The 230,686-nt window shown below is 37.1% G+C and carries 228 protein-coding genes, 18 pseudogenes and 3 riboswitches (2 of these 249 cut by a window edge); of the genes and pseudogenes, 152 read left to right on the forward strand and 94 right to left on the reverse strand.

Annotated features, from left to right (window positions below):
• On the forward strand, nucleotides 1-842 hold the 3' portion of the coding sequence (locus KP78_RS12940) for a murein hydrolase activator EnvC family protein (protein ID WP_041089525.1). 445 nt of this gene lie to the left of the window's left edge; the window shows 842 of its 1,287 coding nt (coding positions 446-1,287); the start codon falls outside the window, past its left edge; the stop codon is at nucleotides 840-842.
• 70 nt (nucleotides 843-912) lie between these two features.
• Here the strand turns inward: KP78_RS12940 and KP78_RS12945 are convergent, their stop codons facing one another.
• Both KP78_RS12945 and KP78_RS12950 read right to left on the reverse strand, forming a co-directional pair.
• Entirely contained in the window at nucleotides 913-1,848 is a 936-nt protein-coding gene (locus KP78_RS12945; RefSeq protein ID WP_041089527.1) for a cation diffusion facilitator family transporter, read from the reverse strand.
• A gap of 13 nt (nucleotides 1,849-1,861) precedes the next feature.
• On the reverse strand, nucleotides 1,862-2,170 hold the full coding sequence (locus tag KP78_RS12950) for an ArsR/SmtB family transcription factor (protein ID WP_041089529.1): 309 nt from the start codon (nucleotides 2,168-2,170) through the stop codon (nucleotides 1,862-1,864).
• Between the two features lie 222 nt (nucleotides 2,171-2,392).
• Here KP78_RS12950 and KP78_RS12955 point away from each other — a divergent pair, with 222 nt between their 5' ends.
• The 3 genes from KP78_RS12955 to KP78_RS12965 all read left to right on the forward strand — a co-directional run bounded on the left by KP78_RS12955 (nucleotide 2,393) and on the right by KP78_RS12965 (nucleotide 4,839).
• Nucleotides 2,393-3,001, forward strand: coding sequence for a spore coat protein (locus KP78_RS12955; protein WP_041089531.1), 609 nt, complete (start codon nucleotides 2,393-2,395; stop codon nucleotides 2,999-3,001).
• 149 nt (nucleotides 3,002-3,150) lie between these two features.
• Complete coding sequence (dsdA, locus tag KP78_RS12960) at nucleotides 3,151-4,488, forward strand: D-serine ammonia-lyase (protein WP_041089980.1); 1,338 nt, start codon at nucleotides 3,151-3,153, stop codon at nucleotides 4,486-4,488.
• 195 nt (nucleotides 4,489-4,683) lie between these two features.
• Nucleotides 4,684-4,839: a twin-arginine translocase TatA/TatE family subunit gene (locus tag KP78_RS12965; RefSeq protein WP_041089532.1), complete on the forward strand. Its 156-nt coding sequence runs from the start codon at nucleotides 4,684-4,686 to the stop codon at nucleotides 4,837-4,839.
• 62 nt (nucleotides 4,840-4,901) lie between these two features.
• On the opposite strand, the gene KP78_RS12970 is transcribed toward KP78_RS12965, so the two are convergent.
• Nucleotides 4,902-6,299, reverse strand: a complete 1,398-nt coding sequence (locus KP78_RS12970; RefSeq protein WP_041089534.1) for an amino acid permease — start codon at nucleotides 6,297-6,299, stop codon at nucleotides 4,902-4,904.
• A 77-nt stretch (nucleotides 6,300-6,376) separates the two neighbouring features.
• A riboswitch (Lysine riboswitch) is annotated at nucleotides 6,377-6,558 on the reverse strand.
• A 425-nt stretch (nucleotides 6,559-6,983) separates the two neighbouring features.
• Between KP78_RS12970 and KP78_RS12975 the strand changes: the two genes are divergently transcribed.
• Nucleotides 6,984-7,424 carry a MarR family winged helix-turn-helix transcriptional regulator gene (locus KP78_RS12975; protein WP_052474806.1) on the forward strand — a complete coding sequence of 147 codons (441 nt, stop codon included), beginning with the start codon at nucleotides 6,984-6,986 and terminating at the stop codon, nucleotides 7,422-7,424.
• 10 nt (nucleotides 7,425-7,434) lie between these two features.
• Nucleotides 7,435-9,063, forward strand: coding sequence for an MDR family MFS transporter (locus KP78_RS12980; protein WP_041089536.1), 1,629 nt, complete (start codon nucleotides 7,435-7,437; stop codon nucleotides 9,061-9,063).
• Between the two features lie 67 nt (nucleotides 9,064-9,130).
• On the opposite strand, the gene KP78_RS12985 is transcribed toward KP78_RS12980, so the two are convergent.
• Nucleotides 9,131-9,790, reverse strand: a complete 660-nt coding sequence (locus KP78_RS12985; RefSeq protein WP_041089538.1) for a GntR family transcriptional regulator — start codon at nucleotides 9,788-9,790, stop codon at nucleotides 9,131-9,133.
• Nucleotides 9,791-9,979: 189 nt separating this feature from the next.
• Here KP78_RS12985 and KP78_RS12990 point away from each other — a divergent pair, with 189 nt between their 5' ends.
• The 4 genes and pseudogenes from KP78_RS12990 (at nucleotide 9,980) to KP78_RS13005 (ending at nucleotide 14,405) form a co-directional block, all read left to right on the forward strand.
• On the forward strand, nucleotides 9,980-10,753 hold the full coding sequence (locus KP78_RS12990) for an electron transfer flavoprotein subunit beta/FixA family protein (protein WP_041089540.1): 774 nt from the start codon (nucleotides 9,980-9,982) through the stop codon (nucleotides 10,751-10,753).
• Between the two features lie 15 nt (nucleotides 10,754-10,768).
• Complete coding sequence (locus KP78_RS12995; protein ID WP_041089542.1) at nucleotides 10,769-11,746, forward strand: electron transfer flavoprotein subunit alpha/FixB family protein; 978 nt, start codon at nucleotides 10,769-10,771, stop codon at nucleotides 11,744-11,746.
• Between the two features lie 33 nt (nucleotides 11,747-11,779).
• The gene (locus KP78_RS13000) at nucleotides 11,780-13,888 is read left to right on the forward strand and encodes a (Fe-S)-binding protein (protein WP_041089544.1); all 2,109 of its coding nucleotides are present in this window, start codon (nucleotides 11,780-11,782) and stop codon (nucleotides 13,886-13,888) included.
• Nucleotides 13,889-14,170: 282 nt separating this feature from the next.
• A pseudogene (locus tag KP78_RS13005) lies at nucleotides 14,171-14,405 on the forward strand (histidine phosphatase family protein).
• A 412-nt stretch (nucleotides 14,406-14,817) separates the two neighbouring features.
• Here the strand turns inward: KP78_RS13005 and KP78_RS13010 are convergent.
• From KP78_RS13010 to KP78_RS13020, 3 genes are all read right to left on the reverse strand, one after another.
• The gene (locus KP78_RS13010) at nucleotides 14,818-15,942 is read right to left on the reverse strand and encodes a glycerate kinase (protein WP_041089546.1); all 1,125 of its coding nucleotides are present in this window, start codon (nucleotides 15,940-15,942) and stop codon (nucleotides 14,818-14,820) included.
• Nucleotides 15,943-16,040: 98 nt separating this feature from the next.
• Nucleotides 16,041-17,321, reverse strand: coding sequence for a TRAP transporter large permease (locus KP78_RS13015; protein WP_041089548.1), 1,281 nt, complete (start codon nucleotides 17,319-17,321; stop codon nucleotides 16,041-16,043).
• Between the two features lie 14 nt (nucleotides 17,322-17,335).
• The gene (locus KP78_RS13020; RefSeq protein WP_041089549.1) at nucleotides 17,336-17,881 is read right to left on the reverse strand and encodes a TRAP transporter small permease; all 546 of its coding nucleotides are present in this window, start codon (nucleotides 17,879-17,881) and stop codon (nucleotides 17,336-17,338) included.
• A 287-nt stretch (nucleotides 17,882-18,168) separates the two neighbouring features.
• On the opposite strand from KP78_RS13020, the gene KP78_RS13025 reads away from it, so the two are divergent.
• The 11 genes from KP78_RS13025 to KP78_RS13070 all read left to right on the forward strand — a co-directional run bounded on the left by KP78_RS13025 (nucleotide 18,169) and on the right by KP78_RS13070 (nucleotide 30,214).
• Nucleotides 18,169-19,221 carry a TRAP transporter substrate-binding protein gene (locus tag KP78_RS13025; RefSeq protein ID WP_052474808.1) on the forward strand — a complete coding sequence of 351 codons (1,053 nt, stop codon included), beginning with the start codon at nucleotides 18,169-18,171 and terminating at the stop codon, nucleotides 19,219-19,221.
• A 99-nt stretch (nucleotides 19,222-19,320) separates the two neighbouring features.
• Entirely contained in the window at nucleotides 19,321-20,490 is a 1,170-nt protein-coding gene (locus KP78_RS13030; protein ID WP_041089550.1) for an iron-containing alcohol dehydrogenase, read from the forward strand.
• Between the two features lie 11 nt (nucleotides 20,491-20,501).
• Nucleotides 20,502-21,962: an aldehyde dehydrogenase family protein gene (locus KP78_RS13035; RefSeq protein WP_041089552.1), complete on the forward strand. Its 1,461-nt coding sequence runs from the start codon at nucleotides 20,502-20,504 to the stop codon at nucleotides 21,960-21,962.
• Between the two features lie 134 nt (nucleotides 21,963-22,096).
• Nucleotides 22,097-23,236, forward strand: coding sequence for an acyl-CoA dehydrogenase family protein (locus KP78_RS13040; RefSeq protein WP_041089554.1), 1,140 nt, complete (start codon nucleotides 22,097-22,099; stop codon nucleotides 23,234-23,236).
• 50 nt (nucleotides 23,237-23,286) lie between these two features.
• Nucleotides 23,287-24,882 carry an acyl CoA:acetate/3-ketoacid CoA transferase gene (locus tag KP78_RS13045; protein WP_052474809.1) on the forward strand — a complete coding sequence of 532 codons (1,596 nt, stop codon included), beginning with the start codon at nucleotides 23,287-23,289 and terminating at the stop codon, nucleotides 24,880-24,882.
• 4 nt (nucleotides 24,883-24,886) lie between these two features.
• The gene (locus KP78_RS13050) at nucleotides 24,887-26,638 is read left to right on the forward strand and encodes an FAD-binding protein (RefSeq protein WP_041089556.1); all 1,752 of its coding nucleotides are present in this window, start codon (nucleotides 24,887-24,889) and stop codon (nucleotides 26,636-26,638) included.
• Nucleotides 26,635-27,414, forward strand: a complete 780-nt coding sequence (locus KP78_RS13055; protein WP_041089558.1) for an enoyl-CoA hydratase/isomerase family protein — start codon at nucleotides 26,635-26,637, stop codon at nucleotides 27,412-27,414. The genes KP78_RS13050 and KP78_RS13055 overlap by 4 nt, the downstream gene beginning before the upstream one ends.
• Before the next feature lie 14 nt (nucleotides 27,415-27,428).
• Complete coding sequence (locus KP78_RS13060) at nucleotides 27,429-28,139, forward strand: RraA family protein (protein WP_052474810.1); 711 nt, start codon at nucleotides 27,429-27,431, stop codon at nucleotides 28,137-28,139.
• Nucleotides 28,140-29,108: a 2-hydroxyacid dehydrogenase gene (locus KP78_RS13065; protein ID WP_041089560.1), complete on the forward strand. Its 969-nt coding sequence runs from the start codon at nucleotides 28,140-28,142 to the stop codon at nucleotides 29,106-29,108.
• 68 nt (nucleotides 29,109-29,176) lie between these two features.
• On the forward strand, nucleotides 29,177-29,353 hold the full coding sequence (locus KP78_RS19615) for a GapA-binding peptide SR1P (RefSeq protein ID WP_235420926.1): 177 nt from the start codon (nucleotides 29,177-29,179) through the stop codon (nucleotides 29,351-29,353).
• A gap of 159 nt (nucleotides 29,354-29,512) precedes the next feature.
• Nucleotides 29,513-30,214 carry a GntR family transcriptional regulator gene (locus KP78_RS13070; RefSeq protein WP_041089562.1) on the forward strand — a complete coding sequence of 234 codons (702 nt, stop codon included), beginning with the start codon at nucleotides 29,513-29,515 and terminating at the stop codon, nucleotides 30,212-30,214.
• 279 nt (nucleotides 30,215-30,493) lie between these two features.
• Here the strand turns inward: KP78_RS13070 and KP78_RS13075 are convergent, their stop codons facing one another.
• The gene (locus KP78_RS13075) at nucleotides 30,494-30,805 is read right to left on the reverse strand and encodes a hypothetical protein (protein WP_041089564.1); all 312 of its coding nucleotides are present in this window, start codon (nucleotides 30,803-30,805) and stop codon (nucleotides 30,494-30,496) included.
• A gap of 269 nt (nucleotides 30,806-31,074) precedes the next feature.
• On the opposite strand from KP78_RS13075, the gene KP78_RS13080 reads away from it, so the two are divergent.
• The 5 genes and pseudogenes from KP78_RS13080 to KP78_RS13100 form a co-directional block, all read left to right on the forward strand.
• Nucleotides 31,075-31,416, forward strand: coding sequence for an ArsR/SmtB family transcription factor (locus tag KP78_RS13080; RefSeq protein ID WP_084220042.1), 342 nt, complete (start codon nucleotides 31,075-31,077; stop codon nucleotides 31,414-31,416).
• A 22-nt stretch (nucleotides 31,417-31,438) separates the two neighbouring features.
• A complete protein-coding gene (locus KP78_RS13085; RefSeq protein WP_041089566.1) occupies nucleotides 31,439-32,404 on the forward strand; it encodes a TIGR03571 family LLM class oxidoreductase in 966 nt (321 codons plus the stop codon).
• 25 nt (nucleotides 32,405-32,429) lie between these two features.
• On the forward strand, nucleotides 32,430-33,443 hold the full coding sequence (locus tag KP78_RS13090) for an LLM class flavin-dependent oxidoreductase (RefSeq protein ID WP_041089568.1): 1,014 nt from the start codon (nucleotides 32,430-32,432) through the stop codon (nucleotides 33,441-33,443).
• A 114-nt stretch (nucleotides 33,444-33,557) separates the two neighbouring features.
• Nucleotides 33,558-34,586: an LLM class flavin-dependent oxidoreductase gene (locus KP78_RS13095; RefSeq protein WP_041089570.1), complete on the forward strand. Its 1,029-nt coding sequence runs from the start codon at nucleotides 33,558-33,560 to the stop codon at nucleotides 34,584-34,586.
• A gap of 292 nt (nucleotides 34,587-34,878) precedes the next feature.
• Nucleotides 34,879-35,439, forward strand: a pseudogene (locus KP78_RS13100) (transposase); the annotation flags it as partial.
• Between the two features lie 267 nt (nucleotides 35,440-35,706).
• On the opposite strand, the gene KP78_RS19265 reads toward KP78_RS13100, so the two are convergent.
• The 6 genes from KP78_RS19265 to KP78_RS13110 form a co-directional block, all read right to left on the reverse strand.
• A complete protein-coding gene (locus KP78_RS19265; RefSeq protein ID WP_084220044.1) occupies nucleotides 35,707-35,793 on the reverse strand; it encodes a YjcZ family sporulation protein in 87 nt (28 codons plus the stop codon).
• A gap of 45 nt (nucleotides 35,794-35,838) precedes the next feature.
• Nucleotides 35,839-35,979 (reverse strand): sporulation protein YjcZ, encoded by a 141-nt coding sequence (gene yjcZ / locus KP78_RS19270; RefSeq protein ID WP_084220046.1) that lies wholly within the window; start codon nucleotides 35,977-35,979, stop codon nucleotides 35,839-35,841.
• Nucleotides 35,980-36,184: 205 nt separating this feature from the next.
• Nucleotides 36,185-36,385: a hypothetical protein gene (locus KP78_RS13105; protein ID WP_041089571.1), complete on the reverse strand. Its 201-nt coding sequence runs from the start codon at nucleotides 36,383-36,385 to the stop codon at nucleotides 36,185-36,187.
• A 216-nt stretch (nucleotides 36,386-36,601) separates the two neighbouring features.
• On the reverse strand, nucleotides 36,602-36,700 hold the full coding sequence (locus KP78_RS19275; protein ID WP_084220048.1) for a YjcZ family sporulation protein: 99 nt from the start codon (nucleotides 36,698-36,700) through the stop codon (nucleotides 36,602-36,604).
• A 44-nt stretch (nucleotides 36,701-36,744) separates the two neighbouring features.
• Nucleotides 36,745-36,888, reverse strand: a complete 144-nt coding sequence (locus KP78_RS19280; protein WP_084220050.1) for a YjcZ family sporulation protein — start codon at nucleotides 36,886-36,888, stop codon at nucleotides 36,745-36,747.
• An 826-nt stretch (nucleotides 36,889-37,714) separates the two neighbouring features.
• Nucleotides 37,715-38,095, reverse strand: a complete 381-nt coding sequence (locus tag KP78_RS13110) for a YmaF family protein (RefSeq protein ID WP_041089573.1) — start codon at nucleotides 38,093-38,095, stop codon at nucleotides 37,715-37,717.
• 765 nt (nucleotides 38,096-38,860) lie between these two features.
• Here KP78_RS13110 and yjcZ (KP78_RS19285) point away from each other — a divergent pair.
• From yjcZ (KP78_RS19285) to KP78_RS20315, 7 genes and pseudogenes are all read left to right on the forward strand, one after another.
• Nucleotides 38,861-38,992 carry a sporulation protein YjcZ gene (gene yjcZ, locus KP78_RS19285; protein ID WP_084220052.1) on the forward strand — a complete coding sequence of 44 codons (132 nt, stop codon included), beginning with the start codon at nucleotides 38,861-38,863 and terminating at the stop codon, nucleotides 38,990-38,992.
• Nucleotides 38,993-39,052: 60 nt separating this feature from the next.
• On the forward strand, nucleotides 39,053-39,139 hold the full coding sequence (locus tag KP78_RS19290; RefSeq protein ID WP_422723712.1) for a YjcZ family sporulation protein: 87 nt from the start codon (nucleotides 39,053-39,055) through the stop codon (nucleotides 39,137-39,139).
• A gap of 297 nt (nucleotides 39,140-39,436) precedes the next feature.
• Nucleotides 39,437-39,883, forward strand: a complete 447-nt coding sequence (locus KP78_RS13115; RefSeq protein WP_041089575.1) for a hypothetical protein — start codon at nucleotides 39,437-39,439, stop codon at nucleotides 39,881-39,883.
• 445 nt (nucleotides 39,884-40,328) lie between these two features.
• Nucleotides 40,329-40,475: a hypothetical protein gene (locus tag KP78_RS21105; RefSeq protein ID WP_327063178.1), complete on the forward strand. Its 147-nt coding sequence runs from the start codon at nucleotides 40,329-40,331 to the stop codon at nucleotides 40,473-40,475.
• Nucleotides 40,476-41,181: 706 nt separating this feature from the next.
• Nucleotides 41,182-41,643, forward strand: coding sequence for a GNAT family N-acetyltransferase (locus KP78_RS13125; protein ID WP_041089579.1), 462 nt, complete (start codon nucleotides 41,182-41,184; stop codon nucleotides 41,641-41,643).
• Between the two features lie 890 nt (nucleotides 41,644-42,533).
• A pseudogene (locus KP78_RS13130) lies at nucleotides 42,534-43,114 on the forward strand (NAD(P)H-dependent oxidoreductase).
• A gap of 29 nt (nucleotides 43,115-43,143) precedes the next feature.
• Nucleotides 43,144-43,284, forward strand: a complete 141-nt coding sequence (locus tag KP78_RS20315; protein WP_162835596.1) for a hypothetical protein — start codon at nucleotides 43,144-43,146, stop codon at nucleotides 43,282-43,284.
• 434 nt (nucleotides 43,285-43,718) lie between these two features.
• Here the strand turns inward: KP78_RS20315 and KP78_RS19295 are convergent, their stop codons facing one another.
• Both KP78_RS19295 and yunB read right to left on the reverse strand, forming a co-directional pair.
• The gene (locus tag KP78_RS19295; RefSeq protein ID WP_084220057.1) at nucleotides 43,719-43,850 is read right to left on the reverse strand and encodes a GapA-binding peptide SR1P; all 132 of its coding nucleotides are present in this window, start codon (nucleotides 43,848-43,850) and stop codon (nucleotides 43,719-43,721) included.
• A gap of 191 nt (nucleotides 43,851-44,041) precedes the next feature.
• Nucleotides 44,042-44,755, reverse strand: coding sequence for a sporulation protein YunB (gene yunB, locus KP78_RS13135; RefSeq protein ID WP_041089581.1), 714 nt, complete (start codon nucleotides 44,753-44,755; stop codon nucleotides 44,042-44,044).
• A 550-nt stretch (nucleotides 44,756-45,305) separates the two neighbouring features.
• On the opposite strand from yunB, the gene KP78_RS13140 reads away from it, so the two are divergent.
• The 6 genes from KP78_RS13140 (at nucleotide 45,306) to KP78_RS21235 (ending at nucleotide 49,174) form a co-directional block, all read left to right on the forward strand.
• Entirely contained in the window at nucleotides 45,306-45,731 is a 426-nt protein-coding gene (locus KP78_RS13140; protein ID WP_041089583.1) for a MarR family winged helix-turn-helix transcriptional regulator, read from the forward strand.
• Nucleotides 45,728-46,927, forward strand: a complete 1,200-nt coding sequence (locus KP78_RS13145) for an MFS transporter (protein ID WP_041089584.1) — start codon at nucleotides 45,728-45,730, stop codon at nucleotides 46,925-46,927. Before KP78_RS13140 ends, KP78_RS13145 begins: the two co-directional genes overlap by 4 nt.
• Nucleotides 46,928-47,029: 102 nt before the next feature.
• On the forward strand, nucleotides 47,030-47,938 hold the full coding sequence (gene metA, locus KP78_RS13150) for a homoserine O-acetyltransferase MetA (RefSeq protein ID WP_041089587.1): 909 nt from the start codon (nucleotides 47,030-47,032) through the stop codon (nucleotides 47,936-47,938).
• A 202-nt stretch (nucleotides 47,939-48,140) separates the two neighbouring features.
• Nucleotides 48,141-48,275, forward strand: coding sequence for a spore photoproduct lyase family protein (locus KP78_RS21000; RefSeq protein WP_268747526.1), 135 nt, complete (start codon nucleotides 48,141-48,143; stop codon nucleotides 48,273-48,275).
• 236 nt (nucleotides 48,276-48,511) lie between these two features.
• A complete protein-coding gene (locus KP78_RS13155) occupies nucleotides 48,512-48,712 on the forward strand; it encodes a cold-shock protein (RefSeq protein ID WP_041089589.1) in 201 nt (66 codons plus the stop codon).
• Nucleotides 48,713-49,069: 357 nt separating this feature from the next.
• Nucleotides 49,070-49,174: a hypothetical protein gene (locus KP78_RS21235; protein WP_157841500.1), complete on the forward strand. Its 105-nt coding sequence runs from the start codon at nucleotides 49,070-49,072 to the stop codon at nucleotides 49,172-49,174.
• A 279-nt stretch (nucleotides 49,175-49,453) separates the two neighbouring features.
• On the opposite strand, the gene KP78_RS13160 is transcribed toward KP78_RS21235, so the two are convergent.
• Together KP78_RS13160 and KP78_RS13170 are read right to left on the reverse strand one after the other, a co-directional pair.
• Complete coding sequence (locus KP78_RS13160) at nucleotides 49,454-49,654, reverse strand: cold-shock protein (protein WP_041089591.1); 201 nt, start codon at nucleotides 49,652-49,654, stop codon at nucleotides 49,454-49,456.
• A 744-nt stretch (nucleotides 49,655-50,398) separates the two neighbouring features.
• Nucleotides 50,399-50,887: a CarD family transcriptional regulator gene (locus tag KP78_RS13170; RefSeq protein WP_041089987.1), complete on the reverse strand. Its 489-nt coding sequence runs from the start codon at nucleotides 50,885-50,887 to the stop codon at nucleotides 50,399-50,401.
• A 294-nt stretch (nucleotides 50,888-51,181) separates the two neighbouring features.
• Between KP78_RS13170 and KP78_RS20745 the strand changes: the two are divergent.
• The 4 genes and pseudogenes from KP78_RS20745 to KP78_RS13185 all read left to right on the forward strand — a co-directional run.
• A pseudogene (locus tag KP78_RS20745) lies at nucleotides 51,182-51,295 on the forward strand (PRD domain-containing protein); the annotation flags it as partial.
• A gap of 15 nt (nucleotides 51,296-51,310) precedes the next feature.
• A complete protein-coding gene (locus KP78_RS20750) occupies nucleotides 51,311-51,766 on the forward strand; it encodes a PRD domain-containing protein (protein ID WP_052474812.1) in 456 nt (151 codons plus the stop codon).
• Between the two features lie 92 nt (nucleotides 51,767-51,858).
• A pseudogene (locus KP78_RS13180) lies at nucleotides 51,859-53,694 on the forward strand (beta-glucoside-specific PTS transporter subunit IIABC).
• 85 nt (nucleotides 53,695-53,779) lie between these two features.
• Nucleotides 53,780-55,215: pseudogene (locus KP78_RS13185) on the forward strand (6-phospho-beta-glucosidase).
• A 53-nt stretch (nucleotides 55,216-55,268) separates the two neighbouring features.
• Here the strand turns inward: KP78_RS13185 and KP78_RS13190 are convergent.
• The gene (locus KP78_RS13190; protein ID WP_041089595.1) at nucleotides 55,269-55,523 is read right to left on the reverse strand and encodes a biotin/lipoyl attachment domain-containing protein; all 255 of its coding nucleotides are present in this window, start codon (nucleotides 55,521-55,523) and stop codon (nucleotides 55,269-55,271) included.
• 402 nt (nucleotides 55,524-55,925) lie between these two features.
• Between KP78_RS13190 and KP78_RS13195 the strand changes: the two genes are divergently transcribed.
• On the forward strand, nucleotides 55,926-56,207 hold the full coding sequence (locus KP78_RS13195) for a CC/Se motif family (seleno)protein (RefSeq protein WP_041089597.1): 282 nt from the start codon (nucleotides 55,926-55,928) through the stop codon (nucleotides 56,205-56,207).
• Between the two features lie 112 nt (nucleotides 56,208-56,319).
• Complete coding sequence (locus KP78_RS20320; protein ID WP_162835597.1) at nucleotides 56,320-56,466, forward strand: hypothetical protein; 147 nt, start codon at nucleotides 56,320-56,322, stop codon at nucleotides 56,464-56,466.
• A 92-nt stretch (nucleotides 56,467-56,558) separates the two neighbouring features.
• Here KP78_RS20320 and KP78_RS13200 read toward each other — a convergent pair whose 3' ends face one another.
• Nucleotides 56,559-57,779: an MFS transporter gene (locus KP78_RS13200; RefSeq protein WP_235420927.1), complete on the reverse strand. Its 1,221-nt coding sequence runs from the start codon at nucleotides 57,777-57,779 to the stop codon at nucleotides 56,559-56,561.
• A 200-nt stretch (nucleotides 57,780-57,979) separates the two neighbouring features.
• Between KP78_RS13200 and KP78_RS13205 the strand changes: the two genes are divergently transcribed.
• Nucleotides 57,980-59,017, forward strand: coding sequence for an FUSC family protein (locus KP78_RS13205; protein ID WP_041089599.1), 1,038 nt, complete (start codon nucleotides 57,980-57,982; stop codon nucleotides 59,015-59,017).
• Nucleotides 59,018-59,246: 229 nt separating this feature from the next.
• On the opposite strand, the gene KP78_RS21240 is transcribed toward KP78_RS13205, so the two are convergent.
• A complete protein-coding gene (locus tag KP78_RS21240; protein ID WP_422723713.1) occupies nucleotides 59,247-59,324 on the reverse strand; it encodes a hypothetical protein in 78 nt (25 codons plus the stop codon).
• Between the two features lie 354 nt (nucleotides 59,325-59,678).
• Here KP78_RS21240 and KP78_RS13215 point away from each other — a divergent pair, with 354 nt between their 5' ends.
• The 6 genes from KP78_RS13215 (at nucleotide 59,679) to KP78_RS13240 (ending at nucleotide 66,579) form a co-directional block, all read left to right on the forward strand.
• Nucleotides 59,679-60,527, forward strand: coding sequence for a VOC family protein (locus KP78_RS13215; protein WP_041089602.1), 849 nt, complete (start codon nucleotides 59,679-59,681; stop codon nucleotides 60,525-60,527).
• Between the two features lie 16 nt (nucleotides 60,528-60,543).
• Nucleotides 60,544-61,194 (forward strand): nitroreductase family protein, encoded by a 651-nt coding sequence (locus tag KP78_RS13220; protein WP_041089605.1) that lies wholly within the window; start codon nucleotides 60,544-60,546, stop codon nucleotides 61,192-61,194.
• Nucleotides 61,195-61,931: 737 nt separating this feature from the next.
• Nucleotides 61,932-63,203 carry an ATP-binding protein gene (locus KP78_RS13225; RefSeq protein ID WP_041089607.1) on the forward strand — a complete coding sequence of 424 codons (1,272 nt, stop codon included), beginning with the start codon at nucleotides 61,932-61,934 and terminating at the stop codon, nucleotides 63,201-63,203.
• Between the two features lie 221 nt (nucleotides 63,204-63,424).
• Nucleotides 63,425-63,521, forward strand: a riboswitch (SAM riboswitch).
• 109 nt (nucleotides 63,522-63,630) lie between these two features.
• Nucleotides 63,631-64,734 carry a 5-methyltetrahydropteroyltriglutamate--homocysteine S-methyltransferase gene (locus tag KP78_RS13230; protein WP_041089609.1) on the forward strand — a complete coding sequence of 368 codons (1,104 nt, stop codon included), beginning with the start codon at nucleotides 63,631-63,633 and terminating at the stop codon, nucleotides 64,732-64,734.
• Between the two features lie 58 nt (nucleotides 64,735-64,792).
• Entirely contained in the window at nucleotides 64,793-66,295 is a 1,503-nt protein-coding gene (locus tag KP78_RS13235) for an aldehyde dehydrogenase family protein (RefSeq protein ID WP_052474814.1), read from the forward strand.
• A 71-nt stretch (nucleotides 66,296-66,366) separates the two neighbouring features.
• Nucleotides 66,367-66,579, forward strand: a complete 213-nt coding sequence (locus KP78_RS13240) for a hypothetical protein (RefSeq protein WP_041089611.1) — start codon at nucleotides 66,367-66,369, stop codon at nucleotides 66,577-66,579.
• 81 nt (nucleotides 66,580-66,660) lie between these two features.
• Here KP78_RS13240 and KP78_RS13245 read toward each other — a convergent pair whose 3' ends face one another.
• On the reverse strand, nucleotides 66,661-67,290 hold the full coding sequence (locus KP78_RS13245) for a LysE family translocator (RefSeq protein WP_041089613.1): 630 nt from the start codon (nucleotides 67,288-67,290) through the stop codon (nucleotides 66,661-66,663).
• A 669-nt stretch (nucleotides 67,291-67,959) separates the two neighbouring features.
• On the opposite strand from KP78_RS13245, the gene hprK reads away from it, so the two are divergent.
• Complete coding sequence (gene hprK, locus KP78_RS13250; protein WP_041089615.1) at nucleotides 67,960-68,895, forward strand: HPr(Ser) kinase/phosphatase; 936 nt, start codon at nucleotides 67,960-67,962, stop codon at nucleotides 68,893-68,895.
• 23 nt (nucleotides 68,896-68,918) lie between these two features.
• Here the strand turns inward: hprK and KP78_RS13255 are convergent, their stop codons facing one another.
• The 3 genes from KP78_RS13255 to KP78_RS13265 all read right to left on the reverse strand — a co-directional run bounded on the left by KP78_RS13255 (nucleotide 68,919) and on the right by KP78_RS13265 (nucleotide 71,969).
• Nucleotides 68,919-69,152 carry a hypothetical protein gene (locus tag KP78_RS13255; RefSeq protein WP_041089617.1) on the reverse strand — a complete coding sequence of 78 codons (234 nt, stop codon included), beginning with the start codon at nucleotides 69,150-69,152 and terminating at the stop codon, nucleotides 68,919-68,921.
• A 252-nt stretch (nucleotides 69,153-69,404) separates the two neighbouring features.
• The gene (locus KP78_RS13260) at nucleotides 69,405-71,216 is read right to left on the reverse strand and encodes a diguanylate cyclase (protein ID WP_041089620.1); all 1,812 of its coding nucleotides are present in this window, start codon (nucleotides 71,214-71,216) and stop codon (nucleotides 69,405-69,407) included.
• A gap of 156 nt (nucleotides 71,217-71,372) precedes the next feature.
• Nucleotides 71,373-71,969, reverse strand: a complete 597-nt coding sequence (locus tag KP78_RS13265) for a DUF5317 domain-containing protein (protein WP_041089622.1) — start codon at nucleotides 71,967-71,969, stop codon at nucleotides 71,373-71,375.
• 485 nt (nucleotides 71,970-72,454) lie between these two features.
• Here KP78_RS13265 and KP78_RS13270 point away from each other — a divergent pair, with 485 nt between their 5' ends.
• From KP78_RS13270 to KP78_RS13300, 9 genes are all read left to right on the forward strand, one after another.
• Nucleotides 72,455-73,525 (forward strand): LLM class flavin-dependent oxidoreductase, encoded by a 1,071-nt coding sequence (locus tag KP78_RS13270; RefSeq protein ID WP_041089624.1) that lies wholly within the window; start codon nucleotides 72,455-72,457, stop codon nucleotides 73,523-73,525.
• Between the two features lie 312 nt (nucleotides 73,526-73,837).
• The gene (locus tag KP78_RS20325; protein WP_162835599.1) at nucleotides 73,838-74,005 is read left to right on the forward strand and encodes a hypothetical protein; all 168 of its coding nucleotides are present in this window, start codon (nucleotides 73,838-73,840) and stop codon (nucleotides 74,003-74,005) included.
• Between the two features lie 317 nt (nucleotides 74,006-74,322).
• A complete protein-coding gene (locus KP78_RS13275) occupies nucleotides 74,323-76,551 on the forward strand; it encodes a DEAD/DEAH box helicase (protein WP_052474815.1) in 2,229 nt (742 codons plus the stop codon).
• Between the two features lie 347 nt (nucleotides 76,552-76,898).
• Nucleotides 76,899-79,871, forward strand: coding sequence for an EAL domain-containing protein (locus tag KP78_RS13280; RefSeq protein WP_041089627.1), 2,973 nt, complete (start codon nucleotides 76,899-76,901; stop codon nucleotides 79,869-79,871).
• Nucleotides 79,872-80,841: 970 nt separating this feature from the next.
• Nucleotides 80,842-83,553, forward strand: coding sequence for an aconitate hydratase AcnA (acnA, locus tag KP78_RS13285; protein ID WP_041089629.1), 2,712 nt, complete (start codon nucleotides 80,842-80,844; stop codon nucleotides 83,551-83,553).
• Between the two features lie 148 nt (nucleotides 83,554-83,701).
• Complete coding sequence (locus tag KP78_RS19310; RefSeq protein WP_084220059.1) at nucleotides 83,702-83,836, forward strand: FbpB family small basic protein; 135 nt, start codon at nucleotides 83,702-83,704, stop codon at nucleotides 83,834-83,836.
• A gap of 133 nt (nucleotides 83,837-83,969) precedes the next feature.
• Nucleotides 83,970-84,392 carry an acyl-CoA thioesterase gene (locus tag KP78_RS13290; protein ID WP_041089631.1) on the forward strand — a complete coding sequence of 141 codons (423 nt, stop codon included), beginning with the start codon at nucleotides 83,970-83,972 and terminating at the stop codon, nucleotides 84,390-84,392.
• Between the two features lie 33 nt (nucleotides 84,393-84,425).
• Complete coding sequence (locus KP78_RS13295; RefSeq protein WP_041089633.1) at nucleotides 84,426-84,740, forward strand: hypothetical protein; 315 nt, start codon at nucleotides 84,426-84,428, stop codon at nucleotides 84,738-84,740.
• Nucleotides 84,741-84,767: 27 nt separating this feature from the next.
• Nucleotides 84,768-85,052: a hypothetical protein gene (locus KP78_RS13300; protein WP_041089635.1), complete on the forward strand. Its 285-nt coding sequence runs from the start codon at nucleotides 84,768-84,770 to the stop codon at nucleotides 85,050-85,052.
• Between the two features lie 89 nt (nucleotides 85,053-85,141).
• Here the strand turns inward: KP78_RS13300 and KP78_RS13305 are convergent, their stop codons facing one another.
• Nucleotides 85,142-85,444, reverse strand: a complete 303-nt coding sequence (locus tag KP78_RS13305; RefSeq protein WP_041089637.1) for a HesB/YadR/YfhF family protein — start codon at nucleotides 85,442-85,444, stop codon at nucleotides 85,142-85,144.
• Between the two features lie 509 nt (nucleotides 85,445-85,953).
• Between KP78_RS13305 and KP78_RS13310 the strand changes: the two genes are divergently transcribed.
• A complete protein-coding gene (locus tag KP78_RS13310; RefSeq protein ID WP_041089639.1) occupies nucleotides 85,954-88,812 on the forward strand; it encodes an EAL domain-containing protein in 2,859 nt (952 codons plus the stop codon).
• A 42-nt stretch (nucleotides 88,813-88,854) separates the two neighbouring features.
• On the opposite strand, the gene plsY is transcribed toward KP78_RS13310, so the two are convergent.
• The gene (gene plsY / locus KP78_RS13315) at nucleotides 88,855-89,439 is read right to left on the reverse strand and encodes a glycerol-3-phosphate 1-O-acyltransferase PlsY (RefSeq protein WP_041089641.1); all 585 of its coding nucleotides are present in this window, start codon (nucleotides 89,437-89,439) and stop codon (nucleotides 88,855-88,857) included.
• A gap of 198 nt (nucleotides 89,440-89,637) precedes the next feature.
• Here plsY and KP78_RS20755 point away from each other — a divergent pair.
• From KP78_RS20755 to KP78_RS13360, 9 genes and pseudogenes are all read left to right on the forward strand, one after another.
• Nucleotides 89,638-90,773: pseudogene (locus tag KP78_RS20755) on the forward strand (purine/pyrimidine permease).
• A 232-nt stretch (nucleotides 90,774-91,005) separates the two neighbouring features.
• Nucleotides 91,006-91,980, forward strand: coding sequence for an ABC transporter ATP-binding protein (locus KP78_RS13325; RefSeq protein ID WP_041089643.1), 975 nt, complete (start codon nucleotides 91,006-91,008; stop codon nucleotides 91,978-91,980).
• A 3-nt stretch (nucleotides 91,981-91,983) separates the two neighbouring features.
• The gene (locus KP78_RS13330; protein ID WP_041089645.1) at nucleotides 91,984-92,634 is read left to right on the forward strand and encodes an ABC transporter permease; all 651 of its coding nucleotides are present in this window, start codon (nucleotides 91,984-91,986) and stop codon (nucleotides 92,632-92,634) included.
• Between the two features lie 19 nt (nucleotides 92,635-92,653).
• Complete coding sequence (locus KP78_RS13335) at nucleotides 92,654-93,562, forward strand: ABC transporter substrate-binding protein (protein ID WP_052474816.1); 909 nt, start codon at nucleotides 92,654-92,656, stop codon at nucleotides 93,560-93,562.
• 60 nt (nucleotides 93,563-93,622) lie between these two features.
• Nucleotides 93,623-94,534 (forward strand): ABC transporter substrate-binding protein, encoded by a 912-nt coding sequence (locus KP78_RS13340; RefSeq protein WP_041089647.1) that lies wholly within the window; start codon nucleotides 93,623-93,625, stop codon nucleotides 94,532-94,534.
• Nucleotides 94,535-94,579: 45 nt separating this feature from the next.
• On the forward strand, nucleotides 94,580-94,987 hold the full coding sequence (locus KP78_RS13345) for a CoA-binding protein (protein ID WP_041089992.1): 408 nt from the start codon (nucleotides 94,580-94,582) through the stop codon (nucleotides 94,985-94,987).
• 359 nt (nucleotides 94,988-95,346) lie between these two features.
• Nucleotides 95,347-97,323, forward strand: a complete 1,977-nt coding sequence (gene parE / locus KP78_RS13350; protein WP_268747530.1) for a DNA topoisomerase IV subunit B — start codon at nucleotides 95,347-95,349, stop codon at nucleotides 97,321-97,323.
• A gap of 1 nt (nucleotide 97,324) precedes the next feature.
• Nucleotides 97,325-99,760, forward strand: coding sequence for a DNA topoisomerase IV subunit A (parC, locus tag KP78_RS13355; protein ID WP_041089649.1), 2,436 nt, complete (start codon nucleotides 97,325-97,327; stop codon nucleotides 99,758-99,760).
• Nucleotides 99,761-99,894: 134 nt separating this feature from the next.
• Nucleotides 99,895-101,307, forward strand: a complete 1,413-nt coding sequence (locus KP78_RS13360) for an alanine/glycine:cation symporter family protein (protein ID WP_200889234.1) — start codon at nucleotides 99,895-99,897, stop codon at nucleotides 101,305-101,307.
• 270 nt (nucleotides 101,308-101,577) lie between these two features.
• Here the strand turns inward: KP78_RS13360 and KP78_RS13365 are convergent, their stop codons facing one another.
• The 5 genes from KP78_RS13365 to KP78_RS20770 form a co-directional block, all read right to left on the reverse strand.
• On the reverse strand, nucleotides 101,578-102,408 hold the full coding sequence (locus KP78_RS13365; RefSeq protein WP_052474817.1) for a GDSL-type esterase/lipase family protein: 831 nt from the start codon (nucleotides 102,406-102,408) through the stop codon (nucleotides 101,578-101,580).
• Between the two features lie 119 nt (nucleotides 102,409-102,527).
• The gene (locus KP78_RS13370; RefSeq protein ID WP_157841501.1) at nucleotides 102,528-102,770 is read right to left on the reverse strand and encodes a hypothetical protein; all 243 of its coding nucleotides are present in this window, start codon (nucleotides 102,768-102,770) and stop codon (nucleotides 102,528-102,530) included.
• A gap of 440 nt (nucleotides 102,771-103,210) precedes the next feature.
• Nucleotides 103,211-103,363, reverse strand: a complete 153-nt coding sequence (locus KP78_RS20760) for a hypothetical protein (RefSeq protein WP_235420930.1) — start codon at nucleotides 103,361-103,363, stop codon at nucleotides 103,211-103,213.
• 121 nt (nucleotides 103,364-103,484) lie between these two features.
• Nucleotides 103,485-103,694: a DUF1499 domain-containing protein gene (locus KP78_RS20765; protein ID WP_235420931.1), complete on the reverse strand. Its 210-nt coding sequence runs from the start codon at nucleotides 103,692-103,694 to the stop codon at nucleotides 103,485-103,487.
• Nucleotides 103,695-103,859 carry a hypothetical protein gene (locus KP78_RS20770; protein WP_235420932.1) on the reverse strand — a complete coding sequence of 55 codons (165 nt, stop codon included), beginning with the start codon at nucleotides 103,857-103,859 and terminating at the stop codon, nucleotides 103,695-103,697. It abuts the gene before it with no gap.
• A 253-nt stretch (nucleotides 103,860-104,112) separates the two neighbouring features.
• Between KP78_RS20770 and KP78_RS13385 the strand changes: the two genes are divergently transcribed.
• Complete coding sequence (locus tag KP78_RS13385; protein WP_235420933.1) at nucleotides 104,113-105,354, forward strand: ATP-binding protein; 1,242 nt, start codon at nucleotides 104,113-104,115, stop codon at nucleotides 105,352-105,354.
• Between the two features lie 92 nt (nucleotides 105,355-105,446).
• Here the strand turns inward: KP78_RS13385 and KP78_RS13390 are convergent, their stop codons facing one another.
• A complete protein-coding gene (locus KP78_RS13390; protein WP_041089658.1) occupies nucleotides 105,447-105,788 on the reverse strand; it encodes a hypothetical protein in 342 nt (113 codons plus the stop codon).
• Nucleotides 105,789-105,919: 131 nt separating this feature from the next.
• Here KP78_RS13390 and KP78_RS13395 point away from each other — a divergent pair, with 131 nt between their 5' ends.
• Together KP78_RS13395 and KP78_RS13400 are read left to right on the forward strand one after the other, a co-directional pair.
• Nucleotides 105,920-106,504, forward strand: coding sequence for a C39 family peptidase (locus tag KP78_RS13395; RefSeq protein ID WP_052474818.1), 585 nt, complete (start codon nucleotides 105,920-105,922; stop codon nucleotides 106,502-106,504).
• Between the two features lie 251 nt (nucleotides 106,505-106,755).
• Nucleotides 106,756-108,088: pseudogene (locus tag KP78_RS13400) on the forward strand (FAD-dependent oxidoreductase).
• 182 nt (nucleotides 108,089-108,270) lie between these two features.
• Here KP78_RS13400 and KP78_RS13405 read toward each other — a convergent pair.
• A complete protein-coding gene (locus KP78_RS13405) occupies nucleotides 108,271-110,442 on the reverse strand; it encodes an MMPL family transporter (RefSeq protein ID WP_041089659.1) in 2,172 nt (723 codons plus the stop codon).
• Nucleotides 110,443-110,709: 267 nt separating this feature from the next.
• Here KP78_RS13405 and KP78_RS13410 point away from each other — a divergent pair, with 267 nt between their 5' ends.
• The 5 genes from KP78_RS13410 to KP78_RS13430 all read left to right on the forward strand — a co-directional run bounded on the left by KP78_RS13410 (nucleotide 110,710) and on the right by KP78_RS13430 (nucleotide 116,083).
• The gene (locus KP78_RS13410) at nucleotides 110,710-112,014 is read left to right on the forward strand and encodes a homoserine dehydrogenase (RefSeq protein WP_041089660.1); all 1,305 of its coding nucleotides are present in this window, start codon (nucleotides 110,710-110,712) and stop codon (nucleotides 112,012-112,014) included.
• On the forward strand, nucleotides 112,011-113,075 hold the full coding sequence (gene thrC, locus KP78_RS13415; RefSeq protein ID WP_041089662.1) for a threonine synthase: 1,065 nt from the start codon (nucleotides 112,011-112,013) through the stop codon (nucleotides 113,073-113,075). The genes KP78_RS13410 and thrC overlap by 4 nt, the downstream gene beginning before the upstream one ends.
• Nucleotides 113,072-114,010: a homoserine kinase gene (gene thrB / locus KP78_RS13420; protein WP_041089664.1), complete on the forward strand. Its 939-nt coding sequence runs from the start codon at nucleotides 113,072-113,074 to the stop codon at nucleotides 114,008-114,010. The genes thrC and thrB overlap by 4 nt, the downstream gene beginning before the upstream one ends.
• A gap of 110 nt (nucleotides 114,011-114,120) precedes the next feature.
• A complete protein-coding gene (locus KP78_RS13425) occupies nucleotides 114,121-114,783 on the forward strand; it encodes a phosphatase PAP2 family protein (protein WP_052474819.1) in 663 nt (220 codons plus the stop codon).
• A 430-nt stretch (nucleotides 114,784-115,213) separates the two neighbouring features.
• Nucleotides 115,214-116,083 (forward strand): SDR family oxidoreductase, encoded by an 870-nt coding sequence (locus tag KP78_RS13430; protein WP_041089666.1) that lies wholly within the window; start codon nucleotides 115,214-115,216, stop codon nucleotides 116,081-116,083.
• Nucleotides 116,084-116,192: 109 nt separating this feature from the next.
• On the opposite strand, the gene KP78_RS13435 is transcribed toward KP78_RS13430, so the two are convergent.
• Both KP78_RS13435 and KP78_RS13440 read right to left on the reverse strand, forming a co-directional pair.
• A complete protein-coding gene (locus KP78_RS13435) occupies nucleotides 116,193-116,378 on the reverse strand; it encodes a hypothetical protein (protein WP_041089668.1) in 186 nt (61 codons plus the stop codon).
• A gap of 255 nt (nucleotides 116,379-116,633) precedes the next feature.
• Entirely contained in the window at nucleotides 116,634-116,852 is a 219-nt protein-coding gene (locus KP78_RS13440) for a hypothetical protein (protein WP_041089670.1), read from the reverse strand.
• 214 nt (nucleotides 116,853-117,066) lie between these two features.
• Here KP78_RS13440 and KP78_RS13445 point away from each other — a divergent pair, with 214 nt between their 5' ends.
• The 6 genes from KP78_RS13445 to KP78_RS20110 all read left to right on the forward strand — a co-directional run bounded on the left by KP78_RS13445 (nucleotide 117,067) and on the right by KP78_RS20110 (nucleotide 120,263).
• Nucleotides 117,067-117,342 (forward strand): hypothetical protein, encoded by a 276-nt coding sequence (locus tag KP78_RS13445; RefSeq protein ID WP_235420934.1) that lies wholly within the window; start codon nucleotides 117,067-117,069, stop codon nucleotides 117,340-117,342.
• A gap of 261 nt (nucleotides 117,343-117,603) precedes the next feature.
• Nucleotides 117,604-117,804 (forward strand): cold-inducible protein YdjO-related protein, encoded by a 201-nt coding sequence (locus tag KP78_RS13450; protein WP_041089674.1) that lies wholly within the window; start codon nucleotides 117,604-117,606, stop codon nucleotides 117,802-117,804.
• A 257-nt stretch (nucleotides 117,805-118,061) separates the two neighbouring features.
• Nucleotides 118,062-118,106: riboswitch (PreQ1 riboswitch) on the forward strand.
• Nucleotides 118,107-118,214: 108 nt separating this feature from the next.
• Nucleotides 118,215-118,880, forward strand: a complete 666-nt coding sequence (gene queC, locus KP78_RS13455) for a 7-cyano-7-deazaguanine synthase QueC (RefSeq protein WP_041089676.1) — start codon at nucleotides 118,215-118,217, stop codon at nucleotides 118,878-118,880.
• Nucleotides 118,877-119,317: a 6-pyruvoyl trahydropterin synthase family protein gene (locus KP78_RS13460; protein WP_041089678.1), complete on the forward strand. Its 441-nt coding sequence runs from the start codon at nucleotides 118,877-118,879 to the stop codon at nucleotides 119,315-119,317. Before queC ends, KP78_RS13460 begins: the two co-directional genes overlap by 4 nt.
• A 17-nt stretch (nucleotides 119,318-119,334) precedes the next feature.
• Entirely contained in the window at nucleotides 119,335-120,054 is a 720-nt protein-coding gene (gene queE / locus KP78_RS13465) for a 7-carboxy-7-deazaguanine synthase QueE (RefSeq protein WP_041089998.1), read from the forward strand.
• A 41-nt stretch (nucleotides 120,055-120,095) separates the two neighbouring features.
• Complete coding sequence (locus KP78_RS20110; protein WP_157841503.1) at nucleotides 120,096-120,263, forward strand: hypothetical protein; 168 nt, start codon at nucleotides 120,096-120,098, stop codon at nucleotides 120,261-120,263.
• A gap of 57 nt (nucleotides 120,264-120,320) precedes the next feature.
• Here KP78_RS20110 and msrA read toward each other — a convergent pair whose 3' ends face one another.
• Complete coding sequence (gene msrA, locus KP78_RS13470; protein WP_041089680.1) at nucleotides 120,321-120,842, reverse strand: peptide-methionine (S)-S-oxide reductase MsrA; 522 nt, start codon at nucleotides 120,840-120,842, stop codon at nucleotides 120,321-120,323.
• A gap of 211 nt (nucleotides 120,843-121,053) precedes the next feature.
• Here msrA and KP78_RS13475 point away from each other — a divergent pair, with 211 nt between their 5' ends.
• The gene (locus KP78_RS13475) at nucleotides 121,054-121,986 is read left to right on the forward strand and encodes an LCP family protein (protein WP_041089682.1); all 933 of its coding nucleotides are present in this window, start codon (nucleotides 121,054-121,056) and stop codon (nucleotides 121,984-121,986) included.
• 40 nt (nucleotides 121,987-122,026) lie between these two features.
• On the opposite strand, the gene KP78_RS19620 is transcribed toward KP78_RS13475, so the two are convergent.
• Complete coding sequence (locus KP78_RS19620) at nucleotides 122,027-122,179, reverse strand: lmo0937 family membrane protein (protein ID WP_327063179.1); 153 nt, start codon at nucleotides 122,177-122,179, stop codon at nucleotides 122,027-122,029.
• A 232-nt stretch (nucleotides 122,180-122,411) separates the two neighbouring features.
• Between KP78_RS19620 and KP78_RS20775 the strand changes: the two genes are divergently transcribed.
• A complete protein-coding gene (locus KP78_RS20775) occupies nucleotides 122,412-122,597 on the forward strand; it encodes a hypothetical protein (RefSeq protein WP_157841504.1) in 186 nt (61 codons plus the stop codon).
• 38 nt (nucleotides 122,598-122,635) lie between these two features.
• Nucleotides 122,636-122,755, forward strand: coding sequence for an N-acetyltransferase (locus KP78_RS21245; protein WP_084220063.1), 120 nt, complete (start codon nucleotides 122,636-122,638; stop codon nucleotides 122,753-122,755).
• Nucleotides 122,756-122,841: 86 nt separating this feature from the next.
• Here KP78_RS21245 and KP78_RS13480 read toward each other — a convergent pair whose 3' ends face one another.
• Both KP78_RS13480 and KP78_RS13485 read right to left on the reverse strand, forming a co-directional pair.
• Entirely contained in the window at nucleotides 122,842-123,048 is a 207-nt protein-coding gene (locus tag KP78_RS13480) for a type II toxin-antitoxin system SpoIISB family antitoxin (RefSeq protein ID WP_041089684.1), read from the reverse strand.
• On the reverse strand, nucleotides 123,020-123,799 hold the full coding sequence (locus KP78_RS13485; protein WP_052474820.1) for a type II toxin-antitoxin system SpoIISA family toxin: 780 nt from the start codon (nucleotides 123,797-123,799) through the stop codon (nucleotides 123,020-123,022). Before KP78_RS13485 ends, KP78_RS13480 begins: the two co-directional genes overlap by 29 nt.
• A 455-nt stretch (nucleotides 123,800-124,254) precedes the next feature.
• On the opposite strand from KP78_RS13485, the gene KP78_RS13490 reads away from it, so the two are divergent.
• The 7 genes and pseudogenes from KP78_RS13490 to KP78_RS13520 all read left to right on the forward strand — a co-directional run bounded on the left by KP78_RS13490 (nucleotide 124,255) and on the right by KP78_RS13520 (nucleotide 132,041).
• Nucleotides 124,255-124,659, forward strand: coding sequence for a sporulation protein (locus tag KP78_RS13490; protein WP_041089686.1), 405 nt, complete (start codon nucleotides 124,255-124,257; stop codon nucleotides 124,657-124,659).
• 115 nt (nucleotides 124,660-124,774) lie between these two features.
• Nucleotides 124,775-125,404, forward strand: a complete 630-nt coding sequence (locus KP78_RS13495; protein WP_041089688.1) for a metal-dependent hydrolase — start codon at nucleotides 124,775-124,777, stop codon at nucleotides 125,402-125,404.
• Between the two features lie 344 nt (nucleotides 125,405-125,748).
• Nucleotides 125,749-128,559, forward strand: a complete 2,811-nt coding sequence (locus KP78_RS13500; protein WP_052474821.1) for a bifunctional diguanylate cyclase/phosphodiesterase — start codon at nucleotides 125,749-125,751, stop codon at nucleotides 128,557-128,559.
• Nucleotides 128,560-128,836: 277 nt separating this feature from the next.
• Complete coding sequence (gene speD, locus KP78_RS13505) at nucleotides 128,837-129,658, forward strand: adenosylmethionine decarboxylase (protein WP_041089690.1); 822 nt, start codon at nucleotides 128,837-128,839, stop codon at nucleotides 129,656-129,658.
• Nucleotides 129,659-129,841: 183 nt separating this feature from the next.
• Nucleotides 129,842-130,310 (forward strand): annotated as a pseudogene (locus KP78_RS13510) (nucleoside deaminase).
• 104 nt (nucleotides 130,311-130,414) lie between these two features.
• The gene (locus tag KP78_RS13515; RefSeq protein ID WP_041089692.1) at nucleotides 130,415-131,494 is read left to right on the forward strand and encodes a type III polyketide synthase; all 1,080 of its coding nucleotides are present in this window, start codon (nucleotides 130,415-130,417) and stop codon (nucleotides 131,492-131,494) included.
• 13 nt (nucleotides 131,495-131,507) lie between these two features.
• The gene (locus tag KP78_RS13520) at nucleotides 131,508-132,041 is read left to right on the forward strand and encodes an isoprenylcysteine carboxyl methyltransferase family protein (protein ID WP_041089694.1); all 534 of its coding nucleotides are present in this window, start codon (nucleotides 131,508-131,510) and stop codon (nucleotides 132,039-132,041) included.
• Between the two features lie 70 nt (nucleotides 132,042-132,111).
• Here KP78_RS13520 and KP78_RS19335 read toward each other — a convergent pair whose 3' ends face one another.
• A complete protein-coding gene (locus KP78_RS19335; protein ID WP_084220066.1) occupies nucleotides 132,112-132,237 on the reverse strand; it encodes a small acid-soluble spore protein P in 126 nt (41 codons plus the stop codon).
• Between the two features lie 205 nt (nucleotides 132,238-132,442).
• Between KP78_RS19335 and KP78_RS13525 the strand changes: the two genes are divergently transcribed.
• Together KP78_RS13525 and KP78_RS18730 are read left to right on the forward strand one after the other, a co-directional pair.
• Nucleotides 132,443-133,096: a carboxymuconolactone decarboxylase family protein gene (locus KP78_RS13525; RefSeq protein ID WP_041089695.1), complete on the forward strand. Its 654-nt coding sequence runs from the start codon at nucleotides 132,443-132,445 to the stop codon at nucleotides 133,094-133,096.
• Nucleotides 133,097-133,266: 170 nt separating this feature from the next.
• The gene (locus KP78_RS18730) at nucleotides 133,267-133,839 is read left to right on the forward strand and encodes a DUF6241 domain-containing protein (protein ID WP_052474822.1); all 573 of its coding nucleotides are present in this window, start codon (nucleotides 133,267-133,269) and stop codon (nucleotides 133,837-133,839) included.
• Nucleotides 133,840-134,126: 287 nt separating this feature from the next.
• Here KP78_RS18730 and pepF read toward each other — a convergent pair whose 3' ends face one another.
• Nucleotides 134,127-135,914, reverse strand: coding sequence for an oligoendopeptidase F (gene pepF, locus KP78_RS13535; protein ID WP_041089697.1), 1,788 nt, complete (start codon nucleotides 135,912-135,914; stop codon nucleotides 134,127-134,129).
• 182 nt (nucleotides 135,915-136,096) lie between these two features.
• Between pepF and KP78_RS13540 the strand changes: the two genes are divergently transcribed.
• From KP78_RS13540 to KP78_RS20385, 4 genes and pseudogenes are all read left to right on the forward strand, one after another.
• The gene (locus KP78_RS13540; RefSeq protein ID WP_041089699.1) at nucleotides 136,097-136,852 is read left to right on the forward strand and encodes an SGNH/GDSL hydrolase family protein; all 756 of its coding nucleotides are present in this window, start codon (nucleotides 136,097-136,099) and stop codon (nucleotides 136,850-136,852) included.
• Nucleotides 136,853-138,009: 1,157 nt separating this feature from the next.
• Nucleotides 138,010-138,605: pseudogene (locus tag KP78_RS19340) on the forward strand (SDR family oxidoreductase); the annotation flags it as partial.
• A 21-nt stretch (nucleotides 138,606-138,626) separates the two neighbouring features.
• A pseudogene (locus KP78_RS13550) lies at nucleotides 138,627-138,989 on the forward strand (MaoC family dehydratase N-terminal domain-containing protein); the annotation flags it as partial.
• 79 nt (nucleotides 138,990-139,068) lie between these two features.
• Nucleotides 139,069-139,233, forward strand: coding sequence for a hypothetical protein (locus tag KP78_RS20385; RefSeq protein WP_200889228.1), 165 nt, complete (start codon nucleotides 139,069-139,071; stop codon nucleotides 139,231-139,233).
• A 231-nt stretch (nucleotides 139,234-139,464) separates the two neighbouring features.
• Here KP78_RS20385 and KP78_RS13555 read toward each other — a convergent pair whose 3' ends face one another.
• Entirely contained in the window at nucleotides 139,465-139,722 is a 258-nt protein-coding gene (locus KP78_RS13555; protein WP_041089701.1) for a hypothetical protein, read from the reverse strand.
• Nucleotides 139,723-139,926: 204 nt separating this feature from the next.
• On the opposite strand from KP78_RS13555, the gene KP78_RS13560 reads away from it, so the two are divergent.
• Nucleotides 139,927-140,769 (forward strand): DUF2268 domain-containing putative Zn-dependent protease, encoded by an 843-nt coding sequence (locus tag KP78_RS13560; RefSeq protein WP_041089703.1) that lies wholly within the window; start codon nucleotides 139,927-139,929, stop codon nucleotides 140,767-140,769.
• An 86-nt stretch (nucleotides 140,770-140,855) separates the two neighbouring features.
• On the opposite strand, the gene KP78_RS13565 is transcribed toward KP78_RS13560, so the two are convergent.
• On the reverse strand, nucleotides 140,856-141,563 hold the full coding sequence (locus tag KP78_RS13565; protein ID WP_041089705.1) for a class I SAM-dependent methyltransferase: 708 nt from the start codon (nucleotides 141,561-141,563) through the stop codon (nucleotides 140,856-140,858).
• A gap of 268 nt (nucleotides 141,564-141,831) precedes the next feature.
• Between KP78_RS13565 and KP78_RS13570 the strand changes: the two genes are divergently transcribed.
• Complete coding sequence (locus KP78_RS13570) at nucleotides 141,832-142,266, forward strand: DMT family transporter (RefSeq protein WP_041089707.1); 435 nt, start codon at nucleotides 141,832-141,834, stop codon at nucleotides 142,264-142,266.
• A gap of 98 nt (nucleotides 142,267-142,364) precedes the next feature.
• Nucleotides 142,365-143,216, forward strand: coding sequence for a pirin family protein (locus tag KP78_RS13575; RefSeq protein ID WP_041089709.1), 852 nt, complete (start codon nucleotides 142,365-142,367; stop codon nucleotides 143,214-143,216).
• 151 nt (nucleotides 143,217-143,367) lie between these two features.
• Here the strand turns inward: KP78_RS13575 and KP78_RS19345 are convergent, their stop codons facing one another.
• Nucleotides 143,368-143,664 (reverse strand): phospholipase, encoded by a 297-nt coding sequence (locus KP78_RS19345; RefSeq protein WP_084220067.1) that lies wholly within the window; start codon nucleotides 143,662-143,664, stop codon nucleotides 143,368-143,370.
• Between the two features lie 324 nt (nucleotides 143,665-143,988).
• Between KP78_RS19345 and KP78_RS20780 the strand changes: the two genes are divergently transcribed.
• The 27 genes from KP78_RS20780 (at nucleotide 143,989) to KP78_RS13705 (ending at nucleotide 175,537) form a co-directional block, all read left to right on the forward strand.
• The gene (locus KP78_RS20780) at nucleotides 143,989-144,192 is read left to right on the forward strand and encodes a hypothetical protein (protein WP_131272626.1); all 204 of its coding nucleotides are present in this window, start codon (nucleotides 143,989-143,991) and stop codon (nucleotides 144,190-144,192) included.
• Between the two features lie 222 nt (nucleotides 144,193-144,414).
• Nucleotides 144,415-144,678 carry a DUF1292 domain-containing protein gene (locus KP78_RS13580; RefSeq protein WP_041089711.1) on the forward strand — a complete coding sequence of 88 codons (264 nt, stop codon included), beginning with the start codon at nucleotides 144,415-144,417 and terminating at the stop codon, nucleotides 144,676-144,678.
• A 112-nt stretch (nucleotides 144,679-144,790) separates the two neighbouring features.
• The gene (locus KP78_RS13585) at nucleotides 144,791-145,981 is read left to right on the forward strand and encodes a M14 family metallopeptidase (RefSeq protein ID WP_041089713.1); all 1,191 of its coding nucleotides are present in this window, start codon (nucleotides 144,791-144,793) and stop codon (nucleotides 145,979-145,981) included.
• A gap of 207 nt (nucleotides 145,982-146,188) precedes the next feature.
• Nucleotides 146,189-146,374 (forward strand): YfhD family protein, encoded by a 186-nt coding sequence (locus KP78_RS13590; protein WP_041089715.1) that lies wholly within the window; start codon nucleotides 146,189-146,191, stop codon nucleotides 146,372-146,374.
• 337 nt (nucleotides 146,375-146,711) lie between these two features.
• Nucleotides 146,712-147,725 (forward strand): alpha/beta hydrolase family protein, encoded by a 1,014-nt coding sequence (locus KP78_RS13595; protein ID WP_041089717.1) that lies wholly within the window; start codon nucleotides 146,712-146,714, stop codon nucleotides 147,723-147,725.
• 517 nt (nucleotides 147,726-148,242) lie between these two features.
• The gene (locus KP78_RS13600; protein ID WP_052474824.1) at nucleotides 148,243-149,604 is read left to right on the forward strand and encodes an MmgE/PrpD family protein; all 1,362 of its coding nucleotides are present in this window, start codon (nucleotides 148,243-148,245) and stop codon (nucleotides 149,602-149,604) included.
• A gap of 161 nt (nucleotides 149,605-149,765) precedes the next feature.
• Nucleotides 149,766-151,952: a hydantoinase/oxoprolinase family protein gene (locus tag KP78_RS13605; protein ID WP_052474825.1), complete on the forward strand. Its 2,187-nt coding sequence runs from the start codon at nucleotides 149,766-149,768 to the stop codon at nucleotides 151,950-151,952.
• On the forward strand, nucleotides 151,918-154,245 hold the full coding sequence (locus KP78_RS13610; RefSeq protein ID WP_041089719.1) for a hydantoinase B/oxoprolinase family protein: 2,328 nt from the start codon (nucleotides 151,918-151,920) through the stop codon (nucleotides 154,243-154,245). Before KP78_RS13605 ends, KP78_RS13610 begins: the two co-directional genes overlap by 35 nt.
• A 171-nt stretch (nucleotides 154,246-154,416) precedes the next feature.
• Nucleotides 154,417-155,205, forward strand: a complete 789-nt coding sequence (locus KP78_RS13615) for an SDR family NAD(P)-dependent oxidoreductase (protein ID WP_041089720.1) — start codon at nucleotides 154,417-154,419, stop codon at nucleotides 155,203-155,205.
• 326 nt (nucleotides 155,206-155,531) lie between these two features.
• On the forward strand, nucleotides 155,532-155,945 hold the full coding sequence (locus KP78_RS13620) for an acyl-CoA thioesterase (protein ID WP_084220071.1): 414 nt from the start codon (nucleotides 155,532-155,534) through the stop codon (nucleotides 155,943-155,945).
• A 47-nt stretch (nucleotides 155,946-155,992) separates the two neighbouring features.
• Entirely contained in the window at nucleotides 155,993-156,595 is a 603-nt protein-coding gene (locus KP78_RS13625; protein ID WP_052474827.1) for a TetR/AcrR family transcriptional regulator, read from the forward strand.
• Between the two features lie 27 nt (nucleotides 156,596-156,622).
• Nucleotides 156,623-157,591 (forward strand): thiamine pyrophosphate-dependent dehydrogenase E1 component subunit alpha, encoded by a 969-nt coding sequence (locus tag KP78_RS13630; protein ID WP_235420948.1) that lies wholly within the window; start codon nucleotides 156,623-156,625, stop codon nucleotides 157,589-157,591.
• 5 nt (nucleotides 157,592-157,596) lie between these two features.
• The gene (locus KP78_RS13635) at nucleotides 157,597-158,592 is read left to right on the forward strand and encodes an alpha-ketoacid dehydrogenase subunit beta (RefSeq protein ID WP_041089724.1); all 996 of its coding nucleotides are present in this window, start codon (nucleotides 157,597-157,599) and stop codon (nucleotides 158,590-158,592) included.
• Nucleotides 158,593-158,609: 17 nt separating this feature from the next.
• Nucleotides 158,610-159,647 (forward strand): CatA-like O-acetyltransferase, encoded by a 1,038-nt coding sequence (locus KP78_RS13640; protein WP_052474828.1) that lies wholly within the window; start codon nucleotides 158,610-158,612, stop codon nucleotides 159,645-159,647.
• 15 nt (nucleotides 159,648-159,662) lie between these two features.
• Entirely contained in the window at nucleotides 159,663-161,354 is a 1,692-nt protein-coding gene (gene lpdA / locus KP78_RS13645; protein WP_041089726.1) for a dihydrolipoyl dehydrogenase, read from the forward strand.
• A 19-nt stretch (nucleotides 161,355-161,373) separates the two neighbouring features.
• The gene (locus KP78_RS13650; RefSeq protein ID WP_041089728.1) at nucleotides 161,374-162,162 is read left to right on the forward strand and encodes an enoyl-CoA hydratase/isomerase family protein; all 789 of its coding nucleotides are present in this window, start codon (nucleotides 161,374-161,376) and stop codon (nucleotides 162,160-162,162) included.
• Nucleotides 162,163-162,185: 23 nt separating this feature from the next.
• Nucleotides 162,186-163,739, forward strand: a complete 1,554-nt coding sequence (locus tag KP78_RS13655) for an acyl-CoA synthetase (RefSeq protein WP_041089730.1) — start codon at nucleotides 162,186-162,188, stop codon at nucleotides 163,737-163,739.
• Entirely contained in the window at nucleotides 163,736-164,908 is a 1,173-nt protein-coding gene (locus KP78_RS13660) for an acyl-CoA dehydrogenase family protein (RefSeq protein ID WP_041089732.1), read from the forward strand. Before KP78_RS13655 ends, KP78_RS13660 begins: the two co-directional genes overlap by 4 nt.
• A gap of 24 nt (nucleotides 164,909-164,932) precedes the next feature.
• Nucleotides 164,933-166,168, forward strand: coding sequence for an ABC transporter substrate-binding protein (locus KP78_RS13665; protein WP_200889229.1), 1,236 nt, complete (start codon nucleotides 164,933-164,935; stop codon nucleotides 166,166-166,168).
• Between the two features lie 62 nt (nucleotides 166,169-166,230).
• Nucleotides 166,231-167,124 (forward strand): branched-chain amino acid ABC transporter permease, encoded by an 894-nt coding sequence (locus KP78_RS13670; RefSeq protein WP_041089734.1) that lies wholly within the window; start codon nucleotides 166,231-166,233, stop codon nucleotides 167,122-167,124.
• A 2-nt stretch (nucleotides 167,125-167,126) separates the two neighbouring features.
• Nucleotides 167,127-168,941, forward strand: a complete 1,815-nt coding sequence (locus KP78_RS13675) for a branched-chain amino acid ABC transporter ATP-binding protein/permease (RefSeq protein ID WP_041089735.1) — start codon at nucleotides 167,127-167,129, stop codon at nucleotides 168,939-168,941.
• On the forward strand, nucleotides 168,934-169,665 hold the full coding sequence (locus KP78_RS13680) for an ABC transporter ATP-binding protein (RefSeq protein ID WP_041089737.1): 732 nt from the start codon (nucleotides 168,934-168,936) through the stop codon (nucleotides 169,663-169,665). Before KP78_RS13675 ends, KP78_RS13680 begins: the two co-directional genes overlap by 8 nt.
• Nucleotides 169,666-169,681: 16 nt before the next feature.
• A complete protein-coding gene (locus KP78_RS13685) occupies nucleotides 169,682-170,881 on the forward strand; it encodes an iron-containing alcohol dehydrogenase (RefSeq protein ID WP_041089739.1) in 1,200 nt (399 codons plus the stop codon).
• Nucleotides 170,882-171,135: 254 nt separating this feature from the next.
• Complete coding sequence (locus tag KP78_RS13690) at nucleotides 171,136-172,062, forward strand: DMT family transporter (protein WP_041089741.1); 927 nt, start codon at nucleotides 171,136-171,138, stop codon at nucleotides 172,060-172,062.
• 280 nt (nucleotides 172,063-172,342) lie between these two features.
• A complete protein-coding gene (locus KP78_RS13695) occupies nucleotides 172,343-172,666 on the forward strand; it encodes a hypothetical protein (protein WP_041089743.1) in 324 nt (107 codons plus the stop codon).
• 279 nt (nucleotides 172,667-172,945) lie between these two features.
• Nucleotides 172,946-173,197, forward strand: coding sequence for a hypothetical protein (locus KP78_RS13700; RefSeq protein WP_052474848.1), 252 nt, complete (start codon nucleotides 172,946-172,948; stop codon nucleotides 173,195-173,197).
• 1,683 nt (nucleotides 173,198-174,880) lie between these two features.
• A complete protein-coding gene (locus tag KP78_RS13705; protein WP_041089747.1) occupies nucleotides 174,881-175,537 on the forward strand; it encodes a 2OG-Fe(II) oxygenase in 657 nt (218 codons plus the stop codon).
• A 196-nt stretch (nucleotides 175,538-175,733) separates the two neighbouring features.
• Here the strand turns inward: KP78_RS13705 and KP78_RS21250 are convergent, their stop codons facing one another.
• The 5 genes from KP78_RS21250 to KP78_RS13725 form a co-directional block, all read right to left on the reverse strand.
• Complete coding sequence (locus tag KP78_RS21250; RefSeq protein WP_084220072.1) at nucleotides 175,734-175,844, reverse strand: hypothetical protein; 111 nt, start codon at nucleotides 175,842-175,844, stop codon at nucleotides 175,734-175,736.
• A gap of 392 nt (nucleotides 175,845-176,236) precedes the next feature.
• Entirely contained in the window at nucleotides 176,237-176,428 is a 192-nt protein-coding gene (locus tag KP78_RS13710; protein WP_041089749.1) for a hypothetical protein, read from the reverse strand.
• 27 nt (nucleotides 176,429-176,455) lie between these two features.
• Complete coding sequence (locus KP78_RS13715; protein WP_041089751.1) at nucleotides 176,456-176,884, reverse strand: hypothetical protein; 429 nt, start codon at nucleotides 176,882-176,884, stop codon at nucleotides 176,456-176,458.
• 89 nt (nucleotides 176,885-176,973) lie between these two features.
• Nucleotides 176,974-177,858 carry a CvfB family protein gene (locus KP78_RS13720; RefSeq protein ID WP_041089753.1) on the reverse strand — a complete coding sequence of 295 codons (885 nt, stop codon included), beginning with the start codon at nucleotides 177,856-177,858 and terminating at the stop codon, nucleotides 176,974-176,976.
• 108 nt (nucleotides 177,859-177,966) lie between these two features.
• Complete coding sequence (locus tag KP78_RS13725) at nucleotides 177,967-179,232, reverse strand: DUF4139 domain-containing protein (protein ID WP_041089755.1); 1,266 nt, start codon at nucleotides 179,230-179,232, stop codon at nucleotides 177,967-177,969.
• Nucleotides 179,233-179,354: 122 nt separating this feature from the next.
• Between KP78_RS13725 and KP78_RS13730 the strand changes: the two genes are divergently transcribed.
• Both KP78_RS13730 and KP78_RS13735 read left to right on the forward strand, forming a co-directional pair.
• A complete protein-coding gene (locus KP78_RS13730) occupies nucleotides 179,355-180,542 on the forward strand; it encodes an LL-diaminopimelate aminotransferase (protein ID WP_041089757.1) in 1,188 nt (395 codons plus the stop codon).
• Between the two features lie 504 nt (nucleotides 180,543-181,046).
• Entirely contained in the window at nucleotides 181,047-181,235 is a 189-nt protein-coding gene (locus KP78_RS13735; RefSeq protein WP_041089759.1) for a YolD-like family protein, read from the forward strand.
• Nucleotides 181,236-181,362: 127 nt separating this feature from the next.
• On the opposite strand, the pseudogene KP78_RS20785 reads toward KP78_RS13735, so the two are convergent.
• The 5 genes and pseudogenes from KP78_RS20785 to gltB all read right to left on the reverse strand — a co-directional run.
• A pseudogene (locus KP78_RS20785) lies at nucleotides 181,363-181,446 on the reverse strand (alpha/beta hydrolase); the annotation flags it as partial.
• 88 nt (nucleotides 181,447-181,534) lie between these two features.
• On the reverse strand, nucleotides 181,535-181,732 hold the full coding sequence (locus KP78_RS20790; protein ID WP_235420935.1) for a hypothetical protein: 198 nt from the start codon (nucleotides 181,730-181,732) through the stop codon (nucleotides 181,535-181,537).
• A 158-nt stretch (nucleotides 181,733-181,890) separates the two neighbouring features.
• Nucleotides 181,891-182,043, reverse strand: a complete 153-nt coding sequence (locus KP78_RS20795; RefSeq protein ID WP_235420936.1) for a hypothetical protein — start codon at nucleotides 182,041-182,043, stop codon at nucleotides 181,891-181,893.
• 171 nt (nucleotides 182,044-182,214) lie between these two features.
• Entirely contained in the window at nucleotides 182,215-183,696 is a 1,482-nt protein-coding gene (gltD, locus tag KP78_RS13740) for a glutamate synthase small subunit (protein WP_041089761.1), read from the reverse strand.
• Between the two features lie 15 nt (nucleotides 183,697-183,711).
• Nucleotides 183,712-188,268, reverse strand: coding sequence for a glutamate synthase large subunit (gltB, locus tag KP78_RS13745; RefSeq protein ID WP_041089762.1), 4,557 nt, complete (start codon nucleotides 188,266-188,268; stop codon nucleotides 183,712-183,714).
• A 136-nt stretch (nucleotides 188,269-188,404) separates the two neighbouring features.
• Between gltB and gltC the strand changes: the two genes are divergently transcribed.
• On the forward strand, nucleotides 188,405-189,307 hold the full coding sequence (gene gltC, locus KP78_RS13750; protein ID WP_041089764.1) for a glutamate biosynthesis transcriptional regulator GltC: 903 nt from the start codon (nucleotides 188,405-188,407) through the stop codon (nucleotides 189,305-189,307).
• Nucleotides 189,308-189,337: 30 nt separating this feature from the next.
• On the opposite strand, the gene KP78_RS13755 is transcribed toward gltC, so the two are convergent.
• From KP78_RS13755 to KP78_RS13765, 3 genes are all read right to left on the reverse strand, one after another.
• Nucleotides 189,338-189,673, reverse strand: coding sequence for a L,D-transpeptidase (locus tag KP78_RS13755; RefSeq protein WP_041089766.1), 336 nt, complete (start codon nucleotides 189,671-189,673; stop codon nucleotides 189,338-189,340).
• 175 nt (nucleotides 189,674-189,848) lie between these two features.
• A complete protein-coding gene (ppc, locus tag KP78_RS13760) occupies nucleotides 189,849-192,611 on the reverse strand; it encodes a phosphoenolpyruvate carboxylase (protein WP_041089769.1) in 2,763 nt (920 codons plus the stop codon).
• 323 nt (nucleotides 192,612-192,934) lie between these two features.
• Nucleotides 192,935-193,204 carry a YtzC family protein gene (locus KP78_RS13765; protein ID WP_422723714.1) on the reverse strand — a complete coding sequence of 90 codons (270 nt, stop codon included), beginning with the start codon at nucleotides 193,202-193,204 and terminating at the stop codon, nucleotides 192,935-192,937.
• A gap of 183 nt (nucleotides 193,205-193,387) precedes the next feature.
• On the opposite strand from KP78_RS13765, the gene KP78_RS19630 reads away from it, so the two are divergent.
• On the forward strand, nucleotides 193,388-193,525 hold the full coding sequence (locus KP78_RS19630; protein WP_106388571.1) for a small, acid-soluble spore protein L: 138 nt from the start codon (nucleotides 193,388-193,390) through the stop codon (nucleotides 193,523-193,525).
• 100 nt (nucleotides 193,526-193,625) lie between these two features.
• Here KP78_RS19630 and KP78_RS13770 read toward each other — a convergent pair whose 3' ends face one another.
• Nucleotides 193,626-194,003 (reverse strand): PadR family transcriptional regulator, encoded by a 378-nt coding sequence (locus KP78_RS13770; RefSeq protein ID WP_041089773.1) that lies wholly within the window; start codon nucleotides 194,001-194,003, stop codon nucleotides 193,626-193,628.
• Nucleotides 194,004-194,293: 290 nt separating this feature from the next.
• Nucleotides 194,294-194,416 carry a hypothetical protein gene (locus KP78_RS21005; RefSeq protein WP_268747527.1) on the reverse strand — a complete coding sequence of 41 codons (123 nt, stop codon included), beginning with the start codon at nucleotides 194,414-194,416 and terminating at the stop codon, nucleotides 194,294-194,296.
• A gap of 203 nt (nucleotides 194,417-194,619) precedes the next feature.
• On the opposite strand from KP78_RS21005, the pseudogene KP78_RS13775 reads away from it, so the two are divergent.
• Nucleotides 194,620-194,957 (forward strand): annotated as a pseudogene (locus KP78_RS13775) (oligoendopeptidase F); the annotation flags it as partial.
• Nucleotides 194,958-195,004: 47 nt separating this feature from the next.
• Here KP78_RS13775 and KP78_RS13780 read toward each other — a convergent pair.
• Together KP78_RS13780 and KP78_RS13785 are read right to left on the reverse strand one after the other, a co-directional pair.
• Nucleotides 195,005-195,628, reverse strand: coding sequence for a flavin reductase family protein (locus tag KP78_RS13780; protein WP_041089777.1), 624 nt, complete (start codon nucleotides 195,626-195,628; stop codon nucleotides 195,005-195,007).
• 18 nt (nucleotides 195,629-195,646) lie between these two features.
• Nucleotides 195,647-196,255, reverse strand: coding sequence for an alpha/beta hydrolase (locus tag KP78_RS13785; protein ID WP_041089779.1), 609 nt, complete (start codon nucleotides 196,253-196,255; stop codon nucleotides 195,647-195,649).
• 325 nt (nucleotides 196,256-196,580) lie between these two features.
• Between KP78_RS13785 and KP78_RS13790 the strand changes: the two genes are divergently transcribed.
• Entirely contained in the window at nucleotides 196,581-198,185 is a 1,605-nt protein-coding gene (locus KP78_RS13790; RefSeq protein WP_041089781.1) for an ABC-F family ATP-binding cassette domain-containing protein, read from the forward strand.
• A 356-nt stretch (nucleotides 198,186-198,541) separates the two neighbouring features.
• Here the strand turns inward: KP78_RS13790 and KP78_RS13795 are convergent, their stop codons facing one another.
• Nucleotides 198,542-199,468, reverse strand: coding sequence for a tyrosine-type recombinase/integrase (locus KP78_RS13795; protein WP_041089783.1), 927 nt, complete (start codon nucleotides 199,466-199,468; stop codon nucleotides 198,542-198,544).
• A 246-nt stretch (nucleotides 199,469-199,714) separates the two neighbouring features.
• Here KP78_RS13795 and KP78_RS13800 point away from each other — a divergent pair, with 246 nt between their 5' ends.
• Nucleotides 199,715-200,026, forward strand: a complete 312-nt coding sequence (locus tag KP78_RS13800; RefSeq protein ID WP_041089785.1) for a DUF3817 domain-containing protein — start codon at nucleotides 199,715-199,717, stop codon at nucleotides 200,024-200,026.
• Between the two features lie 83 nt (nucleotides 200,027-200,109).
• Here the strand turns inward: KP78_RS13800 and KP78_RS13805 are convergent, their stop codons facing one another.
• The 3 genes from KP78_RS13805 to KP78_RS13815 all read right to left on the reverse strand — a co-directional run bounded on the left by KP78_RS13805 (nucleotide 200,110) and on the right by KP78_RS13815 (nucleotide 201,051).
• Nucleotides 200,110-200,289: a hypothetical protein gene (locus KP78_RS13805; protein WP_041089787.1), complete on the reverse strand. Its 180-nt coding sequence runs from the start codon at nucleotides 200,287-200,289 to the stop codon at nucleotides 200,110-200,112.
• Nucleotides 200,290-200,409: 120 nt separating this feature from the next.
• Entirely contained in the window at nucleotides 200,410-200,610 is a 201-nt protein-coding gene (locus tag KP78_RS13810; protein ID WP_041089789.1) for a cold-shock protein, read from the reverse strand.
• A gap of 219 nt (nucleotides 200,611-200,829) precedes the next feature.
• Nucleotides 200,830-201,051, reverse strand: a complete 222-nt coding sequence (locus KP78_RS13815) for a YkvA family protein (RefSeq protein WP_327063180.1) — start codon at nucleotides 201,049-201,051, stop codon at nucleotides 200,830-200,832.
• Nucleotides 201,052-201,484: 433 nt separating this feature from the next.
• Here KP78_RS13815 and KP78_RS13820 point away from each other — a divergent pair, with 433 nt between their 5' ends.
• Nucleotides 201,485-202,603, forward strand: coding sequence for an AI-2E family transporter (locus tag KP78_RS13820; protein ID WP_235420937.1), 1,119 nt, complete (start codon nucleotides 201,485-201,487; stop codon nucleotides 202,601-202,603).
• 36 nt (nucleotides 202,604-202,639) lie between these two features.
• Here the strand turns inward: KP78_RS13820 and KP78_RS13825 are convergent, their stop codons facing one another.
• From KP78_RS13825 to KP78_RS13840, 4 genes are all read right to left on the reverse strand, one after another.
• A complete protein-coding gene (locus KP78_RS13825; RefSeq protein WP_041090009.1) occupies nucleotides 202,640-202,978 on the reverse strand; it encodes a DUF1033 family protein in 339 nt (112 codons plus the stop codon).
• Nucleotides 202,979-203,062: 84 nt separating this feature from the next.
• A complete protein-coding gene (locus KP78_RS13830) occupies nucleotides 203,063-203,410 on the reverse strand; it encodes a fluoride efflux transporter FluC (RefSeq protein ID WP_041089796.1) in 348 nt (115 codons plus the stop codon).
• Complete coding sequence (locus tag KP78_RS13835) at nucleotides 203,407-203,784, reverse strand: fluoride efflux transporter FluC (protein WP_041089798.1); 378 nt, start codon at nucleotides 203,782-203,784, stop codon at nucleotides 203,407-203,409. The genes KP78_RS13830 and KP78_RS13835 overlap by 4 nt, the downstream gene beginning before the upstream one ends.
• 81 nt (nucleotides 203,785-203,865) lie before the next feature.
• Complete coding sequence (locus tag KP78_RS13840) at nucleotides 203,866-204,174, reverse strand: ArsR/SmtB family transcription factor (protein ID WP_041089800.1); 309 nt, start codon at nucleotides 204,172-204,174, stop codon at nucleotides 203,866-203,868.
• 531 nt (nucleotides 204,175-204,705) lie between these two features.
• Between KP78_RS13840 and KP78_RS13845 the strand changes: the two genes are divergently transcribed.
• Both KP78_RS13845 and KP78_RS13850 read left to right on the forward strand, forming a co-directional pair.
• Complete coding sequence (locus tag KP78_RS13845; protein ID WP_041089802.1) at nucleotides 204,706-205,350, forward strand: 5-bromo-4-chloroindolyl phosphate hydrolysis family protein; 645 nt, start codon at nucleotides 204,706-204,708, stop codon at nucleotides 205,348-205,350.
• Nucleotides 205,351-205,352: 2 nt separating this feature from the next.
• Nucleotides 205,353-206,531, forward strand: a complete 1,179-nt coding sequence (locus KP78_RS13850; RefSeq protein ID WP_041089804.1) for a toxic anion resistance protein — start codon at nucleotides 205,353-205,355, stop codon at nucleotides 206,529-206,531.
• Nucleotides 206,532-206,861: 330 nt separating this feature from the next.
• Here the strand turns inward: KP78_RS13850 and KP78_RS13855 are convergent, their stop codons facing one another.
• From KP78_RS13855 to KP78_RS13865, 3 genes are all read right to left on the reverse strand, one after another.
• A complete protein-coding gene (locus KP78_RS13855) occupies nucleotides 206,862-208,781 on the reverse strand; it encodes a vWA domain-containing protein (protein ID WP_041089805.1) in 1,920 nt (639 codons plus the stop codon).
• Nucleotides 208,782-208,793: 12 nt separating this feature from the next.
• On the reverse strand, nucleotides 208,794-209,678 hold the full coding sequence (locus KP78_RS13860; RefSeq protein ID WP_041089807.1) for an ATP-binding protein: 885 nt from the start codon (nucleotides 209,676-209,678) through the stop codon (nucleotides 208,794-208,796).
• A 78-nt stretch (nucleotides 209,679-209,756) separates the two neighbouring features.
• Nucleotides 209,757-210,164 carry a hypothetical protein gene (locus tag KP78_RS13865; protein WP_041089809.1) on the reverse strand — a complete coding sequence of 136 codons (408 nt, stop codon included), beginning with the start codon at nucleotides 210,162-210,164 and terminating at the stop codon, nucleotides 209,757-209,759.
• A gap of 164 nt (nucleotides 210,165-210,328) precedes the next feature.
• Between KP78_RS13865 and KP78_RS13870 the strand changes: the two genes are divergently transcribed.
• The gene (locus KP78_RS13870) at nucleotides 210,329-211,129 is read left to right on the forward strand and encodes an ion transporter (protein ID WP_041089811.1); all 801 of its coding nucleotides are present in this window, start codon (nucleotides 210,329-210,331) and stop codon (nucleotides 211,127-211,129) included.
• A 75-nt stretch (nucleotides 211,130-211,204) separates the two neighbouring features.
• Here KP78_RS13870 and KP78_RS13875 read toward each other — a convergent pair whose 3' ends face one another.
• The 7 genes from KP78_RS13875 to KP78_RS13900 all read right to left on the reverse strand — a co-directional run bounded on the left by KP78_RS13875 (nucleotide 211,205) and on the right by KP78_RS13900 (nucleotide 215,726).
• The gene (locus KP78_RS13875) at nucleotides 211,205-211,672 is read right to left on the reverse strand and encodes a Rok-like winged helix domain-containing protein (protein ID WP_052474830.1); all 468 of its coding nucleotides are present in this window, start codon (nucleotides 211,670-211,672) and stop codon (nucleotides 211,205-211,207) included.
• Between the two features lie 119 nt (nucleotides 211,673-211,791).
• Nucleotides 211,792-211,995, reverse strand: a complete 204-nt coding sequence (locus KP78_RS13880) for a DUF6501 family protein (RefSeq protein ID WP_041089813.1) — start codon at nucleotides 211,993-211,995, stop codon at nucleotides 211,792-211,794.
• A gap of 587 nt (nucleotides 211,996-212,582) precedes the next feature.
• Nucleotides 212,583-212,783 carry a carcinine hydrolase/isopenicillin-N N-acyltransferase family protein gene (locus KP78_RS18740; RefSeq protein WP_268747531.1) on the reverse strand — a complete coding sequence of 67 codons (201 nt, stop codon included), beginning with the start codon at nucleotides 212,781-212,783 and terminating at the stop codon, nucleotides 212,583-212,585.
• Between the two features lie 191 nt (nucleotides 212,784-212,974).
• Nucleotides 212,975-213,166 (reverse strand): hypothetical protein, encoded by a 192-nt coding sequence (locus KP78_RS20800; protein WP_052474832.1) that lies wholly within the window; start codon nucleotides 213,164-213,166, stop codon nucleotides 212,975-212,977.
• A 768-nt stretch (nucleotides 213,167-213,934) separates the two neighbouring features.
• On the reverse strand, nucleotides 213,935-214,315 hold the full coding sequence (locus tag KP78_RS13890) for a tyrosine-type recombinase/integrase (protein WP_041089815.1): 381 nt from the start codon (nucleotides 214,313-214,315) through the stop codon (nucleotides 213,935-213,937).
• Entirely contained in the window at nucleotides 214,315-214,665 is a 351-nt protein-coding gene (locus KP78_RS13895) for an ArsR/SmtB family transcription factor (RefSeq protein ID WP_041089817.1), read from the reverse strand. Before KP78_RS13895 ends, KP78_RS13890 begins: the two co-directional genes overlap by 1 nt.
• 434 nt (nucleotides 214,666-215,099) lie before the next feature.
• Nucleotides 215,100-215,726, reverse strand: a complete 627-nt coding sequence (locus tag KP78_RS13900; protein WP_041089819.1) for a LysE family transporter — start codon at nucleotides 215,724-215,726, stop codon at nucleotides 215,100-215,102.
• An 80-nt stretch (nucleotides 215,727-215,806) separates the two neighbouring features.
• Between KP78_RS13900 and KP78_RS20125 the strand changes: the two genes are divergently transcribed.
• A complete protein-coding gene (locus KP78_RS20125) occupies nucleotides 215,807-215,959 on the forward strand; it encodes a hypothetical protein (protein WP_157841507.1) in 153 nt (50 codons plus the stop codon).
• A gap of 5 nt (nucleotides 215,960-215,964) precedes the next feature.
• Here KP78_RS20125 and KP78_RS13905 read toward each other — a convergent pair whose 3' ends face one another.
• From KP78_RS13905 to KP78_RS20805, 3 genes and pseudogenes are all read right to left on the reverse strand, one after another.
• Nucleotides 215,965-216,186 carry a hypothetical protein gene (locus KP78_RS13905; RefSeq protein ID WP_041089821.1) on the reverse strand — a complete coding sequence of 74 codons (222 nt, stop codon included), beginning with the start codon at nucleotides 216,184-216,186 and terminating at the stop codon, nucleotides 215,965-215,967.
• Nucleotides 216,187-216,317: 131 nt separating this feature from the next.
• Nucleotides 216,318-216,566 (reverse strand): annotated as a pseudogene (locus KP78_RS19360) (non-homologous end joining protein Ku); the annotation flags it as partial.
• 15 nt (nucleotides 216,567-216,581) lie between these two features.
• Nucleotides 216,582-217,124 (reverse strand): annotated as a pseudogene (locus KP78_RS20805) (Y-family DNA polymerase); the annotation flags it as partial.
• Nucleotides 217,125-218,059: 935 nt separating this feature from the next.
• Between KP78_RS20805 and KP78_RS19365 the strand changes: the two are divergent.
• The 3 genes and pseudogenes from KP78_RS19365 to KP78_RS19370 all read left to right on the forward strand — a co-directional run.
• Complete coding sequence (locus KP78_RS19365) at nucleotides 218,060-218,212, forward strand: hypothetical protein (RefSeq protein WP_235420938.1); 153 nt, start codon at nucleotides 218,060-218,062, stop codon at nucleotides 218,210-218,212.
• Nucleotides 218,213-218,233: 21 nt separating this feature from the next.
• Nucleotides 218,234-218,929: a cold-shock protein gene (locus KP78_RS13920; protein WP_041089824.1), complete on the forward strand. Its 696-nt coding sequence runs from the start codon at nucleotides 218,234-218,236 to the stop codon at nucleotides 218,927-218,929.
• Nucleotides 218,930-219,215: 286 nt separating this feature from the next.
• Nucleotides 219,216-219,402 (forward strand): annotated as a pseudogene (locus tag KP78_RS19370) (PLP-dependent transferase); the annotation flags it as partial.
• A gap of 24 nt (nucleotides 219,403-219,426) precedes the next feature.
• Here the strand turns inward: KP78_RS19370 and KP78_RS13925 are convergent.
• Nucleotides 219,427-220,026: a hypothetical protein gene (locus tag KP78_RS13925; RefSeq protein ID WP_052474833.1), complete on the reverse strand. Its 600-nt coding sequence runs from the start codon at nucleotides 220,024-220,026 to the stop codon at nucleotides 219,427-219,429.
• A 475-nt stretch (nucleotides 220,027-220,501) separates the two neighbouring features.
• Here KP78_RS13925 and KP78_RS21115 point away from each other — a divergent pair, with 475 nt between their 5' ends.
• From KP78_RS21115 to KP78_RS13935, 3 genes are all read left to right on the forward strand, one after another.
• Complete coding sequence (locus KP78_RS21115) at nucleotides 220,502-220,714, forward strand: GNAT family N-acetyltransferase (RefSeq protein WP_327063182.1); 213 nt, start codon at nucleotides 220,502-220,504, stop codon at nucleotides 220,712-220,714.
• Nucleotides 220,715-220,922: 208 nt separating this feature from the next.
• Nucleotides 220,923-221,240 (forward strand): hypothetical protein, encoded by a 318-nt coding sequence (locus KP78_RS21120; RefSeq protein ID WP_327063183.1) that lies wholly within the window; start codon nucleotides 220,923-220,925, stop codon nucleotides 221,238-221,240.
• Nucleotides 221,241-221,536: 296 nt separating this feature from the next.
• Nucleotides 221,537-221,818: a hypothetical protein gene (locus KP78_RS13935; RefSeq protein WP_041089825.1), complete on the forward strand. Its 282-nt coding sequence runs from the start codon at nucleotides 221,537-221,539 to the stop codon at nucleotides 221,816-221,818.
• A gap of 417 nt (nucleotides 221,819-222,235) precedes the next feature.
• Here KP78_RS13935 and KP78_RS13940 read toward each other — a convergent pair whose 3' ends face one another.
• Both KP78_RS13940 and KP78_RS13945 read right to left on the reverse strand, forming a co-directional pair.
• Nucleotides 222,236-223,024: a phosphotransferase enzyme family protein gene (locus tag KP78_RS13940; RefSeq protein WP_041089827.1), complete on the reverse strand. Its 789-nt coding sequence runs from the start codon at nucleotides 223,022-223,024 to the stop codon at nucleotides 222,236-222,238.
• 263 nt (nucleotides 223,025-223,287) lie between these two features.
• Complete coding sequence (locus KP78_RS13945; RefSeq protein WP_084220089.1) at nucleotides 223,288-223,653, reverse strand: PhzF family phenazine biosynthesis isomerase; 366 nt, start codon at nucleotides 223,651-223,653, stop codon at nucleotides 223,288-223,290.
• A gap of 39 nt (nucleotides 223,654-223,692) precedes the next feature.
• Between KP78_RS13945 and ligD the strand changes: the two are divergent.
• Nucleotides 223,693-224,490 (forward strand): annotated as a pseudogene (ligD, locus tag KP78_RS13950) (non-homologous end-joining DNA ligase); the annotation flags it as partial.
• A gap of 375 nt (nucleotides 224,491-224,865) precedes the next feature.
• On the opposite strand, the gene KP78_RS13955 reads toward ligD, so the two are convergent.
• The 7 genes and pseudogenes from KP78_RS13955 to KP78_RS13980 all read right to left on the reverse strand — a co-directional run bounded on the left by KP78_RS13955 (nucleotide 224,866) and on the right by KP78_RS13980 (nucleotide 230,193).
• Nucleotides 224,866-225,705, reverse strand: a complete 840-nt coding sequence (locus KP78_RS13955; RefSeq protein ID WP_041089829.1) for a manganese catalase — start codon at nucleotides 225,703-225,705, stop codon at nucleotides 224,866-224,868.
• 128 nt (nucleotides 225,706-225,833) lie between these two features.
• Nucleotides 225,834-226,128 (reverse strand): annotated as a pseudogene (locus KP78_RS13960) (general stress protein).
• Between the two features lie 839 nt (nucleotides 226,129-226,967).
• Nucleotides 226,968-227,306, reverse strand: a complete 339-nt coding sequence (locus tag KP78_RS13965) for a GNAT family N-acetyltransferase (RefSeq protein WP_327063186.1) — start codon at nucleotides 227,304-227,306, stop codon at nucleotides 226,968-226,970.
• Between the two features lie 99 nt (nucleotides 227,307-227,405).
• The gene (locus tag KP78_RS13970) at nucleotides 227,406-227,903 is read right to left on the reverse strand and encodes a GNAT family N-acetyltransferase (RefSeq protein ID WP_041089831.1); all 498 of its coding nucleotides are present in this window, start codon (nucleotides 227,901-227,903) and stop codon (nucleotides 227,406-227,408) included.
• 677 nt (nucleotides 227,904-228,580) lie between these two features.
• The gene (locus KP78_RS13975) at nucleotides 228,581-228,871 is read right to left on the reverse strand and encodes a hypothetical protein (protein ID WP_041089833.1); all 291 of its coding nucleotides are present in this window, start codon (nucleotides 228,869-228,871) and stop codon (nucleotides 228,581-228,583) included.
• 294 nt (nucleotides 228,872-229,165) lie between these two features.
• A complete protein-coding gene (locus KP78_RS21255; RefSeq protein ID WP_084220077.1) occupies nucleotides 229,166-229,384 on the reverse strand; it encodes a VOC family protein in 219 nt (72 codons plus the stop codon).
• The gene (locus KP78_RS13980; RefSeq protein ID WP_041089835.1) at nucleotides 229,381-230,193 is read right to left on the reverse strand and encodes an AAC(3) family N-acetyltransferase; all 813 of its coding nucleotides are present in this window, start codon (nucleotides 230,191-230,193) and stop codon (nucleotides 229,381-229,383) included. Before KP78_RS13980 ends, KP78_RS21255 begins: the two co-directional genes overlap by 4 nt.
• 143 nt (nucleotides 230,194-230,336) lie before the next feature.
• Between KP78_RS13980 and sda the strand changes: the two genes are divergently transcribed.
• Nucleotides 230,337-230,471, forward strand: coding sequence for a sporulation histidine kinase inhibitor Sda (gene sda, locus KP78_RS13985; RefSeq protein WP_041089838.1), 135 nt, complete (start codon nucleotides 230,337-230,339; stop codon nucleotides 230,469-230,471).
• 88 nt (nucleotides 230,472-230,559) lie between these two features.
• On the opposite strand, the gene odhB is transcribed toward sda, so the two are convergent.
• A protein-coding gene (gene odhB, locus KP78_RS13990) for a 2-oxoglutarate dehydrogenase complex dihydrolipoyllysine-residue succinyltransferase (protein WP_041089839.1) crosses the window boundary here: on the reverse strand, nucleotides 230,560-230,686 show its 3' end. 1,136 nt of this gene lie beyond the right edge of the window; only the last 127 of its 1,263 coding nucleotides appear in the window; the start codon falls outside the window, past its right edge; the stop codon is at nucleotides 230,560-230,562.

A 230,686-nucleotide genomic window follows, 5' to 3' on the forward strand; every position in this document is an offset into this window, starting at 1 on the left:
GTAATTTTATTGACCGTTTCTCTGCGGTTAATACGTTAGTTGAAGCAGATCACGAGATTATGGAAGAACAGCAAAGAGACAAAGATTCACTTGAAAAAAAGGAAAAAGAAGTACAAGAAAATTTGCAGAAGCTTGAACAAAAAAAAGCAGAACTTGATCGTTTAAAAGCAGAACTTGATCGCCAAAAAAATGAGAAAGATAATCTGATGGCAGAGCTTGAGGCAAAGCAGAGCGAGCTTGTAGGAGAAAGAACAGAACTTGAAGAAAAAGACAAAGAGCTTTTAGAATTATCATCAGATGTTGAACAGGAAATTCTTTCAGAGCAGAGTCGTTTAGCGGAGCTTGCACGTCAGCGTGAAGAAGAAATGGCTGCAGCAGCAACGAGGGAAGTGAGTGTCAGCAGTTCTAATGCTTCAGTGCCTGCTAGTAGTTCAGGCTCTTGGACGTCACCAGCAAGTGGTGTTATTACGACAGAATTTGGCTATGACGTTTTAAATGGAAAAGAGCGTTATCATTATGGTATGGATATCGCAGCAAGTGTTGGAACTCCAGTTCGTGCAGCAGGTAGCGGCTATGTAACAAGTGCAAAGGTAAGTAATTCATATGGAAACTGGATCATTTTGACTCATAGTGTAAATGGTCAAACATTTTCTACCGTCTATGCTCATCTAAGCAGTATGTCCGTTAGCCAGGGCCAGTATGTTGAAAAAGGACAAGTGATCGGTGGGATGGGAAATACCGGGTATTCATTTGGTACTCATCTTCACTTTGAAGTTCACGAAGGAGAGTGGAATGCAGCAAAATCAAATGCAATTAATCCAAGAAAATATGTTTCCTTTTAAAGCCATAAAACCTTCGTCTATCTTTGAATTAGACGAAGGTTTTTTACGGTTATTTAATAATCACATGTTTTTAAATGAAAGGGTCACAATGAGCAATACTTGAATTTTCGATTTGAATCGTTGTATGCCGTATTTTGTAGGTTTCCTTCATTTTTTTCATAGCTTGCTGAAGAACATGTTGACTGTCTGCATGGTCTTCAATTAAAAGATGACAGCTTAAGGAGTCAAGACCTGAGGTAATCGTCCAAATATGAAGATCGTGAACTTCAATCACACCGTCAATACTTTCTAATGTTGCTCTAACCTCTGTCTGATTGATTGAAATAGGTGTGCCCTGCATCAAAATATGAATGGAGTGCTTGATTACCCCCCAGCCGCTTTTTAATATTAACAAAGAAACGACGACGGATATAATCGGATCAGCAATATACCAGCCGAATAGAAGCATGAATCCCCCGGCAAGAATAGCGCCAACAGATCCCAACGCATCTCCAAGCACGTGCAAGTACGCACTTCGCAGATTTACATTATTTTTCACATCGCCTTTTCTGAGTAAAAACCATGCGCTTGCCAAATTTGCTAACAGTCCGATGGACGCAATCAGCATCATTTGACCGCTTGCAACAGTAGGAGGATCAAAAAAACGTGCATAGGCTTCACTAATGATAAATCCAGCAATGATAAACAATGTTACTCCATTAAATAAAGCGGCGAGAATTTCGAAGCGATAAAAGCCAAATGTTTTGTTAGGGGATGTGGTTTTTGATGCAAACCATATTGCCACTAAGCTTAAGAGCAAGGAACTGGCATCACTCAGCATATGGCCGGCATCCGCTAACAACGCAAGACTATTTGTGATGATCCCTCCAATAAACTCTAGGAACATGATTCCAGTCGTAATAAAAAGAGCAATCAACAAGCCTTTTTTGTTACCTTCTCTTGCTTCTTCAAAATGATTATGACCATGTGAGTGGCCGTGGTGATCATGGTGGTGATGGTGTCCCATACATCTTTCCTCCTTAGTCACATTCTATATGTGTCAACACTTGATTTAAGATTGTGATAACGTGCTCGTCATCAAAAGTATAGTAAAACGTGTTTCCTTCTCTCCGGAATTTCACGAGCCGCAAATTTCTCAGAAAGCTTAATTGGTGAGAAACAGCTGATTGTGTCAATTCTAATACCTCTGTAATATGACTGACAGAGCATTCTTCTTGTGAAAGTAAGTATAATATTTTAATTCTTGTTGGGTCTCCTAATGCCTTGAAAATACGGGATGCTTCATCGACGGTTGCCGGTAATAGGAAATGATGCTCCTGCTGCTTCATAATATGACCTCACTTTTAATTATGTAATCGTTCATTTTAATCAAATCCAACATAGTATATGAGCATGTGTTCATATACTATGTTATGTTTCATAAGTACGTTTGTCAACCATCATATACGAATTTTTTTCAATGAGAATTTTAAATTTATAAGTCAAGGCTTCGAATAAACGATTAATTACTAGCCATACTAACTCGGTAAAATGAATAGGAGGAATTAGACATGCAGCAAAATCAAAATCAAAACATGCAAACAGGAAATATGCCTCAAAATGTCAAGCACGGGGGACATGAGGTTAATGATGTAATGGAAATGTTAGGTACAATGGTCAGTGTCCTTGATCAATACACCATGTTTCGTCAGCATATAAAAGACCAGGAATTGCTGGGGATTTTAGACCGTCAGTATAATTGGATTCAAGATGAATACAATATTACCGTTGAAGCATATAAGACAGGGCAAAAACCTTCGCATTCTAAGACAAGCTACAATATGCCGCAGGGCAATGATACGATTTACGGGCTAACTCCTATGGCGCCGATAAAACCAATTCAAGCTATAAATGAAATCAATGACCAGGGGATTTCTACACATATGCTTAACCTGACCAAGTCTTGTGCGACACTCAAAGCAATGACAGCACTTGAAATGACAAATCCAATTATTAGAAGAATGACAGCTGACAGCGTGGCGAACTGGATTGAAATGGCTTTTGAAACATTCCTTTATCAAAACAAACATCATTACTATCAAGTACCACAATATTCACAAATCGATATGCAGCAGCTAACTAATTCCTATGCCCCAGCTGGAAATAAAATGATGCAGTAATCATATAGAGATAGTAAAAAGGAGTTCCTTATGGAAGCTCCTTTTTATGTTATGCTCAATAGTATGGACGGTTATTATAGAACGATCATGCATAATGTATGAAAAAAGGAGCGTGAAGAAATTTGGGCAATGCGTTTAATCAAGAAGAAATGAATAAACTAACAGCTGAAAATCCACTTATCAATGAATTAGTCTCCACACAAGAATTATTTTGGATGAATCCAAGCTATAAACATTTTCAGCAAGGCATTAAACAGGCTCCGCTTGGGGAAAAGGATATCATTGAAGCAGAAAACCGATTGCTGCGATTTGCACCTTATATTAAAAAAGCATTTCCCGAAACAAAAGAGATGAATGGAATCATCGAGTCTCCCATAAAAGAGATACAAGCGTTGCAGCAACATCTGGAAGAAATGTACAGTGAAAAATTATATGGTAAATGGCTGCTTAAATGTGATCATGATCTCCCAATATCAGGATCAATCAAAGCTAGGGGTGGAATTTACGAGGTGCTCAAGCATGCAGAAGAACTAGCTGTGCAGTACGGCTTACTTGGGATAGAGGATGACTATTCTCTTTTGGACAGCAAAAGGTTTAAGGAATTCTATTCCAAGTATGCCATCTCGGTTGGTTCAACAGGTAACCTTGGACTAAGTATCGGCATTATCGGCGCAAAATTAGGATTTAAGGTAACTGTTCATATGTCAGCTGACGCTAAAAAGTGGAAAAAAGAATTACTTCGCAGTAAAGGTGTAAACGTTGTTGAATATGAATCTGATTATAGTAAAGCAGTGAATCAAGGGAGAATCGAGTCGGAAAAAGACCCTCTTTGTTATTTCATCGATGATGAAAATTCTCAGCATTTATTTGTTGGATATGCTGTGGCTGCTTTACGTTTAAAAAATCAGCTAGAGTCATTGAAAATAAAAGTAGATTCGGACCATCCATTGTTCGTATATCTGCCGTGCGGTGTGGGAGGAGGACCTGGTGGAGTTGCGTTTGGGCTGAAACTGATCTATGAAGATCATGTACATGCTTTTTTTGCAGAGCCTACTCATTCTCCGGGCATGCTATTAGGTATGTTAACAGGACTACACGATAAAATTTCTGTTCAAGATATTGGGATTGATAATATTACGGCTGCAGATGGGCTTGCTGTTGGGAGACCATCCGGTTTCGTTGGGAAAACCATGGAGCATTTTTTAAGCGGCTGCTTTACTGTAAGTGATCACAGTTTATATAAATTATTGTATAAAATGGCAGTGAAAGAGAACATTTTCTTAGAACCATCAGCATTGGCAGGTGTCTTTGGTCCTGTTCAGTTGTTTAAAACAACAGAAGGAAAAGAATATATTCAATATCAGAAACTTCAACACAGAATGAAGAACGCAACTCATATTGTATGGGCTACAGGGGGAGGTATGGTTCCAAAGGCAGAGATGGAAGAGTATATGAAAGCAGGATTTTCAGAAATGGAAAAAATGTAATCGTTAATCATGAGTGACAACCTTTCAAAGCTTTCTCAAGAAGTATTGAATAAAACAAACCTAAACGGAAAATTGACTTTGACAGTTATTAAATGAAGGACTATATTTATTTTAGTTATTGAATGAACAATACGGTATGTATTCATTATTTGCTAATTTTATGAACTACAGATAGAAATTCGAGGAGGGACTAACATGGTTGGACCTGGTAGTATGGTGTTAATTGGTGCTGTAGCATTATTGATTTTTGGACCTAAGAAGCTTCCCGAAATTGGACGTGCAGCAGGAGAAACATTAAAAGAATTTAAAAAGTCTACAAAAAACATTCTAGAAGACGACGATAAAAAATAATTTAATAAAAGAAGCTCCCATTTTTTAAAGGGAGCTTCTTCTTTTATTTAATCTATTCATTTCTAAGATTTTATTAACTTTGATCGAACAAGAACCGGGTATATAATAATTCCAACAAAAAATAATCCAATTCCTAATGTAAAGGTTGTCCAATCGGCTGTACCTGATTTTATAACCCACACAGAATATAGAAATGCGAGCACTGCAACAAAGCCGTGCAAGATTCGTGATTTTTCACCGAGCTTATATGTTTCCCCTTTCATGACCAGCTTTATAAGAAAACAAGCCGATATTAAATAAGGGATTAAATATGCGAGAGTAGCAGATGTCGTTAAAAATGTATAGGCTTCGCTTATGGTCCCAGAAATCGTTGAAAAAATAAAAATTTGAGACATCATATTTGTAACGGCAAGTGCTCTGACAGGACTCCCTTTTTTATTTGTTTTTGCAAAATAAGCGGGAAAGATGCCTGACTTAGCTGCTTGGTAAGGAACTTCTGAGCTTAGCAAGATCCATCCAATAGTCGAACCGAATAAAGAGATAATGGCTAAAAGGGCCATAATTGTTGCACCAGTGTCGCCGATCATGACAGAAAGTGCATCTACAAAAGGCTTATCTGATGATTTCAATATTTCTTGAGGAAGTACTCCCATAATAAGCAGTGTAATTGCCATATAAATAAAGATTGCAATCAGGAGGCCAATCACTGTAGCTCGGCTGACATCACGCTGAGATTTAGCACGACCGGATAAAATAACAGCAGATTCGATACCTACAAATGCCCACAATGTTGAGATCGCAGCCAAATTGATTTGACTGGACAGGCTATGGGAGCTGCCTTCGCTGTCTATAATAGGTGTATAAAAATCACCGACGATTGAAAGTTCAAAAACAAACAAAGTAGCGACAATGAATAACATAAATCCAATGACCTTAGATACTGTAGCAATGAAATTCAACTTGCCGGCACTTCTCATATTCGTTATTAGAATTAAATGAGTACCCCATAATAAAAGACTGCACACAAAAAACGTGACAACACGACCTAGTCCAATATCCTGTGATCCAATTGAAAAGAGAGTGTTCTCGCTGCTCATGATTGGAAAGAAGGCAGATAAATATCCTGCAAAGCTTGTAATAATGGCAACATTGCTAATCCAATTGGCTACCCAATATCCCCAAACCATTGAGAATCCAGCTGTATTCCCAATCTTAGGAGCATCAAACAGGGCTTGTGCATAGCTTTGAGGACCTGCCTTCAACTCAGGCTTGCGTTTGGATAATGTACCAAACACCAATGCAATCATTAATACCCCAAAGCCGGTTACAAGCCATGCGATGGTAACTCCCAAAGGACTAGCCAGCTGAGCTAATGTGCTAGGTAGCATAAATATACCAGATCCTACCATGTTGCCGACTACAATAGCAGTCAAAAGCCAAAATCCCCATTTTTTATCCATAATTAAATTCCTCCTAATAAAAAAAAACGCAAAGAAAAATCTTTGCGTTTTAAAAGCATGCCAAATCCGCAAACTACCTCTAAAATAGCTCTCCACAGAATATTTCTGTGACAGTTTTACACCTGTTAGATGCAAACCCAGTATGGAAAGATAATGTGGATCTTTCATACTTCGGCAGTTATTCCTTTTGACAAACCGTCATAAACTCCATAAAGTCTCTGGTTAGCTACTCTTAATAACTGCAACCTCTACCTCATCGAGATAGCAATGAGGATTTATATAGTAAAATAATATAATAATGAGATTATCAAAAAATAAACAGTGCTGTCAATGCTTGAGAAATATGATTCAATAGTAAAATAACATGAAAAATTCTAAATTTTTACTGGTTTTATGACTAATTGATCCATTCTTTATTCTTCTGGATGAAAATTTTATTAAAAGGTAATTATATATAAAAAAAGAGAGAAAATTGTAATAGATATAGAATTCTAGCGTTTTTTTTGTATTAAGTAAATAATAAGCATGAAAGAGATAGAGTTAATTAAGTATCATTAAAAGCGGTTACATTGAAATGTAAAAATGAAACAATTGACAAACCATATCCAGAGGACTAAAATCATTTTGATTAATAGTTAACTTACTTAATTATTTATATACTAAATATTTTTTGGGGAGGAGAAAATGGAACGTACAGAATTGATTACTCATTTTGCAGAAACATTTAGACATTTGACCAAAGATGTCCGTACGGATTTGACTGTACTTTTTGAAGGACTGATTCCTTTTAATGAATTTTTAGTTCTGCAGGTGGTAGCAGAAAGAAAAAGACTGAAGGTTTCAGAAATTGCTGATGAGCTTAATGTAACGAAAAGTTTTATTACGCTGGTATCAGAAAAATTAATTAATAAAAAACTAATCACGAGAGAGCGGGTAGAAAAAGATCGGCGAATTGTCATGCTCGTCATCACACGTGAAGGAAATTCTCTTGTAGAGGAAATGAATGAAATGAAAACTACGTATTTTTTAAAAAGGCTAGAGGGGATTTCAAATGATGAAATCATCCAAATAAATGATTTATTCAAAAAAATTATATTGAATAATTCAAGTTCATCATCAGAATGAGGGGTATAAAATGGAACATTTAAGTCCGAAGGAAAAAATTGCGATTATGATCGCGATTATTGGTGCTATGTTTTTTGCGGCAGTCAACCAAACCATAGTCGGAAATGCACTGCCGGTCATTATTTCTGATTTAGGCGGATTGGATCTCTATAGCTGGGTATTTACGATCTACATGTTAACAAGTGCCATTACGACCATACTGGCAGGTAAGCTCTCTGATATTTATGGACGTAAACCATTTTTAATTATTGGTATAATCATCTTTTCAATTGGCGCATTTTTAGCAGGGACATCTACAACTATTATACAGATGATCACTTATCGGGGCATCCAGGGATTGGGAGCTGGCTTTATCATGTCTGCGGCCTTTACCGCTGTAGGCGACTTATTTGCACCGCGAGAAAGAGGGAAATGGCAGGGAGCAATGAGTGCTGTTTTCGGTATATCTAGTGTATTCGGACCGACTTTAGGAGGATATATTGTCGATAACTATGAGTGGAAATGGGTTTTTTGGGTTTTTCTTCCTCTGGGAATTATTGCGCTGGGTTTAATATGGAAGTTGTTCCCGTCTAGTGTTAAGCGTGAAGGTGAAAAAATTGATTATCTCGGCTCACTCTTTTTGATGAGCACAATCGTGACAGCCCTTCTTGGATTTTCTTGGGCGGGAACAAAATATGATTGGGGTTCTGCAGAAATTTTAGTATTGTTTGCAGCTTCGATTTTATCACTGTGTATATTTGTTGCAGTTGAAAGAAAAGCAAAAAGTCCAATTTTACCTTTGCATCTTTTTAAAAACGGGATCTTTACTATTTCAAATATCATTGGATTTGTCATCGGAGTGTCTATGTTTGGCGGAGTGATGTATGTGCCTTTTTATATTCAAGGTGTGTTAGGCTTTTCTGCCACGCATTCCAGTTTTCTTACGATGTCAATGACACTTGGTCTTGTCGCTGCAAGTGCACTGGGAGGTCAATTAATTTCCAAGACAGGGAAATATAAACTGCAAGCTATTATTGGACTATCGATTTCTGCCTTCGGATTGTTTTTACTTTCGCAGATGGGAATTAATACTTCTCAGTTTTCGTTAGTATTGTATTTAATTTTAGTTGGATTTGGATTAGGAATTGGGATGACAGTGTTTACCTTAACCGTTCAAAATGCGGTTGACCAAAGTTATTTAGGAGTAGCTACAGCATCGTCACAACTATTCCGTTCAATAGGGGGTACAGTTGGAGTAGCCATTATGGGGACTTTATTAAATACGCGGATGGCTGATCGAATGGAGTCATTTCCAGCACCAGATTCTAGTGTATCTCCAGAAATAATGGATTCACTGCAATCCTTGCAGAATCCTCATCTTTTGTTAGATCACAGACAGCTTGATCAAATTGTTAAAACGATTCCAAGTGAGGCACTTCCACTATTTCAAGAGACGTTTGAACATTTAAAAGTGGCCTTAACCTACGCTTTATCAGGTGTCTTTTTATTTGTGACAGTGGTCATGGTCGTTGGTATATTTCTTGCCTTTTTCTTAAAGGAAGTCCCGCTTCGCAGTGCAAGTCTAAGTACTAAAGAAAATGAAAAAAACAATTCAGAAGCCAAAGCTGATATAGATCAGTCATTGCATCAGCAGCACTAATTAAACAGAAAAAGCGACTGGTAAATGGATCCAGTCGCTTTTTGTTGTTTTAGAATCCTTGGATCACTCAGTTGATTTTGTCCTCTTGACGGATTTTTTCCCAGACAAAATGCATATGTACCTTAAATGCTTTAATACATTTTTCAACATCTCGATCATACATGGCATCTAAGATCGGCTTGTGAAGTTCAGCAATTTCCTCGAGTTTATCAAAGTAAATTTGGCTTGTTAAGTACCAAATACGATCTGATACAGCGGTTAAATCCTCCCAAACCTGATACATAAATTCATGGTCAGCCAACTTGTAAATATAATTATGAAAGGCATTGTCTGTTTCTCGAACCCTTTCAAGATCATTATTTTTACCAGCTGTGAGCATGTAGTGATATAGACTTGATAATTCTTTTAAATCGTCATCTGTCAGGTTTTGTAATGCTCTTTGGATAGCTAAAGGCTCCATCACTTCACGGAAGCTATAGATTTCCTCTACATCCTTCTTCGAAAAGTTGGATACAAATGACCCTTTATGGCGGTAGTGAACAACAAAGCCTTCTATTCGGAGGCGGGATAAGGCTTCACGAACAGGAGCCTGGCTCACACTATATTGCTTTGCAACCTCCATCTCAATAAGCCGATCACCCGGTTTTAATTCACCTTTTATAATGGCATCCTTTAATAGATCACATATCTGATCAGCTAATGAATCATTTCTAACTAATCTCCCCATGAGCATAACTCCTCTGCATTAGCCAATAATCGTCTATATATAGTGTAGCTAAAAAAACCTAGATAATCAATTTAGGACATTAATTCGGATATTTTTTTTGACAATTCAAAATATGGTTGATAATATAGATTATATATTATCGATAATGTAAATCGATGTTAAATCACAATGGTTGAAGGGAGCAGAGGGATGAATATATATGTAGTGATGAAAAGAACGTTTGACACCGAGGAAAAAATCGTAATTAAAAATGGTGTGATTGAAGAAGGCGATGCAAAATACATTATCAATCCGTATGATGAATATGCAATTGAAGAAGCAATTCTCTTAAAAGAAAAGCACGATGGTGAAATTACTGTTGTTACTGTAGGAGGAGAAGATGCGGAAAAAGAACTGCGTACTGCATTAGCTATGGGGGCAGACAAGGCTTTTTTGCTGAATACAGAGGATGATCTTGAGGATGGGGATGAATATACAACGGCAAAGGTGTTAGCTCATTTCTTTAAGAAAAATGAGTTTGATATTATCCTAGCGGGCAATGTAGCAATTGACGGGGGTTCTGGTCAAGTAGGTCCACGATTAGCTGAACTTCTTGATATCTCCTATGTAACTACGATAACAAAAATGGAGATAGATGGTCAAAAAGTGACGATTGAACGAGATGTTGAAGGAGATGTAGAGGTAATTGAAACATCACTTCCAATACTAGTTACAGCACAGCAGGGATTAAATGAACCGCGCTATCCTTCATTGCCGGGCATTATGAAAGCTAAGAAAAAGCCATTGGAAGAGCTCGAGCTTGATGATCTTGATCTTGATAAAGAGGACGTAGAAGCAAAATCCAAGGTTGTGGAAATATATCTTCCCCCGAAAAAAGAAGCAGGTAAAGTGCTAGAAGGTGAAGTGCAGGATCAAGTAAAAGAGTTAGTTAATCTATTAAAAACGGACGCAAAAGTAATTTAATGGAGGAGTGATCACATGGGACGAAAAGTATTAGTACTCGGTGAGGTTCGGGACGGAGCCATTCGTCATGTTTCATTTGAAGCGATTGCTGCAGGAAAAGTGATTGCTGAAGGTGGAGAAGTCATTGGTGTTCTTTTTGGTGAAAGCGTAAACAATTTAGCGGGTGAAATGGTTGCCTACGGAGCCGATCGTGTTTTAACAGTGGAAAATGAGAAATTAAAAAATTACTCTTCAGATGGCTTTACACAGGCAATGACGGCTGTTATTGATCAAGAAAGCCCTGAAGGAATAGTTCTTGGACATACAGCACAGGGGAAGGATCTTGCCCCGCGTCTTGCGAGCAAGCTTGATTCAGGCCTTGTATCAGATGCTGTTGATGTGAATAATGAAAACGGAAATATCCTGTTCACTCGTCCTATTTATTCCGGAAAAGCGTTTGAGAAGAAAATGATCACGGATGGCTTGGTTCTTGCAACAATTCGACCGAACAACGTTCCGGCCCTCGCGAAGGATGAATCCCGCGCTGGTGATGTTCAACCAATAGAAGTAGATATAAAAGACTTACGAACAGTGATTAAAGAAATCGTTCGTAAAACAGCTGGCGGAGTCGATCTTTCAGAAGCAAAAGTAATTGTGGCCGGCGGTCGAGGTGTGAAGAGTGCTGATGGCTTTAAGGTGCTTGAAGAGCTTGCAGAACTTCTTGGTGGAGCAGTTGGTGCATCACGTGGTGCCTGTGATGCTGATTACTGTGATTACTCTCTACAAATTGGTCAAACAGGAAAAGTAGTGACACCGGATCTTTACATAGCGTGTGGAATTTCAGGTGCAATCCAGCATTTGGCAGGGATGTCGAATTCCAAAATTCTTGTTGCGATTAATAAGGATCCTGAAGCAAATATCTTTAAGGTAGCAGACTATGGGATCATAGGAGACTTATTTGAAGTACTACCTTTATTCATAGAGGAAATAAAAAGGGAATTAGTAAAAGCATAAGAGCTATAATTATGCGGTTAGGAGAATGAAAAGTTGGATAGCCTACTTATTATTAATCTATTGCTATTTCTATTTGTAACCAGCTATGCTATCTACTTATTTCTTTATTTGGTAAAAACCCGTTATGAATATATTAAATTAGGCCAAAAAGTTGAATTTGATCATCGTTTAAAAGAAAGATGGCAAGAGGTAAAGGTAAATGTTTTTGGTCAGAAAAAGCTTCTAAAAGATAAAAAGAGCGGAATTATTCACGTCCTTTTTTTCTATGGCTTTATTCTTGTTCAATTAGGTGCCGTCGATTTTATTATAAAGGGATTAGTGCCAGGAGCCCATTTACCACTTGGGCCTCTCTATTCTGTCTTTACCTTTTTCCAGGAAATCGTTACACTGCTCATTTTAGTTGCTGTTGTTTGGGCTTTTCATCGACGTTATGTAGAAAAGCTCGTTCGCTTGAAGAGGAACTTTAAATCGGGACTCGTATTAATTTTCATTGGCGGACTGATGCTTTCCGTGTTATTTGGAAATGGGATGGCGATGATTTGGCATCAGCATGAACTTTCTATGGCAGAACCTGTTGCTTCTGGGTTTGCTTTTTTGCTAGGAGGCGTGTCTGAAGCAGCTGCCGTTTCTTTATTTTATGCTGCGTGGTGGATTCATACTTTGTTCCTTCTTGCATTTCTTGTCTATGTACCACAATCAAAGCATGCTCATTTAATTGCAGGTCCGGCAAATGTTTTCTTTACTCGCCTTTCTAATCCAGGAAAGCTGGAAAAAATCGATTTTGAAGATGAAACAAAAGAAGCCTATGGTGCAGGGAAAATTGAAGATTTTACTCAGCATCAGCTAATTGATTTATATGCCTGTGTAGAGTGTGGACGCTGTACGAATATGTGTCCTGCAACAGGTACTGGAAAGATGCTTTCACCAATGGATTTAATTTTAAAAATGCGGGACCACTTAACCAATAAAGGAGCAGTTGTTACTTCAAGAGCGCCATGGGTACCTGGTTTTGCTTTCGGAAATACAGTGGGAAATCAACTGGCGATGGCAGCTGCAGGCAAAGGATCTGCTGATTTTGATTCTTATCATCCTTCATTGATTGGGGACGTTATCACAGAAGAAGAAATCTGGGCTTGCACCACCTGCCGTAATTGTGAAGATCAATGTCCGGTCATGAATGAGCATGTTGATAAAATCATTGATTTGCGTCGCTATTTAGTCTTAACAGAAGGAAGGATGGATCCAGATGCTCAACGTGCGATGACAAATATTGAGCGACAGGGGAATCCGTGGGGATTAAACCGAAAAGAACGTGAGAGCTGGAGAGAAGCACGTGAGGACGTATATATTCCAACTGTCAAAGAAATGAAAAAAGAAGACAAAGAGTTTGAATATTTATTTTGGGTAGGCTCCATGGGATCTTACGATAATCGCAGTCAAAAAATTGCGCTTTCTTTTGCTAAGCTGATGAATGAGGCCGGAGTAAAATATGCCATCTTAGGAAATAATGAGAAAAACTCTGGGGATACTCCACGACGTCTTGGAAATGAGTTTTTATTCCAGGAGCTTGCAACGAAAAATATTGAAGAATTTGAGAAAAATGGCGTCAAAAAGATTGTTACCATTGATCCTCACGCCTATAATATTTTTAAAAATGAATACCCTGATTTCGGTTTAAACGTCGAAGTATACCATCATACTGAACTCTTGTTCAAACTAGTGTCAGAAGGGAAAATCAAGCCTGTTTACGAAGTAAATGAAAAGATTACCTTCCATGATTCTTGTTATCTAGGACGTTATAATGAGGTATATGAGCCACCAAGAGAGATCTTGAAAGCAATTCCAGGCGTTCAACTCGTAGAAATGCAGCGAAACCGAGAAACTGGGATGTGCTGTGGTGCTGGCGGTGGGTTAATGTGGATGGAAGAAGACACAGGCCACCGTGTAAATGAAGCGCGAACGGAACAGGCATTGGCAGTAAATCCATCCATCATTAGCTCTGGATGCCCATATTGTTTAACAATGCTAAGCGATGGTACAAAAGCAAAGCAAGTTGAAGATTCGATCGAAACAATGGATGTAACAGAAATCCTGGAGCGATCCGTTTTTCCTCAAAAGTCTGAAGTACTTGTTGGCGTGTGAAAAAAATAAACCTGTCTCAAGTATTTATAAAATAAAACCCCCCTGACTCAATCAGGGATTACAAATGTACTATAAGAAGAATGCTGTCTTATAATGGATGGCTTCTTTTATTTTTTATGAACAATTTAATTCTCTCTGTAAACGGTAATAGGAGCAAGTATTTAATAAAGAGTTGTACAGAAGATTTTTTTATTTTCTGAATAATGCAGGTTAATTGTGGCAGGAAGTCAAAATTATAGATAGATTATCGATAAAAATCAGATGTACAAGGGTGGTGAATAAATGATAACAATATGCTTGGTGAGACACGGGGAAACTGAATGGAATGCATTAGGAAGGCTTCAGGGAAGAGCTGATCTTCCTTTAAATATAACAGGTGTTCAACAAGCAGGAATGCTCCAGATTCTTAGAAGAGTTTCAGAGGGATTTCGTCATAACAAGCCCATTGAAACGGGCAAAACAAACACCTGAAATCATTAATAAAAAGATACTTCTCCCTTTTGTTGAGATGGATTAGAAGCAATATTTACTTTCAGCAGGATGAATGGAAAATAAGAATTTTCAACCAATTTTCCCATTTCTCCCACTAAAGTGAGATGGGAAAAATATAAATCTCCAAACGTTATTCTTATATATGTTTATAATAAATGAAAGAGCGGCGAAAAAACAATGGATGTTTTTGATGGATTGCAAAACGAGTTAGTGAACGAAAAAGAAAGGACTTTTGACGCGTTTACGCTATTATCAGAATCATAGAGGCTAATGACGAATTAATTTCAACTTTCGTGCAAAGTACTTTCCTCATGGTGGAGAAACAGAAAAAATATTAGTTGAAAAATAGATATGGACAATTTAAACCTCACCTTTGTATTGTTAAGACTGCCTAGGGTATATCAATCTGGTGAAACATAATTAAAAAACCAGTATCTCTACTGGTTTTTTAATAATTTCACGATATTTCGTGTTGATTCATATAAGTTTTCCTCCGCGTCAGCGAGTGCATCAGCTAACGAGATAGGTCTAGGTATGGTTGAATGACAGCTTGCAAAGAGAGCATCTAATTCTTTATAGCCGTTACCTAAGCTTCCTGAAATCAAAATCGTTTTCACACTATTGCCTTTAGCCAGCTTAGCAACATAAGAGGGGACTTTACCGAATAGTGTTTGATGGTCACTTTGCCCTTCACCTGTCAAAACCCAATCAGCCTCTGCCAGTTTTTGCTCTAATCCGGTTGCATCGGATACAATCTTTGCCCCTGATTCCATGATTGCTCCGATCGTCAATAATGCAAACCCAAGTCCACCTGCAGCACCAGCTCCGGGAATTTCTTGATATTTCTTACCTAACACCATTTCTATTTGGTCTGCATAACGTCTTAATAAATCATCTAACTCAATTACTTGATCTTTTGTTGCTCCTTTTTGTGGTCCAAACACATGAGATGCCCCATTTGGACCGCAGAGCGGGTTTTCAACATCACAAGCAACGAATATTTCACATGAACGTAGACGAGAGTCGATAGTATCAAAGCTGATGGTCTCAATATTCTGTAATCCTGATGCAGCAGGAGAGACGGGGAACCCATTTTTATCGGCAAAAACTGCTCCAAGAGCCTGCAGCATACCTAGTCCGCCATCATTTGTTGCACTTCCACCGATTCCAATAATAAATTTTCTAAACCCTTGTTCAAGCGCATGAAGGATTGCTTCCCCAACCCCATATGTAGTCGTAAGCATTGGATTTCTATCTTCAAAAGATATCATGGGTAATCCGGAGATATTAGCCATTTCAATAACAGCTGTTTTTTCATCACTTAATATTCCATAAGCACTTTGAATCTTATCTCCCAAAGGTCCAGCTACATAAATGGTTTCAAGCCTGCCATTCGTAGCTGTTACCAGTGCTTCCAATGTTCCTTCACCTCCATCAGCCATAGGATTGATGATGACATCGGCTAATGGTATCTCATTCGAAATAGCTTTTTTCATCGTGTTGGCAACTTCAATTGCAGATAAGCTGCCTTTATAAGAATCTGGCGCAATAACAAATTTCATGCTTCACACTCTTTTCTTTAAAATAATACAGCGTAAAAGAATATAAGCTGGCAGTAAGACTTTTACGCTGGTGTATGATTAATTCATTTTTTAATGGATTAATTAAAGATCATAGGTAAAAAAGTTGAAATTTGTGGGACAAAGATAATAACTAGCAGGGCTAAAACCATCGCGAGTATAAATGGAATAATCGCTATTGATATTCGCTCGATTGATAATTTGGATATACCTGATGCAACAAAGAGATTCAATCCCACCGGAGGAGTTAATAATCCAATTTCCGCGGCCAAAACTAAGACAATTCCGAAGTGAATTGGATCAATCCCTAATTGCAGAATAACCGGTAAGAAGAGTGGTGTTAAAATAATAATAATCGAAAGCGTTTCCATAAATGTTCCAATGATTAGAACTAATAAACCAATCAACAATAGAATAATCCATGGATTTGTTGATATTCCCATAATAAAATTACCGATCGTAGATGGGATTTGGTAGATTGAAATAAGCTTTGAAAAAGCAGCTGCTGTACTAAGGATGATTAATATGGCTCCCGTCATGATGGATGAAGAGATAAATGCCGTTTTTATCTTCTCTAGATTAAGCTCTTTATGTATAAACAAACCAACTATGAATGCGTACAGAACAGCTATTACAGCTGATTCAGTTGGTGTGAATATACCACTATAAACTCCGCCTAGAATAATAACTGGTGTTAGAAGGGCCCATTTCGCATCCCATAAAGTCGTTCTGACTTCTTTCCAGTCAATTTTACCGCCAGTACCTTTATACCCTTTTCGTCTAGAGATAATGACCACAGCAGTGATTAAGAAAATAACAGCAACAAGACCAGGTCCAATACCTGCTAAGAACATATCACTGATAGATACGTTTGCCAAAATTGCAAAGATTATTAATGGGATAGATGGGGGAATTAAGATTCCTAATCCACCGCCCGATGCCGATACGGCTGCTGAAAATCCAGGATCATAGCCTTTTTTAATCATTGCTGGAATCATAATAGACCCAATTGCTGCAACTGTGGCTGGAGAAGATCCAGAGATGGCGGCAAAGAATAAACAAGATAACATGGCAACAAGTGCAAGTCCTCCTGTAAACGTTTTCATTAATGAATTAGCAAAAGCGATTAATCTGGTTGATAGCCCTCCTGTTTCCATTAAAGCACCAGCTAAAATAAAAAACGGAATAGCTATAAGTGGAAATGAATCTAGTGCAGTAAAGGCACTTTGTGTAAGAAAAGCAATGGGAATATCAGCTATGAGTAATGAAACTAATACAGCAATCCCGATCGCGATGGCAATGGGTATACCAATTACTAAGCAAATGAGTAAAACTGAACCTAATGCAATACTTGCAGTCATCTATAGAGCCCTCCTTAAAAAACATTTTTTATTTTATCTTGTACATCAAGCTCATTATCCACTACACTACCTTGGATATGGTCAGGCTGAGATGCTGTATTTCGTCTTCTAATCATGTTTTGAATAATTCTAAGTGACATAATGGTAAAGCCAATAGGAACAATTATATAAACAAGTCCCATATTAATACGTGTTACTGCAGATACTTGAATTGAGCCTAATAAGGTTTGAACCATTTGTGTTCCATAAAAAATCATAAAGACATTAAATGTTAGCCAGATAACGTCGGAGAAATAGTAGATCCAATTGCCAGTCTTCTTTGCAATGGTTTTTTCTCCAATCTCCATTTTTAAATGACGATTATGTTTAGCTGCTAAAGCGATTGCAACGTAAACGAGCCATATAAATACAAATCTAGATAGCTCCTCGGACCATTCTAATGGAAAATTAAAAATAAACCTTGCAAAAATTTGAGCACTAACTAACAACGTCATAATGGAAAATAATGCGATGCAAATATACTCTTCAAAATTCTGATCAATCTTTTTTACAACATTCATAATGTAAGTAAACCCTCCCCGTTCATAAAGATTCGTAAAATGTCAAACCTTATAGCTCATTATATTTTATCGATAATCGAAAAGTAAAGGCTGCATTGAAAGAAAATAAAATAAATATTTAATTTTAAAATTATTTTGACAACTAAAAAGAAAATTGGTATCGTTTACATTATAGATTATCGATAATACTTAAAGGTTGTTTTAAGGGGTAATTAAACAACTGATACAAGGAACGATTGAAATCTATAAAGCAACGAACATGAGTATTTACAGGGGGGTAGAAATGAATGATGAAGAAAAATGGTTTCATTCTGCTGGCGTTTATTCTATTATCGGGGATTTTGGCAGCTTGTTCAGATGGAAATAGCTCAAACACCGAAGCTTCCGGAGATTCTGGAGGTTCTGGCAGCTCAGCGGAAAAAGTAATAAAACTTGGATCCGTAAATAACGAACAGCACACATTGTTTAAGGGATATGAAAAATTCAAAGAAATAGTAGAAGAAAAAACGGATGGTAATATAACAGTAGAAATTTATCCGAATGGACAATTAGGAGACGATCGTGCCATGATCGAGGGACTGCAGTTCGGGACATTAGAAGCTGTAGGAGTATCCACTTCAATGCTAGCAAACTGGGCACCGCCAATGCTGGCTTATGATCTGCCTTTCGCATTTCCTGATGCGGATACAGCCTATCAAGTGTTAGATGGACCTTATGGTGAGAAAGTCGGTAAGCTGCTAGAAGATGAGGGACTAGTTTTCCTCGCTTATTTTGAAAATGGTTTTAGACAATTGACAAATAATACAAGAGAAGTATCTTCTGTGGAAGATATTGAAGGCTTAAAAATTCGAGTGATGCAAACACCTGTACACATTGAGACATGGAGTACATTAGGTGCAAGTCCAACACCAATGGCATATACCGAGCTATTTACAGCCATGCAGCAAGGCGTGATCGATGGACAAGAAAATCCATATGGAAATACAGCAATGGATCGATTTTACGAGGTTCAGGAGTACATGACGGTTACAAATCATGTATATAACCCTATGGGTCTTGTTATTTCTAAAACATTCTTTGATGGATTAACAGAAGAAGAACAGCAAATTGTATTGGATGCTGCAGATGAAGCAGGTGAACATCAGCGTCAATTGAATCAAGAAGAAGATCAAAACTATAAACAAATGATTATTGATGGCGGTACAAAGATTACAGAACTAACACCTGAAGCGCAAGCAGAATTTGTAGAAACAGTTCAAGGTGTATATGATGAATTCGCTGATGAAATCGGTCAGGAATACTTGGATGAGTTTTTAGCAGAGGTTGAAAACGCACAATAATTTTAGTTGAAATATGAAAGCGGTTACTAAGGTGCCGCTTTCTATATAAATGAAATTGCTTTCAATAAAATCGATTTCGTAATCACAGGAGGAATAGTAATGAATCTTATTAAAGACTCTTTTGAATTTGGTCTACATACGCAAATCCACTTCGGTGTGAACCGCATTCAGGAATTGCCTGAAATTATTAAAAAATATAACTATAAAAATGTACTAATTTGTACAGACAAAGGAATTGCTAGCTCTGGGGCGCTTGATCGTTTAGAATCGATCCTTAAAGATGGAGAAATTAAATACGAAGTTTTTACTGAGGTTGAACCGGATCCAACCATTCGCATCGTGAAAAAGGTTGAACAGTTTTTTATTGAAAGGAATTGTGACGCGATCATTGGGTTTGGAGGAGGAAGCTCCATTGATACGGCAAAAGGTGTTTCAATTGCTGTAGCGAACCCTGGTGACTTAAGCAAATTTGAAGGTAAAAACCAAATTCCAAACAAAGGTCCTAATGTAATTGCGATTCCAACAACTGCAGGTACTGGTTCAGAGGTAACACATGCAACGGTCTTAAAGGATGAAGATCGTAAATACAAAATGGGGATTTTAAGCGAGCATTTGCATCCTAAAGCAGCGATACTGGACCCTGCATTGCTTACCACTCTCCCTAAAGGTCTTGCAACAATGACCGGGATGGATGCGTTAAGTCATGCAATTGAATCATATACTTCTAATCAAGCACAGCCAATCACAGAGGCATTAGGGCTTTATGCAATTGAACTGATCGGGAAGAACTTAAGACCGTTTGCTGCGGATCGCACAAATATTGAAGCGGCTTCAAATATGATGCTAGCAAGCACAATTGCTGGTGCAGCATTTATTTGGGGAAGGGTAGCAGCAGTGCATGCGTTATCTCATCCACTTGGCGGACGCTATAAAATTCCACATGGATTAGCAAACTCCTTACTTCTGCCAATTGTCATGAAATATAATGTAAGCTCTAATTTCCAAAAGTTTAAAAATATCGCAGTACAGCTAGGAGAAAACGTTGAAGGTCTATCACTTCGCGAAGCTGCAGCTAAATCTGTAACGGCGGTTGAAGAGTTGATCGCAGACTTAGAAATTCCTACAACACTGAAGGAAATCAACATTGAATTATCCGATGAAGAAGTTCAGGTAGTGGCTGAAGAAGCATTCGCAAGCGGAATCGCGAATGCAAATCCAAGACAGGTTTCAGTTAAAGATTTGGTTTCTATTATTAACACTATTAAATAAGAGGTGAGAGAATGGTTACAGTAAAAAACACACCTATTACAGTTCAAAACTATATTGGCGGTAAATGGGTGCCTTCATCAAATAATGAGACATATAATAGAGAAAACCCGGCAAATATTGAAGAAATCGTATCGATTTGCCCAAACTCAACAACAGAGGATGCCGATAACGCAGTTGAAGCGGCACAAGAAGCATTCAAATCATGGTCACAGGTTCCTGCTATTAGCCGTGCTAAATACCTTTATAAATTTGCAGAACTATTAGAAGCACATAAAGATGAGGTTGCAGAGCTTTTAACAAAGGAACAGGGAAAGCCACTTGGTGAATCTTTAGGTGAAGTAAATAAAACGATCAGTGAAGTACGATTTACCGCTGGTGAAGCGTCTAGACTTTCTGGAGAAACGTTGCCAAGTGAACGTGAAAACGTTCAAATTCGCACAGTACGTGTTCCAAGAGGTGTAATCGCAGCGATTTCTCCATGGAATTTCCCATTGGTCACCCCTTTGCGAAAAATTGCTCCTGCACTGGCTGCTGGAAATACAGTCGTTTTCAAGCCTGCAAGTGTGACAGTGGCGATGGGTGCAAAAATTGCAGAGCTGTTTGAAAAAGCAGGACTGCCAGCTGGTGTTTTAAATCTTATCATTGGATCTGGACGAAGTGTTGGAAATCAAATCGTTAACCATCCAAAGGTAAGAGGGATTACCTTCACGGGTTCAACCGGTGTAGGGTCAGGAATTTACGAACAGGCATCAAAACGATTAGTGGAAGTACAACTTGAAATGGGCGGGAAAAACGCAGCGATTATTTATGACTACCCGGATGTTGAAGGAGCAGTTGCTCAAATCGTTGGTGCTGCATTTGCTGCAGCAGGACAAAGATGTACTTCGATCAGCCGAATCGTTATTAATGAAAAGGATGCAGATCGTGTATATGCTGCACTAAAAGAAAAAGCGGAAGCTTATGTTATCGGTGATGGACTTGCAAAAGGGACATCAATGGGTCCTCTCGTATCACAGGATCAGCTGGAAACAACACAGCAATATGTGAAAATTGGTCATGAAGAAGGCGCTACGCTGCTTACTGGTGGAGAAATTTCCAAACAGGATAAAGAAGGGTACTATTTCCAGCCAACAATCTTTACAAATGTAAAACCCGATTCAAGAATTGCTAAGGAAGAAATATTTGGTCCTGTATTATCAGTCATGACCGCTGATACTTTCTCTGAAGCAATTGAGATAATGAATGACAGTGAGTATGGACTTGCAGCTTCTTGCTTCACAAAAAATAAAGACTACGTTGATCAATTTGTTTCACAAGCAGAAGCAGGAATGCTTCATGTAAACAATGGGACAATCAGTGAATCTCATGCACCATTTGGAGGATTGAAAGCTTCTGCTGTTGGTCCTTATTCAATTGGGAGCACGGCAAAGGATTTCTTTACAGATTTAAAAGTTGTCTATGATGCGAACTAACTTCAATGTAAGTTAATCACATTAGCTGCACATATCTACTGAAAAGGATGATATTTATAAGCTTTTGCAATCAATCATTATCGATAATATATAATATTTTTCATAATTATTTACTTAAAAGGAAGGGGATTTATATGGCAATTACGGAAGCCCAACAAAATTGGAAAGATGTAGCAAGAGACTTTGCGAAGCAAAAATTAGAACCAGCTACAGGATGGCTAGAAGGCGAGGAGTTTTGGAGCAATGCAAAAAAACTTGCTGATCATGGATTTTTAGGGTTAACCCTCCCGGAAGAATACGGGGGGATGAATCTTGATCTCTTTGAAGCAGCACTAATCATTGAAGAGCTTTGCAGAGTATGTCCTACAAGTGGTCGCCATGCTTATCACGCAAGCATGGGAATCTCTTCCTTTATTAACCATTTAGGAAATGAAGAGCAGAAACAAAAATACCTTCCTCAAGTAACATCAGGAAAACTTTTTGTGGCGCTAGGAATGAGTGAACCGGAAGCAGGAAGTGCTGCAACCGATATGACCACTACGGCTGTTGATGAAGGTGATCACTACCGTTTAAACGGATCAAAAGTATTTATTAGTGATGCTCATCTTGCAGATTTGTTTGTCGTGTACGCTCGTTTTGGTAATTCTGGTCGAACTTCAGACATTGGTGCCATACTTGTTGAACGCGGAACACCAGGTTTTACAATTGGACCAAATGAGGAAAACATGAGCGGTGAAATCCAGTGTGCACTTTATTTTGAAGATGCTATTGTGCCAAAGGAAAATGTCCTTGTAACGGACAATGCCTTCAAGAAATTAATGGGTGTATACAACGGTGTACGCTTGGGCTTCTTAGCACAAACGCTTGGAATTACACAAGCAGCATTCGATCGTACGATGGACCATGTAAAACAGCGAAAGCAGTTTGGTAAAGATATCGCTGAATTTCAAGGTGTGCAGTGGATGATTTCAGATATGTATGTAGAGCTGGAAGCTGCCAGAACCTTGCTTTATCGCGCGGCAGAAGCTGCTGCTGATAATAAACCGGATAAAAATGCTGTGAGTGTTGCAAAAATCTTTGTAGCTGATGCATCTCAGCGTATTACCGATACGTGTATCCAACTTCACGGCGGATATGGATATTCAAAACAATACCCGCTTGAATGGTACTATCGCTGCGTACGTGCGGCATCAATTGCTGGCGGTACATTGCAGGTTCACAAAACAATGCTAGCTTCAGATGTCTTGGAGAGAAGATTCGATCAGCGTAAGTAATAAATAATAGTCAAAAAATCATATTTAAAAATTTCTGGGAGGTCATGAGGATGGGGACAACATCTCAAATAGAAAAAAGCAAATCCAAGGTCATTTCAGCTGATGAAGCAGTAAAAAGAATTCCAAACGATGCAACGTTAACAATTGGAGGTCTAATCTCCATTCTCTGCCCCGAGAAAGTATTAGCTGCACTTGGTGAACGATTCTTAGCCACAGCTGAACCAAAAAATTTATCGGTTATTACCCCAGTGAGAGTAGGATGGGATCCAACAAAAAGCACTGGACTTGAGCATGTTGCCTATAAAGGAATGTTAAAAAGACTTGTCAGTGGAAGTTTCAATGTTAAAGAAAGTCCGAATCTAACTAGTATGATTCGGAATAATGAAATAGAAGCGTATAACTTTTCAATGGGCACCCTTTTTCAGCTTATTCGATCCATTGCAGGGGGACATCCCGGTCTTCTTACCAAAGCTGGGTTACATACATATGTTGACCCAAGACTTGATGGCGGTCGCTTAAATGATTTTACGAAAACTGAGCTTAATCAATTGATAGAAATTAATGGAGAAGAGCATTTATTCTACCCGTCTTTCCCGATCGATGTTGCGATCATTAGAGGAACGACCGCTGATGAAAATGGAAATATTACGCTAGAAGATGAACCAACTACACTTAGCGGGCTTGAAATGGCAATGGCTGCTAAAGCAAGCGGCGGCTACGTTATTGCTCAAGTTAAACGTTTAACGGAGAATAATACTCTTCATCCACGATCTGTTGAGATTCCTGGTATTTTAGTTGATGCCATTGTAATCGATGAAGAACAAACACAGAGTCTATTGCAGGGGCATGATCCGAGCTGGACAGGTGAAACAAGAAAGCCTATGAGTCAATTAAGAAAGCCGCTTCCGCTTGATGAAAAAAAAGTCATTTTACAAAGAGCTGCCGAAGAAATTGAACCAGGCATGACAGTTAATCTAGGCGTGGGAATTCCGGTTGATTTGCCTCGGCTAGCCATCGAACAGGATTTCTTTAAAGACATTACATTTTCTTTAGAGCACGGGGCAATTGGCGGTGTGCCGATGGGTGTAGAAGTGTTCGGTGCTCATATAAATCCAGATGCATTCGTTACTTCACCGCAAATCTTTGATTTTTATCAAGGCGGAGGACTTTCTGCAACATTGCTTGGTTTTGCTCAAATCGATAGTTCTGGCAACGTTAACGTTAGTAAGTTTAATGGGATTTATCGAGGCTCCGGCGGGTTTATTGATATTACCCATAAAACACCTAAAATTCTTTACTGTGGAACATTAACAAGCGGTGGATTAAAGGTGTCTGTAGCAGACGGACAGTTAAAGATCGAAAATGAAGGCCGACATAAGAAATTTGTTGAGTCCATTGAACATATGACGTTTAATGCAGCTGAAGCCATTAAGAAAGGGCAAGAAGTTCTATATATTACAGAGCGCTGTGTTTTCCGTTTAGAGACGGATGGCTTACTTCTCATTGAACACGCACCGGGTGTCGATGTAGAAAAGGATATTCTGGCAAATGTTGATTGCAAGGTTTCGATCTCACCAGATTTGAAAGAAATGAAGTCAAGCTATTTCAAACAATCTACAAGTGAAGTTGTTATGGAAAGGATGTAATAGAGTGTCAAATTATAAAATTGATCGAATTATTGAAACGGACGTACTCGTTGTTGGCGGAGGAGGAGCGGCAGCAAGAGCCGCTCTATCTGCTGTTGAGGCAGGAGCAGAGATTCGTGTCGCTGTTAAGTCAAAATGGCTTGGAGGCGGTTCGACTGCCACAGCCTTTTCTGAATTACTCGCGATTGCCGCTGCCATTGGACATGCTGATGAGCGTGATCAACCAGAAATTCATTATGAAGATACACTTGACGCAGGAAGAGGCTTTATTGATCCGGAACTCGTTTGGGCGCTAGCTTCTGAAGTACCAGATCGCATTCAAGACCTTATCAATATTGGCTTGAATTTCGATAAACAAGAGAACGGTAAACTAGTGCAAGGGATGAGTGATTTTGCAACCTATCCAAGAACTTGTCGGGTAAATGGCGTCACTGCCCGTCATATTCTTGTAGCACTTTCAAAACAAATTAAGAATAATGGTGTGCCGATTGATGAGCATACAGCAGTATTCAAATTAGTAACGGACGAAAATAACAACATCTCAGGTGCTCTTGCAATTAATGTTGAAACAAAGGAATTGATCCTGTACAAAACGCCATCCGTCATCCTTGCGTGCGGCGGGGCACAGCACGTGTACAAATATGCAGTAGGAACAGCAGAAATGATCGGAAATGGATACGCGATGGCTTATGAGCTTGGAATACCATTAATTAATATGGAGTTTATCCAAATCGGACCAGCTGCCATTAAACCTTCTATTACATTACTATCTGGTCCAGTCTGGAGAACAAAACCGATTTTAAAGAACAATAAAGGTGAAGAGATTTTCTCAAAGTACGTACCTTCACACATTGATATCGATAATGTTTACAAGGAAAAAGTATTTCCATTTACAATCTCAAGCGATGCGTTTTATTTTGATACATCAATTCAGAAGGAAATGGAAGCATACCCAACGCCAAATGGCGGGGTATGGGGCACAATGCCACCAGGATCAGAAGAGATTGTTGAACAAAATATGCCGAAAACAAATGGTGTCTTAAAAGCGAAAGGAATTGATATTTTTAAGGATCAATTTGAAGTCGCTCTTATTGCTCAGTGTATGAATGGTGGAGCATTAATTGAAACACCGGATGGTTTAACGAAAGTTCCAGGCTTATTTATTGCAGGAGAAACAGCGGGAGGACTTCGCGGACCAGACCGTCCAGGAGGAAATTCCTTAGCAGAAGGTCAGGTCTTTGGCCATCGTACAGGAAATGCAGCAGCTGCACATTCAAAACAACATACAATTACGAGTAATGTTGAACAAGCGGCAGCAAAATTATTGGCACCGCTAAATGAGTGGATTGAAAAGAGTATAGGAAACAAAGATTTAAACGAAGCCATTCAATCTCTAAAGGATAATATGTATAAAAATTGTCTAATCATCCGCAACGAGGACCGGTTAAATGCAGCGTTGTCTCATATAAACGAGCTTGAGAAAGCGCTTAATGCAGGAGAATTTAAACTCGATGAAAGCAGCTTCTCTGCAGCAATTGATTTTAAGCATATGCTCATTACAGCAAAATCAATTGTGATCTCTGCACAAGCACGAACGGAAAGCAGAAGCTGCCACTTCCGTGAGGATTATCCGGAAAAAGATGATACCAATTGGATAAAGAGCATCTATGTGGTTGAAGAAGAAAATGAAATGATAGTAAAAACAAAAAATTGGCCAGACCAACGGAAAGACAAAAGAAATGAAGTACACCTATGAATGTAACCGTTTCAATTAAAGACAGAATTGCTTTTGTGGTACTTGACTCTCCTCCGTTAAATTTGCTCTCAAACATAATCAAACGTGAGATAAAAGAAGCTTTTCAATTGTTAGCTGGAAATACTGAGGTCAATGTAATTTACTTTGGAGCTGCTGGAGAGCATTTTTGCTGTGGTGCGAACTTGAAGGAATTTCCTGAGAGAGTCAAAAATAACGAAGGCAAGAAAGCGTGGATCGAAGGACATGAAATGCTCCAAGCCATTATGAACACACCGCAGCCAACCATCGTTTCTGTTCAAGGAAATGCTCTTGGGGGTGGTGCTGAATTAGCAAGTGCATTTGATATTCGCTTGTTTGCTCACGATGCTGTATTTGGTTATCCGGAAGTTTCTCGAACTGTGTATCCTGGTAATGGCGGATTTGAACGATTTATTCAGTTGTGTGGAAAGGCTAATGCATCTTTTCTCTTTTTAACAGGCGAAAAAATGACGGCAGCTGAATTGTTCCGAATTGGGATGGCTAATAAAGTGGTTGAGAGAACAGCGCTTGAAGAAGAAGGCAAGAAAGTGGCAGCGCTTCTTGCCTCCTATTCAGCTACAACGATTAAAACAATCAAGCAAGCCGTAAATGAGTACAAAAACCCCGAACAATTTTTCCATAAAGGGATGGATTATTTTTCTGCTCTTCATCAAACAGAGGATATACAAGAATCTATCCAGGCATTTTTTGAAAAAAGAAAGCCAGTGTACCAGCACAATGTAAAGAATCGCTACTAAACGGAGGGATATTAATGAGCTTAGGATTTAGGGTGCTACCCCTTGAAAAACGTGTAGATAAAGAGATCGTAGAGCAATTTAAACATGTTGTAACACCTCATATTAGTGACAATATGGGACGAATGAGTGCAGCGGGCCCTGAACTAAGACCTTACCATAAAGAAGGAAAGCTTGTCGGTCCTGCACTAACGGTAAAAACGAGACCAGGAGATAATTTGTTGGTTCATAAAGCCATCGATCTTGCTGAACCGGGAGATATAATTGTTGTGGACGCGGGTGGTGACACAACAAATGCGATTGTTGGCGAAATTATGAAAAGAATTGCAGAAAAAAATGGAATTGCAGGGTTTGTCATAAACGGTGCCATTCGTGATGTAGCCGCATTTAAAAATGATACATTCCCAGTTTATGCGAAAGGCATAACGCATCGTGGTCCCTATAAAGATGGGCCTGGTGAAGTGAATGTGCCAATTTCGATTGGAGGAATGCTGATTCACCCAGGAGATCTTATTGTTGGAGATGACGATGGACTCGTTGTTGTACCTGCGGATCAAGCAGAAGAAATCCTTCAAATAGCTAATAATATGGCCGCAAACGAATTGGAAATCTTTGACACAATCGAACAAGGGACAGTTGATCGAACCTGGGTTGATCAATTGTTAAATGAAAAGGGCTGTGAAATCATTGAACCTTCCAAAGCTGTTGCAAGCGGTAGGGAGCACTAAATGAAACCCAAAGTCTATATTACACGAAAACTACCAGATCAGGTTATAACCCAAATTCGTGAGCGCTTCGAGGTGAAAATGTGGGAAGAAGAAGAAACGCCTGTCACCTATGAAGTGTTAGAAAATGAAATTCAAGAAGTTGATGGTTTGCTCTGTTTGTTAACAGAAACGGTCGATGAGTCACTAATCAAAAAAGCAAAAAATTTAAAAATCATCGCAAATATGGCGGTTGGTTTTAACAATATTGATCTTGAAAGTGCAACAAAGCATGGAATCATGGTCACAAATACCCCGGGTGTACTGACGGAAACGACTGCTGATTTAACGTTTGCGCTCTTAATGGCAACGGCACGCCGTCTTATTGAAGCCTCCTATTATTTGGAAAATGGTGACTGGAAAACATGGTCTCCGATGCAGCTGACAGGCCAGGACATTCACGGGGCTACACTTGGAATCATTGGACTCGGACGAATTGGGGAAGCATTAGTAAAACGTGCAAAAGGGTTTGACATGAAGGTTATTTATTACAACAGAAGCCGTAAAGCTGAACAAGAAAAAAAACTAGGTATTACCTATAAATCCTTTGAAAATGTATTAAAGGAATCTGATTTTATTTGCCTCATGGTACCCTATACACCGGATACAATAAATTTGATAGGTGAGAATGAGCTGTCGTTAATGAAAAAAAATGCCATCCTAATTAACACAGCTAGAGGTGGAATTGTGGATGAAGATGCTCTTTATCATGCGCTTGAAAATAAAGAGATTTGGGGGGCAGGACTAGATGTTTTCGAAAAAGAACCTGTACCCTTGGATCATCCACTTCTAGCATTGCCAAATGTCGTGAGCCTTCCTCATATTGGCAGCGCGAGTATTGCTACACGTTTGAAAATGGCAGATCTGGCAATAACAAATTTAATTGCTGGTTTACAAGGTGATACACCACCAAACCTATTAAACAAATTATAAATAGTATTTTTATCAAGTCTTTCAAAGAATGCAGTTCGTGTAAACGACAGACGAAAGGGCGGATAATGATGACTGACAATATTCGAGTAGCGATGGGTACCATTGTATGTAAATGCTGCGGGAAGCAAATCGATAGTGTGGCAACGAAAAAAGTGGTCGTTTACTATTCAACTTGTAAACAGCAACAATGCATTGATCAGGTGTCATTGTTGAACGATAACAAGTCAAAGGTACTCTCCTATTAATCTGCCCATGTATTGTTGTTTTTTCAATGATCGTTAATCTGTAATTGTTGCTGCTAATTTCTTTTAGGTTGTATATTATTTGATTTCAATGGTACATAATATTATACTTTATCATAATTACCGATTATCGATAAAATATATAAAACGAGAGGTGAAGTGATGGGGAAAAGAGTGAAGCAGGACTCTCTTGCGGATCAAATTTACCATTTAATCAAAGATTCGATCATTAAAGGTGAATTAAAGCCAGGTGATCGTATTACGGAACTGGATATCTCGAATACGCATGGTGTCAGCCAGGCACCTGTGCGTGAAGCCTTCTTAAGACTTAAGGAGGATGGAATGGTTGTAAGTATGCGTCATAAAGGAACCTTTGTATCCAATCTTTCTCTAAAGGACATTAGAGAACTCTACAGCTTTCGTGAAAAAATGGAGCCATTGGCAATTCAACTTGCCATTGAAAATGCGAAAGAACAAGACATTATAAACCTTCAATCATTATTTGAAAACATGTTGGAAGCAGGAAAGCTCCAGGACGTTGACAAAATTAGAAATGCGGACGTAATGTTCCATACGTATATTTATAAGCTTGCCAACCATTCTTTTATGTTTAAGATATGGGAATTACTGAGTGCTAAAGCAAATCGCGTTTGGTACCTGACCAGTCAAGTATATTTTGAAGATATAAATGAACTTGCTCTGATCCATAAACCAATTTTGGATGCATTTATCCATAAGGATACGGCGCAATGTATAGAAGCGTTCGGCGTTCATTTGGAGTTTGTTAAGAAAAAAATACTTTCCAATAAAGAATTGGAAAAATTAGATGAACAATATTATCGTTCAAGAGTTGGAAAAAGATAGAGCATGTTCAATTATAATGAGCAGAAATAGACATGGTGAAAACCAGGTCTATTTCTATTGATTCGCTGTAACGTACAGTTGACCGGCTACTAAAATAAATAAAGAGTAGGCTTTGATAAAATATGAGTTTATTAATTGCTTTAAATAATTCGCATAATAAAATGGTTTTATATAAATCAAATGATTAAAGTTCTATTTGAAGCAAAACGGGTTCACAGATAAAGTAGTAATTACTTAGAAGAATGAATTTTTTCGATTTTTGACCTATCAAGTTAAACATTATTGTTCCTTGTCCTCTGTATTACCGCCGGTTCCATCATACTGGTCATTGTTGGCGTCTGTACCACCATCATCAACTTCAAAATTTGTTCCGTCATCACGATTATCCAATATCTCTCTGTCGCGATCGGTTACGTTTCCTGTGCCATCCTGGTGTTTGCCGTCGTCATTCTGGGCTTCATCTTTAACAGCTTCCTTGTTAGTTGTATTATCTGTATTGCAGCCGAACATTAAGGTGATTGCAGCGATTATTCCACCAGCAATTTTAAACCATTTCTCCATATCCTCAACCTCTCTTTTTGAAATTTGCATAATGCTGTTCTCTCGATAGCTTCTCCTTATAGTGGAAAGTTATGTACAGTCAGGACAATGATCTAGTGAAAAAATAATTTGGTTCATCTAATGAAATACGAATAGCAAGAAAGAACCAGCCATTTTGAAAACTAGCTAAACATATTAGTTGATTTCAGCTTTACGACGCAATAATATAGATATATTGCAAATTATAGATATATAAATTTGTTTTTTATTTACCGCTTCAATGAAATTTTGTTAGCAGCATATGGAAGGGGCATGCCACGTTGAATAAGGATTTAAATCTACTGGATGATGAACAAGCCGTTGAAATCTTCAAAGCACTGGCGAACCAAACGAGAGTCAGTATTCTCCAAATGTTAAAAGACCCTGATTCTAATTTTTCAACACAAGCACATGTCATTAAAGATGAAGGATTTGAGGGTGGTGTTTGTGTAAGTGATATTCGAAGCAAAACTGGAATCTCGCAGTCCACTACTTCTCAGTATTTATCAATTTTATTGCAATGTGGGCTAGTTGAAATGAAAAGAATAGGGCAATGGACGTATTATCGTCGCAATGAAGAAACAATCAAAAGGTTCGAAAGATATATTTGTCAAAATATATAAACCGTTAGAAAGGAGGATTGTCATGAGTTTATTACACCATCGCGGATATAACAGCATGTACAAAAAGGACAAAATGACGCTCGGCTTCTCCATCCCTACAGCAAGGATGTCCAAAGATCCCATCATGGAGAATCAATTGGAGCTAGCCCGTAAGATCGAGGATTATGGCTTCGCGGCCTTATGGCTTCGAGACGTTACAATTCAGAACCTGAATATTGATGATAATGGACAAATGTATGATTTATGGATTTATTTGACGTATCTTGCTGCTTATACGAAGGATATTGCATTAGGGACATCAAGCGTTGTCCTACCGCTCCGCCACCCTGTACGAGTAGCAAAGGAAGCGGCATCTATTGATCAATTGTTTCCTGAACGCTTAATCATGGGAGTTGCTTCAGGAGACAGAGAAAAAGATTTCACAGCCCTAGGAGTATCTAAAGAAGATAGTGGCCTATTATTTGAAGGGAATTACAAATTTCTGGAACAGCTACTAAATGAGGATCGCCCAACTATCCATAGCTCATCAGGTGTAATTGATGGTACAGATATGAGATTGATTCCAAAGCCTGTTTCTTCGATTCCTACTATGGTGACTGGGTTTAGCAATCAGTCTTTAAAATGGATTGCGGAGCATGGAGACGGTTGGATTCAATACCCAAGAAGCTTTGATCAACAAAAGAAATTAATAAATGATTATCGTGCGTTGTCTGAGGTTTACTCTTCAGGAGTATTTAAACCTTTCTCCCAGACTTTATTCATCGATTTATCGGAAAATCCCGATGCATTACCTGTTCCCATTCCTTTAGGGTTTCATGTTGGCCGCAATCAATTAGTGGAGCTTCTTCATCAATTTCAGTCTATTGGGGTCAATCACTTGGCCTTTGTATTATATTTTTCAAGGCGTCCACCAGAGGAAGTAATTCAGGAACTCGGAGAATTTGTTTTACCTTATTTCCCGACTCATAAACGAATAGATAGACAATAATGAAAGTCTGAAAGGCAGATGACGTATGAATAACATAGCAAATACACCAATTTCTGTACTTGACCCCTCACCCATTATAGAGGGAGGATCGCCAGAAATTTCTCTTAAAAATACACTTGATTTAGCAAAAAAAGCTGAGCAGTGGGGGTATAAAAGATTTTGGCTCGCGGAACATCATAATTGGGTAGGTATGGCCAGTTCTGCATCGCCCATCGTGATTGGAAGAGTGGCCTCTGTCACAGAGAAAATGCGTGTCGGCTCAGGTGCATTATTGCTTTCCCATTATTCACCTCTTTCTGTGGCAGAGCAATTTGGCACGTTAGAAACATTATTTCCTGGCCGGATTGATCTAGGTTTAGGGCGAGCGCCAGGTACGGATCGATATACTGCGAATGTATTACGACAACGAGTTGCCGGAGAACCGGAATTTCCAGAACGCCTGCAGGAGCTTATTGCTTATTTATATGGTTCAGGAACGACAATGAGAAATGGCTCACATGTTTTTCATGCTATTCCTGGCGAGAAAACTGAAGTTCCAATTTGGCTGTTAGGTTCTAGCCTATATAGTGCAGAATTGGCCGGAATGCTTGGACTTCCTTTTTCGTTCGCGGGCCATTTTGCTCCAGGCAACATGATGGAAGCTATAAAAGTGTACCGGGATAATTTCCGTCCTTCCGAATTTTTGCAAAGTCCATATGTGCTTCTAGCTGTCCAAGTGGTAGCGGCTGACGATAAACAAGAGGCACAAAGGCTTGCTACATCAATGTATCAGAAGTTTCTTTTACTAACACAAGGAAAACCAGCTCCTATCCAGCCTCCTGTTGAAAATATGGACAGACTTTGGAGCGCTAATGAACGCAAATCGGTTGAAGAACAGCTCTTCACTTCCATTATAGGGGATCCAGCGGGAGTGAAACAGCAATTACAAGAGATTATTGTGAAAACAGGAGCCAACGAAATCATGGCTCATACAGAGATTTTTGACCACCAAGCCCGATTGCGCTCTTATGAAATTCTGGCACAATCTATACAACGTTAAAAAATAGAGGAATTTTTCTATGGGTTGTGGGGCATTTTTTTACAGAGGGTATCTACCTCGTCATAAACAAAAATAATAAGTATACTATCCTTTTTATAGAAAGAAGATGAATATATGTCTGAACGTACAAAACAACTGGCTACTATTCCATTATCAGTGCTGGATCTTTCACCGATTATAGCCGGAAGTAATCCAGCTGATTCTTTTCGCAATACATTGGAACTTGCTCAGCTTGCTGAAAAACTTGGCTATAACCGTTATTGGCTGGCTGAACATCATAATATGCCGTTTATCGCCAGCTCTGCCACTTCTGTAGTCATTGGCCATGTTGCTGCTGGTACATCAAAAATCCGGTTAGGTTCAGGTGGAATCATGCTGCCGAATCATGCTCCGCTCGTTATTGCTGAACAGTTCGGGACTCTTGAATCCTTATATCCTGGACGTATTGACTTGGGGCTTGGCCGTGCGCCCGGAACAGATCAGCTTACCGCTCGGGCATTGAGACGAGACTTAAGAAGTACTGGAGATGATTTTCCTGAACAGTTAGCTGAGCTTCGTGGTTACTTTGATCCTTCCTCGGTACAAGGAAGTAAACAGGTTAAAGCTGTTCCAGGTCAAGGATTGAATATTCCAATATGGTTGTTGGGTTCAAGCGGGTTCAGTGCACAGCTGGCTGGAGAACTGGGATTGCCATTCGCCTTTGCCAGTCATTTTTCACCAGAAAACACACTGCCAGCTATACAATTATATCGTCGGGCTTTTAAGCCATCTAAAGTATTGGACAAGCCTTATGCAATGGTCGGGTTAAACGTAATTGCTGCAGAGACGGATCAAAAAGCACAGCGTCTCGCTTCTACTTTACAACAGCAGTTTTTGAACTTGATGCGGGGTAACGAAGTACCACTGCAGCCACCGGTTGATGACATCAATGATATAGCTAGCAGCTATGAAATAGATGCTCTTCAGAATCAGTTAGGTTCTTCGATCGTGGGCAGTCCACAGACAGTGAAAGAAAAACTGGAGAAATTTTTACATGACAGTCAGGCCGATGAAATTATGGCAATTGCCCAGGTTTTTGATCATAATGATCGACTCCGTTCATATGAAATTCTGGCAGATATAACGCAAAGACAAAATAATTAATAATAGTCACTCTTGGAAAGGAGGGTGTCCCAAAAGTATAAGGCTTTTGGGCAGCCTCTTTTTTCCAAGAAAATAGCTCTATAAAGTTGGCCTGTTGATTTCCGCTCCAGGGACTCGCTTTCCGCGGGCGGTCCGGGAGCCTCCTCGGCGCATCCGCGCCTGCGGAGTCTCCCGTTGACTCGCTTCTCCCACAGGAGTCTCGCCCCTTACACTCCAATCAACAGGGTGCAAGAATCAATATCAGCATATAAACTAAGGTAAAAAAAAGAAGAAAATCATACTTTTCCCAACTTCTTCTGAGAATATAGCTGAAACAGTGAAAAAATTAGAGAAGCGCTTGGAAAAGGATCCTAAGAATAAGACTTTGAGAAAAGCAAAGCGCCAGTTAGAAAAAGACCTTTTTCCAAGAAAGCAAAAGTATGAACAGCAGAAATCTACATTTGAAGGAAGAAACAGCTACTCAAAAACCGATACGGACGCTACCTTTATGCGGATGAAAGAGGATCACATGAAAAACGGCCAGCTGAAGCCTTACTATAATGTACAAATTGGAATTGAAAATCAATTCGTTGTTGGCTTCAGTCTGCATCAGCGTGCTGGAGACCCTGGCTGCCTCATTCCTCATTTGAATGTATTAGATAGATATGACCGTCCAAAGCCTAAGTCTGTTATTGCTGATTCTGGTTATGGCAGTGAGGAAAACTACGCCTTCTGTGAAAAGGAAGAAATCAAGGCCTATATTAAGTACAGCACCTTTGATAAAGAATCCACGAAGAAATGGAAAGAGCAAGTCGGACGAGTTGATAACATGAGTTACGATGATGAGCTTGATGAATGGATTTGTAAGAATGAATATAACATAACCAAAAACATGAATCTTTATCTATTTAGTAGCAACTCCGAAAAATAGTATTGGCACCACCGCAACTTATAAAAAAGCTCAAAACGAACCTTGCAACTTAAATAACAAATAACTCGATCCATTAAATGCATCGAGTTTGAAATAGATTAAGGCTTGCTATTTTAAACTGTTTGTTCAATAGAAAAAAATCTATTTCCAAAAGTGAAAAGGAGTGTTCACCAAGCTAAGCTATACATTAGCTTAGACTATAACAGGAAATTAGTAACCACCGATACCCATACAAGAACATCCGATAATGATAAGTAGAACGAATAATACAACCACTAACGCAAAAGAGCTCCCCATATCTAGCACCTCCAATCAAATCTGAATAAATAATATTTTCATCATTTAACAGATTACTGCTAAGACAATAATTAAGAGAATGAACAAGACAACGATTAACGCAAAGCTAGTGCCTAAGCCGCCGTAGCCTCCACCGTAACCACCTCCGTAGCCAGCGCCGCCATAACCTCCGAATCCCCCGCACATATGTTTCCACCTCCTTTATCTGACGATTACGAGAAGTTAAATATTATTTTCTATGATTAATCTATGTTTTAGAGTAAGACTTGGATTGGACAAATTTATTGAAGTTAGTAGATATCAACAATTGTCTACTAGATTTATCGTGCATATACACAGAATACTGCACTTACAACTACGCAGTATTCTGTCATTCAATTACAATAACGCTTTAAAAAATTCGTCGCCTTCTGTTTAAAAGAAAAATACTAGCAATTAAGAAGAATGGAATAAATCTTCTTCTTCTAAAACGGTCACGGATAAACATTCCTCTTGGTGGGTCCGTACCTTCGATTACACCTCGATGAATTCTGCCAGTATGATCTCGGATCTCAACAGCTTGGCCTTGGTGTCTACTTACTAAATTATTCATGTTACTCCTCCTTTCTTTAGCAGCATGTGTTCTAATTTAGAATCCTATCAACTATTTTTATCCATGTTTGTATACCAGACACAGTTCCATTTTCATAAACACTAGATTTTAAATAAAAGGACAGATTACATGAATCTGTCCTTCACTCTTATCGTATGCGAATCCAAGCAAACGAGTTGAAGAAATCATGAGTGATTTATATCACATTGACCAATATTAATAGCCACCGATACCCATACAAGAACATCCGATAATGATGAGTAGAACAAATAGTACAACTACTAAGGCAAAATGGCGTCCAAGTCCATCGCTCATATCTATCACCTCCTATCATGTTTGGCTTATTGAGTTATCATCGATTAATCACTCCAGATTGAAGCTCCTACAATAATTAATAGAATGAACAAGACTACGATTAGCGCAAAGCTAGAGCCCATGCCACCATAGCCAGCTCCGCTATAACCGCCACCGTAGCCGCCGCCATAACTTCCATTTCCCCACATAAATTTCACCTCCTATCATCATGTTGAGAAATGCTATACAGCATTCCTATTACTAATCTATGTTTTTTTCAAAAATCGGCTTGGACAAAATTTTTTGGAAGTCAGTAGAAATGCACAATTTTTTAATAGTTTTTTGAAATTCCATACATAAAATATGGGAAAGTCTATAAATTCAAAAACTCTAAATACACATAAAGAAGCGTATGCAATAGCATACGCTTCTTTCAACTTAAAGGCAGCTATGTTCTACACGCTCAAAAATAAAACATGTAGTTTAGTTGCGATGAGTCTCTCGTAATCTATTATGCATATTAGATTAAAAGGAAGCAGGAAGAAATCTGGAATCAACATATCCGAACCCAATTAAAAAATGCTTAGCCAAAAAAGCCATTACCTAAGGGTTCAGGTGAAGGCTTAATCTATTTAAAGAGTTAATTTTTACGAACAGATTTAAAGATGCAGCTTAAAATTAGGACACAAATGATTGAGCCAAGCAGAGCAGGAATAAACGTAACCCCTGCAATATCTCCTCCCAAGGTCGTCTAGGGTCATTCCTCCCAAGGTTTTTTCTGTATAGTACTTTTTATATTAAGGTTTTCGCATGGCAGTAGAGTTTTTTTCTTGAAATGATTTATTTCACGAGTACACCATACTTAGTACTAGAATTATCGGATTAATATTTTCATTATCTTGTTAAGTTTTCTTCTCTGTTTAATCTTTTGACTCAATTATGTTTTTAAACATATTCAATCGAAATTGAATAGCTAGGCTAAACCCGTGAAATGTCTTAAGTTTTGATTTTAGTGCAATTACATTATGCCTATGCTTAAGAACTAGTATTACCACTAAATCTATGTGAATGAGGATGAGCACCGTTAATAGTCGTTACTCCTTGAAAATTATGATAATGCCCACCATCAGGTAATGGAATGGCAGGTCCTGTTATGCCTTGGATTTCATGTTTATGACCATCATCAAATGAAGTGTGGGTAAAGAATTTATGAGTATGAGGGACTCCACTAGGAGCTGCTTCAGTTGTTCCTGCATATTTATGATCATGCCCTACGTTAAAAGAGGTTACTCCTGAAAAGTAGTGTTTATGAATGGGTTTTCCATCCCAAGTAGTAAGATATAAATGGTGAGAATGCTCAGCATCTATATTTGAATCGTTTGAATGAATCATAAATCCTGTCACCAGTACTTCCATATGTGTTTATTCCACCTCTCTGCTTGTTTAATTAATTTTATGAAAGTGAGACAAAATTAATACCCTTAAAACATTTCTAATAAGAAACCATTTGACAAAAATGTAAACGCAATTTTGAATAACTGAATATATTAATGTATAAAAAAGCATATGGAATCGCTCTTTATGGATTCTTAAATGGTAAGAATTGCAGATGATATTAACAGAAAGTATTCGAATGAGTGACGTATCTGCAAAACTTGTTAATGAGGTTGAATTTAACGTATTAGAAGTCATTGGTCATGTAGTAGCAAAGAGCCTTTCGCAATTAACTCGTTTTAAAAGGATTCTTGACAGATTTACAGAATCTGTCCAATTAAATGACGAGATGAATTCGCTATTGATGAGATACTGTGGTTCGAGATCATATAGGCAGAGTACATAAATTGAACCAGCCGATTCAACAGACGGATTATTTCTGTGTGGCGTCTTAATAAGATTTATCTCCTTTTTTAAATCGTTACATCTTGCCTTCATTACAGATAACAATTCCTCTAAGAGTAATTGCTATTTTACCTTAAAAGAAAATAGTTTCTTTCACCAGAAAAGAAGCTATAAAAGGTGTACAATTCTTTCCAATCTTTAAGAAATTTAAATAATTTGATTAGACATTGACGGTGTATTTCTGTTGGATAAGAATGCCTAGAGCAAAATAAGTTCTAAAACATATTTATAAATGAGGGGGATTTGCTTCTCCAAGTAATTTTCAACTGGGGGTGATTACTTATGTTTGGTGGATACGGCTTTGGAGGTTGTGGTTATGGCGGCATTGGCTATGGCGGTGGTTTCAGAGGTGGTTTTGCGCTGATTATCGTATTGTTCATTCTGTTAATTATTGTTGGGGCTGCATTATGTTAAAGGTCATAATGGGATCATTCATTTAACGTAAAAATCCAACGAATGTCTGGAGGGTTTAACATGGGTGGATACAGCGGTGGTTTTGCGTTTGTTATTGTCGTATTCGTATTGCTGGTTATTATTGGATGCTCTTGTGGCATCTGGTAATTAAATAGTGAAACAAAAAATATTTATATAAGTGCAAAGACTGTGTATAAGAGCAGCAAATTATTCACTGCTCTTATACTTTTTCATATAATTTTTAAAAAAATAAAGGTATCACCAATTGATTTTTCAAAATAGACTAACATGAACTTTATATTATGAAATTTTCATTAATTTCAATTATATGGAAATATAAATATGTTGAAGTGAAAGAGCAGTAAGTTTAATAGAAGATGAGAAAATGATTTAAAAAGATAAATATATTTTTTTATAAGAACAATTAAGATAGGGGAATTGCCGATGGAGAAGGACCATCAAATAAAAATGTATAAAGAAAGCGATGATCATTCACAAGAATTACTTAAAAAAATAGAGTCATCTTCATCCTATGGTGAATCGAAACAGTTAGATAATTGGTTTTTTGGTAATAGAATAAAGGAGTCTAATGATCGTAAACAGAATGAGCAATCAAAAAATGAACATGATCGATTTACAGAATTTTTGTTTGGGCAGGTTAAAGTTATTGAAACATCCAATGAAAAAGAGGGATCACATACTAGTAGATCGAATCGGATGAATGACTGGTTTTTTGGCAATAGAGGAAAAGAGGATGTATCAAGTCCAAATGTTAAGGATCCTGCTTCTGATCAAATAAGTGACAACACTCCCATACCATTGATTAATAAAGCAACACCATTTTTAAACAAAGCCCTAAAGAGATTTCATTCTAAAAAAGAGAAAGATTAGTTACAGAAGCTTTATTCACTTGGGTTTTCTAATCAGTTAAAAATTTTTATTCCTTTAAATAAAAAGCGTGATGATCATATTCCTTAGGCTGTCGAGAAAGCACGACAGTCTATTTTTATCTACTTTACTCTATTTTCTCCTCAATAAAAAATTCTCGAAATGAATTTGAAATAACGAGTCGATTCCTCCCTTTTATCGGGCATTGCTGGAGAGAGTGAAACAATTAATAACGTAGCAGAAATACTGCAGAGGCTTAAACGTATGACTATAGCAAAACGTTATCTTTAACATAAGGTAATAGTACATATAATTATGTGAATATTAGCGAAAGGAGGATATTTATGTATCAACCTACCATATTTATAATCTATGCTGCAAATATCAGGGGAAAAAAGTTAGAATTCAAGAACGTAATAATAGAGTTTATGTAGGGGAAATTACTAGAGTGACTAAGACTCATGTCTGGATAAGACCTACTAGAAATCTAGGAGGAAATGGCTATGGATTCTATGGAGGATTCGGGGGATTTGGATATGGACTTGCACTCGGTTCTATTACTGGCATTGCTCTAAGCTCAGCATTCTGGTGGTAGATTATATTATTAATATAGGATAAATATCAAAATCTCGTGAATTCATTAGGTGTCATTGTATATTCGAAGGGCTAGAAGATATTTATTAAGTTATCGATTTGCAAATGTATAATAAATTAACTGGCACAGCCTTCTGTTAATAGGTCACACGAATGATTTTACAAGGGCCAATCTGTTTCGTTAAATGACCATCTAACTCATGATTGCTCTCTTCCTGAGTTTAGTATACGTTTAATTGATTTAAATTAATGTGCACTCCAAATTGTTAGTCTTAAGAAAGGTGATTTTTGCTAGGCAATAAATAAAATAAGGAGGTGAAAAATAGCCAATGCATCCTTTAAATTTTGGATCAAAACCATTTCGGCCAAACCTTAGACAGAGACAGAAATCTCTTCCTCCAAGAAATTTTCTATCAAACCAAAATCCTAGATCACCCCGAGGATCTTTTAGGGGACCTGGTTTGTCTGGGAATTTAGGTAATATTATGTCACACGTTAATACTGTCTCAAATGGAATCAATATGTTAAGACAAGTAGGATCCGTTTTCTCAATTTTTAAGTAAATAATATTCTTGTATTTGGGATATACTTCAATCTTAATTATAAATAATTAAATAAAACTAAAAAATCTATACGCACTAAATGTATAAGTAGGTTTTCTATAAAATATGGTTATATGAAGAAAACTGGTGGGTGGGGAGGGGAATATGAGAATATATCAAACTTTTGATTATGAAATAATTGCAAGGTTAAATAAACCTGTTCAAGATTTACACTCAAAACTGTATCCTGAATACTTCAGCGAATATAACTACGATGCAATGAAAGAATTTTTCAAAAGTCTAATCAATGAGCAGCGTTTTATTTTCCTTATTATAGAAGATAACCAAGAATCGTTCGGTTATGCTTGGATAGAGAGTAGAAACTATCTAGAAAATGCTTTTTGTAAAGAATATAAATCTATATATGTACATCAGATCAGCATTCTTGAAACTCACAGGAAAAAAGGTTATGGTTCAATTTTAATGAAAGAAATAGATCAAATTGCGAAAGACAAGGGAATATATTTAATTGAACTCGATTGTTGGTTTGAAAACAGTGATGCAAAAGACTTTTATAAAAAACATCATTTTACAAAAAATAGGGAGTTTATATCTAAACAATTATAACTTTCGGTGCTTTAATTCAACGAATCAATTATAGTCTCTTGAGCAATGCACTGAACACATTATATTGCTCTTTTCTTTACAGTATATTTAACTATTGTCAAATTGGATCGATATTTTGTGGGATGGATGAGATTTCTTTTTACTTCATTGTCAACGTAATAGATTACTTTACCTTCAAATGCATGGATTGGAAGGTTTCGTGTCCAAAGAACTCATGAGCATTTCTTCTCTAGTTTATTTAACAACATATCATTTTCGATTAATCTTTCTCGTATACGGTTTATCAGGTATTGAACATTAGGCCCACTGATCTGCTTAGCCGCGTTCAAGAAGAATTTTAGTATCAACGGAATGCTTGCGGGCAAAGCCGTGACAACACATCACTCTATTTTTTTGAAGAGTCTCAGAATAATCACCTGTAATAGCCCGGCGGATACATCCATGTATGAACCTCTAATACCTTACGATAAAAAAGCGATTCCAAAATAGGAGCTATAGTGAAACAAAGGGAGTTGTTCTAGCAACTCCTTTTTAGTATGGAACAATCTGGACAAAGAAGAATATTTTTTCAACTAAAGAATGTGTTTGTTCAAGAATAATCTTCATTGCAAATGGGTCTAGAAAGTTCCCTATTCTGTAGAGAACTGTTTAAAAAATTGATTATAGACTTTGCTTTTTTTAAAAAATTTTTATTCAAATATCCATTAAAATATTGAAAGCTTTTATACTGCTTCATTTGCTGATTCAATAAATATGCAGATTAATTGCATGGAATGAAATACATATTTTAAGCCATATTAAAAGAAAATTTGGTAGTTAAAGGAGAAAAACATATGGCAAAAGTTTTATTTATCACGGCGCGTCCAAATGATTAAACACATTCCTATAGCATTGCTTCAGGAAAACAATTTATTGATTCTTACAAAGCAGCAAATGGCAGTGATCAAATCACTCATCTAGATTTATATAAAGAACATATTCTCCTCATATTGTTGTCAACGTTTTTAGTGGGTGGGGGAAGCTTCAATCTGGGAAAGGGTTTGAAGAACTATCTTCAGAAGAAAAGTCAAAGGTCGGCCGTCTGTCAGAGTTGTGCGAATAATTTATTTCTATGGATAATTATGTGTTTGTAACTCCTTTATGGAACTTTTTTATGCCTTCAATCATGAAAACTTATATTGATTCCATCGCCGGATCTGGCAAAACCTTTCGATATACAGAGAGTGATCCGATTGGATTTTTGCCAGACAAAAAAACACTGCATATCCAAGCTCGCGGTGGTATTTATTCCGAAGGTCCTGCTGCAGAACTGGAAATGGGTCACCGTTATTTAACAATTATGATAAATTTCTTTGGCGTTCCGTCATTTAAAGGCTTATTTATCGGAGTGCGTAATCAAATGCCTGATAAAGCGCAGGAAATTAAAGAACAAGCATTACAAAGAGCAAAAGAGCTAGCTAAAACTTATTAATAATAACACCTAATTGATGGGGGAAATGATTGGATAAGAAACCAAATCATTATGATGGCAGTCTTCAGGTTCAATTTGAATCTGAAAATGAACCAGCTGTGAAAGAGCCGTTTGAAATAACGGATGAAGCAAGAAAAAATATTAGCTTTAATCCCTATACTTCAGAATAATATGAATAACAGCACCTGCTATTTTGGCGCTGTTATTTGGTTGTTTCCTGTATTCAATCTACTGCGAAAAGGAGGGCGCATAAATAGCCAGTTAATCTTCCGTGGCAATGATTACCCATGCATTGTGGAAAAAGGATTGCGCATTTAATGAGATCAACATTCAATATTGTTCAAAAGGAGTAGGGCTCTAAATATGCGGTGCCCTCACATTAAAAACCCCGCTTGTATAATGGATAAATACGCCTGAACACGCAATAAAGAATAGATAAGTGCTTTTAACACGGGATATGAGGAAGTTAAATAAAATAGAAGACCTAAGATCAGAACTAAAACAAGAGAATGGATAATGCTTCTATGCCACAAAACTAGGCTGCCTAACATCGGTGATACCGATTGTAAGGCAGCCTGGTAATTGTGAATTTTATCTTAGACGATTAACGGTGTTTTTTCTTAATTTTTTGGTCTTTCGAGCAATTTGGACAATGATTTGAGTACAATGTTGTAACCTTTTCATCTTCAAAGTATGTGACTACACCATTACATGTTTGGCAAACGATAATACCCATATCTTTCATCTCCCTTTTTTGTAAGCGCTATTACTTTCTGTAATTCTATAATAGTATGACACATTCAATTTGTCAATGTTAAATAGTATAACTTATATAAAAATAATTGATATATAAAGGGTGAGTATTCAGCATCAAGTGACGATATTTTATTACAGTTAATTTTTCAAGCCTTTAAAGAATGATATGCGTTATCGAGGAATCATAACAGCGTTATTTCCATCCCCGTTATAATATTCAGGAACGTCACCATGTAAAAATAAATCACCTATTTTAATCGAGTTGTTTGTTACAATGTCTTTGCTTAAAGAGGGTATAATAACCTTCAAATTAACCTTTACCTCCAAGTGAATCTCAAGATAGGAGTTATTAATTCCACTTTCCTCAACCGAAGTGGTCACACTTGTTGCAACGTTTCCAACTGTTTCAAAACGAACCGGTATTTTGGGACCTAAGCTTGCTAAAAGAGTATTGCCTGTCGTCATACCTAAAGGCATATAATAAATGATTCCATTATTGTCTGCAGATTCGTCTAGAGTGTCGTCTTCACTGTGAACCCGATAATCTAAAAATCGTTGTACACGTGAACCAGCTTCAGCATCAAGCTTGTTATAGAGTTCTGGATTAAAGCTATAGCCTACACCTTCACTTGTTTCATGAATAATAATTAGTTTTTTTATATCCATCATCTCGGCCATTTCTTCGGAAATTGCATCATTAATCGCTTGAAAAGCAATTTCTCGTGTCTTCGTTTCAGCGATGCTCATTATGCTTGGTTCGATTCGATTGTCAACCAGCCACAAACTGAATACAGACGAAATGCTAAATAAGATAAAAGATAGAAAAAATGCACTTTTTGAAGGGAATAATCTATTTTTTCTAGGTCTTCCATTGTATCGAAACATGCGAACCTCCCTAACATAAACAAATTGTTTAACCAGCAACAATTAAGTGGAAAGATTCGCTCAAGTAATAAGCGATCGAAAATGGGATATTTAATGTGCTGCTGCATATAGGTAGTATATGAACATAGCCTAGGGGAGGTTCGTCAGATCAAATGTAACTCCTAGAAGGGACAGTGAGAGTAAGGGACCATAAACAAATTAATTTGTTTATGGTCATCTACTTATTAGGCGTCTTTGTATTACCAAATAGAATAAAAACAAGGTGTGACTGACATCCACCTTGTATTTCTATACTATCGTGTAAAAAAGTGATTATTTTTTAGATAATGCAACAAGCAGAAATATTAATACTAAGTAGCAACTTCGAAAGATATTTTAATACCTCTAATTAAAGTTAAATAAAGTAAAGTCATTCAATTGAAGGTAGGACCAGTTATATTCGTTCATAGAACTATTGTTTATTTGCATGCATTACTATATAGTTATCTAGGTAACTAATTAAATTAACTATAGAAACTGTATGACCAAGAGCGGGAAAGGAGGAAATGATATGCAGCATCACGAATTGCTGCACGGGCTTCACCAGCTATCAAGGCATTTAACAAACAATTTGAATGAAGCACTGAAGGCACATGGTTTATTTAGTGCTCAGTGGTCGGTTATTTATGCCTTAACGCTGAAGGGTCCCAAAACTCAAAAGGATTTATGTCTTTATCTTGGAATTGAAGCACCTCCAATGTCACGAAACCTCCAGCGAATGGAAAAACAAGGATGGATCATTCGTAAGCCAGGTAAAGATAAGAGAGAGCGTTATATACATTTAACCGAAGCCGCCATAAATAAGTATCCTGAATGGGAAGCGGCCGTTAGTACGATTAATCACCAACTAGTAAATGGCTTAAGTGAAACAGAGCAGGAACAAATGAAAGACTTATTATGGATATGGCTTAATTCTATTCAACGAGAAAAGAGATGAACAGGTTGGTACCTCAGCGATTATGGACGAAAGATTTTATTGGGATCTCGCTTTGCAATTTTTTCTTATTCTTGGCTTTTTATTTTTTACTTGTCACACTTCCAGTTTATGCACTAAAGGATATGGGTGCGACTGCAGGACAGGCCGGCCTGCTTACGACTGTCTTTTTACTTGCAGCCATTTTAATCCGTCCTATAGCAGGACAATGGCTAGAGCGCACTTCCACGAGATTGGTGCTTATTTTTTCACTCGCACTTTTCACATTGCCCACTTTTCTTTATTTTCTGGCAGATTCAATGCCAATTATGTTTACTGTCCGATTCTTACAAGGCTTGGGCTTTGGGATGACCACAACCGTTGCAGGTGCCATTGTCTCAAACATTATCCCTAAAGAACGCCGTGGTGAGGGAATGGGCTATTATGTAATGGCAGCTAACCTTGCAATGGTGTTAGGGCCGTTTTTAGGATTAACAATTATGCAAAACTTAGGTTCATCAGCAATGTTTGTAACGAATGTCATTTTGGCCATTGGAGGGATGATCGCTGGACTAAGCCTAAAGCTTCCTAAGGAAACAAAGGAAATACTTGGTCCTATATCCTTGCATCCATCCGGAATGTTTGAAAGAAGCTCAGTGCCAATCTCTTTCATTGCTGCTTTTCTGGGACTGTCCTATGCAGGTGTGCTGTCTTTTGTATCGGTCTACGCGGAATCACTTGATCTTATTGCTGTATCCAGCTACTTTTTTGTCGTATACGCTGCGATATTATTGTTATCCCGGCCATTCACCGGGCGCTGGTTTGACCATTACGGCTCAAACGTGATCGTGGTCCCGTGTGTCGTTATTTTCGCCATTGGGATGTTTATTCTTTCCATGACAACGACGCCACTTATGTTCCTGTTATCTGCGCTGTTAATCGGACTTGGGTGGGGAACACTTTTCTCTACATTTCAAACGATTGCTATTCAGGATGCCCCCTCTACAAAAAGAGGTTTGGCGATTGCAACATACCTATCAATCTTTGACTTTGGCGTCGGAGTTGGGTCGTTTGTCGTCGGAATTGTAATCGCTGGTATTGGTTTCCAAAGTTTTTATGGCTACAGTACTCTCTATATTTTAGTTGGACTGGGTCTGTATTGGTTCTTTTATGGGAGGAAAATTGAAAACAGAATGACTGAGCAAGTGGCAGAGAAATAACAACAGAATATTTTTAATAAATAAATTTGATTTATTTTTCGGACAATGATGTCTATAATGATCTAATAAAATACCGAATTATTAAAAGGGGGCGATTGGAAGATGCCGATCAATATACCAAAGCAGCTGCCAGCACGCGAAATACTAGAGAAAGAGAACATTTTCATCATGGATACTGATCGGGCGAACATGCAGGATATCCGCCCGTTAAATATTCTCATTCTGAACCTAATGCCGGAAAAAGAAAAAACGGAAGCCCACTTAATGCGACTTCTCGGTAATACACCGCTACAGGTGAATGTTTCGTTAATGTATACAGCAACATACGAATCGAAAAATGTGAGCAGATCTCATTTGGAACAGTTCTACACTACATTTGAGGAAGTGAAAAATCGGCGCTATGACGGACTAATCATTACTGGAGCTCCTGTGGAACAAATTGCATTTGAATCAGTTAGCTATTGGGAGGAATTACAATCAATTATGGACTGGGCGAAAACAAATGTAACGTCCACCTTACATATTTGCTGGGGTGCCCAAGCTGCTCTTTATCATTATTATGGCATTGGTAAATATGGGTTGCCGCAAAAATGTTCAGGTATATACAAGCACTCGGTAACCGATCCAACGGTTAAGCTATTGCGCGGATTTGATGAAGAATTTTATGCTCCTCATTCACGTCACACCGATGTTAGCAACGAAGAGATTGAAGCGAATGAAGAGGTTACTTTGCTTGCTTTATCACCGGAAGCTGGTGCGTTTCTCATGATATCTAAGGATGAGAGAAATATTATGATGACTGGTCACTTTGAATATGATACACATACCCTTGCGGAAGAATATAATCGTGATATGGCAAAGGGTTTAGAAGCCCAAGTCCCGGTTAACTATTTTCCTGATGATAACCCTGCAAACAGACCGGTGAACCGCTGGCGTTCTCATGCCCATTTGCTTTTCTCTAATTGGCTAAACTATTATGTCTACCAGGAGACACCATACGAATGGAATTGAAAGGGTAAGAACGAAAAGTCTATCCACCTTATAAGGGGATAGACTTTTGCTTACCTCCGCCGCATTTAGAATTTCGGTAATCAGTCATAAAACAAGGATGACAAGACAAGGGTTGGAATAATACCTGTGTTTTTTGATGATATTCTTAAAGTAATTAAAAGTGTGCAGCTGAATTATTCAATTATATATATTGTAGGAAATTATGAAACCTTTTACTCCTCAGCTTGTCTACATTGAACAGAGAGAAATAGAGTACCCTCTTGGAAGAGAAATGAAAAAGAAATTTGAGGACATTGAGGTAGTAATCAAGGAAAATACAGCTCATATTCAAATTTGATGAAAAAATAAAGCTAGATGTTTTAAAGAAAACCACTGTTTTAATACCACGTTTTCTTGAAAAATTTTTGGTTTCTAATTTTTAGTTGCTTTTAATTATTTTATCTGATACAATAAAGAAGAATTATTTTTGTTCGGTGTAAAGGATAATATAAGTATTTGACTTTTCGTCTTGATGATCACTTTGGGCAAGGATAGTAACAAATTGTGTGTTTAACGCACTAGGAGGCAACATATATGGAACAAGGTACAGTAAAATGGTTTAATGCAGAAAAAGGTTTTGGATTTATCGAGCGTGAAGGTGGAGACGACGTATTTGTACATTTCTCTGCTATCCAATCTGAAGGTTTCAAATCATTAGACGAAGGTCAAAAAGTTACTTTTGACGTTGAGCAAGGTCCTCGTGGCGCTCAAGCTGCTAACGTTCAAAAAGCGTAATTTATCTTTTATTAAAACAGATCCTTTTATTAGGATCTGTTTTTTTTTTTTTTTTCTAAAAGAAACTCAAAAGTAGCGAAAAATTAACAGTAGCTGAAGGATTAGTTGAGGCATTACAGGCAGAAGTAGAGCGCCTGCATATGTAGAATACCTAAGTAAAAAAGTTGAAAGTCTTCGTTTAGAACAAGGGAAAATCACCATAGAAGACAAAATGTAAGAATAGTCTATGAACTATTGTTGGAATTCCTGTGAACCCATTTCTGGATCTGCTAGGTCTAAATGCACAGTACCTATAATTGTAAGTGAAGCATTTCGGCCCGCTAGACAAAGATGCCGAATTAAAAAACGCTTATTCAAGTGATTTATCATGAGCAACAGAACAGTTATGGATACCGCCGTATTCGAGGCGAACTCGCGAATCGTGGACAAAGAGTCAATCATGAACAAAGTACAGAAGTATAGCGAATGATGAAAGGATTCTGCTTAAAGTGTCTTGTACGCATAAAAAAATACCGTTCCTTTACTTTAAAAGGTAAAGCGGAAAAGATGAGCGTGTATAGCAGTATAAGAAGGAACCGGCAGGATATATGGATTATTTATCATCACAAACGAATTAAGACAAAAATAAAAGGCATGAGCCCGGTATACAATACCGAACCATGCCCAACAAGCTGCCTAAAGAAATAACCTGTCTGATTTTATTGAGTCACTTCAAATGAAGTCTGGTTTAGTTTTCCTATTTCAGGCTTTTTGCACATTTGTTGCTTGAGGACCACGTTGGCCTTGCTCTAGCTCAAAGGTAACATTTTCACCTTCTTCTAGCGTTTTATACCCCTCACTTTGAATGGAGGAAAAATGAACAAATACATCCTCTCCGCCTTCACGTTCAATAAATCCAAATCCTTTTTCACCGTTAAACCATTTAACTTTGCCATGTTCCATTTTTGTTGCCTCCTAGCGTTTAAAAATTGCTTTTAATGTTGCTCTACTTATTTTAACCGGATTAACCCTTTTTTAATCCTATTGCGATGGTGAGAAAGAGCTGTTTTTTGGGGATCGATTAACAAAGAGATACTTTTGTTATATCTAACCGTAAGTACGATTGATTTATAGTTTTGTGTGAGCAGTATCTGTATCTCCATCTCCATTAAATCATCGTTCCATTAACTGATACTAAAGTACTCATTATCTTTTTGGAATTTTATTCGCATATTGTTTTCACCAATCATTTTTATACTGTTTAGTTGTCTATCGACAATTAATTTGACATCTCTACCGTTATAGCTTTTATTCTTTTTGAAATAGATTGTACCGTTTAATTCCCAATCTTTTACACATAAGTACCGCATTTTTTGACCTCCATAAATTACTATTACGTTTACTATATCAATAAATCGCATAAACTTGCTGTTCATAAAAAAATAAAAACATACATTGAATCTAGATTGCTTACAAAATTAATTTTAAGGATTAATCCCTGAGGGAAGAATTACATTTACTGTGGAAATCTATTTCTATTACCGCTTGGGAAATGGGCAGCAAAAGGAAAAAATGCTAATAAACGATTTAAGTCATGTTTATCGAACGAACAAAGGGGGGCTGTTGCGATTATGAGTCAGAGGAGAATGTCAGCATTATGGTTAAAGCAATTAGGACTAAACAGGTCCTAATATGGTGGTTCTATATTTACACGGTCATTTCCAACAAATCAGTTGCTTGCACTTCAGTGATTCCTCTGATTAATCTTAGTTCACCCACGAGTATTTTCTTAGCATTAACCAACATTTGTTTTTCACTGGAATTAAGGGTTTTATCATTTTGCATCCGGGTTAAATCTCGTACCACTTCAGCACCTTCTCTTAATTTACCCGACTTCATTTTATCTGAGTTTATTTTATATCTTTGTTTCCAAGACAAAGACAGATCTGATTCTCCATGATGGAAAATATCTAATGCCGCTGCCATTGAAAGCTTGTCGGCAATCGAGCGTATGTGTGACTTTTCTATATTTTGGATAGGGATAAGTACTTGCAAAGCATTCATAGGTATTTTTATCACATAATATTTCTGAGTTTGTCCTTGGATTTCTTTTTCTTCAATTCCTTCAATTACACCTGAACCATGCATTGGATATATAATGTTATCGCCAACTTTAAACAAATAATCCACCTCCATGTACTGTGTTATAATGATATCATGTTTTCGATTTATTATCAAATTTTTAATAATACCATTTTTTATAATTAGTAGTCAATAGTTTTTCGGTAAAATTTTTATTTCTTATTTCCCTTTTTATACCAAAAATAAAATTTCATATAGGCAACATGAAAAGCTGGCGGAGCTGCTGAAGGAAATTTCTGAGGAGTATCTATTAATCTCTGAGCGCATTATATCGTACGCAAAATCCAGACTAGGCGCCAGGCTGGATGATTATTTGTACGTTGCGTTGACAATCACCTGAGCTTCGCCATCAGTCGTTACAAACAAGGGTTTCAGCTTCGAAATGCTTTAACTTGGGAGATTAAAAAGTACTATAAAACTGAATTCCAGGTTGCGCTAACAGCACTTGATATAATTGAGGAAGAAACGGGAATTCGGATGAATGAGGATGAGGCAGCATCTATTGCCCTGCATCTCGTCAATAGTCAAACATCAGAAAACAACATGGACGAAATTGTCAATGTAGTGAAAATGGTCAACGATCTGTTGAATATCGTGAAGTACCATTTTCAAATGGCAATGGATGAAGATTCTGTAAACTATGATCGCTTTTTAACTCATTTGAGATTTTTCTCATGGAGACTGATTCGAAAAGAAAAAACAAATATCAATAATGAAGATGACTTTCTTTTTCAGCAAGTGAAACGCCAGTATGAAAAGGCATATCAATGCAGTGTGAAAATGGCGGCATACGTAGAAAAGACGTATCAATGGACCATCTCGAATGATGAAAAGGTTTATTTAACCTTACATATCCACCGGGTCACATCAAGACAAGAGTGGAAACAGCATACATCACAATTGGATTGTTACTGTTTGGCAGGCGAAACCTAGGCTGATCGAAATGGAAGCAAGGGGAATACCTTTGTACTTCATTCGTTCAGCTTAGGTTTTTTCTTTTATCACAATACAAAGGGGGAAAACTCATGAACTACTCAATAGCAGCAAAAGAAATAGTTCAGCATATTGTAGGAGAAGAAAATGTCTAATCATTGGTTCATTGTGCAACACGATTACGCTTTAAGGTAAACAATCGATCAAAAGCGAATAAAGCGGTAATTGAAAAAATAGATGGAGTCGTAACCGTAATGGAAAGCGGAGGGCAGTTCCAGGTTGTCATAGGAAATAATGTGCCCGAGGTATATAAGGAAATTGGAAAACAAACAGCGATCTTAGAGGATTCACGTCAAAAGAATACAGAAGGCTCTCAGGATAAAGGCTCAGTACTCGGCCGTATGGTGGATGTGATTGCTGGGATTTTCACGCCACTTCTCGGGGTAAAGGCTGGAGCAGGGATTTTAAAAGGAGTACTCGGTATTTTATTAAATACAGGTGTACTTACAGCAGAAGACACAACTTACATCATCTTATTTGCAGGATCAGATAGCCTTTTTTACTTCTTGCCTTTGTTGTTAGTGTTTACAGCAGCAAAGAAATTTGATGCAAATCCTTTCATCGCCGTTACCATTGCTGGGGCTCTGATCTATCCTGCAATGCTGGGGCTGGCAAATGGCGATGTAGACACAACTTTTTTAGGCATTCCGGTCGTGATGATGCGATATACTTCAACCGTCATTCCAATTATATTAGCGGTGTTTGTGATGAGTTATGTTGAACGCTTTTTAAATCGTTACATTCATGCGAGTGTGAAAACATTTATTACTCCATTAGTTCTTTTAGTTGTTATCGTACCTTTACCGCTTCTTATGTTTGGACCGTTTGGTGTTTGTATGGGGAACAGTATTGCAGCTGGAATCATGAAGGTCTTTTCTTTTAGTCCAACTCTAGCAGGAGCTATTATTGCGATGTCCTGGCAGGTGCTTGTTATTTTCGGGATTCACTGGGGACTTATTCCGATCTTTATTAATAACATAACCGTCAAAGGCTATGACAATATTAAACCGGCAACAGCTCCTGCAGTATTTTCACAGGCTGGAGCGGCAATAGGTGTCATGCTGAAAACAAAATACAAAAAACAAAAAGCGTTGGCAGGGTCAACTGCTGTTACAGGAATTTTCTGTATTACAGAGCCGGCTGTGTATGGGGGAACCCTTCCTTTGAAAAAGCCATTTATTTGCGCAGTCATTAGTGCTGGGGTTGGTGGAGCCATTGTTGGTTATTCGCAAAGTGTAGCAATCGCAAAAGGACCTCTGGGATTACTGATGATTCCTGTATTCTATGGACAAGGATTTGCAGGCTTTTTGATTGGGATTTCAGTCGCATTTGTTCTATCAATTGTATTAACATATCTCGTTGGATTTAAAGATCCAGTTGATGAGGAAGTAACAGAAACGACTGAAGCAACAAATTAAGCTACAGATAATAAACATATTAATGGTGGTGCTTTAAGCCCGTTAACTGGAGTGGTGCTTCCACTATCACATGTAAAGGATGCAGCTTTTTCATCTGAAGCACTTGGTAAGGGTGTCGCGATTTACCCGACAGAAGGTAAGCCTTATGCACCTGTAAACGGCACGATCAGTACCCTTTTTCCAACAGGACATGCTATCGGACTTATTTCAGAGGACGGTGCAGAAATTTTAGTTCATGTCGGGCTTGATACGGTTCAATTGGAAGGGAAATATTTTACACCTATTGTTAAGCAAGGTGACGAAGTAAAAGCAGGAGACCTATTACTTGAATTTGATATCGAAGGCTTTACCAAGTCAGGCTATGAGATTTTAACACCAATTGTTGTGACCAATTCACATGACTTTTTAGACGTAATTGGTATCGAAGAAGGAGATGTAAGGGCAGGGTAACGTTTTCTTTCCTATGTGAAAGAAATCGGTGCTGCGGTCTTAATAAGTTTGACTGCGGTTAGTAAAAAGAGAAGGAGAGACTGCTATGACAAAAACATCTATATTTCCAAATGGCTTTTTATGGGGAGGAGCAATTGCGGCAAATCAAGCAGAGGGAACATACCTCGAAGGTGGAAAGGGATTAACAAACGTAGATTAGTTGCCGACTGGTGAGAAACGACGTTCCTATTTGATTGGGGAGATTCTTACACTGTATCTTCAGAAGGATTTATATTATCCTTCACATGAAGCCATCGATTTTTACCATCGCTATAAGGAAGACATTGCACCTTTTGCTGATATGGGTTTTAAATGCTTGCGTATTTCCATTGCGTGGGTCAGAATATTTCCAAATGGCAATGATCAAGAGCCGAATGAAGAAGGTTTGCAATTTTATGATGACCTTTTTGATGAGCTTATCAAGAATGGGATTGAGCCAGTGGTAACTATTGCTCATTTTGATGTCCCAATTCATTTAATTAAGCACTATGGCAGCTGGAAGAGTGGTGAATTGATTGGTTTTTATGAGACCTATGCAAAAACAGTCCTTGCTCGTTACAAGGAAAAAGTGAAATATTGGATGACATTTAATGGAATTAATATACTGTTCCATCTTCCTTTCTTAGGAGCAGGCATCGTATTAAATGAAGAGGATATTAAAGAGCAGGAGCTTTACCAGGCTGCACATCATCAGCTTGTGGCTAGTGCACTGGCAGTAAAAGCAAGTCATGAAATTAATCCGGACGCTAAAATCGGCTGTATGCTAGCGGCAGGTGTTACCTATCCATATACGTGTAACCCAGAGGATATTTGGAAAGCCATTGAGCGGGACAGAGAATCTTATTTCTTCATTGATGTTCAATCAAGGGGTGCATATCCTGGCTATGCAAAAAGGTTTTTTATTGAACAGGACTGGCCGCTTAAGATGGAAGCAGGGGACGAGCAGCTATTAAAGGACCATACGGTTGATTACATTGGCTTTAGCTATTATTCTAGCCGTACAATTAGTGCTGATCCAGTGGTGCTTGGCAAAATGACAAGCGGTAATGTGTTTCCTTCTGTTAAAATCCGCATTTGAAAACTTCTGAATGGGGATGGACGATTGATCCAAAAGGTCTGCGTATAACTGCAAATCAATTATATTACCGTTATCAGAAGCCTCTTTTTGTTGTTGAAAATGGGTTAGGTGCTGTAGACGAAGTAGATGAAGAGGGATTAATAACGGATGAATACCGCATATCCTATTTAAAGGACCATTTAAAGGAATTATCTGAAGCAATTAAAGATGGAGTTGAGTTGATCGGCTATACATGCTGGGGGCCGATCGATATTGTCAGTGCATCATCTGGTGAAATGAAAAAGCGTTACGGCTACATTTATGTCGACAAGGATAATGAAGGCAATGGCACATTTGCAAGATCTAAAAAAGAAAGCTACGATTGGTACAAAAATGTAATACGAACAAATGGAGAAGTACTTTAAATAGACAAATCCCTCTCAAATTGAGAGGGATTTAATTCATTTATCGTAAATGATCAATCACTTCCGGTTACTAATAAATCGTCTTTTAACCGGCATAAGACCGTTTCAGGCGTTACTTCTTGATTCTCCTGAACCTCTAAAGAAGCAATGTTTCCGCTAATTCCTACTGTGATTTCTTCCACTATTCCGCGTTCATCTCTAATGGAAATTAACTGTTCCCATTCATAGACATAGTCCGATTCGTGGATAAATATCTTTTCAATTTTTCCGTGACAAGGAGAATAGATATTTTCTATAATTTCTCTCATTAATTAACCTCCGTTCTATATAACCAAGGTATAAATCTACCATATATATATGAAAAGATACATTAGCTAGACCTTTTTGTCACAAAATTTTCGGTTTATTTAAATTGGTCTTTGGTTAAAAAATAAGTTTTTGGAGACTGAACTTCACTACTTGACTTTGGCCGCAGCCACAAAAGTAATTTTTCCGTTTAACAATTGCAATTGTATAAATTATTTTCACAGGTTAAATGAACTAATTCACTGCGTTCTGAATCAATATATGCACAGCTCATTTCTAGAAGACCATATGTATGAAGGAATAATATACTGATCAATAGAAAGAATATTCATTTTTATTTGACATCATTTTTGCTCATTATTATAGTAAGAGTACTTAGTAATAGTAGGGGTTGAATTTGAGATATGAATGTAAACATCGATGATAAAGCAAAAAAGTGGATTGAATCTAAAGGAAAGCCAGTAAGGATTGAGATAATGCAGATGCAAGGCTGCTGTGTAATAGGTCCGCCGGAGCTAGTTGCAACACCTGGAAAACCAAAGGCAGAGGAACAATTTAATGAAATAAAGCTAGATAATATTTCGATTTATATACATAAACACATCCGTGTAAAGGATACGCTTATACTAAAGCTTTCTGGAATCAGTTTTTTGAAATCCATTTCAGCCAAAGCTGTTCTTATCTAATCAATGAAAAAATACAAATACCTCAAAAAAATTAAACACTTTCCCGCATTAAACTACAAGAAGTATTGTTCTCTTCAAATTGGTTATATTAAATGCGTGGAGGTGATAACCATTGAATAACAAAGAGAAAAGAAACAACTTCGACGAAAAAAATCAAAAAAAAAATAGTGATCGCATTGAATTTGCATCAGAAAATAATTTTGATCAAGTGGATGAGAAGAATAAAAATAATAACAAGCAAACACGAAAAAATAATTAATTCGATTTCAACATTATGATCGTAAACGGCAAAACCCATTCCTTATCAAGGAATGGGTTTTGCCGTTCTTCTCAACATGATATAGGCTTATCTTATTTTCTTTTTTGCCTCGTCGTTTCAGATAATACATTTTTCAATGGCTTCCAGAACGTTAACCAAGCGATCATACCGCTAATGATCACCGAAGCCAAAGCGAATGTTATCCAAGGGGTAGATGTTGATGTACCTAAGCTGAGTAATTGACCACCAATAAATTTACCAGCTCCTTCACCTATACCTGAAACAAAGCTTGCAATGCCGAAGAAAACACCAATCATTTGGGTAGTAGCCATTCTTGAGATGGTCGCATCCATTGTTGGCATAATGAACATCTCACCGATGATGAAAATCAAACCGCTTAAAATGAGCCAAGAAAAATTAGTAGAAAAATAAATCGACCCAAGGCCCCCACCAATAAATAACATTCCGATTGCTAGTGCAAACATGGGATTCATTTTTTCAATAAATAAGGCAGAGATGGGCTTTTGCAGGATAATAACGATGAATGCATTAATAGTCCAAATTAAACTGACAGCACTTGGATCCGGAAGGATGTCTTCTGCACGCAAAGGCAAACTAATCGATAATTGGGTATACAGGGCCCATATAAATATACTGACGATTGAAAAGACAAGAAATGTTTTATTCTTTAAAATCTCAGCATAAGAACGAAGAGGAACTGACTTACACTGGGCATCCCCACATCCCCTTGGGAGCAAAAACAAATTTATAAACCCCAACATTATATACAGTCCCGCCGCTACGTAAAAAATTAATTCGGAAGCTCCACCAAGCACAAAATAAGATAAAATGCCAGCCGAAACAATACCAGCATTTGCAGCAATTCCTCTGAGAGAAAATACTGTCGTCTTATTCTCATCTTGATCAGCAAGGGTTGCGATGGCAGCTTTTGTAGACGGTGCACTCAATCCAACCGCTATCCCACTGAGGAGTCCCATTAAAAAATACATCCATATTTGGTCGAAAAATGCAAAACCTGAGATGGCAGCTGCATTTAACCATGCTCCAACAGTAAGAATAATTCTTCTTCCGATAAGATCAGCCAACCATCCGCCAAGCAAGCTGCTTATTTGAAATGTAAACGGGGACACAGCTAAAATAAATCCGATTTCTGAAATAGAGAGCCCCTTCTCTACCTTCAAAAAAATAGGGAGAAGAGGTACAACCATGAAAGTACCGAGATGAGCTAACAATACCCCTAAAAGCAACACTCTAATATGGGATCGTCTTGTCTTTAAATGAGAAAATACCACCATTTTCCACCTACCAGCATTCTTTCGCTTAGTATGGGTCAACCTGCTTTAGAAGATGTACATAATGTTGTTTCCTTTCGTGGTGGATAGGTCCCAAACCATTGAAACAGTTGATGAAATAGCAAGTTATTTATGGTAATGTTAATCGGATTATTAAAATGTGTGGTCCTGAAACATGGAATTGAAGGGAGGTCGGTGTCTTGACTGTTGGTCCTAGAATTTTGAAAACTGGTATAGCAGTAGCGTTGGCGTTATATATTTGCTCATTGCTGAATTTTGAACCTGCTGTATTTGCTGGAGTTGCTGCTATATTTACAATCCAACCATCTATTTATCGTACATGGAAACAGATTTCAGACCAAATTATCACCAATTTCTTAGGTGCTGTTGTTGCACTATTCGCTATTTTGTTCTTGGGGGATAGTCCAATTATTATTGGACTCGCTGTAATTTTAGTTATTTCCTTAAGTTTAAGAATGAAAATGAATACTGGAATCCCGTTAACCTTGGTAACAGTACTGGCGATTATGAGTTCACCAGATAATGAAAGCATTCTTTTTACATTGAACCGCTTTTTAATCATATTGGTTGGGATTAGCTCGGGTATGCTTGTTAATCTGCTCATTTTAAGGCCCACATATAAAAAGAACTATCTAGAAAAGGTTCACGGCATCTTTCATGAATTATCATTGCTGCTGCGTACAGCTGTTTCTAATGAAATGAAAGAAAAATCATTTCACGAACATAGTATCAATTTGAAAAAAGACATTGAGAAATTAGAAGAGGAGTATAAAATTTTTGATGAAGAACGGGGGAAGATGTCAAAATTAAATCCATTGGATATAAGAGAAATTGTTGTCTTTAAACAAATGCTAAAGACTTTGCAGCAAGGAGAACAAGTGCTGGAAAACATTGATGAACATTATTTTCAGAGCAAAACGAAAGAAGAGGAAGACCATCTATTTGATCGACATATTGAACAATTAATCCAATTTCATGAGTACTTTTTATTGAAGTATGAAGGGAAAGTTAAAGTGAATAATATTCAGATGGAAGAACAGCTTATAAAAGAAGGTCAAGAATTTTTCGAGAAAATCCTGGAGATGTATAGTCAAAAGAAGGATCAAAATTTTCGGATTATGATAATTGCTTCTTCTATTGTAGAATATTCATTTCATCTCCAACGATTAAATGAATTAATCGATCAGTATTACAGAGTTGCAAATAGAAAGAATTAAAAAACGCCCTATCAAAAGAAAGGGCGTTTTCTCGAAATTTGCGGCGTCAACAGCCATGCTCCACAACATGTTCCTTTTCAGGAATGCTGGACGACTTATGCAAACAAGCTCATCGCATTCATGACTATAACGGTTTTTTCACGATCTGTCAAACGAAATTTTGTATCATTACTTTTCACTAGGATGCTTCAATTGATGTTGACCATTTATCCACTTCATTTAAAAAAGGTTAAAAAGCTAGACCTTTCTCTGTTAACGAGTATTCAATTCGAACAGGAGTTTCAGGGGATAATTTTCGTTTTTCGATGCCTTCCTTTTATAGCTCCTTTAATCGTGCAGGAAGAATTCTCCCACTCTTCCCTACGGAAGATTCACCCGTTCAGAAACGTTGTGGACCAGTAAGCAGCTGATAAATAATAGGCAAATTCTAACGCTTGCTTAAAATCGTAATTATTTTTTCAATTTTAGGACAAAGATCATTTATATCGCATCACTCCTATCTTTAAAGTATACGTAAAAATGCTTATAACTAAATTACTTGACACTACTAAGTATAAAAAATATAATAAGTTACATAAAGTAACTAACTTCTTCGCAAAAACAAAGTTACCCATTTGAGTTGATGTTCGGTGGCTTACTATACTAGTTAGGAGTGGAAAATATGACATTACGTAAAGCGCCATATATATTTGTTGGACAAGTTGATTTAAACGTGCAAAATTTGGAACGTTCCCTCACGTTTTATCAAAATGTGATTGGATTTCAAGTATTAGAACAAACTAATAACAAAGCTGTTTTAACAGCAGATGGTAAAACACCGTTGTTGGTTATTGAACAACCTGATGATGTTATTCCGAAACAGCCCCGTACCACTGGTTTATTCCATTTTGCTCTTCTTTTGCCAAAACGTGCAGACTTGGCAAATGTATTGAAGCATTTAATTACCATTCAATATCCAATAGGGGCATCAGATCACATCGTAAGCGAAGCCCTATATTTAAATGATCCTGACGGAAATGGGATTGAGATTTATACCGATCGACCTGCATCTACATGGACTTGGCAAGATGGAAAAGTTTCAATGGCAACTGAGCAGCTTAACGCTGAAAATCTCCTTCAGGAAGCAGGAGACGCAGAATTTAAAGTGTTGCCTGCTGGAACATTAATGGGGCATATTCACTTGCATGTTTCAGAATTAGAAAAAACAGCGGAGTATTATCATGAAGGCCTAGGTTTTGATATTGTCAATGACACTTACCCGCAAGCTTTATTTGTTTCAACTGGCGGCTACCATCACCATATCGGGTTAAATACATGGAATGGTATAGGGGCATCGACTCCGCCAGTGAACAGTGTTGGTCTTATTTCCTTTAAGTTAATTTTTCCAAATGAAGAAGCTCGAAAAATTGTGTTAGAACAGCTGGAAAAAATCGGTGCATTCGTACAAGAAGAAAATGGAATTATCATTTCAAAAGATCCTTCGGGAAATCAAATTCAACTTTCAGTATAAGAAAGAGGTAACTGACATGAGCTTATTACAAAAATTATTTGGTGAATCAACTGTAAAAGAAGAAAGCAATAAAAAGGATTTCTATCAGGCAATAGAAAATAGACGCTCGATTTACGCGATTAACAATGAAACGGTTGTTTCAGATGAAAGAATTCACGAAGTGATTAACCATGCAGTAAAGCATACTCCATCTGCTTTTAATTCTCAAAGCGCAAGAGTGGTTGTGCTGCTAGGAGAAAATCATCATAAATTATGGAGTATCACAACTGAAACGCTGCGCAAAGTTGTTCCAGCTGATCAGTTCGGTCCTACTGAAGAAAAAATGAATTTATTTGGTGCTGGTTATGGCACGGTTTTATTCTTTGAGGATCAGGAAGTTGTGGAATCCTTACAAGAACAGTTTGCAGCCTATGCGGATAACTTCCCGGTATGGTCTCAGCAATCTAATGGCATGCTTCAGTTTGTAATTTGGACATCATTGGAGCTTGAAGGGTTTGGAGCATCACTTCAGCACTATAATCCTCTTATTGATGAAGAAGTGAAAAATCAATGGAATTTACCAAGCAGTTGGAAGCTTACGGCTCAAATGCCGTTTGGTAATCCTACTGCTGCAGCCGGTGGAAAAGAATCTAAACCGCTTGACGAGCGCGTTAAAATATTCAAGTAAACGTAAGCTATTAAAAAACCTGATAGAGCTTTCTATCGGGTTTTTCGTGTTTTAAGAAAATACAAAAGCAGACAAATTTAAACAAGGTTAAACAGCTATTGTTACAATAAAAATGCATTGCCTTCCTCCGCTTTAAATAGTATGTAGGAGCACCATACCATGACTTCTTGTTCACATAAAAATTCACCCCGTTTGATTTTTAACTTTTCAGAGGTTTTTATAACACCTTCATGATGCTTTCTTCTCTTTTAAGCCTTTCATCTTCGATTCTGGATAAATGACTAGTCAAGTATCAATATTTTAGGAGCTAATTCAAGTCAAGTTCCATTCGCTTCCATTGCATGGACCTCCACAATTTCAATGCCGGCTTTATCAGACCAAGATGATTCCGCTATTTGATGATTATCTACAAAAACAGCTACTTTTGCTATTTGGTAATCATGTTAATACCTTCGAATTTTAAGTTGTGTATTCAAAATAGCTATTTTTATTATTCTGTTCCTAATATCTAAGAAAGTAAGAATGAATGTTTGAACTGAATGGATGGGAAAACGCTACTCAATCCCTTTTGAAAGTTAATGAGTTGATTTACTTACTTAATGCAGTAAAAAAACTTTTAAGATGAATGATAGTTCGACATTTTTTTGAAAAGGTTTTGTGTAAAATGTTTTCGATTAGCTATATTGTAAAATTCTCAGTACTGAATTAAAAAATCTAAATAAAGGTATGGTGGCGTGATGATTTTTGCAACAAAGGATTTACTGGTAAATTTCTTATTTATTATTCTGCCATTACTGCTGGTGCAAACGTTTTCTTTATTGAAATATAAATATCGAATTGAAGAATTGAAAAAATGGATATTTTTGATTGTTCCTGCAATATCTATTATTTTGTGTATGCTTTTTCCGATTGCAATTGATGATCAATATATCTGGGATCTTCGTGCGATTCCATTTATTATTGGTGGTTTATATGGAGGCTATAAATTAGGTGGGATTTTATTGGCCATTATATTAGTCGTTCGTTTTCTATTAGGAGGCGATGGATTTTATGTCATTGTATTTTCATACTCCATTCTCTTTCTACTACTTTTAACCATTTCAAAATATTATTTAAAACTGACATTAATTCAAAAACTATTAGCTTGTTGTTCGCTAATCTTCGTTTCAATTGTGACTAAACTTATTTTTTTGGAGCTGTTTTTTGATGTAGCAATGGACATATTTATATGGTCGCAATATATTGCATCAAATGTTATATGTATGTTCTTTACTACAATTCTATGGGAGGTTATTCGAACAAATTTAGAAGTACTAGAAAAGATAATAAAAGCGGAGAAACTAGAGACTGTAAGTCATCTTGCAGCCAGTATATCTCATGAGGTTCGGAATCCACTTACTATTACGAGAGGCTTTGTTCAACTGTTATCCGATGAAGATACGAGTAAAAATTCGAGAGAAAGATACATTGGAATAGCGCTTGAAGAATTAGATCGTGCAACAGAAATCATTAATGATTATTTGACATTTGCAAGGCCGGTCCTTGAAAAGAAAGAAAAAATAAATGTACTTGATGAGATTGTACATACAGTCAAGATTATTATTCCCTTTGCAAATATGAATGGAGTTAATGTTCGATTCCCTTTAATAAATAATGCAAATATATTTGTAATTGGAGAAAGAAAAAAGTTTCAGCAATGCTTAATTAATATATTAAAAAATGGTGTTGAATCTATGCAAAAAGGTGGAGAATTGGAAATTGATCTAACCAGTCTGCACCCTTATATACAAATAAATATTCGTGACGAAGGAAAGGGTATGACGCAGGAACAAATTAACCGGCTTGGCGAGCCTTATTTTACAACAAAAGAAAAGGGGACGGGCCTCGGAATGATGGTTTCATACAGTATTATACGCGGTATGGAGGGGGAAATTGATGTAGAGAGTCAGGAAGGGAAAGGGACTTGTTTTTCTATTAAATTACCAATCGTCCATTCTCAGATTGGGTAGCGAGGATGCAAATATTGAGTCTATTCCGACATGGTGATTGTTCTTAATAATGAACAAACGAAATGACTTTAACCATAATGTTTTTAGATAGGAAAGGAGAAAAAGCTAGATAATTGGTAAAATCATTCACTGGTTTGATAGATGCAAAGATTATTTTAAGAGAAATAGTTTGACATGCATTCTCACAAGGTTTAATATTTGTATAAATTAAATATTCTAAATTTCTATCTAGAGAGGTGGAGGGACAGGCCCTGTGAAATCTCGGCAACAGCATTTTGACTGTGCCAATTCCTGCAAGTTTTACTTGGAAGATAGGAGGAGCAGATTTATTTTATTGTTTTATATGATAAAACCTCTTCCTTGGAAGAGGTTTTTTCTTTTATGCTGATTTTTTTAGCACATATTTTGATTGAGGGAGTTGTATTCATTGGTAAATTCAATTGCAAAAAAGACATTTCGGGCTGATCAGGTAGGGAGCTTACTTCGCTCTGAGAGAATAAAAGAAGCACGATTAAAAAAGGCATCAGGTACGATAACAGCTGAGCAGCTTCGTGAGATTGAAAACGAAGAAATTATTCGCATTGTTGAAAAGCAAAAACAAGCAGGACTTCAGGCTGTTACAGATGGTGAATTCCGCAGAGCATGGTGGCATTTTGATTTTTTAGAAGAGCTTGATGGTGTCGAAGGCTATGACACAGACAATGGAATCCAATTCCATCAAAAACAAACAAAATCTCGTGCAATTAAAGTAACAGGGAAATTAGATTTCACCAATCATCCAATGATTGAAGATTACAAATTTTTACATAGTATTGCAGGTGATGCTACGGCGAAAATGACGATTCCAAGCCCAAGCATGCTTCATTTTAGAGGCGAAATTGATAAAAATGTATACAGTGATGAAAAAGAGTTCTTTAGCGACTTAGCCCATACATATAAAAAAGCGATTCAAGCTTTTTATGATGCGGGCTGCCGTTATTTGCAGCTGGACGATACATCATGGGCTTACTTTTGTTCAGATGAGCAACGTGAGCAGGTAAAGAAACGTGGATACGATCCTGATGAACTGATTGCTCTTTACGCAAAAACAATTAATGAAGCAGTGGCGGATCGCCCGGATGATTTGAAAATAACCATGCATATTTGCCGTGGTAACTTCAGATCAACATGGATTTCATCCGGTGGCTATGAACCAATTGCAGAAACAATCTTTGGAGGACTAAATATTGACGGCTTCTTCCTTGAATACGACAATGACCGTTCCGGTGGGTTTGAACCCCTTCGATTTGTCAAAAGATCAGATTTACAAATTGTTTTAGGACTTGTTACATCAAAATACGGTGAACTTGAAGAGGCGGAGGTTATTAAGAACCGTATTAAAGAGGCAGCTAAGTATATTGATGTAAATCAGCTTTGTTTAAGCCCACAGTGCGGATTTGCTTCAACGGAGGAAGGGAATTTGCTTACCGAAGAACAGCAATGGGACAAGCTGGGTCACGTTGTCGGGATTGCCGAAGATGTGTGGAAATAAGATTCACTAACTTTAAGTGAAAAATGTGTTGCGCATTATACAAAGGAGTGAAACTATCATGTCAAACGTTATCAATGAAAATAAACGTTCTCAAACAGCTGTTTCAAAATATGAAACATTGAATAAAAGCTATATAAACGGTGAGTGGGTAGAAGGAAAAAGTCAAAGAAGTATTGATATTACGGATCCATATGACCAGTCAGTTATTACGACAGTTAAGCCGGCAAATGTAGACCAAATCAAGCAGGCATTTGAAGCAGCAAAAAAAGCACAAAAGGATTGGGCAAAATCAACATCAAAACAAAGAAAAGAAGTTCTGCAGAAAGTAAAGGAATATATTGAACGGAATAAAGAAGAAATTATCAAAATTATAACTCGTGAATCGGGCGGTACTGCATTAAAAGCGAATTTAGAAATCATCATTACGCTTGATGAATTACAGGAAGCACAAAAAATGGTCAATGAAGTTTATGTGCCAAAAGAATACCCTTCATTCATACCTGGTAAAGTAAATAAGGTGTATCGTTTACCACTTGGAGTTATTACATCCATTACTCCGTTTAATTTTCCAATGAATCTGGGGGCAAGAACGATTTTTCCTGCGATTGCACTTGGGAATAGTGTCGTTCATAAACCAGACCTGCAAACAGGGATTACGGGCGGTCAAATTTACGCAAAAGCGTTTGAAGAAGCAGGTCTGCCAGCAGGTGTATTTAATTCGATTTTAACGGATTTAGAAGAATCAGGAGATGAATTTCTAACAAATCCGAATTCTCCTTTTATCAGCTTCACTGGCTCAACTGCTGTTGGAAGACATATTGGTAAGGTTGCAGGAGAGCACTTAAAGCATCTTGCACTTGAGCTTGGCGGCAATAGTCCTGTTGTAGTACTTAGCGATGCGGATGTGGATCGAGCAGTTAAAGCGGCGGTATACGGCAAATACGTTCATAATGGACAAATCTGCATGAGTACGAACCGTATTATTGTTCAAAGAGACGTGTACAACGAATTTGTTGAAAAATTTGTAGCACAGGTTAAAGGATTAAAAGTTGGTGACCCAAAAAATCCCGAAACAAATATTGGTCCGGTTATTAATGAACGTCAGGCTGATAAAATTGTTGGCTTTATCGAACAAGCGAAAAAAGACGGCTTAACTGTTGCACTTGAAGGAAAACGTGAAGGAAATGTGATACATCCTTATGTGTTTACAGATGTTCCAAATAATTCAACACTTGCTCAAACCGAGATATTCGGTCCCGTTGCACAAATCATTCCTGCTGAAAGTGACGAAGAGGCGATTGAATTTGCCAACGCTACACAATATGGATTATCCTCTGCTATTTTCACAAGCGATCTTGAAAGAGCAGAAAAACTAGCACTTGAAGTTGAAGCGGGCATGACGCATGTAAACGATATAACCGTTCAAGCAGAGGCAAATGTGGCTTTTGGGGGAGTTAAAGCAAGTGGACTCGGACGATTCGGCCATGAATGGATTGCGGAAGAAATGACCATCACGAAATGGATTTCTGTTCAAAAGGGTGCACGTCAATATCCTTTTTAATCACCGATTCCATTAAAATTTTTTAAATCCATTAATAAAAGAACTTCGATATACAAAGGAGGTTTTTAGCGTTGCTGCAATTTTGGTTTGAATATGAAATTCCGTCCATCAATAAGAAGGGGGACTGGAGTTATAATGGTCTAACGGAAGAAGATGCCAGGAAAGGTGTTCAAGAACGAATTGCCGATTTTGAAATGGTTGAAGTAGAAGATGTTTATGTAGGAAATGTAAAAAGAACATCAAACGCTAAAGACAGCTTTTATGAGTGTGAAGGATGCACTTGATTTTCTGAAAATTGTTATAGACGAATTAATGAAAATACCCCTTATCCAGTTTGTATAGGATGAGGGGTATTTTTGAGCTGGTTATGTAGCTTTCGTTTTAAATAAGCTGACAGCCATAGCAATGAATACAATGCCAGTTATTTTATTTAATAGCATTCCAGCTGTCGCGTTATTTCTAATTTTCTTCGTCGTTAATGAAGAAAAGTAAGCAATTGCTAAGCACCATACCCCCGCTGTGAATGTAAATGTAAGCCCCAAAATAATAAAGGGAATAGGACTTGCTGTACCGGGGTTAATAAATTGTGGTAGAAATGCAATAAAAAATAAAGCAACCTTTGGGTTTGTAATATTGGTAATCATTCCTTGAATGAAGATTTTTCTTTTTGTAAATTCAGTAGGGATGGATCTATTTTCTTTTTTCAAAGACTTAGTGATTATCATGTTTAGACCAAGATAAACTAAATATATTGCTCCAATGATTTTAATGGCATTAAATAATAGCACAGAATTCATTAAAATAATTGATAAACCAAACGCAGCTAACAAGGTATGGAAAATAGTACCTGTCGTAATTCCGAGTGCTGAAAAAACACCTGCTTGTCTGCCCTGTGAAATAGTCCTACTCACAATATACATCGTATCAGTACCAGGTGTGAGATTTAGCAGAAGTGCTGTCATTAAGAATAACTCAAAATTAATAATACCAAACAAAGATAACACCTCGATTTATTATTCTGAAAATGATCAGCTCTCTTATAATGTATATCATATTTTTCAAAATTTGTGTATAGCTTAATTCTGTTAGTATAGAAAATTCAATAAAAATCTCAATTATTGAAAATAAGAGTCTAAATGCCTATCAATCTTTATTGCATCCCAACATTTAATAAAGTAAATATCTTTATGAATAAGGATGAGTGAGAATGGCGAAAAGATATCGAGGAAAATCATTAAAAAAGCTACCTTCAAAAGGGAGAGGACAATGCCCGCTATGTGCAAAAAAAAGAATCAAACTATTATATGCACATAAAACAGATTCCAATGTTTTAATCAAGGTATGTAAAAACTGTCGAAATAAATAAAGTATAAAATTGAAATTTTTTTGGAATTAAACGATCCAAAAAGCATATCAATAGATATGAACGCTATTTACAAAATGAAAAAAGATTTAAAAAATATAACCAATAAATAAACCACTAAGCTTCTCACATGGGTAGCTTAGTTTTCTGCTGAGAGAGGGTATAAATATTGATTTATCGAGTAAATGTTGATTAAATAATTGTACCATTTCTTTTTTTTGATGGTTAATTACATGATGTATGGACAATCCTGTAAGATTAATTGATTCCAACGGAAAAACAAGATCAAGGGGGAACTGATGTGGTTAAGATCACAACAAAGGCAATTATTGAACAGTTTAATCTTGAGCTTGTTAGTGGTGAAGAAGGAATCGATCGTCCTGTTACAACGAGCGATATTTCTAGACCAGGTTTAGAAATGGCCGGATATTTTAACTACTATCCTGCTAGACGAATTCAACTAATAGGGCTCTCGGAAATGTCTTTTTTTGAACTCTTGTCTGTAAAAGAACGAAAGGAAAGAATGTTAAAGCTTTGTACACTTACTACACCTGGGTTTATTATATCAAGCAATAATAAGGTTCCCGAAGAGTTAATAGAGGCATCAGAGTATAGCCAGGTCCCCGTAATGAGAACGCCGATGAAAACAACACGTTTTTTGAGCCGTTTAACGAATTATTTAGAAAGCAAACTAGCATTGACAACAGCTATTCATGGAGTGCTAGTGGACATATATGGTGTTGGCGTTCTGATTACGGGAAAAAGCGGGGTAGGCAAAAGTGAAACGGCTCTGGAGCTCGTTAAGAGAGGGCACAGGTTGGTTACAGATGATAGTGTTGAAATTAGGCAAGAAGATGTAAATAACCTTATTGGCAGTTCACCTGAATTGATTGAGCATCTACTCGAAATTCGAGGTCTCGGTATTATTAATGTAATGACTTTATTTGGTGCAGGTGCTGTTCGAAGCAATAAAAAAATTTCCCTTGTCATTGACCTTGAAGTATGGGATCAAAACAAGGATTATGATTTGCTTGGGTTAGATGAATCAAAGATCAAAATCATGGATTCTGAAGTGACAAAGATCACATTACCTGTCCAGCCTGGAAGAAACCTTGCCGTCATTATTGAAGTAGCGGCAATGGATTTTCGCTTGAAGAAAATGGGGATTAATTCAGCTGAACAGTTCGCAAATCGATTGGCAAAGGCAATTATGGACGAACAGAAAGAAGTAAAATAAGTCCGGTAAAAGAACTTACTCCACTAGATGCCGAGATTTTGTAAGAATGATTGAATGTCTTGATGTTGCTCTAATTGTACTACTCTTTCAGGTGGTTGATTGCCGCGATACTGCCAATCATCTACCTCTTTTTTCCAACTTTCAATTGTAATTTCATAAGGTTCATATAGTTTGTCGCTAACCCTTCTAAATCCCACCTTTGCCGTTAATTTATCAAGTGTATCGTTTAGTTTGATCCAATATACCTTCCTTAGCATGATGCACCTCCATATAGAATATAGACATGATGATCTTATGTTTTTACTTAAGCATACGTGTCAGTGAAGAAATCATGCCAGATAGCCATAAATTTTGATTTTTATACTAGTTCCAGAGAAAATAAAAAAACTGCTGACAAAATTCAGCAGTTTTTTTGTGAAATTACGACGAATTGCAATGCTTTTTAAGGAGAAATTCAATTTATAACGAACTAAAAGAAGAAGAGAGCTTATTCTTTTAGTTCGTACGTCTTATATATTGTATTGCTGCTCAATTAGCTCAATAAAAGGTCCAACATATTTAGGATCAAATTGAGTACCAGAGCAAGTTTTCAACTCAACTATCGCTTCTTCAAATGTTTTTGTTTTTTGATACGGTCTTTCCGTTGTCATGGCATCAAAGGAATCAATAATGCATAATATTCGCGCTAGTTTTGGAATATTTTCTCCTTTTAAACCATGTGGGTAGCCCTTTCCGTCATAACGTTCATGATGCAGCTCGACGAGGGGGATGGTCTCTTCTAACTGCTTATTGGCTGATATAATATCTTTTCCCCAAGTTACATGTTTTTTCATCATTTCCCATTCATGCGGATCAAGCCTCGTCTTCTTATTAATGATGTGCCTTGGAATTTCCAACTTCCCAATATCATGAATGAGTGCACCGAGGGTCATAATTCTTCTTTCATGATCGCTTAATTCTAGTTTTCTAGCAAAATCAACGGCATATTGAAACACTCGCTTGCTGTGGCGATATGTATAGATATCTTTAGATAAAAAGATTTTTAATTGCTGTTCCGCTGATTCGAGCTCTTTATTATATGTAAGAGGACCTTTTAAACTATTTTTAGTATGCTCCTCACTAAAGATTTGAACTAAATTTTTCCCTTGTGCCTTTGAGTGATACATCGCTTGGTCTGCTTTTTTTAACAATTCAGATGAGTTATAGGTGCCTTTATCACTTTCTACGATACCAGCTGAAAAGGATAAACATCCGTAAGGAAGTGCTTCTACACCTTCAAAGTAGGTGTCATTAACTTTTTTACGAAGTTCATTTATAAAACGCATCGCTTCTCTACTGGTAGTATTAGGCATAATGATTGAAAATTCTTCTCCGCCGTACCTGGCAGCAACATGATTTCTCGCCTTTGACTCTGTTTCTAGAAGGCATCCGAATTTTTTAAGCAAATGATCGCCGTGTATATGACCAAACAAATCATTGTATTTCTTAAAATCATCAAGATCCAGAAGAGCTACACACAACGGCACACCGCTTTCTTTAGCAGCAGTAACTTCTTTTTCCAAAATCTCTTTAAAGTACCCATGGTTATTTAAACCTGTAAGAAAATCTTTATTGGCTTTTTTTGAAATATCCATAAACAACTGGAAATGCTGGTTAAACGCAATTGATAATAGCAGGGCAATACATACAAATAAGAAGAGACCAAAAATACCTTCTTCTTGAATTAAGACTCCTGTTACCAATGAGAGTAATAGTGTAGAGGTATAGCTGATTAACAAGGTTTTATCTTTATAAATTCCTTTAAATACTGATACTAAATCCTCGGAATGAGAAAGGATAAAATACATGCCTATTAAGACTGAATTTATCGCAAAGTATAGGCTTAACGATAAAAAATAAGGCAATAAATTTTCTGAATTAATTGTGCCAATTTCACCCCCAGAAAATATAAAAAGAAAATAACATGAAATGATCATGATGCTATAAATAGAAAAATTGAAAAAATGTTTCCAACGGGTAATTTTCCATTGATAAAGAGCATAAATAATCGAAGTGAAAAATAACACATTCAACGTTAATTCAAGGCCGAATACATATAAACTTGCCAAATATATAGCAGAATCCATTGAAAGAGCATTTTTTTCAGGCGGTATTTGAAATGTATAATGAGTTAAGAGTAAGACAGATCCGATCATTGCATAAGTCATCACAGTTTCAGAAGCTGAATGGAAATCGAATTTGTGGAATAAAACGAACGTCATACATCCTATAAGAGAAACTGTTATCAAATAAATATTTGATGATATTTTCAACGCATTCATTTTTATCACTCGCAATTTATATATAGTAGAAGGGAGAAGCTAGTAGACTCCATGCTTCTCCCTTAATCATTTAGCCTATAAGCTTCATTCCAGATGTCAATGCTACGATTAGTGATCCAATAATAATTGTGTTAAATAAGATGCCTTTTAGTTTTGTCATTTTGCTTCACCTCCTTTTAATTGAATAGAGGCAGCCTCGGTTTTTTTTTCTTTAATATGATGAAGCATTAAATATTGGATGAAAACAAACACCCCGATATTCATGATCACATCACCAATACTAACGATTTGAGAACGAGGATACGGATCGGTTAAGGGAATTATATCTCCAAGAAATCCTAGTCTAGTTGCTTCAGTTAATATCGCATGCTTTGCATACAAATCCTCTTTAAGTACATCTAAATAGTTTGGATCCAATAATGCGCCAGCTTCTAATGAAACCGGCATTCTTCCACCATTCACGGCTATAACTAAAAAGTTAAGAAATACGCCTATAGAAATGAGTACGAATCCTTTATGGTGGCGGTTAATAAATAAAAAGTAGAGACCCACAATATAGACAGAAATATATAAGTAACCACTTGCATTGGCAAGCCACTCGTAGTCATTTTGGAAAAGGAAAATGAAAATTTGAAAAATTAATAGAAGTGGAAAGACCCAGCCATGCTTTAATTTAAGCTGCGCAAGTCCTTTTAAATTTCCTTTTCGTATAAACCCTACAATAAATGATAACAGTATTCCATCAAAAACCATCTTATCTACCGCCTAATTAAATTTGAATTGCTAGGTTTTAGTATAATTAATAGTTTTATTACATAAATTTAATTTTAAAGGATAATTATTCCTTTCTTCCTATGTTTTATTTTAGTGCAGTTCACATCCTAAATCAATCATTTTTTAAGCATTTACTGAACAAAAAAGCTTATAAAAGATTTAGGAAGAAAGGCATAATAATAATATAAAAGGGTTTAAAGCGTATCATAAATGAAGATTTTTGCTCTAATATATGAGCGGTGATTATTAACCTAAAAAATAGTTGGTGTGAATATTTATTAATTTCCCCTTCTGTTTAAATATTTTTTGCTTCCTATGTATTATGTTAATGTGTAAAATTTGAGCAAAGTATTATAGGATTAATATGTATAAAGAAACTTGAAGATTTTTGATTTAATCTCTACCATAATGGATTGTATTTTCATCGCTTTACAGCATATTAAGCTTGCAAGGAGGAAATTACAATGGAAAATAGTCAGTCTGCAGGTCCATCAGGAATTGAAATAGGTTTATATACATTTGGTGATCTATCATCTGATCCCCTAACAGGAATAGGAACTAATACGCAAAAACGTTTGCAGGAAATCATATCAATGGCTAAGCTTGCTGACGAGGCAGGCTTAGATGTTTTTGGTGTTGGGGAGCATCACCGATTAGATTACGCTGTGTCAGCAACACCTATAGTGTTATCAGCAATTGCACAACATACAAAAAACATTCGATTAACGAGTGCGACAACAGTCCTAAGTACGGTGGATCCTGTCCGATTGTTTGAAGATTATGCAACGCTTGATATTCTGTCAAACGGTCGTGCGGAAATTATCGCTGGCCGTGGAGCATTTATTGAATCCTTTCCGCTGTTTGGATATGATCTAAACGATTATGATAAGCTTTTCGGTGAAAATATTGAGCTGTTTTTACAATTGAATAAAAATGAGAAAATTTCATGGCAAGGTACATTTCGATCAAGATTAAACGAGGCAGAGATTGCGCCCCGACCGACTCAAAAAGAGCTTCCGATATGGGTGGGTGTCGGCGGAACGCCGGAGAGTGCCGCTCGTGCTGGCAGACTCGGTACCGGAATAGCCCTGGCGATTCTAGGGGGACCTCCTGCACGTTTTAAACCACTGGTTGACATTTATCGTAAAGCGGCTCTCAATGCAGGACATCATCTTGCAAATCTCAAAGTGGCTGTCACGGGACATGGTTACTTCGCAAGGACATTCGAGCAAGCTAAGGACGAGTTCTTTCCTTATTACTCAAATTACTGGAAATATATCAATGCTCAGCGCGGAATGGGTTCTAGGATGTCTCGAGATGATTTTGAACAAATGGCAAGTCCTGAAACAGGTTTATTTGTTGGCAGCTCACAACAAATAATTGAAAAAATTCTCCACCAGCACGAGTTATTTGGTCATCAGCGCTTTATGGCGCAGGTTGATATAGGCGGCTTGCCGTTAAAAAAAATAATCGAAAGTATTGAGCGCTTAGCCACAGAAATTGCTCCTGTTGTACGTCGTGCGACGAATAAGTGATATAGGGAAAGAAAAATCCTATATTAAAAGGGCTTTTTTTTTCATATAATCAACCATTCTATTTATATCCAGCGTGATTGTCAGATAATCGACATGAAACCAACTAATTGACTTCAAATTAAGTTACAAGCTATAATAAAATTCTTATTAAAAACTGTCGAAATATGACGATAAAACAGATAATAAGATTGTTTATTGGGCATGGATGATTTTTGCATTTTCTGACAAATTTGATAAGGTAGTCTCGATAGATATATATTACTACTATATTAATTGACGGTTACTACAATCTTTTATAAAGGGGCAATAACCATGTTAACATTTAAGTATTACTCATTAACTGAAATGGAAAGATTTGAGAAAGAACGAGTAGTATTAAGTTCAGCAGCTAATTTAACGGAAGAAAAAGTCATGGCCATGGATGATCGAGAGCTAATCAGTTTATATGAAGAATGCCTAAACGAAACGGCTACCGTTTAATTCCTAAATAAAGTAGTTGGATTGTTTTTATAAACCCCCAAATTTTTGAGGGTTTTTCTTTTTGAAATTATTTAAACATAAAAAAAGTTACCAATAAAAGTACTCGTGATTGAATGTACTTTTAAAAGTGATTTTTAAGTAGTATTGAAATCTTTTAGGATATATATATAAAAATTTTGTTAATAACCAATAGTATTTATTTCTTGTTTTCTACGCAGTATGCTCGTTCATTGATACTTTTTTAAAAATTGTATAGTTGGAATTGGAAATTTTATTATATGAAAAAAGCTTTAGTGCTTTATGAAAGGAATATATAGATGTTCATGAATGAGTGGTTTTCACAGTGGCAAACTGCCTTGCAAGCGGAAATAACTGCTGTTAAATCAAGATCCAATCACGGTATAAGACTTCAGCAAGGGCGCATAGTATTTAGTCAAAATGGTCAAACGATTGCTCAGTATTCAATTGACCATAATAATAAGCTTCCAGAAGGGGTGCCGATCACGCTCCACTGTACAGCACATATCCGAGGAACATTACTATCCGTTACGAATATGAACGTCATTCTGGACCTTGACGGTGAACTCGAGGAGATAGATGAACGGGCACTTATGACCCTTGAACCATGGAGGCTCTTAGAAAAACTAGGAGATACACTGGTAGAAGCGGAAGAGGATACGCACAAACGTCAGCGTATTATAAGAACGATTATACCGAATCAACCTGATTTTCATCCAGCGGATAAAACGACATCGACTCTCCATGAACTTTTTTTAAGATCTCTATACAATCACGCCACCTATCTTTGGGGTCCGCCTGGTACTGGTAAAACATATACACTAGCTCGTCTTGCGGCTGCATTATATTTAAAGGGCAAAAAAGTGCTTCTATTGTCCCACAGTAATGCTGCTATTGATGTACTTATGTTAGAATTAGCTGAATTTTTAGAGGGAAAAGGCAAGTGGACTGAAGAAGGAATTATTCGCTACGGATTTGCTGCTAATCCAAGTCTTGGTAAAATAAATGGACTTTTACCTGAAGATCAGCTCATCATGAACTATCCTGATCTTGCTGAAAAGATACAAAAAGGAACCTCAAGAAGAAAGCGCCTTACTGGACGTTTGGGAAAACGAGGTAAAAGTGACGATCTAGGGAAATTAAATCAACTTGAAGAAAAAATGGCACTGCTAAAAATGAAATGGAATGAAAAAGAGCGGGAACTTGTAGCAGCATCCAATGTGATTGGTACTACACTTACAAAAGCTATGCTGGATCAAACTATTCATAAGCTTGACGTAGATGTGGTCATCATCGACGAAGCGAGCATGGCTTATGTACCTCAAATTGCATTTGCTGCAACCCTTGGTCAGCACACTGTAGTGTGTGGAGACTTTAAGCAACTTCCGGCTGTTACTACTTCGTTTCATCCGTTAGTAAAGAAATGGATGGCGCAGGATGTTTTCCATCATGCTGGGATCGTTAGCAGTGTAAATAGTCATAAATCTCATCAGCATCTCGTTATTTTAAACGAACAGCGCCGGATGCATCCAGCGATTTCATCCTTTACAAATCAATTTATATACGATGGATATGTGCGTGATCATCATTCGGTATTAAAGGAACGAGAAGCAATTGCTGCTTATTCGCCTTTTCCAGGTGATGCTATAAAAATGATTAATACGCGTGGGCTCGGCATGTCAACTTTGCAAGAATCTAACGGTTCGCGCTTTCACATTCTTTCAAGTCTTATCAGCATTACCTTTATGCTTCAAGCAGCAAAATCAGGAGCAAAATCAATTGGTTATATCACCCCATATCGAGCGCAAGCAAAATGGATGGAAGGAATGTTAGCTATTTTTTGGGAGGATGAGAATTGCAGTGTCGAGTCTGCAACAATTCATCGATTTCAGGGTTCAGAGAGTGATATTATATTATTTGATACTGTGGATCACGATTGTATGCCAGGACGGTTATTTAGCGGGGCGAATCATAGAGGGCTTGTGAACGTTGCGGTTACACGTGCTAGAGGAAAATTTATTCATCTACAAAATGAAGAGGTGTTTAGTCGTCATTTAACCACTTCAAATGCTATGGTACAGCTCCAAAATCACAGTGCAAACTTAGGAGCTATTGCTTCATTGAACAGACTTTCCCATGAACTTGGTAGAAAAGCTCATAAGCAAATAAGTTGGCATACAGGTCCAGTTCCGGAACGTTTGATTAAGGATCTGACTTTAGCCAAAGGCAGTATTAAACTTTATATGCCTAAAAATATTCTTCTTCATCCTTCTATTATCACATCACTTAGATCTGTTATGAAGATACCAATAAAGCTGTATGGCTTAGGATCAATAGCCGGTCTAGAAGGAAATGTAATCGAGGCAAACCTTCAAAAACCATGTACTTTTCCATTATTAATTATAGACGATCAGGCTACTTGGATTAACCTCCCATATGCTCGTAGTGACACTTCAAACGCAACCATTGCTCGTGTTTTGTCAAAGCAGTTTAAAAAGCGTCTCATCAGACAACTGGAATGGACGTAAAACAATCATCTGTGTAGCGGCGGATGATTGTTTTTTTTTTAGAAAATCTTTTATAGAACAATATAGTAGAATTTATTTCATTATTTTACTGATTAAATTTATTCTTTAGTAAAAAATTTGAATTGGAAGGATACATAGTTAAAGAAGGAAAAACTGACATTGATTGCTTACTACTATTGTATTTTTTTAATCTTAAAAAGAAAACTGCGACAGTATATGGTAATGGTTACAGGTTTTTAATGACTATATGAGTGAAAAAGAGAACTAAAATAGGTAAAAAGACCCGTTTTAAAACCCTGTAAAGTGATAGAATAAAATAACTATATAGAAAGGTCGGGTGCTTGCTCGTGAAAAATTTATTTTCGAATTACAGGACAAAAACAACAAAATCTACACAAGTACAGAATCCTACCCGTGCAGTTATAGAGCAAGAAAGCAACGAGTTACATAATATGTTTGCCCACTATCCAGATACAGTAGTATTTATAAACATAAAGGGAGATATCCTTTATGCAAATGAAGCAGCTTCAATGCATTTTGGCTATAAACCTGATGAAATTAAAGGAAATTATAGAAATTTTATACAAAGAACAGAAAAGAAAAAACAGAAGTTTCACATTGAAGATGTTATAAGTCGTTCTTCTAACCTTGATACGAAATGTAAACACAAAAATGGTAAGTGGGTTGATGTCAATGCCACGATTTTTCCATATAAAAATGATCAAACTATTATTGGGGTTTACGCAATCATTCGTGACATCACTAGACAAAAAAAGATGGATCAAAAAATGGCTAAATTGGAAAAAATGCTAGAAGTTTCACAGCAATCGGGCGGAATAGGTTCATGGGAATATTCATTAACCACAAATGAGATCATTTGGTCAAATCAAATGTATGAATTGTTTGGTCTGGTAAAAACCACTAACAATACACTTAAGATAGAAGATTTTATTGGCCTGGTCCATGTAGATGACCGTTCACAAATGGTAAAAGCTTTTTCTGAATCAGCTATTCGTAATGGAACAAAGGAGGTACGATATCGTATTGTATTACCAGATGGAATGATTCGATATGTTCAAGAAAGGTCGAGTTATTTCGAAGATCCTCAAAATAAGAAAAAAATAATTATTGGAACCACTTTGGACATTACAGATCGTATCCAAGCTGAAACAGTAGCAAAAATCCATAAAGAAGAATCAACTCAGCTTTGCCTTCATCTTAATGTGGCGATGTGGACGTATGAAATAGCTGAAAAAAGATTTATTTCGTATTCCGATCGGATTTTTAACATTACCGGCTATGATCCTAATCGTTTTGTGTCAGGAGAGTTCGATTGGGCTGACTACGTTCATAAAGACGACCGGGATATATACGAGAAGCATAAAGAGGTTATTGAAGGCGGGCATTCATCTGAACAACAGTATCGTTTTATTCGTGAAGACGGAAAACTAATATGGCTTAGGGATCAAATGATTCCTGTACTGAACGAAGACAGATCCATAAAAAAGATCGTAGGTGTCATCACTGATATAACAGAAAATCAGATGCTTCAAGATCAGGTTGAGAACCTAGCTTATTTTGACCGCGTAACAATGCTGCCAAACCGATCTTCATTAGAGTCTGCAATTGATCGTTTCATTGATGAATCAAGTCCAGCTCAACCGATTTTCGGATTATTCCAGCTTGAAATCAATCGTTTTACTTCGATTGTGGAAACACTTGGAAATCGGGTGTGTGATGACCTGCTTTCTCAAGCTGCTGAGCGTTTACGTGCATTAGGACATGTGAATGTATTTGTGTCCAAATATGGTGAAAAAAGTTTTATCCTATTAAATCGTGATATTTCATCTGTTGAGCAGTCCAAAGAGTTTGCTGAACAGATGCTGGAATGCTTTACAAATGCATTCAAAATTGACGAATATGAGCTATTCTCATCAGCAACCATCGGGGCAAGCACTTACCCAATGGATGGTGAAACGAAAGAGGAGCTTTTAAGAAATGCACAGATCGCTCTTTCAAGAGGAAAGGATGGCGGACAATCCTTCCAAATATTCACAAATAACTTAAATGCAGCCGCCTATAAAGCTTATACACTGGAACAAGATATGAGAAAAGCACTGCAAGATAAAGAATTTGAAGTATACTACCAGCCAAGGATTGATATTAAAACGAATCAAATAGTCGGAGCAGAAGCGCTCATTCGCTGGCAGCATCCACTTTGGGGAACGGTTGCTCCTTCCGAATTTATTCCCATTGCAGAAGAAACCGGATTAATTATGGAACTCGGGGACTGGGTACTCCATACGGTATGCCGTCAAATTCAACAATGGAAAAATGAACGTATTTCTATAGTGCCCATTGCCATAAACGTATCACCACAGAGATTTTTGCGCAGTAACTTTACTGGTTATATACTGAAAACACTTGCTTCTTATAATTTAAAACCATCATCTATAGAAATAGAAATTACTGAAAGTTCTCTGATTACAGATATTGATTCAGTCCTCGTTATTCTTCAGGATCTGCGTAAAGCAGGAATTCGTATAGCGCTAGACGATTTTGGTACAGGTTATTCTTCACTGACGCATTTAAAGGATTTACCGGTAGATTTTCTTAAAATTGATCAATCGTTTATACAGGATATAGAGACTGATGAAAAAAAAGCAGTGATCACCAATTCAATTATTCAAATATGCAAGCAGATCGATATTGAAGTAGTTGCTGAAGGAGTTGAGACGACCGATCAATTAGATGTATTAGTTCATCAAAAGTGTCGTTATATTCAGGGCTATCTGTTTTGCAAACCAATACCGGAAAACGAGTTTAAAGAATTAATGTCCTTTGGCTTCGTTCAACTGCAAAAAACAAGAATAGCTCCTAAAAGAGATGAAAAACGTTCTTTTTATCGTCTTATTTTTCCAAAGCCACTTATTGCAAATATGTCTATTGATCAAATTAAAGGGAAAAAGACATCTATGGGAGGATTGCGCGTTGTCCTTGAAGATCTATCTGCAGGAGGACTTCGTTTTTCTGCAACCCTACATCTGCCAGTTCGAGATGACGTCATTATTTCATGTAAATGGACTATTTTGAATCAAACATTTACAATGCTGGGAAGAATTGTACGAAGCACCGAAGAATCAACTTATTATAGCTATGGAGTCGAATTCCTGCCGGGTCAGCCAGAAAATGAAAACCTAATTAAATGGATAAATAAAGCTACTCTGCTTGTTCGAAATGAACAGCCGCTCATTAACACCCCAATGATCGATAGTTCGATCCATCAATTTCTAAAAGAGGTTAAGGTGTCTGGTACGTAACAAGGAGTGTTAGGGGATTTTTCTATATTTAATGTTGTCATTCGATTTCTGTCATGGTGCTAGTTTAGGAAGAAGATGAATTGTACTTCTATTTATAATTGAGGTTAATCGCTTAAGCGGTTAGCCTTTTTTGATTTATTTTCAATGAGTAAAGGACGTTGATTCGAAACTTTATATACTACCCAGTTGTAACTCATTGGGTTTATTTCTAGTTTATTGGGTGAAAAATAATAAGCAGAACAAAAATTGTTATAGAATTTTCTTGTATTAGTTATTTTCTATATAGGAATCATAGAATATTTATCTGTAATAAAATTGGGAGCTTCATATAGAAATGTTTCCGTTAAACAATAGATTTTTGATAACGTTATCAAACACAAATTGCTCATTTCGATTTATAACCTAACAAAAATAACCGAGAATGTTTATTGTGTCAATTTTTTATTTCATGGTACCTATGTTTAATCTGAAAATGTTTATTTTGATGGCTCTATTAATTTTGCCTGTTGATTTCCGCTTCAGGCGTTCGCTTTCCGCGGGCGGTCCGACGCAACTTGTCGCTTTGTACCTGTGGAGTCTCCCTTTGACTCGTTTTTCCAAGCAGGAGTCTCACTTATACGCTCCAAACAACAAAATGCCAAAATTAATAATCATCTTATACATAGTCATTTTGTTAAAAGAAACAGAACACAGAAATGTTCCCTTTGAAAATGTATATTATTTTTTTAGAATAGTAAAGAAATCAAAATTAAGCTCGTTGTATAATTGAGAATGATTCTTAATTCGCTGTTTTCGAGTAAATAATAATCGTAAACCCGAAATATGATAAGTATAACTTATCATTGAACATAACTTTATTGATATTTACTTATGTTGAATATTGTATTAAGATGGAATTGTGCGAAAAGTTTAATACATAATTAGTTAGCTTTTCTAAGTCACAAGTTCGATCAATGAAGGGGGAACAAAGATGGCCAACCAAGATTTTTTTCAAGCAAAGAAATCTTTTGAGCTTGAAGGTAAACGCTATCATTACTACGAATTAAAAGCCCTTGAAGAAAAGGGACTAACAAAAATCTCAAAGCTTCCATACTCAATACGTGTGCTGCTGGAATCTGTGCTGCGTCAATATGACGGTCGTGTGATTACAGAAGACCACGTGAAAAATCTTGCGAATTGGGGATCTAAAGATGTAAAGGATGCAGAAGTACCATTTAAGCCATCCCGCGTCATCCTGCAGGATTTCACTGGTGTACCTGCAGTAGTAGATCTAGCTTCACTACGCAAAGCGATGGCAGATATGGGTGGCAACCCTGATAAGATTAATCCTGAAATTCCAGTTGACCTTGTTATCGATCACTCTGTACAAGTAGATAAATATGGAACAGCGGATTCTCTTCGCGTAAATATGGAGTTGGAATTCGAACGTAATGCTGAGCGTTATCAGTTCTTAAGCTGGGCCCAAAAAGCAGTAGACAACTATCGTGCAGTACCTCCAGCGACTGGAATTGTTCACCAGGTTAACCTTGAGTACCTTGCAAACGTTGTGCATGCGGTTGAAAATGAGGCTGGTGAAACGGAAACATTCCCGGATACACTTGTTGGAACTGATTCCCACACTACCATGATTAATGGTATTGGTGTTTTAGGCTGGGGTGTTGGAGGAATTGAAGCAGAAGCAGGAATGCTTGGACAGCCTTCTTATTTCCCAATTCCTGAAGTAATTGGTGTTCGTTTAACAAGTGAGCTTCCAAATGGAACAACAGCAACTGACCTTGCACTTAAAGTGACACAAGTATTGCGTCAAAAAGGTGTAGTTGGTAAATTTGTCGAGTTCTTTGGAGAAGGAGTTTCAACGCTTCCGCTTGCAGACCGTGCAACAATTGCCAATATGGCACCTGAATATGGTGCAACATGCGGATTTTTCCCGGTTGACGATGAATCTCTGGATTATATGAGATTAACTGGCCGTAAAGAAGAAGCGATTAACATAGTCGAAGCTTACTTAAAACATAACGACATGTTCTTCACACCGAAAAACGAAGATCCAACCTATACAGATGTGGTAGAACTAGATTTATCTACTATTGAACCAAATTTATCTGGGCCTAAGCGTCCTCAGGATTTAATTCCTCTTTCTCAAATGAAGGATTCTTTCCACAAAACGCTAACAGCTCCAGAAGGAGTTCAAGGCTTTGGACTTGAAGTAACGGAAGTAAATAAGGAAGCAGTCATTGAATTTGAAAATGGTGACAGCGTTCCAATGAAAACCGGTGCAATTGCTATTGCTGCGATTACAAGCTGTACAAACACATCAAATCCTTATGTTATGCTTGGCGCAGGACTTGTTGCACAAAAAGCGGTCGAACTTGGTATGAAAGTACCTGCCTACGTTAAAACATCACTTGCACCTGGATCAAAGGTAGTTTCTGGATACCTTCGTGATGCAGATCTATTAGAGCCATTGGCAACACTTGGATTTGATCTTGTTGGATACGGATGTACTACATGTATAGGTAACTCCGGTCCATTGCTGCCTGAAATTGAAAAGACAATATCAGAAAGTGATCTGTTAGTATCTTCCGTTCTTTCAGGAAATCGTAATTTTGAAGGACGCATCCATCCGTTAGTGCGTGCAAACTACTTGGCTTCTCCACCACTTGTTGTAGCGTATGCACTGGCAGGAACGGTTGATATCGATCTTCAAAGCGATCCGATTGGTAAAGATAAAAACGGTAATGATGTGTTCTTCAAAGACATCTGGCCAACTACAGAAGAGGTTAAGGCAGCAGTTAAGAGTACTGTGACACCTGAGCTGTTCCGAGAAGAATATGAGCGTGTGTTTGATGACAACGAGCGTTGGAATGCGATTCAAACGAGTGATGAACCGTTGTATTCATTCTCTGACGATTCTACGTATATCCAAAACCCTCCATTCTTTGAAGGTTTAACACCAAAACCTGCGGATATTCAATCACTGCAAGGCCTTCGTATAGTTGGCAGATTTGGTGATTCAGTTACAACTGATCATATTTCTCCGGCAGGAGCAATTGGAAAAGATACGCCTGCAGGCCGCTATCTGCGTGAAAATAACGTAGAAATTCGTGATTTCAACTCATACGGTTCACGACGTGGTAATCATGAAGTAATGATGCGCGGAACGTTTGCGAATATTCGAATCCGTAACCAAATTGCACCAGGAACAGAAGGTGGTTATACTACTTACTGGCCAACTGGAGAAGTATTGTCCATTTATGATGCTTGTATGAAGTATCAAGCTGATGATACAGGTCTTGTTGTTCTTGCAGGTAAGGATTATGGAATGGGATCTTCTCGTGACTGGGCTGCAAAAGGCACGAATCTTCTTGGGATTAAAACAGTAATTGCTGAAAGTTATGAGCGAATTCACCGTTCAAACCTTGTTATGATGGGCGTATTGCCTTTACAGTTCAAAAAAGGCGATAATGCTGAAACACTAGGTCTTACAGGAAAAGAAACAATTAGTGTAAATATTGCTGAAGGTGTTAAACCTCGTGATATATTGACTGTTACTGCTACTGACGAAAATGGTCATACGAAAGAATTTGATGTGCTTGCACGTTTTGATTCTGATGTAGAGGTTGATTACTATCGTCATGGTGGAATTCTGCGTATGGTATTACGTGATAAGCTAACTGTATAATGTTTTATGGTCGTCTAACCCTAAACCCTGCTCTGATTTCTCAGAGTAGGGTTTTTGTATGGATATTAAAACTTTTAAATATAGTCCTTTTATCAAAAGTATGAAAATTCGAAAAACGACACATACTAAAGAATGGAGGTGAAAACATATGCGAAACAAAGGAAAAACCTTTCAAGAGCTTGTAGCAGAAAATCGTGTAACCATCTTAAAAGATCAGGTGACAATGAATAGAATTGAAGAAAAATTAGAAAAACGCTGGGCCGGGCAACAACAAAATAAATAATTGAGAGCATTCTGTCAAGATGTGACAGAATGCTCTCAATTTTCATAAGGATAAGAGTAAAAGCTTACAGGTGTGTATGTGCTTCTACTTATGGTAAACTGGAAAAAAGAACCGAAAGGATGAAGGATTAGACATGATGATTGCTGAAATACCTGTACAAGTTCGCTATGCAGAAACGGATCAAATGGGGGTTGTTTACCATGCAAATTATTTAATTTGGATGGAAATCGGGCGTACCTCATTAATTGAATCTTTAGGATTCCGTTATACAGAAATGGAAGATCAGGGGATTCTGGCACCTGTAATGGATATACAAGTTTCTTATAAAAATGCTGTTCGTTATGGTGAAACCATTACGGTAAAAACGTGGATGGATTTTTACGATGGCTTGCGAACCAATTATGGCTATGAAATCGTCAAAGAGGATTGTACGATTGCTGCTACGGGTTTATCAAAGCATGTTTGTGTTAAAAAAGATACGTTTCGCCCAATTTCAGTTCGAAAATATTTTCCTGCATGGCATGAAGCTTGTGAGAAAAATAAAAAACAGATGTGAAGACATTCTAAGAAGATAAGGCGGATAAAATAGATGGCTTTTGGAATTCGAAGAGTGGAAATTAACGATTGGAAGCAATCAATTGATCAGGGCAATATTGCTTTTTTAACCCATTACTGGCGGGATGATCGTTTTCCTCATTATAATACGGTAACGAAAGTAGGAGCAAAAGAAATAGAAAAACTTGTTCGTTGGGGTATGAAATACGACTTAAAAAGAGAATGGATACATATTAGAAAAGACGGATATTCTCACTTTGACCTTCTAGGTGAACTTCAATATCGAATATTAATAGATGAGGGACGGAATGATCACATCAGTCGTTTTAATTTAAATCAGTCTAGATAATCATTTTATATAAAGGAGAAACAGTCAATGGATCTCTTATCCTATCAATTACTTTTAAGAGAAAAGATCTCTGATACGCTGCAAATATGGTATAAGGAAGCGGAAATTCCGTATGATGAACTATATTCATTTCTACATATGATTACTGCCACTGCTTTAACGATAGGGATGGACGAATGCGGTAAAGAAGCGTTGGTTGCAATGGAACATATCAAGGATGAGGCAAAACAAGTTTGGACTAGAGACGAGTGGGCAGGGCATTTGTCTTTTTTGTTTGATCAAGACCATGGGATGCCCTTATTTAACAAATAATACGAATATAGAATCGCCTAATTTAATCGACCGAAATGAATACAACCTTTTTGTAGCAGATCCAAACAAAAAAATGAACAGCAGTAAATCTACTGCTGTTCATTTTTTGAATAGTCATACTGAGGGCCATTATATTTTTCACTATAGCTAACGTTAAGATCATGGCCATCAAAATACCAGACGTCCTTGTCCTCAATATAAAATACTATCCCATTTTCTTCTAAAGTGATGGCGGCATCAATGGGTTCATCTTTAGTTACTCCAAGGGAAAAACCATCCTGAATTGGGCTAGAACCTCCATATCGTACGAAAAAGCGAACGTGGTCACCCTTCTTTACCTGCATTTCTTGTTGAAACCATTCCTGAGCTTCTTTAGATAAATTAATGTTCAACTCGCTCTCTCCTTTCTTTATAGAACAGGATAAGCTTATTATAATGTAAATTGACTAAAATGGAAAAAATGAAGCTTGAAAGTAGGTAAATTGAAGAGAAATTATTTCTGTGAATAAACTTTTTTATTATAGTAAGCATATTCATAAAAAAGTATATTCAATCTAATATAGTTTATAACGCATTAAAGAAGCACTAACCCTTACCATCACTTTAATTGTCTATATAGTGTAGGTGTTAGATGAAGATCTGTTGGGATAATAGCTGCACGGCAGTCCTTGATCTTTGCAGTTCCAACTATTTTCGTTTGAGGATACCTCTTTCGCTGATACATTATGTTTCTAACACGAAGAAACATAATGTATCAGCTTTTTTAAATCTTTTTTCCTATTAGAATAATACATATTGATAGGTTAAAAGTAATGAAGTATTCTTGTTAGTAGAGAGAATAGATAGGCTGTTCCTGATTGACGTTTTCATACAACATCTTAGAGAATGCAGGTGCAATTTAATGAATCAATTACAGCTTTCAAAATGGATTACTTATGTTATTTTAATGGCAAGCACTGCTGCCAGCTTTGTTTACATTCCAGTCTTTTTTGGTTTCGAATTAATTATTGGCTCAATCTTTACCTTTACTCTCTATAGGCTTACCGGCTTTCGAATTGCATTAATTCATTCAATTATATTTGCTATATCTTCTTACTTTGAGTGGGGACATTTTTTTGGTTCAATAGCCATATTATTGGAATTTCTCATTGTTTCAGCATTATATAAACGAAAACGTGGCTCTTTAATTTTAACGGACATGATTTACTGGCTTATCATAGGAATTCCTTTTGTGTTTTTAAGCTATTATTTTATACTTGAGGTCTCTTTTGTTGACTCGATGGTTGTGGCATTAAAATTTATTGTAAACGGTGTCTTTAATATGCTGATTGTAAATATTATTCTAATCACAATCGGATATTTCTTTATTAAAAAAGAACATAGAAAAATAAAATTGGATGTTATTTTATTTAACACAATTTTATCATTTTTATTAATCCCTACTCTTCTTTGGTTTACATACGAGAGCAGATTAGATTTTAACCAAACGCTAGAACGTATGGGGGATCAAGCTGAAAATGGTTATGTCTCATTTGAATACGAACTCGAACATTGGCTAGATGAGATTACCAGAATAACGGCCATTCAAGGCAATATTCTATATGATGAATCATTAACCGAAGAAGAGGCTGTTCGTTATCTCAGTACATTGCAACAATCTGTGCATGGAGTACAAGAAATTGTTTTAATAAATCAAAATAATGATTTTTTATACGGTTTCCCCGAAAATCGAGAGAAATTGACTGAGAACACGATATTACCTCCACTTAAACGAGGAGAGATCGGCTACTCATCTTTTCATTTTGATTCAAAAACAAATCGACCTTTCATTTATATGACAATTCCAATTTATCGACCTGCTATCCTGGTGAATCAAAGTCCTCTATTTGTAGCGATCAGTGTTGATTTGAGTGAATGGGAGGAATTCACTTCAGATAATCATACAGTTGATGACTTAAATCTCTTAGACCAATCTGGAAACTGGCTTTTCGTGCCTGATAATGAAATATCAATGAGCAAATATGCTGCAATTGTCCAATCTTTGCCTACTCATCAATCCGCTTCATTTTTGTGGAGGGAAGATCACACATTATCAAAAATATTATCCTGGGAACAATCGTCTCACGTTGTGACAGCAAGCCCGGACCAGCTTCCTTGGACTATTGCAGTATCTGTATCGACTAAGCCGTTTAAAGATGAGTTTCTACTCGAACAGCTTTATCGGCTAATGCTGATTGTCATCACAATGGCTTTAACGATTTTCCTATCCAATTATTTGAGCAAATTGATTCTTCGACCAATGGATCAGCTCGTCTCTATTACTCAGGATCTTCCTGATAGAGTGCAGGATGGACAACATATTCTGTGGCCGCAAAGTGAACTGGCAGATATCCAATATTTAATCCGAAATTTTAAAAAAATGACTGGAAGATTATCGTCTGCCTTTCGGGAGGTTCAAGAGCAGCAGAGAGAGCTATCCTTAGTTGCGAAGGTAGACCCTTTAACCTCGTTATCAAATAGACTAGGGGTTGAGCAAAGATTTCATGAGTTCCAATTACTTAGGAACAATCAAGGAGAGTTAGGAATTATCTTTATGGATCTTGATCATTTTAAGAAAATAAATGATACATTGGGACACGGAGTTGGCGATGAGGTCCTAAAGGAGGTTGCAAGTCGATTGTCAGCATCTATTGTTGATAGAGCATGTGTTGGTCGTCTTGGAGGAGATGAGTTTATTTCAATTTTACCGGATACTAATAGTGAATCTCTTATTGAGGCTGGCCATGCTATCCTAACTTCTTTTGAAAAACCCTTTGAAATAGGTGGGCAAAGTCTATCGATTTCTCCTAGTATTGGTCTTGCTTTGTCACCTTCTCATGGAGAAGATTTTAATATGGTTGTTCAACATGCTGACATGGCGCTTTATGAGTCTAAAAATAAAGGGCGTAATCAAGCGACGATGTTTGATCATTCATTTAATGCAAATATTATTAGAAGACGGGCACTTGAAAAAGACCTTCGACATGCAATACAAAATAATCAGCTTAAAATTCATTTTATCCCAATCCATTCACTTCAAACTGATAAGGTCACAGCAGTAGAAGCAATTCTTCACTGGCATCATAAGTCTGAAGGAGTGATTCCATCTATTGAACTGAGGACACTTGCTAAGGAAACCCATCTTGCTCAGGAGATTGGGCGGTATATCATAGAAAAAAGCATTGAAAAAGCAAAGCTTCTTCATGATCAGGGGTATAAAATGGACTTAGCAATAAATTTAATGATTGAACAATGCTACGATCATCAAATGGTCGAAACACTTCATCAACAGCTGTTGAAAAATCAATATCCACCTTCAAAGATAAGATTTGAAATGTCCGAAAGTTTAAAAAGTGAGGAAATGGACTTTTTAATTGATACATTTAATCAGCTTCGGAAGCTAGGCGCACAGCTTGTATTAGATGATTTTGGTACTGGATATGCTTCTCTTAACAATATGAAGGATCTTCAGCTTCATGCGATTAAGATTGATCAGCATTTATTAAAAGGAGTTCCGGAAAACATCCCAGCTAAAAGAATCATTAATGGACTAGTTTCAATTGCAAAATCGATGTCGTTAAGTGTTGTTGCGGATGGAGTAAAAAGTGAAGAACAGCTTGCCTATTTATCAATGGTCGGATGTGAGGAAGCACAGGGTCCTTTTTACAGCAAACCAATTTCACTACAAGACACTATTGCCTATTTGAAGTCAAACTATTAATAAAAAATCCGCAACGAAGTTCACCTTCTGCTGCGGATTTTTTTAGCCCATCCATTTTATTTTAGGCTCTGTTTTTTTGCGAATCCGGTCAATATTAGTACGATGACGAATGATAACAAACAGGGCAAGCACCCCGATTACAATCATAAATGGAATATCGCTTGTAAAAAGACTATAGAAAATCGCAAAAATTGAAGCTACGATTGATGATAATGAAACATATTTTGAAAAATATAACGTTATTAGAAAAACAAGTACGACTAAAATGAATAGCAGTGGTTCATATCCAAGCACCACACCAGCAGAAGTTGCTACTGCTTTTCCTCCTCTAAACCCTGCAAAAATAGGGAACATATGACCAACTACCGCAATGACACCTCCCAAAAGCCATGGACTACTATAATCAAATGCCAATGGAAGAAGAGTGGCCGCTGTACCTTTTAAAATATCCATCGCTGTCACGATGCTACCTGCCTTAAAACCAAGTACACGAAAGGTATTAGTTGCACCTAAGTTGCCACTGCCAAAGTTTCGAATGTCTTTTTTGTAAAAAGCTTTTCCAATCCAGAGTCCTGATGGTATTGACCCGATTAAATAGGCTAGTAAAAGTATGATTACAAATATCATGGTTAAGCTCCTTTTGTTGTACAAATAGATAGATAATTACCAATTTAAATAATATTAATAGTAAAACCAGCTGCTTTTTTTCTATTTTATCATGAATAGATCGGAAAGGAATTCTTTTTCGGTAATTCTGCTACAATGTGATAAAAATGGAAGAAGGAGCGCGGCACAATGAAAATGATCTTTAGTTCATTTCAATGGATGATCTTTATCATAGCAGGCTCCATTGCAACTCCAATCGCCAATGCTGCACTGTTTCAATTAGATGCTATAGAAACAGCTGGATTTGTACAAAGGACCATGTTTGTACTAGGAATGGCTGGAATCGTTCAAGTTCTTTTCGGGCATCGTCTACCAATTAATGAAAGTCCAGCTGGTTTATGGTGGGGCGTTTTTATTATCTATGCAACCTTTATCGGTGTTACATATGAAACAGCGGCCGATACGTTGAAGGTCTTAAAATCCGGTCTTCTGATTAGTGGGATAATCTTTTTGTTGTTAGCGCTTACGGGAGTTTTGAATAAAATTACCATACTTTTTACCCCTACTATTACATTTACCTATTTAATGCTGCTTATATTTCAGCTGAGCGGTCCTTTTTTTAATGGTATTACAGGTTTTGATCATGATATTGGTGTTGTCCAGATTCCTGTGATCTTCGGAAGCTTAATCACGATTATATTTACCTTCTGGTTAGGAAACCATCAGGTGAAGTGGGTCCAGCATTATTCCATTGTAATGGCTTTTGCGATCGGGTGGTTAGTATTTGCTGGGCTTGGGTTAGCTTCGGGACCCCTATTAAAGCAAGCGGGAACATCTCATTTCCAGACTGGTTTGCATTTGGTCCCCCTGTTTTTAAGGCTAGAGTAATGATTACAGCCCTTTTTATTACCTTTTTACTCACTGCAAATATGGTGGCTTCGATCCGGGTAATGGAGGCTGCCATGAAAAAACATTTTGATCAAAGTCCACAAGGAAGATTTAAGCAAGCTGGTGTTGCTGCAGGCTTTAATACATTTTTTAGTGGAATCGAAGCAGCAATAGGTCCGGTTCCCATTGCTGGTGCGACTGGCTTTGTTGTTGCGACAAATACTCCATCAAAAAAACCTTTTTTTCTAGGCTGCCTGCTTATTGCAGCAATTAGTCTTTTTCCGAGTATCATCAATACAATTGCTATGCTTCCTCCTGCAGTTGCTTATGCTGTAACATTTGTCATCTTTACAAAAATGGTTCGTCTAGCTTTTTATGAATGGCAGAAAGAAAAGAATCAAGAGCGCGGATTAACCGTTATAGGCGTTTCATGGATGACAGGTGTCGGCCTTATGTTTGTGCCATGAGGTGCTTACGCTGAACTTCCTGTAGATATAAGTTCCGTATTATCGAATGGACTTATTACTGGAACAGTAGTGGCAATCATGGTTGAACAGTGGTTAATAAAATATAAATAGAGAGAAATAACGATAAGAAGAGACAAAGCTTCTTGTCTTTTTTTACAGGAATGTAACAAAAAAGGTTTATACATATCTGGTTAGGGAATTTATTATTATTAAAACATTAGGTGGTGAAAGAATGATCACGTTTAAAAACGTAAAGAAAACCTTTGATGATGGGACTGAAGCCATCAAAGGAATTGATTTGCATATTGAAGAAGGTCAGCTTGTTGCCTTGATTGGCCCGAGCGGCTGTGGGAAAACGACAACAATGAAAATGATCAATAAATTAATTAACCTAACTTCAGGTCAAATCACGATTGACGGTGAAGATATTTCATCTAAAAAAGAGGTTGAGCTACGTCGCAATATCGGTTATGTGATTCAACGTATTGGTTTGTTCCCCCATATGACAATTGAAGAAAATGTTTCATTAATACCCAAATTAAAAGGATTTAAAAAATCTGAATACGAAGAAAAAGTTGAGCAACTTTTAAAGCTTGTCGGACTTGAACCTAGTATTTTCAAGAAAAGATATCCTTTAGAGCTTAGCGGTGGACAGCAGCAGCGTGTTGGTGTGGTTCGAGCACTGGCAGGAGAGCCTCCCATTATTTTGATGGATGAACCATTCAGTGCTTTAGATCCAATCAGCCGTGAGCAGCTTCAGGAAGAATTAAAGGAGCTGCAGAGAACGATAAAAAAGACGATTGTTTTTGTCACACATGACATGGATGAGGCACTGAAACTAGCTGATAAAATCGTTGTAATGAGAGATGGTGTAATTGAACAAACAGCTTCTCCACAGGAGTTAGTTGAAAACCCTGCAAATGAATTTGTACGATCATTTATTGGAGAAGATCGGATTCGTGCAACTTTAAATCTCTCAAATTCCTCGTCTCAATCTATTAAGTCAATAATGGCTACGATACAAGGGCCGTATAACGAACAATTGCCTGCAGTTGCTGATTCTGCTTCATTAAAAGAAGCAGCGGAGGTCATGTTAACGTCAAAAGTAGGAACGATATTGGTTAAAGATATAAATGGCAGCAGAATAGGTCTTGTTCAAAAAGATGTCCTATTAAGTGAATTAGCCGGATTGGGAAAGGGGGCTTAATGGATGGAAGTAGTGCAAACTTTTTGGGAGACGGTTGTTCTTCGTCAGGATCTCATTATTGACCGAACGATCGAACATTTATATTTATCATTTGTAGCGATTTTTCTTGCTATTATTATTTCACTTCCTCTTGGTATTTATATTTCTAGAAAACAAAAGGTAGCAGAGTTTTATATTGGCATTACAGCAATCTTTCAAACAATTCCTAGCTTAGCGCTGTTCGGTTTTCTCGTACCGCTTGTTGGTATTGGTACAGAAACAGCATTAATTGCATTGGTTATATACGCACTTCTCCCCATTTTACGTAATACATATACAGGGATCACAGGTGTTGACCAGGCTGTCATTGAAGCAGGTCGCGGTATGGGCATGACGGAACGCCAAATTTTATTTAAAATTGAACTTCCACTATCCTTACCTTTTTTAATGGCAGGTATCCGAACGGCTACTGTATTAACAGTTGGCGTGGCAACTCTGGCGACTTTTGTCGGAGCGGGAGGCTTGGGTGACGTTATTTGGCGCGGTCTCCAATCGTTTAATAATAATTTAGTGCTCGCTGGTGCAATTCCAGTTGCATTGCTAGCTTTATCTTTCGATTTTCTTTTAAAGCTGCTTGAAAAGAAGACAACACCAAAAGGATTGAAATCTAAATAAAATGTAGCGGGGGGATTTGATGGCTTTGAAAGGTATAGGTTTAACAGGAATATTTGGATTAAGCCTTATATTAGGAGCATGCGGATCATCTACTGCCTCAGGAAATGATCCGATAATTGTTGGAGGAAAACCTTGGACGGAGCAATATATCCTTCCCCATATTCTTGAGCTATACATTGAGGAGCATTCAGATTATGAGGTAGAGCTGAAGGATGGATTAGGTGAGGTATCCATTTTAACACCAGCAATGCAAAATGGAGATATTGATGTTTACGTTGAGTATACAGGTACTGGACTGGAAGCGGTTTTGAATGAAAAAGCAGAGCCGGGAGAATCAAGTGAAAGTATTCTTGAACGTGTTAGAAAAGGATATGCTGAAGAAGAGTACGATATTTCTTGGCTGGAGCCTCTTGGTTTCGCAAATAGTTACACAATGGCTTATGCTGAAGATGCAGATTTCGAAGCTGAAACATACTCAGAATTGGCAGTGATATCAAACCAACTCGTTTTTGGGGCTCCCCATTCTTTTTATGAACGTGAAACAGATGGCTATGATGCCATTGCAGCAGTATACGGATTTGACTTTATTTCTGCAGAAAGCTTTGATGCAAGTATAATGTACGAAGCCTTACGCAGCGGACAGGTGGACTTAATTCCTGCTTTCACAACTGATGGCCGGATCGAAAGATTTAATTTACAAGTAACAGAAGATGATCTAGGCTTTTTTCCGAAATATGATGCAGTTCCAATTGTCCGGAATGAAATACTGGAAGAATATCCTGAACTTGAAGAAGTAATAAATCGTCTTGCTGGTCAAATTACTGAGCAAGATATGCAAACAATGAATGCGAAGGTTGACCTGGACGGAGCTGACTATAAAGCTGTTGCATATGAGTTTCTAGTGTCCAATAATTTAATAGAAGAGTAAATAAAAAGCTAGATTTGTTAATTGATCTCATTAAATTAAAAAATGAAAGAGGAACAGCGTATGAAATTTAATAAAGGAATAGTTAGTGGGACAATTGCAGCATCCTTGCTCCTTGCTGCATGTAATAGTGGAGACGACGTACGAGATGAGTCTGCCCCGATTATTGTTTCGGGGAAACCATGGACCGAGCAGTACATTTTGCCACATATATTGGAGCAATATATTGAGAGCTATTCGGATTATGAAGTAGAATTGAAAGAGGGGCTTGGAGAAGTATCCATTTTAACACCCGCACTTCAAAATGGAGAAATCGATGTCTATGTAGAATATACTGGAACTGGGCTAGAACATGTTTTGGAGAAAGAAGCCGAGGAAGGCGAATCGAGTGAAAGTATCTTAGAGAGAGTACGAACAGGCTACGCAGAAGAATATAATGTTAAATGGCTTGAACCGCTCGGTTTTGCCAACGAGTATACGTTAGCATTTTCTGAAAAAGCTAATTTTGAAGCAGCGACCTATTCAGATATTGCACAGGTTTCAGCCGATCTTTCATTTGGTGCACCTCATGCATTTTATGAGCGCCAAGGCGATGGTTATGATGAGTTTGTAGAAGCATATGGATTTGATTTTGCGGAAACAGAAAGCTTTGATGCTAATATTATGTATGAAGCAGTGCAAAATGGCCAGGTTGATGTGATCCCTGCGTTTACAACAGAAGGCAGGATTGAACGTTTTAATTTACAGACAACAGAAGACGATCTTGGATTCTTTCCTAGCTATGATGCTGTCCCTCTCGTTCGTCAAGAGGTTCTTGATACGTACCCTGAGCTTGAAGAAATAATTAATGGGCTCTCAGGTCAAATTACAGAAGAAGATATGCAAGCAATGAATTCAAAAGTCGATATTGATGGTGAAGATTACGCAGATGTTGCAAGAGAATTTCTAGAATCAAAAGGATTACTAAAGGAATAAAGGTCGTCGGTATAATATTCTTTTTATAAGGAGTGTCAGGGAATGATTGAAAATCCTTCAAGAGAAGAGATAAGCAAAATATTAAAAAAAGCTAAGCGTATTGCTGTTGTAGGCTTGAGTGATAATCCAACAAGAACCTCTTACGGGGTAAGTAAAGCGATGCAGGATGCCGGTTATGAGATTATTCCTGTCAATCCAACAATTAGTGAGGCACTTGGGAAAAAAGCGGTTGCATCACTTCAAGATGTGGAAGGACCTATTGACATTGTTAATGTATTCCGAAGATCAGAATTTTTACCTGAATTGGCAGCTGAATATTTACAAACTGACATTCCTATTTTTTGGACACAGCTTGGTGTAGTTGATGAAAAGGTATTCTCTGCTCTCAAAGATCAGGGCCGAACGGTTATTATGGATCGTTGTATAAAAGTAGAGCATGCAATAACAAAATAGAAAAAGCTTGGCCTACTTAGGTCAAGCTTTTTCTATTGTGGGAAAGAGTGAGTGATTCTATTTCAATACCATTATCAGAATAAAAATGATGTGAATCGATAGCAATATTTAATGGATTATATAATAAACATGGATTTTTCATAAAGAAATGCTTATGATCAATGTAGTATGCATATAAGAACGGATCAAATCGTTAGGAGTCAAATTTAATGCCTATGTAGATGCCAATTTGATCATCCATAAAAAAGACATTTGAAATGACAGTTCAAATGGTTATAGAATATGGTTGGAGATTCGAGAAGATATGGTACAATCAATTGAACGAACGTTTGTTTGTTTTTGTGCGCTTTGAAAGGGGAATGTTTGTGTCAAAAAAAACGGTCACAATGGAATACAATGATGATTCCATACAGGTACTAGAAGGACTGGAGGCGGTCAGAAAACGCCCTGGTATGTATATAGGTTCAACCGATGCACGAGGGCTGCATCACTTAGTATATGAGATTGTTGATAATGCAGTTGATGAAGCGCTTGGAGGCTTTGGAGATACCATACAAATAACGCTTCATAAAGATCATAGTGTTAGTGTACAGGATTATGGCCGTGGAATGCCAACGGGTATGCATAGTTCAGGAAAGCCAACGCCAGAAGTAATCCTAACGGTTTTGCATGCTGGAGGTAAGTTTGGTCAAGGCGGGTACAAAACGAGCGGAGGCTTACACGGTGTAGGTGCTTCCGTAGTCAATGCGCTTTCAGAATGGCTTACGGTCACCATTTATCGGGATGGGGTCATCCACCAGCAGCGGTTTGAAAAGGGTGGAAAGCCTGTTACAACGTTAGAGAAAATAGGAAAAACCAAAATATCTGGTACCACTGTACATTTTAAACCGGATCCAACGATCTTCAGTGTGACCCAATACAATTACGGCACGCTTTGTGAAAGACTTAGAGAAAGTGCTTTTTTATTAAAAGGACTAAAAATAGAAATGATCGATGATCGGAATGATCAAAAGGACGTCTTTCAATATGAAACAGGTATTGAAGCGTTTGTAAATTATTTAAATGAAGAGAAAGACGTGTTGCATCCTGTTGTGTCTTTTGAAGGTGAACAGGATGGAATCGAGGTTGAACTTGCATTTCAATTCAATGATGGCTACTCTGAAACTATTTTGTCCTTTGTAAACAATGTTCGTACAAAGGATGGCGGAACCCATGAAGTGGGAGCTAAAACAGCCGTTACAAGAGTTTTTAATGAATATGCTCGTAAAGTGAGTTTGTTGAGGGAAAAAGATAAAAATCTAGAAGGTGCCGACATACGTGAAGGCTTTGCGAGTGTTATCTCTGTTCGTATACCTGAAGCCATTCTTCAGTTTGAAGGTCAAACTAAAGGAAAGCTTGGAACAAGTGAGGCACGTTCCGCAGTTGATAGTGTTGTAGCCTCACAGCTTCTTTATTTTTTAGAAGAAAATCCCGAAACCAGTTCGCTCCTAATTAAAAAATCAATTCGAGCTGCACAAGCGAGGGAGGCTGCTCGAAAAGCGAGGGAAGATGCAAGAAATGGAAAGAAACGAAAAAAATCAGATACAATTTTATCGGGTAAGCTAACACCAGCTCAATCACGTAATGCTGCGCGCAATGAGCTGTATCTTGTTGAGGGTGATTCTGCGGGGGGATCTGCTAAACAAGGTCGAGACAGAAAGTTCCAGGCAGTTCTGCCTCTACGGGGAAAAGTCATTAACACTGAAAAAGCAAAGCTCGCTGATATTTTTAAAAACGAGGAAATAAACACAATTATTCATGCCATCGGTGCTGGAGTTGGTGCTGATTTTGAAATAGGGGATGTACAGTATGATAAAATCGTCATCATGACTGATGCCGATACAGATGGAGCACATATTCAAGTCCTGCTGTTAACCTTCTTTTACCGATATATGAAACCTCTCCTCGAAGGTGGGCGGGTATATATTGCACTTCCTCCTTTATATAAAGTGAGTAAAGGAAGCGGAAAAAAAGAAGTAGTTGAATATGCATGGACAGATGAAGATCTATCCGCTGTTGTGAAAAAAGTAGGAAAAGGTTCAATTTTGCAACGATATAAAGGTCTTGGAGAGATGAATGCCGACCAGCTATGGGATACGACAATGAACCCTGAAACAAGAACGCTGATTCGAGTGCGGATCGATGACGGTGCAAGAGCTGAGCGCCGCATCACGACGCTAATGGGAGATAAAGTAGAACCACGCCGAAAATGGATTGAAAATAATGTTGCTTTTGGCATGGACGAAAACTTAAATATCTTAGACAACGATCAGATCATGGTTTCAGAGGAGGATTAATATGAGTACAACAGAACGCTTCCAGGACCTTCCTTTGGAGGAGGTTTTAGGAGATAGATTTGGACGATACAGTAAATATATTATCCAAGAGCGTGCGCTTCCTGATGCACGAGACGGATTAAAACCGGTACAAAGACGTATCTTATATGCGATGCACTTTGAAGGGAACACGCAGGAAAAAGGCTTTAGAAAGTCAGCGAAAACGGTTGGTAATGTTATTGGTAACTACCATCCTCATGGAGATTCTTCCGTTTATGATGCAATGGTACGAATGAGTCAGGATTGGAAAGTTAGAAACATGCTCATTGAAATGCATGGTAATAATGGCAGTGTTGACGGAGATCCACCTGCAGCAATGCGTTATACAGAGGCGCGTCTTTCAGCTATTTCTGGAGAATTACTTAGGGATATTGATAAAAAAACAGTAGAATTCATTCCAAACTTTGATGACACGTCGGAAGAACCGACGGTCCTACCAGCGCGCTATCCCAATTTACTGGTAAACGGTTCGACGGGGATTTCAGCTGGTTACGCAACTGAAATTCCGCCTCATCAAATTGGAGAAGTCATTGATGCTACTATCATGCGTATGGAAAAACCTGAATGTACGGTAGATGAACTAATGACGGTTATTAAAGGACCGGATTTTCCTACTGGAGGTACTATTCAAGGGGTCGATGGCATACGTAGCGCCTATGAAAAAGGGAAAGGGAAAATTGTCATCCGAGGCAAGGTGACAATTGAAGACCTGCGCGGAGGCCGACAGCAGCTCGTTATAACAGAAATTCCATATGAAGTGAATAAAGCAAACCTAGTTAAAAAAATGGATGAATATCGTGCGGAACGAAAAGTTGAGGGAATCTCGGAAGTAAGAGATGAAACAGACCGCACAGGCTTACGTGTGGTCGTCGAGTTGAAAAAAGAAGCGGATGCTAATGGTGTTCTTAATTTTTTATATAAAAATACCGACTTGCAAATTACTTATAATTTTAATATGGTTGCCATTCACCGTAAACGTCCAAGATTAATGGGTCTCGGTGATTTGCTTGATGCCTACATTGGGCATCAAAAGGAAGTGGTTGTCAATCGTACAACGTTTGATCTTAAAAGAGCACAAGATCGCCAGCATATTGTAGAAGGGTTAATGAAAGCTCTATCCGTTCTAGATGAAGTCATTGAAACAATCCGTGCTTCACGTGATAAGAAAGATGCAAAGTCAAATATACAGGCTCGTTTTGATTTCACAGAACCACAGGCAGAAGCTATAGTTTCCTTGCAGCTTTATCGTTTAACGAATACGGATATAACAGCACTACAAAAGGAAACTGATGAATTGAAAACACAAATCGCTGAGCTTCAATCTATTTTAGCGAGTGAACAAAAACTGCTCTCTGTCATTAAAAAAGAGTTGCGCGCCGTTCAAAAACAATACAAAGATCCTCGTCGTTCCATTATCGAAGATCAGATTGAGGAAATAAAAATTAACATGGAAGTATTGGTTGCAAGTGAAGACGTTATTGTGACTGTAACAAAGGATGGGTACGTTAAACGTACAAGCCAGCGTTCGTACGCAGCGTCTAATGGACAAGATTTTGCGATGAAAGAATCAGATCGTTTGCTTGTAAAATTGGATGTCAACACTACGGATGTATTACTACTTTTCACTAATAAAGGGAATTATATATTCGCGCCAATACATGAATTACCGGACATTCGATGGAAAGATTTAGGTCAGCATATAGCGAGCCTAGTCTCTCTCGATCGAGATGAACAACTGGTAAAAGCATTGCATGTGAAAGAATTCCTCGAGAATCAGTTCATTGTTTTTATCACAAAAAATGGAATGGTGAAGAAAACCGAATTATTACAGTATAAGGCACAGCGATATTCAAGAGCATTAGTGGCCTTAAACTTAAAAGATGATGATGAACTGATTGACATCCTTATAACTGATGGATCAAAAGAGCTTTTGCTTGCGACTTCTTTCGGTTATGGACTTCGATTTATAGAAGAAGAGGTTAGTGTCGTTGGTCCACGTGCTGCCGGGGTTAAAGGAATTAACCTAAAAGAAGGAGATACCGTCGTCAGTGGGATTACTTCAGAGCCTGACGGTCAGCTTTTCCTTGTAACACAACGGGGAGCAGTAAAAAAGATGGCTGTATCAGAATTTGAGTTAAGCGGTCGAGCGAAGCGAGGGCTTATCATGCTTCGAGAACTTAAGAAAAATCCTCATCGTGTGGTAAAGCTGTTTTCAATAGTTGATAAGAAATCTATGATTGAAATACTTAGTGCAAAGGGAGATCGAATTAAAGTAGATGTGTCGGCGTACAGGCCAAATGATCGCTACTCCAACGGTTCATTTGCTGTAGATGAGTCAGAATTTGGCCAGGTGGTAGATGCTTGGGTTAGCGAATCGGATCCTTCAGAATTTATTTAAAGAAGTCTAAAATAGAGATATTTTAAAAACAGAGAGAATACACTTTCTCTGTTTTTCATTCTCTATCAAGAAAAAACATCAAGAGAATACAACAGGAGGGTTTTGGTTTGAAGTATCATCAGACTATTTATTTTGTGGACATTATGAACAGTATTGCTTCAGAAATTAATGCTGTATTATGGGGATATGTATTAATTGCAGCTCTCGTAGGAATTGGCTTATACTTTACAATTCGCAGTCAATTTGTCCAAATAAAATTTATAAAAGAAATGTTTCGCATTCTCGGAGACAAAGCGACAATTTCTGCAGATGGCAAACGTGGGATATCGTCATTACAAGCCTTTATGATATCAACAGCCTCTCGTGTAGGTACAGGTAACTTAGCTGGTGTAGCTACTGCAATTGCCTTAGGAGGCCCTGGGGCAGTTTTTTGGATGTGGATTATTGCACTTGTTGGTGCCGCTTCAGCTTTCGTTGAATCGACGCTTGCACAAGTTTATAAAGTGAAGGATAAGGATGGATTCCGTGGTGGCCCTGCTTATTACATGGAAAAAGGATTAAATGCAAGATGGATGGGAATTCTATTTGCTATAATTATTTCTATTACATTTGGTCTCGTGTTTAATTCTGTCCAATCCAATACAATCTCCCTTGCATTGAAAAGCTCATTTGGCTGGGATCGTTCAATTGTTGGCTGGGTACTTGTTGTATTAACAGCAGCCATTATTTTCGGTGGTGTAAAAAGAGTGGCAAATGTTTCAATGGTAATCGTCCCGATAATGGCCATTTTATATATTCTGCTTGCTCTTTATGTGTTAGTTACGAATTTAAATCTTGTTTTTCCAATGCTAGGTCTTATTTTCAGTAATGCGTTTGGATTCAATGAAGTGGTATCAGGTGGAATTGGAGCCGCGATGATGAATGGAATTAAACGCGGTCTTTTCTCTAATGAAGCAGGTATGGGTAGTGCACCAAATGCTGCGGCAACAGCTGGCGTTTCACATCCTGTTAAAAAAGGTCTTATTCAAGCACTAGGGGTATTTGTAGATACGCTGGTTATTTGTACAGCGACCGCTTTAATTGTGATTATGTCTGGTGAGTACCTCAATGGTCATAGTGGTATTCAACTTACTCAAGATGCTCTCACATCTCATGTTGGAGGATGGGCCGGGACCTTTGTAAGCATAGCCATTTTTCTTTTCGCGTTTACTTCCATTGTAGGTAACTACTATTACGGTCAAACGAACATCGAATTTATTAAATACAATCCTATTGCCTTAAATATTTATCGAGTAATCGTTTTGGGTATGGTGTACTTTGGTTCTGTGCAAAGCCTTGATATTGTGTGGAACTTAGCAGACGTCTCAATGGCAATTATGGCTCTTATCAACCTTACTGCCATCTGTTTACTTTCCCCAATAGCCTTTAAAGTTCTAGATGATTATCGCAAACAGAGGCGTCAAGGGCTCGATCCTGTTTTTTATCAACGAAATATACCAAACCTTAAGAATGCAGAATGCTGGGATGATCAACCCGATAAAGAATAAGTCGAAAAGCCGGGATCAATATGTTGATCCTGGCTTTTTTATCCTGTTGTTCGTATCCTGGAACTAGTGAAAGGAGAAATCAATATAGCAAGACAACTGATGGAATAAAATGTATTATCAATTATAATTCGATTCCTAGCAAGGAAATTATTCCATTGCCTGCTGTGCATAGCGTAATGAAGGAATAGGAACAGGGTCAAGTGCTGCTCCATTGATTGAATCTCTGCTATCAGCTCTTCGGATCCCCTTGTTTCCAAACTCTCTTCCAGACTATCTGTCTCCCCTAGGCATAAATTGCGCTAAAAATGGAGAAATACCAGGGTTTGGAGGAATATCTGCTTCTGTCACAGATAGATCCGGTTCAACCTCATTAAAGAACGCATTTGCTATGGCTACATAACCAGCTTGGTTTGGATGAACATTTGTAGGGTTTGGAAGATAGTTGATGGCATCAACTCCAAAGGCTTCGGAAACTGGAATAAACGGAATACCTCTCTTGATTGATTCCTTTTTGATAATTTCATTAACGGTATTAAGCATCTTTGTAACACCATCTTTTTGCGTATCCAGTACATTTGGGTATGGAAAGAAATATCCCATTGTATATAAACTTGCAGTTGGATTAATGGAAGTGATCTCATCTAGAATTTGACCATATTGAATTCTCATTTGATTGAGTGCAAAGTCTGCTGGGAGCTGCTCAAAGCTGACAGATTGACCTGCAGCGTCCTGTCTGACAAGTCCTAATACATCGTTAGCACCTGCTGATAAGGTGATTAGAGTTGCTTGTTCAATGCCTTGTCTAACCTGTTCATTTTCTAATAGCTCCAATATATTTGTTGTTGAGAATCCTGGAACAGCAAAGTCTTTTGAAAAATGAATTAGCAAGTCTTCCTGTGCCAATTTATGCGCAATAATATCCGTGTATCCGGCATCCATCGATTGATAAGGTGTCACACCTGCAGCAACTGAATCACCAAGTGCTACATAATTCTGTGGTGAAGTAAGTGCTGCATTTGCTGTTGGAATGGCAAAGGGAGCTGCTAAAAGTGTAAAAGTCATGCTGGCGGGTGCCACTATTTTTTGAATTTTTGTTTTCATTCATTCATCTCCTGTCATAAACAATACAAAATTTCGACAAATCAGTTGCGTTTAAATGTCTAGTTGTTCACTGTTATTGTATAGGGCTTGAATTGATTTGTCACGATCCTTACATCACTCTATCGCTTTGTTTTTCTAGTAAGGTATTCATCCAATACCTTCAGTTCATCATTTATAAGTTTTTCCATAACTTCAAGATCGTTTGAGTGAACAATCGGGTCTGCTTTCTCCCAGAGTACGTACTCGACAAAATAAAAATTTCTTATTCTTCGCAGTACCACAGTTGAAAATGGAAATACATCAAAATAAGCTCGAATTCTTCCGCGCCCTGAATATGTCCATCGAATTAATTTCATTTCCATCACCATTTTTATCTTAACACGAACATATGTACTGTGTCATTTTTAAAACTAAAGAACTCGGGATGCTCCACATCATGAAAAAGACATTGCTTTATTAATTGTAATGGAAGCATCTGAGCTTCTTGAAATTTTTCACTGGAAAACGAGCGAAGAGGCAAAAAAACAAAATGAAGAAAAATGCCATTAAATATCCAGTGTCACTAAAATAAATAATAATCCTACAAGAGTTACATATGGTACTTAATCAAGTCCATTAATATTGGGAATTACAGGAGAGGATCCAGTTGAGATGACAACTTTTTCAGCGTAAATAACGTCATTTAAACCAATCTTTATTTTATTTGGGGATTGAAATGATGCTGCACACGCATAAATAGCCGCACCCATTTCTGTGAAGCGTTCCGTCCTATCATACTTTTGAATGAGGGATTGCGCAGATTTTATATGCTCTTTAACCTTGTTAAAATCTCCTTCTCCTGAAAGATGATATATCCAAACAAAGCTGTAGCTGTTTTCATGGCATCGACTCTTCCAGCTGCATCAATCAATACCTTTGAAGGTACACATCCATAATGAAAACAATCACCATCCACCAAGAATATCTTTTTTTCTATAAGTGCTGTTTTTTTGCTCCAAGGCTTGCAGCGCCGGATGCAACAGTCATTCCTGCTGAACCTTACCAATCACGACAAGTTGGCATCTTTCCATGTTACATCATCTCCTCATAAGTTTCTGATATCCGTTCCATCTCTTACGGTTGGCATTAAAATCTGTATATCCAACTCTCGATACAGAACGAAAATGAATCACAGTCGAATTTTTATCAAACAAAAATTCTACATCATCCCTGAATCGTAATAGTTTAGTAGGAAAGACAACGTGAATATAATGTTCTTTCTCCTTTTTATTAGAAGTTCGATCCAATTAATTGATAATGGTTATAATTTTCTCTGTCAATTCCTGAACAGATCCTCTAAATGCAAGGTGATTCATTTTTTTGTCAGATCGGTCAGTCTGGGTTGATACACTGTTTGGTTTTTTCGGTAATGGAGCCAAGTGCTCATTTTGTATCCCGATCGATTCACTCATTGACCATTCTTCACCTCATTCTATTATGTTAATAAGATAATTGCATCGACAAGTTCTGTTCATGGCAAAAGTCTGCTCCTTTGCCTTTTATACATTCTAAGGAATTCAGTCGTTGTCCTCGTACAAGACGCTAATGCTGAATAACCAAAATAAAATTAATTGAATCTGGTATAATTTCAATACATTAGTTATTATTGAAATAAATGGTTTAATATCAAATTGAAAATGAGGTGAAGCCATGGACCTCGTAACAATGAATCTCCTTGTGAATTTTTTACTAATTATTTTACCTTTATTTCTACTGCAAACCATATACCTGCTGAGATATGTATATCGTTTCAAAGAAATAAAGGGCTGGGTTTTTGCAATTTTCCCTGTTATCTCTGTTTTACTATGTATGTTATTTCCTGTAGCTTTTGACACTCATTTTCTTTGGGATCTGAGGGGAATTCCATTTATTTTAGGTGCATTATATGGTGGATATAAACTGGGATTCTCTTTGCTAGCTCTAATTTTATTTGTTCGCTATCCAATGGGTGGAGATGGATTTTATGTCATCCTTATCACGTATACTTTATTGCTGATTTTATTAATTTTTTTATCTAGAAGTTTTTTAAAGATGTCTTTAAAGAAAAAAGTAACCTTCAGCAGTGCTATTATTTTAATTTTAACAATTTTAACTATGTATTTAGCAAGTCAGATATTTACATTATCAATGGCAATAACCACCCAGATAGAATATATCGTGATTAATGTACTAGGAATGGTTATGATTACTGTGTTGTGGGAAGTTATAAGAACTAACTTCGACGTGTTACAAAAACTTATGAAGGCAGATAAGCTTGAAATTGTCAGTCATCTCGCAGCAAGCATATCGCATGAGGTTCGAAATCCTCTCACTGTAAGCAGGGGATTTATGCAGCTTTCTGCTTTAGAAAGCGTTTCTTCTCATATGAAAAATAAATATATAGAGACAGCTATACAAGAGCTTGACCGTGCTGCTGAAATCATAAATGATTATTTAATGTTTGCAAAACCAGCGTTAGAAAAAAATGAGAAATTAAGTGTGTTAGAAGAAGTTCATCATTCGGTTAATGTGATTACTCCTTTAGCCAATATGAACAATGTAAAAATAAGCGTAACTGAATTAAATTGTGAAAAACACATGATTCTTGGCGATGCGAAGAAGTTCCAGCAATGCATAATTAACATTTTAAAAAATGGAATAGAGTCAATGTCTAACGGAGGACAACTCCGTATCAATATTAGCTGTACAAATAACAGTATAGATATTGGTATACGGGACCAAGGAAAAGGCATGTCTGAAGAACAGATCAATCGTTTAGGGGAGCCATATTTTACAACAAAGGAAAAGGGAACCGGACTCGGAATGATGGTATCTTTTAGTATTATAAAAGGAATGAATGGCATCATTAATGTATCAAGCGAACAAGGAAAGGGTACATCGTTTACAATTAAACTTCCAGCTTCTTAAGGATGGGCTTAATGTATTCTCTGAATTGAAAAGAATTTTTGATTATTTTTTTTTGCATGATAAAAACCTTCTCAATAAGAAAAGGTTTTTTATCACGTCAGAAAATACTCTTGATAGGCTATGATGGTAATAAGGAGAAATGCGGCTGTATATCCTAAACATGTAAAATAAATAAGAGATGGGTAGATGATCTTTTTCTCCGGCTGTAAATTTACGGTTTCAAAACTGCTGGTACTATCAGACAACATTTTAGCCTTTGCTAAATTGCTCGGGACTATAAAGAATCTTACCACAACAATTCCTAATAGGCCGACCAGTGCTGCAACATCAATAAACAAAACTTCTGAAAATACTTTGTCAAAAACGAGCATTGTTGCAGTATTCAGTATAATAAGGACTGCTAGTGTTGCAATTATATTGATTGTTTTTACCAATAAGACACACATCCTTCTTTCGATTAACTACTTCTTTCATTTGCCATTATTATTTTCCCATAAATATGGTCTCTGTGCTACTTGTTAAGTTTGTTCCTCAAATAAAAATTACAATGATTGGAGAACAAAATATGATGAAAAAAAATAAAGGATTAATACAGAATGTAGAGCCGTTTACTCAATATAATGCTATGCTTACAGAACGTGCAAAGCGATCAGCATGCGGTCCAACAACCATTGCAACAATCCTACATTACTGGACTGCTTTTAAAGACAATATATCGACAGACCATGCCGAAAGGATACGAGAAATCTATTTAACTAGTCATGCAACGTGGATCGGACTTTTCACATGGCAACTAATTCGTACTCTACGCCGTTTTGGAGAATCCAAACAGATACCCAGGAATGAGATGTGGAAAATGTATGCAACGGAAATTGATCAAATGAGACCTGTAGCCATTAAATTTGATAAATGGTTTCGGTATAGGTGGTTCCATGATCAAGCTTTTTTCTATCATTATCACTGGGTAACTGGAATTGGGTATGAAATAAAAAACGGTGAACGGTTTTTAATCGTTCTGGATAATGGGGGATACAACGCGAAAACAAAAAGGACAAGAGAGAGTAAACAAAGGATCATTTCATTTAAATCTAATTTTCCTATCTTATCTATGGTTTCTTTTGAACCTTTTGACAAGCAAAAGGAGAACTAAGAGATCAAATATATCTTTTACTGCGATTCTATATGTTTTGAAACGTATGTTGGTATCGTTTCAATATGACAGAAACCATTTTAGGGGTAAAGTCAAAGATTAAAGCATTGGAGCTATAAATATAGGCAATAGAATCAAAAAATATTTTGTGAAATATTTCACAAAATATTTGGCGTAGGAATAGCTTTGTAGCATCCTACGATTAAGTTAGTAAATGATTTCACAAACAAACTATTTGGAGGAATGACAAGATGACAATCGCAGTAGTAGGATGCACACATGCAGGTACAGCAGCAGTTAAAAATATGGCAAAGCTCTATCCTGAAGCTACGATCACCGAGTATGAAAAATCTGACAATGTCTTTTTCCTTTCTTGTGGTATTGCCCTTTATGTAGGTGGTGTAATCGATAATTTTAACGGACTGTTTTACAGTCCACCAGAAGAAATAACTGCTCAAGGTGTTAAGTTGAATATGAATCATGGGAAGTGACAGTAATTGATACGGGAAATCAGCTTATTACAGCTAAGAACCTTTCCATTGGAAATATCCTTCAAGATTCCTATGATAAGCTAATAATGACAACAGGTTCATGGGCAGTAATTCCGAAATTTGAAGGTTTTGAAGTTGATAATATTATTCTTTGTATGAATTATGCTCATGCTCAAACGGTTATTCAAAAAGCAAAACGAGCATCTAAAATAGCAGTTATAGGTGCAGGGTATATTGGAAACGAGCTTGTGAAGCGTTCAACTCTTTTTGGCAAAAATGTGACGTTTATTGATAGTGAAAAACGAATTTTGAATCGCTACCTTGATGAAGAGTTTACGAACATTATAGAAGCTGAACTAAACAAGCGTGGGATAAATCTAGCTCTTAATGAGATGGTGAAGAAATTTGAAGGTGACAATGGGAAGGTAACCAAAGTTGTGACTAATGAGCAGGTATATGATGCAGACCTTGTGATCCTATGTATTGGCTCACGTCCCAATACGGATTTATTTAAAGGAAGGGGCAATATGCTACCTAATTGAGCGATCATTATGGACGAATATGAGGACAAGTGGTAAAAATGTGTTTGCTGCAGGTGACAGCTGTGCGATCTATTTTAATCCCGCTAAACAGCATGCGTATATTCCGTTGGCAACTAATGCGGTTCGAATGGGAACACTCGCAGCAATAAATCTCATTGATCCAAAGGTACGCTACATGGGAACTCAAGGCACATCAGGTCTTTATATGTACGGATACAACTTAGCCTCTACAAGAATAACAGAAAATGGTGCCTCAATTTTCGATTTAAAAGTGAATTCCAGCAAAATATCTGATAAATACCGTCCTGAATTTATGCCTGCAAATGAGGAAGCCACGCTAAAAGTGATTTGCGAAGAATAGACGGGACGTATAGTGGGTGCGTAAGCAATTTCTAAAGTAGATGTAACGCAAGCAATCAATACAATGTCTGTCGTTATACAAAATCAGATGACTATTGAAGAGCTTGGGTAAATCGATTACTTTTCCACCCTCATTTTATAATAAGCCGGTGAATCTGTTAAATGAAGCGGGCCTTCAGGCAATTGGCTAAACCTTCATCCTTTAAAAGCGCTGATCAATTTCAGCGCTTTTATAATTTTATAAATCCTACCTTTTACTAAATTTACAGTACTTATAATCAATTTAAGATGGATAAAAAAACATAGTAGGGAGGTCCCAAGCGAGTCATGGTTAAACAAAAGCATGATTCAACGCGCTGAATCATGCTTTTTTCTAATGCTGCAGCCAGCTTGGCTTCTTTTTCTTATGAAGTCCAAAGGGCAGCCACCAATTCCAGCTGCCAAATAGTTTCATCAAGCTTGGTACAAGAAGCAAACGAATAATGGTGGCATCAATCAGAATCGCTAAGGCAATCCCAATGCCAATTTGTTTAACGGGCATTACACCAGTAAAAGCAAAAGCGCCAGTAATCGCAATCATGATTAACGCTGCAGAAGTAATTATTTTACTGGTAGAAGCGAGACCTTCAACAGTCGCGTAATGGTTATCACCTGTTTTTTCATAATATTCTTGAATTCTTGAGATTAAAAAGACCTCATAATCCATGCTTAATCCAAAAACTAAACTAAACACAAGAACGGGAAGGACAAGCGCAATATCTGTTTCCGTTAATCCAAAATGACCTCCTTGAAAAAGCCAGACTAATATACCAAAAGTAGACGCTAAACCAATTACATTCATAATAATCGCTTTTAGTGGGATTAGAATAGAACGGAAAGCAACTAGTAAAATAAGATAGGTTGAAATTAAAATGATTCCAATACTAATGCCAACCTTACTATAAATTTCATCGAAAATTTCCTGATTGAATTTTGCAGGACCACCAAAATGAAGGGAAGAATCTCCCCAGTCTGCTGTTGACCAGTCTCTCATTAACTGCTGAGCTTCAACTGAATCTGGGTCAAGGTTTAGTGTAACAGGTATTAATAGCTTCTCTCCTTGAATAAACGCGTCAACTGCTGGCTGCAGTGCTTCGGCCGTTTGTGGTTGATTTAAAGCAAATAATAATTCCTGTGGTGTTTCAATTTGACCAGCACCAAACAATGTTTGAACAGATCGAACAGCTTTTTCAGAGGAGAAATATCCCTCCAAACGTTTCATTTCAGTTAAACCCTCGCCACTTAACCACTTACCGCTGCGCTCGGCAATAATATAGGATTCACTGCCTCCTTCAGTCAGGAACGTATCTTCGATTTTTTCATAGGCAAGCCTTGAATCAAATGATTCTGGTAATGCATCAACTCCAGGTATGGCTAGTTGCATATCTTTCACCGGGATAATACCAATACCTAAAATGATCAGTGCGGCTAATGAGATAATAACAGGTTGTTTCATCACTTGATGGGCGAATCTCCTCCAGCTATTTTCATTCCGCTCTTTTGATACTTTAATAATTCTCCATTTATTAAGCTTAGGTCCAAGCACAAAAAGAATGGAAGGCAATAATGTTAACGAGGCTAAGACAGCAATGGCAATAACAACCATGCCTCCAATGGCGATGGTCTGAAAGATGTCGACTTGGATAACCATCATTGCACCAAGACCAATAAAGACACAAATAGCAGAAAAAATAATGGAACGACCTGCCGTTTCAATCGTAGTAATAATGGCTCCTGATTTATCTTGTTGCCGAAGCTCTTCTCGATAACGATTGATAAATAGCAAAGCAAAGTCGATGCTCAGTGCCAGTCCAATCATGGGGACAACATTTAATAAAAAGATTGATAAATCAAGTGAGCCGCCCATAAGCGTTAATATTCCAAATGATGAGACAACTGTGACAATCCCAATCATAATGGGAACGAGTGCAGATACAATTGTTCCAAAGGCTAACAGAAGAATCAATAATGCAATTGGAACCCCAATTAATTCAGCCCGTGCTAAATCCTGCTGGCTCGCTTTATTAATATCCTCAGAAATGACCGGTTGTCCCGTCACTGTAATCTCAATCTCGGACGAGTTATCTGTGATCGCTCTAATTTCAGCAACTACATCTGCCAGGTCAAGAGATTCATCCGTAAAATGAAGGACAGAATAAGCAATTCCATTTTGTCGAAGCATTTCATCATCAAGCGGTGATTGGATGGCTGAAGTAACCTGCAGGGAATCAATCGCGTTAAGAACATCGCTTATTTCTTGAACATAGGAAGCATCATCTTGGCTGGTTTGCTGTTCGAACAAAACTAGTAGAGTATCAGAAGGAAAATCAAATGTTTCAACCAACTCATGTTGTACTTCTTCATACTCACCTTCAGTATGGAATCCATCCCCTTCTAGAGCCGCAGGAAGATGAATGGCAAAATAACCAAGTGCAAGGAAAATAATTGTCCATAGAACTAAAAAGCTTTTGTGATACGAGATAATCCATGAAGCTAACTTTTTCATCTCAAAAACTCCTTACTATAAATTCTACCTTTTTTATCATACTCTACCTTTTGGGAAATATAAATTAATACAGTAGATAGAAGGGATTTTTTATTTCAACTCGTAACGATCAAGAGGAAGCGTTCTCATTTTACTGAAATAACAAAATTTCAATAGATTTCTATATTAGGGTTGTCACACACGGGATTACTCGATATAATGTCCGTATAATAAAAACAAATGTCCTTCATGTAAGTACATATACGTGCAGGTGGAAGCAGGTGTCAAATGACGAAGAAATCAATCAACATTGGAATGCTAGGATTAGGAACGGTAGGTAGCGGAGTAGCCACTATCCTTCGTGAAAATGAAAAAGAACTGACTCAGCGCCTTGGGGTTTCTGTTCGATTATCTAAAGTACTTGTAAGAGATTTGGACAAACAGCGAAACACGACCATTGATGCCAGTTTGATGACGACAAATATGGCAGATATTATAGAAGATCCATCTGTAGATTTAATTGTAGAAGTAATGGGGGGAATGGAAGAAGCAAGAGATGCAATTGAGCAAGCCCTTCTTTCCAAAAAGCCTGTCATTACTGCAAACAAGGATGTAATGGCACTTCATGGTCATGCATTGCTTCGTTTAGCTGAGGAAAATAAGTGTGATCTTTATTATGAAGCCAGTGTAGCTGGAGGCATCCCGATTATTCGAACATTAGAGGATGGTCTTGCATCAGATCGGATTTCGGGCATAATGGGTATTGTAAATGGAACGACAAACTATATTTTAACTAAAATGAAAGAAGAAAATTGGACGTATGAAGAAGCCTTAACAAAGGCACAGGAGCTGGGATTTGCAGAAGCTGATCCAACATCTGATGTGGAAGGGCTGGATGCAGCGAGAAAGATGGCTATTTTGGCATCACTTGCTTTTTCAATGGAAGTCCACCTTCAGGATGTTGCAGTGAACGGTATGACAAATATTACCTCTAAAGATCTTGAACTGGCTGAACAGTTCGGCTACAGTGTAAAAATGATCGGCTTTGCAGAACGTGATGAGGAAGGCGTGGATGTTTCAGTCGAACCTGTATTTTTAGCCTCGTCACATCCGCTGGCGTCAGTGCGAAATGAGTATAATGCTGTTTATGTATATGGAGATGCAGTTGGAGAGACGATGTTTTATGGTCCTGGGGCTGGCTCCATGCCGACAGCTACATCGGTTGTGTCAGATATTTTAGCAGCCTGCCGTAACCTTCTCCTTGGAGTTAGCGGACTTCGCAGTCATAATCCAATGAATGAACGCTGTATTAAAAGTGAAGAAGAGCAACATGCTCAATTTTTCCATCGCCTTTTAGTTAAAGATGAGGTTGGCGTTTTTTCTGAGCTAACATCCATCTACAGTAAACACCATGCGAGTCTTGGTTCAATCATTCAACGGCCTGGAAATCAGACAGATGAAGCAGAAGTAATTTTAATTACGCACCGTTTATCACGTAAAAACCATCGTGAAATTATTGAGGAGCTTGAAGCTTCCACGTCAGTAAAAGAAATTATCAGTCAATATCGAGTTGAAGGAGGAGAACGCTCATGAGAAGATGGAATGGATTAATTGAGGAGTACAAAGAGTGGCTCCCTGTTACAGAAAATACACCAAATGTTACTCTTTTAGAAGGGAATACGCCGCTTATTCCACTTGTCCACCTTTCTGAAAAATGGGGAATTGATCTTCATGTGAAACTAGAAGGAGCAAATCCAACAGGTTCATTTAAGGATCGGGGAATGGTCATGGCTGTCGCTAAAGCAAAAGAAGCAGGCAGTAAAGCGATCATTTGCGCTTCCACAGGAAATACTTCAGCAGCTGCTGCTGCATATGGAGCAAGAGCAGGACTCAGAACGATTGTTGTCATTCCAGATGGGCGAATTGCTCTTGGCAAACTTGCCCAAGCAAAAATGTACGGAGCAGATATTGTCGCCATTGAAGGGAACTTTGATGAAGCGCTTGAACTAGTTCGTCAAATTAGTGAAGAAGAAGACATAACACTTGTCAATTCTGTTAATCCTTATAGACTGGAGGGACAAAAAACAGCTGCGTTTGAAGTAATTGATCAGCTAGGAAAAACTCCGGATCTATTGGCACTTCCTGTTGGGAACGCGGGTAATATCTCTGCTTATTGGAAAGGCTTTTCAGAATATCAGCAAAAAAACGGTGGAGAACGCCCTACATTATTAGGCGTACAGGCCGCGGGAGCAGCACCGATTGTAAATAATGAAATTGTGAAAAAACCTGAAACGGTTGCAACAGCTATTCGTATTGGAAATCCAGCAAGCTGGGATCTTGCGCTTAAAGCATTAGATGAATCAGACGGGCATATCTTAGCAGTAACAGATGAAGAAATTTTAGCTGCCTATCAAATGCTTGCATCAACCGAGGGAGTATTTGCTGAGCCGGCTTCATGTGCTTCTATTGCAGGTTTACAAAAGCAAATTGAAGCAGGTTTGATTTCTAAAGGAAGTACGGTTGTGGCTGTATTAACTGGAAATGGATTGAAAGATCCTGAAACAGCGATTAATGTATCTCAAATGGAGCCAATTCGTATTCCTGCGAATATTGTAAATTTGAGAGAAGAATTACAAGGGGGCGTCAAACTATGACGTTCCTTCCCTTTTCTGTAAAAGTCCCTGCTACAAGTGCGAATTTAGGACCAGGCTTTGATTCTCTTGGCATTGCTATTGATATGTATCAGACAGTTAAAGTAATGCCAGCGGATAAATGGACTGTCCGTTATGAAAATGTGTCTCATCAGCATTTATCTGTAAACGACGATAATCTTATTATGTCAACTATTCGCATGATTGAGGAACGATTTCAAATGAAGGCATTACCTGCACAGCTTGTCGTTCATTCATCTATTCCTTTAGCAAGAGGGATGGGAAGCAGTGCTGCAGCAATTGCTGCCGGGATTGAAATTGCGGATCATCTATTAACTCTAAATATGACGCCTCACCAGAAAGTAACAATTGCAAGCGAAATTGAAGGTCATCCAGATAACGTTTCTGCTGCTATATTGGGAGGTATCACAGTTTCACGTTTTGACAATCATGAGCTTGATATGGTCTCGATCAATTCTCCAGATTTAAGTGTAGTCTTAATGATTCCTTCTGAGGAACTTTCCACTATTTTATCAAGAGGCGCTTTGCCCGAAGAATTGCATCATAAAGAAGCAGCATGTTCCAGTGCAGCTTCAAATGTAATGGTCGCAGCTATACTGACAAACGATTGGATTACAGCAGGAAGAATGATGGAAAAAGACCAATTTCATGAGCCATACCGAACAAAATGGCTTCACAGTTTCTCAGAGGTGCGAGATATTGCTCGATCAATGGGTGCCTACGGATCCACCATTAGTGGGGCTGGACCTTCTATTTTGATTTTATGTCCAAATGATAAAGGTGAAGAGCTAAAAAAAGAATTAACTAATTCTTTTTCTAATTATCTTTGTGTATTAACAAAACCATCAAGTGAAGGGATCACGAATACTCCGTTTTCAGAACAAAACCTCACTTCCGTTTCAACAGAAAAAGTGTAGTTAACGGCCACCAGTCGCGTAATCGCGAACGGGTGGTTTTTATTTTTTGATAACAGGGAATTTAAAAAGATGAGAAAATATACAATTTCTATTTGGAAGGAGAGCTTTGCTTGAAATGGAACAGATTTCAGGTGCGTAAGGCACTATATTATGCTATTCCATTATCCATTATCTTTTTAGATGTTTGGGTATTTATTGAACTATCAGAAGAACTAAATGAAAACGCTCTTCACGCTTTTGATGATTCATTCATCCAATTAATTCAAGGACAAATTAGTGAACCATTAACAATACTAATGATCTGGATTACTACGTTAGCCAATTCTTCAATACTGATCTTTTTCGGAATCGTATTAGTAACTGTCCTTTTATATAAGAAGCAGGCTGCACTTGCTGTTTTCATCGCTGTTACGAATCTATTAGGAGGAGGGTTTAATTGGCTGTTGAAATCAGTCTTTTCAAGAGAGCGTCCTAACCTAGAAGTGTTAATAGAACAGGGTGGGTACAGTTTTCCGAGTGGCCATGCGATGGGATCCATTATTTTTTATGGATCACTGAGTGTAGTAATTATTATGATGACAAATCGAAAGTCCATAAGTTACTTGACTGGTGTTCTTTCAAGCTTGCTTATTTTATTGATTGGAATCAGCAGGATCTATTTAGGGGTTCACTTCCCTAGTGATATTGTTGCTGGATTTGCTGCAGGAGCTGCTTGGTTGACAATATGTATAAGCGGTTATTTATTGTACCGCACTAAAAGTGTAAAAAATTAACGAGATGGAATAAAGATGGTATTTGCAAACCGCATCCATCTATTTTATATTTACTGTTTGTTCCTATTGCATCTGCAGTTTTATTGTTCTCATTTAGCTTTTTTAGAAGAAAAGGGAAGACCTTTGAGTGGGTTGGATTATGATCTCCTACCATTAATCGAGTTAAGAATAAACGACAGCCTCAGCTTTCGCATACTATAAAGTCAATGCGTTAAAAACTGGCTTTATCATTATTCATCATTAACAGGAGTTCGTTTTACTGTGCACTTTTAAGGAATGATAAAAAATTTTTATTACCATAGAAAACAGCTGAGCCTATACTTTTCCAGCTGTTTTCTTTTTAATAATTATCCTAAAACTAGTTTTATTTTAATACGTTGGGGAAATTTAAAAATAGAATAAATCCTATGACAGTAAGGAGCAATTTACGATGGAATTTAAACAAAGACAAGTGAACGGACAACCAGCACAGCACCAACTTCGACAACCAGGAGATACAGATCGAATGGAGCCAATACCGATTCATGATAATCCAGACTATAAGGGATCCAGTAAATTAAAAGGGAAGGTTGCACTCATTACAGGAGGAGACAGCGGCATTGGAAAAGCAACGGCAATTGCATTTGCGAAAGAAGGAGCTGATGTGGCCATTGTTTATCTTGATGAACATGATGATGCAGAAAAAACGAAGAATGAAGTTGAGCAATATGGGGTAAATAGTCTCATCATTGCAGGTGATGTGGGAAGTGAAGCGTTTTGTCAAAATGCAGTATCAACGACTATACATGAACTTGGATCCCTCGATATCCTGGTAAACAATGCAGCTGAACAGCACCCCCAGAACTCAATTGAAGACATCACAGCAGAACAGCTTGAAAAAACATTCAGAACAAATATCTTTTCCATGTTTTTTATGGTTAAAGCTGCATTACCTCATTTGAAACAAGGAAGTACAATCATTAATACCAGTTCAGTAACAGCTTATGCTGGAAATGAAACGCTCATTGATTATTCTGCTACCAAAGGAGCGATTACGACTTTTACTCGTTCCCTTGCAAAATCACTCATTACTCGAGGGATCCGTGTGAATGCTGTTGCACCAGGTCCAATCTGGACACCACTAATACCATCAACATTTGCAGCAGGCAAGGTAGAAAAGTTTGGTACAGATACGCCAATGAAAAGGCCGGGGCAGCCCGCTGAGCTAGCTCCAGCATACGTATTGTTAGCTTCTGAGGATTCAAGTTATATGACAGGACAAATGATTCATATTAATGGTGGTACCTTTATGTCGAGTTAATACGTTTACTACAAGGGAGATTTTAGGTGTTTCTGGCTTCTAAAATCAATAAACACGATCAATAAATGAAAGAGCCCTGCATAGTAGCGCAGGGCTCTTTCATTATAAATTAAGGTTCATCTACATATTCCCAACCGTCATCATTTCTTTCGGTTAGCTCTTGTACTTCATCTTCTTTCATTCCTTTACCCAGCAATTCTTGAACATTGCCGCTGCTGAGCTGACGTATTCCTTCTTCGGTTTCTTTGGCATCGACATTCCACTCTTGATCAATCTGATCACGCTTAACTTTCATCGCTGCCACCTCCAATGATTCTGTTGATCTTAGTCTAAATCATATTAATTAAGAATTTAGCCTGATCGGGGTATCTACCATTAATTGTATCACATTAAAGAAAAATTATGCAGTGACTATAGACAGAATTTACCCAGTGAACCGATTGTCAGAGATCAAAACAATAATGAGAAATTAAGATGCCCCCCTACCACTAAAGGTTGTAAGTAAAAGTTTCAGGTTTACGCGTTTGACCAACAACGTCCATATGGAATTTTACAATCCTTCATTCCTTCGGTCGTATTTTTCAGACGATGAACTGGATTTTGTATGACGTTTGTTTTTTTCATCCTGAGCTTGCTGCTTTAATTCTTCTAATGGGATTGGATCCGTCATTTGTTCATCCTCAAATTTATCTAAAATGCTCTCATTGCTACTTTTGTATTCATCTGGCTGGTCCATCCATTTCTCTTGACTATTTTTTTTATTCTTCATGGTGAATCCCTCCTTATCGATTATTTTCCCGCATCAAAAGAGAGTAAACATAGCTATTAATAAAGGAATATGAATATACAGCACGTTATATAAACTAAGTAGCAACTACGAATTATATGATCAATGCAGAAAAAAATAATAGAAAATAACGTTTAATCCTTATATATAAGGTAATATAAAGTGTATATATGAAAGTATATAGGAGGTAATGGGAATGAAAAGATACGCGTTATTAGGTTTAGGTGCAGCAGGATATGCTTATTTTAAGAAGAAAGAAAATCGTGATAAAGCAATGGTCGCTTTTGAAAATACAAAAACGAAACTAAACTCCTTTATTGATCAAGCAAAACAATCATTGGCAGAAAATAACAAAGAGAGCCAAATCGAACCTTACAAAGCAGAAGAAAATAAAATGATTGATGAAGGGGCTCAAACCGCAGTTCAATATTTTAATGAAGAGCAGGAAAAAAACTCCGAATCGAAAGCTTAGGATTTTTTACTTTTGTAAGAGAGCAGCGAGGGATTGCTGCTCTCTTACCGATTTTCCCCAGCTAAACTTATCAACATTTTTGACATTGCCTGTAAATAAAGGTACAATAGATTTAGATTTCAGCAGCATAAAATAAGTTGGGTTCACTTATTATAGAGAGTCGTATTTGATCTTTCTTTATAATGGGTGATTTATTTTTTTTGCCACTGCAAATAAGTCAGTGAAAAGATTGGAATATGGGTTATGAAAGGGGAAGTGCGCATGTTTCAACGTAAACCAACAGAAGAAGTAGTAAAAGAGGAAACTTCAGTATGGGAATGTACTTCAGAACAGTGTAAAGGCTGGATGAGATCAAACTTTTCTAGTCATAGTGAAGGTTCTCCGACCTGTCCAATCTGTGGAAGCGATATGGAAGAAGGAACTCGGCTTATAGAAGTTATTCCAAATCCGCGTAAGTTTTAAACGTAAGAACAGTCACTCTTTCAGGTGGCTGTTTTTTATGTTTGTAAGAAATATTATCTGACGGAATAATTATTTTGAAAAGAAAGAACTAAAACATCTTTTCTGTCATCGGATAGGGAATTATATTCAAATATTATTTGTTTTTTTAAAATTTAAATGAAAGGTTCAAACCTTCTTACATTCGTACTCAAACTCCACAGAAAACAATTCATATGCTACAATACAATAAGCTAGAAGAAGAATGCTGTTTTTTGTAAACAGAAGAGGTTCGCGACCATCCCTCTATAAAAAACTAGGGACTTAAACAGGAGCATTTTCATTATGCTGTTTTTACGTTTCTTTTATAATGTGCGTGAACACTCTTACTTCTTTCGCAGGCGACTCGCTGAAAAAGGAGAGGAGATTTTTGTATGGAACGAAATAGAAAAGCATTGGTCGTGTTTAGCGGTGGCCAGGATAGTACAACCTGTCTTTTTTGGGCAAAACAACATTTTGATGAGGTTGAAGTGGTAACCTTTAAATACGGTCAGCGGCATATAGAAGAAATAAATTGTGCCAGAGAAATAGCCAATGATCAAGGGGTTAATCATCACGTTTTAGATATGTCATTACTAAATCAATTGGCACCGTCAGCGTTAACAAGGGAAGACCAAGCTATAATACAAGAAGAAGGTCAACTACCTTCTACATTTGTACCTGGCAGAAATTTATTATTTATGTCATTTGCGGCTGTTTTAGCTAAACAAATTGGAGCTCGCCATCTTGTTACAGGTGTTTGTGAGACTGATTTTAGCGGTTATCCAGATTGCCGTGATATCTTTATAAAATCGTTAAATGTAACCGTAAATCTTTCGATGGAAGAAGATTTCGTTATTCATACGCCATTAATGTGGCTAGATAAAGAACAAACATGGGAACTTGCTGACTCGCTTAATGCATTTGACTACATCCGTACAAAAACACTGACCTGCTATAACGGGATTAAGGGTGACGGCTGTGGTACATGTCCAGCCTGTGAACTTCGCAGACGTGGTATGGAACAGTTCTTGATGAAAAAAGGGGAGGGATTACGATGATTCAGCAAATCTATCCCGCTCCATTTCATAACTTTTCATATGAGTTAAATAAGGACTTTCATTTTGCAGCTGCTCATTATATTCCTCATGATGCTGCAGGAAAATGCCAGCAGGTTCATGGTCATACCTACTTTGCCAATGTCACTATTGCAGGAGATCAACTGGATGATAGTGGATTCCTTGTGAATTTCAAAACGATTAAAGAGCTGTTGCATGACCGATTTGATCATGGCGTACTAAACGATGATAAACACTTCACAAATGAAGATTCAAACTTTTTTCCTACTACGGAAATTGTGGCGAGAGTCATGTGTGAAATTATACAAGAGTATTTAGATACAACAAGTAATAAACCGGCATGTCTGCAAGTTTTCTTAAGAGAAACACCGACGAGCTATGTGGTTTATCGTCCGAAGAAAGAGAGGACTTCTTCGTGAATACTAAAAAGGAAAAAATGATTCCCGTTATGGAAATCTTTGGACCAACCGTTCAGGGTGAAGGGATGGTTATTGGTCAGAAAACCATGTTTGTTCGTACAGCTGGCTGTGATTATCAATGCGCGTGGTGTGACTCTGCTTTTACATGGGACGGTTCGGCCAAGGATGAAATTCGTAGACTTACAGCTCGAGAAATTGTTAACGAGCTTAAGGCGACAGGTGGAGATGCTTTTTCACATGTTACGATTTCTGGTGGTAACCCAGCCCTTATTCGTCATATGGGAGAACTAGTCGAGCATCTTCACGAGCAAAATATCGATGTAGCACTTGAAACTCAAGGGAGCATTTGGCAGGATTGGTTTTTATCAATAGACGACTTGACATTATCTCCAAAGCCCCCAAGCTCAAAAATGAAGCCTAATTTACAAATTTTAGATGATATTATCAGTCGATTAAAGGATCAGCCATCAAACAATTATTCGCTAAAAGTAGTCGTGTTTAATGATGAAGATCTTGATTTTGCAGAGTCTATCCATAAACGTTATCCAAATGTTCTTTTTTTTGTTCAAACTGGGAATAATCAAGTACATGAAGAAAACGACAAACGACTTGTATCTGATTTAATTTCTCGTTATGAATGGTTAATTGATCGTGTAATGGAACGGGCTGCATTAAATCGTGTACGCGTTCTCCCACAGCTTCATACCTATGTATGGGGTAACAAACGCGGAGTGTAACACTCTTTCAGCGCATATCTAACCAGTAAAGGGGGAAGTTTATGGGTACTGGCTTGATCTTATTACTTATCTGTTTACTTATCCTCGTATGGCAGCTGAAAAAAAACCATGAAAATAGAAGTATTTTAGTGCTTTCTCTAGCTTCTTTAATGGGATTATTAGGACTTTGGTATCTTTTCGATTGGGTTATTATTCATACATGGCTATAAACAAACCCCATTTGACTTGTTTAGTCAAATGGGGTTTGTTTTATTTTATACTTAGCTTTACCAATGTGAGGATAAAAATTCAATTCGGCCAGATTTCTCGATATCTTCCTTGTATTCTTTAGGGCTTTTTTTATAAAAATCCTGGTGATAATCCTCTGCTGAATAAAAGGCTGCAGCAGGTACAATAGGTGTGATGACTGGTTTTTTATAACGTCCGCTGTCAGCTAGAGCTTTTTTTGATTGCTCTGCTTTTAGCCGCTGCTCTTCTGAATGATAAAAGATACTCGCACGATAAGACTCACCGCGATCTTGAAATTGACCATCATTATCAGTTGGATCTACTTGCTGCCAATAAATCTCAAGTAATTTTTCATACGGAAAAACTGTTGGATCAAATGTAATTTCTACAGCTTCCTGGTGACCAGTATTCCCTGCTTTTACTTGTTCATATGTAGGATTTTCCACTGATCCACCTGTATATCCAGAGATTACACGCTCAATTCCATCATATTGATCGAACGGCTTTACCATACACCAGAAGCAGCCTCCAGCAAATGTTGCCTTTTCAAAATTACTCATTTTTCCTTACCTCCTAGATGAAACCCTCATGTCACGGTATTTTATCACGTTCTTTTGTTATGTACCATCTTTTTGTTTAACCCGTTTTGCTCTCTTCCAAGGTATTATTAAAAAAATGTAGAAAAATGAAACTTGAAGCAGTTTACATTCGTCTACTAGAAAGGTAGGATTAGATTTATTACTATCTTTATTAGCTTTTACAGGAGGCATTATGGAAACAAGAAGACAACGAAGAAAAAAGAAAGTCCGTAAAGGCAGAGTGTTTATTGTTCTATTGTTATTACTCATTGTTTCTGCTGGTGCATTTGCTGGAACGCAATACTGGCTTGGTACACAAATGGCTGCAGATGCTGAGGGACTAGACTATAATTTTGAAGATGATTTTTCAGGCGTGGCATCTGACAATGGTAAAGTAAATGTCTTGTTAATAGGTGTTGATAGCAGAGGTGAAGAACAATCTCGCTCCGATACCATGATGATTGCTCAATGGGATGGTCAGGATGATGAGATAAAACTAGTATCATTAATGCGGGATATCTATGTTGAAATTCCCGGTTATCAAGATTATAAATTAAATACAGCCTTTTACTTAAATGGACCAGAACTTCTCAGACAAACCATTAAAACAAATTTTGGTGTGGATGTTCAACATTATATGCTAATTGATTTTTCCGCTTTTGAAAATATGGTAGATGCTTTAGCCCCAAACGGCATCGAAATCGATGTGGAAAAAGCGATGTCTGAAAAGATTGGTGTTAGCTTACAACCTGGACAGCAGACTCTCAATGGAAAAGAACTTCTTGGCTATGCAAGATTTCGAGCAGATCAGGAGGGTGACTTTGGTCGAGTTAATCGACAGCAGCAGGTAATTGAGGCAGTAAAGGATCATGCCTTAAGTATAAGTGGTGTCATGAATGCTCCAAAACTTTTAGGAGCTGCTCAGCCATATATTCAGACGAATATGACCAATTCAGAGCAAATAGCCATTTTGAGCAGAATTTTACTTAGTGGTGGTGGAGATATTAAACGACTTACCATTCCGCTGGATGATGCATATTCAAATGGATCCTATGAAGGCGTCGGCTCTGTATTAGAGCTTGATTGGCCTGCCAATAATGCTGCATTACAGGAGTTTCTAGAATAAATCAAAAAACTCAGCCAAAATGGCTGAGTTTTTTGTATATCTATGCTTTTCTTCTTCCGCTAATGAGCTGAAAGATTAAGATAATTCCAGCAACGATAAGAACTAAATGAATAAGACCACCAGCAATTTCAAAAATGAAACCTGCAAGCCATAAAACCAATAAAATAACAATAATCCACCACAGCATATTCATGATACACACCTCCAAATAGTATAGTCTATAAGTAGATTACCCAAATCATCTGCTATATTAACCTTTTTCGACAAAAAATTGTTACGTTCTGTATTTCTTTTAAAGAAGATATACAAGTATATTAGGAACAACCTTAATAAGGAATAAGGTAAAAAACGATAAAACTATTAGACTTTACCAAATCTCCCGCAGATAAAATTTTCATCAACATAATAAAAAAATTGCAATTTGGTTGTATGATCAACAAATTGATCAATGGAGTTTTTACATAGATGGGGATGATGAAGGGATTAAGCAAGCACTAGATAGAGGAGAAACTCGGCTTGTCCATCAAAATGGCGAAAGCATAGCTACCTTTAATTGTACAACTAAAAAAATGAGTGGGATCAGAATCTATGGGGAAGTGATCGTGAATTAGCCTACTATATTCACCAATTAGCCGTTCTTCCTGATAAAATGGGACATGCTATTGGTTCTTCCATTATTTCCTTTGTTGAGAAGGAAGCACGTGAAAATAATATTCCGCTCGTCCGCTTAGACTGTGTGAAAAATAATGAAACGCAAAATAAATTATAGAGAAATTACGGTAAAAGCAAAGAGCGCGTGTTCCAAATTATTAATTATGAACACGCGACATGCTAGAGACTTAAAATAGATCTTAACTAACTGAAGAGCCCTAAAAAACGCCCTCTCTTTTGTTTCTTTTCGAACGCCTTTAACAGACGTTCATTTTCCTTCATAATACGTTCTGTGTGAGGACTTATCCCCATATGCGGCAGCTGTAGTCTTGCTTTCATTGCGTGCTCGCTGTCTTTTAATGGGGATTGATTTATTTTGTTTTTAACCTCCTCTATCTGATCCCAATCCACCGTTTTCCACCGCCTTTCCTATTCCGTTTTGCATTGCCCAGTCGTAGGACGCAAGTAATATCCCAATAAGCGCACAATCGACTTCCGAAACATATGAAGAGGAAGTAATTTTTACTACATACTTTCCTGTTAAGATCCCAATAGGATAATATGCTGCATGATCCTCCTCATGATAGTATATTTCGGCACGATGGAGCTTGGACCTCAGCAATTGATGATTTTTAACTCCCGCTAATAGCTGTTTCCGATCTTCTCGACTCGAAAATGGAAAGAGTTCTATCGTTAATTTTTCTTGCTCTGCATATGCTTGCAAAACAGATTGTAATCCGGATAAATATTGTGAATGTGTGGAGGATTTTTCAAATTGATCGGATCGATTTAAAACGAACAATACGTTTTTTATTTTATCAATATGGTCCTTAATAAGTTCGTGGCTTCGTTCAACAGTCTTTTGGGTAGCTGCTTCAAGCTCACCGCCACCAAATTTCCTCAGATATAAGCTTAAAAAAACAAATCCATCTACCATTGTGAAAAACACTGCAACAATAAAATAATGTACCCAATGTGTGAAAATACTGGCAGGTTCAAAACTCCAAAAAACCAATGATCCTAAAATAAAAAGCAAATACCAAATTTTCCGAATTGCTGGAAGCTTATCATTAACTTTTTCTTCATATTTCCAGAATACGAACACATAGCTGACTAACCCAATAAAAATCGCCCAAACAAATATTCTGAAAAACCATAGCATGGGTGACTCCTCCAGTATGAGTTCTTCTTTTTCTTTTACCTATATGTATGACAATAGAAAATAATTAAGCATTAAAAATAGAAGAAAAACAAAACCTAACAGGAGAACCATGTTAGCCAGTAATATTTTATTTTCTTGACATGACTCCCTGTTTCTTAAGAGATGAGGGCATGCCCTCATAATTGAGAGGGTGATAAAATTCCAAACTATTCACCTTTTTATTGTATGGTTTTTCATCATTCTTCCGGTCTTTTGTATATGCTTCTAATTCCTGCTCATAGTATTAAAGTAAGCCTTCAAGGTTCGTCTGATAGGATTACTTATGCATCACTGCGTCCATTGAAAGTATTGGCTTCTGTCCAGAATCATCATTTTATCTATATATACACAAGATACATGATAGTCTGCTCTTGTAAAGAAGACACAAACGAGTTTGAATAGAGGGAGGAATAAGTATGTTTGAAAAAATAGTTTCATCCATTGGAATTAATGGTGTATTGGTTGACACCATCATTGATCGACCTTCTTACTCACCAGGCGAGCAAATTAATGGATCCATTAAAATAGTAGGAGGTATAGCTGATCAGGAAATCAGTGGCATTTTGCTCACTTTAATAGCAACATTTAAAAAGGAACCCATTGACAGTGATTTTTCTTCTTATGATGAAGAACTTGAAAAAATATTGTTCAAGGAAGTGATCATCGTTCGTGCAGGAGAGGAAGTAATAAAGCCTTACGAAATCAACCTTTCAAATGAGCATCCCATATCCTCCTCTACAGTAAATTCATTTTTAAAAACTAAAGTACTCGTTGAAAATGGAGTGGATCCTTCTGACTATGATGAAATCATAATCTGTTAAATCCTGCATTTTGCGATCTTTTAACAAAAATTATGTTCTTGTATAGCCACAGGATCATATGTTCGATATACTGAAGAGGATGACATAATTGCTTTGTTAAAGGATGATGGAAAGAATGAAAGGTACGTCACACGCACTTGCTGGAGCAGGTGTTGGATTAGGAGTTGCTATTTGGGTTGATGCTCCACCTACTGCAACTGGATTGTTAATAGGATTAGGTTGTGTGTCAGGTTTAGCACCAGATTTAGATACGAACGGAAAGCTGTCAAATCGAATTTCTCTTCACCGAAAATGGCTTTGGTACACTTTAGCCTTGATCGGTGTAATAATAGGTGTTTATAGCCTAATTACCTTTTCTGGAATTGCAAAATTGATTGGTACAGCCATTGCACTCATTATGATTATCGTACCTCGATTTTTAATCAATCAGCGATTTATGATCTTCCTTTCTGGTACGGCCGTTATTGCGTTCGGGTGGTACTGGAGAGAAATGTGGATCATTTCTTTCGGTCTATTTATGATTGCTGCAACATTTCTTCCACATAGAGGTCTTACACATTCAGTTGTTGGAATTTTAATCTTTAGTTATATCTCCTTTTTGTTGGAGCAAAGTATTCTTATTAATGGAGTTGTATACTCGTGTAGCTTGGGTTATTTAAGTCATCTCTTGATGGACATGAAATGTTTGCCATTTAATAAAAAAGGAATTAAGTGGTTTCAGCCCGTCTATAATCGAGAGTTTTAATGAACAGTCACACTATTTTTAGTGTGACTGCTTTTTATATAAAAAATATTTATTTGTGTTATGTATAAACCTTATTTTCCATTCATCTATCATTTATATTGACGATTAAAATAAGATCTATCATTAAATGATAAAGAAAATCTAAAATTTTCCGATGAAATATAAAGAGGGCAGTATATATTACACATGATGGGTTATGAAGCAAAGAACAAAGGTGAGTAAAGATCAGGTGGTGTTTCATTTTGATTTGATTGACATTGAAACAGAAGCTTACAACATAGATAAACAACCTATTTAATGGTTAATCTTTTTTGAAATACACTGATGCTAAAGGTGGGATGCTTATGTTACATGATCGTTATACGCGATTAGCAGAAATCACTAAAATGATTCATATGAAATTAGAGAAGCGTTCTGTTTTGGAACAGGTTGTAATGGCGATCTCAGAAGAAATTATTCGGTGTGATGCGGTAGGGGTTTATTTACCGATTGAAGACAACTGTTTTAGGGGATTCGTAGGAAAGCCTGAGAATTTCAACGGTGTTACGCTGGATAAGATGGTTGTTGATCCAAAAAGAGACCTTTTCGCTAAAGAGATTATTGAAACCCGGAAAGGCATATACATACCAGATACTTCTGTAGATGACCGATTAGATCCAGTTCCCATTCAATTATTTAAAATAAAATCACTTTTCGGAATGCCAATCACAATAGATGACTCCCTTTATGGTCTCATATTTTTATTTGACTTTAGTTCACCTCTGCATTTAACAAAAGCAGAGATTGAATCAGTTGAATCCTATGCCCTTATGGCTGCAGTTGCCATTCGAAATACTGATCTTTTAGAAGCTACCAAAAATCTTGTTCAAGATAAACAGCTATTGCTTGATGCAACGAAAGCATTGTCACGGTGTAAATCTGTTCAAGAAGTACTCGAAACAAGTTTTCACCACGTTGGTAGAGCATTAAAAAATGTTAATATAGCAGCCTATTTAATAGATATTCAAACGAATGGTCAAATATTGCAAAAGCTATCTCCTAATAGTAAATGGAAGGAAGAGGATTGGAAAAAAGTACATAGTGAAGTTAAGATTGATTTTAACAAGGACCTCATCTTTTCACATGTTTTGAAGACGAAAAAACCACTTCTTATACCTGATGTTACATTAGATCCACGACCGAATAAGAAAGCAGTGGAGAGCTTTGGGATAAAATCAATGTATGTGCTGCCATTAATTTCTCGAGGTGAAGTGCTGGGTACACTTGTCATTGCCGATTTAACAAGGCCAAAAACATATTCGAAATCCGAACAGCAGCTTTCCCATTCTATTGCAGATGCCACAGCGGGAGTTTTGGATAATCTAGTGCATCTAGAGAAACTTGAAGAAATTATCAAGCATCGAACGAGTGAGCTCAAAGAAAAAAATGAGATATTAGAGCAAATAAATGAAGATTTGCGTTTGTTAAGCAGGAAAAACGAGTCCATTCTTAACTCTGCTGGTGAAGGGATATACGGACTTAACAAAGATGGAATCATTACGTTTTGTAACCCCATTGCAGCAGCTATGCTTAACTATGCTGTAGAGGAAATAGTTGGAAAACATCAGGATGAGGTCATAGCCCACTTAAACAGCGATCACGTACTTTACGAAAAAATGTCCTCTCCTATCCATCGATCACTACAATCCGGTGAGAAGGTTCATTCCGTATCTGAGCGGTTTTTACGTAAAGACGGTCACTCATTTGACGTGGAGTATGTTTCCACTCCAATTCAAAACAACGGTTTCCAAAATGGAGTCGTTGTCACCTTCAGAGATGTAACAGAGCGAAAGCAAATGGAGAGGAAAATTCATAATCAAGCTTATTATGATTTAATTACACAGCTTCCAAACCGCAGCTATCTCATTCAAAAATTGAAAAGAGCCAAAAAGATTTCAGTGCAAAAAAACAGTCGTATTGGTGTCTTATTTCTAGATCTTGATCGTTTTAAACTGATCAATGATGCCCTTGGACACGCAATTGGAGATCGTGTATTGTCAGAGGTTGCAGAGAGATTTCGCTCTCTAGTTTCAGAACAAATAACGGTCGCAAGATTAGGTGGAGATGAGTTTATCATTTTGGTTGAGGATGTAAATGAACCAGCAGAGCTAGGAGAAATAGCAAATACTTTTTTACGGATTCTTGATGGACCGCTCTATATTAGTGGGCATGAGCTATATACAGGTGCGAGTATTGGAATTAGTGTGCTTCCTGATGATGCAAAAGATGAAGACGAGCTTATTCAAAATGCGGATACAGCGATGTATGTAGCGAAAGAACAAGGTGGAACCTATCATTACTTCACAAAAATCTTAATGGAAAAAAATATCGAACGCTCAAATTTATTAAATGCTCTTTATCAAGCAATCGAGAGAAATGAACTAGATCTACATTATCAACCAAAAGTTGACTATAGAACAAAAAAAATAAGCGGAGTAGAAGCATTACTTCGTTGGAATCATTCAAAATGGGGTAATATTCCTCCAGATAAGTTTATCCCAATTGCGGAAGAAACAGGTGTGATTTTAAAAATTGGAGAATGGGCTTTGAAAAGAGCAGCAGCTCAGCAAAGAGAATGGCAGGATAAAGGATATCAGTTAAATATGGCTGTAAACTTTTCAACGAGGCAAATACAAGATCCTCGATTAGTTGCAACAATTGAGCAAATTCTCGATGAAACAGGGATGGATCCTACTTATCTAGAAATTGAATTGACCGAGCACACGCTGATACAGTCACAGCATATAGAAAAATTACACGAATTAAAGAGGTTAGGATTAAGACTATCACTCGATGATTTTGGAACTGGTTATTCCTCCCTGAGTTATATAAAGGATTTTCCAATTGATGCTATAAAAATAGATCGCTCTTTTGTTGATAATATGGCACACGAACCCCACACAGCAGCGCTTAATTCAACAATCATCCACCTGGCCAAAAAGTTGGATTATGATGTAATTGCTGAAGGTGTGGAAACGAAGGACCAAATTGATTATTTATTCAAGGAAGGCTGCTACTTAATGCAAGGCTATTATTTTAGTAAGGCTCTTCCGGCTTGCCATGTTACAAAATTACTTAAATTAGGGATTTCTTCAAATCTGGAAACGAATGAATAGCAAAACTGACGGCAAGTAATCAATTATTAATGATCCGGTATCGATGAAACCTTCAATACAAAAAAATAAATTCGAAAATACGCTTACATATTAATGTATCAAATGAAAATGTCTAAATGTTTTGTTTTCTTTTGATTACTAAGTAGCAACTCCAAATGGATCTAATAATAATTTCAAACCAACTATAGGAAAAAGAACCTCGTTTTATTCAGGCTTAGGTGGGGTAACATATGAGTATCTTAATTATTCATGCACTTAAACAAAGGAGATTCTCTATATGAACTATACGTCTGAACAGCGAATTCAACTGCACGGCTTTAATAATCTTACCAAATCATTAAGTTTTAATATGTATGATATTTGTTATACAAAAACAAAAAAAGAGCGTGAAGCATACATAGAATATATTGACGAGCAGTATAATGCTGAAAGATTAACGAAAATTTTAACGCATGTAGCTGATATTATCGGAGCTCATGTATTAAATATCGCAAAACAGGATTATGTACCTCAAGGGGCAAGTGTAACTATATTAGTTTCAGAAGGACCTATAGTAGAGGTCCCAACAGAATCATTTGATGAGTCGCCGGGACCTTTGCCTTCAAATGTGACTGCTCAGCTCGATAAAAGTCATATTACGGTCCATACTTATCCAGAGTATCACCCACATGAAGGTATCAGTACATTTAGGGCAGATATTGATGTAGCAACTTGCGGAGAAATTTCTCCATTGAAAGCACTGAACTACCTTATCCATTCATTTGATACTGATATAATGACAATGGATTACCGAGTAAGAGGGTTTACGAGAGATATTAACGGAAAAAAATTATTTATTGATCATGATATCCATTCCATTCAAAATTTTATACCGGATAAAATAAAAGATCTATACGATATGATTGATGTTAATGTTTATCCTCAAAATATTTTTCATACAAAGTGCAGACTAAAAGAATTTGATCTGAATAATTATTTATTTGGTTATTCAAAAAATGAATTAGAACACAAAGAGATTGAAGATATTACTGAAAAGGTAAAAATAGAAATGGATGAAATATTTTATGGGAAGAACATTAACACTGTTTTAAACAAATAAAAGGCATTCCACTCATGTTCTATCATAGAATAAACGGTATAGACCATATAAAAATCCAGGCTATAGACTGCCTGGATTTTTATGTTGATCAATAATATGGGAAGGAACATGATCTTTCCCCATCGAAATAAAAGTTAGTAACGGATATTTAGAATAAATCGTTATCTTTTAGGAGGGGAACGCATGAATCATGAAAATTACTTGCGAAAAACCATTGAACTGGCCATTAACAATATTAAAGATGGCGGAGGACCGTTTGCTGCAATGGTTGTAGATCATGAAGGAAAAATCATTGGAATTGGTCAAAATTCTGTAACAAAAAAATGATCCTACAGCTTACGCAGAAATTGAAGCGATAAGAAAAGCCTGCGAACAGTTAAATAGTTTTCAATTAGAAAATTGTGTGCTGTATACAAGCTGTGAACCATGCCCTATGTGTTTGGGAGCAATCTATTGGTCCCGACCGAAAGAGATCTATTTTGGTGCATTTAAAGAAGATGCTGCTTATGCTGGGTTTGATGACGCATTTACTTACTAAGAAATCTTAAAAAAATATGAAACAAGAGTGATCCCTTTTCATTTTCTATCATTAGAAGAAAAAAATTATCCTTTTACTGCATGGATAAATTATTCGTCAAAAACAAATTATTAAAATGCCTTTTAAATAAATTTTCATTTTTCTCAGTTAAGTATGGAATAGGAATTCATAGGAGAGGATGATAAAAAGATACTGTTTCTGAAACTGGAGGAACAATTATGCCTAAAATTCTTTCCGTTAGTACCTATCAGCCACCTTACACATTTAGCCAAGAAAAGACTGCAAGTTTAACAAGGGAATTATTTAAAGATACTTTTGAAGATATAGAGCGTCTTCTAAAGGTTTTTCAAAACGGGGATATACACACAAGACATTTTTGTGTTCCGTTGGAATGGTTCAGTCAACAACATAGCTTCGAAGAAAGGAATAATTTGTATATTGAACTAGCTACTGCTTATGGTATAGAAGCCATTAAAGCTTGCTTAAGTAACAAAATTTATCTTTCAAAAGAGGTTCATCCTTCTGAAGTCGATGGGATTATATTTATTTCAAGTACTGGAGTATCTACACCAAGCATGGATGCACGGATTATGAACCATCTCCCTTTTAGTGAAAATATTAAGAGGCTGCCAATGTGGGGGCTTGGCTGTGCTGGAGGAGCGTCCGGACTTAGCCGTGCATACGACTTTTGCCTTGCACATCCTGCTGCAAAAGTATTAGTTCTTTGTGTTGAGCTATGCAGTCTAACCTTTCAGCATGATGATCACTCAAAAAGTAACTTAATCGGAGCATCTCTTTTTGCTGACGGTATAGCTTGTGCACTTGTAGCAGGAGACGAGGTCGATCTTCAACCATCAAAAGAAATTCCTTCGATCACCGCGACATCTTCAAAGTGGATGCCACATTCGGAAGAGGTAATGGGGTGGGATGTAAAAAATAATGGTTTTCATGTCATCTTTTCCAAGGATATTCCGATCATTATCAGCAGCTGGTTAGGTCCATTTGCAGAAGAATTTCTTCTTGGAAATCATAAATCTATAGAAAATATCACTCATTTTGTGGCACATCCAGGAGGAAAAAAAGTCCTGAATGCTTATGAAAAAACATTTAAATTTGATCAAAAAAAAACGGAAGTCTCAAGGTCAATTTTAAAGGAAAATGGCAATATGTCTTCTCCGACTATTTTATATGTATTAGACCAATTCATGAGAGGTTCTTGTACAAAAGGCGAGATCGGACTAATGGCTGCTCTAGGTCCAGGATTCAGCGGAGAACTATTATTACTTGAATGGAAATAGGGAGGACAGCACTATGTTTTTTATTAGCATGATGGTTATAGTGTGTATTCAACGACTAATGGAGCTGCGTATTGCGAAAAGAAACGAGCAATGGATGATTAAGCAGGGAGCCTATGAAGCGGGAGCAAGTCACTATCCATTTATGGTTATACTTCACGTGAGCTTTTTTTTAAGTATAATCACGGAAGTCATTTTATTTGATCGTACGCTTTCTCCACTTTGGCTGCCACTATTCATTCTTTTTTTTCTAACACAAGCAGCGCGTGCATGGTGCTTGCTTTCGCTTGGACGTTTCTGGAATACAAAGATTCTCGTTTTACCAGGTGTAAAAGTCATTAGAAGAGGACCGTATAAATATGCCCGCCACCCCAATTACATTGTTGTTGCACTTGAAATTCTTATCCTTCCATTGTTATTTCAAGCATACTATACAATGATCTTCTTTAGCCTATTGAACTTAATTATGCTTTCAGTTCGTATTCCAGCTGAAGAGAGGGCCTTAGTAGATTCCACTAATTACAAGCAAGTCTTTTCTAAACCTAAATAAATACAACTTAAACATAGATAATGAAAAACAGCACTGAGTCCAGTGCTGTTAAATTTTTTTAAAAAGCTTGTTACATATCATGACTGCTATTTTTCTTTTGTCTAGAGTGGTTTTTGTTTTTCACTTTATGAGAACCGCTTAATGGCTTTGGTTGACCTGTTTGCTCTCCATTTTTCTCAGAAGAATTTTTTGTCATTAAAAACACCTCCTGATGATATGGTTCGCGCTAATGATTAAATTCATGCTAGCTAAAGTATGGTAAATATTCAAGGATCTCTGTAACTGGAAGCAGTTAACATGGTTACTTTTACGGTGATGGAGTACATCTCAACATTACTGGGTACTATATTGAAGAGAATCATCAACAATACCCTATTAAAGCATTGGGAGGAAGTCTTTACATGTCTAACAGTTTATACCAAAAAGAAAATTTAAAATCCCTAAATCAGTTGAAAAATCTTGTTCCTAACCAGCTTCATGCATTTTCCGAATTTAACAGTAATGTGTTGAAAGAAGGTGCATTAACCAGAAAAGAGAAGGAACTCATTGCCATAGCGATTGCTCATGTGACTGAATGCCCTTACTGCATTGATATCCATACACGTAGTGCCAAATCGGAAGGTGCTACTCTTGAAGAATTAGTTGAAGCTGTATTTGTCGTTTCTGGGGTTGAGGCAGGAGGGGTGGTTTCTCATAGTACACATATAACCAATGCTCTAAACCCAGATGCAGACGATGCATTATATGGCAGATCAAATCTGAAAAATATAAACTATTTAAAAAAAGGATCACCTGATGGGTATAAAGCCTATTCAGAATTTAGTTCCAGTGTAATGAAGGAAGGACAGCTGAGTACTAAGTTTAAGGAAATTATTGCAGTTGCTGTCGCCCATGCCACACAATGCCCATATTGCATTGAGATCCACGTTAAAAATGCCGAAAAAAATGGAGCTAGCCATGAAGAACTTTCTGAGGCCATTTTGGTTGCTTCTGCGTTACTTGCAGGTGGATCCTATGCTCATATTACGAATTTGATTCAAGCCTATAACGACTGAAGCAATATAGGCATGAGAAAAATTTGGTTTATTTTTTATAAGATGAGATCGTTTTTTAATTCGTAATAGTCAATTCGTATCGTTTTATTAAATGAATCACTTGAATCCTTGAAATATATTCTATACGATGAAAGTATAGAAAAAAATGCCATAATTAGGAGGGCATTTATATGTCAAGGATTTCATTATTTATTATAATCGGCGGTCTTATTTTGGCAATTGGCTTAAGCTTGGGAGTCTACGAATGGTTAGAGCGCAAACCAACTCTAACGGATGACAGAAATGATTCTAATATTGAAGAAAAAGAACAATTAATGAAGGAATCAAGAGCTTTATCAGCAGGCAATATCACAGATGAACAATTAGCACAATATGAGAAAGATGGATTAAATCCATTTGGACACGATGTAAATATGAATAAATTAGCTGATTATCACTATCAGGAATACATCCATGGAATGTCACACCAAAAAGTTGCAGCCGACAAAAAATGGGGGTTCTACGAAATTCATACCGTTAGAATTCAATGGCTGTTAGACGGACTAGAAGTCGAAAACCAGGTGCAAATAGTAAATAAAAATCAGTATCGAAATATACTGAATAGGTGGATAGCCGGAGATTTCTCAAAGGTTGACCAAGACCACAACACCATCTGGGAAATGCAGGATGGGACGGTTGGAGAAGCAACAGGTATTTTAAGTGCCAAAGAGGAAAAAGAATACATTGAGAGTGTGGTAGACTGACCACATTAATGTACTCTTTTAATCTTTTTTAACTTACGGTCCGTAATACATATATCCTCTTTTTTAATGTTATTTTAATTTCCATTGTTGATTCATATTCAAAGCGGACGTTTTTGTAAGACTACTGGTTATCAAGTATAATATTTGTGTTTTATGGCGGGTGAAGAAAGAAGAAAATTACATCTGCATGAAGATCCTGATCATAAATGGGTTCATTCTAGTGTTTGCAAAAATAAATTCTTGATCATTTATGGGAAAGGGCTAACCTCTTGTTAGCCCTTTCCAATTTATAAGGCCGAAAACTCTTCAACAAGCTGCTCAAATTTCTTTAAGGCATTTTCAATCGGTTCCGGGGTACTTAAATCTACACCCGTTTTCTTTAAAAGTTCAAGAGGATAATCTGTGCTCCCGCTCTTTAGAAATTCATGATAAGTGTTTAATGTCTTTTTATCACCATCTAGAATTTTTTCTGCAATATGGATAGCAGCAGCAAAGCCAGTCGCGTACTTATACACGTAAAATGGTCGATAGAAGTGAGGGATTCTTGACCATCCATATTTCACTTCGTCATCGAATACGATTTCATCCCCATAATATTGTCTAAATAAGGATTCATATAATTTGCTAAATACTTCAGCATTTAATGGGGTTCCGCTTTCAGAGAATTCATGGGTGGTCTTTTCAAATTCTGCAAACATGACTTGTGTAAAAAAGGTCCCTTTAAACTGGTCGATGAAATGGTTTAGCAAATGGTTCCTTACATTCAAATCGTGCGTGTTGTTTAATAGATGGTTAATCAACAACACTTCATTCACGGTGGATGCTACTTCTGCAACAAAAATTGAATATCCTGCAGTAATTCTAGGTTGGTTTTCTGCTGAAAAATGGCTGTGCATCGCATGCCCCATTTCATGAACAAGTGTAAACAGGCTGTTAAGGTCATCGTGATGATTCAACAAGATAAATGGATGGACGCCATACAACCCTAAATTGTATGCACCTGAACGTTTTCCAGCTGTTTCACGAACATCAATATATCTTTCTTCTTTAAACTTTTTCAGTATAGTGACATATTCAGCTCCAAGTGGAGCTAAAGCCTTTAGCATCATGGCATAAGCTTCGTCATATGGAATATCCTGCTTTACCCCTTTCACCAAGGGAGTACTTAGATCATATTGACGGAGTTCTTTAAGCCCCAGCTTAGCTTTTCGAATTTCTGCATAGCGGTGAAGAGGAGAGATTTTTCTTTTGGTTGTAGCAATTAAGTTATCATAGACTTCTTTCGAAACTTTATCTCCAAAAAGCCCTTTTTCAAGTGCCGATGGATAGTTGCGTATTTTAGACAGTGTTACATTATTTTTAATTGCTCCTGCAAGGGTAGAAGCAATTGAATTTTTCAACTGAAGATAAGGCTTGTAATACGCTTTATACGCTTCTTTCCTCTTCCTTCGATCATCATCTTCAATTAATTTTGAATACATTCCGCGTGTAAGCTCTACTTTCGTCCCATCATCATTCGTTACTTCCCCAAATTTGATATCTGCATTATTAAGCATCCCAAAGGTATTGCTGGGTGAAGAAAAGGCTTCACCCAATTGTGATAGAATTTCTTCTTTTTCTTTGTTAAGTACATGGGACTTGTAGCGATAGGATTCCAATAAATCATCCGAGAAGTAGTCCAATTTAGGTTCTTCTTTTATGTATGATTTTAATACACTTTCATCTAGGCTCAACAAAAATGGCATAAAAAATGAGCTTGCTGAACTAAACTCTACACTCAGCTGTTTTACTCGAGCCAGCATGGATTGAGCAAAAGTGTCCCTTGTATCGAGATCTACTTGAAGCATTGAATAGACATAAACCTTTTGAAGGAGACTAGAAGCCAATTCCTTTTTGCTGAGATATTGATATAATTTTTTTCCGTCAGTTATCTCCCCATCGAATCCCTTAAGCTCAGGAGTCAAATTCTTAACAAGTGAGTAATCGTTTTCCCAGTCAGCAACTAAAGGATAAATATCAGTTAAATTCCATTTTTCTTTTAGAATTATTTCATCTCTCGAATTATATGTAGTCATAATTTAACTCCTTTCCAATTCATATGTTTACCATACCAAAAAAGAGGGACCTTCGTAATAAATTAGCCTGTTGCATTTTTATGAGATTTATTGTCGAAATATTATGATATTTAATGAAAGGATATTTTTAATAATAAACAGAATAAGAGGTAGAGTGGAAAATTAATGAAAGGGGAGAGAAAATGAAAGCAGAAAAAAAGTTTATAATGCTGCTGATCGCCTTTGGTTTATTTATTTCGTTACCGTTCCAAACTTTCGCATCTGAATCAAAGGAGAATGAGCTGCACTACGTTGCATTAGGTGATTCACTAGCCGCCGGACAAACACCTTACGGAGGTTTTGACACAGGATATACTGATTTTATTGCCAGTTATTTTGATGGGCTGCGCTATGATGTAAGCTATCATAATTTTGGCGTATCTGGTTACACATCACATCATTTACGGTTTGACGTACAAGCAAATCCAACCGTGAGAGAGGAAATTAAAGAGGCAGACGTTTTAACCATTAATATCGGTGCAAATGATCTTTTAGGGACATTAAGAACCGATCCGACCAGAGTTAATGAAGCCATAGCTGCTGTTTCAACCAATCTAAACATTATATTAACTGAAATAAATGTATTAAATCCAACAGTAGACGTTTATGTGATGGGCTATTACAACCCATTTCCATATTATCCACAGCAACAACAAGCAGCATTAGTACCATTATTAACAGCTTTAAATCTGCAAATAGAAACGCGTGCAAAAGTAAATAGTGATCACTACGTTCCGACTGCAGAAGTAATTAACAAAAACTATAAGAAATTCCTTCCAAATCCCAATGATATCCACTTAAGTGTAAGAGGATATCAAGTGATCGCGAATGAATTCTGGAAAGAGATTTCAAAAAACCAAGCAAAATATAAGAAAAAGAGATTTTCTGTTATTAGATAGCTTATCTTAAAACATACGAATAGTAAGAGTCAAATCTTTCATTAAAGATTTGGCTTTTACTTTTGATTGGCTACATCAACTTAAATAAAAGTATCATTTCTTTTTATATAAGGATAACAAGGAAAGTACACATATAATAACCAAATAAAAGGACAACTTGTTAAGAAAAACTACCAAAGATAAAGCAATTGACTGAACTGAGAAATCATTACGCATAATGAGATTATAAGAGGGAGTTGATTAATCGGCTGAATTAGATTCCAGCTCTGAACTCTCTAATCAATTTCATCACTTTTTAAAACCATATATAATAGCTAATGAAACGCAAACTTTTAAAAAATATGATGCATTCAAAGGTTCACTAACGCGCAATCGAAGATTCTTACGGTATTTATGATACTGTTTTAAGCGGAATTTTAGATCTAGATCTTTGACTAACAGCCTCTAAAATAAAAATCTTATCTTGTACAGTCAGCATTCTCCAGCTTTTCACTTTAATTTTCATTATAAAGTTCCTCCTGATCTTCGTGGATTTATACTTTACTAGCCTTGACTGATTATGTGCTGCTGGTGAGTATTTTAGTACAATTATACCTCCATTTTTTGTAGATGAAACTAAACAAATACCTACAAAATCAGACTGAAAATGTATGAATATTTTCACATGTCCATTTTTTGTTAATTAATTTTCACATATATCAAGTATTACAATAACGATCAAGGAGGTTCCACTATGTTCGAAATCAGAAAATGTAAAAACGTGTCATACTAAATAAAATTTTAATATCTAAATCTTTTAACACTTAATAATGAATGAATTCTTTTAGATAATGTATGTAAGTTGGGACAAAAATTATCAAATAAGTCTACTATGAATTATTGAACGAATAGAAAAAAATGAAATTACGGCGGTAAATCAAAGTATAGTTGACCTGAAAACTATAATACATATTTGAATTTTTCATTACGAAAGTGAATCACTGGGTTTACTGAAGTAAGTAACCAAAAAAAGAAAACTTAATGCAATAACGAATTAAGCGTTGGAGTAAAATAATCAATTCTAATGCTTTTTTGTATTGGCATGAATCTTGCATTCTAATTAAGTTATTACTATGAAAATGAAATTAATATTATAAATACTTCAAAAACAATGAAGGGCGGGCTTTTGGGGAATTAACACTCCTGCTGAATATGGAGGAGCAGATATTGGACAAATAATGATAGCTATTGTTTGGATGGAAGTTTCAAAAACGTTTGTTCCGTTCCAGTTCGGAGGATCTGCGGACAATACCCTCTACTACGGCAATGAAGAGCAAAAGAAAAAATATCTAATTCCAACAATTAACGGTGAGAAAAAATTAAAGAACGTGTAACCTTTGGACACCCAATTGCCGATAGACAAGCCATTCAATGGCAGATTGCAGATTCAGCGGTTGAAATAGAGGCAGCTAAATGGTTAGTGCTGAACGCAGCTTTTACTCTCGATCAAGGTGAAGATACCCGGCATTTAGCTTCAATCGCAAAATTATATGGAGTTAATATGGGAAATACTGTGGTGGATTGTGTTCTGCAAATTCATGGCGGAATGGGGTACACGAGGGAACTTCCAATTGAAGCAAGTGTAGCAAAAATCCCTGTTTGTAGAAGTGGCAAACCAAGAGACATTGCCAACGCAGTGGCATTCTTTGCGGATGAAAACTCTTCCTCCATTAATGGACAAGTGATCTATGTTGCGGGCGAACCAAAAACTTGAACTTTATAGAGGGGGTCTAACATGTTTGCAAACTTAATTGGTAAAAGATCTAATACGGTCAAAAACACTGTAGAAAGAAGCGCTGTAAAAAAATTTGCTGAAGCGATAGGAGATCCTCATCCTATTTTTATCGATGAGGAGTTAGGTAAAAGATCGAGATATAAAAACAATATTGCACCTCCCACATTTTCCAGAGTTTTTGATTATGGGAAAGTAGAGGGGTTGAATTTGCCAATTAAAGGACTGATTCATGGAGAGCAATACCATTATGAAAGACCATTGATTATTGGAGAAGATGTACTTTGCTACACTGAAGTGAAAAATTATTATGAACGGTCAGGAAAACTTGGTAACATGGTTTTTTCAATTCTTACAGTATATGGATAAAAGCTAAATAGACAAACGATTTTACTGCAGATCAGATCATTATCATTATCAAAGAAGTAAGAAAGGGGATGAAAGTTTGAAAACCATTACGGGTTTACAAATTGGTGTAGCCCTTGAAAATATAGAATTAAATCCTGTTACTAGATTGGATTTAATTAAATACGCTTGTACTTCTGGAGCAGAAAGGCATTTGAAAGAACAATTCACAAAAATAATTGAAATGTCAAATAAAATCCGATAATTTTCCTAGCAATAAAATGGTTATCAAAATTGTAGGAATACATGAATGCTCATAAAAAAGAGCTATACCAAAAACCCCCTTTGTCCATTTCAAAAGGGGGTTTTATATCTTTAAAACTATCAATTCCTGCCTAAGGAACATAGGTAATATGAACACGAAAGACATGTGCTAACAAGTACCATTGACCCCTTTTAAGGACAGTATTCAACTATCCCATTATTTTTTTAAATGTTACCAGAAGAGAGCTGCTGCAAGAGCGATTCCAGTGATAGCACCAAGTGCGATTCCATAGCCAAAGCCGCCATACCCATACCCATAGCCATACCAACCATACCCATATCCTCCTTGATTTCGAACAGGGCGTATCCATACACGGTCTCGACTTACTCTCGTAATTTCTCCCACATGAACTCTTCCATTGCGGTCTTGAATTCTTACTACTTTTCCTTGATACCTGCAGCATAAATTATAAACATTTGAATTAGACATACAAACCCTCCTTTCATTTCTATTTACAACAGGAATGTACTATTAATTTATGTCGGAAACTATATTTTGCTATGTGCAAAAGTGCAAACTTGCATTTAATGGTTGTACGTCTATCAATCATAGTTTTATTGTTAACAGCGAGTTAATGAAGAACATATAAGGTAATGAGGTTTCATATGATCGAATAAAAAGAGGGTGAGAAAGTTGCCTGTTGTTAAAACACAATTATGGCTCAATAAATTTGTGAAAGCATGTAAGCAGCAGTTGAGGAGCAATCACTACATTAACCAATGTGAGACCATTTGTTTTCCTCTCGAGAATAATTTTTCGGAGATTAGCCCTGAAGAAATCCAGTATGAGCTACTGAGTCATGGGTTATTTGCTTCAAATGAATGGAGGCAAATCGAAGATCGTTTAAAGCGAATGGAACAAAATAATTATTGGGAGATTGTCGACCAAGAATACCAGCGTTTACAAAAGAAATGGAGTGGGCCGGAGGCTGCCATATTTATTTTCCCAATAAGAAATAAGAACCGTTTATTCGGAACAAACAGTACGAATAAAAATGGAGTAGCCTATAAAGATGCCATCTTTTTGTTTTTATCTCCTGAACTGAATGAGACAGAGGTAAAGGCATTATTGGCCCATGAATATAACCATGTTTGCCGGTTAGCTTATTTGAATTTAGAAGCTAATCAAATAGCGCTTAAAGATTCTCTCATCCTTGAAGGTCTAGGAGAGTTTGCTGTTAAAGAGTTATACGGGGAAAGATTTCTCGGTCCATGGGTCAATCTTTACTCTCTGGATGATATTAAGCTGCTGTGGAAAACTCATTTTATTCCTTCCTTGAATATTATTGGAAGAGAAAAGCATCAGATTTTTTTATACGGCAATAAAAGGCCATTCCCAAAATTGATTGGTTATAATCTTGGCTTTCAAATCGTTGATTCTTATCATAAAAAGCACGGACCCTTTCAAAATGCAGAGCTTTATTCTAAATCCTCAGAAGAAATCATAAACGGCTCTATATTTTCTGAAAGAAACTAAAGATAAATAAGACTTTGGAGAAAAATTCATAATAAAAAGCAATCTTTTGTCTAGAGTATTTCCTAGATGGAAGATTGCTTTTTGTATTATGATCGTGAACATCGAAATGCCCGATAGCCTAGCTGACTGTCAATTTCATCGGTTAACTCATTATGCTGATCCCATATATCATAATATTTTATATCAATATTCGGGGAAGGATTAAGATCATTGATTTCAGATTGAACGAGCTCTGTTGAAATGTTCACGATTTGAATTTTATCAAACCCCGCTTCATGAATTCTTGCTTTCCATTCATTTTCACTTAATATTTCCTTTATTCCATAAAAATCACATATTTTTATTTTCATTTCTTCTGTTAGTGTTTGTTCTGCTGTCATTTCAATTAAGATCATTGTTCCATTCTTCATTAATACTCTATAAAGTTCCTGTAACGATTTTGAGATAGAAGTAAAAGTAACGACCGATTCAGACAGGATGAAATTAAATGAATTGTTGGGAAGCGGTAAGTTTTCTACGTTGCCATTTACAATTGTTACGTTGTAATTTTTATTCTTAAACCGTTCGTTTGCCTTCTCCACCATAATTGGATGATTATCTAGTGCTGTAACAGGACAGTTAAATTGAGTGACAATATATTCCGCAGTTTGTCCTGTTCCACAGCCAATATCTAAGACAGAATTAGAAGGTCCAATAGCCTCATTGCGCAAAATGGATTTTGTTAAGGGTAATCCTCCTGGATGTGCACCGCCTATTCCGAAATACGCTAATAAATCTAAATAATTATTTCTCATTATTTATCTCCACCCTAAACATTTTTACAAGAGTAATCTTCTATCATTAAGTTATGCGAATTTTATTTATTTGCGAATATAGAATGATTTTTTATTGTATATCTTTATGCAAATTAGCCTTCACATAAAAAAAAGTTTTCTTTTTCACCAAGTAATGACAAAATAATGGGAAGGTTATCATCTTATGATACTGAATATCATATTGAGTAGAATGAAAAAGATAGAGAGTTAGAGAGTTCGGTACAATTGCAAAAAGGAGATGGAAGAAGTGAAATGGGTTTATCTATTAATGGCATTAGTTGGCGGTGTTGCAGTTGGAATACAGGCTGTGGTTAACGGAGGATTAGGAAAAAGAATTGGCGTAATAGAGGCTTCTTTTATGTCCTTTTTAATCGGGACTGTAGCATTATTTTTCATCGTCATTTTTTTTGGAAAAGGAAATTTCTTGGCTTTATCCGCTGTTCCAAAGGGGCAATTGATTGGCGGATTACTTGGTGCATTTTACGTCTTTGTTATGGTCATGACAGTCCCAAAAATTGGTGTAACAGCCGCATTCTTTTCAATCATTGCCGGGCAAATTTTGATTTCTGTGATTATTGACCATTTTGGATTGTTTGGAGGGCAAACATATCCGCTGGATGCAAAAAAATTGACCGCTATTTTACTTATGCTTGGATCCATTTATTTGTTTAATCATAAGTAACGAACGTTATTTATTATATAAATATTTAGTTGCGAAGGCAAAAGCTATTCTATTTAATAGTTAAGAAGGATATCGTGATCTAAAAAAAGGAGATTATTATGAAAAAACAGATTGAACGAGTGATCGATGGATCGCAGCCATTTTCTGTGGGAGATTTCACCGTACGTAACTATCTCCCAAACAACCTAGATCCGCATCGAATGAGTCCATTTTTCTTTATGGATCACGGACCTGCAGCAATATTTCCACCGATCTCCGGAAAAGGAAGAACAGATGGGCTGCATCCACATAGGGGCATTGAAACCGTTACAATTGTATTGGAAGGAAACGTCACTCATTTCGATACGAAAGGTAACGGCGGCACGATAAAAGAAAATGAAGCGCAATGGATGACGGCTGGTTCAGGTATTCAGCATATGGAATTCCCAGAACTTCCTAATGGAGGTACGTTAGATTTCATTCAACTATGGGTAAACCTCCCAAAATCGCATAAGCTGACAGATCCGAATTATCAATCTCTTACTGCAGACAAAATTAAAAAAGTAGATCTTCCTGATGATGGTGGTACCGTTTATGTCATTGCAGGTGAATACAAAGAAATAAATGGTCCTGCCAAAACGTTCACTCCCATGAACCTATGGACCGTTCGTTTCAATAAAAATGGGAAAGCCAATATGTCACTTTATAGCGAGCACAATACGGCTGTGTATATTGTGAAGGGGGAAGTTACTATTAATGATGAAATAAATGTACCCTCACAAAAGCTAGTCCTTTTTAAAAATGAAGGTGAAAAGATTTCGTTAACTTCGACTTGTGAAAACACAACTGTATTGATGCTAAGCGGTGAACCAATAAATGAACCCATCGCCCATCGCGGACCGTTTGTTATGAACACAGATGAAGAGATTATGCAGGCTTTCAAAGACTACCGGAATGGGTTATTTGATTAAGTGAAAAAGCTACCGAATTCTCCTTAACGGAATTCGGCAGCTTTTTTGGTTACTTTTACTTGTTCTAATACTTAAATAGGGGATTTACTGTTTATGCAAAAAGAATCAATCTTTTTCTCTAATTAATACTAACCTTCGGATAAACAACCTATTATCTCGAGAACCCGCAAGTAAAAAGAGCTTGAAGTTTTATATAATTATAAAGCATTCGAGCATTTCTCCCTCTACTAGAATGCTGATTCGCCATTGGACGTAAACGTTCAAGAAACTCCCTGTCACATCTACAGGAAGGCCCATACCTTTGATAACAAAGATCATGCACTTTACAAGCAGCATCTACTTCATTAATTGGGGCTCCTGGACCGCTGCATCCAGGCCCACACCATTTATAACCAGGAAAGATACAAAACCTTGAAGATGTCTCCTTTCGTTTTTTCCTATTATCCAAAATAAACCTCCTCCCATATATAATCTAATCCCATACTGTTTGAAAAAATATCATCATAGTAAATGGATAGTATGACTTATTGTAAGATATGAAAAAATTATTTCTTTTGAGTGTTTAATAGCCTAAAAGTGCCCTAAAACTAGATCATTTAATACGAAAAAAGAGGCTGTTTTATGTAAGAAATCATTATCCAATAAAAAGAGTAAACAATGATATGGCTTAATTAAAAAGTATTTCTTCATAAACGAACTATCTATTCGTTTATACGATATAATATTCGTTTTAAATCATGAAAATGAACATGCCCCCACCGGCGTGACACATATGAATTTCATTAAAACACGAATATTCTCCAATGTTTCATCCATTGTTTGTTACGTTAAAAACAATTCGATAGCAGAAAATCCAGCTGCAGCTGATTTTATACCATTTGCGATTAACAAAGCCGGTGAAATGGCAAAAGCAGTTGGGAGGTCGTCAATCCCCAAGAAGTATACGATGAGGATTTGGAAGCGATTGAAGCATTAAAGTAATAGTGAATATTATTTTGATGATGCTTAAAGTTTGCTGACTTCTAAAAGATGGTGTTTCTTGTAGAAGCCGAGACGGTTGTAAGTGGTTGCACGGTTTAAGCTGGTAATATGTTACAAAATCATCTCTGCTTTCCGCAGACCCTTTGACATCGATGAAATTCGTATTATATTAAAAAAGCTCGTCACAATAGTTACTAGGACTGGAGGAGAAAGAAATATGGATAAAATTGAAGTAGGCGAAATCTTAACATTAATGGATGAAAACGATAAGGAACAAAAAATGGAATTACTTGGGACATTAATTCTCGAGGGAAAAGAGTATGTTGCTGTTGGTTTTGCAGAAGAACTTCAAGAAGAATCTGAAGAAGATTTTGATGTCTTCTTGTTACGTGTTGATGGGGATGAGCAATTATCCGTTATCGAGAATGATGAGGAATTTGAAAAGGTATCTGCTGCATTTGAAGAAGCTAGAGAAGAATAAATAGAAGATTGGAAAAAGGGAGAAGGAAATGATTCCTCCTCTCTTTTTATATATACTATAGCGGGCAAACTTACCATATATTTTAAAAAGAACGTCATAGAGGAGGAGGGACATGGATATTGTTGTGAGACCGGGCGATTCTTTAATGTCCTACAGCCAATTGTTTACCATTCATCATCAGCTTATTAAAGATTCCAATCAGGAGCTTCAATCGGATCGACTAACCGTTGGCCAAAAAATTCAGATTCCTGGTTTTGTCACACAGAATTATCGAATAAAGGTTGGAGATTCATTATCGCATATTTCTCAAAACCACAAGATTCCGATTGATACAATCTTGCTGGTAAACCCTGGAGTGTTCTTTGATCAGTTAGAAATTGGACAAATGATTAATATACCAACAAGGGTCACCTCGCGTATTGTACAAGGGAACCGGCTGTACGATTATGATCAAATGCAGACAGATATTAGGCAACTACAAACGGTGTATCCATTTTTATGTGTGCCTTCAATCGGCCGCTCTGTACTTGGGAAAGAAATACCTGAAATCACGATTGGAAACGGAGAGAGACAGGTTCATTATAATGGTTCCTTTCATGCCAATGAATGGATAACGACACCGGTGATTATGACGTTTTTAAATGATTATGCTTTATCTCTGACCAACCAAATTCCAATCAGAGGTCTTTCAGTATATCGTTTGTATCAAGAAAATTTTTTATCGATCGTGCCAATGGTGAATGTGGATGGTGTTAATCTTGTGTTAAACGGACCTCCTGACAATGAGCCATGGAGAAGCGAAGTAATCGCCTTAAACAATGGCAACAGAGACTTTTCGGGATGGAAAGCCAACATTCGTGGTGTAGATCTGAATGATCAATTTCCAGCTAAATGGGAAGAAGAAAGAGCGAATAACCCGAAAACGGCAGGACCACGTGATTATGGAGGGGAAAATCCGTTATCCGAGCCAGAAGCGTTCGCAATGGCAGAGCTGACAAGAAAGAGAAATTTTTCAAGAGTGCTCGCTTTTCATACACAGGGAAAAGTAATTTACTGGGGATTTGAGAACCTGGAACCGACGGAATCTGAAATCCTTGCTAGAGAATTCAGCCGAGTCAGCGGCTATGAGCCGATACAAAAAATTGAAAGCTACGCAGGATACAAAGACTGGTTTATACAGGATTGGAGGAGATATGGTTTTACCATTGAGCTGGGCAGTGGAACAAACCCGCTTCCAATAACACAATATGAAAAAATCTATCAAGAAGCACTCGGGATTTTTCTCGCGGGATTGTATATGTGAGATATTAACTGGGCTTTTATATAAAAAATGATTTTAAAATTTTACAGATCATTTTTAAAGAACCGAACAGCAATTGCGGCTGAATCGGTTCTTTTTCTTATACATTTTCCATCCCAAATTATCAACTAGAGATAAATGCATAAAATATGCTTCATCAAAGAGGGGAATCAAAGCCATACTAAATGAAAATAGGAAAGGAGTGTTATCATGGGAAGAGGAAACAAACATAAATCACGCAGCAATAATAAAAACTCTTTACCCCAAACGCCAGGAAATTTGAAAATAGAGCCAGCTAATGTGAGTGAAGAGTTTTCTCGTGAGTTAGCAGAACATGGGGATGTAAAAGCAAAGCATGAACTCCGTGTTGCAAACCATCGCAAAAAAAATAAATAAATCAGGGGGAGTGTTATACTCCTCTTTTTTGATTTATAGAAAGCACCATCCTCATTTTATCCATGATTTAAAGATTAGGCTCTTTTAAATTGGCCTGTGGATTTCCGCTTCGCGCTCGCTTTCCGCGGGCGGTTCGGGAGCTGCACTCCCTTTGACTCACTTATCCCGCAGGAATTTCACGCCTTCCGCTCCAGTCAACATAATGTATAAACCAACAAATATCTTTAACATAGCGAAAGATTAAAGAGAAATATTTACGAGCAAATATATGTATAATGATGTTACTGTATATTAAAAAGTCAGAAAATTTAAATAAAAAAGAGGAGGGAGGATAATTATGTGGAAACTGGATACGTACTTTGAAGGATTATATAAGATTATGCAGACTGAACAGGACACCGATCATTCACAAAGAAACCATCGTAAGTATTTATCATCAATGCTGAGACAAGCATTAGGTGATTTTCCCGAGAAAAGTCCAGAATATAAAATTGACATTTTAGAAAGTGAAGACAATCCAGATTACATCCGTGAGCGTATCTGTTTTCAAACTGCAGAGGGATTAGCTGTACCTATATACGTTTTAACTCCGAAAGTAGGCAGCCTCGAAAGCTTTCCAGCGGTCTTAGCTTTGCATGGTCATGGATATGGCAGTAGAGAAATCGTCGGACTGCTTCCTGATGGTTCTGAGGATAATGGTGAGCCCGGCAGCCATCAACATTTTGCACTGCAGCTTGTAAAGAAAGGAATGAAAGTGTTCGCTCCAGAGGTTCTTGGATTTGGAGATCGCATGTTGAAACATGATCAAGAACATAATAAACCTTGTTCTTGCTACACAATGGCAACACATCTTTTACTATATGGGAAAACACTTGCAGGTATAAGAGTGTTTGAAGCAATACGTACAATCGACATTTTGAATTTATTTGATGATGTAGATAATGATAGCATTGGAATTATGGGATTTTCCGGAGGCGGTCTGATAGCAGCATATGCTTCCTCATTAGATGAAAGAATTAAAGCAACTGTATTAAGCGGATTTGCTAATACCTTTAAAGGTAGCATTCTTTCAAATGAACATTGTATTGATAATTACCTTCCAGGAATCCTACAATATGCAGAGCTGCCGGAACTAATCGGTTTAATTGCTCCAAGAAAATTGTTTGTTGAATCAGGTACCAAAGATACAGTTTTTCCTGTTGAGCATGCAAAAAAAGCAATAGCTGCTTTAGAGAAAACGTATGTCCAATTTCAAGCAAATGGTCAATTTTTCTACGATATTTTTGAAGGGAAACATGAGATTAGCGGGAGACGCTCTTATGATTGGCTGCGGGCTGCTTTAAAATCTTAACTGCATCATCATAATATGATAACTAAACCGTTTCTATGAAACTATACTAATTTCAAGCCTAACAAGATATCGAATAATATTTTTCTGTTTTTAGAGATGTTATAAAAATGGTTCTTTTTAAGGGAAATTGGTTTTACCTTGTTTTTTAAGAAGATAGATAGTAACAATCTTTTTTATAAAGTAATGAAAGAGTTTTATAAAAGTAAGAAGAAAGTAGTCATTTTTTCAATTAGATTAAATAAATCTCAGCTTATCCTATATAAAAATGAAAAATAAAGAATTTTTAAATAATGTTGACAAAAATACCATCTAGTCGGTATAGTTTTTATAAAATTCCAGATATATTTGCCATGATTAAATTGATCTTGATTTACCAGTTATCATTTCGCTCAATCTTAAATTATTATTTTCACTAAAATCATGGAGGATGGACCATACACAGAATTTCATTTGTTATCTAAGTCAGTTGAACTCTATACTGATTTATAAAATTTATGCTATTGGAAGGAGAAGAATTATGTCCCAAACTGTCAGTGAAAGATTAGCAGCATTTACGTCTCAACTGTCTTACAGTGATATTCCAGATGAAGTTGTAGAAAAAGCAAAAACCTGTCTTATACATGGAATTGGAGTAGGACTTGCTGGTTATAAAACCGATTTCCCAAGAATAGCAGCGGAGATTGTAACTCATAACAGCTCTAAATCCAATCAGGCTACTTTGTTATATAACGGATCAAGATGCTCTCCAATGGATGCTGCTTTTGCCAATGCGGTTCTTTTTCATAGCCGGGTTCAAGAAGATACACATAATACTGCTCACCTTGGAACAGTGGTTATCCCAGTAGTGCTGGCATTGGGTGAAGCCGGGAAAAAAAATGGTGAAGAATTACTAACAGCTCTGATTGCCGGCTATGAAATAGGTGGGGTACTAAGTAAGCACTATACATCAAAAACAACTCCTAGAGGTTTCAGAGCAAGTTCAATTTATGGGATTTTTGGTGCAGCAGCGGCAGCATCTAAGCTATTAAATCTGAACGAAGAACAGACCGCTCACGCGTTAGGGTTTGCAGCAAGTTTTGCATCCGGAACTTTGGAAGCGTTTACATCAGGAACGATGGAGTGGAGATTTGAAAATGGACTAGCTGCAAAAAACGGGATTTTAAGTGCATTATTATCCAAGCATGGAGCAGACGCCTCATCACATTCGTTTGAAGGTAAAGGGGGCTTTTTCCATGCATTTGCAGGAAATAGAGAGGAAACGCAGAACATTACTGAAAATTTAGGGAAGCTGTATGAGATCTTGAATGTGACCTTTAAACTTTATCCTGTATGTGCGTTTAATCAAACTCCTGTAATTAATGCAATTCAAATAGCGAAAGATTCACAAATTCCAACTGAACAAATTCAATCTATAAAAATAGAGATGAATGCGTACGAAGCTAACTATCCAGGAATGAGTTCTAAAGGTCCTTTTGCTAATATCAGTCAAACGTTGATGAGCGCTCCTTATTGCGTTGCTGTTTCATTATTGGATAGTAAAGTAACCCTAAGCAATCTTCAGCAATTTAATGATAAAACAATTCACAAACTTATCTCTAAAACAACAATCATTTCACCAATTGATTTTAAACCATTATGTTCAAGAATTACTGTGGAACTCGAAAATGGCCAGATGATCGAAAGGGAAATGAACATTACGGAGGATTATTACAATTTTAATATAGAAGAAGACATACAAATTATTAAAGGACTTGAAAAAGAGATGAATATCACTAAAATCGATTTAAATCAATTAATCACTCATATAGTAAATCTTGAAGAAATTGATAATATTTCAGTTCTAATTCCAACGTTTTCGAAAGTCGAGGAGAAAATATAATTTTCAATTAAATCTCGGTTAAAAAATACCATCTGGTCGGTATTATTAAATAATCAAGATATATTTTAAGGAGGTGAAAAAATCTTTAAACTACTTTAATTCCTAAAAATTCGTCAAAGCAATGGATCCTTCAAAAAACAATGGAAAGGATGTTAGTGATTATGCGTAATTCTATGCTTGAATTGATTTGTTCTGTAGATATTGGTGGAACATTTACGGATTCTGTAATCGTTACTAGTGAGGGGACAGTCGCAGAAGGAAAGGCTTTGACTTCATACAATGATCAGTTTAAATCAGGATTTTTTAATAGTATTGAATCTGCAGCAGAGAAGTTAAATATAAGCCCCAATGATCTTTACAAAAATATCACAATGATCTCACATGGTTCTACAGTAGCCACCAATACAGTTGTAGAACACAATGGTGCAAATGTTGGCTTACTTACAACAAAGGGATTTGAAGACACAATTAATATGATGCGCGGACTCGGACGTGTAACAGGGGAACCTTCGGAAAATATATTAAAAATCACAGAGACTAGCAAACCAACTCCGCTGGTGTCAAAAGATTCTATATTTGGAATTACGGAACGTATCGATTCTCAGGGAGAAGTAATTGTACAGCTAGATGAAAATAATGTGAGAAAAGCTGCTCGTACGTTGTTGGACCAAGGGGTTAATGCTATTGCCATTTCGTTCCTCTGGTCGTTTAAAAATTCTTTACATGAAGAGCGTGTTAAAGAAATTATTCATGAAATGGACCCTTCAATCTTTATTACGTGCGGTCATGAAGTCACCAAGACTCTCGGGGAGTATGAACGTACAGTTGCTGCCGTTATCAATGCATATGTTGGACCAGTTACTTCGAAATATTTGGAGGAAATTAAAGGAAGTCTTCGTGGGAAAGGAGTCGATGCTTCTTTACTCATAATGCAATGCCACGGAGGAATGATTCCACTAGAGAGAAGCAAGCAGCTACCTGTACAAACCATTGGATCGGGTCCAGTCGGAGGAATTATGGGTTGCGTCAAAATCATGAGTGAACTTGGTATAAATAATCTTATCGCTACAGACATGGGGGGGACAAGCTTTGACATTGGATTGATTAGGGATGGACAGCCACTTTCAGCTGAAAAGACAATCTTAGAGAAATATCAGTATAACGTTCCAAATGTAGAAATAATCTCGATAGGTGCTGGAGGAGGAAGTATCGCTTGGATTGATCCGTATAGCGGAGCAATGCGAGTAGGTCCCCAAAGTGCCAAGGCTAATCCTGGTCCAGCCTGCTATGGTTTAGGAGGGACTAAACCAACCGTTACCGATGCTGATCTCTTACTAGGGTATATTGATCCAGAAACAGTTTTTGGTTTTGGAAATGGTCGAGGGTTAAAACCAAGTGTTGGATTGGCAGAAGAAGCCGTGTCAACAATCGCTGAACCTCTTGGAATTTCAATTATTGATGCCGCTATGGGTGTAGTAGAAATTGTTAATGCCAAAATGGCTAACATTATTGAGAATGAGGTTATAGGTAAAGGATTTGATCCTCGCGATTTTGCTCTTGTTGCTTATGGTGGTGCAGGTCCAATACATGCAGCTGCGTATTCACGTGACCTCGGAATCAAAATGATTGTCGTTCCAGGTGAAACTTCATCTGTATGGTCTGCTTTTGGCATATCCACTAGTGACATTCGCTATGAACTTGAAGAGGAAGTTGGTCTCCTATCTCCTTTTGCACCTGAGACATTGGATGATCGATTAACGAATCTCGAAATAAAAGGTAAAAATATAGTAGATAAAGAGATCAGTGAGGATGTCTCCATTCATTTTTCACGTTTTGCTAAGCTGCGTTATCAATGGCAGCGGCATGAATTAGAAATCAGGATTCCTGACAGTCCATTGAATGAGGAAAAAGTACAAGAACTGATCGCAGAATTTACTCATCAATATGAAGAACGTTATGGTTCCGCAGCTCTTCTGCCTGAAGCGAAGGTAGAAATCGTTTCAGTACGTTGCGAACCAATGATAGAAGTACCGAAATTCGAACGAAAAAGGCTGCCAGGCAGTGGCAAAACTCCAGCAGCAGAAGCTTTAAAATCTAGCCGTCACGTATATTTTAGTCGTAACAGTCCACCAGTGGAAACGAATATCTATAATGGAAGTTTACTAAATAGTGAGAACATCATCGAAGGACCAGCAGTTATTGATTTACTTGGGACTTCAATTGTAGTGGATGTAAACCAAACTGTTATGAAAACAACTCATGGAGATTATATCATTCGAATTAATACAAATTTGGAGGAGGAAAAATTTGACCATGACAACATCTCACTCAATAGACAACCATCGTAAATTTTGGGACGGAAATCTTCATGCTTATATCCCGGTTGAGCCATTACAAATTCCACCATCTGTAAAACTACACCGTAATTACAAAACAGATATTGATCCAATTACCTATGAAGTAGTTCGACATAACCTTTGGAATGCAAACCTAGAACAAGGAAAGATTGTAGAAAATTTAGCCGTATCCCCAATTACATTAGAAACAAGGGATTTCCAAACAGCTATATTCACTGAAGATGCTGAAATTTTATTCTTTGGCCCATACTTACAATATTTTGGTGGAATGCTTGATGTAATGATTAAATATGTCATCGAAAAACGCGGAGAGGAACCAGGCATTCATGACGGAGACGTTTTTATGCAAAATGATCCTTGGGTTGGAACAGCTCATCAACCAGATGTTGGTATTTTTGCACCGGTTTATTGGGAGGGTGAAATCTTTTGCTGGGTAGCGAACTGTCTGCACCAAAATGACGTTGGCGGGACTACTCCTGGTAGTTTTTGTCCAGGGGCAAAAGATATTTTTCATGATCCACCAGTCTTTCCACCTATGCGAATTGTTAAAGAAGGTAAACTAGATATTGAAATCGAAGCAGCTTTCAGACGTCAATCTCGTACACCCGTAAATGTAGCATTAGATTTACGTGCAGCAATTGCAGCCTGTCATGCTTCAAAAACTAGAATCCTAGGCTTAATAATAAAATATGGACCTGAAACCGTTAAAGGTGTCATGAAAAAGATTCTTGATACAAGTGAAAACGCTCTGCTCGAACGACTTCAGACCATTCCAGACGGAACATGGAAAGAGCGTGCCTACCAGGAAGTCGCCGTGACGGGCGATCGTGGTGTCTACCGAATCGAGTTATCTATTACAAAAAAGGGTGACACGTTAACAATTGAAAATAACGGTACAGAAGAGCAAGCTGGGGCAATCAATTTACCATTCGCTGCTTGGCGAGGAGCCATTCTATCTGCATTTAACGTCATTTTGCTAGCTGATCAAATGGGAGCTGGTGGTGGAGGGGCAGCGAGACACTGTACTTTCAATCCTACTCCAGGAACAATGACCTGCCCAGATTACGGAGTCGCTGTAAGTCCTGCAGGAATTTATGCAACGGAGTTAGGGGTGGCGATGGCTAATACATTGATATCTAAAATGTTGTTAGCATCAAGTGATCCTGCACTTCGTCAATTAGCACTAAGTACGACGAATGGTCAATGGCAAATTCATATTCATTCAGGTATTAATCAGCGCGGGGAATATTATGTTGGACCGATGTTAGACACGATGATTGGCAGCAGTGGTGCAACCCCATATCGAGATGGTTCATTCGCTGACGGCCAATGGTGGATACCGGAAGGGCAGGGACCAAATGTCGAGGGTTATGAACGGGATTGGCCGATCCTTTATCTATATAGAAAGGAACACCAAGATTCTGCTGGAGCAGGAAAATTCAGGGGCGGCAACGGTGGTATTCTGGCTTACATGCCCCATAAAGGACAAGTTGGTCTTGGAGTTTATACTGCAGAGGGTATACCAAAAACTTCTGGTGTACTTGGGGGATCCCCGGGTACCAGAGGTGAAACTGTTTTGATTAAGAATTCAAATATATTAAATATTATGACTTCTGGACGACTCATAGACAGTGTTGAAGAGCTAGAAGGTGAGCGTCCTCCGTTAACAGGAAAAGGACCAGCTATTGAATTAGGTGCGGACGATGTTCTTGAATGGAACTGGGGATCTTGTGCAGGTTATGGCGATCCACTTGATCGAGATCCTGAACTAGTACGCCTAGATGTAGAAACAGGAACAACATCAGTAGAATTTGCCGAGACGGTATACGGAGTAGTCCTTACAAATCAGCAAACAATTGATGCTAATGAAACAGATTATTTAAGATTGCAAATTCGTCGTAACCGCCTTAAAGAAGCTGGAGCTCAAATCTCCAGCCGACTAGAGTCCTTAACACAAGTGAAATTCCAATTACCTGAAAATGCAACGACGCTAGGTGATAATTTTTGGTTTAAACAAAACAATGGGACCACTCATATCTGCTGCACCCATTGTGGAGAAGAGCTAGCTTCTGGTGAACAAAATTTTAAAGATCATGTTCCTGTTCGAGAAGAAGATATAGGAAAGATTGGTATAAAGGATGTTAATTTGGAGCGCTTTGTTGATGCCGAAGTCATTTATCGAGAGTTCTTCTGTCCAAGTTGCGCGGTCCTTCTATCTACGGAGGTTTCTCGTAAAGGAGACCAGCACCTTCATGATTTCATGCTAGAACAAGTCACAAATTAATCTTCCCATTTCTCCCTGGTGTCTTAATTAGCCAGGGGGGAAAAATCAAAGATAAGAATTAAGATGTAAGTTGGATATTACTTATTATCATAATACTAAAAAATAAATTTTAAGTGAAATACTGAATGTATCACATACATAGGATTCTAAATAGAGTATGGAGGTGCAGCAATGGGGGAAAGACTTAAAGGGAAAATATCATTAATCACAGGAAGTGCTCGAGGACTCGGTGCTATGGAATGTATGTCATTTTCTGAAGAAGGTGCGAATGTTATCATTATGGCAGACATTCTCTTAAAGGAACTAGAGGAAACGGTCAAGATTGTAGAGAAATCAGGATCTGCAAGAGTAGTCCCTTTAAAATTAGATGTAACGAGAGAGGGAGATTGGCAGAACGCAGTGGAATATATTGAGAAAGAATTTGGCAAGCTTGACATTTTAGTTAACAACGCAGGAATCACCAAAAGAGTAACGTTTGTAGATTGTAGCTTGGAAGAATGGAACAAAGTTATTGCTGTCAATCAGACGGGAACATTTTTAGGAATGAAATATTGTTCAGAACTGTTAAAACGCTCTGGATCAGGTTCCATTATAAATAAGTCATCTATTGCAGGAATGACGGGGTATTTCGCTGCACCCTACACAGCCAGTAAATGGGCGATCCGTGGCATGACAAAAGCTGCAGCTATGGAATTTGCAGACTGGGGAATTAGAGTGAATTCCATAAATCCTGGATTTATCTGGTCACCTCTAACGGAACCTGCTAAAGAGATGGTCGAAGCATTTTATGAAGTTACAGCTTTGGAGAGAGCAGGTATACCCGAAGAAATTGCAAAAGTAGTTCTATTTTTGGCTTCAGATGACTCTTCTTTTATTACAGGAAGTGAAATTGTGGTGGATGGAGGGCTCACAGCAGGAGGAGAGATTAGAGGCGTCGCTAAAAATCTTGGTATATATTAGAATATTTTCTGAATAAATATAAGATAAATTTTACTTCCTATTCGACACCATTTTGCTCTGTTATAGTATTCGTTTTGGCTTTTATGGTTTTAATTTACCTCTATATATCCACTTGAGTGTTTTTAAAATTTAATATTTTTTAATGCAACACTAGTGCTATATACCAAATATTTAAATTGAATATTCTAATTATATTGACAAACATACCATCTAGTCGGTATTATTTGTTTATACAAAGTATTAAAGTTTGGTCAATGATAGAATCTTAACTATAAGTTCGCAATTCTCTAGTAACATACCATCTAGATAGTTTCTAATCTTAGGAGGTGAGGATCATAATCCACCATACCAAAATCCGCACAAGGTATTGTGAATCTGATGCTTTGGGGCATATTAATAACATAAGCTATCTCGTATATTTGGAGCAGGCTCGTGTGGATTTTATGATGGATTGCAAGATCATTAATAAGATTGAAGATTGGCCTTTTGTACTCGTTTCTATAAGATGTGATTACAAGAAACAGATATATATTAATAATAAAATAATTATAATATCTAAAATAGATGAGATCGGTCGAAGTAGTTTCAAGCTTTGTCATGAGCTGCGAAATATTGGATCTGATGAATTACTGGCTAATGGTGAAGCAGTAATGGTTTATTTTGATTTAAATAAACAAAAAAGTGCTCCTATTCCAAGAGAAATGCGCAGTAAAATGGAAAAATATACACAAATTAATTAATATCTCAGAGTGTTCATATGAGAGGCTTATAGAAAAGGTGTGAAAAAATGACAACAGATTCAACAAATGTAACCAGAAGACAAGGGAGTGACACAAAAACTGAAATTTTAGATGTAGCATTATCCTTGTTCGTGACGAAAGGATATCATCCAACATCCATGCAGGACATTGCTGAAGCAGCTGGATTAACCAAGGGTGGATTATATTATTATCTAAAAAGTAAGGACGAGGTCCTGTATTTGCTTCATGATCGCTTCATTATGGAGGGGTTAAGCTGGTTGCGAAAAGTAGAAGAGGAAGTTAATGACCCGGAGAAAAAGTTAGTTAAACTCCTAAAAACTCATCTCGCCATAATCGATCAATACAAGGATGACATCACTTTATTTTTTGAAGCAATGAAATATTTAAGTCAAGAAAAAAGACAAGAAGTTAAATCAAAAAGAGATGATTATGAAAAGATATTTATTAAGGCAATTGAAGAGGGAAGAAATCAGGGAGTATTTTCAATTGCCAGCAGTGAAATTGCCGTATTGTATATACTTGGAGCCGGCAATTTTATGTACACCTGGTATAAGCCAGAAGGTAAAAAAACAATTGAAGAACTCGCTGATATATTTATCGGAATGATCATGAACGGTTTGGTCAAATAACCTCTAAAGGAGAAGATAGAGTTGGAAGTGAACAAACAGCACCTATTAGGGATTTATCAAACGATGGTAATGATACGTAGGTTTGAAGAGAGAATGTCCCAATTGTTCGCCAGTGGACATATTCCAGGGTTCCTTCACCTATCTATTGGTCAGGAAGCAGTTGCTGCTGGGGTTTGTGCCCACCTCCGTGAGAATGACTATATTACAAGTACTCATCGAGGTCACGGACACTGTATCGCAAAAGGTGCTAATGTGAAAAAAATGATGGCTGAATTATTTGGGAAACAAACGGGTTATTGCAAAGGAAAGGGAGGTTCGATGCACGTGGCCGACGTAGATATTGGCATACTCGGTGCAAACGGGATAGTTGGAGCCGGGTTACCAATCGCTGTAGGTGCAGCCCTTTCTGCTAAATCACAAGGAAATGGTCAAGTCGCTGTTTCATTCTTTGGAGAAGGTGCATCAGGATCGGGGTATTTTCACGAAGCATTGAATATGGCTGCTGTATTAAAATTACCTATCATTTTTTTATGCGAAAGCAATCAATATGCTGAATTCACATCCCGTAGTACTCATTTACCTGTCCTGACTGTAGCTGAAAGAAGTAAAGCCTATGGTTTAGAAGGATTTTGTGTGGATGGCAACAATGCACTGGAAGTTTTTGAAAAATTATCTTTTATCATTGAAACTGTTCGGGCAGGAAATGGGCCTGTAATTGTCGAGTGTTTTACCAATCGCTGGACTGGTCATTATGAAGGAGATCCACAGAGGTATCGTCCAGAAGGTGAGGTTCAAGAATGGAAGAAAAAAGATCCAATCCTCGCTTTAGAAAAAGTCATGACCAACCAATATAAAATAGTTAATCCTCAACTTGAGGAAATCAGAAAATTCGTAGAAAAGGAATTGGATGAAGCGGAGCAATTTTCAAAAAACAGTCCACTTCCTCAGGGAGAAGAAACGCTAGAAGATGTATATGCTGCTACTTCAGGGAGGTAAATAAATTGGCACTGTTGCGTTTTAATCAGGCGATAAATGCAGCTTTGAAAGAGGAAATGACACTCAATCCACAGGTTTTTATAGCGGGAGAGGATATTGGAGCCTCGGGAGGTTCATTTGGTGTAACAAAAGGGTTACTAAAAGAATTCGGAGGGTCACGTGTTATCGATACACCTATTAGTGAAGGTGCGATTGTGGGTTTAGCTGTGGGTTCTGCTGCAAGTGGGTTAAGACCTGTTGTAGAAATTATGTTTATTGATTTCATAGGGGTTTGCTTTGATATGATTTTAAATCAAGCAGCAAAAATGCGATACATGACAGGAGGAAATATGAACCTGCCGCTCGTTATAAGGACACAGTCAGGAGCAGGTTCCAATGCGGGTCCACAGCATTCTCAAAGCTTAGAAGCGATGCTTATGCATATTCCTGGATTGAAGGTAGTGATGCCTTCTAATTCATACGATGCTAAAGGATTACTAAAAACAGCTATCCGTGATGAAAATCCTGTCATTTTTATTGAAAATAAGATGTTATATGGCTCAAAAGGGGAAGTTCCGGATGAAGAATACACAATTCCTTTCGGAAAAGCAAAAGTTGTTAAGGAAGGAAATGATGTTACCATTGTAGCTCTAGGACAAATGGTACCGAAAGCACTGTTAGCAGCAAATGAGTTGGATAAGAAAGGAATCAGCACAGAAGTGATTGATCCACGAACAATCACTCCTTTAGACAAAGACTCAATTTTACAGTCTGTGATTAAAACTGGAAGACTAGTAATTGTCCATGAAGCTGTGAAAATTGGAGGTATCGGTGCAGAAATTACTGCCATGGTGCAAGAAGAGGCGTTTGATTATCTAGATGCACCAATTCAAAGGGTAGCAGCACCTTTTACACCAGTCCCTTATAGTAAACCATTAGAGGACTACTATTTACCGAATGAAAATAAAATTATAGAAGCCGTCATGCGAATCTGTGTCGGAAGGCAATTTGCATTGTCTTGATAGGGAGGAGGATTTAAATGAAATTACAGGTAAGTCGTATATTTGCTTCCCCCCGTGCAAGAAAAATGGCTGAGCTTCAGAATATTCCCTTGGACCAGGTAGAAGGAAGCGGAGCTACCGGAAGAATAATTGAAGAGGATCTGCGTTTTTACAAGCAAAAAAATAAAAGCGCTTACATTAATTCCGGAAGCAAAACATTTAAAAAAATGGAACCTAAGATAGTTAAGGCTACTCCTCTAGCTAAACAGATAGCAAAAGTGGAAAAAATTCACTTAAATGCAATTAGGGGCTCAGGCTTGGATGGGAAAATTACGAGCTCTGACGTCCTCCAACTTGTAGCCAATGTATCTCGGACAAGTTTTGAATCTGCACTGGAATCCGAACACAGAATACCGTTAACTGGCATGAGAAAAATTATTGCAGAACGAATGCTGTACAGTAAACAAACCTCTCCACACGTTACAATAACGGTCAAAGCAGAAGTGACAAGGTTTGACGAATACCGGAAGCAAGGGATGAAAAATGGGATTAAATTCAGCTTCACGGATCTCATGATTATGATTGTTGCACAAAGTCTACAGAATCATCCAAAGATTAACGTATCTCTTGATAAGCAAGAAATTGTATATTATCAAGATTGCAATATAGGTGTTGCAGTTGCACTTGATGACGGACTGGTTGTTCCTGTTATTCATCATGCAAATCAAAAATCTTTATCGGTTATTTCAAAGGAATTGAAAGAGAAGGTAAATCGAGTCAAGCAAGGGAAGTTTCTACCGGAGGATTTACAAAATGGCCGGTTTACCATTAGTAATTTAGGAATGTATAATGTTGACGCATTTACACCCATCATTAATCAACCGGAAAGCGCAATTCTAGGTATAGGAAGAATAATTGAGGACTTGCTAGTCCAAAATGGTCAGATTCGAATCGGTAAAACCATGGTGCTGTCACTTTCCTTTGACCATCGTGTAATTGATGGTGTGCCTGCTGCTTTATTCTTAAATAATATCAAAGACATAATAGAAAATTTGGAACTTCTGCAAATCTCTTGATTAGGAGCAGTGAATATGAAAAAAGAGATAATTGTACCCAAGGCAGGCCTGACTATGACGCATGCAACCATTGATTCATGGCATGTTGCTGAAGGGGATCAAGTCAAAAAAGATCAGGCAATTCTTGATCTTATGACAGAGAAAATTACAGTAGAAGTAAACTCACCTGATGACGGATTTATTGTCTCCATTCAAAAAAGAGAAGGAGAAACAGTCACAGTCGGAGAAGTTTTGGCTGTATTTGAAACAGATCAAAAAAAAGCAGATTCAGATCATTCATCGATAACAAATAAACGCCCAACTCAAGAAATGACAAAAAGCAAAAACAAAAATGCTTATGATGTGGCTATTATAGGGGGAGGTCCCGGCGGGTATGTTGCTGCAATACGCGCTGCACAGCTAGGTGGAAAAGTAGCACTCATTGAAAAGGAAAGTATGGGCGGTGTATGTCTGAATACAGGATGTATTCCTACTAAAACACTTTTAAGAGCATCCGAAATTCTCAAACTATCTAGAAATGCTTCTGCATATGGAATCTTCTTTGATCAACCTCGAATAGATTACGGAAACCTGATGAACTACAAGGAAAACACAATAAAAAAACTACAAAAAGGTATTATACACTTGCTCAAAAAAAATAAGGTTGAGTCCATTCAAGGAATAGGAATAGTAATCTCCCCCACCCAGATCGAAATCCAACAAGAAGAAAATATTTTTTCGATTGAAGCTAAAAATATTATTATAGCTACCGGATCACAACCAATTATACCGAATATATCCGGACTGAGGGATATAGGACCAATGACGAGTAACGAAGCATTGACACGAGAAGAGTTACCGAAAAGCATAGCAATTATAGGAGCCGGAGCCATCGGATGTGAATTTGCAGGGATTTATGCCCCTTTTGGAGTGAAGGTAACCTTAATTGAAAGCGCTGATCAAATTTTGCCTGAGGCAGATCAAGATGTAGCCAAATGTTTAAGTGAATCCTTGAAGAAGGAAGGAGTACGAATCCTTGTTTCATCTCAAGTCACACACACAAAAAAGGAAAACACTAAAAAAATTCTTACTGTCGAAACGGATAAAGGAATAGAAGAAATCCTGGTCGATGATATTCTCATAGCCACTGGAAGAAAGCCTAATATAGAAGGTTTGCTCAAATTTGAAGTGAGGATGGAAGGAAAAAATATTTGGGTTGATAAACAAATGCGTACAAGCATCCCATCACTCTATGCCGTTGGTGATGTGACTGGCATGGAATATTTAGCCCATGTAGCATCTGCACAGGGCATGGTAGCAGGAGAAAACTGTATGGAAAACCCCTCAGCAATGGACTATAGGACCGTCTCACGTTGCATTTATACTAGTCCAGAGATAGCTTCAGTTGGGTTAAGTGAAAAGCAAGCAAAGGACCAAAATTATGATTTTGATATAGGAAAATATTATTTCGAGTCTAATGGAAGAGCATTGACTTACGGAGAAACAACGGGATTCGTAAAGGTTTTGAGGGAAAAGAAATACGGCCAAATCCTCGGAGTTCATATTATTGGACCGAATGCATCAGAGTTGATTGGTGAGGCCGTAATGTCAATCCACCTTGAAACAACAACTGAGGAATTTGCGTTGGCGATTCATCCACATCCTACCTTATCTGAAGCATTTTTTGAAGCGATCCTTTCCAGCATGGGTCGAGGAATACACTCTTGATTAGAAGGGAGAAATCATGATGGATAATAAGTTTCAATATATCAAATATGAAAAAGATAAGGGTATTGCCACAATCATGATTGACCGGCCTGAACGACTAAATGCAATCGATGAAATAGTATTAGATGAACTAGAGGAAGCTTTCAAAATGTTAGATCAAGATGATCAAATACAAATTGCTATTATTACTGGCGGTGGCGATAAGGCTTTTGTAGCCGGCGGTGATATAGATGCAATGAAAAGAATGAATGTGATGGAAGGAAAAAAGTTTGTGTATAGAGGACAGCAGGTATTAAATCAAATTGAGAATTGCAACAAAGTCGTCATAGCTGCCATTAACGGCTATACATTGGGTGGCGGAATGGAATTAGCATTGGCATGTGATATAAGGATTGCATCAGAAAACGCGAAATTGGGACTTCCTGAAGTATGTATTGGGCTCTACCCAGGTTGGGGAGGGACTCAGCGTCTTGTTCGGCTGGTTGGTAAAGGGATTACCAAAGAATTAGTATTCACTGGAAACCGATTAACAGCTGAGGAGGCGAAAGAACTGGGAATTGTTAATAAAGTCGTCAAACATGATGAACTTATGTTTCATTGCCACCAAATGGCGGAAAAAATTTTAACGAATAGTCGCATAGCAGTGATGCAGGCAAAGACTGCCATTAATCAGGGAAGCGAAATCTCCTTGACTCAGGGCTTAGCATTAGAAGCGGAGGCCTGGCTAGTTAATTTTAGTTCGGAGGACCGAGTAGAGGGACTTACAGCATTTCTTGAGAAAAGAAGTCCGCAATATCAAGGTAAATAAGTTAATAGAAGAGAGGATTATGTATGAACTTTACGGGTAATCAAAATTTTTCGTCCATCGTTACTAGGGGCGCATCAAATGAACCGGATAAAGTAGTCATCACCTATCAGGATAAAAAAATCACTTATCGTACTCTTCAAGAAAGAGTTAGTGCGTTATCTCAAGGACTGCTGAAACTAGGAATAAAAAAAGACGATATTGTTGCCGTTCTGCTTTATAACTGTTCTGAATATTTGGAAATATTATTCGCTGTTAACCGAATTGGTGCTATCTTTTTACCCTTAAATTTTCGTTTAGCCGCTTACGAATGCGCCGGAATTTTAGAAGATTCAGGTGCCAAAGTAATTATAAGTGAAGATTCCTTTCATCTGACATTAAATTCAATTAGGGATGGAGTTACAAATCTTCAACATTTCATTACCTTGTCACCAAAACCAGCTGATGATTGGATCTTTTATGAAAAAATGCTAGCAGACAACTTAGGAGCTGATATACCAGATGCACATGTAGAGTTTGAAGATTTGCATCGATTGATGTATACATCTGGAACGACATCTCGACCTAAAGGGGTCATGATCACATATGGAAATTTATATTGGAAAAACATAGGGCATATTTGGGAATTTGATATTACAGCACAGGATAAAACGCTGATTGCAGGGCCTCTTTATCATGTCGGTGGCCTTGATTTGACAGCAACATCTACATTGTATCGTGGTGGAAGTGTAGTTATCTTAAGAAAGTTTGATGCTCTTGAAGTGGTGAAAACCATCGAAAAAGAAAAAACGACCGGGATTTGGTTAGCCCCAGCTATGACGAATATCATTCTTCAGGAGCCTAAAGCTTTCGAGTATCAACTAGACTCGATCCGATATATTATCGGTGGCGGAGAAAGAATGCCAGAACCTTTAGTGATAAAAGTGCAGCAATTATTTAAAAACGCATGGTTCTGTGATGCCTATGGATTAACGGAGACAGTTTCAGGCGATACATTTCTTCCAAAAAATAAAACATTAGAAAAACTTGGTTCCGTCGGACTACCCTGTATCCATCTTGATGTAAAAATTGTCGATAAAGATGGAAATGTACGTCTTCCGAATCAGGTTGGAGAAATCACATTCAGGGGACCAAAAGTTACGAAAGGTTATTGGAAGAATCCTGAAGCAACTAAAAAAGCTATTCGCAATGGATGGTTCCACACAGGAGATATTGGGAGAATGGATGATGAGGGCTATCTCTATATTGTTGACCGAAAAAAAGACATGATCATAAGCGGTGGAGAAAATATTGCTTCTCTGGAAGTGGAGAGAATTCTTTTTGAACATCCTTATATATTAGAAGCATCCGTTATCGGAATACCTCACGAGAAATGGGGAGAAGTGCCGAAAGCCTTTGTCGTGTTGAAACCGGGATATACTCTATCTGCTGAAGAGGTTAAACAACACTGCATGGGGAAACTAGCAAAATTTAAAGTTCCGAAAGAGGTGGAATTCATTAATGAACTTCCACGAAATCCTTCTGGTAAAGTGCTGAAAAGATTATTAAGAAAAGAAGAACAGGGGGGAATGTTGAGATGAATTTCGAACTTACTGAAGAACAACAAATGCTTCGTGATTCTGTACGAAAACTGGCAAAGAATTATGGACTGGAGTATTGGCTAGATAAAGACGAGAAGCATGAATTTGTTCATGAGTTATGGAGTGAACTGGGGAAAAATGGATATCTGGGATTGGCAATCCCTGAGGAATATGGTGGTGCTGGACTTGGTATGTCAGAAATGACTATGGTCATTGAGGAGCTTACATTATCTGGTGCTGGCTCTACTCTCGCTCAGCTCTTCATGCTTACTCCAGTTTTTGGAGGAGTAACAATAAATTTACATGGCAGTGAGGATCAAAAACGAGAATATCTACCCAAAATTGCTTCTGGTAATATGAATTTCTGTATGGCCTTAACAGAACCGAATGCGGGTAGTAACGCATTAGAGATAACAACCTTCGCCAAAAAAGATAAGGATCATTATATTATAAATGGTCAGAAAATTTGGATTTCAGGAGTAGATATTGCTGATAAAATGCTTTTAGTTGCACGCACAACAAAAAAAGATGAAGTAGCAAAAAAAACCGATGGAATCAGTCTTTTTATCGTTGATCCGAAGGACCCGGCAATTACATGTCAACCTATAGATAAATTAGGCACTCATTGTGTGCGGTCAGATACCGTCTTTATTGAAAATCTGAGGGTCCATAAAGATCAGTTAATAGGAGTGGAAGGAAAGGGATGGTCTTATTTGCTGGATACCTTGAATGCTGAACGGATCGTCACTACAGCAGGCCTTATTGGAACTGGCAAACTAGCTATCAAGCTAGCGGTTGATTATGCAAAGGAAAGAAAGGTATTTCGCGATACCCCAATCGGCGCCTACCAAGGTATTCAATTCCCGCTAGCAAGACATAGTGCAGAATTGGCTGTTTCTCAGCTAATGAATTATAAAGCTGCATGGTTATATGATCAAAATCTCCCTAATGGTTCGGAAGCAAATACAGCAAAACTGATCGCTGGTGAAACTGCCTTTCAAGCAGCAGATCGAGCCATGCAGGTAATGGGGGGTTATGGTTATGCAAAAGAGTACTTTATTGAGAGAATTTGGCGGGATGTTCGTCTATTCAAAATAGCTCCTGTCTCAGAAGAAATGGTCTTAAATTTTATTGCCCAGCATGATTTAGGATTACCAAGATCTTATTAATTATTGATAAATGGGGGGAAAACTATGAATAAACGTTATTCAAAAATAGTATGTGGCGGATTATTATTATCCGTTTTTATGGTCATAGGAACGGCATGCTCCAGTAGCGGAAACCAAGTAGATGGTGATCCGAGTGAAACAATTAAGATTGGAATGACTTCCGCTCTTACTGGCCCTTATAGTGAATATGGTGAAGGAAATAAACGTGGAGTTGAACTGGCTATACAAAAATGGAATGATGATGGAGGAATTAACGGAAAGACAATCGAAGTGGAAATTCTTGATGATCAGCTGGTACCGGATACAGCGGCTATAAATCTTCAACAACTTCTTGATGATGAAGAAATTGTGGCGATTATTGGACCAGCCGGCAGTGGACCCGCAATGGCTACTGTACCCATCACTGAAGCGAATGGCATGATCCATATTAATCCAGTAGCCCAAACTCCGGAAATTACATACCCAAATGGCACAGATCATGGACCAAGAAAAAATGTATTTTCCTTTGCATTACAAAACGATGTAGAATCAGAAGTTTTGGGATCGTTTGCGGGTGAGAAATGGAACAAAATTGGACTGATCCACGAAAGTACAGCATACGGAAAAACGGGAATGGATCTCGTGGAAGGTGTGTTGGAGGATAAATTCAGTATCGAAGCTGTGGCTCGAGAAGAATATAACCAAAAAGCACCAGATATGACTGCTCAATTGGCTAAATTGAAAAAAGCTGGTGCTGAAGTTATCGTATGTGTTGGGCTTGGAGCAGATTTAGCAAACATACGAAAAGGAATGAGCAGATTGGACATGAACATCCCCCTTGTTGCGACGAATGGAGCCCTTTCATTGCCATATAAAGAAGGAGCTGGGGATTTAGTTGTTGGAACAATCGGAACGATGATTGGTGTATTTGGAGATGATCCTCTCTCACCAGAAGCAGAGGAATTTGCTGAGGCCTATTCGGAAGCCTATGGAAAGGATCGTTATTGGGGAGACAGAGATAATCCACAGCTATTCATGTCTTTGAGCGTATCAAATGGATATGACGCAGCTAATGTCTTGTTTGAAGCAATAAAGAATGCAGATAGCACAGAATCATCAAAAATTATAGAGGCAATGGAAAATATTCAAAATCTTAATGGAGTTAATGCAAGCTACTCGTTCTCTGAAACAAAACATCATGCAATTGATATCGAGCATATTGGATTGTTCGAATATGTAAAAGAAGGCGATGAAATAATTCTTGTTCCTTATGAGAAATAATCTTAAGAGGGACGTGCAAAAAATCCACAGTTAGCATTTCTATTAAAAATAGGAGGGCCATTATGATTGATTTTCAATTTATGCTCGAATTGATCTTTATGGGAATATGCGTTGGTTCCGTATATTCCCTCATTGCTCATGGCTTTAATATAACTTTTTGGACAACAAAGGTCGTCAATTTTGCACATGGTCCATTTCTAATGTTCTGTTCAATGTTGATTCTAATGTTCTTAAGTATCGGCTTTCCTTGGATAGTCGCCATATTACTCGAAATGTTTTCCATCTCAATAATTGGAGTTATCTTGGAAAGAGTATCAGTAAGACCGCTAGTCAAATCTCCAACAAGCATGGGCTGGATTGTAGCTACATTGGGTGTTGGGCTATTTCTACAGGCTCTTGCTACTAAAATTTGGGGTGCACAAGCTTTGGCTTTTCCAGCATTTATTTTTGAAAGTACAGATTACGTGCCTATTCTAGGGATTAGCATGTCCTTACAGTATTTATTGGTTTTAGGAACAGGTCTTGGAATCATGTTAATTATGGAACTAGTAATGAAAAAGACAATCTGGGGGAAAGCGATGAAAGCTGTTTCTTTCGATCCGGACCTGGCAAGTGTTATGGGGATCAAGTCAAAAAGTGTAGTGACAATCTCATTTATTCTTAGTGCATTATTAGCTGGAGTAGCAGGCTTACTGATTGCACCTATTTATGGAAATGTAGCACCTGATTTCGGTATGAACATTATGGTTTTGGGATTTGTCGCGGCGGTTCTTGGTGGAATGGGGAGTTCGAAGGGCGCACTGATTGGGGGAATGACACTTGGTGTTATTGAGAAACTAGTAGGAGGATATATTTCTACATCAGCCGAGCATGGGGTTGCCTTCGCTATTTTAATACTCATTCTTGCCATAAAACCCGAAGGCTTGTTTGGTATAAAGGCGGTGCAAAAGGTGTGAATATGTTTAAAGAAAGATTATTTCACCCTATTAGCAAAATTTCGTTTATTATTCTCTTGTTTATTGCACCATTATTTTTTTCAGATTCTAATATACAGTTATTCATTTTTTGGGGAATTAACATTCTGCTCGCACAAAGCATAAATCTATTAAGCGGATTTTCAGGCCAAATCTCATTAGGGCATGCAGCCTTTTATGCAATTGGTGCCTATACATCTGCAACATTAATGATTCATTTCGGACTTTCAATTTTTATAACAATCGTCATTGCTGCAATCTTTAACGCGTTTGTAGGATTCTTGCTTTCCATACCGGCAAGGAGAGTAAAGGAATTCTATTTAGCTATGATGACTCTTGGATTTGGATTTATTATTCAGGAAATCGTAAAAGAATGGTCCTCAGTTACTGGCGGAGTAATGGGGTTAAGCGGGATTCCTTCTGCTAAGCTAGGAACCTTAAACTTTTTTGGGATTCAGGCAAACATGGTGATGTACTATTGGTTGGTATTAGTGATAGTGATCGTAACCATGTGGTTGTTGAAAAATTTTGTTCAATCATATATGGGTCGCTCTTTTCTCGCCGTGCATCGCAGCGAACTATCAGCAGAAAGTCTGGGGATTTCTCCTGGAAGTGCGAAGCAGCTCGCTTATACATTAAGTGCGTCAATTGCTGGTATCGCGGGTGCACTATACGCTTCTCAGATGGCCTATATCGGTTCCAACTCTTTTGACATGATGCAGTCTATTGGAATTCTAATAATGGGCATTTTAGGTGGTTTTGGAACGCTGATCGGACCAATCCTTGGTGCTGCCTTCTTAACTTTTGTTCCTAATAAACTTCAGTTTATACAGGATTTTCAGCTGATGATTTATTCGTTATTGTTAGTGATTTCCTTTTTATTTATTCCAAATGGATTTGCAGGATTACTCAAGATAAGAACATCATTGGAAAAAGGAAATAGAATTAATAAATCCATTAAAGCAATCCCATTAAAGAATGACGGTAAACTTCTGAATGAGAAACAATCTTCATTTCTAAAAAAGTCTTTTTCTCCGATACTGAATGTAAAAGAAGTTGTCAAAGACTTTGGTGGTCTGCGAGCATTAAATGATGTCACCATATCTCTATCAAAAGGACAAATACTTGGTCTGATTGGACCCAATGGTTCCGGAAAAAGTACACTTGTCAATCTAATTAGCGGAGTATATCCCGTATCCAAGGGGGAAATTCACTTTAACGGCAAAGATATTACCAATATGGCAACACACTCAATTGCAAGGTATGGGATCATCCGGACATTCCAAGATCCTCATAATGTTCCAACTATGACAGTGAAAGAAAATTTGCTGTTAGGAACACATCGTTTATTCAAATCGAGCCTCTTAGCTTGCACCCTAAATGCAAATCATTCGCTTCGTGAGGAAGAACAAATGCTAACCAGGGTAACTGAAATTATGGAGCTTTGCGATTTAACGGACTATGCTGATGAATTAGCAGGAAATTTGCCGTACGGAATGCAAAGAATGGTTGAGGTTGCTAGGGCTATCCTGGCAGAACCACAGCTTTTGTTACTGGACGAACCGGCTGCCGGCTTATCGGAGGGGGAGCTTGAAGAATTAAACCGTTTAATTAGGTATGTAAAAAACCAGGGAATACCGGTAATTCTTATTGATCATCATATGGACTTCGTAACGGGTCTAGTTGATGAGATTCTTGTTCTTGAATCAGGAGGGGTCATTTATTCAGGAAGTGTGGAAGGGATGCAGAAGGATCACCATGTAATTAGAGCTTATTTGGGGGTGGAACATCATGCTTGAAATAAAAAATCTACAGGTTAATTATGGTCCGATAAACGCATTGAAAGAAGTAACTATGACCATTGAAAAAAATAAAATCAATGCGATTATCGGGGTAAATGGGGCAGGAAAATCCACGCTACTTAATACGATCAGTGGCCTGGTAGATCCTGATCAAGGCGAGATCTCTTATAAAGGAAGGCAGATTCAGAACATTCCTGTGGAAAAGCGTGTAAAACTGGGAATTGGTCATGTAATGGAAGGCAGACGACTATTTAAGGATCAGTCTGTACATGATAATCTGCTTATTGGATTCTATTTTCGAAATCCAAAAGAGAAAAGGAGGAATGCTCTATTAAAAATAAATGAAATTTATAAGCAGTTCCCAATTTTAGGGAATAAGCAGAATCAGATGGCAGGAACATTGAGCGGGGGACAACAGCAGATTTTGATTATTTCTGCAGCCCTTCTGTCCGAACCAGATTTATTGCTTTTAGATGAGCCTTCCTTAGGTCTGGCACCGATAATCATTGATGAAGTCTATCAGTTATTGGAAGAGCTTAAGTCGAAAGGAATGACCATTATTATTTCTGAGCAGATGGCTGCATTAGCGCTCCGTATTTCTGATGTTGGATATATATTAGAAAGAGGACAGGTAGTGAAGAAAGGAGATCGATCCTATCTAAAATCACTATTGGATTCCGATGGATTGTCTTCTGTTTACCTAGGAAAAGCAAAAGTATAATAAAGGAGGTTATGATATGTCGAAAGGTACAATGGGAGAATATCGTTTTCTGCCAATAGAAAAAGTGATTTTTGGAGAGGGAGCTATCGAAAATATTCCTGAAGCGGTTGCTCTATTGAACAGTCACAGAATTGCAGTTATTGCTAGCAACTCTCTAATGGGGTCATCTTCACTTGGGAAAATAAAAAAACTGCTAGGAGAAAGGTTGGTTTGTGTTGTTTCTGGAACAGTTCAGCATGCCCCCGCCTCAAGCATTCTCACGGTCGCTGACAAGATAAAAGAACATAATCCAGATTTATTGATTAGTTTCGGTGGCGGGACAGTGATTGATACAACTAAAGCGATAGCTCTGGTAATAGGTGAAGGGATTGAATCCATAGAGGGATTTAGTAAATACGCGGTCAAATTTGAATATCCAGATAAAATTGAAATTCCTTCTATAACGAATTCACTTCTTCCACATATATCAATTCCAACTACATTATCTGCAGCTGAATTTTCAAATATTGCAGGAATCACTGATGAACAACGAAGGGTAAAAAATTTATATATTGATGATAAGCTAACGCCTATTCAAGTTTTTCTAGATCCTTCTGTAACTTTAGATACCCCCCAATGGCTTTGGTCAGCAACAGGGCTGAGGGCACTTGATCATTCTATTGAAACCGTTTACTCAAAAAAGACACAGGTGGTTACTACTACCTTAGCAGTGGAATCAATTAAACTACTGAATAAAAACCTACGAAAATGCCAAGAGGATCCAGCAGATATTGATGCTCGTATGCAGTGTCAACTAGCAGCCTGGATGTCATTTTTTGGAGTAACCAACGTCATGATGGGAGTCAGCCATGGAATTGGTCACCAGCTTGGGGCTCATGCTAATGTTCCTCATGGTGTTACCTCTAGTATTATGCTGCCTCACGTTATGCGGTATTGCCTGCCAGTTACGACTCATGAACAAGCACAAATATCAAAGGCAATGGGCTTAGATGCATCAGAAATGACAACAGAAGAGATGGGTCAGCGTGCATCAGAATTAGTTAGCATTCTTATCCAAGATCTAAAATTGCCAGCAAGGCTTAGAGATGTTGATGTAAATAAAGATTTATTTAACATTATTGCCAAAGATGCGATGGGAGATTTAGTAGTCGCAAGTAGTCCACGTAAGGTAAAAAGCCAGGAAGATATTGTTCAATTACTTGAACAAGCATGGTAAAGGACGAAGATAAAAATTATCTGAAAGAACAATAAAAGCTTCTATTCACAAAAAGTTAATTATTTTTAATAAGGAGACAGTCATAGGCTCAGTCTCCTTTCATATCAGCTAAAACTAATATTTTTTCGTTCTCCTTGTATAAGCCACTACAAGTCATGCAGTTATAAAAAGCTAGGAAGGAATGTATATCACTATAATGTCTATTAAACATGATCAAAAGAAGATACCCTCATATTTTACAATAGTGATTACTAATGAAAAATAATATTTATGGATCATTTCTTATATTAGTTTCTGCAACTTGTTATGGTGTCATGGGAATTTTAGCAAAGAATGCTTTTGCTGCAAATGTTAGTATAGAAACTCTCTTATTTTATAGATTTCTTGTGGCAGCTACCTTATTTTGGTGTTGCGTCCTTTATAGTAAAACCAACTGGGTATTACCCCTCAAACAACTAATAACACTCTTTATTATGGGGGCAGGAGGCTATGCCGGGATGGCCATTCTCTTGTTCACTTCTTATTCATTATTACCAGTATCTTTAGCCGCAACTGTATTTTACTTGTACCCAGTTTTTGTTGTAATCCTTCCAATCTTATTTTATAAAAAATCGTTAGAATTTATCACGATAATAACAATTATATTCTCATTAATGGGACTTTATTTTATGCTAGAAAGCGATTTTAGTCAGCTGAATTTCCTCGGATTATGCTGTTCATTGAGTTGTGCCGTGTTGTACGTTTTTTATATATTCCAGACAGAGAAAATTAACCACTCTATAAGTCCGATCCTCAGCTCAGCCTACATTGTACTGTTTGCTGGCGTAGCACTATTTATTTTTGCTGTGTTCAAACAGAATTTAACAATAGAAATCAGCTATTCAGGTTGGGTATCAATCATAGGAATCGCTTTTTTTTCAACTTTTCTGTCAATTCTTGCATTTGCTAAAGGTGTAGAACGTATCGGAAGTGCTAAAGCAGCCCTATTAAGTATTTTCGAACCGATCGTAACCATAATGCTAGGCTATTTTCTGCTGCAGGATCCTCTTAGTCATATACAAAAAATTGGAATATCGTTAATTTTGATAAGTGTACTGTTAACTCAAATCAGCTGGTTGAAGACAGGTCCAGAAATTACCAATAAGAAAAAGAATGTTAAGAAAAGAGGATTTTATAATTGATTCAGAGATTTTGATCAATCCCCTTACATGGTGAGGAAACGAATTTGGAAACAACCTTATAATAAGTTTTACATATATTAGTCATGAATACTCATTTACCAGCTCTATTACCACTGACTGCATTTTAGATTTAACTTTCTTCACATAAATAAAGACACTATAATAACTCAACGTTAAAATGAGACATATCCTTTTTAAAACTTAATCCGCTTTCGTATGAAAATGTAACCCTAAGCCAATAAATGAAATAATTAATTTATTTACTTAGGAGTGAACTGTGATGAGCGAACTGTTTATTGGTTGTACAGTAAGGCACAAGTACAATTTAACGGAAGGTATACTCTTGACTGCGTATGTTAAGGAAGGAGATTTTAAAGGCGGGGTAGTGAACTATTACTGCAAAAACGAAAGAAAATATAATAAAGGGTACTGGAATAGATATTACATCGAGTTAATTGATGAAAAAGATCCTTCGCACCAATTGATCAACATGGATCCCGAAATGAACTTTGCGTTATTTAAAATTACTAGTGATCTCTCGCTGCAAACTGGGGATAAGGAATGGTTTAATGAAATGCATAGGACAGAGGATATGAGCCCGTAAAACTACATAGTGTAACTATTACTTATTTAACTTTATCATTGTAATGGATAATAACAAAAAACACTTGCTAAAAAAGTAAATAGTATAAAAATCAAAATTTAGGACATGCAATGTTACTTTTATTTTACTGTGAAATTTCACTATTACCATCTCATGCTAATAAAACTGAAAATATCGGAATTATTCGTTATAATAAGTTTACCAAGTAGTTGAAGGAGAATTTTTGTGAAAAAAGAAGAAGAAGATCGAATCATCCAAAGCTACCAAAATGATGAGAAAATGATGATTCTGGTATTTGCTCAATGGTGCATCAATCATGACCTTGATCCAGAGGAGCTGTATGTTCGTGCTTATTCTGATCAATCCTCTAACCAATCCCTGAAAGAAGCGATTGATTTAACTGTTTCTAAGGATGAAGCAGGAGAAGTGCCTGATGAGACTTTGCTGGGAGTTTTATCGTTATTCGGTAACGACGAATTAGCTTTTATTGTTACAGAGGAAATGGAGAAAAGAAAAAAGTTGAAAAACTAAATGCCAAAAAACAAAACAGTCTCCCCTGAAGGGAGACTGTTTTCAATATACATCGCTTAGTTTTACATATTTAAAGGTTACAACTCATCCTACACCTATTTAGCAGAATGCCTTTTAGCGGGGATTTCTTTTCTAATATTTTGTCCAGTTCTCTCCGGTTCTATTACTGTATACTTCATAGCTTTCTTCATATTCCCACTATATGGTGCCAGACATTTAATACAAATTCCATAGTTTGAAACTGTTTAACTCAGTATTTTTATCTTGTTCTTGTTTATGTTAAATGAGGTTGGCTATTTTTCCAGGAAAAATGTTCAGATTGGAGCAATTAAAACAATAATGCGCACCTAGCTTTTAACATTTCAAATATCTCTATAAATTAAAATGGATAATAGTGGAAAAACACGCATCAGTTATTCTTTTTCTGATGGACAATTATGACAGGCTAGATGAAGAAGGAATTTAGACTTTAAACAGAGAATAAAAAGGTTATAAGAGTGAATATTTAAGCGATTTATATAATTATTTAGTTAATCTCTGCTTTTACCTTCATCAAAATAATCGAAATTACAATTATTTCGTTTTATCTATTATTGTAAGTTGATAATAAAACTAACAATTTCATATTTTATTCTAAAATAGGTTAGGGAGAAGGGATATCAATGAAGGATGAATTACAGTATATAGGTGAAAAAATTGTACAAAACAATGATTTATTATCTCAAAACTTAGTTAATATTATGTTGACACACCACACACAAAATTTATTAGAAAAGTATTGATTTCTCTTCTATAAAGTCATATGAAAATGTTAAACAAGCATTACTTAGCATCGGTAATCCCAATAGTCAATAAATAACAATTTCTTTTTTTACAATTAGCATCACTTCTTGAAGTGGAAGTGATGCTTTAAAAATTGGACCAGGGTACACCACCATTTTAGCGGGTCCATTAGTTGAACAAGGGAGGGGTATGACTTCTTGAAACCTTATTTAACCGTATGTCCTATTAACTCCTTTAATGTCCTCAAATCCACTTTATCCTTATTTCTTGTACTAACAATCCAGTAAACTTTATGTCTTAAATGATGCAACATAAATCTTTAAGAGGGCAATCCTGCCCGATCTAAAGTTTCCATAAATATTTAAGAAGTTCACACGGGTTTAGTGTATATGATTTTATTATAAAAAAACAGGCTCAGTATATGGATCTGCTGTTCAGTTAGCTTAAATTTTTAGGCTTTAAATAATGGGATCATCATGGAATGAAGGGGAAAAGGCGTTCTTTTTTCCTTTCCCACAAAATAAAATGGTTAAATTATCCAGATTAATTTGTTCCTATATAAAATCCACTAATTCTTGTCGTCTCATAGCTTTCGTAGCCAGTAGCTTAAACATTAATTCATTTCGTGTAAGCGGGCGTTGCTCATTTTCCTTCTATAATGTCAGATACTTACTAATGAGGTAAGTATTGGTTGACCTTAGGGAGCTTGAATACCTGCGGTGAAGACAGACTTCATATAGTTTTCCTTTAAACAAAATGTACTAAATGATTTTAAACGTGAGGGAATATTTTCAATAAAAAATTTGGAAATTTAAACTATATTTATGATATAATTATCACAGAAACCGCTTACATATATGAACCATTCTGAAAATTCATCTTTTAAGGGGCTGATGAAAGTTGACAGTGGATACCAAAAAATCAACCATTAAAGAACAAACTATTTTTAATCACAAAGGGCATATTATCAAAACCGAAGATAGAGAGATTAATATCATTGCTCGAGTGGAAGAACCACTAATAGTAGTTTTAGGAAATGTTTTGAGTAGCGAAGAATGTGATGAGCTAATTAAATTGTCAAAAGACAAAATGCAGCGTTCAAAAATTGGAGCTACACGCGATATAAATGAGATAAGAACAAGCAGCAGTATGTTTTTTCAAGAAAATGAAAATGAGATCATTACCAAAATTGAAAAAAGAATATCATCTATTATGAATATACCCATTGAACATGGGGATGGTATTCAAATTCTTAAATATGCTCCTAGCCAAGAGTATAAAGCTCATTTTGATTTTTTTTCCAAAATAAGCAACACATCCAAAAATAATAGAATCAGCACACTCATCATGTACTTAAATGATGTAGAACAAGGCGGGGAAACTATTTTTCCTAAACTAAATTTTTCGGTATCCCCACAAAAGGGTATGGCTGTATATTTCGAATATTTCTATACCGATACAAATGTAAACGAACTCACTTTGCATGGTGGAGCACCCGTTATAACGGGGGAAAAGTGGGTTGCAACACAATGGATGAGAAGGCAAAAATTAAGATAATAGAAAAAGGTTAATAGGTACGGCAAGTATTGGAACAGTTAAGTCCATATATGTAGAGTTGGGGGAGAAGTCTTTCTTTTATACCCTTTCCAATAACACGAACTATATTGTTCTCTAAATCAATTTGCTGCTATGTCAAACAAGAAAAACACCGTTTAATGGGTTGAGGCTAAATTTGATGATTCATCACTTAATCTTAAAAAAATCGGCGAACTTTAGAAGCTTTTAAGTGATTTATATCCAGAGAGCGTTTATGACCAGCTAAGAAGGTTTCAAAAGCTTGCAGATCATCCGTATAACCACGCAAAGTATTTTCTAAGTAAGTTTTTTAACTTGCAAATACAACATAAATTCATCTAGGGTATGATGATGAAAATTCATTTTAAAAACCTTTATTAATAAAAGTTATAGCTAAATACAGCAATTCTCGCCACATACGAAGCGATTATGTAAAAGTTAGGATCTTGATAGGCATTCTTATGTGAACATGAGGGGAGACCTCAGATGTTATAATTTTTCCTTCTAGTTTACATAATATATATTATAGGAAGTTAAAGAAATAACACGTAATTCATCTCATAACTTAAGTAAACTATTAATATTGAGACGGAAGATAAAAAATGAAATTGTACCTTATTCAGCGTTTTAGTTGCTGGATGTATGCACAATTTCATTTCTTCCTAATGATTATTTAATAACTTATTGATTGCACTGTTCATGTAGCTTTGCAATTTGATACCTTCTTACAGCGATAAACGTGTTTATTACACAGAGAAAGCCTAACAAGGTGCCCATTGCATAGTCGCCTCTTACAATATTTTGTATAGTCCAGAAACCGGTTAAAGCTGCAAATATCACATTAATTGCAATCATTGCTGGCTGCACTCTCATTTTACTCCTCCTTCCAATCATTTACTACTAGTCGAGCTTAAGTTTATGTAAACCGCCACCTTCTAACTTGGTATAATATTTTTCCTCTAATTCGAACAAAAGTTCTAATACTTTATCTTGGCTAATTGAACCTTTTTGAATACTGTCTTCAAGTTCATTGCGAGCAAGTGTTGCTGCGATCTGGTCTGGTAATATATCCTGCTCATAATTTCTCATGGCTAAGTCAAAGTCTTGCTCCATTAATGGCGTAGGAAAGTATTCTTGAAACTCCTCATCATACTCCACATAATGTTCAAAGCCGAAATCCTTCGCCAGTGACAGGATATATTGCTCCGTGGCCATAAATTCTGTATCCCGGTCCTTTTCATCCTCTTTTGTTGAATGTAAGACTAGATCAGATAAGTAAAATGCCTTTAACATTTTTTCATATTGTACTTTTGATAGCTCTACTTTCATTCTGACACCCGCTTTCTCACGTGGTTTAAATTTAGCTTACCTATTCAAAAAAAGAATGAGGTAAATTCACCCATTCTTTTCAGTCGTTTTTAGTTTTCCTTTTTAGAAGAGGTCGTTGTATATGTCCAGCCTTCTTCTAGACGAACTTTATTATCTTTATATAGTTTTCCTATAGCGCGTTTGAATGAAGCTTTGCTCATACCAAATGTTTCTCGAATTAGCTCGGGATCACTTTTGTCGGTAAAAGGAATGGCTCCATCATTCTCCTCGAGAAAGTTGTAAACAATCGATGCATCATCCACCATTTTATCTTGCTTACGTGGAAGTAAAGAGCCATTCAATGTGCCATCGTCTTTTACCTCAATTACCCGTACCGTCACTTCTTCACCAAGACGCGGTTCTCCCTTACGCTCACTTTCGTGTACAAAGCATCGGTAGCCTTCCTCTGTTAATAAGAAGGTCCCAACTCGAAGCAGGCGATATGGTCTTGCTTTTAGTTCTTTATTATGAAGTTCGGTCTCTGCGCGTCCGGATAACACTTGAACAACTTCTTCAGTAGCAAGACGTGCAAACATATTTCCGCTGCGATCCGTTCTAAGTGTAATGTACAAATAATCTCCCGCTTGTGGCCAGACATGGCGCACGGCCGGTAAATCCATTGGCAAAACCGATACTTCTCTTGAAATGCCAATATCTAATGCTGCTCCGTCCCGCTCATTGACTTTAATGACTTTCGCCCAGCCATACTTTCCTTTTATGATTTCCGGTATCGTCATTGAAGCTACAACACGCCCTCTGCGGTCAGCATATAGGAAAAATTCACGTGTTTCTCCGATTGCTGGTGTTTCTGTCACTTCTGATTCATTTAATGGAAACTCTTCATTACCGTTTGTTAAATAAAAGCCAAACGGCGCTTCTCGATCGACTGTTAATGTCTGAACAGTGCCTGCAATCGATTCTTCTCTTTCGTACATAGTAATCCTCCTGTAATGGCTCAATGTTGTTAAATTTACCACGAAAATAATTGGTTGTATACTGATACTACAGCACATTTACACCGATTTAATCATAAAATGAAACAACTATACTCTATTATTTATCTTCATTTTAATCGTAAACGTTATTTTTCGCGTTTCCTTTGACTTTAGTGTAACAGATAGCTGCAGTTCGTTTGCTGTTTTATACACAATATCAGCAGAATGATTGACAAGGTCCCAATCTTCCTGAAATACAGGTTGTTTAACGATCACCAGAACAGCTTCATCCTTAGCATTATAGAACGTATAGGCGTGCTCTTCAAATCGTTTGTCATCCTGTATATACCTTCTAAGAATGACATGTTCACTAGATATATCAACGGCACGGCCGAACTCAATTTGCACTTTGCTAGCAGGTGCTGTATAGGGCATCCGTTCTTCCCCTGCGAACAGGTTCCCATTCTCTTTTTGATAATACAGCTTGATGATACCTTTTGCCAACGGAATCTTTTCTTTGTGCTGCCATTCTATGGTTGTCAAAGGATGTTTATCATGACTGGTTACCACATAAAACAATCGATAAGGTATATTTTTCTCTTGCATGAATTGAATTTGTTTTTGTTGTCGGTCGAGTATGTCAACAGGAAACGGAATTGTAAATAAGTGCAGCTCGCCCACGGTTTCTTCCGTTACTTGTTGTGAAGGCACAACCATCATGACCTCTGGTTTAGGCTCTGGACCGCGTACTCGTGAGGTTATCCCAGCCATTGTCTGAAGAAATACATGATAAAACGATGTTCCTGAAGAATTTTTCACTTCAATCCAACCGCTCAGTGTTAAATGACCATTAGATAAAATTGCCTTGTACTGTGCCTGCCACTGAAGACCTTCTGTTAGGTATGTAAACATAAATGCTTTTTTGATCGATTCATTCACATGAACGCGACATTCAACCACAGGAGATGACAAAGCTTTTTCCGGAATTGCGATCAAAGAGAGCTCGCCCTTCGGATTTATTAGCACTTCTTTTGAGTCTACATCCTCCAGTATAAGATCTGGTGAGTGTTCTAGCAGCCGATATTGTGTTTTAGGCTGATCCTTAAACTGAAATAATACCTTTTCTCCTTGAACAAAACGAAGCAAATAATTTTCGCTAAGCCCTTTATTTCGCTCTATTGTAAGCTCATTCACTTCCAAATCATGAATAATCAGGCTGCTCGTTTCAATTAACTTTGGGAGGTCCTCTATTCGTAACCATTGTGTTGTGTGAGATAGGTTGATCGTTCGTTTTTCATTGACACTTGCAAATCCACCCTCATATACAATCATATGCAAGGCTTTAAGATCACGGGCTTTAGAGATAAATTGCATACTATCACTCCCTTTACTCTAAATTAAGTGATATAAAAAACGTTTTTTGTCTCACTTTTTGGTACAATATTGAACATGCATGAAGCATAATAAATCTTTACATAGAAAAGAGGAGTTCATGGATGGAGTTCCAACAATCAAAAAGAATGGGTGGATTTAAAACACTGATCTTTAGTGAATTATCCGCATATAAGAAACAAAAAGCAGCAGAGGGCGCCGCCATGATCGATCTCAGCATCGGGAGTCCTGATCTCGCACCTCCTGGATTTATAAGAGAAACTGTCTCTTCATTATCATCAGAAGAAGATCAGTACGGCTATACGCTTACAGGTATTCCGGAATTTAACGAAGCTGTGTCTGCTTATTATCACAATGAGCATGATATAACCATTGATAGTCAAACAGAAGTAATGCTTTCTATGGGGTCACAGGATGCGCTTGTTCACATTCCCATGGTGTTTGCAAACCCTGGAGATTATATACTTGTTCCTGACCCAGGTTATACCGCATATGAGACAGGTATATCAATGGCTGAAGCTAAACCTTATTATATGCCGCTTACAGCAGAAAATGGCTTTCTTCCCGATTTAGATTCAATTCCCAATGAGATTGCCAAGCAGGCTTCTATGATGATATTGAACTTTCCTGGAAATCCAGTACCTGTTCAGGCAAATGAAGCATTTTATAAGAATGTCATCGCATTTGCGCAAAAGCACAACATACTGGTTGTTCATGATTTTGCTTATGGAGAGCTTTATTATGATGGGAAAAAACCGATAAGCTTTCTGTCAGTACCAGGAGCGATTGATGTCGGTGTAGAAACCAATTCTTTATCGAAGAGCTTTAATATGGCAGGATGCCGTATTGGATATATTGCTGGCCATCCGGAGGTTCTTAAGGCAGTAAATCAAATGAAATCGAACCTTGATTATGGGGTTTTTCGTCCGGTACAGGTCGCTGCTGCAAAAGCGCTAAAAGAAGGCGGCTGGTATGGCGAAGAAGCGAGAGCCATTTATCAAGAGCGACGAGACTGTTTTATTACTAGCTGCCGTAACATAGGATGGGATATCCCTTCCCCTGAAGGTGGAATGTTTGTTTGGGCGCCTATTCCTAAAGGTTATACCTCAATCGATTTCGTTTATACATTAATGGACCATGCCCATGTTGTTGTTACTCCAGGCAGTGCCTTTGGTCCTTCTGGAGAGGGATATGTTCGAATTGCTCTAGTGCAGGATAAAACGCTGCTTGAGGAAGCCGTCAATAGAGTGAAAAAGCTTGAACTTTTTACGAATAATAAAGCATTAATATAATCTCATAATATCTATTTGGAACACCGTGAGTCCGAGCATTTCTAACTCACGGTGTTTTTATACTCCTAGCTTCCCTTTTTCAGTTTTTTAAATTTTGTCCCTTTAAATCCCCGCTTACATAATTTCATACTCATAAATCTGAAGCATTATATTCTTCTCCCTCATCATCCATTCTCTAGATGATACTATCTTTTTAAGGTATCTTCTCTTATGGCAAACTCAACCACTATGATGATTTACATCTCCAATCAAGTCACAGTTTCTTCGTTTTCATGCCTAAAGCAAGTGTGAAGATCCTTAATTTATTTCCTTATAATTGAATATAGATGCTGTGCAGTCATTTTTTGCTCACAAATTCACATTTTGTTCAGATTTATATGAAAACGCTTTCTTATTTTTGTGTATACTTAAACTATACGAAATGAGATCTTCTTTTCTTACAATATCGACTAACCATTTAAGGAAATGAATAGAAAAAATATAATTAAAAAAGGAGTAAAAAAAATGATTCTAAAAGCATTGAGAAAAAATAGAACGATCACGATCAAATATTACGAAAATGGCATGTTTCAAACATGCAGCGGGCGTGTAAGTAATCTTAACCTTTCTGAGCAAACGCTTTCTTTGATGGACGAACAACAAAAGATCTATTCGATTCGTTTATCTGGTATAAAAGATATTCAATCACGATAGATAACATAGTGTCTTTCTTAAAATTCGTGTTTGCGTAACCAGAGCTCACAATCTCGGATCCATGTATACGCCTCTGATCCTGTGCAAGACCCAGTCCATGACCTCCGCTTTCGTAAACGTGTAAATCAAAAGGCATTCGATTCCTTCCATGTGAAGCAGCGAATAAAAGACTGTTTTCAACGGGAACTGATTGATCATCCGCTGTATGCAATAAAAATACAGGAGGTGTTTGAGCTGTTACATGTAATTAACTTGATAATTGTTCACGAAGCCCGCTTGAAGCATGCTCTTCAATCAAATTACTCATGGAGCCATGAATGTAGATACTCACCAAATGAAATCACGGGATAACATAAGATCATTGCGTCTGGTCGACAGGAGACATGCTCTACTAAATCAATTTCGTTTGGATTTCCATTATCAAAATGGGTTCCTGCTGTAGAGGCTAAATGCCCCCGCTGAGAAGCCGAGAATGCCAATGCGGTTAGGTTCAACATTCCATTCAGATGTATAAGTGACGAATGTATCGAATGGCACGCTGTATGTCCATTAGTGGAACTGGATGTTTATATGGTGCTACTCGGTAATCTAGTATGATGGCACTTATGTCAATATCATTCAACCAATGTGCAATAGGTTCTCCCTCATGCTGTGCTCATCTTCCATTTCCTCCACCTGGTAATATAATGACCGCTGGCGTTTCTTCCTTGTTTTTTAAGATGTAGGATGTCAGCCTAGGACTAGGAGTATCCTCTATTGAATGACCTGCTGACAATGGAGCATCCTCCGGCCATAATGATATCATCATGTTTTACTCTCTCCTTTCAATTCTCTGTATTTCAACGTTTATTAGTAAAACGTTTATCTATACTGTAAGCGTTTTTAACTAGATTGCCAATTTTAGAGTAAGCATACAAGGAAATATAAAAGGTCAACCAGAGATGCTGGTTGACCTTCTTAATTGTACAAATTGATCTTTTTACGATAAAACAGTAGCGCCCATTAAATAAAGGTCTACTTCACGTGCTACCTCACGACCTTCGTTGATTGCCCAGACGATTAAGCTTTGACCTCTTCTTGCGTCACCTGCTGCGAAGACACCATCAATATTGGTTGTGTATTCTCCGTATTTTGCATCAATCTTTTGGTTCTTAGTGTTCACGCTGAACTGCGATAGAACAGGCTGTTCAGTACCTTCAAAACCAATTGCAATGAATACAAATTGAGCTGGCCATACTTTTTCTGTTCCAGGAATTTCTTTAAAAAAGAATTGACCATTTTCATCTTTTAACTTTTCCATTTGAATTGTGTGGAGTTCCTTTAAGTCACCATTCTCATCCATCACCATTTTTGTTGTTTGAATGGAGTATTGACGAGGATCTTTTCCGAACTTAGCGTCCGCTTCCGCGTATGCATAATCAAGTGAAAAAACATTTGGATATTCTGGCCACATATTATCTGGCATACGAGATGCCGGCAAGATTGGGTGCTTCCCAAACTGTACGACGCTTCGGCAATTTTGACGAAGTGCGGTAGCGACACAATCTGCTCCAGTGTCTCCGCCACCGATTACAATGACATCCTTACCTTCTGTATCAATATAGTTTCCATCTTTAAAGTTTGAATCCAGTAAACTCTTCGTAGTAGATGTTAAATATTCCATTGCTAGATGAATGCCCTTAGCTTCACGGCCTTCAATCTTCAAATCACGCTGTTTTTGAGCCCCAGTAGCAAGGATGACTGCATCATACTCACTTCTTAATTCTTGTGCTGTGATGTCTTTACCTACTTCTGTGTTTGTGACAAAGTCAATGCCTTCTTGCGTCAACAATGTAATACGGCGTTCAACGATTTCTTTTTCAAGCTTCATATTAGGAATACCGTATGTCAGCAACCCTCCAGCACGATCTGAACGTTCATAAACCGTTACCGAGTGTCCTGCTTGATTTAACTGATCAGCACTTGCTAATCCTGCAGGACCTGATCCGATAATCGCAATCTTTTTGCCAGTACGGTTCTGAGGGATACGTGGTGTGATCCACCCTTCTTCAAATCCTTTATCAATAATCGTACGCTCAATGCTTTTGATTGCTACAGCTGGATCAGAGATGGCTACAACACAAGATCCCTCACAAGGCGCTGGACACACACGCCCTGTGAATTCAGGGAAATTATTGGTTTTTAATAAACGGTCAAGAGCCTCTTTCCAGTTGCCGCGGTATACTAAATCATTCCATTCAGGAATCAGGTTATTAATTGGACAGCCAGTTGTGGCTCCTTTTATCTCCATACCCATGTGACAGAAAGGAGTTCCGCAATCCATACAACGGGCTCCTTGCTTACTTAACGTTTCATCAGAGAAAGGGCTTGAATATTCTTTCCAGTCTTTTATACGCGTGATTGGATTTCTTTCACTAGCCTTTTCACGAGTATATTCCATAAATCCTGTTGCTTTTCCCATCTTCCTCTCTCCTTTCTATTGCAATACTACTTCCTTTATTGAAGCCTTCTTTTTTTCTTGATTTGCATTCGCTTGAAATGCACTCATAATAGCTTGATCATCTGTTAAGCCGGTTGCTTTTTGCTCCTGAATAAGATCAGTCATTCGTTTGTAGTCGTTAGGAATCACTTTGACAAATTTCGTCACTAGATCGTTCCAATTATTTAGTATATAAGCAGCTTTTGCACTTTCAGTATAAGTAAGATGATTTTCGATCATTTCTTTTACTTTAATTGCATCCTGCTCCGATTCAATTGATTCAAAGGCAATCATTTCTTTGTTGCAAAGGGCTTTAAACGCTTCTTGATTGTCCGAAAGCACATAAGCAATACCACCAGACATTCCCGCAGCGAAGTTTTTACCAACATCACCTAAAACAATTATGCGACCGCCCGTCATATACTCTAGACCATGGTCACCGATCCCTTCAACGACTATGTTCGCACCGCTGTTTCGAACAGCAAATCGTTCACCTGCACGTCCGTTTATATATGCTTCACCGCTTGTAGCACCATAAAAGGCAACGTTACCAGCAATAACATTTTCTCGTGGTGAGAGCTTAGAAGCCTCTGGCGCTTTTACAACCAATTTACCTCCGGATAAGCCTTTTCCAATATAATCATTGACATCCCCTGTTAAATAGAGAGACATCCCTTTTGGAACAAATGCGCCAAAGCTCTGTCCTGCTGAACCCGTAAAACGAAGGGTAATCGTGTCTTCAGGCAATCCTTCTTCTCCGTATCGTTTTGATACTTCACTTCCCACAATCGTTCCAACAACGCGATTAACATTTGTAATCGAGAATGAGGCATCGACTGGAGTCTGATCGAATAGAGCTGGTTGAACAGCTGGCAAAATTTCTTTTATATCAAGTGATTGAGCAATTTTGTGATTTTGTGGCGTTTTAAATGTACGAATTCCTTCAGGCTGATAAAGGAGGGTTGATAAATCCAAATCCTTTGCTTTCCAATGTTTTTTTGCACGGTCGCTTATTTCTAATACATCCGTACGCCCTACCATTTCTTCAACCGTTCTAAAGCCAAGCTCCGCCATGCTTTCTCTTACTTCTTGAGCGATAAAACGCATGTAATTGACGATATGATCCGGGTCACCCGTGAATTTATTGCGAAGCTCGGGATTTTGTGTTGCTACCCCTACAGGACAAGTATCTAAATGACACGCTCGCATCATGATACATCCTAAAATAACAAGCGGGGCTGTAGCGAACCCAAATTCTTCAGCACCAAATAGGGCAGCCATGACAACATCTTTCCCTGTCATCAGTTTTCCGTCAGTTTCTAACACTACCCGCTCACGTAAACCGTTTAACATTAACGTTTGATGCGCTTCTGCTAGTCCAAGCTCCCAAGGCAATCCTGTGTGCTTGATACTCGTTTTAGGTGATGCACCTGTACCTCCGTCATAACCGCTGATGACGATCACATCCGCTGCACCTTTCGCAACACCAGCAGCAATCGTTCCAACTCCGGCCTTTGCCACAAGTTTCACGCTGATGCGTGCATCGCGGTTGGCATTTTTCAAATCATGAATTAACTGCGCCAAATCCTCGATTGAGTATATATCATGGTGAGGGGGAGGTGATATTAAACCTACACCAGGTGTTGAACCACGTACATCCGCTACCCATGGGTATACTTTATTTCCAGGAAGCTGACCGCCTTCTCCAGGCTTTGCCCCTTGCGCCATTTTAATTTGCAGCTCATTGGCATTTACAAGGTAGTGACTTTTTACACCAAATCGGCCGGATGCAATTTGCTTGATTGCACTTCTCCGGTTGTCACCATTTTCATCAAGGGTATAGCGGCTAGCATCTTCTCCACCCTCACCGCTATTGCTTTTTCCACCTAAACGGTTCATGGCAATTGCCAATGCTTCATGCGCTTCTTTACTCAAGGAACCAAAGGACATTGCCCCTGTTTTGAAACGACGCACGATGGAATCCACTGATTCAACTTCATCAATTGGCAAAGCTTTACGTGTTTTATTAAACGTAAATAGATTACGCAGGAAACCAATTCTCTCTTCATTTGCCATGTCTGCATATTGTTTATACAGATCATAATCATTTTTACGGCATGCCCATTGCAAGGTATGAATCGTTTTTGGATTAAACGCATGATGTTCACCCGTCTTCCTCCATTGGAAGTCACTTCCCGACTCAAGTGTACGATCATATGATTCTGCTAAAGCTGTTTCATGACGAAGCAGAGCTTCTTTTGCGATTGTTTCCAATTCAATCCCGCTAAGCTGTGATGCTGTCCCGCTGAAGTATCGATCAATCACTGTTGAACTGATCCCAACAGCTTCAAATATTTGAGCTCCACGGTAGCTTTGAACGGTTGAGATCCCCATTTTGGACATGACTTTTACAACGCCTTCGGTCACAGCTTTAATATACTTAGCCACTGCGTCTTCATAGGAAACCAGTAAATCCCCTTCAAGAATGGCCTGCTTATAGGTTGTAAAAGTCAGATAAGGATTAATAGCATCAACACCATACCCAATTAATGCGGCAAAATGATGGACCTCTCTTGCCTCACCTGTTTCAACAACTATGCTGACCTTTGTTCTGTTTCCGTTACGTACAAGATGCTGGTGAAGCGCACTTGCTGCCAGTAGAGTTGGAATGGCTGCTTGACCTTTGTCCATATTTCGATCAGACAATATTAAAAGACTGAACCCATTAGCAATTGCTCGTTCCGCTTCAGCAACGATTCTCTCAAGTTCACTCTCTAAATCTTCTGAAAATAAGGTGTGAATGATATGACTTTTAAATTCTGACAGGTTGTTTGATTTTAATTGCTGCATTTGAGCATTTGTCAAAATAGGTGTTTGCAGCTGAATGCGACGGCAATTTTGATTATCTGGATGCAGCAGGTTTGCTTCAGCCCCTAAATAGGTGACTGTTGAAGTAACGATTTGTTCACGGATCGAATCGATCGGTGGATTTGTCACCTGTGCAAATAACTGTTTAAAGTAATTAAACAAAGACTGCGGGCGATCCGATAATACCGCAAGCGGCATATCATTTCCCATTGAGCCAAGCGGATCTTTCCCTTCCGTGATCATTGGGATTAAGTATTTATGAATATCTTCATGGGTATAACCAAATGCCTTTTGACGGAAAAGCAAATCCGTAACTGCCTCTTCTTCCGTATTTAGTTCATATTGAGTCAATTTAACGAGCTGCTCATCAAGCCATTGTTGATAAGGATAATGTTGTGCCATTTCCGATTTAATCTCTTCATCCGGAATAATACGTCCTTCTTCTAAATCGATTAACAGCATATTCCCTGGACTTAAACGTTCTTTGTATAGGATGTTTTCCTCTTTAACATCGATCACACCAACCTCAGAGGAGAAAATAATGTAATCATCTTTTGTTACATAGTACCGAGCAGGACGAAGACCATTTCGGTCTAAGATTGCCCCTATTTGATTTCCATCTGTAAATGAAATCGCTGTAGGTCCATCCCAAGGCTCCATTAGCGTGCTGTGATACTCGTAAAATGCTTTCTTTTCCTTCGGCATATGCTCGTTTTCTGTCCATGGTTCAGGAATTAACATCATCGCTGCATGTGCGGGCTTACGGCCTGCTAGGACAAAAAATTCTAGTGCGTTATCTAGAATGGACGAGTCACTGCCGTCTGTATCTAAAATTGGCAGCACTTTAGGCAGATCTTCCCCAAACGCTTTTGATACAAACTGCTTTTCTCTAGCCTGCATCCAGTTAATATTACCTCTTAATGTATTAATTTCTCCATTATGGATAAGGTATCGGTTTGGATGAGCTCTTTCCCAGCTAGGAAATGTATTTGTGCTAAAGCGTGAATGTACTAATGCAAATGCTGAAACAAATTTCTCGTCTTGTAGATCTAAATAAAAAGCATCCACCTGATCAGGCGTTAGCAACCCCTTATACACGATTGTTCTGCTTGATAGACTTGCGAAATAGAAGCGTTGCTCACGATCACGGGCCCATCGTTCTGCCTGTTTTCTAATGATATATAATTTGCGTTCAAAAACTAGGTCATCTTTAATATGGTCATCTGCTCCAATAAAAAGCTGTCTAATAACCGGACTGCTTTCCTGTGCTGCCAATCCGATCGTGTTTTCATTTACAGGAACGGTTCTCCAACCAAGTACAGTTTGTCCTTCTTTTTCAACAAATGAATTTAATTGAGCTTCAATCTCAATTCGTGCTTCATCATTTTTTGAAAAGAAGAGCATTCCAACTCCATAGCGACCTTTTTCCGGTAAGTTCATTTCCGAACATGTATACTTGAAAAATTCATCTGGGATTTGCACCATTAATCCTGCGCCATCCCCAGTTAGCGGATCACTTCCTTGTCCTCCGCGATGATCTAATTGACAAAGCATTTTTAGTCCTTTTCTAACAATATCATGTGTAGCGCGTCCTTTAATATGAGCGTATAAGCCAATTCCACATGCGTCATGTTCAAAATCAGGACGGTAGAGACCTTGTGCTCCTGGCAGTTGGTTAAATGACATGTTATCTCCCCCGTTTCATTTTTTCTTAACACCGTTACGTCACTTGTTGTTATTGTAGGTTTTCATATTCATACAAACAATATATAATTTAGATCAGAATGATCTCGAATAGAGATAAATGGAAAGAGGGAGCAAAATGGAGCTACGTCAACTACGTTATTTTATTGAAGTCGCTGAACGGGAACATGTTTCTGAGGCTGCTGAACATCTGCATGTAGCTCAGTCCGCCATTAGCCTGCAAATTTCCAAACTTGAAGCAGAGCTCGGTGTCACGTTATTTGAGCGAATAGGAAGGAATGTAAAATTAACACCAATAGGAAAAACCTTTTTAATGCATACAAAAACGGCCCTAAAAGCCATTGACTATGCCAAAAAGCAGGTGGATGATTACTTGAATCCTGAAAAAGGGACCATTAAGATCGGCTATCCAACAAGCCTTGCAACACATTTATTGCCAACTGTTATTTCTGCGTTTAAAAAAAGACAGCCAAATATATCTTTTCATTTACGTCAAGGATCCTATTCATTTCTCGTCGATGCAGTAAGAAACGGCGACATCGATATCGCTTTTCTTGGACCTGTTCCAACCAACCATCAAGATATTCTAGGTCATATTTTATTTACAGAAAACGTTTCTGCATTAATACCCGCAACACACCGTTTGGCTGATAGGCAAAGCGTGTCTTTAAGAGATTTGAAAGAAGAAGACTTCGTATTGTTTCCAAAAGGTTATGTTCTCCAACAAATTGCCGTTAATGCCTGCAAACAAGCCGGTTTTATGCCGAACATCACTTCTGAAGGAGAAGATATGGATGCCATAAAAGGGCTCGTATCGGCAGGAATTGGTATTAGCCTTTTGCCCGACAGTACTTTTCACGAATCAATCCCACGATTTACCGTTAAATTACCGATTGAGATGCCTCAGGTCAAACGAACAGTCGGGATCATCACGCCAAAAAATAGAAATCTGGCACCCTCTGAAAAAGTTTTTTATGAATTTGTCAAAGATTTCTTCTCCGTTTTGGAGCAGTATCAATAGTGGTTTGAAAGGTAATTGATAGAACACTGATCATTTGTGTATATAAACATTCGTTAATAGTGGGACCATTGAAGAAAGTTCTTTTACATCATGATTGTACATCCTTATACAGCCGTGAGAAGCTTTTTTTCCAATTGAATACGGCTGGTTAGTGCCGTGAATTCCGTAATGAGGCTTTGAAAGTCCCATCCAAAGCTCACCATAAGGACCTCCTGGATAATATTCTTTGTTAATAATCATGTAATTTCCAGCAGGAGTAGGTGTTAACATTTTTCCAACAGCAATTGGGTAGACTTTTAGTTTATTACTGCCATCAAAAAGTGTTAGTTGACGTTTACCAACAGATACATCGATCCAACGAGTCATTTTTCCATCTCCTCAGAAAGTTATCCTTGTATTATATGAATTCATAGCTGTTTTTGAAAATGAACATTTATAGTATCTAGCACATAGAAACCAAAATAAATAAAAGCTCCCCGCTGGCAAGGAAACTTCAATTGCCTGCGGGGAGCTTTTTATAGCTTCAATTATGATATTCAAATCAACCTGTATTACGCAAGCCTGCTGCAATGCCACTAATGGTCAATAAAACTTGTGTAATCAGCTCGTCATCCGGTTCCTCAATGGCCCGCAGCTCCTTAATTAGCTCTACCTGCAGGAAATTCAATGGATCTACATATGGATTTCTGCGATGTACGGAATCTTGAATATTCGGTGTGCGTTCTAATAACTCTTGGTCACCAGTAATCTTCAATAAAATATCTTTCGTTTTATTATATTCTTCCACTATATTACCAAAAATACGATCTGCGATTTCTCGATCTTCAACAAGAGAAGAGTATTCTTTAGCGGTTGGAATGTCAGCTTTCATGAGGGCCATTTGTAAATTATCGACGGTTGAACGGAAAAATGGCCACTCGTGATACATTTCTTTTAAGATTGATAAATTCTCAGTGTTTTTTGAAGCAAACGCCTCTAGGCCTGTGCCTGCTGCATACCAAGCCGGTAATAGCTGACGGCTTTGTGTCCATGCAAATACCCATGGAATGGCCCTTAAATTCTCAAATTTATTGCTATTTTTCCGGCTCATCGGACGAGAACCTATATTTAAATCAGCCAGTTCACCAAGTGGTGTTGCTTGATTGAAATAGGTGAGAAAATCTGGATCTTCAAAAACAAGAGACTGATATTTTGCAAGTGAACGTTCTGAAATTTCTTCAATTGTACTCACCCATCGCTCATCTCGTATATGTCCTTGTTCAGACTCATTTAAAACATTTGTTGCTGCTTTTAGCAAGGTTGATGTAGCCTGTTCTAAGCTTCTATAAGCGATATCTTCAAGTAAATACCGTGATGACAATACTTCTCCTTGTTCAGTAATCTTCACTCCGTCGCCAAGTGTTTCAGCAGGTTGCGATAAAAGACTGCGATTTAACGGACCGCCCCCACGACCCAATGAGCCGCCGCGTCCATGGAAAAACTTCAATCCAATTTTATATTTTTTAGCCATTTCATGTATTTCGACCTGGGCTTTATAGAGCTTCCAGTTCGCAGTTAGCGTGCCACCGTCTTTACTTCCATCCGAATAACCAAGCATAATTTCCTGCTGATCTCCCATCCCGCTTAAATGATGTCGATAAACAGGCATTTGGAACAATGTTTCCATGATTTTAGGACCTGCAGTTAAATCATCGATTGTTTCCAATAATGGTGCTACATTTAAATCTGTCTCCACGGTGCCATCCGTATGAAGTCGGTATACTCCGGCCTCTTTTGCAAGAAGAAGAACTTCCAGCAGATCACTTGCTGACTGCGTCATGCTAACTAGATAAACTGAGATCGAACGCTTGCCAAATTTTTCATGCGCTTTTTTAATCATTTGGAAAACTTGGAGGATCTCCTGCGTTTCTTTAGAGTAATCTTCATGCAATGATAATAGAGGTCTTGGATCCTTCAGCAGTGATTCTAGTAAGCTTACTTTTTCATCTTCAGTTAGTGCCGTATAGTCATTCGCAATATGGACTTTTTTAAGAATTTCGCCAATTGCAGCTTCATGTTCTCCGCTATGGTTACGAATATCAAGAGTGGCAAGATGGAACCCAAATAATTGGACCTGCCGAATTAATTTTTGCAGCAGCTTTAATTCATGATTGGTAGGTTGATGCTGATACGTACTCCGATGGATCATGAATAAATCCTCAAGCAGCTCCTCAGATGATTTATAACCAATTTCAGGTTTACCAACTTGTTTTAGGCGTTCAATCATAATCGCAAATTTACGTCGGTAAGCTTCTCCTTCATGCACCCATTTTTTATCTTCAGTTAGATATTTTGTTTCTTCTTCATCAAGAGATCCAAGGAGTTCTTCGCTGATTTTCACTCTTGTAGTCGATTGACTGAATCGTTTCATCAGCTCAATTAACACCGCTTTATATTTTTTTAGTACCAATCGCTGCTGTTTGTGGAGCGTTTCCCATGTTACTTCAGCTGTCACATTTGGATTACCGTCCCGATCTCCTCCGATCCAAGAACCGAATCTAAGAAAATGAGGTACATTCCATAGTCTGTCTGGGTAATGCTCCTTTAGGCTATCCTCCACTTCCTGATGAATGTCTGGAAGCACGTCAAAAAGAGTCTGATCAAAATAATATAAACCGTTTCGAACTTCATCGATGACTGTCGGTTTGTTGTGACGCAATTCGTCTGTTTGCCATAGAACGGTCACTTCATTGAACAAGCTCTCCTCCAGCTTTTTTCGCTCCCTCTTCGACAGCAATGGATTCTCTTTTTGCTGCAGAATAGAGGCGATTCTCTTTTGAATTTCCAAAATTGATCTCTTTGTTGCCTCAGTAGGATGAGCAGTGATAATCAATTCAAGAGACAGCTTGGTTAATACATTTTGAATAATGTCAGCGGATATGTGATTATCCTTAAGCGATACAATGGCATTTTCAATTGAACCAGGCTGAACATTAATTTCGGATTGGAGCTGATATTCCCTTCTTCTTCGTATGCGATGATTTTGTTCAGCTGCATTAACTAGATGAAAATAAACTGAAAATGCACGTATTACTTGTTTACGCATTGGTGAACCTAAGGTTGATATTTCTTGTTTTAAAAGATCATATGTTTTATCATCTTCTTGATTGCGAAGAATCTTACTGATCGTACGAATTCTTTCGACTTTATCTAACAGCTCTGTTCCCCCTTGAGAAACAAGTATTTCTCCTAGAATGTTACCGAGAAATTTTACATCGCGACGTAATGGAAGACCGCTGTCATTAACTTGTGTTATTGTTGTCATCATTTCACCTTCCTATTATGCTACTGAAATTTTAAGTATTAATATAGTATATATTTATAGCTTTTGGCAAGGACTCGCTAACAGAAAATTAAAACAATATGTATATTTTTACTTTATATTTTTTTTAGGTGTGCTTATTTTAAAATTATTAATAAATTCATGGTTCCCTTCTTTATATTTCCCCATTTACTCCAAATATCACTATTATTAAATTACAACAAGTCTTAAATAAGAAGATACAAATTATATGTTGATTATATAATACAATAAAAAAAATGACCCAATATACAGTTGAAAATCCTGTACAGGGTCAGTAACCAAAATTAATGCCTTAATGAAATCATATCATGTCTCATCTGATGAAGCTGTATTTTCATTCTTTGTAGCTGTTCTTTTTGCTCTTCATTTGCGTAATGATTTAACTTTTCAAGATCATTATATGCACTTTCAAGCAATAATTGGGATTGAACAAACTCCGAGTTGTTATAATGCTCCTGCTGAGATGCCTCTTTATATTGCTCTTTTGCAATGCTTAAGACGCTTTCACACTGCTCCAGGCAATCCTCCATTGATTGTCTTGTTGCTATTACAATCCACCCCTCTCAAAAATAATTGTTGATTTTATCTCCTACTTCATCCAATTGCATAAAACTCCGTTGTTCCTATCATTATTTACAGTGAATGACTGAATTATGTACCAAGTCTCGTCAAATAATTACCATACTACATTGTTCATTTTTAGCACATAGTAAGATTAAAATCAGGAGGTGTTTAGGATGAACCAAAGCAAAAAACGAGGAAACGATGCGCAAAGCGGAGTGAACCCACAAGGATATTCGGATGGTGGCAAGGGTGATACAAGTCCAAAATCAAGGCTTGAAAATATAGCTAAACATAGTAACACTAAAAGATAAAAAGTAATCCCCAAATTTAATCCTGGGGAACAGTCAAATTTATATAAACTATTACGATGAAAAATACTGCATTTGTTTCTCCTTAAAAACGGTATTTGCTTTAAAATACCGTTTTTAAAATATTTTCCAATATCCTCTTTTGCTCTTCAAACAAAGGCAAAAATTGCTTTTTCATTCGTTGAAATTCTTCTCGCCCTTTATCAGTAAGACGGTACCAATATACCTTTTGCCGTTTTTTTTCGTGTGATTTGTAATCATCTGTCCGGCTTAGATAACCTTCTTCTGCCATATCATGAAGGGCATCCAAAAGTGTACTTGGAGCAGGTTCCCAGTTTCCGCCGACCTTGCGAAATTCACTCTTAAAATGTTCACTGATCATGCCTGACTGTTTAATGGATAATAAGTGCAAAATATAAAACTTTGTAAATTGAGAAGCACTCATATTAAGAGCGAATTTTTTAGGATTATGATTGCTCACGAGATCTACCACCTTTGTATCTATTTTCTACACCCAGAATCATGACGCTTTACTTAATTTTACCACATAATAGAGAGTATATCTATTTAAATCGATCATATGTTCCTGTGAATACAATAGAATCCAAACATTCTAACTTATAAGAATGATTTCCCTGTTTCATAAGTTTTTTGTATGCTATTTAGTGTATCTAAATAAATTGCAAAGGAGGTCATGTATGTTTAATCAAATGAAGCGTTTATCATGTGATGAAGTACCCGAGAATTTAACATAGGATTTATCCGCTTTATTTAGTTCCACAGCTGATTGGGCGGCTGCTCTGCAATCACTTCTGCCGGATGCTGAAAAACTGCTAGTTTAAAAAGGAACGCTACACGAGGGTGCTGAACAAATAATAGAATGATTAAATGCATACGAATTATTGTTTATTCGTGTCGTTCATGTCTCTACTTACTCTTCTCTTAATCTATCAGGTGATGGAACAAACACTGATCATCAAGCAAATGCCTCACGTGTTGGCAGCGTCATTGCAGAGATTAATGGAAAATTATCTTTCATTCATACTGAACTATCCGCACTGTCGAACGGTCAATTAGAAGAGCTGCTTCAGTCACATGAACTGCTTACATCCTTCTGGGGAGATACAGTTGAAATTGATGAAAGCGCCTCATTAACTTGGGTGAGACAGCATCATTACTATATGGGGCTATACCTTACACCTATAGCGCAGGATTAACGGCATCTACTGCTGTTTCTCAAATTATTGAAGAAGAAGGACAGCCAGCAGTAGAGCGCTGGATGGAAGTGTTAAAAGAAGGAGGCACGAAATCACCACTTGAATTAATGAAGCTTGCTAGAGTTGATCTTTCCACTTCTAAGCCGATTCAAAAAGCAGCAGCATTCATAGGAGAGCTTGTGGATGAATTAGAAAAGAGCTACGAGTGTACCTATTGATTAAAACAAAAAGAAGCTGGATTGGATTATCCCAATCCAGCTTCTTTTTATGATGTAGGACGCTCAATTGAGAAGGACTCTCCCAGCTTCGCATAGTTTGAACCTGCTAATCGAGCTATTGGCTTTAGCTTTTCTAATTGAATATAGCCATTGTCATCACGCAGCCCTGAAGCTAGATGAATTGCCGTTACATAACCAATTAGCAAATCACCTGTTACAGGTTTTCCTGGTTCACTTAGCTCAAGATGATGATGGAGTGTACATTCAAGTCGAACATTTGCTTCATTAATCCCAGGTACATCTATCGTGTCACTTTCGATAAGTGTTAATCCTGCTCTTGTGATTTCACTTTCATCAGGTGGGAGCGGCGCCGAAGCTTCGTTCACTGCTTCCACATTTAATTCATTTGTTAAGTGAACAACAAACTCCTTCTTTTGGAGTGCATTCCGTGCTGTATCCTTTTGATTTGCTGTATCCTTGTGTCGTCCTACAGAAACCGCTACAAGAGGAGGTGTTGCAGAAATCATATTAAAGTAGCTAAAGGGTGCCCCATTCACGATTCCATCGGATGATAAAGTCGTTACAAAAGCGATAGGTCTAGGGACAATTGTTCCTGTCAATAACTTATAACGCTCTTTTTCTGATAAATTAGCGGGATTGATCCGTTCCATTTTTATCAGCTCCTGAATTTAGACGTTAAATTGTTGATTATACCAAACCTTTGCTACATCAACCTCTTCTATTGTCAGTTGATGACCCTGTTTATGCCAAAACAGCTCCACATTTGCACCTGCTTGATTTAACAGCTGTTGCAGATCGTTTGTTTCATTTGGTGTACACATCGGATCATTTTCACCTGCTCCAATAAATACAGGAAGACTCTTTAATGAAGGAAGTTTTACATCACGATTCGGAACCATTGGATGATGCAAGATTGCCCCTTTTAACACATCCTCGTAGTGGAATATTAAACTTCCTGCGATGTTCGCACCATTCGAATAACCAATTGCAATAACATTGTGACGATCAAACCCATATTTCTCTGATGCTTCATCCAAATATTGACGGAGTTCTTCTGTACGTAATTTTAAATCCTCCATATCAAAAACACCTTCTGCTAAACGTTTGAAAAAACGGGGCATTCCGTTTTCAGAAACATTTCCTCGCACACTTAATACACTAGCTTCCGGATCGATTCGTTCAGCTAAAGGCAATAGATCCTGTTCCGTTCCTCCTGTTCCGTGAAGCATCAAGAAGGTTGGCTTTGATGGAGAACCTTGTTTAAAAATATGTTTCATTATGCATTCTTCCTTCCCTATAAAATAATAATCCATCGGAATATTTCCATTTACTATGTTTATTATCACAAATAATGTACCATTTTAGAAAGGGATTTACTTTCTTTAAGTTATAACAGTCAGGCACTGATTGATCAAAGTCCAAGCATTATTAACACTATGGTTATTGTATCGAATGGGAGTATTTATTTCAACTTCAAAATACTTAGTTTCAAGATATCCACTCATACCCTTTAATTATTTCATTAAAAATTCGGGTTCTATACTGCTATTCAAATCAATTAGTGATATAATTCTATGGATTAGCGTGTATGGAGGGAATATAATGATTCAAGTAACGGATGTTAGTTTGCGATTTGGAGACCGCAAGCTTTTTGAAGATGTCAATATAAAGTTTAATCCTGGTAACTGTTATGGACTAATTGGTGCAAACGGAGCAGGAAAATCAACATTTATTAAAATCCTTTCCGGGGAAATCGAAGCTCAAACTGGCCATGTTTCAATGGGGCGTGATGAACGTCTTGCTGTATTAAAACAAAATCATTTTGAGTATGAAGAGCATGAAGTATTGCAGGTGGTTTTAATGGGCCACGCACGTTTGTATGAAGTCATGCAAGAAAAAAATGCGATTTATATGAAAGAAGATTTTTCAGATGAAGATGGAATTAGAGCTGCTGAACTTGAAGGCGAATTTGCTGAAATGAACGGCTGGGAATCTGAATCTGAAGCTGCTATTCTCTTGCAAGGTCTTGGTATCCAAGAATCTATGTTTTCAAAGAAAATGGCTGAATTAACGGGATCTGAAAAAGTAAAAGTGCTTTTGGCTCAAACTTTGTTTGGTAAACCAGATGTTCTTCTTCTTGATGAACCAACAAACGGATTGGACATTCAAGCTATTCAATGGCTGGAAGATTTCCTCATTAACTTTGAGAACACAGTTATTGTCGTTTCCCATGACCGTCATTTCTTAAACACAGTATGTACACATATCGCCGACTTAGACTTTAATAAAATCCAGATCTATGTTGGTAACTATGATTTTTGGTATGAGTCAAGCCAGTTAGCACAAAAAATGCTGCAAGATCATAATAAGAAAAAAGAAGAAAAAATTAAAGAGCTTCAAGCCTTCGTTGCTCGCTTCAGTGCAAATGCATCAAAATCAAAACAAGCAACATCCCGTAAAAAGTCGCTTGAAAAGATTTCACTTGATGACATTAAACCGTCCTCTCGTAAATATCCATTTGTGAATTTTGAATTGGAACGAGAAATTGGTAACGACGTTCTTCAAGTCAAGGATCTAAGTAAAACGATTGACGGTGTTAAATTACTCGACAATGTAAGTTTCACCATGAACAAGGATGACAAAATTGCTCTTGTCGGGGATAATGAGATTGCAAAAACAACACTAATGAAAATTCTCATGGGTGAAATGGAGCCTGATAGTGGTTCATTTAAATGGGGCGTTACCACAACTCAAGCGTATTTCCCTCATGAAAATAGTGCTTATTTCAATGGAGATGAGACAGATCTTGTGGATTGGCTACGCCAATATTCACCGAACGATCAAAGCGAAACCTTCCTTCGCGGGTTCCTTGGCCGTATGCTATTCTCAGGTGAAGAAGTACGTAAAAAACCAAACGTTTTATCTGGTGGTGAGAAAGTTCGCTGTATGCTATCAAGAATGATGTTAAAGCAAGCGAACGTAATTCTTCTCGATGAACCCACAAACCACCTTGACCTTGAATCCATTACTGCACTAAACAATGGATTGATCAATTACAAGGGTGCGATGATTTTCACTTCTCATGACCATCAGTTTGTTCAAACCATTGCAAATCGTATTATCGATATTCGTAATGGTCAAATCATAGACAAACAACTTAGCTATGATGAGTATCTTCAATGGAGCAAGGATACTATTTCTTCTTAATTAAATCAAAAAAGAAGGACTGAAACGTATGATAATCATACTATTTCGGTCCTTTTTTATTTGGAAAAAATCTACGTGTTACCCCCTGCAGTTTTATTTATTAATGAAGCTTTTGTTAAATTTTTTTATTAATTTCCGCTTCAGGCGTTCTCTTTCCTCGGGCGATCTGTCGCTCCTCGGCGATTTGCACCTGCGGGGTCTCCCTTTGGCTCGTTTTCCATGCAGGAGTTTCACTCCTTACGCTCCAATCTACTCGGTGCAAAAATCAACAACGATCTTTAACATGCCATTAATGAAAGAACAAACAAAAGAATATTACATACAATTAGTTTACATAATATTATTATGTTAAACAATTAGTCGAATAGTGCGATTGCTTTTCTCTTTTGTTCACTCGTTACATGTGTGTAGATTTGGGTTGTATTAATATTCTCATGCCCTAATAGCTCTTGGACGATTCGAATGTCGGCACCTTTTTGAACAAGTGACGTACCAAAAGTGTGACGAAGCTTATGTGCAGATAACTTCTTACCCTCCAAGTAATGAAAGGCAGGATCCTTCTTGAGTTGCTCTAAAGCATTTTTAGTGATTTGTTGGATCATACGAATCGACAATCGCTGGCCTCTCGTACTAACAAAAAAAGCTTTTGCCTGACGTTGAATGGCTTGATTATTTTTTTCAAATTCAAGAAGTTCTTGAAATAACGATGATTTTAATGGAACATATCTTGTTTTTCCACCTTTTCCGTAAATGGTTAATCCACCTTGTTCACGATCAATATCCATCGAATCTAAACGATGTACCTCCAGAACGCGTAAACCTGCAAATGCCATGAGCTTTATTACCAATCTATTTCGTGCTGTAAATTGGTCCTCGGAAACACTTTGAATTAATCCGGCGAGTTCATGCTCATTTAAGAAAAGCGGGAGCCTCTCTTTTGATTGACGGGCTGCGTCCACATCTAGTGCTGGGTTATGGTTCATTAGTTCGTATTTCGTCAGCGCTTTGAAAAACAAACGCAAAGACATTAATCTGCGATTTCTGCTCGAGGCTTGTCCTTCCTTAACCTGACCTTTCGCGCCGGCCATTTTTAATGATCGAAAGAATGCTAGTATATCCAGCTTTGTAACTTCATTAATATCGATCTTTCTATTGTAAATAAAACGGAAAAACATTAACACATCGTATCGGTAATGACGAATCGTTGTATCCGCATATCCCACGTCCTCCATGTACATTTCAAATGCTTCAAATTCTTTTTGAAAGTGATTAAGTTCATTCATTCGAATTCCACCCTACTAATTTGTTTATTCTTCTATTATTGCGTGTAAGATACATTACACGCAATCTTTATTTTTATTCCCTAAAACTGGATGTCGCTCAGAAGCTCTCAAATGAATTTATCTTTAATTATGAAGGCCTCGACCTTAGATTGACCAATTCGTGAACGATTGGAAAAACACGTGCATCTATACTAGTAAATGCATTATAGTTAAATTATATTGTTTTACACTGGAGGAATAGTGGAGATGCTAAAAACACCAATTGGCAAACTTCGCGTAATGGGATATTTCGAAGGGATCTCTCTTCTTGTCCTACTAGCGATAGCAATGCCTCTTAAATATGTATTTGATATCCCAGAAGCTGTGACACTTGTTGGATCGATCCATGGATTTTTATTCGTTGTTTATTGTCTTGTCATAACGTATGTAACATATGTTACTAGATGGAAATGGCATTGGCCTTTAGTTTCCTTCGCTGTTGCTTTTATTCCTTTCGGCAATGTCATGCTTGATTTTAAGCTAAAGAAACTTGAGAATCACGAAGAAGCTACTGTGTAAAAAAGTCGTCATTTAGCCAATACTTTTTAATAACGTATACATTCAAATAAAAAGAAGGGGGAGTATACTCCCCCTTCTTTTTTTCACCTCCAAAAAGGACGTTTGATTTCATCGTCCTTTTCTTTCGGATCGTGTTTAACTGCTTCCGGTTGACGCTTTTGTCCGCGCGGACCCCAAAATAAATCAAATGGATGTACTTTTTCTTCTTTTTTCATTGCTACTTCTTCCACTTCTATTTTTTTCTTTTTTGATTCTTTGGACATGCTGCTCACCCCTTTTGCATATTGTATTCGGGATATAATAGACATGCGTGGGCATAATACTATGTATATATTACAAACAAAAAGCCATTCCCTATTAGGAATGGCTTTTTATGTTAATCGTTATAGTTTTACAACATTAGCTGCTTGTGGTCCACGATTACCTTCAACCACTTCAAACTCAACCTGTTGGCCTTCGTCTAAAGTTTTGAAACCATCACCAGTGATTGCTGAGAAGTGTACGAATACGTCATTTTCACCTGCAACCTCGATAAATCCGAATCCTTTTTCTGAGTTGAACCATTTTACTGTACCAGTTTTCATGAAGAAACCCTCCAAAATATTAATTGACAATATGCAAATTTAACCAAAGAAAAATTCACATATTACAAAAAGTACCGTGCATTCCGATCACTTTTTGTAATATGTGAATCTCAACTTGCAGGTATCTTTGATATTTACTTGTCTATTTAAATTATACAATGTTCAGAATAAATGTCAAATGGAAAATGAGCATTACTTCCATTTTTTCTAAATAACCAATCATTTTTTATAAAGTTCAAATTTTTCAGCTAAATGAAGCGGCGCCATCTTTACCATGAGCTGCAGGATAAAACCAACAACAGCTATATCATCTGTAAGTCCGATAATAATTAAATAATCTGGAATCAGATCAGTTGGAAGTAAAATATAACCGAACATTAAACCAAGTGAAAGTATTTTCTTTAACAAACTTACTTCCTTTGATAAAAAAAATTCTTTCACAAATGGTATTGAGTTTCTAAAGTTAAATAAAAATCTTATTCTAGACCAAAAACGAATCATACTCATCACATCCTCGACTAATTTATTTATGTTAAATAAGAACAAGATCGTAATAATTTTCTACTGTATTTTAACAACTAGCAAACTGTTGTTTCTCCATGAAAAAGACCTTGGCCATATGGCAAGGTCTCATTATTAGGAAACGAAATCGTCTCACCTACAGTGGAATGGTCACTATAAGAAAGTCAAAAAATCTTCTGCAGCTAATTATGTATGGGAATTTTCCTTCAAGTAAACCGGGTAACATAACTATATAAGATGGATGGTGATTTGTCTATTTCATAGCGAGAATAATAAAAGAATAGCATAAGAACTTGCTGTCATGTATGATAATACCATCCTAGTAAAGAAATTTCTAGATGGAGGGATGATTTTGTCTGAATTAGCAAAATATAAAGGGTTTCGAATCGGTTTCGGAATTATCATGATCTTACTAATTATATACTTAGCGGATCTTGTAAGTTTTATTTTCACTCCTGTTACCATTATCTTTACAACGCTTTTCGCGCCAATCGCGATTGCAGGCGTTCTTTATTATTTACTTAGACCTCTAGTAGCCTTTTTGAGTAAATATGTCCCAAGAGCGGTTTCTATTCTTATCATTTATTTATGTGGAATCGGATTAATAGTCGGTCTTGTCTTTTTAGTGGGACCTACCTTACAAAATCAGTTCAACTCACTCATTGATAATATCCCTGTTATATCCAGAGAATTAGGTGATATGATTTCCGATCTACAGCAATCAAACTGGTTTGAAAGCTTCCAGGAAACACAGGATTTTTCATTCAGTGACATTGCAGATCGTCTAACTGGCTTTTTAGAAGGGGCAGTGGATGCAATAGGATCCAATTTCGTTTCTCTTATTGGAATTATTACCAACATTGCGGTCATTATTGTGATTATCCCATTTGTATTATTCTACATGCTTAAAGATGGACAAAAGCTTCCTGATCAAATCCTTCGTTTTACTCCAGATGAATTTCACTCAGAAGGAAAAAAGGTACTGGATGATATGGATTCAGCTTTAAGTTCCTATATTCAAGGACAAATTATCGTTAGTGTATGTGTCGGTGTACTATTGTATATTGGTTACTTAGTCCTTGGACTAGAATATTCACTTGTATTGGCATTAGTCGCTATGCTAACCAATGTTATTCCATTTGTCGGTCCTTTTATCGGTACAATACCCGCAGTAATTGTAGGATTTATTGATTCACCACTTACGGCATTATTTGTTATTATCGTCGTAATCATTGCTCAACAGGTTGAGAGTAACTTAATTTCACCACAAGTAATGGGGAAAAAACTGTCGGTACACCCATTAACTATAATTTTCCTTTTATTAGTAGCAGGAAGCTTTGGTGGCCTTTTAGGGCTGATTTTGGCTATACCAACATACGCAGTTGCCAAAACAGTCATTGTTAATGCCTATCGTTTTATTAAAGTTCGGAAACGCTATAAAGATCGTCAGCTTCAACAAAATAAAAGCTAATATAAATAAAGGTCTGAAAATGGAGCGTCCTCCACTTCAGACCTTTTCATTTATAAAAGCTTGTCGAATTAATTGATCTTCATTACTCTTATTTTCAATGGCATAAGGACTGTTATTATACATAATCAATAACCCATGATAAATTTGTAAATCATCATCACATGATTCACAAAACAGTATCTCATCTTCATTCCAAAAAGCAATCTGAGTTCCTTTTTTTATACGATTTTTTGGATATTTAACTGAAAGTTCTTGGATTTTATTTACATACTTCGCAAAGGCTGTTTCTTTTTCTGAAAATGTCCATTGTTCAATAACATCCTCTTCCCAGCCTTCCAGAAACCACCAGGGTTCTGCATCACTTTTTGTTTGCATTACAGTCCACACTATCTAGCCCACCTTTCTGCTAAGTGCTGTTTCTATCTTACACAAAATAATAGACTGTGGGAAAAATTTTGCTCAAATTAGCGTTGATAATAGGAAACCAACACCAGCTGCTGCGACACTAATCAATAAAATACCATTCATATAAATAAGTCCTTTAACCGTTTCACCGTTCTTAATTATTTTTATGCCCTCCAATTGTAAAGTTGAAAAAGTTGTAAACGCTCCTAAAAATCCAACGATTAGAAAAAGATAAACCTGTTCAGTAAATAGAACCTGAAGCAAGAATCCAGCACTTAATGATCCTAGAATATTGATAATGGGAGTTGCCGCTGGAAAAGGCATTTTTTTTGTGATATAAATAGTGATCATCCATCTAGCAACTGCACCGATCGCACCACCAATTGCAACAAAAATGATCATGGCTTCTCCTTCTTTAATCCACTAGCTAAAAAAGCACCTAGTACTGTTAATAAAGTGCCTCCAACCAGTGTAACCATAATATATACCATTCCAAATACAATGTTATCTTTAAGTACTAAGATACTCTCTACGCTAAAAGCAGAAACAGTAGTAAAGCTACTCAGCATACCTGTTCCAAAAAACAATCCCACTCTCTCGTTTCCTTTTTTCCCTTCAATGAATCTAAAGGTAATAAATGACAATAAAAAAGTCCCAATTAAATTTGCTAACAAAATGTTGAGTGGAATGGGATAGGTAAATGGAAACAAAAGCGTTATAAACCATCGAAGCAGAGCTCCTATTGCCCCTCCAGTTGCTACATAAAATACATTCACTTAATTCGATCTCCTCATCAAGATTAGTAACTATGATGCAACAATAAAGAAAAATGCAGTGGAAGTCCACTGCATTTTTCTTTATTGTTGCTTGGTTGATGAAATCTGCAAGGGTTTCAATAGCTGTAAAATTAACTCGTGCTCCCTAGCATTTGGATTTAGCCTGTACAATATACGTTTTCCCACTCTTTTTTCCATAACTAATGAGGCATCCTTTAGCTTTCTGATATGCTGGCTGACTAATGGCTGACTTATTTCAAACAATGTAACAAATTCAGAAACGGTCCAATAATCATTTGATAGTTTTTTTGCCATTACTAGTCTTGTTTTATCGCCAAGCAAACGATAAAGATCAGCAAGTTCATCAGAAGAATAGTTCAAATTATCCATTCATCCCCCCCACCTTCTATAAAAATGAATATATAGTCATGAAATATGAACTACCTTTTTTATTATACCTCCTCTTTATATGAAAATGTTTGTTTTAATGGTATTCTTTTCGTATTTAATAGTAAAAATGTTCTATACGTCTTTTAGTTGATTCGCATAGCTTGCCATCATTCATCTAATGTTAGACAATAAAAGAGATCAATAATAGATACAATAATAAGGAAGTATACTTTAGATTCATATCCAAGACACAGTACAAAATCTCGAATTTAAATACACAGGTTAACTTGATGGAAGCATGTTCATGCTAGGAGTGGGTAAAGAATAAGGTATGCAGGTCGGTTGAAGTAATAATTGCAGATAAAGATGTTTTTTTCTTACACTTTATGACAATGCTCAAACAACTCTATACCCTTCTACTGGAGCTAAACGACAACATGTACATTATTTATTAATTTTCTCACTGAAATGAAACTAAAACCTTAACTTAATCGTATATAAAAGACAAGCCTACGTGAGGAGTAGATGAAAATGAGAGAATTTTTATATTTCCTAGCAAGGCTAGGTATAGCAATTCCAATTGCAACATTAACATGGATTATCACAGTGTTTATTATGGATCTTAATTTGTTTCTGGCTTCGATTGCGGGGATTTTAGGCGGTGTACTCCCTTTTTATATTTTAAAATGGTTTCAACGACGTTCTTATCTAAAATCACTAGGATTAAGTGTACAGGAATTTCAGTATATTAAAAACAATCTAAAGGAATCACAGCAAAAAATATCCAGACTTCAAGGTAGAATCTTTCAAATTCGCTCAGTTTCTGCAATGCGTCAGCTGAATGACTTAACCAAAATATCTAAACGAATTTTTCACATTGTAAAAAAAGATCCAAAACGATTTTATGCTGCTGAACGGTTTTTCTTTTATCATTTAGATTCTGCAGTTGAGCTTACCGAAAAATATACTTTTTTGGTGGCGCAGCCAATAAAAAACAAAGAAATTCTGGAATCACTTGAAGATACACGTAAAACGTTACTCGACCTCTCTTCTACCATTGAGGAGGAATTGATGAAGGTTTTATCAACTGATATCGATACGCTAAAAATTGAATTAGATGTAGCTAAAAAGTCTTTGGACCGAAGACCTATGGAGCGCTCTAGAAAGGGGATGTAATAATGGAGCAAAATCGTCAAACCGTTAAAGTACAAGATCGTAATCAGACATTGGAGGATCTACTGGCTAATCCATTTGGTGATAACGAATTAACAGCAATACCTGAAGTTGAAGCATCTCCTGCTAAATCAAAGCGTTTAATAGATGTAATCCCTGAAAAAGACCGCGAACAGGCAATACAAATTGCAAAACAAATCAACCCAGCTGACCACCAGGCTATTTTACAGTATGGAACTGCTGCTCAATCCAAGCTTTCAAAATTTTCACATTCTATGCTTGATCATGTTCAAAGAAAAGACGTTGGGCCCATTGGAGATATCCTAAAAGAATTAATGACCCGTTTAGAACAAATTGATCCAGAAGAATTGTCTGATCAAAAAAAAGGGATGCTATCAAAGCTTTTTAATCGAGTAAGTCGCTCTGTAAATGAAGTCCTGTCAAAATATCAAAAGCTGGGTGCCCAGGTAGATCGAATTAGTGTAAAACTGGAGCATTCAAAAAAATCATTAATTGATGATATTCAAATGCTAGAACAGCTATATCAGCAGAATAAAGATTACTTCCAAGCTTTAAACATCTATATCGCCGCTGCTGAACTCAAGCGTGATGAACTTGAAAAAGAAACAATCCCTGCTATTCGTAAAAAAGCAGAGCAAAGCGATGATCAAATGGCTTATCAGGAAGTGAATGATATGCTGCAATTTTTGGACCGGTTGGACAAAAGGCTTTATGACTTACAGCTGAGTCGTCAAATCACGATACAAAGCGCTCCACAAATTCGTTTGATCCAAAATATAAATCAGGCTCTTGCTGAAAAAATTCAAGCATCCATTTTAACAGCTATTCCTTTATGGAAAAATCAAATTGCCATTGCATTAACCCTATTTCGCCAACAAAGAGCCGTTGAGGCACAAAAACAGGTAACCAAGACAACGAATGATTTATTGTTAAAGAATTCAGAGATGCTTAAAACAAATAGTATTGAAACAGCAAAAGAAAATGAAAGGGGGATCGTTGATATTGAGACGCTAAAAACAACCCAAGCAAATCTTGTCTCGACACTGGAAGAAACATTGCGGATTCAACAAGAAGGACGTGCAAAACGGCGCCAGGCTGAGGAGGAAATCCAAGCAATGGAAAGTGAATTAAAACAGCAGCTTCTTCAAATAAAAGGAAATTAATCATTAAAAAATCACCTTCTCCTTTTTTAATGGGAGAGGTGATTTTTAGTCGATTTTAGATAAAAAACCTGTATGCATTTGAGAAGATTTCCGTAACATTAAAACCATTTCAACCTGCTTTTATTACCTTTTTTCCAATGATTTTTATTTACCTTGTCATTATGTCGTTGCATTTCTTGAATTTTAGCTTGATGGTTAATTGATAAATGATTGGCCATTTATTTTTTCACTCCTTTTCTTGTTACTCTTATTGTAGACAAGAAGTGGAGAAAAAAAACGGCGTTTAAGAACGATTTTAACTCCGTCCATAGCCTGACATACGACTCAGTCTTATATGCTTTTGTATAGAAGTCGTTTAAGTAATGGGAAAAGTACATCTGGAAGTTCTTCTATATTCGAAATGAAGAGACTATATTTACCATACATGTTACGAATTACTTCTTTTTGTCCCTCCGTAACTTCTCCGTTTGAAAGAAACAGGTTCATCACCTCGATGCCATTCTTCCTTGCATTGATTACAGCTTCATGTGTGTCCATAACCCCATTTTGCTCATAGTTCATTGCAGCGGGTTCACCATCCGAAAAGACCATTAAAAAACGTTGTTTTTCCTTGCGTGAAAGAAGTCGTTTGGTCATATGGCGAATGGCATAACCGTCTCGGTTGTCTTCTTCCGGCTGCAGCTGCATAATTGCAGCACCTTGATTTGTGTAAATTGAATCATGATAGGATATAACCGTCTTCATATAATTAGGTTGACTCGTTTCACTAACGTTATTTGTATCTTCCCAGAATCCGACAATTTCATGAGGGACGTAAAGTGATTTTAGTGCCTCATGAAATAAAACAAGCCCTTTTTTCGTTTCTTCCATTTTGTCATGCATGGATGCAGAGCAGTCAAGCAATAACGTAAAGGTTGCGTCAATTTCTGGTGATTTTTCGTCTTTTTTATAAAAAATCTTCGGCTGATCATCTGTTAAAAATGGGATTAACCGTTTGCTCAATCGACCAAATGCAAGATTTGTTCTAGGCTGTATTTTTTTATGATCCAATGTTTTTTCTATCATTCTTTGTAGTTTTTTTTGATAAAAAACAACTAATTTTTTGAAAATATCATATCTTTGCTGTTCAGAATGAGCAATAGGATTGGAGGATTGAAAAACCGGGTGCGCATAGCGATTTTCACGTCCGAAATAATCGGTTTCTCCTTCACCTGATTGCTCTTCTGAATTTAAATCCAGTTCTTGGTTATCAAATTGTTGATGCTGAGATTTTCTACTTGCCCCCTGAATCATCCCTAATGCTTGGTCTCCTTCGTCACCTTCTCTTGCCTGATTCCCTTTTATATTCGTACTGGAGCCCTGATCCAAATCAAATTGTAAAAATGATTCTCCTTTGTCAGAAGATTCACGATGCCAAGTACTGAATTCCTCTTTCATTACTTCTTCATTTCCAGTCGCTTCTTCCTTCAGATGGTCACAATTGACTAAAGGATCATCGCGCTTGAGATCCTTGTATGTTAAACTACTCTCCCATTCTTCCATCACTTGCTCAGGAAGGTGGAAATATTCGTTTAACATATCTTTTGCTAAAATTTCATCTAGAACCTCACAAATTTCATTACAAAGTGCTGTTGCCTCTGCGGTTGACTTAATATCAAAGGAGCGCTCAATCTGTTGTTGTATAAAAGGCATAGCCATATCAATTGAAGAATTAATTTTAGGCCAGTCCGATATTGGAGATTGAGCATTCAGCATCAAATAGAGCATATTAAATAAAGCATCCGTAGAAACGCCCTTTACCAAGTGTACATTCAGCTGTGATTCGAAATAGGATGTATAAATACGTCTTCGAATATTAAAGGCTTTTTTTGTTCCTGGACGAACGCGTTTAATTTCCTCTTCTATACGTAAATCTTCAATCATGATCAAGAGCTGCTTTGAAAATGAACGAATAGATCGTTTTTTTGTTTTGAAAATATATTTATTAATCGACGGGATATCTGAATATTTCATTGTTCCAACTGCACACAAATAGATATCAGACTTTAAACCCATAACCTCGTCTATCGAGCTCCTATGATCCCAAAAATGACTAACAATAATCTTCCTGCCCGGAAGATCCGCGTAGGAAAGCGGACCGTATTCTACGTCTATGTCTTGTATTTTTGTTAAGGTTTTTGCCAAATCGGTTAACTCCATCAATCGGAAGGAATTAATGCTTTCATCATTAAATTGAATAAATCGTTCCATGACCGATCATCCTCACTCAAAAATCGTTTCTGCAGCATTTCGGATTGCCGCCTTCTCTCGATCATCTTCTACTTTATCTATTATTCCACGAAGCAACGCTCTCATGGGTGGAAGATATATGGCCAAATCACATGTGTCGAGTAAGGCACGAATAGAAGCGGCTTCCTCAGACACTTGTCCGTTTTGGACCTGTGTTAAAAGATCCTCTGATAGTTGGACAAATCGATCTATAAGCATCGAGTCCGTAAGCTTACTTTGACCTTCAATTACTTTTTTTAAGGTTTCACCCTGTATATAAGGTACATCAATAACAATAAAGCGATTCTTCAATGCTTCATTTAAAGGAACGGTACCCACATATCCTTCATTAATAGCTGCAATTACACCAAATCCCTCTTTTGCTTTAACAACCTCATTTGTAAATGGATTAGTAATCGTTCTGCGATAATCAAGTACTCCGTTTAAGATTGGGAGCGTTTCGGGTTTAGCCATGTTAATTTCATCAATATAAAGAAGCTGCCCTTTTTTCATTGCTTGAATAACGGGTCCCTCCACAAAGGTAATGGCTGAATGTCCATCAACTTGTTCGATGGTTTTATATCCAAGCATCGCTTCAGCATCTAAATCTACTGAGCAGTTAATACTATACATTGGCTGAGAAAAGATGCTGCTGATTGTTTCTGCGAGCTTTGTTTTTCCAGATCCGGTAGGTCCTTTTAAAAGAACGTTTTTACTTAATGCGAGCGCAATTGCAGAATCCTTTAATATAGATGGATCGTTTGAAGTATACCCACCCGTTCCAATTCGAGCAAAATCCTCGTCATACTGACTGGCTTGTCTGCTTTTTATTAGCGATTGTATTTCTTCTGGAAGTTGATAAATTATAGATGATATCATTTCATGAATCCTCACTTTTTATGATAAATTAATATATATATTTATGGTTATTAATTGTACTTTTATAATAATATTATTTCAATTAACATTATTTTTATTTCCATATTCTATAGTATCTTCAAGAAATTGATTAACGGTCTTGAAAAAACTTTTTGTAAAGGTATCCACTGAAGATTTGCACCAAAATGATAATGGAGAATGAGCTGATATAAGTGGAAAAAAGTATGTTTTACCCTTTTTTTGAATTTTACCATTGAATTCTGGTCTTGGTGCAACGGATACATTACATTTGTTCTTTTTCTGTTCAATTTTGGCATGGAGGTTGTTTAAATACACGGATCGAGTGAATCTCTCTTTTTCATGGGGAGATAGAATCACGATTAATGGAATTATATGATATTTTCCCTTTACTTTATAAGCCTTAGTTACTTCCCATGATATAAAGCCATCCACAGAGGTTAAAGACTGTTCCCACTTATTATTCATTTTATATTTCACCTCTTCTCACTAGTTATGTTAGACAAACTACTAAATGGCTATCTTCTCCTATTAGAATTACTATTATGTCACTTCTATAATCACCCTAAACTAAACTGGTGACAGCTGATGCTTAACAAAGTAAAATATATTGGGGAAAGGAGGTAGTGTAATTGCTAGAAAAGATTCGGCAGAAATGCGCTAGATTATCAGATCATCCAGGATTTACAAGCATTATAATCGGGCTGATACTTTTAAACGCCGTCTTAATTGGTTTAGAAACCTATACATATATTTATGAGGAATTTATTACATGGTTTTTTATAGCTGATCAAATTTTATTATGGATTTTTACAATTGAAATATTGATTCGTTTAATTGGAAGTCGTTCATTAAAATTATTCTTTAAAGAACCTTGGAATATGTTTGACTTTATTATTGTGGCAAGCGGTCACTTGCTAGTTGGCGGGCATTATGTAACTGTATTAAGGATTTTGCGCGTTTTGAGAGTGCTTAGAGCCATTTCGACTATCCCTTCACTGCGAAAAATGGTAAATGCTCTTCTTATGACCATCCCTTCAATGGGAACAATTATGCTTTTACTCACCATTTTCTTTTACATTTATGCAGTAATTGGTACGACATTGTATAAAGAAATTGCACCAGAATTTTTTGGTACCCTTCATGCTTCTTTGCTAAGCCTGTTCCAGGTTGTTACTTTAGAGTCATGGGCAAGTGGTGTTATGAGGCCTATTTTAGCAGAAGATCCAACATCTTGGTGGTTTTTTGTAACGTTTATCTTAATCGGAACCTTCGTTATATTTAATTTATTTGTCGGTGTTATTGTAAGTAATGTAGAGGAAGCAAATCAAGCTGAGAACCCTTCTCCTACAGACAGAAAATTAGAAGCAGTTCAAAAAGAGTTAGCAGAAATTAAAAAACTTTTAAAAGAACAGCATAGCGTAAAAAAATAGCCGTAATTTATAAAAAAGACTGACTTTTGTTCTTTTTAACAAGACAAGTCAGTCTTTTTTTAAAAAAAATGGTGTTTAAGATTCTTTTTCGTAAATATACAAACCACGATCCAATTTACGAACGTGTCTATCTTTTCGTTGGATGGTTTTCATAAATGTAGTCATATTCGCAACTTTAAAGCCTGTTTTGTCTAAAATATACTCTTGAATTTCAGTACCTTTAACAGGCTCTAAACGATCCCGTAAAATTGTAAAAGCCGCTTCGTGCATTTGTCTTGATTTTCCAAGTTTTTTCGTTTTAAGCATTCTTTTTCCAGCTAGCTGATCACCCGCTGCATTTTCTTGGGTTTCTGATTGTTCTTGAACAAACTCAGGAGATAAATCTGTACTTATTTCAGATTGTTCGTAACCTTGTGTTGAATCTAACTCTCTCAATCTCTGAAGGATCGATTCACGTTCTTTATGAAACGCTTCAAATATTCTTTCTTCTGAATCTTTCATTTGTTCTAATCGAATTTGCAGTGCCATTCTTTCTGTAAACATGGGCTTCTCCCCTTAATATTAATTGTATAAATTTATTATAGACATTAGTGAAAAAAATGAAAAGAAAAAAAGTCTTAGTTTTTAAGAAAACTAAGACTTTTTTAAAGAGATAAAAAACTTTATGCAACTTGGAAGTAATATTTGTAAAATCCTCCCACTTTTCCGCTGTTATCAATGATAAAAATAAATTCTTCTGTTTCATTTTTCACTTCGTAAGTCTTCCCAACGGTAAGTACGTTATTAACGATATATTTTTTAGCTTTATCTTGAATACATGTTACCGTTTTAAGAGAAGGACGATCTTGCCAATTGTGATGAATCATCATAAATCCTCCTTTCTATTCAAAAAAAGTATAGCGTGACTCCTTCTTAATTACAATACGTGTGACAATTATTTCTTTTTGTTCAGCATATTTTTCCTTTTTAAGCAGAAGTTAATCACCTTATCTATTTTCTATTTTTAATAACAAGCTGTTTAATTGGCTCATAAATGACCAAAGCGTTCTTCCGTATTCACCTTACCAAAAATTTTTGTAACGGGGAATCGGATGACTTTTAACCATTCTTCAAAATTAATTGTAATTGGAGTAGCTTTTTCTCCTAAACCAAAGATCACCGTTAACGTTTCTGGAATGTAAACGAATGTATGAATTGTACCAGCCCAGCTTTCATAATTTTTTTGAAAATTCCATACTGAGGATCATTTAAAAAATGAAACGCTTCTATAGCTGTCACTTTATTATTATTCATTTGATTTATTGTTTCTAATCTTTTTTTAGAGTCCATTAAATGGTAACGATTTTTCAGCTAGTAGTTTAGGCGATTGAAAGTGATTCGTACAGCCCATGATGTTTTCATATCGCACAGCTACCCTCCCCCTGAAGCTTCTACAACGGCTTGTGTTCCATGTTTATCTTATAATGAAGACATTAAATACTTGGCGATGAGGAATTGGCTTAAGAAGGTCAATTGCCTCTTCTGTCGTTGCACAAGTATCCAGTAAAAAACGCGCTATTGTCGTGCAAATAAATCCTTCAGCAGCATTTCTTCGATTAACTAAATGATATCCTACAACTAAACCTTTCTCGTTCATCCCATCGCTTCTCCCAATTTAGGCTTAAGCACCAAAAGGATTCCGGAGCATGAGCCTTTCTTCATAGGTTTTAGGGTGATAATCATAGTTTCTTACGTATCCATCTCTCACCATTGCTGAGCATCCCGACTTTTTCTAGTCTTGCTGATAACCTGAATAATCGTGAAAGATATCATCATCTTGCCAATCTAGTTCAGAGGCAACTCCTTCTAATTCATCCCATTATCCTGGAGCAAAACCTTGATAATATTCTTTTGATCGATCAAAATCAACAGCATTTCTTTTAAATAATATTTATTGTACCAATTAAAAGATGTTTCAATTTTAGCCGGTACTTCTAAATCTTCTTGGTAAATAATATTTCTATTATCAGGTCGTATTAAAATTTTGTCTTTATCCAAGTTGGATGGATCAATTAAGTAAACAGAAATGATTTTATTTCTGGCTCATGCTTATTTATATTATCTTCCTGGTGGAACTAAGTTACTGGCTTCTTCTTATCTTTGAATTTCAAGACATAATTAGCCGTTGCACTAGATTTAGCAATCAATTTAATTTTTCCAAAATGAATGAAAGAACTGTAATCAGTTTCTGTAACCCTATTGCTGTAATGAATGATCATCCGATCCTTCAACTGAACATATTCACTTTCAGTAATATTCCTTGCTTTGTTCAGCCATTCATTACAAATTACAGGATTGGAATAGATTTGTTAAAGTTAAGGGTAATAATATACTTAATCTAAATGTGTTTAGCATGATTAAAATCAAGAAAATCAAAATCCAAAAGCACGAAGGAAGAAGCAAAATGAAGCGTATTAAACTGATGTTATTAGAAACACATCGAGGGGAAGCATTCTCTGATCAAAGTAAATTTCCATAAAGCAATGAAACAATCGAATTTAAAAATTTCAAAAATGTTACTAATAAATTGTTTTAAATTCTTTCGTGTGTAGTAAATTTACTACACACGATTTTTTATTTTCTTATGTCACCAAATGGTGACATAAGAAAAACTTCAAAACCATATTTGCTTGTTTGAGTTGCTTTTTAAAGTCTTCTTTCAAATGAGGGGTACTTTCTGGTAAAGGTCACTACTTTATTAGTGAAAAGTTAAATCTTCGTTGTTCTGAATTTCAATAGCACGCCAAGTTTAGCGGAAATCTCAATTTACATTTCTTTATTGTAATAATTTGTTCGTCGTTCACCCAGTTGTTCAGAAGCTTTTTTAGCTTTCTTATGTTCTCGATTCGAATAGAGTGCAGCTGTTGTGGTGGAACTGTGGCCAAGTTGAGTCATTAATAAATGGATATCTCCTGATTGTGCCATGAGATTGGTTCCATATGTATGACGCAACTTATGGGGAGACATGGATTTAGTTGATTTACATGCTTTAGTGTATTTCTTTACTAATGTATCAATTGCGCGATTAGAAAGAGGCGTAGCTGCATTATTCACTTTCGTTAAAAAAACATAATCTAAATGGTCTGTTGTTCCGTTATAGCGTTCCGAAAGGATGCTAAAACTTCTGATGTCATCTAATCCCCTCACTATTCACAAATAATTCTTAACCCCTGCTTCTCTAACGCTATAATTCGCTGATCCTGATTCGGAATGAATGCTAGAATTTGCTGTACTAATCCATACATATCACTCGTATGATTCAAGGAATAAAAAACCCATTGTCCTTTTCGAGTCTCTCTTACCAGGCCAACATCTTTTAGCTTGCGAAGATGCTGACTAATAGCAGATTGACCAATGTTAAAGATTTCAACAAACTCACAAACACAGCATTCGTTTTTCTGTAAAAGCTTCATCATCGACAACATCGTCTTGTCCCCTAGTAATTTCAGGACCATGCCCGCTTTATCAAGTTCCACCTTTGTTGTTTTTACTGTCATAGTTATCTCACCGCCATCCAATGATTCGGGAAAACCATATTCTTATTTGCTTATATGTATATGTTCAATCTATCACAACCTATAATACCATATCATTATATACTTATTTGACCAAATGGACTTAAACCAGCTTTTTACGTAAAGTAGCTTGTGCACTTAGTACACTTTTTGAATAAATGAATGAATAAATAAGATATGTATGCAATCAATGATGGTAAACCGACTTGATTCTTTCCCCCCTCTCAACGCTTCATACTTGCGAATAAAACGCAAAGATGCCCTTGGGAGAGTTTGATCTTCTAGCAAAATAGCTAAGGTTCATAACTCGCCCAAAGGCGTTTAAAGATCGCAACACAGCATAGACACAAGCCCCCATACATCACATAAAAAGGATCATTAAGCGGTCAGTTTACCTCTTTTTCAAGTTATGTAGATCAAAATAACGCCTGATAAGCCTGAATACCAAAGTATACCCCAAAGCCAATCATGGCTAAGGAGGAAAGAATGGAAATAATTTTCAGGAGCGTCGTGGATAAAAGTCTTCGGGCCACACTAGATATAACGGCCATTATAAAATTCCATAAAAGAATGCCAAATAGCATGGCTAGACTATATAGAAATATTTGATTTCCTGCATAATCTCCAGATGTTTTCGCAAGGACTGAACCATATATCCCTAAGAAAAAAAGGATCGTTATCGGATTCAGCATAGACATGAAGAAACCAGATAAGAATGATCGTCTAAGACGGATACTTCTCCCGGACCTCAAGTCCACCACAATTTTATTGAGTGTAAGTAAATTTTCTATCCCCGTATATATAAGAACAAAAAAGCCAAACGACCAGAGAAATGTTTTGATAAAAGGAAAATCAATAAATTGGGAAACCCCAAAATAAACCATGATCATATACATGACGTCCGCAGCTATTGCACCAAGACCAAAAATAAAAGCATGAAAAAACCCATTTTTAATTCCCGTATCTAGTTGAGCAGCCTTAACAGGGCCTATTGGTGCAGCCAAAGATACACCTAAAAAAATATAGGTAAATAGTGAATTCATGTAATAGCCCTCCGTTAAAAGATGTCTATGCATCTTATTCAGAGAAAACGGCTTGTACAACTAGTTAAAGGAGAAATTCTATGGAACAAAATAAGCATATTTTTCTTGTTTTACAGTCAAATGGCTTGATTGTTATAGTACTATTCCTATTCACAGGTCTCCCTTTATCAAGATGGATGAACGTAAACGAACGGGATCATACCCATCCGCCATTTAAAGCAAAGGATTTATGATGAGTCTAATTGTCTTCCAATTGTCGCGTTTCCTTCATTCCCTCTAGTGGCATGCTCTTGATGCCTATCCGGTTCATTTCATAAATTTCGATCATCTCACTATATGCATTTGAACCTCCAAGAGTGGTTTCATGTCTCTTTAACCATTCGTATATATCGTTTGTTTGTAAACTGTCATATCCCCCAGGTTCCAAAATCATCTTATCATTTGAGTAGAAGTAGTTCATTTTCATTCTCCCTTAAATGAATTTAGATTTCCCTCTAACGATCGTACAAAAACCCACTAAGCAATTCATTTTCTAGTGGATTTTTGATGATAAAACTATGCGTTTTTCTTTGCTTTGGAGACGGTTGTTTGTTACCGAGGAGCCGGTCTTTTCTTCTTCGTCTTATCAAGAGATGCTTGAAGAGCGGACATTAAATCGGTCACATTGGAGGCTGCTGGTCTATTTTTATCCTCACTTGGTGTTACTGTGTATTCACCGAATTTTTTCTCCTCAATCAGATCCATTAGGGCTGTACGATAGTCATTATGATACTTTTTCGGATCAAAGGCTGTTGTTAATTGATCAATCAGCATAAGAGCGGTATCGAGCTCTTTTTGAACAAAAAAGGGGTTATCACCTAATCCCCAAGCAGTCGGAAGTCCGAACTTTTCCCATATTTCTTGCTTAATCTTTTCAATTAATGCAATCGTATCACCACCATGAAGTCGTTTCGAATGGGAGAAATCGATAAATTGCTCATCAACAGAATAAATAAAAATATCTTCTTTTGGTACGTATCTAAAAAGTAATTTTGTAATCTCAATAGAAACCTGCAGATATAGTTACATATTCGCATTTACAGCATGTTTTTTTAGTTTTTCAGGAATTTCAAATAAACGACTACCAGTTTTTATGCCTTCTTTTTTAAATCTTGGAGAAGATGCAAGCACCACCGATCCATTACGTGATGTATCACCTACAACTGCAAGATAGTCATTGAGTGGATCTAAGCCACGTTTAACACACTCAATGGAAGAATAAAAGCTTTTCATGTCAACAATGGCAATATCACGTTTAGGAAACTGGCTATAGTCATACACAAAAATCACCCCTCTAATAACACTATACCCATTATTATAGAACGTATGTTCCTTTTGTTTATTCAGATTTTGAACCATTAATGTTCATCAAGGGGTTCCACCAACAAAACGTGGTTATCTTAACTAGTCATATCAGATGACTTTACAGTATACACACGATTTTTTTTCTTATGTCACCATTTGGTGACATAAGAAAAACTCCAAAACCATATTTGTAAAATGACAATAAAGTTATTTAATTTTAAAAGCTCAAACAAGCATAACCCCGTTCTAATTTAGGACGGGGTTAAAAATATAGTTGTTTAATTTTTGATTTAAGATACTTCACTATCCTAAAAAATATTATAATAAAGTCGTTTGAAAATCTAAGTTTTATTGAACAATCACGCCCGACTCTTGAAGATTATTGCAATGCCTTATTGTTAGTCTCTGGTTAAAGACTCATAGTTCCATTAGTTTTAGCTTCAGCTTCGTAGAATTGTTTTTTTGAAGGTAATAAGCTAAATATACACAACGTTATGGATAATATCATCATTATTAAAACACCTAAAACCACAACGGTCTGAATCGAAGTAATTTGTGCTGCAACTCCCAAAATGCTAGTTGCAGTTATAACTAAAATCGCTTGAATTAAGCTATAGGCACTCCCAAACAATAGCTAAAAATAATGCCAAACGAATAGAAAGTCAAAAGCGTTCAACAAGTACTTATTGAACGCTTCTTTCATATTACTTCAATACAACTGAATTGGTAGAAGTTGCACATGACAGTGTGGTAATCGGTATCAAATAATCATAAAGCGATCTTTCAACAAAGGAAAGATCGCTTTTGTTATGTACTAACATGCAAAATAGCGCTTAAAATATGCGCAAATTACCTCCTAAAATGACAAGTTATTTTTTATGGAATGAATCTATGTATCAATAGTCTTTACTCTAATGAGATTGTGAAGTGGTACACTTCAACTAACGAGGCAGGATTGTGGAAGAAGGGATAAATAAAGGAGAGGTTATTTGAAGGTTGCATTCTTTGATAGAGATGGCACTATAATTGCTGATTATCCAGACCATGAATGGTCAGAGGTTAAACATCCAGTATTTATTGATGGTGCAATACCTACAAATCCCCCCCACTCTTATCAATCCATTATGATAGAATTACATTAATAATCTTCGGGAGTGAGAACCATGACAGAAGCGTCTTCAATTAAACTACAAGGCAGAGTTAAGTACTATAATGATGAAAAAGGATTTGGCTTTATTCAGGATAAGAATTCGCTTGATTATTTTTTTCATATTAGTGACGTCAAAGCCGACAATCCAATCGTTAAAAACGCACAGGTCGATTTTGAACCAATAGAAGAGGCTCGAGGCAACAAAGCTATTAACGTAACGATTATTGCGTCCAGTCGCCCATCTTCCAAGTCCAAACCAAAATTTATTACGATAAACAATGAACGAATTCTATTATCAAAGATTAAAAAATACACTATAGATTCACATACGTTACATTATCGAAACCATAAGCCTGTCCCTAAACCTCCCAAAGGATCAAGTTTATTGAAAAGGTTATTTTTCAGTCCTGATGAAACCGTTCTTTATAGCAGAAAGACGTTTGATTATCTGCATATATACATGTTTGATGGGACGTATTATAATATCTACTCTGATCCTGAAGCAAAACGGATCTACGAAATTCGCATTGGACAAAACCACATTAATTTACAGTATGATGAGAATTCTTGGCCTCGGCGTGAACTCAATAATAGACATAACAAAGTAGCAAAAAGCGGGAATTTCATGATATCCAACAATTTAGAGTACTCTTCTGAACCTATTTTAGAGATAGTAAATAAATTAGACAGCGTATTTAATTCGTTGTAATGAAGAATGATAGGCATCTCCTGCCTTTTGGTTATCGTAAAATCCATGTTGTGTTAACGGGTGCGAGTGTTCAATAAGAGCAGTAGCTTCTTGTGCTAACGGAGCAGGATAGTGAAAGAGTGGCAGACTATCTTAGTCAGCAATCGGACCGATTGTGGAGAACCTGGTGATTATGTATAAAGGGGAAAGAAAGGAATGTATTATGGAGGTTGTTTACTCTTGTACCATCATTTTATTGAGTATGAAACATCTGTTGCATTATCCGTTTTGAGACAGGGTAATCTAGACACTTGCAGAAAGCTTTGGCGCAGTAGAAAGCCTCTCTCTTTTCACTTCCAGCCCGCATGACGTACGCGTCGATTTCTGCAGAGCGCAGGGCAGAGCTTGGAATCACAGATGGTCTTGTGCGTATTTCAGTAGGAATTGAAGACATTGAAGATCTCCTTGCCGATTTGGAGCAGGCCTTAAATTAATTTGTTTTTTATCGTGTTTGCTCCCTAAAAAGAAGAATTCAATTTTTCATAAAGGCTGTCTTTATCAGAGAACTCAATCGTACCGATTCTTCCTTCCTCCGGAACATTTGCTTTCCCTTCAAAATAATAATCGCCAGCTACTCCGTTTCCACTTTCAGCCTTCACATGGAAAGTGAAATTATATAGTGCAGAGCTGCTATCACTCTGTTCAATCTTTATATCCGAAGGACTCAGCGAAAAATCACCATCCAATCCACTATACATAAAAGCAGAAGCGGTACTGATGAAAGAATCGTAGCCATTTTCAGTAAAGTAGGGTCTGTAGGTGTCCTCCATATAAGTCAAATACTCCTTGTAAACGGGAGCTTCCATCAACTCATCATATTCTTTCTGATCCCCAGCTTCCTTTACAGATTCCAATGCCGCATCACGCAATGCCTGAAACTCTTCATCCGGAGCACTGAATTCTTTCTCAATAACAGCCCGAATCGCTTCAGCATTTTTATCTGAAGCTCCTTTACTCACTGTCCCATTTTCAGAACAGCCGGTAGCCACTAAACTAGTAATAAGGAAAAGAACCACACCCATCAATCTTGCTGCAGAAAAATAACCCTTCATCCCCACTAAAACTCCCCCTATTCAAAAAAATTGGTCTTCCTTAAAAGGTAATACGATTTAAATTATTGAAAAGTTTCAATTAAATTCCAATATACCATAAAAACAAAAAGATTACTTTGTGAATAAATGTACTTAAACTATCGGGTGCGAGTGTTCAATAAGAGCAGTCGCTTTTTTACTAACGGAGCAGTTTAATTGAACAACAAGATAATCCAATGAAGTTATATACCTCATTAGATTATTTTCTTTTAAGTAATAAGTGTGAGGTTTTTTAGTAATGTAAGTCAGATATAATTTAAAAATAAAATAAATTAAAGAATAGGGGTTTGTTATGAAAGAATATCAATTAATAAGTGACTATAAGTACACTGAAAAATATAAGGTAAGCTTTAATGAACTCGCAAAGCACGTATTTGATTTGGATTTCAAGTAATGGTATAACAAGGGCTGTTGGAATGACAACTACATTTGTTATTCATATGTGGATGGAGATCAAGTAATTGCGAATGCTTCTATCAATAAGATGGTCGTGGTCTCTGATGGTAAGGAATATAACGCAATTCAATTGGGTACGGTGATGACACATCCAGATTATCGTCATCAAGGGTTGGCAGCTAAGCTGACGAATCATATCATTAAAAAATACGAAAAAGACTATGATTTATTTACTTATTCGCTAATGATACTGTACTAGACTTTTACCCTAAGTTTGGCTTTGAGCAGGTTCAAGAAAGTAGTTTTAGCTTGAAGACTTCAGATTTGAAAAAGAAAACGGCTAAAAAATTCACTCTACGCAAGCTAGATGTCAATAACAAGGTTGATTTCGAACTGATTAAGGAATTCGCGGCTGAAAGAATATCTGTATCTTCAATATTGGGCGTAAAAACAACGAACACCTATTAATGCTTTACTTTATCCTAGCATTCAATGACGCTGTTTATTATATTGAAGAGGAAGAAACGATTGTAATATTTAAACAAGAGGATAATCTACTTCATATTTTTGATGTGATTAGTAAAAAAAGAGTGGAGATAGATACAATTTTAAATAGTTTTGTTTCTGCTGATATCGAGATAATTAATTTCTATTTTACACCAGATTATGATGGTTTAAATATCCATCCAGAGTTCATAACAAAGAGTGATGATACATTGTTCGTCCGTGCGTTTTTAAAAGATGGACCAAAGCATTTTTTATTTCCATTAACATCACACTCATAAATAATATTGAAACTCCTAATGTTACTCCGAATATGGGTACTTTTAGTTATGATATTATCTACCTTCTTCAACTAACGGGTTGCTTTAGTTAAAGATCATGGGGTTGCTTGGGCAGCTCTTTTTTCTTATTCAACTAAAGGGGCAGGTTTGTTCAATAAGAAATCACAAAAGGAAGAGCATTTACTATAAAATAAGATTTGACGTATTAATGTCTAATAAAAGGTAATGCAAAAAATTGAGATTATGCACATTAGTATTATTACACGACATAAATAAAAATATATGGAGGTATAATTATGTGGGTAATATTTGGGGTTATTGCAATAGTAATAACGTTTATAAATCTTTATATGTATATAGCAGGAAAGGATTATAAGCTTGCTATGGCGTTTGGATTATCATTTACAGCATTAACACTTTGTGCAGAATACAGTCTTGTATCGGAGTGGGTAAAAAAGGAAGATTGGTCAGCTTTAGGGGAAGTACCTAATTTTGAAAGTGCATTATGGTTTTTGACAATTGTTTCTATCTTACTAAATATAGCACCTATACTTTTAGAACGAAAAGGTAAGAAATAATTACTTATTGTTACATCATTTATACAATATGCAATTATTGTGTAAGTCTTTATGTATAAATAACGGGGGCTTTAGCTTAATAAGCCAAATTAAAAAAGTCGATTCCTTTATATTTAGGAACCGATGTAGCCTTAAAATAAAGTTTGATTAAATTAACACAATAACCTTATTATAAGAGCAAATAGAAAGAGCATGTTTTGAAAAAAGATTGATCAAAACATGTCTTCATGTGTAAAATTGAATGATTCTTTTATAAAAAAGTGTGATCATTTTCTCAATCAGTGAATGCACCCACCCATAGAGAAAAGACACTCTTCTTACTTCGGAAAAGAGCCCGATTGTTGAAGGTCACAGGCTGTTGAGGCTGGCTCGCTCTCATTGAATTCTAGCCCCTGTTAGTACAGCAAAAACCTACTCTTAAATCCATTCTTTCCCATATTCACGGATGAATTTAATATCGTTTTGGTAATGTTCAACATGCCCTTCATCTATCATTTTTTGAAAAGAAACGTCACCTTCACGGGCTTTTCTTTTAATTGTTTTACATAATCCTTCAAGCCGCAGCAATACCATTTCTAAATATTCTTCATTCATTCCTACACTGTAAGATTCAAAAAACTTTCTTATTCTTTGTTTAATACGATTAGCGTCCTGTAATGAATTGTAATAAACCTCCCCCCCTGTTTCAGAAACATATAATCTACTTAAAGGGACGCAAGTATAAAGAGTATAGGCTATATCCCAAAGGCGGGGACCAGGACCAGCAACATCAAAATCTATAATACCTATTGGTCTTTCACCGTTAAAAATAATATTGTATCTGGCAAAGTCATTGTGACATAATACCTCCATTTTATCTGGAGTATTATCTATCGGATTCCAATCATCCATTGGAAAATCACTCACTGCATCATGATAAAGTCGGAGCATTTTCGCTATTTCTATTAAGACATCATCAGACCACATATATTTCTTTAAAGGATTATTACCAGCTTCTCCTTCAATAAACGATAAAATCTCTCTTCCGTTTTCATCAATTCCTAAAAACTTTGGTGCATAACTGAAACCTTTTTTCTCCAAATGAATCAATAACTTGTGAATTTGGCTGCTGTTTGGCTTTAATTCTCGGCGTACAGTATCTCCAGAACGATAAACGTTTGAGACATTACCACCTGTTAGCCTTTCTTCGCTTTCATGGTTTGGCATTTAAATATCCCTCCCTAATATGACTTTCTCACAATCTCTTCTAAAATATTCATTTATTTTAAAAATGAGTTACTCAAAAATCTGTTTAGAGATAATAAAGTCGTTTAATTTTATCGGAAATAGTTAGAGCCTTCCTACAATTCGTGGGTGGTAAGGCTCTTTAAAATTTTTTACATTTCAATAAATCAAATCATGACTATTTCAAAAATGAATAATAAAGTTGTTTCATTCGGTAATCGAACGTTCAGCTGCTATATGTACACTTATTCAATTTCAACCACAATATTCTTAACGTAAACAGCCGTACCTGAGATAGAGATATCTAATGGCTCTTGTTCTCCTTTTACATGCACATATACCCGTCCGTCTATATTTATTTCATGCCCTTGTTCCACGATGAGTGTCTTTGGTAATCGGGTGCCTTTGTTTACAAAGGTTTTATAATACGCTCCCATCACACCTGAAGCCGTTCCGGTAACGGCATCTTCAATTGTACCCGAATAAGGGGATGAAAAGTGGCGGGCATGCATATCATTTTCATCATCCCGAACTTCAAAACAGATCGGATGCAAAGAAGCTTTTGGCATTTCTTTTAAAACATTCGGAAAGTTTTCTGTCACTGGATTCATTTTATCGAAGCTGGCTAACTCTTTAATCGGTATAACTCTGACAAACCGGTCTGGCCAGCACTCAACATCCAAAAGGATCACTTTTTGCTTTACCTGCAAAACATAGCACCCTATCTTCTTCCCTTTTTACGTGAACGTCTTCTTACTGTCATTTGCTACCCCCAAGGGGCTATGGATGAGCATTTTTTTCAAAAACATTGTCCAGATTATGCACCGGCCTTCATCTATACCGAGCAGATTGATGATATCAATTATATCGTGTGCAACGATCTGGAATCCTTACTATGGCTTGGGAATCAATTGGCGCTTGAATTCCATATCCCGTTTCAAACGAGAAAAAACAATTTTCCAACGGAGATTGTTTTTGATCTTGATCCCCCTTCTGTGAAAGAGTTTACTTTAGCTGTTGAAGCCGCTCTGCGCATGAAAGCGATCTTTGACCAATTTCATCTACAGTCCTTTGTAAAAACCTCTGGTGGGAAAGGATTACAGGTTTATATTCCGTTGCCAGATGACACGTTTTCATATGAGGATATACGCATATTTATTGAGTTTGTATGTCATTTCATTTGCGAACAAGAACCGCATTGGTTTACCACGGAGCGTTTGAAAAAAAATCGAAATAATAAATTGTACCTGGACTATGTACAGCATGGTGAAGGAAAAACAATTATAGCTCCCTATTCCCCGAGGGGAAACGAACAAGGTCTCATCGCCACTCCACTGAAATGGGATGAAGTAGGGGATTCAATAATACCAGATTTGTTTACCATGCAAACCGTTTTATAACGAATCAATAAAATAAGAAATCCATTTCGGGACTTTCACCAAGTATAAGAAAAACAAAAACTTATGGAGGTCCTTACACAACTGAAGGATCTTGATGGAAGTAAATAACAAAAAACAAACAGATACTATCCATTAAGTTCGCGTGACTGGACAGGTGATAAATTCGGATTGGGGGATTTTAGACAATGAACGACATGATTAAACTGAGCCATTACCTGATATCTTAGGCAGTGGCTTTTCTTTTGCTGGGAATCATTTGGTTCGGATTTGTTTCTAAATTTACTTATCAATACATACTAGTATAATGACGGTACTATAGCATAAGATGAGTGGAAAAATGCCAGAAGGAAAAATTTTATTCAGAAAAGAATAATAAAAAAAGATGCACTTCAGTTCAGTGCATCTTTTTTTATACTTTTATTTTTATTTAAGAACAGCTTTTCCATCAAGGTCATGATGCAATTCTGCACCGGGGATTTTCGGATTAGGAATTTGTCCTTTTGGCACTGGTTTTGCGACATAGACGAATTCGCCTGTCCCATCCGGGGCGCTTCCTGTAGCCCATGGTCCATCTGAGGATTCTTCTCCTTCCGATAGGTTCCAGAATTCATAGGCTTCAGACTGGGATTCCATTTCTGCTTCAGGCGGGAATGAAGCCGGAACCACAACGCCATTTTTCTCTTCCAGCTCAGAGATGGCGGCCATCCATTGATATTGATGATAACGATCCCGAGCAAGCATTTTGCGGAATGTCGCACGTACGCCTTCATCTTTTGTCATATGATATAAACGAGCTACTTGGAGCCGCCCCTGACTTTCAGCATGCAGGTTTGACCGCATGTCTGCTAATAAGTTTCCGCTTGCAACGATATAAGAGCCGTTCCATGGCACACCATTTGAATTGGTCGGCAGTCCACCAAGGCCGCTTACTAGCAAGTGCTGTGGATTTATTCCGCCCATAATGGCTGCTGTGGCAGGATCTTTGGCAGCTTCCGCTTGATCTTCCGGGGAAGCTCCGTCAAGCAACTGGCTTATAAGAGAACAAAGCATTTCTACATGGCCAATTTCCTCTGTGCCAATGTCCATCAGCATGTCCTTATATTTTTCTTCTCCACGACAATTAAATCCTTGAAAGAGATATTGCATCATCACCGTCATTTCTCCAAACTGTCCACCCAATACTTCCTGTACTTGGCGCGCGAGCATTGGATCCGGACGGTCCACCTTTACTTCAAACTGCAATTCTTTTTGATGACGAAACATAATACTACCTCCTTTTGGTTTTAAGATACCTTTGATCCTTGTGTGTGCTTATCTCAACTGTTTTTATAACTATATGAAAACTGATAGTTTGAGAAAATAATTGTCTTTCCCGGATCTTAACTAACTTCTTAGCGCCGGCTCTTTTCTCCACCCTTGCGTCCGGCTTCTTCACGGCTCATTTTCTCATCATTGTTATCACCGGAGTTGCCACCATCGCGTTGGTTGGCGCGAGCTTCTCCACCTTTTTGTCCGATCTCTTGGTCCGATCTCTTGATAGAATTCTTTATCATGATTTTCGGCAGTAGCGTCGCCGCCTTTATGTCCAATATCTTGATAAAAATCCTTGTCATGATTTTCTGCTGTAGCTTCTCCACCTTTACGTCCTGCTTCTTCACGACTCATTTTATTATTGTTATCAGCCATTAAAAGTTCCTCCTCAGTAAATTTGGATTTCACTTACGGTATTTTTTTACCCAGTTGCCCTTTTAGTAAACTAGTTTTTAAAAAACCAAACAAAAGAACTATCATTATTAACTTTAAAAGTAAGGAAGGGTTTCATTTAGTTAATATGGAATATAAAAACAAAATAGTGATAAATATGTACTATTAAGGTAACCGGCGTAGGTGGGACCGATACCATAAACAAAAGAAATACTCTTTTTTTATTGTACATAAAGAAGTCTTGTACAGCTCTCTTGGACTTAGTCGATTTTTTTCGTTCAGTATATTGAACCTGTAAACTGAATCAAAGAGGAGGAGAAAAATAGCTTCTTTAAGAGAATCTCATGCTGTCATAGCTGACATCCAGACAGACAGCGGACAGCCTGCCAAAGAGTGAGGATTGGGTTGAAGAAGAAATATCCATTCTTGCTTCTGGTATAACGAGGGAAGCCGCAGATAGATCCTGTGTAGAAAAGATAACAATGAATGATAGAGAGAAAAATTTTATGCTAAGCAATCTGTTTTAAGTCAAGTGCAAGAGATAAAAACGTTATGGTACATTAAATTTTGGATTCTAAGGAACTTATAAAACAAACAAGAGGCACTTTTATGTAAAGTTAAAGTTCTATTTCAATGTAGTTTCTCATTCCAACCGTCAAAATTAAAGGATCAGTTTTAGTACAAAGAAACCTTCTGGATGTGGAGTAACAATACAGATGTTGAATTATTTATATAGTCGTTTCATTTAATAAATACAAGGATAAGAGTTTATTAAAGAGTAGTCTTAAGACTACTCTTTAAGGTTGAAAAACAATATTTTATTAGAGCTGTTTCATCATTGAAACCACTTTTATATTTATTCCGTTTGGTTTATGTACAATTTCCTCATCATAGATACTGTATCCGATGGAACGATACAACTGAATATTTTTAGGTGCAGTCATACGAACTTTGCAAAGTATCGTAGGCTTTTCAATTTGATTTGCATATTCTTCTAATGACTTTAGCATTTGTTTCGCAATACCTTTACCTTGTTCCTCTGGAATAACAGATAACCTATAAAAATAAATACCATTTTCATTTAAGTGAAAACGTACCATTCCTACTGGTTCATTATGGGGCCCTGCCGAAAAAACGCGGATATTATATGCTAAGCAAATTACAACCTAAAAAAAGTCAATTCCTGTGCGCTAAGGAACCGACTTTTTAGTTTGGTTTGTTAAGCAAAAGCGCCCGATTGTTTAATAAAGCCTGGATGATTATTTGTTTATCTTATAACCTTCATATACAACTTCCCAATCAAGAGGTCTAGCCATTCTATTTTCAATTTGTCCTAATGGCTTAAAGCCATATTGTTCATAAAGAGAGTGAGCATCTTTTGTAGCCAGTTGGAAACTTGTTCCTTTTAATTTAGGATCTTCTGTGATTACACGCATTAACCATTTGCTAAGTCCACGTCCTCTGTATTCCGGAAGTACAAAAACATCACCTAGCCAAGAAAATCTTACAAGGTCAGACACAACACGTGCAAAACCAACCAGTTTAGCAGGAACATTAGTAGGATTCCCTTCATAGATTCCATAGCAAAGAGTTGAATTTTCAATTGATGCTATTACTAATTCTTTCGTAATACCCTTAACCCAATAAGATTCCTTGCTAAGGAAATTATGTATAACCTCTGTATCCAAAAACCTTTTATTGGTACTTATAGTGAAACCACCATTGTTTGTCCAAAGTGCTTGTTCATTCTCTAGCATTACATTTCCCCTATTGCTTCAAATTTATATATTTATACCATTTAAGGTTTATTTATTCAATATTTTAGTTTTTTTGTTTTTAAAGTAAATGGCCATTTAACGGAACAACTCTATTTTCTTCCCTTTAGATAACCATATCCAAAGGGGAGAAACGTCACAACTTTTTTATAAACGGTATAACTATCTTTAAAACGGTACATCTTTCTTTATATTCTACACTTAGCGTAGAAAAATCAGAGTTTTACCTTCTGAAAAGTTCCTTAGCGTATAATATTCGCGTTTTTTCGGCAGGACCCTATAGTATTTATAAAAAAAGCATTTCTAGCTTAAAAAAATTCATTCCAAGAGTAACAACAATCAAAGTATGATCTTTCAGTGGTATACCGTTTTTCAAAAAGGTGATGTTATACATTTTAACTCATCTGTTTGAATATCTTTAAGTTCAGGATATACTTTGTAAAGCGTATCTATGTAGGAACGCATCCGATCGCTTTTTGCAAGAGTAATCGTGCGGCTATAATTAACAGCGACGAGTACAGCGCCCATCTTTATCCTCAATCAAGTTTAATAAGGTTTCGTATACAGTATTAAGCATCCCATCATTCCATTGTTAAAAAATGTAAACTTCTTTAATGGTATCATAGGATGCAAAATATTCAAAATACAATAAGATCACTTTATTTATAATAGCTATCTAGCATGAGTGTTTGTTTATAAAAAATGGACGGGCTTAGTTGGACAGCTAAAGGACGTTCTCCTCTAGCGGTAATAAGCTCACGAATTGTATGATTGACGCGTGATTCAATAAAAATTAAATCCGTATGGTCCAAGGAAATGACTACTTTTAATCCATTCCATTCAGGATCATCACCCGCATCCTTGGATATTGGGATATCTAAAATACTTGACCATTTCTTCGCAGTTGCCTTCGCATCATGAACGGCGAAGATAACTTCCTTTATGACCAACTTTTCATTAGAGGGGGTCAGTATACCTGAACTTCTTAATCGTTCAAATCGATCCTCCTCTGGCTCATGCCACTGAATAAAAAAGGAAGGGGAAGTTTATTATAGTGATCATCTTCAATAAATAACATGGTCCATGAAATAATTTGATCATTTGAAGTCTGTCTGCTTCCTGGAAATAGCATTGCTTTCATTCTTTTTTCTAAAAAGTGGACTGAAGCTGTTCGATATGATCTACTCGGATGCAAAGATGACCGAAGCCATTTCCTTTTTCTAAATCAAAAACGGCTCTTTTGATCAGTGGGTTATCACTTTTCTCTGCTTTTTTTGGTCAATAATCGTTAAATATTCTATGTAACTTAATCCTGCATGAAGCAAACTATTTTGAGTGCCCCAATTCTCGTGTATTCCTCCTATAACAGCATGAATGCCTTTTTGTTTTAACCGTTCAACAGGAACATCAACGGATTCTTTTATAAAATGTACGAGGTGATCAAATTTTTTCAGAATAATCAGCTCTTTTCACGATGATGTTTGATCCATTCAAAACCAAAATCTACTAATTCTTTAATAGGAATAAGCCTGGCATGAGCATTTCCAACCATACCTTGTTGGATGTGATGAGACTTTTCAAAGTCTAATCCGATTGTTGGAAAAATATCTGAGTCAACAGATAGCTGATCGTAAGAAACCCATTTTCGTTTACCTTCTATCCAAATAGCCGAATGCTGCTTGTACCAGGTTTTTTGTTCCTGCAACGCTTCTGATAAGTGTAGACATGTAGCATTTCCATACCCTACCCCAAGTAATAATACAAATGCGTTATCATTATACAATTTTCCAAGTGGAGATTGTGGTCCAAAAGAATCTTCTAAAGGATGGCTTTCAGTTATCCATTCAGCCTTTGGTCCTAGAGCGGTAAATGAGTGCATAGGGTGTGAACTTCTTTTTGTTTCTTGAAGTGCGCAAAAGCATTCTGCGATTCTTCCCATTCCTCTTGGTATTGATGCCTTTTCATCAAATGGTGGGATATCAGCTCTTACCTTGTCCCACCATTCTTCGGGTATTGGTGGATTTTCCCACATAGATGGATCAGAGTTTCCTGGCGTTTGTGCCGGCATAACGATCGTACCTGATCTACTAACTGATTCTTGAAGAAGTTTAACCATGGTGGTCTCACCGCCCGCTACCCACCCTAAACGAGTGAGTGATGAATGAACAATGATCGTCATTCCTTCATGAACACCAAGTGTTTTCAACTCTGTTAGTAATTGTTCATAAGATTGATAGTGTAGTGTTTGTTTTATCACACTGTTTTCACTCATTTTTTACTCCCTGCTACATTTTTTATAATACAATTATATGACAAAGACATATATCAGTTGTACTAAATCGTATTCATTTGTTATACTATCACCAATGGAATTATTAGAAAATTCCATTATCATTTGAAGGAGGTCGATGTTCGATGAAAATTTTAAGTAACGAACAATTGATGGCAGCCTATCGAGACGCGGAAAAGCATGGTGAACCTAACACACTAAGTATCTTGAAGAAAGAAATCAGGAAACGTGGCATTCGTGCAGGTCGAGACAAACGGTAATGGAGAGTACATAACACATGGTCCTACTGGACTATGTGTTTTTATTTTTATGTAAAAAAAGCTGGCAATTTGCCAGCTTTTTTTACTGTTATCCTTCAAGCAATAGGTCTTCAGGATTTTCAAGTAAGGATTTTACCATTGCGAGGAAACTAACCGCTTGTTTTCCGTCAATAATACGGTGGTCGTATGATAATGCTACATACATCATTGGTCTG

This window comes from Jeotgalibacillus soli (genome assembly GCF_000829435.1).
In the GTDB taxonomy this organism is placed as follows: domain Bacteria; phylum Bacillota; class Bacilli; order Bacillales; family Jeotgalibacillaceae; genus Jeotgalibacillus; species Jeotgalibacillus soli.

What these genes read in the sequence shown, in the direction of transcription:
- KP78_RS13610 (WP_041089719.1), top strand. Translation starts at nt 151,918, where the DNA reads ATGACAACATCTCACTCAATAGACAACCATCGTAAATTTTGGGACGGA.
- KP78_RS19275 (WP_084220048.1), bottom strand. Translation starts at nt 36,700, where the DNA reads ATGAGCGATGGACTTGGACGCCATTTTGCCTTAGTAGTTGTACTATTT.
- parE (WP_268747530.1), top strand. Translation starts at nt 95,347, where the DNA reads ATGTTTGTGTCAAAAAAAACGGTCACAATGGAATACAATGATGATTCC.
- KP78_RS12980 (WP_041089536.1), top strand. Translation starts at nt 7,435, where the DNA reads ATGGAACATTTAAGTCCGAAGGAAAAAATTGCGATTATGATCGCGATT.
- gltC (WP_041089764.1), top strand. Translation starts at nt 188,405, where the DNA reads ATGGAGCTACGTCAACTACGTTATTTTATTGAAGTCGCTGAACGGGAA.
- KP78_RS13905 (WP_041089821.1), bottom strand. Translation starts at nt 216,186, where the DNA reads ATGAACTACTTCTACTCAAATGATAAGATGATTTTGGAACCTGGGGGA.
- KP78_RS13310 (WP_041089639.1), top strand. Translation starts at nt 85,954, where the DNA reads ATGAATCAATTACAGCTTTCAAAATGGATTACTTATGTTATTTTAATG.
- KP78_RS13045 (WP_052474809.1), top strand. Translation starts at nt 23,287, where the DNA reads ATGGGGACAACATCTCAAATAGAAAAAAGCAAATCCAAGGTCATTTCA.
- KP78_RS13785 (WP_041089779.1), bottom strand. Translation starts at nt 196,255, where the DNA reads ATGAAACATATTTTTAAACAAGGTTCTCCATCAAAGCCAACCTTCTTG.
- KP78_RS21005 (WP_268747527.1), bottom strand. Translation starts at nt 194,416, where the DNA reads ATGCATTTAATCATTCTATTATTTGTTCAGCACCCTCGTGTAGCGTTC.
- KP78_RS13015 (WP_041089548.1), bottom strand. Translation starts at nt 17,321, where the DNA reads ATGACTGCAAGTATTGCATTAGGTTCAGTTTTACTCATTTGCTTAGTA.
- KP78_RS13495 (WP_041089688.1), top strand. Translation starts at nt 124,775, where the DNA reads ATGAAAGGTACGTCACACGCACTTGCTGGAGCAGGTGTTGGATTAGGA.
- KP78_RS13880 (WP_041089813.1), bottom strand. Translation starts at nt 211,995, where the DNA reads ATGATTCATCACAATTGGCAAGATCGTCCTTCTCTTAAAACGGTAACA.
- KP78_RS13220 (WP_041089605.1), top strand. Translation starts at nt 60,544, where the DNA reads ATGAGCTTATTACAAAAATTATTTGGTGAATCAACTGTAAAAGAAGAA.
- KP78_RS13700 (WP_052474848.1), top strand. Translation starts at nt 172,946, where the DNA reads ATGATGATTCTGGTATTTGCTCAATGGTGCATCAATCATGACCTTGAT.
- KP78_RS19295 (WP_084220057.1), bottom strand. Translation starts at nt 43,850, where the DNA reads ATGGGTATTATCGTTTGCCAAACATGTAATGGTGTAGTCACATACTTT.
- KP78_RS13855 (WP_041089805.1), bottom strand. Translation starts at nt 208,781, where the DNA reads ATGGAACGATTTATTCAATTTAATGATGAAAGCATTAATTCCTTCCGA.
- KP78_RS13145 (WP_041089584.1), top strand. Translation starts at nt 45,728, where the DNA reads ATGAACAGGTTGGTACCTCAGCGATTATGGACGAAAGATTTTATTGGG.
- KP78_RS12985 (WP_041089538.1), bottom strand. Translation starts at nt 9,790, where the DNA reads ATGGGGAGATTAGTTAGAAATGATTCATTAGCTGATCAGATATGTGAT.
- KP78_RS13055 (WP_041089558.1), top strand. Translation starts at nt 26,635, where the DNA reads ATGAATGTAACCGTTTCAATTAAAGACAGAATTGCTTTTGTGGTACTT.
- KP78_RS13290 (WP_041089631.1), top strand. Translation starts at nt 83,970, where the DNA reads ATGATGATTGCTGAAATACCTGTACAAGTTCGCTATGCAGAAACGGAT.
- KP78_RS13860 (WP_041089807.1), bottom strand. Translation starts at nt 209,678, where the DNA reads ATGATATCATCTATAATTTATCAACTTCCAGAAGAAATACAATCGCTA.
- KP78_RS13340 (WP_041089647.1), top strand. Translation starts at nt 93,623, where the DNA reads ATGAAATTTAATAAAGGAATAGTTAGTGGGACAATTGCAGCATCCTTG.
- KP78_RS13555 (WP_041089701.1), bottom strand. Translation starts at nt 139,722, where the DNA reads ATGTCTAATTCAAATGTTTATAATTTATGCTGCAGGTATCAAGGAAAA.
- gltB (WP_041089762.1), bottom strand. Translation starts at nt 188,268, where the DNA reads ATGTCATTTAACCAACTGCCAGGAGCACAAGGTCTCTACCGTCCTGAT.
- KP78_RS20790 (WP_235420935.1), bottom strand. Translation starts at nt 181,732, where the DNA reads ATGTTGAACCTAACCGCATTGGCATTCTCGGCTTCTCAGCGGGGGCAT.
- KP78_RS13945 (WP_084220089.1), bottom strand. Translation starts at nt 223,653, where the DNA reads ATGAATCCAGTGACAGAAAACTTTCCGAATGTTTTAAAAGAAATGCCA.
- KP78_RS13580 (WP_041089711.1), top strand. Translation starts at nt 144,415, where the DNA reads ATGGATAAAATTGAAGTAGGCGAAATCTTAACATTAATGGATGAAAAC.
- KP78_RS13520 (WP_041089694.1), top strand. Translation starts at nt 131,508, where the DNA reads ATGTTTTTTATTAGCATGATGGTTATAGTGTGTATTCAACGACTAATG.
- KP78_RS13160 (WP_041089591.1), bottom strand. Translation starts at nt 49,654, where the DNA reads ATGGAACATGGCAAAGTTAAATGGTTTAACGGTGAAAAAGGATTTGGA.
- KP78_RS13170 (WP_041089987.1), bottom strand. Translation starts at nt 50,887, where the DNA reads ATGGAGGTGGATTATTTGTTTAAAGTTGGCGATAACATTATATATCCA.
- KP78_RS13980 (WP_041089835.1), bottom strand. Translation starts at nt 230,193, where the DNA reads ATGAGTGAAAACAGTGTGATAAAACAAACACTACACTATCAATCTTAT.
- KP78_RS13215 (WP_041089602.1), top strand. Translation starts at nt 59,679, where the DNA reads ATGACATTACGTAAAGCGCCATATATATTTGTTGGACAAGTTGATTTA.
- KP78_RS13655 (WP_041089730.1), top strand. Translation starts at nt 162,186, where the DNA reads ATGAACTTTACGGGTAATCAAAATTTTTCGTCCATCGTTACTAGGGGC.
- KP78_RS13155 (WP_041089589.1), top strand. Translation starts at nt 48,512, where the DNA reads ATGGAACAAGGTACAGTAAAATGGTTTAATGCAGAAAAAGGTTTTGGA.
- KP78_RS12990 (WP_041089540.1), top strand. Translation starts at nt 9,980, where the DNA reads ATGAATATATATGTAGTGATGAAAAGAACGTTTGACACCGAGGAAAAA.
- KP78_RS13140 (WP_041089583.1), top strand. Translation starts at nt 45,306, where the DNA reads ATGCAGCATCACGAATTGCTGCACGGGCTTCACCAGCTATCAAGGCAT.
- KP78_RS13515 (WP_041089692.1), top strand. Translation starts at nt 130,415, where the DNA reads ATGCCTAAAATTCTTTCCGTTAGTACCTATCAGCCACCTTACACATTT.
- KP78_RS13485 (WP_052474820.1), bottom strand. Translation starts at nt 123,799, where the DNA reads ATGCTATGGTTTTTCAGAATATTTGTTTGGGCGATTTTTATTGGGTTA.
- KP78_RS13790 (WP_041089781.1), top strand. Translation starts at nt 196,581, where the DNA reads ATGATTCAAGTAACGGATGTTAGTTTGCGATTTGGAGACCGCAAGCTT.
- KP78_RS21000 (WP_268747526.1), top strand. Translation starts at nt 48,141, where the DNA reads ATGAAACCTTTTACTCCTCAGCTTGTCTACATTGAACAGAGAGAAATA.
- KP78_RS13865 (WP_041089809.1), bottom strand. Translation starts at nt 210,164, where the DNA reads ATGAATAATAAGTGGGAACAGTCTTTAACCTCTGTGGATGGCTTTATA.
- KP78_RS13625 (WP_052474827.1), top strand. Translation starts at nt 155,993, where the DNA reads ATGACAACAGATTCAACAAATGTAACCAGAAGACAAGGGAGTGACACA.
- KP78_RS13665 (WP_200889229.1), top strand. Translation starts at nt 164,933, where the DNA reads ATGAATAAACGTTATTCAAAAATAGTATGTGGCGGATTATTATTATCC.
- KP78_RS13970 (WP_041089831.1), bottom strand. Translation starts at nt 227,903, where the DNA reads ATGCTAGAGAATGAACAAGCACTTTGGACAAACAATGGTGGTTTCACT.
- KP78_RS13810 (WP_041089789.1), bottom strand. Translation starts at nt 200,610, where the DNA reads ATGAAAACTGGTACAGTAAAATGGTTCAACTCAGAAAAAGGATTCGGA.
- KP78_RS19335 (WP_084220066.1), bottom strand. Translation starts at nt 132,237, where the DNA reads ATGACAAAAAATTCTTCTGAGAAAAATGGAGAGCAAACAGGTCAACCA.
- KP78_RS13595 (WP_041089717.1), top strand. Translation starts at nt 146,712, where the DNA reads ATGTGGAAACTGGATACGTACTTTGAAGGATTATATAAGATTATGCAG.
- KP78_RS12975 (WP_052474806.1), top strand. Translation starts at nt 6,984, where the DNA reads ATGGAACGTACAGAATTGATTACTCATTTTGCAGAAACATTTAGACAT.
- KP78_RS19265 (WP_084220044.1), bottom strand. Translation starts at nt 35,793, where the DNA reads ATGGGGAGCTCTTTTGCGTTAGTGGTTGTATTATTCGTTCTACTTATC.
- thrC (WP_041089662.1), top strand. Translation starts at nt 112,011, where the DNA reads ATGAGAAGATGGAATGGATTAATTGAGGAGTACAAAGAGTGGCTCCCT.
- yjcZ (WP_084220046.1), bottom strand. Translation starts at nt 35,979, where the DNA reads ATGTGCGGGGGATTCGGAGGTTATGGCGGCGCTGGCTACGGAGGTGGT.
- KP78_RS13395 (WP_052474818.1), top strand. Translation starts at nt 105,920, where the DNA reads ATGATGAAAAAAAATAAAGGATTAATACAGAATGTAGAGCCGTTTACT.
- KP78_RS13525 (WP_041089695.1), top strand. Translation starts at nt 132,443, where the DNA reads ATGTCTAACAGTTTATACCAAAAAGAAAATTTAAAATCCCTAAATCAG.
- KP78_RS13590 (WP_041089715.1), top strand. Translation starts at nt 146,189, where the DNA reads ATGGGAAGAGGAAACAAACATAAATCACGCAGCAATAATAAAAACTCT.
- KP78_RS13650 (WP_041089728.1), top strand. Translation starts at nt 161,374, where the DNA reads ATGGATAATAAGTTTCAATATATCAAATATGAAAAAGATAAGGGTATT.
- KP78_RS13225 (WP_041089607.1), top strand. Translation starts at nt 61,932, where the DNA reads ATGATTTTTGCAACAAAGGATTTACTGGTAAATTTCTTATTTATTATT.
- KP78_RS13435 (WP_041089668.1), bottom strand. Translation starts at nt 116,378, where the DNA reads ATGAAAGTTAAGCGTGATCAGATTGATCAAGAGTGGAATGTCGATGCC.
- KP78_RS13335 (WP_052474816.1), top strand. Translation starts at nt 92,654, where the DNA reads ATGGCTTTGAAAGGTATAGGTTTAACAGGAATATTTGGATTAAGCCTT.
- KP78_RS13895 (WP_041089817.1), bottom strand. Translation starts at nt 214,665, where the DNA reads ATGACAGTAAAAACAACAAAGGTGGAACTTGATAAAGCGGGCATGGTC.
- KP78_RS13490 (WP_041089686.1), top strand. Translation starts at nt 124,255, where the DNA reads ATGTTTGAAAAAATAGTTTCATCCATTGGAATTAATGGTGTATTGGTT.
- plsY (WP_041089641.1), bottom strand. Translation starts at nt 89,439, where the DNA reads ATGATATTTGTAATCATACTTTTACTAGCCTATTTAATCGGGTCAATA.
- KP78_RS13875 (WP_052474830.1), bottom strand. Translation starts at nt 211,672, where the DNA reads ATGTTTACAGAAAGAATGGCACTGCAAATTCGATTAGAACAAATGAAA.
- KP78_RS13300 (WP_041089635.1), top strand. Translation starts at nt 84,768, where the DNA reads ATGGATCTCTTATCCTATCAATTACTTTTAAGAGAAAAGATCTCTGAT.
- pepF (WP_041089697.1), bottom strand. Translation starts at nt 135,914, where the DNA reads ATGACTACATATAATTCGAGAGATGAAATAATTCTAAAAGAAAAATGG.
- KP78_RS13020 (WP_041089549.1), bottom strand. Translation starts at nt 17,881, where the DNA reads ATGAATGTTGTAAAAAAGATTGATCAGAATTTTGAAGAGTATATTTGC.
- KP78_RS13575 (WP_041089709.1), top strand. Translation starts at nt 142,365, where the DNA reads ATGAAAAAACAGATTGAACGAGTGATCGATGGATCGCAGCCATTTTCT.
- KP78_RS12950 (WP_041089529.1), bottom strand. Translation starts at nt 2,170, where the DNA reads ATGAAGCAGCAGGAGCATCATTTCCTATTACCGGCAACCGTCGATGAA.
- KP78_RS13445 (WP_235420934.1), top strand. Translation starts at nt 117,067, where the DNA reads ATGAAAAGATACGCGTTATTAGGTTTAGGTGCAGCAGGATATGCTTAT.
- KP78_RS21245 (WP_084220063.1), top strand. Translation starts at nt 122,636, where the DNA reads ATGGGACATGCTATTGGTTCTTCCATTATTTCCTTTGTTGAGAAGGAA.
- KP78_RS13095 (WP_041089570.1), top strand. Translation starts at nt 33,558, where the DNA reads ATGTCTGAACGTACAAAACAACTGGCTACTATTCCATTATCAGTGCTG.
- KP78_RS13040 (WP_041089554.1), top strand. Translation starts at nt 22,097, where the DNA reads ATGGCAATTACGGAAGCCCAACAAAATTGGAAAGATGTAGCAAGAGAC.
- KP78_RS13780 (WP_041089777.1), bottom strand. Translation starts at nt 195,628, where the DNA reads ATGGAACGGATCAATCCCGCTAATTTATCAGAAAAAGAGCGTTATAAG.
- KP78_RS13730 (WP_041089757.1), top strand. Translation starts at nt 179,355, where the DNA reads ATGGAGTTCCAACAATCAAAAAGAATGGGTGGATTTAAAACACTGATC.
- KP78_RS13085 (WP_041089566.1), top strand. Translation starts at nt 31,439, where the DNA reads ATGAGTTTATTACACCATCGCGGATATAACAGCATGTACAAAAAGGAC.
- KP78_RS13030 (WP_041089550.1), top strand. Translation starts at nt 19,321, where the DNA reads ATGAATCTTATTAAAGACTCTTTTGAATTTGGTCTACATACGCAAATC.
- KP78_RS13600 (WP_052474824.1), top strand. Translation starts at nt 148,243, where the DNA reads ATGTCCCAAACTGTCAGTGAAAGATTAGCAGCATTTACGTCTCAACTG.
- yjcZ (WP_084220052.1), top strand. Translation starts at nt 38,861, where the DNA reads ATGTTTGGTGGATACGGCTTTGGAGGTTGTGGTTATGGCGGCATTGGC.
- KP78_RS13260 (WP_041089620.1), bottom strand. Translation starts at nt 71,216, where the DNA reads ATGAATGCGTTGAAAATATCATCAAATATTTATTTGATAACAGTTTCT.
- KP78_RS13255 (WP_041089617.1), bottom strand. Translation starts at nt 69,152, where the DNA reads ATGCTAAGGAAGGTATATTGGATCAAACTAAACGATACACTTGATAAA.
- msrA (WP_041089680.1), bottom strand. Translation starts at nt 120,842, where the DNA reads ATGAGTAATTTTGAAAAGGCAACATTTGCTGGAGGCTGCTTCTGGTGT.
- KP78_RS13735 (WP_041089759.1), top strand. Translation starts at nt 181,047, where the DNA reads ATGATTCTAAAAGCATTGAGAAAAAATAGAACGATCACGATCAAATAT.
- KP78_RS13460 (WP_041089678.1), top strand. Translation starts at nt 118,877, where the DNA reads ATGATTCAGCAAATCTATCCCGCTCCATTTCATAACTTTTCATATGAG.
- KP78_RS13840 (WP_041089800.1), bottom strand. Translation starts at nt 204,174, where the DNA reads ATGGATAATTTGAACTATTCTTCTGATGAACTTGCTGATCTTTATCGT.
- KP78_RS13035 (WP_041089552.1), top strand. Translation starts at nt 20,502, where the DNA reads ATGGTTACAGTAAAAAACACACCTATTACAGTTCAAAACTATATTGGC.
- KP78_RS12955 (WP_041089531.1), top strand. Translation starts at nt 2,393, where the DNA reads ATGCAGCAAAATCAAAATCAAAACATGCAAACAGGAAATATGCCTCAA.
- KP78_RS20750 (WP_052474812.1), top strand. Translation starts at nt 51,311, where the DNA reads ATGAATGAGGATGAGGCAGCATCTATTGCCCTGCATCTCGTCAATAGT.
- thrB (WP_041089664.1), top strand. Translation starts at nt 113,072, where the DNA reads ATGACGTTCCTTCCCTTTTCTGTAAAAGTCCCTGCTACAAGTGCGAAT.
- KP78_RS13715 (WP_041089751.1), bottom strand. Translation starts at nt 176,884, where the DNA reads ATGAAAGTAGAGCTATCAAAAGTACAATATGAAAAAATGTTAAAGGCA.
- KP78_RS13125 (WP_041089579.1), top strand. Translation starts at nt 41,182, where the DNA reads ATGAGAATATATCAAACTTTTGATTATGAAATAATTGCAAGGTTAAAT.
- KP78_RS13725 (WP_041089755.1), bottom strand. Translation starts at nt 179,232, where the DNA reads ATGCAATTTATCTCTAAAGCCCGTGATCTTAAAGCCTTGCATATGATT.
- KP78_RS13075 (WP_041089564.1), bottom strand. Translation starts at nt 30,805, where the DNA reads ATGCAAATTTCAAAAAGAGAGGTTGAGGATATGGAGAAATGGTTTAAA.
- KP78_RS12965 (WP_041089532.1), top strand. Translation starts at nt 4,684, where the DNA reads ATGGTTGGACCTGGTAGTATGGTGTTAATTGGTGCTGTAGCATTATTG.
- KP78_RS13410 (WP_041089660.1), top strand. Translation starts at nt 110,710, where the DNA reads ATGACGAAGAAATCAATCAACATTGGAATGCTAGGATTAGGAACGGTA.
- KP78_RS13845 (WP_041089802.1), top strand. Translation starts at nt 204,706, where the DNA reads ATGAGAGAATTTTTATATTTCCTAGCAAGGCTAGGTATAGCAATTCCA.
- speD (WP_041089690.1), top strand. Translation starts at nt 128,837, where the DNA reads ATGAACTATACGTCTGAACAGCGAATTCAACTGCACGGCTTTAATAAT.
- KP78_RS20780 (WP_131272626.1), top strand. Translation starts at nt 143,989, where the DNA reads ATGAATTTCATTAAAACACGAATATTCTCCAATGTTTCATCCATTGTT.
- KP78_RS13235 (WP_052474814.1), top strand. Translation starts at nt 64,793, where the DNA reads ATGTCAAACGTTATCAATGAAAATAAACGTTCTCAAACAGCTGTTTCA.
- KP78_RS13105 (WP_041089571.1), bottom strand. Translation starts at nt 36,385, where the DNA reads ATGAATAATTTAGTAAGTAGACACCAAGGCCAAGCTGTTGAGATCCGA.
- KP78_RS13010 (WP_041089546.1), bottom strand. Translation starts at nt 15,942, where the DNA reads ATGAAATTTGTTATTGCGCCAGATTCTTATAAAGGCAGCTTATCTGCA.
- KP78_RS13710 (WP_041089749.1), bottom strand. Translation starts at nt 176,428, where the DNA reads ATGAGAGTGCAGCCAGCAATGATTGCAATTAATGTGATATTTGCAGCT.
- KP78_RS13275 (WP_052474815.1), top strand. Translation starts at nt 74,323, where the DNA reads ATGTTCATGAATGAGTGGTTTTCACAGTGGCAAACTGCCTTGCAAGCG.
- KP78_RS12945 (WP_041089527.1), bottom strand. Translation starts at nt 1,848, where the DNA reads ATGGGACACCATCACCACCATGATCACCACGGCCACTCACATGGTCAT.
- dsdA (WP_041089980.1), top strand. Translation starts at nt 3,151, where the DNA reads ATGAATAAACTAACAGCTGAAAATCCACTTATCAATGAATTAGTCTCC.
- KP78_RS13920 (WP_041089824.1), top strand. Translation starts at nt 218,234, where the DNA reads ATGACAGAAGCGTCTTCAATTAAACTACAAGGCAGAGTTAAGTACTAT.
- KP78_RS13475 (WP_041089682.1), top strand. Translation starts at nt 121,054, where the DNA reads ATGGAAACAAGAAGACAACGAAGAAAAAAGAAAGTCCGTAAAGGCAGA.
- KP78_RS20325 (WP_162835599.1), top strand. Translation starts at nt 73,838, where the DNA reads ATGTTAACATTTAAGTATTACTCATTAACTGAAATGGAAAGATTTGAG.
- KP78_RS13190 (WP_041089595.1), bottom strand. Translation starts at nt 55,523, where the DNA reads ATGAGAGAAATTATAGAAAATATCTATTCTCCTTGTCACGGAAAAATT.
- KP78_RS13795 (WP_041089783.1), bottom strand. Translation starts at nt 199,468, where the DNA reads ATGAATGAACTTAATCACTTTCAAAAAGAATTTGAAGCATTTGAAATG.
- KP78_RS13800 (WP_041089785.1), top strand. Translation starts at nt 199,715, where the DNA reads ATGCTAAAAACACCAATTGGCAAACTTCGCGTAATGGGATATTTCGAA.
- KP78_RS19290 (WP_422723712.1), top strand. Translation starts at nt 39,053, where the DNA reads ATGGGTGGATACAGCGGTGGTTTTGCGTTTGTTATTGTCGTATTCGTA.
- sda (WP_041089838.1), top strand. Translation starts at nt 230,337, where the DNA reads ATGAAAATTTTAAGTAACGAACAATTGATGGCAGCCTATCGAGACGCG.
- KP78_RS13615 (WP_041089720.1), top strand. Translation starts at nt 154,417, where the DNA reads ATGGGGGAAAGACTTAAAGGGAAAATATCATTAATCACAGGAAGTGCT.
- queE (WP_041089998.1), top strand. Translation starts at nt 119,335, where the DNA reads ATGATTCCCGTTATGGAAATCTTTGGACCAACCGTTCAGGGTGAAGGG.
- KP78_RS19615 (WP_235420926.1), top strand. Translation starts at nt 29,177, where the DNA reads ATGACTGACAATATTCGAGTAGCGATGGGTACCATTGTATGTAAATGC.
- KP78_RS13695 (WP_041089743.1), top strand. Translation starts at nt 172,343, where the DNA reads ATGAGCGAACTGTTTATTGGTTGTACAGTAAGGCACAAGTACAATTTA.
- KP78_RS20795 (WP_235420936.1), bottom strand. Translation starts at nt 182,043, where the DNA reads ATGATGATATCATTATGGCCGGAGGATGCTCCATTGTCAGCAGGTCAT.
- KP78_RS13850 (WP_041089804.1), top strand. Translation starts at nt 205,353, where the DNA reads ATGGAGCAAAATCGTCAAACCGTTAAAGTACAAGATCGTAATCAGACA.
- KP78_RS13685 (WP_041089739.1), top strand. Translation starts at nt 169,682, where the DNA reads ATGTCGAAAGGTACAATGGGAGAATATCGTTTTCTGCCAATAGAAAAA.
- KP78_RS13680 (WP_041089737.1), top strand. Translation starts at nt 168,934, where the DNA reads ATGCTTGAAATAAAAAATCTACAGGTTAATTATGGTCCGATAAACGCA.
- KP78_RS13640 (WP_052474828.1), top strand. Translation starts at nt 158,610, where the DNA reads ATGAAATTACAGGTAAGTCGTATATTTGCTTCCCCCCGTGCAAGAAAA.
- KP78_RS13025 (WP_052474808.1), top strand. Translation starts at nt 18,169, where the DNA reads ATGATGAAGAAAAATGGTTTCATTCTGCTGGCGTTTATTCTATTATCG.
- KP78_RS13060 (WP_052474810.1), top strand. Translation starts at nt 27,429, where the DNA reads ATGAGCTTAGGATTTAGGGTGCTACCCCTTGAAAAACGTGTAGATAAA.
- KP78_RS13540 (WP_041089699.1), top strand. Translation starts at nt 136,097, where the DNA reads ATGAAAGCAGAAAAAAAGTTTATAATGCTGCTGATCGCCTTTGGTTTA.
- KP78_RS20110 (WP_157841503.1), top strand. Translation starts at nt 120,096, where the DNA reads ATGGGTACTGGCTTGATCTTATTACTTATCTGTTTACTTATCCTCGTA.
- KP78_RS13270 (WP_041089624.1), top strand. Translation starts at nt 72,455, where the DNA reads ATGGAAAATAGTCAGTCTGCAGGTCCATCAGGAATTGAAATAGGTTTA.
- KP78_RS13675 (WP_041089735.1), top strand. Translation starts at nt 167,127, where the DNA reads ATGTTTAAAGAAAGATTATTTCACCCTATTAGCAAAATTTCGTTTATT.
- KP78_RS19280 (WP_084220050.1), bottom strand. Translation starts at nt 36,888, where the DNA reads ATGTGGGGAAATGGAAGTTATGGCGGCGGCTACGGTGGCGGTTATAGC.
- KP78_RS13195 (WP_041089597.1), top strand. Translation starts at nt 55,926, where the DNA reads ATGAATGTAAACATCGATGATAAAGCAAAAAAGTGGATTGAATCTAAA.
- KP78_RS12995 (WP_041089542.1), top strand. Translation starts at nt 10,769, where the DNA reads ATGGGACGAAAAGTATTAGTACTCGGTGAGGTTCGGGACGGAGCCATT.
- KP78_RS13295 (WP_041089633.1), top strand. Translation starts at nt 84,426, where the DNA reads ATGGCTTTTGGAATTCGAAGAGTGGAAATTAACGATTGGAAGCAATCA.
- KP78_RS12970 (WP_041089534.1), bottom strand. Translation starts at nt 6,299, where the DNA reads ATGGATAAAAAATGGGGATTTTGGCTTTTGACTGCTATTGTAGTCGGC.
- KP78_RS13325 (WP_041089643.1), top strand. Translation starts at nt 91,006, where the DNA reads ATGATCACGTTTAAAAACGTAAAGAAAACCTTTGATGATGGGACTGAA.
- KP78_RS13405 (WP_041089659.1), bottom strand. Translation starts at nt 110,442, where the DNA reads ATGAAAAAGTTAGCTTCATGGATTATCTCGTATCACAAAAGCTTTTTA.
- KP78_RS13430 (WP_041089666.1), top strand. Translation starts at nt 115,214, where the DNA reads ATGGAATTTAAACAAAGACAAGTGAACGGACAACCAGCACAGCACCAA.
- KP78_RS13935 (WP_041089825.1), top strand. Translation starts at nt 221,537, where the DNA reads ATGTGGGTAATATTTGGGGTTATTGCAATAGTAATAACGTTTATAAAT.
- KP78_RS13805 (WP_041089787.1), bottom strand. Translation starts at nt 200,289, where the DNA reads ATGTCCAAAGAATCAAAAAAGAAAAAAATAGAAGTGGAAGAAGTAGCA.
- KP78_RS13330 (WP_041089645.1), top strand. Translation starts at nt 91,984, where the DNA reads ATGGAAGTAGTGCAAACTTTTTGGGAGACGGTTGTTCTTCGTCAGGAT.
- KP78_RS13670 (WP_041089734.1), top strand. Translation starts at nt 166,231, where the DNA reads ATGATTGATTTTCAATTTATGCTCGAATTGATCTTTATGGGAATATGC.
- KP78_RS13565 (WP_041089705.1), bottom strand. Translation starts at nt 141,563, where the DNA reads ATGAGAAATAATTATTTAGATTTATTAGCGTATTTCGGAATAGGCGGT.
- KP78_RS13755 (WP_041089766.1), bottom strand. Translation starts at nt 189,673, where the DNA reads ATGACTCGTTGGATCGATGTATCTGTTGGTAAACGTCAACTAACACTT.
- KP78_RS13265 (WP_041089622.1), bottom strand. Translation starts at nt 71,969, where the DNA reads ATGGTTTTTGATGGAATACTGTTATCATTTATTGTAGGGTTTATACGA.
- KP78_RS13500 (WP_052474821.1), top strand. Translation starts at nt 125,749, where the DNA reads ATGTTACATGATCGTTATACGCGATTAGCAGAAATCACTAAAATGATT.
- KP78_RS13370 (WP_157841501.1), bottom strand. Translation starts at nt 102,770, where the DNA reads ATGGAAATGAAATTAATTCGATGGACATATTCAGGGCGCGGAAGAATT.
- KP78_RS20125 (WP_157841507.1), top strand. Translation starts at nt 215,807, where the DNA reads ATGGAACAAAATAAGCATATTTTTCTTGTTTTACAGTCAAATGGCTTG.
- KP78_RS19630 (WP_106388571.1), top strand. Translation starts at nt 193,388, where the DNA reads ATGAACCAAAGCAAAAAACGAGGAAACGATGCGCAAAGCGGAGTGAAC.
- acnA (WP_041089629.1), top strand. Translation starts at nt 80,842, where the DNA reads ATGGCCAACCAAGATTTTTTTCAAGCAAAGAAATCTTTTGAGCTTGAA.
- queC (WP_041089676.1), top strand. Translation starts at nt 118,215, where the DNA reads ATGGAACGAAATAGAAAAGCATTGGTCGTGTTTAGCGGTGGCCAGGAT.
- KP78_RS13585 (WP_041089713.1), top strand. Translation starts at nt 144,791, where the DNA reads ATGGATATTGTTGTGAGACCGGGCGATTCTTTAATGTCCTACAGCCAA.
- KP78_RS19310 (WP_084220059.1), top strand. Translation starts at nt 83,702, where the DNA reads ATGCGAAACAAAGGAAAAACCTTTCAAGAGCTTGTAGCAGAAAATCGT.
- KP78_RS13940 (WP_041089827.1), bottom strand. Translation starts at nt 223,024, where the DNA reads ATGCCAAACCATGAAAGCGAAGAAAGGCTAACAGGTGGTAATGTCTCA.
- KP78_RS13070 (WP_041089562.1), top strand. Translation starts at nt 29,513, where the DNA reads ATGGGGAAAAGAGTGAAGCAGGACTCTCTTGCGGATCAAATTTACCAT.
- KP78_RS13065 (WP_041089560.1), top strand. Translation starts at nt 28,140, where the DNA reads ATGAAACCCAAAGTCTATATTACACGAAAACTACCAGATCAGGTTATA.
- KP78_RS13900 (WP_041089819.1), bottom strand. Translation starts at nt 215,726, where the DNA reads ATGAATTCACTATTTACCTATATTTTTTTAGGTGTATCTTTGGCTGCA.
- KP78_RS19620 (WP_327063179.1), bottom strand. Translation starts at nt 122,179, where the DNA reads ATGAATATGCTGTGGTGGATTATTGTTATTTTATTGGTTTTATGGCTT.
- KP78_RS13720 (WP_041089753.1), bottom strand. Translation starts at nt 177,858, where the DNA reads ATGTACGAAAGAGAAGAATCGATTGCAGGCACTGTTCAGACATTAACA.
- KP78_RS13110 (WP_041089573.1), bottom strand. Translation starts at nt 38,095, where the DNA reads ATGGAAGTACTGGTGACAGGATTTATGATTCATTCAAACGATTCAAAT.
- parC (WP_041089649.1), top strand. Translation starts at nt 97,325, where the DNA reads ATGAGTACAACAGAACGCTTCCAGGACCTTCCTTTGGAGGAGGTTTTA.
- KP78_RS13440 (WP_041089670.1), bottom strand. Translation starts at nt 116,852, where the DNA reads ATGAAGAATAAAAAAAATAGTCAAGAGAAATGGATGGACCAGCCAGAT.
- KP78_RS13365 (WP_052474817.1), bottom strand. Translation starts at nt 102,408, where the DNA reads ATGAAAACAAAAATTCAAAAAATAGTGGCACCCGCCAGCATGACTTTT.
- KP78_RS13830 (WP_041089796.1), bottom strand. Translation starts at nt 203,410, where the DNA reads ATGATCATTTTTGTTGCAATTGGTGGTGCGATCGGTGCAGTTGCTAGA.
- KP78_RS13690 (WP_041089741.1), top strand. Translation starts at nt 171,136, where the DNA reads ATGAAAAATAATATTTATGGATCATTTCTTATATTAGTTTCTGCAACT.
- KP78_RS13090 (WP_041089568.1), top strand. Translation starts at nt 32,430, where the DNA reads ATGAATAACATAGCAAATACACCAATTTCTGTACTTGACCCCTCACCC.
- KP78_RS21120 (WP_327063183.1), top strand. Translation starts at nt 220,923, where the DNA reads ATGCTTTACTTTATCCTAGCATTCAATGACGCTGTTTATTATATTGAA.
- KP78_RS13450 (WP_041089674.1), top strand. Translation starts at nt 117,604, where the DNA reads ATGTTTCAACGTAAACCAACAGAAGAAGTAGTAAAAGAGGAAACTTCA.
- KP78_RS13115 (WP_041089575.1), top strand. Translation starts at nt 39,437, where the DNA reads ATGGAGAAGGACCATCAAATAAAAATGTATAAAGAAAGCGATGATCAT.
- KP78_RS20770 (WP_235420932.1), bottom strand. Translation starts at nt 103,859, where the DNA reads ATGAGTGAATCGATCGGGATACAAAATGAGCACTTGGCTCCATTACCG.
- KP78_RS13605 (WP_052474825.1), top strand. Translation starts at nt 149,766, where the DNA reads ATGCGTAATTCTATGCTTGAATTGATTTGTTCTGTAGATATTGGTGGA.
- ppc (WP_041089769.1), bottom strand. Translation starts at nt 192,611, where the DNA reads ATGACAACAATAACACAAGTTAATGACAGCGGTCTTCCATTACGTCGC.
- yunB (WP_041089581.1), bottom strand. Translation starts at nt 44,755, where the DNA reads ATGTTTCGATACAATGGAAGACCTAGAAAAAATAGATTATTCCCTTCA.
- KP78_RS13825 (WP_041090009.1), bottom strand. Translation starts at nt 202,978, where the DNA reads ATGCAAACAAAAAGTGATGCAGAACCCTGGTGGTTTCTGGAAGGCTGG.
- lpdA (WP_041089726.1), top strand. Translation starts at nt 159,663, where the DNA reads ATGAAAAAAGAGATAATTGTACCCAAGGCAGGCCTGACTATGACGCAT.
- gltD (WP_041089761.1), bottom strand. Translation starts at nt 183,696, where the DNA reads ATGGGAAAAGCAACAGGATTTATGGAATATACTCGTGAAAAGGCTAGT.
- KP78_RS18730 (WP_052474822.1), top strand. Translation starts at nt 133,267, where the DNA reads ATGTCAAGGATTTCATTATTTATTATAATCGGCGGTCTTATTTTGGCA.
- KP78_RS13955 (WP_041089829.1), bottom strand. Translation starts at nt 225,705, where the DNA reads ATGTTTCGTCATCAAAAAGAATTGCAGTTTGAAGTAAAGGTGGACCGT.
- KP78_RS13660 (WP_041089732.1), top strand. Translation starts at nt 163,736, where the DNA reads ATGAATTTCGAACTTACTGAAGAACAACAAATGCTTCGTGATTCTGTA.
- metA (WP_041089587.1), top strand. Translation starts at nt 47,030, where the DNA reads ATGCCGATCAATATACCAAAGCAGCTGCCAGCACGCGAAATACTAGAG.
- KP78_RS13385 (WP_235420933.1), top strand. Translation starts at nt 104,113, where the DNA reads ATGAATCTCCTTGTGAATTTTTTACTAATTATTTTACCTTTATTTCTA.